Source organism: Acidobacteriota bacterium, assembly GCA_035529075.1.
Classification (GTDB): domain Bacteria; phylum Zixibacteria; class MSB-5A5; order GN15; family FEB-12; genus DATKXK01.
In genome coordinates this window covers 288,358-519,043 of sequence record DATKXK010000014.1, presented here as the reverse complement: position 1 = coordinate 519,043, position 230,686 = coordinate 288,358, and the positions used below count along the sequence as shown (strand labels likewise).

The following is a 230,686-nucleotide window of genomic DNA, read 5'->3' as shown; positions in this document are numbered from 1 at the left end:
TAGTTGAGTTCGCCATGCAGATGGAACTGGACGGCAAAGCCTTTTACGAACGCGCAGCCGAGGCCACCGCCCAACCGGAATTGAAGAAGATTCTGATCTACCTGGCCGAAGAAGAGGAACGTCACTATCAGGTTTTCAGACAATTACACGACGGCAGGGCCGACCGGGCAGAAGAAGAGCTTGACGGCAACAGCGGGTCGCTGTCGGCTCCCCGGAACCTTTTCCTGGAACTGGCCGGGCAGGGTCCGGACCAGAGCTTCGGCGATGATGCTCGGGCCGTCTGGACCGAGGCGCTCAAGATCGAAGAGGCGGCCGTGAGAATGTACAGTGATGAAGCCGCAAAGGAGAAGGATCCGGCGCGCAAAAAGCTCCTGAACCGAATCGCCGACGAGGAACGCGACCACGTCTATCTCATCGATAACATGCTCTCTTTTATAGCTGATCCCCAGACCTTCGTCAATTCCCGGCAGTTTGCCGATTTCAGAAGCTGGGAGGGACATTAGCCGGATTCCGGGGCGACGTCTCTTCGCTCTACCCGATCCTGCAAAGCGGCCGGCACCGGCCGAGCATCCAAAACGCCGAACTCTCCCCTACAATTCGGTTATGATTACGCCCGCCATGACGGAGAGCCCGCCAATGACGAACGCCAGGCCGATCTGTTCGCCAAGGAAGGAATAGGCGACCACCGCCGCGATCACCGGCTGGACGTTGTGGTATACGGCCACGCGGGATGCATCCATATACTTGAGCACCCAGTACCAGAGGACGTACACGACTACGGACAGCCCCACCGCCATGTAGACGACCGAGCCCCAGGCTGCAAGAGATGCCTGCGAGTAGTCGTACCTCAGTGCCCAGTACAGACCGAACGGGATGTATATGGCTGAGCCGATGGCGAGCGCATACGCCGTCATTCGGAGCGCTCCGTATTTGGCCACCAGCGGTTTCCCGATAATCGTGTAGTAGGCCCAGGCAATCACGGACACGATGATAATCAGATCGCCGAAAAGATACTCAGTGCCCACCTCGACGGCCCCGGAGAGCATGATCGTCATTACGCCTGCCGCGGCGATCAGAAAGCCGAGCAGGCGTCGCCAGATCAGTTTCTCCTTGAGATGAACAAGAGCCAGCACGAAAATCCAGATGGGTGTGGTTGCGAATATAAACGCGCCATGTCCGGCCGCCGTGAGGGATTGACCCACCAGGAACAGAGTCTGGTTGAAGGGGATGATCAGAACGCCGAGCAACACGACCTTCGGCCAGTCTTTGCGAGCGATCGGAGTGCGGTAACGCCTGAGCCGGGCAATGCCCAGCAACAGGACCGAGGCAAGCAGGTAGCGAAAAAACGCAAAGGTGAACGGTTCTATCGTGTTCAGCCCGTACTTGGCGATAGGATAGCAGATCGAGGCGACCAACTGGAGAATAGCGATCGCTCCGACCAGCAGAAATGTGGCCGGCTGTTTGACCGTACTGCTATTTTCGTGCTGCACGCACCGCGTCGTCCATGCCTAAGGTGTTACTTCATATATGTGCCGCAACTTACCATCACACAACCGGCTATATGAGCGCTTTATTCGCCCCGCCGTCCACCGGGATGGAGCAACCGGTGATGAAGGCCGCTTTTGTGCCGGCCAGAAACGCAATCAGCGCCGCCAACTCTTCTGGTTGACCTACCCTTCCGGCTGCTGCCGCCGACGCAAAGCCGGCCATGATCTCGTCAGGGGTCTTGCCTGCGTTCTCGGCCCTAGTTTGGGCCAAGCTGATCAGCCTCTCGGTAGCGGTGTAACCCGGACAAACACAGTTGGCGGTGATACCGTGGCGGGCGTAGTTATTCGATACGGTCTTGCAGAAGGCGGTCACGCCCGCACGATAGGTGTTGGACAGGATCAGGTCGTCTACGGGCTGAAGAACGGCAATCGAGGTGATGTAGATCAGGCGACCGAATCGGCGTTCGATCATGCCGTCAATCACCGCCCGAGTCAGACGAACGGCCGGCCGCAACAGCAGGTCGCAGGCGTCATCCCAGGTTTCGGAGGAAAGGTCGGTAAACTGACCCACCGGAGGTCCGCCGCTGTTGGAGACAAAGATATCTATCCGTGCCCGGCTCACGGTTTTGCACAAGCGGTCGAGATCCGCCTCATTGGACAGGTCTCCGGCCAGGACGTTCGGTTTTGTGCCCGTCGCGGTGGCAATCGTCTCGGCTACTTCGTCCAGACGCTCCTCTGACCGCGAGTTGATTGTGACCTCGGCTCCCTCGGCCGCAAGTTCCATGGCGGCCGAGGCACCAAGTCCCGACGAAGCCCCGGTCACCAGTGCGTGTTTGCCTGTCAGTTCAAGATCCATCAGCGCTTTACCCCCGCCAGCTCGCCCGGCAGCGCCGCCGCCGTCCTGCATCCGCGTTCAAAGTCGCGGACCCGAAAGCGTTCGTTGGGCGAGTGAATGTTGTCATCGTACTGCCCGAAACCGATAAGCAGCGTATCCAGGCCAAGGATAGATTTGAAGTCGCTGACGATCGGGATCGACCCGCCCTCTTTCATGAAGACGGGCCGTTTGCCGAACCCGGCCTTGACGGCGCGGGCGGCGGCCTCCAGCCAGGGCCCGTCAGTCGGCACAACCACTCCCCCGGCGCCGCCGAGCTTGTCCACCTTTATCCTGACCGTTTTCGGCGCGATCTTTTTCAGGTACTTCTCCAGCTTGTTGCAGATGTCCGTCGGGTCCATGTTCGGCACCAGGCGCATGGTAATTTTGCACGAGGCCATCGACGGGATTATCGTCTTCGTGCCTTCGCCCTGGTAGCCTCCCGTGATGCCGTTGACGTCCAGAGTTGGACGGCACCACGACCGTTCCAGCGTGCTGTACCCTTTTTCGCCGAAGAAAGCCGGCACCCCCAGTGATTTCCTGAACGACACTTCATTGAACGGCAGCCGCCTGAACTGCTTCCGTTCCCACGGTGTGACGGGCCCGGCATGCTTGTAAAAACCGGGGATAGTTACCCGGCCGTTCTTGTCGTGAAGCTGCCCCACCATCCAGCAGAGGGCATTGACCGGATTAGTGATCGTCCCGCCGAACGTTCCGGAATGTACGTCCCGGTTGGGTCCGTATACGAAAACCTCGGCGGCGGCGATACCTCGCAGGCCGAAGGTCACGGCCGGCAGAGTCTTGCTGAACTGACCCGTATCCGAGACGGCGATAATGTCGGCCTTGAGCATCTTGCGATGCTTCCTCAGAAAACCAGGCAGATTGGCCGAGGCCGTTTCCTCTTCACCTTCGATCAACATCTTGACGTTGACCGGCAGCGTGCCGGTTGCCTTGATTAGCGCCTCGAGGCCCTTTACATGGGTAAAGGTTTGCCCCTTATCGTCGGTCGCTCCGCGGGCATAAATGTATCCGTCGCGTATCTCGGGTTTGAACGGCGGCGACTTCCAGAGGTCCAGCGGTTCCGGAGGCTGAACGTCATAGTGGCCATAGTACAGCACCGTGTTCGCACCGGGATTGACAACGTACTCGGCATACACGACCGGGTGACCGCCGGTCGGATAAGTACGGGCCTTGAACCCGATCCCCTTGAGATGATCCACCAGCCAGCGGGCACAGGCCACCATGTCTTTCCGGTGCTCCAACTTGCCTGAGACTGACGGGAAACTCAGCAGACGGAAAAGTTCACCCATGCGTTTCTTTTCGGTTTTCTCGAGATACTCAAATGCGGTCATGTCGATCCTTTCAAAAGCAGGCGATTGTTTTTAGCACGGAATATAGACAGCCCTGCGTCAAGTGTAAAGCCTGCGGCGTCAAATTGTCAGCCCAGGGAGTAAGGGCACTCCCGGCCTGACCGTTTTGCTCGATAGTCTCACGTTCCGGGGTTTACGGCAGAAACGTCAGAAATCCTTGCGTCTCATAACCAGGGCAGAGAGGTACAGAAGCACGACCGCAAACAGCAGAGTACTCCAGACAGGCACCCAGTCTCCGACGGGCCGGCCGAGCGCAAGAGCGTAGAAGGCATCGGACATTGCGTTGGTCTTGGGCAGGATGTAGTACACGGCATCGAGAACGGCATCGGCCAGATCGGAATCCAGGAGGCTTTTCAGAACTTGCCTGGCCTCCAGCACCTGTTGCGCCACCCAGAACAGGAAAGCAGCCATAATTGACATCGCCGTCGAGCCGCTGAGTATGCCAAAGAAGGTCGTAATCGTGAGCCATACAAAGATCGAGGCAAGCGACAGCAGCACCAGGTAGACGGCGGCCAAATAGAAAGTGCCGTGGACCAGCCCGATGGCCACAAACAGTACCAGCCCGGACGCAACCACGGCGCCGCCGTAGACAGTCCAGAGCCCGAGGAACTTATTCAGGAGCAGGCCGACGCGTGAGATCGGTTTGGACAGATAAAAATCGATCCGGCCCCGCTCCAGCATGCGCGGAAACAGGCCGGCGCTCGCCATCACCGCCAGAAACAGGAATATTCCCAGGAAGCCGTTGAACACGCGCATAAACGGGTCTCTGATCAACGCGTCCAGACCCTCGAGATCGGCATTGTCAGAAATCGGTAATTTCAGACCCATATTGAGCTTCCCCGTCAGAAGCACAATCAGTATGCCCAGGAGCAGGAGCGCGGCAAAAACCCAGATCACCTTGCGATCGATAAACTCCACCAGGCTGTCGCGGGTTATACCCCTCATCCCGCCGACTCCTCGCTGCCGGTGATGGCTTCAAGAAAGGACTGCTCGAGTGACACTCTTGCCCGCTGGACGGATCGAATGGATATCCGCTTCATACGCATCTGGTCGATTATGTGATTGATGCCTTCTTCCATTTGAAGTTCAACAATTAGCTCCTTTGTCGTGATACTGACTATTTCACCGACCGACTCGGGAATTTCGAGACGTTCGTTGCCGATGGCCGCCTGGATTTCGTAGCGCAGGCTCCGGGTAGTAAACTCCTCGACCGAACCCACTCGAAGCACTTTGCCACGGGAAAGAATGGCCACTCTGTCAGCCAGCGTCTCCACCTCGGAGAGGAGGTGTGAATTCAAGAAGACCGTCTTGCCTTCCCCCTTTAGGCGTTTGAGGATCTCCTTGATTTCCGATTTGCCGATCGGATCGACACCGTCGGTGGGCTCATCCAGAAGGAGGACGTCCGGGTCGGCCATCATGGCCTGGGCCAGCCCGATTCGTTGCGCCATACCCTTGGAATACTTGCGGATCTTGGTGCTGGCCCACTTGTCCATGCCTACCAGGCGCAGCAGACGGTCGGCCTGCTCCTGGGTCCGGGCGCTCGGCAGCCGGTGCAGGCGGCCGGCACATTCCAGCAGACCAAGTCCGGTGAGGTGGGGCGGAAACCGGTGATTTTCCGGCAGAAACCCTACCTTGTTGCGCGATGAGGGATCACCCGGGGGCAGGCCGGTGATCCGGGCCGATCCTGAGGTCAGGCGTGTAACACCCAGAAGGATCCTGACCAGCGTCGTCTTTCCAGCGCCATTGGGGCCGATCAGTCCGAAAATTTCTCCCTGATCGACACTGAGCATGACTCCGTCGAGAGCCACCACGTTGCCCTTCTTCAGCCCCGTCTGGTAGATCTTGGTGAGATCCTGAACCTCTATTACTCGCATTTCGGGTACGATTGCTTTCCAGGTTACAGTTGCCGCATAAAGTAGGCAAGGTACACAGACAAGACAAGTCTAAAATCACGGGCAAACGGCTTGACGAAATCCGGCAATATGAATAAGTTACAGGGAAGCGGAACAATCTGAAGGTGTTGGTCATATAAGCAAGTAAATGAGATATAGAGCGGCTTCGATTACAGTACTGGTCATGCTCGGGGGGAATCTCCACGGGCAGCCCAGGCTTGCGATAGATGAACCTGATTTTGATTTCGGCAGCGTCGCTCGGCATTCAGTTGTCGCCCATGAGTTCTGGTTTAGATCCACGGGCAGCGACACGCTGCTGATCAGCGAGATAAAGACCGGCTGCGGATGTGTGGCGGCGATGCCACCGCAAGCCAGTGTCCGTCCCGGGGACAGTCTTGCCGTGACTTTTTACTGGCATCTGCGAAACGACGAAGGTGAGTCCCGGCGTACTTCCTGGGTGTTCACCGGTGCAGGAGCGGACCCGCGCCGGGTCACCCTGACCGCCACCTGCGGCCCGGGCGACGGGCACGATGAGGAAGCAATCTCGGTGCAGCCGCCCCGTATTGTTTTTGACACCGCCGGGGCCCAGGGAACGCTTGAACGGAGCGCCGCGCTGAGAAACCGGTCGGACGAAGACTACGCGGTGTCGCTGGTATCAGGACCCGGGGTGCCGATTACGGTCGAACTGCCGGATTCCCTTCCGGCCGGCTCGACTCGACGCGTAAACGTCCGGTTGGCCCCCAGGGACTGGTCCCCCGCCCTGACCGGTTCGGTGACGCTGGAGTTTATCGGTGAAGGAGGCGAGGAACAGAGAATAACGCTGCCCGTCACCGGCGGAAACTCAAGGATAGAATCATTGGTGACGACTAATCAGAAATAGTGTATAAAACAGTAGCAACACCCAGGGTAACGGTAGAGAGATGAAAAAACGACTTCTGTTATGCGGAATGGCCGCGGGACTGCTGGTGATGGCGGCTTCGGGCTACGGTGCACCGCGGCTTCTCATCGAAGAACCCGAGTTCAACTTCGGCTTCGTACCGCAGAATTCGACCGTGTCACACGTGTTCTGGCTCAAGTCCGTCGGTGATGACAGCCTGAAAATCCTGAAAGTGGTCCCCGGGTGAGGGTGCACCAAGGCTCCGTTGGAAGCGACGGAGCTTGCTGTCGGTGACAGCACTCGCCTTGAGATCATATTCAGCACCAAGCGGTACCGCAGCCGCATCACCAAGAGCCCCAGCATCGAGACGAACGAGGGCGAGCCGCACAAGCGTGTACGGATTGTCGCCGACGTGCTGGCGCGACCTGATTCAACATTCCCGATCATCATAAAACCCTACAAGCTGGATATTTCCCAGTTTGGGGAAAAGGTCAGGGACGAGATGAAGTTCAACATAACAAACGTCTCGGAGCAGGACCTCAAAGTCAGGCTTGTCTATCAGCCGGAGGGGTACTTTGATCTGGAACTGCCCGGGACGGTAAAGGCCGGCAAGACTGCGCAGGGGGTGCTCAAGCTGCGCAAGGAGGCCATTGACACTTCGTTCGACAAGTCCGTGACGATTGAGCTGGATGATGAGTCGGCGTCCCGCTTCACCATACCGATCAAGAGAAAGCTGCGAATACCCGGCCAGTCATCCACGGCCGCCGCCTCCGAGTCGCCGTAGACGGTTTCGCCATATAATTGACGCCAACAGAGAAAGGCCGCCCACCGGGCGGCCTTTTGCCTTGACCCGACGACGGAAACATCTATTCAAGTCGATACCCGCCCTGCTGCAACCGCTCCTTCCACTCCTCGCTGTATCGCTCACCATCGACGTTGGAGTGCGCCAGGGTGTAGTCGTGGTACCCGCGCTTGTCCTCAAACACGAAGACGGCACCTTCCCCAATGGAGTAATAGTACCAGATGACGAACGGATTGCCGACATGTGGGGCCGAGACGTCATCCCTGTCGTCCCAGGGGCCGTAAGTCATGTAGATCCGGCCCCGATCGGTCGTCCAGCCGTTGGACCTGGTCTCATCAGTGGAGAAGTACTGGTTGCAGAACTCAAAGCGCTTGATCGTTTCCAGGCGGTTCTCGATCAACCTGGTGCCGGGTGAGGCGTCGCGATCACGCCAGAACTGGTCGAGAAACGTACTCCTCCCCTCAGGCGTCAGCCGTGACAGCGCGAGCTTCTGATCAGAAGTAAGGATGTAGGCGACAAGCTTCTCACGCACGTCAAGCAACAGCGTATCATACGGGTCAAAGGTGACGTCCTCGCCGAGTGCAAGCCCTTCCGACGCCTCCGGCAGAATGGCGAGATTGAAAAGGGCCGTATCCGCGTCCAGCACCGCCTGATCAGTTGCCACTACCTGCAGCCGGTACCGTCCCGCCGGAAGCCCGCGAATGTCAAACTGTTCGGCAACGACGGCCGACGGCCCCGGCTTGACGCGTACCTTCTGCCCCAGCCTTCGGTATACCGCCCCGGTGTTGTCGAGCACGGCGTATTCAAGCCGATAGCCGGATGAATCACCGGCGGCATACGTCAGATTGTACAACTCGGCATACAAGTACACTGAGGTGTCGCCGAGCTCGACCACGCCCAGCGGGTTGGTCAGCACCCGCAAACCGTTCAGAACCATGGGATCCGACGTCTGCCCCTCACCTGCCCTGCCGATCCGGTAGGCCAGCGAGCCGCCCCCGATAGTAAGTTCGTCCCGGCGCGCCGGTTCAGCGACAATCTGGTCAAGAAAAAACGTGCCTTCACGTTTGCTGACGACGTCGATAACGACCAGCCGCCCGGAGTAGACGCCCGGACGGACCAGGAGTGACAAACGGTTGAACAGCATGAAATCGGGGGCAGCGGCCTCCTGTGCAGACGACGTCCTGGCCGAGAAGTACGTGCTGGCCGAATCAAGAAGCAGGCCGTCTGGTCCGAACAAGGTGACCTGTGCATATATCCGGGCATACCATTCCGGGTCCAGCGAATCCGGCTGGTAGAACTCGAACTGGTCCCGGTTCAGCGTAAACGGGAAATCGACCAGCACCATCGTATCGTACTCGGGGTTATTGTAGACCGTCGCCCTGGTATAGACGGCCAAGTCCAGGCTCTCCCCCTGCGCCCATGCGGTGCCGACCAGCAAAACAAGGGAGACGGCGACCATGATCGCCAGGCGGGCGACCGGTCTCGGCGGACCCGCCGGGTTAGAAATCAGGGGTTTGATACAGGCCGTCATACGGGTATTCCAGCCGGTAGTCACCGTCCTCGTTCTCATCGACAAAGAGGAAGCGTTTGTATCGGCCGGCCATGTAGTAGTGCCAGACCTGATACGGAACGGTATTGGGGGCATAGGGCACGTCGTCGATATCGTCCGGTTCGCCATACCTGATGTATATGAGCCCGCGGTCGGTCCGCCAGCCCTCGCGGCGCAAAATTGAGAACCGCAGGTTGGACACGCTGATCCGTCGATAGAACTCCCGCATAGCCTCGTTCTCAGCCGTCCCGACGGTGGGGTCGCGGCGGCGCCAGAACTCGTCAAAGGCCTGTTTTCGCTCCTCGATCGATTCCAGTTTCCTGAACTCGTCAAGCTCGCCCGGCTCAGAGACGTACCCCAGTTGGTCAAGCGTCTTGTCCCAATCAGTCCTGACCAGCGCATCGCGGCTCCACAGGACCTCGAAATCCCGCCGCTGAGAGTCCAGTTTCTTGTTCCGTCTTCCCCGCAGGTAGACTTCCATTTCGTACGCTCCCGGGGGGAACTCCGCAAGCGACATCTCGCGAAGCTGTCTATCTACCGAACCGGTGAAGGTTATATACAGCGTGTCCCGGTAGATCAATCCCTTGGTCGCATGGCGCAACTTTGTCTCCACCAGAATCTTCTCGTCCTCGTCGGAACCGCGGTATATCTCGACGTAATACAGCAGCCGGCTGTCATCACTGCCCCCGAAAGCCTTGGTGACCGCGGGCACGACCTGAAGGTTGCCCTTTTGGAAGACGTCGCCGGAATCGGTCACTTCGCTGACGGCCTGAGTGAACTCAACGTCGGACATACTCGGCTTGCTACTGTCGAATACGTCCAGTTTGGTCTCCAGTTTGTGGTGCACCACTTTGTCACTGCCGAGGTCCTTCAACCTGGCGAAGACGGTGTACCTGCCGCCGGGCAGATCGAAATTGAACTGGCTGGACCGGTAGTCGTAGCTCGACGTGGTTCGGGCCAGATCCGTAACCCGTATCTCTTTCCTGCGGGTGGAATCAGCCGCAACACGACCGTCGTCGTCCTTTATGGTCATTCCGAGTTCATAGTGCGCCGCCCAGGTGTCACCATCCCGGTCAAACTGGAGGCCGGCATTGTACACCTGATAGTACACCTCCAGCCGTATCTGGTCGGGCTTATCAGATTTGAAGCGGGCGAAGTCAAGAAACAGGTTGGGCTGGTCCTGAAACCGATCCACGCCCCACTGGAGGACCTGCGCCTGAGTCGACACGGCTACCGCAACCGAGACGAGGAGCGTCAACAACCAAGCTGTTGAAAAACGAGTACTCATCGCGTCACCTTTGATAACGGCTTTTCCCAATCTACCGGGGCAGCGCTGGTGAGGCAACAGAAAAAGGGATGGAGAACCCGAAAGCACCGGTCGGAGTATGCTCCTACTCGTACCTCAGTGCCTCTATCGGGTCCAGGCGGGCTGCCTTCATGGCCGGATAGACTCCTGACACCAATCCGACGGAGACGGCAACGACAAAGCCGACCACAATCCAGAACATCGACACGCTGAGCGGGAAACCCAGGATGGCGTTGATGAGAATACCCAGCAGAATGCCACCGATAACACCGATGACGCCGCCCGAGCCGGACAGCGTCATAGCCTCGGTGAGAAACTGCAGGATGATGTTTGATCTCTTGGCGCCGATGGCTTTGCGCACGCCGATTTCCCGAGTCCGCTCGGTCACCGATACGAGCATGATATTCATCACGCCGATACCGCCGACCATCAGGCCCACCGACGTGATTACAATCATGGCAAGGTAGATGTACTTGGTGATGTTGTTGACCATCTCCTTGAACTGTTCCTGGGTGGACAGGGCAAAGTTGTCCGGCTTGTTGAACGGAACCTTGCGATACACCCGGAGGGTGCTGGTGATTTCCTCCCGGGCCTGGTCAATTTTGTCACGGCTGACCACCCGAACGGTCAGGCCGAGTGCTTTTTCCCAAGGAATGAGTTTATTGTAGGTCGAAAGGGGGAGGCAGATCAGCCGGTTCTGGAAATCGTTGCCGAAATTCGACTTGACGCGTTCGAAGACTCCGATGACCTCGAATTTCTGCCCGTTCACCCTGATCAGCTGCCCGGTTCGCTGCTCGCCTTCTTCGAACAGCACGTCGGCAACGTCAGCTCCGATAACGCAGACCATAAGGCGAAATTGCATGTCGGTGTCGGTGAAGAACCGTCCGGCCGACAGGTCCACATTGCGGACCCTGAGGTAGTCAGGCCAGGTACCCATAAAGTTGGGGCGGTTGAATTTCCGGTTCTTGAATTTCGCCTCGTTCCCACCCGGCTTGAAGTAGTAGTTCTGCGGCGCCACACCATCAACGGAGGGACAGTTGGCCATGATCGCTCTGGCCTCGCCCTCGGTCATCCAGGGACGGTTACGGTCTTCCTCACTGAGTTGCTCGCGGTCAGTATTCGGCCCAAAACGGTCAACTTCAATGATATTCGTCCCCATCCGGTCAATCTCACTCTCGGCGGCCCCGTTCAGGCCGTTTATGACGGCCGCCATGCCGATCACGGAACCCACCCCGACCATGACGCCGAGGATGGTCAGGACGCTGCGCAGTTTGTTGGCCCGCAGGGACGACAGCGCCATCAGGATCGCGTCTTTTATTTCGATTGGCGTCAGAAGCATACTGTCCAACCTACTCGTAACTTAACGCCTTGACCGGGTCCAGCCGCGCCGCTCTCATGGCCGGATAGATGCCGAATATCAGACCGATGCCGGTAGAGATCGAGAGGCCGGCGATTATAGCCAGGGCCGACGGCGCGATCTGCATGTCGATCATAGCGACCAGGGATTGTGCGATGAAGAACCCCAGTACAATCCCCACCAGGCCGCCGGAGAGGGTCAGAAGCGTGGACTCGAACACAAACTGGAGCAGGATATGGTTCTGTTTGGCTCCGACGGACTTGCGAATGCCGATCTCCCGCGTCCGTTCCGTCACCGATACCATCATAATGTTCATGACCACAATCCCACCCACGACCAGCGAGATGGACGAAATGCCGATCAACCCGAATCGAAAGATCTTCGTGATCTGATTCAGCAGATCAAGAATGTTCTCAGCCGTCATCATGTCGAAATCGTCCGGCTCGTTGTAGGCAACCTTGCGCTTGGACCTGAGGATGACCCGGACCTCGTCCATGGCCTCATCCAGCCGCTCGACCGAAACCGCCTTAATGACAACATTAATGCCCCGGGGCCGTCCGAACTGCGACAGGTAGCAGGAAAGGGGAATGATGACAAAATTGTCCTGGCTCTCGCCGAACATTGACCCCCGTCGTTTGGCCAGCCCGATAACCCGATATCTCCGGCCGTTAATCCTGAGCGCCTTGCCCATCGGGTCCATGCCCGCAAAGAGTTCCTCCCGGATCTGGTCACCGATGAAGACCACCGGCCGCCGATAGAGGTCGTCTTCCGTGGAGTGAAACCTGCCCTGGGCTACTTGTATGTCGACGATGTCAATGATGTTGGCGGTGCCGGCCATGATGTCGACTCGCCGCACCGCTTTGTCCCGGTACTTGAGCCTGGCCCTGGTAAACGCACGCGGCGAGACTTTGTCACACAACTCGCAGCCGTCCGCAATCAATTCGGCGTCCCTGACGGTGATGGGCTTGCGCTTGAGTTTCTCGAAGAACTCCTCGTTGGACATGGCCACCATGATCCGCGAGACCATGAAGGTCGAGGGCCCCAGGCGTCCGAGATCTTCCTCGATAGCGCCCATCATCCCCTCCAGCGCCGAGATGATAGTCATAACGGACGTCACGCCGAAGATAACGCCGAGCAGCGTGAGTCCGGACCTGAGCTTGTTGGCCCTGAGGGCACTGAAGGCGACACGAACGAGCGAGCCGGCGATCATAGTCTACCTCATGCCGTTCCGCTGATCTTCAGGAATCGATTCGTCGCTGTCAATTCTGCCGTCCAGAATCGAGAGAACGCGATGGGCATGACGGGCAATGGCCGCCTCGTGAGTAACGGTGATAATGGTGTTGCCCTGCCGATGCAACTCGTCGAACAACTTCATGATCTCCTCGGAGGTCTTGCTGTCCAGGTTGCCGGTCGGCTCGTCGGCCAGGATGATCGACGGGTTGTTCACGAGTGCACGGGCGACGGCCACGCGCTGCCGCTGTCCGCCGGACAGCTCGGTCGGCTTGTGGACCATCCGGTCGGCCAGGTCCACCTTGGCAAGGGCTTCCTCGGTCAGGCGGTGGCGCTCCCCCGAGGGCGTGCCGCTGTAGATGAGCGGCAACTCCACGTTATGAAAAGAGGTGGCGCGCGGCAGCAGGTTGAAGGTCTGGAAGACGAAACCGATCTCCCGGTTCCGAATGTTGGCCAGCTCGTTGTCGTTCATCTGGCTGACCCGCTTGCCGTTCAGATAGTATTCCCCCCGGCTGGGGGTGTCCAGGCAGCCGATGAGGTTCATCAGGGTAGATTTCCCCGACCCGGAGGGGCCCATGATGGCGACGTATTCGCCGCGCTCTATGGTGATCGAGACAGCGCACAGCGCGTTGACGCGCTCGGCGCCCATCTCGTATATTTTCCAGAGGTCGTTGGTTTGAATCATTTGCATGACTATACTTGCCCTTCGCCCGACTGGATCTCGACCTCCAGCGCGTCACCGTCGTTTATCTGGCGCAGCATGCGGTACGGGCCGGACACGACCGAGTCGCCCTCGGACAGGCCCGACAAAACTTCGACATTCTTCTGGTCGGCCACGCCGGTCTCGACTCTCACGAAGCGGGCTTTGCCATCCTTTATAAGGAAGACGCCCTTGAGCTCTTCCCGTTTAACCTCCTTCTTGGCCGTGTCCGGGACATCCACATCCTCCTCGGTCGTCTCGGCCGCCTGAACGGCTTCAGTGGAAGTTTCTTCGCCCTGATCTTCGGCCGCCCTGGCGGCCTCCAGGGAATCCAGGTCAAACGAGCGAATTACGACGGAGGCAAACGGCACGCTCAGCACGCCCTCGCGCTTGGCCGTCGTGATGTCAACCGTGGCGGACATACCGGGACGAATCTTCACGTCCCTATCCTGAAAAACGACTTTGACTCTGAAATTGGTCGACTGGTCCTGAGTGCCGAGCCCCTGAGTTATGGCGGTGTTGCCGATCTCTATCACTTCGCCGCCGAAGGTGGTGTCCGGGAAGGCGTCCACCTCGATCTCCACGGACTGGCCCAGATCAACCTTGTTGATTTCGGTTTCATCAACCTCGACCTCGACTTCGAATACGCTCAGGTCAGCGATGGTCATGAGCGTTTTGCCCTGCGTGAAGGCCGTCTGGGCCGGTGCGATTTCGCCTACCTCACAGTCGAGAAAAGTGACAATACCGGGCATCGGAGCGACAATCTTGGCCTTTTCCAGGTAGTCAAGCTGCTTCTCATAGCGGGACCGTGCCTGCGCCGCCATCGCCCCTGCCGCATCCGCCGCCGACTTGGCATTCTCGTGCGCGTACATGGAAGCCTTGTACAGCGTTTCCGACGTCATGTTCTGGTCCCAAAGGCGCTGAAGCCGGTTGAACTCCTCTTCGGCCTGGTTCAGCGTCGACTTGGCACCCTCCGACCGGGCCTTGGTCTCCTCTACGGCAAACCTCGCCTGGTCGACGTCGGATCGGAGTTGAACGGTGTCGAGCACGACGAGCGGCTGGCCGGTCTCCACCCGCTGGCCTTCGCGCACCAGCAGGTTGATTATCTCGCCCGTGACCTCGGAGGTGATGTCAACCTTCGTTCTGGGTTGAATCCTGCCGGATGCCGAGACTATCTCAACGAGTTCGCCAGGCTCGACAGTGGCCGCGGTCACCTTAACCGCACTGCTGGTGTCAGCCGTCATGTTCAGAATAACGATGACCACCACAACGACGGCGGCAGCGATAATCAAACTCATTTTTCTTTTCTTGCTCATTCTGTGCCTCACCCGTTCCTGATATACTGAGAGTATTACATTTTCCCCATCGCGTTTTCCAGCCTGGCGCTGGCCAGGTTCAGGTCAAAACCGGACCGGATCAGCTCGACCTGGGCCGTCTTGAGCGACACCTGGGCGTCCAGAAGATCGAGAATAGTTGCCGCCCCCAGCCTGTACTTCTCCTGTGTGATTTTCAGGTCCTCATCGGCTGCTGCCACGTTTTCATCGGAAACTTTCTTCTGCTCACGCAACTGCTCGATATCGAGATAAGCAGTCTTGATAGCGGCGACCGCCTGATTGCGCGCGTCAGCGAACGCCGCCTTGCGGTCATTCACAGCCACCTTCGACTGCGTCACGCGGTTCTCACGAATAAAGCCGTCAAATATATTATACGAGACGGAGAACCCGATTGTTCTGCTTTGCGACGACTGATTATAAGCCACCGTGTCACCGCGTGTGCCGTCCGAGAGATTCAGGCTGGCATAGCCGGAAACCGTCGGCAGGTAGTCCATGCGGGCCGCCCTCAGCCAGCTCTTGGCAGCGTCGACGCCCTTCTCGGCGGCCAGCAGGCTGGGTTTGTGCCTCAGGCCGAACGCAATCGCTTCGTCGAGCGTGCCGCCAAACTCCCGGCTGTCGTACGTGGTGGAGAACTGCCAGTCCTGGCGGGGATCCACGCCGATGGTATAGGCGAGCGAGGCCATAGAGTTCGTAACCGCATTCTGAGCCCGCAGCAGGGCCAGCCGATCATTGCCGAACTGCACTTTCTGCTTCAGCACGTCCGACTTCGAGGCTGACCCCAGTTCGAATCGGGACTCGATCAGCTTGAGTTGTTCCTCGGCCCGCTTGGCCGCCTCCTCCTGCACCGATACGTTCTCGACCGAGGCGAGGTAGGCGAAATAGGAGATTTTCACGGCGTAGATCATATCCTGTTCCGAGGCCAGGACATTCAGGCGCGCGCTGGCATGATTGGCCCGTGCGGCGGCATAACTAAACCAGCTGGCCGGATCGAACAGGGACATATCGGCCGAGAGACTCAGGTTCTTGCTCGTACCGTCAATGTCGGAAAACTCGAATTCGCGTATGACCGAGGCCTCGGGAAAGGGAACGAGAACGTCGACCGTATCTACCGTACCGTCTCTCCGATACCCCTCCACCGAGAAAACCGAGTCAGCATAGGACGTGGTGATACTGCGGTCCGCCTTGATGTCAGTATCTCTGGATTTGCCGTAACTGTACCGGGCGCCGAGCCTTGGCATGAATGCTCCCAGTGCGGCTCGCTTGTCGGCCGCGGCCACCTTCTCATTGCCGAGGGCGGCAATGATCGAGGCCCGGTTCCTCAGCGCCAATTCAACGCAGTCATTCAGTGACAATTCAGCCGCAGGAATTGCTTCGACGGTCAGAGATATGACAGCGGCTACGGTACATACAATTCTGAGCACGGACTTCATCAATTTCTCCTTCAACTGAACGCCTGACCTATCACCACGGAAAGGATGTTGAGAATGCTAAGCATACCCATCGATAGGACCGACAACAGGTAACCTTTGTTGCGAGAAAAGCCGTAGACGGCTGTCAACCCGATGCCGACAACGATGATTTCCCAAATGTTAAAGACACCGATTTTGGAGAGCGCCACGTACAACAGATTCTGCGGTCCCGGGTTGGGCACGAGAACTCCCAGCGAGAGTGATACGAGCATGCTGTCCTTGGCAAGAATCATGGGCAGGGTCACAATCATCCCCAGTGCATAGACGATTTCACCGTACAGCATGACCGAAAGCAGTTGCTTGAATCTCGCCTTGCCGCCCATGATGAAATTACCGAAAAAAACGGCCAGAGCCGAGGCAACCAGCGGAGCCAGCAGGAAAACGATTCCGCCCAGCATCGCGAACAACTTCATCGTGCCGGCGTTCAGCGCGCCCGGCGGCAGGTTCTGCGTTCGTTCCTGAATAGCCTGCATCTGCATGCGGACAATGATGTCAGCCGTGGCGTAAAAGAACGCAGCCACCACGATGGCGTACACTATATAAGGAACGAGTATCCGCGGCTGTTCTTTCAGCTTTGCGAATAACGCCCCCGGTGCCGTGAACACCTCGTAAAGCCCCTTGAATGACAGCCCCTGGCCGGTCGTCTGCGGCGACCCCTGCCTGGCCTGGTCTACTTCAGCCATGTCCTGTTCCTCCATAATCACACTTAACGATGACTTCTAAAGAAAGTTTCTAAAAATAGCGCTGCCGTCGTTTCTCAATTTACCCAGAATACGGAGAGATATTCACGGAAAAAACGGGGGCCAATCACCGACCCGGCCGGACACTCCTCACGTCTTGAGCCACCTGCGATCACCCGAACAGTGCCGAGCCGACTACCAGCGAAACTATGGCCATTAATTTGATGAGGATGTTCATCGACGGCCCGGAGGTGTCCTTGAACGGATCACCCACGGTGTCTCCGACGACGGCGGCTTTGTGCGCGTCGGACCCTTTGCCACCGTGCGCACCGCTTTCTATGAATTTCTTGGCGTTGTCCCAGGCTCCGCCCGCATTGGCCATCATCAGAGCGAGCATGACGCCGGACATGGTGGCCCCGGCCAGCATACCGCCCAGCCCTTCCTTTTGCAGCAGGAAGCCGACAACCAGGGGCGCCAGGATAGCCGTCAGGCCCGGCAGCACCATTTGCTGGAGCGCGCCGCGAGTGGCGATATCGACACAGCGGGCGGTATCCGGCTTGGCCTTGCCTTCCATCAGGCCGCTAATCTCACGGAACTGCCGGCGCACTTCCTCAACCATTTTTGACGCCGCCCGACCAACCGCCGTCAGGGTAAGGGCAGCCACAAAAAATGGCAGCATGCCGCCTATGAAGAAACCGATCACGACCCTGGGACTGAGAATGTTAATGCTCTCCAGACCGACGGCCGCGGAGTAGGCCGAGAACAGAGCCAGCGCGGTCAGCGCGGCTGAGCCGATGGCAAAGCCTTTGCCGATAGCGGCCGTGGTGTTCCCGAGTGCGTCGAGCCGGTCGGTGATCTTGCGAACACGGGGGCCCAGGCCGGACATTTCAGATATCCCGCCGGCATTGTCGGCGATCGGCCCGTACGCGTCTACTGACATGGTCACCCCGATAGTGGCCAGCATACCCACCCCGGCTATGCCGATACCATACAGGCCGGCAAACTGAAAGCCCGTAAAGATAGCGATACAAATAACTATGATCGGCAGGGCAACCGACTGCATGCCGACGGCCAGGCCCGAGATTATGTTGGTCGCCGAACCCGTGCAAGATGACTCGGCAATTCTGCGAATCGGCCCGGCGGCCGTGTAGTACTCTACCAGGAGGCCCAGTGCAATGCCCGCCAGATTCCCGGCCAGGATCGCCCAGAATACCTTGTGATCCAGGTTCATGGTATCTATGATCACCCACGCGGCTATCAGCATTACCACGGCACCGACGTACGTAACCAGCCGAAGTACCGCCGCCGGGTTCAGCCGTGAGAGCAGATGAACGGAGAGCACGCCCAGCATCGACGCCAGGGCGCCGAAAGCCACAATCAGCAACGGCAGTTGCATGTATTCCAGCCGACTGCCGACTACCAGCCCTGACGACGACGTGGCTGCAATAGCGATGGTGGCAACGACCGACCCGACATAGGATTCAAACAGGTCGGCCCCCATCCCGGCCGTATCGCCCACGTTATCACCCACGTTATCCGCAATCACGGCCGGATTACGGGGATCATCCTCCGGAATGCCGGCCTCGATCTTGCCTACCAGGTCGGCACCGACATCGGCCGCCTTCGTAAAGATACCACCGCCTACGCGGGCAAACAGGGCGATACTCGAGGCTCCCATGGCGAAACCGTTAATCGCGGCCGCGTGCTCCGGGTTGTCGCCGAAAAAGTAAAAGACGATACCGACCCCGATCAGACCGAGCGAGGCCACCGACATACCCATGACGGCACCGCCGGAGAACGCCACGGCCAGAGCCGAAGACTGACCGTAGTCCCGGGCGGCCGCAGTGGTGCGAACGTTGGCCCGGGTGGCCGCCTTCATGCCCAGGAACCCGGCCAGCATGGAGCAGGCCGCACCTCCGAGAAACGCGAGCGCCGTCTGTGGCTGAATCCTCCAGGCAAGAAGGCCGAACACGACGACAACAAATATGGCGAGGATGGAATACTCCCGCTTGAGAAATACCATGGCCCCGTCGTGAATAACGTGCGAGATTTCTTTCATGAGGTCAGTGCCGGCCGGTTTCCTTCTTATCCAGGCGAATAGCGCCAGAGCGAACAGTAACCCGACCAGGCCGATTATAACCGACAGAAGACCTACATTCATCAGTCCTGTCTCCAGTTAAGATTATAGCTGTTAATCAATTACGGGCCTTTTTGCTGAAAAAATCAACCGGCGAATATACCTTTGACCCACCCTGATGGCAAGTAAAAAGTAGCTTCGATTGCCCCCGTTCGACGACGAAGCCCCTGCGGTTGTCCCGCCGCCGGCTGCTCGTTCGGCCAAATTGCCCGCTCAAGCCCGGCTGCGGTGCTTGTCCTCCAGGTCTTCGATGTATTTCTCTGCGGCCACCGCCGCCGTGGTGCCGTCGCCCACCGCGTTTGTCACCTGCCGGACCAGTTGCGCACGAACATCGCCGCACGCGAATATCCCCCTGATAGAGGTCTCCATGCGATCGTTGGTCAGGATGTATCCCCCGGAGTCCTTTCGGAGATCACCTCGGATGATGTTCGAATTGGGCCGGAAACCCAGATACGGGAAGACGGCCCCCACCTCGAGCCTGGACGTCTCCTGCGTCTTGACGTTCCTGAGCGAGAGATGTGTGACTCGCTTGCCGTCCCCGTTTACCGATTCGACTATGGTATCCCAGATCAACTGTACGCCGGGATTGTCGAACGCCCGCTGCTGGATGATCTTCTGGGCGCGCAACTGGTCCCGCCGGTGGATGATAATGACTTTGGAGGCGAACTTGGTCAGAAACGTCCCTTCCTCGACTGCGGCATCGCCGCCGCCGACCACTGCTATCACCTGATCCCTGAAGAACGCGCCGTCGCAGATGGCACAATAGGATACGCCTTTGCCGCTGTATTCTTCCTCGCCGGGGACACCCAGCTTGACCGGGGAACCCCCGGTCGACACGATCGCAGCCTTGCCCCTGTAAACGTTGCCCGAGGCGCAGCGGGCTACGCGCTCATCCCCGTCGAGATACAACTCAACCACCTCTTCCATGGCAATCTCGAGGCCGAATTTCTTGGCGTGCTCACTGAATTTCATGGCCAGGTCGGCGCCCGCAATCTGCTCAAACCCGAGGTAATCCTCGACCTCACCGGTAATGGCTATCTGTCCGCCGGGCAGGTACTTCTCCAGGCATATGGTTTTCCGGCGCGCCCGTGAGCAGTACAGTCCGGCGCATAGTCCGCCCGGGCCGCCCCCCACAATTACTACCTCATACTGCTTTTCTTCAGCCATTTCCCAGCTTCCTGTAAGTAAAGACGTTCCCGCGGTCAGGCACCCGGCATCGTCGGTCCGTGAGGCGAAGCCTCAGGAACCGTTCCGGTACCCGACTATCAGCATCCATTATATCAAAAACCGATCGGATATCAAGAGATCGTTGACCTTTCGGGTCAATCTCAGCGCCTACCAGTCGATTCCTTTCTGGGCCAGGATGCCCTTGCGGAAGGGATGTTTCACCTCTCTCATCTCCGTCACCAGATCGGCCCGGTCGGTGAGCCATTCGGCGGCTCCGCGACCCGTAATGACAAGGTGCTGCTTTTCCCCTCGTGCGGAGAGGATCTCTTCGACCTGTTCCCTGGAGACAAGACCGAGGCTCTGAGCCACGTTTAGTTCGTCGAGGATGACCAGTTGATACGTGCCGGTGCGCAGCTTCTCCAACGCCAGTTGTACTCCCCGCTGGGCGGCGGCGCGGTGCTCTTCGAACTCCTTGGTATCATCGACGATACCTACAAAGCCTTCTCCGATGACGTGCAGTTCGACGTTCGGTTCCAGCAGCCTGAGTCCCTTCAGTTCGCCGTACTTCCAACTGCCCTTGACAAACTGTATAAGGCAGATGGACCAGTCGTAACCGACTGCCCGCACGCACATACCCAGAGCAGCTGTGGTCTTGCCCTTGCCATCACCCGTGTATACGACGAGCAACCCCCTGCCCTTCTCCTGTGCCATTGGCTTGTCTCCTGTCACGTGATTTAGTGTATTCTATACAAAAACCTGGCCCCGTTCGAAAGCGAAAAAGTCCACCGCGCAGTGGCTTGGACGATTGTGAGCGCTAGCTAACTTGTGAAAAAAATAACCAGATTTTTATTGACAGAATGGTCTATTTTACCGTATTATGCTTAGCAGGGTCATACAAGATAAAAACAACCGGTTTTGTTTCTTGTTGCCCCAGAGCCGCTCATGCGAGTGGTTGCAGATGACAATATGGGAGGGTGCCATGCAGTTAACCAAGGCTGAGGCGTATGGCGTTTTCGGCGTCCTGTATCTCTCTGACAGAGACAGGTCGATCATTACGCCTCTCTCGGAGATTTCCGCAGCCCAGGAAATCCCGGAGAAGTTCCTGGCTAAGATCTTCCAGTCACTCTCTAAATCGGGTATTGTGCGATCTCATCGCGGCGTACGCGGGGGCTTTACGCTTGCGAGGGATCCCCAGAATATCACGATAAAAGAGGTTCTGGAGACCATCCAGGGTCCGTATCATCTCATGAAGTGCGTCGAAGACATCGATGAGTGTGACAAGAACCTGACCAATGGTTTCTGTGCCCTTCGGGAACTTCTTGTCCTCGCCGAGAATCAGCTGGTAGCCGTCTTCGAGAAGCACACGCTGGCCGATCTGCTCCGCTGGCACAAGGCGAGGTCGGTTTTGGACTGACTGGAGACAGTGCCCACCTCGCCGCGATACGGTTTACAATCGGCGGATGATAGCTTATCTTAGCAGCTTGGAGTGCCGCACCGGAGGAGATAGGAACGATGGCTGTCAAATCGGATCGCTGGATAATCAGCATGGCCCGCGGCCATGACATGATAAAGCCGTTTGCCGAAGCACAGGTCCGCAGCGGGATCAGCTTCGGGGTGTCGTCGTACGGGTATGATATCAGCCTGGCGGACGAATTCAAGGTCTTCGACCCGGCCGGCCTTACCGAGATCGATCCGAAGGATGACACGGGCGGGCACTTCAGGGACGTCAGGGCCGACTCCATTCTGATTCCCGCCAATTCATTCGTGCTGGGCCGGTCCCACGAGTACTTCAAGCTCCCGCGCGGCGTAATCACGATCTGCCTGGGCAAGTCCACGTACGCGCGATCCGGGGTTATCGTCAATGTGACACCCTTCGAGCCGGAGTGGGAGGGCTACGCGACCATATCGCTTTCCAATACGGCCCCCGTGCCGGTGCGCATATACGCCAATGAGGGAATCGCGCAATTGATCTTCCTGGAGGCCTCGGAGCCGTGCCAGGTTTCGTATAAGGATAAGAAAGGAAAATACCAGGGACAGAGCAGGATAACGCTGTCCAAGTCAGAGTGATCTTACTGGTACGTTCCGCTGTTGTATACTTACTTTTCGATCGTAGGAGTTCAGATATGCCCGTTGAAGCTGCCCGAGGAATAAAGAGAAGCGGCGTCAGTGCTCGCAAACGACGCATGGTGACCATCGATGGTAACACCGCGGCCGCGTATGTGGCTCACGCCACCAACGAGGTGATCGCCATTTACCCGATCACGCCCTCGTCCAATATGGGGGAGATGGCCGATGCCAAATCGGCCGCCGGTGAAACGAACATCTGGGGCACGATCCCGATCGTGGTCGAGTTGCAGTCCGAGGGTGGAGCCTCCGGAGCGGTTCACGGGGCGGTCACGGCGGGTGCCCTGACCACCACCTTTACCGCCTCGCAGGGACTTCTTCTGATGATCCCCAACATGTTCAAGATCGCCGGCGAGATGACCCCGACGGTGTTCCACGTCTCAGCGCGGGCGGTGGCCACCCATGCCCTGTCCATTTTCGGCGATCACTCGGACGTCATGGCCACCCGGACGACCGGTTTCGGCCTGATGGCGTCCGGCTCGGTCCAGGAGGTCATGGATTTCGCCATTATCACGCAGGCGGCATCGCTGGCCAGCCGGGTACCCTTCGTGCATTTCTTCGACGGCTTCCGGACGTCGCACGAGGTTCAGAAGGTTGAAGAGATCACGTACGATGACATGCGGGCGATGCTGGACACGAAACTGATTACGGCACAACGAAGGCGTGCCCTGTCCCCCGACCATCCGACGCTCAAGGGAAGTTCCCAGAACCCGGACGTCTTTTTCCAGGGGCGCGAGACCGTCAACCGGTACTACGTGGCGGCCCCCAAGCACATGCAGGAGGCTATGGACCGGTTCGCCTCGATCGTGGGCCGGCAGTATCACCTCTTCGACTACTTCGGGCATCCGAAGGCTGAGCATATTATCATCCTCATGGGCACCGGCGCGGAAGCGGCGCATGAAACCGTCGACCACCTCGTCGAGCACGGCGAGAAAGTCGGCCTTATCAAGGTCCGCATGTACCGACCGTTCTCCATGGAGGCGCTGGCCGGGGCTCTTCCCGCCACGGTCAAGCGGATTGCCGTTCTGGATCGCACCAAGGAGCCCGGTTCGGTCGGCGAACCGCTCTATGTCGACGTTCAGGCCGCCATCAGGGAGGCCCTCGACAAGGGCGTGGCGCCCTTCAAGGAACACCCCCTGGTAGTCGGGGGACGCTACGGTCTCGGTTCCGCCGAGTTCAATCCGCCGATGGCTAAGTCGGTCTTCGACAACCTTAAGCAAAAAGAGCCGAAGAACCACTTCACGGCCGGGATCAGGGACGACGTGACGTCCACCTCCCTTGACTTCGACATGTCGTTTGACCTTGAGGGAGACAACTTCCGAGGGATGTTCTTCGGTCTTGGGGCTGACGGAACCGTCGGGGCCAACAAGAACTCGATCAAGATCCTCGGGGAGAACACGGATTTCTTCGCCCAGGGGTATTTCGTCTACGACTCCAAGAAGGCGGGAGCCGTGACGGTGTCGCACGTGAGGTTCAGCAAGGATGAGATCCGCAAGCCGTACCTGATCACACAGGCGCAGTTCGTCGCCTGCCACAACTTCTCTTTCGTTGAACGATACGAGATGGTCGAGAAGCTGATCGAGGGCGGCACGTTTCTGCTGAACTCGCCCTATTCCTCCGACGAGGTGTGGGATCACCTGCCCCGGGAAGTGCAGGAACAGCTTATCGCCAAGAAGGCGAAGCTCTACGTCATCGATGCCATTAGCCTGGCCAAGGAACTTGGCCTGGGCGCCCGCATCAACATGATTATGCAGACGGCCTTCTTCCTCATCTCCGAGATTCTCCCGAAGGATCAGGCTATCAAAGCCATCAAGGACGCGATCGTAAAGACGTACGGGAGCAAGGGTGAGAAAGTCGTGGCTATGAACCACGCCGCCGTCGACGCCGCGGTCGAATCGATCCGAAAGGTCGAGTATCCCCAAAAGGTGACCGCAACGAAATCCCGCCCCCCGATCGTCCCGGACGTCGCACCGGAGTTTGTCCGCAACGTCACGGCAGAGATTATCGCGGGGCGCGGTCATCTGCTGCCGGTATCGGCTTTCCCTGACGACGGTACGTACATGACCGGTACGACCCAGTATGAAAAGCGGAACATTGCGATCGACATTCCGGTCTGGGAGCCCGACCTGTGCATCCAGTGCAATATCTGCTCGATAGTCTGCCCGCACGCCGCCATCAGGCCCAAGTTGTTTGACTCCAAGTACTTAAAGGAGGCTCCCTCGGAGTTCAAGTACACCAAGGCGAAGGGCAAACAGCTCGAGGGGTGGCTGTATTCGTTGCAGGTGGCCCCTGAGGACTGTACCGGCTGCATGGAGTGCGTGAAATCCTGCCCGGCCGTGAAAAAGGAAGACGGTCAGAAGACCGATTTCAAGGCAATCAACATGGCTCCCCAGATCCCGATCCGGGAGCAGGAGAGACAGAACTGGGATTTCTTCGTCAACGTGCTGCCTGAGACCGACCCTTCGCTGTTTAACGTGGAGACGACCAAGGGCTCGCAGTTCGTCAAGCCGCTTTTCGAGTTCTCCGGCGCCTGTGCCGGTTGCGGCGAGACTCCGTACGTCAAGCTGATGACGCAACTGTTCGGCGACCGCGCGCTGTGCGCCAACGCCACCGGTTGCAGTTCGATTTACGGCGGTAATCTTCCCACCACCCCGTACTGTCAGCGACCGGACGGTCTCGGACCGGCCTGGTCCAATTCGCTCTTTGAAGATGCCGCGGAATTCGGGTTCGGCATGCGGCTCACGGCTGACAAACTCCGGGATCACGCATTGACGTTGACCAAGGAACTCGTTCCTGACATGTACGAGGAACTGGCCGGCGCCGACCAGACGACGCAGGAAAGCATCGAAACCCAGCGCCGGCGGGTCACGCGCCTGCTGGAAAGTCTGGATGCCATGGACGCCAACGACCGGGTGGAATCGCTGAAGAACGTTGCCAACTTCCTTGTCAACAAGTCGGTCTGGTCAATCGGCGGCGACGGCTGGGCCTACGATATCGGCTTCGGTGGTCTGGACCACGTCATGGCTTCCGGTAAGAACATCAACATCCTGGTGCTGGATACGGAGGTGTATTCCAACACCGGGGGACAAATGTCGAAGGCTACGCCCCGGGGCTCCACGGCTCAGTTTGCGGCCGCGGGTAAGGATCAGCCGAAAAAGGACCTGGGGTTGATGATGATGGCCTACGGCAACGTGTACGTCGCCCAGATCGCCATCGGCGCCAGCCACAACCAGACCGTCAAGGCCATGGTCGAGGCGGAACACTTCCGGGGTCCGTCGATAATCATTTCCTACTGCCATTGCATCGCTCACGGAATCGATATGTCCGACGGTCTGGCACGTGACGAGATGGCCACGAAGTGCGGTCACTGGCCGCTGTACCGGTTCAATCCCGATCTGATAGCCCAGGGGAAGAACCCGTTGCAGCTTGACAGCAAGGAGCCGAGCATCAGCTTTCAAGATTATGCATACACCGAGAACCGGTATCGGACCCTCAAGAGCAGGGATCCGGAGCGGGCAAAGATGCTGATCAAGTTGGGTCAGTCTGACTGTGATCGCCGCTGGAACCTTTACCGGCAGATGGCTTCGATGGACTACAGCATGTTTGCCACCAAGCCCTGATACGTCAAGATGATGCTGAACCGGGCGGGGTGAAAACCCCGCCCTTTTTTATGCCCCGCCGGAGTCATTTCAACCCCTCCGCATCAAGAAAAAACCCGTCCAGACCGATAAAGGAGACGAATAGAAATACAAGCGAATCGGGAGGAAAGATGCAGTTCACAAAAGCACTTGCAGGCGTCCTGGCCTTCTCCTTGGCCGTCAGCCCGACCGTAATAGCCCAGGAGACCGAACAGGACGTCGTCAACCGGTACCTTCAGCGCATGGAGAAAACGCAGGTCATGAGACTGGGCTGGGTGTCAGCCCATTTCGGCGTAAATCGCATCAACCGACACAATGATTACAATGACTTTGCTATCCTCGAGTCGGCCTATATCACGGGCGGCGAGCTGTCGTGGGTCAAGCAGGCTTACTCCTTTGGCGCCGAATTCGGCATCGTTTTCAAGGAGCGGCTGGCCTGGTCACTGGGCGGTGAATACTGGCTCAAACTGGGAGAGCAGCTGGACGGTTCTTTTATCTACAGTCCGCCAGCCGGGGGCGCGATGATCGTAACTGATCCCAGCACGGAGATCCAGGTGTATGGTGCCTGCACCGGTTTTGACTACTATTTTTATAACCACCCGTCGGCCAGGGACCATCTGACCGGGTTGGCCCTGAGAGCCGGCGGCAGAGTCGGGTTTTACATCGTCAAATGGGATATCTGGCCCGAGTATGAGAATCTCAACCTGGCTACATCTCAGCCCGCCAATACCAACACTACCTACCAGGGGACGGCTCCCGGCCTTACGATGAACGTCGGTCTGGAATACCCTATAAGCCTCTGGGGGCTGGTCGCGGCGGTTGATCTGAGCTACCTCTATCTGAACTTTAGTAACGTTGCGTGGTATAATGCAGCAGACCAGGAGGTAGTGGTCAGCTATGACCGCACTGAGGACGGCCGGGTTGACCTGAATCTGTCGGGTATTCGTGCCAGACTCGAAGTAAAACGGTTCCTGAGTTGGTAGCAGGCGTCCGCAAGAGTCCTCCTGGGTTGACTTTACGGTTTCCGGCCCTATCTTGGGCAAGAATAAACGTTAACCACATGGAGATACTTGTACCTTGAAGCACATGACCTGCACACGCTGGATTTCTATACTGCTGCTGGCGCTTGTCTTGTGGCCCGGAGGGGCAGTTTCCGGCGCGGAAAAACTGACTGCCGAGGCGGCCGGCACCATCAAGGAACCGACCGGGCGAATTGCGTTCATCCGGAACAAGAACATCTGGGTTATGGACGCCCGCGGGCAGAGCCAGATGATGGTCTGCGAGGCCACCAACGCCGAGGGGCGGCTGAGCTGGTCACTGGATGCCCGCCGGATCGTTTTTACTCGCTCCGGGAAGGTCAATTTCCAGAGCCCCGCCGTCGGCGAGGGAGGGTTCCACAAGGTCTACGACCTGTTTCTGGCCTACCTTGACTCGGCGGACGCGGGACGGGCCAACTGGTGGACTCGTCTGACCGACGAACTGGGCAGCCGCAACCCGGAGTGGACGGTCAACGACCGCATCATTCTAACGCGCGACATGAACGCGAACATGGTGAACGCGGGCTACCCCAACTACCAGATCTGTCTTCTGGATCCCGAATCCGGCAACGTGGAAATCCTCCGCAAGGACTGGCAGATGATGCCGGAGTTTTTCATGGCACCGTCCATGAACGCCAACGGTGACATCGCGTTCGTTCACTTCTACAACGAAAAACCGCACGGCATAGCCGTACTTCGCCGAGACCAGTTCATGGCTCCGCTTGACTCGGTCAGGGTCCAGTCCAAGAAACTGCCGGATGCCTACAGCCCGGCCTGGTCGCCCGATTCCAAATGGATCGCCTATGTCAACAACAGCATGACCGAGCCGGGTCTTTTCCTTACCACGGCTGATCTGTCGAGCAGTTACCTCGTCTTCGAGCCGCCGCCCGGCACGTACCTGAACACGTTCGCCGCGTCGTTTTCTCCCGATTCCAAGTGGCTGACTTTCTCCACCACCGACGGGTCGATCTGGATTTGCGACATCACAGGCAGCGGCGCCAGACGAATATCCGGCCCGGGACTTGACTCCGCTCCGGCCTGGTCACATGGTCCGGCAAAGTGATAGTGAGAACATCGGTATGAATCAAGGGCCGGACAGCTTGCTGTCCGGCCCTTGTTCGATCACTGCGCCCGCCCTCGGCGGGTCAGACCTTTTTCCACCGTGAGAGAAGCTCGATCAGCAGACGAAGACCGAACCCGGTAGCTCCCCTGGGCGTGTAAGGTTTGCCCTTGGGCTCGTTATCCACGCTCGCGATATCGACGTGCGCCCAGGGCCAGTCGCCGATAAAATTCTCCAGGAAGGCCCCTGCCGTGAGCGTGCTGCCCGGTCGACCGCCGGAATTGACCAGATCGGCCATGGTCGACTTCATCTGCTCCCGATGATCGTCCCAGATGGGCATTTCCCAGACCCGCTCGGAGGTGGCATCGGCGGCCGCTCTGAGCTGGTCGGCCAGTTTCCTGTTGTTGCTCATTATCGGAGCGCCGGCGTAGCCCAGGACAATCAGCGCCGCCCCGGTAAGGGTAGCGACATCGATCACGGCCTGCGGACTGAACTTGTTCGCGTAATCGAGAGCGTCGGCGAGGATCAGCCGGCCCTCAGAGTCGGTGTTGATGATCTCGATGGTTTTGCCCTTGCGCGATTTCACGATATCGCCCGGCCTGGTGGCGGTGCCCGAGGGCATGTTTTCAGTAGCCGGCATTAGAGCGACGATATTGCGCGGGATCCGAAGGCGGGAGGCAGTAAGCACCGCGGCCAGAACAACGGCCGAGCCGGTCATATCCTGCTTCATCTCGTGCATATTAAGCGCCGGCTTCAGCGATATGCCGCCGGCATCGAACGTCACGCCCTTGCCTACCAGCACGATCGGTTTCTGTCCGGCTGGCCCTCCCTTGTATTCAACGACCATGAAGCGCGGCGGCTCGGCGGAGCCCCTAGCCACGGCCAGCAGGGCCTCCATTCTCTCGGCACTTATGGCCTTCTCATCGAGCACTCGACAGCTTACCTGGTGCTTTCTGCACAGTTGTCGCACCCTGTCGGCGTAGACTTGCGGTGTCAGGCGGTTCGACGGCGTCAGGGCAAGCTCACGGACGAGCAGTTGGCCTTCCGCTATAGTCGCCCCTCTGCCAACCGCCTGTTTCAACTTCGGGAAGTTCTTCTTTTCTTCGACTGCAAACAGGATTTGGTCCGGGCCGGTTTTGTTTTTCAGGTTTTCGTCAGTCTTGTACTCCAGCAGCTTGTACGAACCCAGCAGGTAGCCTTCGATTACCGCCTGATAAACGGCGCTGTTGCTCACGTGGCCGAGATGCACGGCCACCGACTGCGAACTGGTCACGCTTTTGGCGCGAGATGCTTCCCCCATAGCACGCCTGTAGGTGTCCGGCGTACGGTTGCGGCTCTCGCCCGTCCCGAGCAGAAGCAGGCGCTCCGCCTTGAACCCGGCCGGTCGGTACAGCGTCACCATCTCCCCCACGCCGCCGGTGAACTCCTCTGACTCGAGCAAGGTCGCGACGGCGCCCTCGGTGGCCCCGTCAATGAGCCTGAGAGTCCGCTCCGAGATTTTCTCAAAACGTGGAACGAAGCATACGACCGTCTGCGCGGCCGTGTTTTGCAACGTATCAGTACCAAATATATATTTCATGGCATCTCCTTCGCTTGGGTAATGGTACCGCCCCCCGGCCGGCCGGCGCAACTACTTTTGTCAGTTGGACTTCGCACCTGCAACGCTGCGGATGCGTCTGGAGGTCAGTATTCAGCAGCGAGAAACGAATCGTAGTTCCGGCGTGTTTCCGCGAGGTTGTCCGAGCCGAACTTCTCGAGGAAGGCATCAGCCAGGACAAGTGCTGCTGCCGCTTCAGCGATCACGGCCAGCGCCGGAACGACGCAATGGTCGGCTCGCTCGACCATAGCCTGAACCGGATCCTTGCTTTTGACGTCCACCGAGTCCAGCGGACGATTCAGCGTGGAAATCGGTTTGGCGGCGATCCGGACGACGACGTCCTCCCCGTTTGTTATGCCGCCTTCCAGACCCCCGGCATGGTTCGACGTGCGATGAAAACCCTTTCGCGTCGGATAAGAACGGGCGTCGTAGTAGATGGGGTCATGAACCTGCGAGCCGCGCCGCCCGGAAGCCTCGAAACCAAGTCCGATTTCAACCGCCTTGACGGAAGGTATGGACATCAGCGTTCCGGCCAGCCGTCCGTCCAGACGCTGGTCCCATTGGGACATGCCGCCCAGCCCGACGGGGATGCCCCGCACAATCAATTCCACGACGCCCCCGACTGAATCCCCGTCCTTCGCGGCGGCATCGATCTCGGCTACCATGGCCGATTCAGCGGCTTTATCAATACAGCGGACCTTCGAGGCCTCGGCAAGTTCCGTTATCTGATCGAGGTCGGTAACATCGTACTGTTTAGCCACAGACGCCCCGCCGATAGCAACCACGTGCGAGGCAAACCGAATGTCGAATTGTTCCAAGAGTTGGCGGGCCAGCGAGCCTATGGCGACCCGGGCGGCCGTTTCCCGGGCCGAAGCGCGCTCGAGGACGTTGCGAAGGTCATGGTGGTTCCACTTTATGCCGCCGGGCAGATCAGCATGACCGGGCCGGGGACGGCTGGTTTCGCCGGCAGGGCGGCGCTCCCCTGAATCGAGCTCATCCGGAACCGGCTGAAGCGGATCCATGATTCGGCTCCAGTTCTCCCAATCGCGATTAGCGATAACGAGAGTAATCGGCCCTCCCAGCGTCAGGCCGCCCCTTACGCCTGAGAGGATGCGTGCCTGGTCCCGTTCGATGTCCATGCGGCCGCCGCGCCCGTATCCCGTCTGGCGGCGGGCAAGCTGGTGGTTGATTTTATCTATGCTGACTGTAAGGCCGGCCGGCAGACCGTCGATAACCGCCGTAAGCTGCGGGCCGTGAGATTCTCCGGCAGTGAGATATCTGAGCATGAGGCTATGGTACGCAATCGGGTGTGGCCGGTCAACCTGCGACGGCCGTCAGTCGGAGAGAAATCCCGCCTCCTCGGGAAGCACCAGGTCGGATTCGTTCCGCATTTTGACCAGGCGCTTCTCGATTCGGTCGTCTATGTTCAGAGCCTGTGAGGTGTTGAGGAACTCGATCTGGTCGATGGGTGAAATCTCTCGGATCTCCGCCAGGACGGCCACAATCCTGTGGACGGAACGGTCGACTACGTTGAGCGATGCCTGGAGCTGCTCCAGAAGCTGGTCGACATCTCCCTTTGTCGCCTGCATCCGCAAAAGCTGAGACCGACCGTAAATGGCCATGGCGGCGTTGTTCAGATAGTGCGACAGCGTGGCCATGGCGATGTTCTTTGACTCCATGGCACCCTTCTCGCGCTCCTCCTTAAGCAGCTTCTGGCTCAACTCCTGGCGCTCCTTGAAGAGATTCTCGACCATCAGGTAAGTCTGCCAGATCTCCTGGTTAGCCCGCGTGAGCATGCCTTCGATGCTGCCGATGTCAACGCCGAGATATTCGGCCACACTGACCGTCCAGGAAAGCAGCGATATCGAAATGGCATCGACGTCTTCCTGCGAAAGCGAGAGGCAACCGGCCACCTGCTTGACCCTGGTGATCCGATCCTCAATATCCTCGCCGTAGCCGTTCACATTGTCCGTCGACAGCAGCGAAGCCAGCCGGAGGACATTCTTGAGCGGTTCCTCATCCAACCTGCCCGGCGTGTGGTGATCCAGGATGGCGTTGACGAGGTGCTCCGGCAGACCCCACTTTGTCGCCAGATGAAACCCGACGTCACAATGGTTTATTCCAAAAATCTCGATCTCGGCGTCCAGAAGGCTGCGGGCCTTCGTCTGCCTTGAGACCACCAGCCGGTACTTATCGGGATAGTGGTGCAGGAAAAACATGGTGCCGATGTCGTGAAGCAGCCCGGCTATGAAGGCCTCTTCGGGAGCCTTGTAGCCGGTCCTCTCCGCGATCTTCTCGGAGGCCGCCGCAACCGTCAATATCCTCGAGAAATAGGCTCTGGCGTCGACGCCCGACTCTTTCTCGATCTTGCCCGGGTTGAAGACGGAAGATGACAGGGCGAGACATTTGACGGTCGTTACGCCCAGAAGCTGAACCGCCTGATGAACCGTCGTAATTTCGGAGAACCTGTGGTAGAAGGACGAGTTGGCCAGTTTCAGAATGCGCCCGGTCAGCCACGGGTCCTTCAGGATGATGTTGGCCAGGGTCTCCGATGAAAACTCCGGCCGCTCCATCTCTCTGAGGAGTTCCGAGAGGGCCTGTGGCAAAGACAGCAGATCGCCGGAGGTCCGGATATGCTCGACGATAGAAAGATTGGTCATGGGCGGCGGTTCCTCTCCGTTTACCTGTAGTTATCGGCATCCTGCCGCAACGATTTAAGAGGGCCGAAGGGGGCCGGATTTCAGGCCCGGCCGGAGACGGACGCCTGGATGATCTCGGTGAGCTGCTCGATCCTGAAGGGTTTGTAGAGGACTTCACAGATGCCGGCAGATTGCAGCTGCTCGCGCTCCAGGCTGGCTTCCCAGCCCGTGACCAGGATTATCGGGGTCAGGGGATGCCGGGCGTGAATCTGGCGGGCAACCTCGAGGCCGGACATATCGGGCATGGCTAAATCGGTCAGCACCACGTCGTAGACGTTCTCATGGGCAAGCCGTACACCCTGCTGACCTCTCAGGGCGGTATCCACCCGATAGCCCAGCGACTGCCCCATGGCTGATAAGAGATCAAGAATCACGGAATGATCGTCGATGGCCAGCAGCCTGACCGAGCGGTCCGCGACCTCCGGCCCGGTCGGCTCCAGCCGACTCCTGACGGGGAACCGGAAGGACAGATAGGCGGGAGCCGGGCTGTTACGATCCACGGCGTAGAAACAGGCTTCCCGGGCAACGTGCTCAAGAAACACGTCCGAGGGTCGGGCCTGCAAGGCCTCTCCGCTGGGCTGATAGCGCGCAAATCCGGCGACCGGCTCAACCGGGGGAAAGTTCTTGCGATGGCGGGATACATCGAGGTACACGGCCTCTCCCTCGCGATACGTCACCACCGAGATGACGTCGTCGTCCTCAGCGATAGAACCAAAACGATCCAGCACACTCTCAAAGAGGTTCCTCATGGCCGCCGACGGAAAATCAAACTCGGCTGCCGAACCGAGTTTCAGGTCAATCTCCCGTGCACGGCCGCCGGCCATGTACAGGTTGCCCGAGATGTGGCTTGTACCCAGGACAGACTTGATCGTCCTGTCCAGACTGACGGCATCACCGGCCGCCTTCGCCCCGGAAGGCTGCTCGGGCGCGCTCGACAGAGACTGCTTGATGCAGGCAGCCGCTTTTTCCGCCTCGGCAACGATCTCCCTGAGTTGCTCACGCGTCTGCGTTGACAACTCCGGCCTCTGCAAAGCCCATTCGGCGCTGCCTATAACCGCAGACAGGTGGTTGTTCAACTGATTGACGATGAGACCGGATACCTCCACCTCGCCCGCTTCCGTAACGGCGGGCTCGGGCTGAATTTGCAGAGCGGCCATGGTCAGCCGGAGCGAGTACAGGTTCACCGCCAGCGTCAGCAGACGCTCCCATTCACCGCGCTGGGCCTCCTCCATGTCAAAAACCACCATCCCGACGACGCCGATTACTTTCACGGCACGTATCACCGGGCAGGCGGCCATAAACGACGGCAGACCGCGCTCGCCCATGAGCCGTTGCAGCGCGTTCCGGTTATGGATCTCGTAGGCCTCCAGTTTCGCGGCTATCGCCTTTCGTCCGAAGGCAAAAAGGCACTCGCCCTCGGCGGCGGCACGGCCAAGGTCTCCCTCGCCCGGCAGTACGTAGAACTCGGACAGTAAGGATCCGTCCACGCCGTGGCTGTCCAGGACCTTGAGGCCTCCGTCCTCATCGCGTCCAAGCGTAACACCGGCAGTGAAAGGCGGCATGACGGGTGCCAGATGGCGCATGAAGAAACCCGGATCATTTTCGAAAGAACCCGCCTTTGCCTCCACTCTCAGCAACTGCAAGACGGCCTCAAACCCCTTGCGGCGCGTAACGCTGAGCCGATTGGCGCTATCCTGCTTCAGAACCGCGCAGCCGAGACGGCCAAAGAAATCGAGCAGCTTCAGCTGTTCGTCGTCGACCGCGAACGCGGAGCTTGCCCGCCTGAGCAGCAGGGCGTCCCTGCCGCCCTCGTCCGAGAACGGGAAGATGAGACTGGACTGAATGACTTCGGGCCGGCCGGAATCGCCGGTCGTTTCCTGATTGATGATCAGCGGTTTGGCACGGTCAATGGCTTCCAGAAGGGCGGTCCTGTAATTCTCAGTGAGATCCGTCAGCGGTTCGCTTCCCCCGTACACGGTCAGAGCGCCGTGCTGCAGCCCGATGAGGTGAACCGACTCGGAGCCGGCCACCTGAACAACGCTGCGGCAATAGGCATCCACCGCGTCCGGAGCCACGAGAGCCCGGGCCGAGGAGGCTATGCGAGCAGCCAGTGAGGCCTGTTCGGTGCGACGCCGCTCCAACTCGCCCTGAAGCACGGACGTCTCTCGTGCCAGGCGAGCGGCGTGAATCTTCTCCGCCAGCCATTCAACCACCGGCGTGAGATACTTGATCTCCGTCTTTCCGAAGAAGTCATTCTCTTCCGAAAAGAGAAGGACGCCTCCGATTTTCTCCCTCCCGGACACCATCGGTAAGGCCAGGCAGGAGTTAAACCGGGACCCAATCGGCTGGCCGTCGGTACCGATGAAATTAAACCCTCCCCCGATGAGCGGGTCACCCAGCTCCACGGCCTGACTGAACATATTGCGCCCGAGCGGGTAGTGCTCAAGCATCGCAATTTCATTCTTGGTTAATCCCGACTCCGTGGCCAGCACGAACTGCCGCCGCACGCGGTTCAGCAGGAACATCGCGCCGGCCCCCCCCGGAAAGTGGTAAAGAAGCTCCTTAAGAGAAATATTGAGAAGCTCGAGCAACTGGTACGGCTGGCGGGCATCGTGCTGAAGGTTCTCAAGCAGGGAAAGCTTGCCTTCACGGTCCTCGATGTCGTCACGCCTGGTCTGCCAGTAATCGGCGTACAGGGACAGGGCGACGGTACCCAGGACCAGGCCGATTACCGTCAACCCGAACCGGGCAAGCGTCAGCACGCCGTACGCCGAGGGTACAAACCATTCGGCATACCCGGGTAACGTCGTGACGGCCTGCCACACCGAGGCAACCAGGAGACACACGCTTCCGAAGACAAACGGATACCGGCCGCCGACGTCCCCGGCGGAAAAGAAGCGGAGCCTGAAAGCCAGGAACGACACGAGCGCGAGCACCAGAACGGGAGCCAGGAGGGACGGCAGGTGATCAGCCATCATTGCCGCTCCACGATTTCGCCGTGCAGCGTGAAAGCATCCGCCGCCGTTATACGAACGGGCAGGACGGTTCCCTCCGGCACGGCGACTGTTTTGAAGAGCACCGTCTTATTCCCTTCGGTGCGGGCCCGCAGATAGTCACGGCTTCGTCGCGAGTATCCCTCCACCAGAGAATGCCGGACCCGGCCGATCTCTCGCTGGTTGACCTGGCGCGACATAGCCTGCTGCAGGGCGATCAGCCGGTTCAACCGGCTGATTTTGACCGGTTCCGCCACGTCGTCAGGAAAGCCCGACGCCTCCGTACCGGGTCGCGGCGAATATCGGAACATGAAAGCGGTGTCGAACTGAAACTCCCGGACGGCGGCCAGTGTATCCTCGTACTCGTCATCGGACTCCGTCGGGAAACCGACGATGAGGTCGGTCGTTATGGCCGCGTAGTCCAGCTTTGCCCGGATATACTCTATGATTTCCCGGTAACGCGCGACTGAATACCGCCGGCCCATTTTCTCGAGTATCCGGTCGTTGCCTGACTGCAGCGGCAGGTGAACGTGGGGCATGAGTCTCGGCTCGTCGGCCATGACGTCGACCAGTTCCGGCGACAGGTCCCTGGGGTGCGACGTCATGAAGCGCAGACGCTCGATGCCGGTCTCGCCGAGTACCCGCCGGAGCAGTCCGGAGAAGTCCAGGTGGCCGTACCGGTAGCTGTTGACGTTCTGGCCCAGCAGAGTGACCTCAACGACGCCCTCGTCGACCATCTCTCTGACGGCGCTGGTGATGTAGTCAGCGCCGTGCGCGCGCTCCTCCCCCCGCACGTACGGGACGATGCAGTAGCTGCAGTGATTGTCACAGCCTCGGGAAATGGTGACGAACCCGGAGTACGGCGTTTCCTTTACCGGCTCGATGACGTCCATGTTCTCATGGCCGAAGGCCGTCATAACCCGCGAGGTCCCTTCGACGCCCTCGATGACGTCGGGAAGTTCAAACTCGCGGTCGGTGCCGAGAACGTAGTCAACGTGCGGGAGCTTTTCGATCAACGCCGCACCCAGCCGCTGGGCCATGCAGCCCACCACGGCGATCTTCCTGTTTCCGTTTCCGGTCTTGAGCCCCTGCAATTCGGCCAGCCGGCCGAACACGCGCTCCTCGGCCTTCTGTCTTACCGAGCAGGTGTTAAGGATAATCAGGTCGGCGTCATCCTCTCGCGGCACGCGCCTGTATCCTCGTGCGGCCAGGGCAGCGGCAAGCGTCGAGGAATCCGCCAGATTCATCTGGCAGCCATAAGTAGATATGTGGAACGTCCTGGGCTTCTTCTGTTCGCTCATATCGGTATCCGGCTGGCTGGTACGGCCTGACGCCCTCTGGCGACTACGAATCCATGATACCCTTTTTCGGCGACGGCGCAACAAAAACCTGCCCTCGGAGCGTCGCGCCCACCTGCAAAAATGCCCCCGCATCTGCAGGGGCATTACACGCCAATGGATAAGCCAGGTGCCCTAATCGACGCACCCCGGCAGCGGGTCTTCACCCTCGATGAACAGGTAGGCAATCAGGTACGTGACGTCACCAATATCGATCACGCAGTCGGTGTTGACATCGGCCTGGTTCAGGACCGGAGGTTCCGGACCCTTGATGAACAGGTAGACGATCAGGTATGTGAGGTCTCCGACGTCGACAAGGGCGTCAAGGAAATTGACGTCTCCGGGCACCAGTTCCGTGGGCGTCACGTGAATCGTTAACTGGGCGTCGTCCCTGAAGGACTCCTCATTGTCGTCAAAGTCAACCGTAAACGTGAAGCTGCCCGTGTCGGTCGGCGCCCCGGTGATAATGCCGGTATTGTCGATACTGAGACCGTCGGGCAGCGCCCCGGCCGTTATCGTCACCGTGAAGTTGCCTGAGCCGCCAATCACGGAAACAGTATCGCTATACGAGACGTACTGCCGGCCTTCAGAGAGATCGGCGTCGAAGGTTATGACATGCATCGTCCAGGACTGTACGTAGGCTTTCTGGAGAATCCAGCCGGCCGGGTCCAGGATGACATTAGCTACCGTACTCGGCGAGTAGAACCGGAACAGCTGTCCCCTCTGGTCGACCATGAACGTCAAAGTGTCATCGGGTCTCGAGACGTAGTCGATGAAGAAATCGACGGGCATCGTGAATACCTGGGGCTGGGTCGTCTGGACCTGGGAGACCCAGAGGTAGATGGCGTATATGCCCATGTCGTCCCAGCGGTAGGCGTACTGGTACCTGTACTGCGGGTAGTACTGGCCGAACACCCACTCGTCGAAGAACCAGTCAAGTTCCTGAGAAGTCGCTTCCTCCCAGAGGTTCTTGAATTTCTCCGTGGTCAGGGCGCCGTACTGGTACTCGGAGTTGTAGTAGGCGTCGAGTCCTTCATAGAAGAGTGAGTCACCGAGCACACCGCGGAGCATGTGCACCACCCAGGCGCCCTTGTCGTAGCTGAGTCCGCCGTTGAAAATCCGCCACACGTTGGTCGTGTCGTCACAGTAGACCGTCCCGCTTCCCCAGTAGGCCATACTGTCCATGTAAGCGTGGTAGTGCTCCCAGCCGTCCAATTCGAGGTAGTACAGGGCCTCCGAGTACGACGCCCAGCCTTCGTTGAGCCAGATATCGGCCCAGGATTCGCACGTGACCATGTCCCCCCACCATTGGTGGGACAGTTCGTGGACTATGACCCGCTCCGAGAGGCCGAACGACGAGCCGACCATCGACGTCATGGTCTGGTGCTCCATGGCCCCGCCCCACTCAAAATTGGCGTGACCGTATTTCTCAGCCACGAACGGATATTCGCCGTAATGTTCCGCAAAAATCCCGATGGCCTGCGGCGTGATGTCATATGAAGTCAGCGACGCCGAATACAGGTCAGGATAGACGGCGTGCACCACGGGCATCGTATCCTGGTCGTCGTTGTACACGTAGATGTCGGACCAGACGGCGTAGGGGTGAATGGCCAGCGAAAAGAGGTACGTGGCCATGGGGTAATGAACAGTATAGTAATACGTGTGCGTGTTGGCACTCGCGGCGACAACCGAGTCGAGGGAACCGTTGGACCCCACATAGAACGACGTGTCCACCTCGATGGCAATGTTAAAGGAATCGGCCTTGTCATCCATCCGGTCCTTGCAGGGCCACCACGATCGGGCAAAATACGGCTCGGACAGAGACGCGATCACTTTTCGACCGGCCCGCCAGTCGAAGGCGAAAGCCTGAAGTCCGCCCTCCACCGGATGCCCGTTGTAATGTATGGTGAACTCAAACTCCTCGTCGATATCGTACGAGCGGTCCAGCACGACCGTAATTACGTCTCCGGTCCGGCCGTAGCCGAGAACTCCCGCGAGCGAGACAATCGAGTCAACCGCCATGTCGCTGAACAAATCCACCTCGACCTCGGAAACGGCGGACTCGGTGGCCCTGGCGACAAAGCCGACGGCGCCGTGGAGAATCTCCAGCGTATCATCGACGCGGATATAAATATCGTACCTGAGGACGTCATAGTTGGTTTGCGTACTGGCCGCAGCGGCAGTCGCAGCTTCGCTTAGAACGCGTCGTGTCCGGTCGAGCGCTTCCGCCTTCTGCCGACCCAAGACTTCATGCATTTGCGACGGGGTCAGCGGTGTATCGCTGTCGCTGTCCAGGCGCTGTGCCACGACGATGGGAGAAGACAGGACGATGCAGAACACGAGCGTGAGACCGAGAAAGATGGCTGTTCGTAACAACGGAGACCTCCAGGTTCTTGACCGGTTGAGCGTTCCTTGCCTGCTCGGACCGGCTCTTGCAACATTATATCGGCAAAGGACTTGCGGCCTTTATTCTATAATACGGAAAAAGCTCCCGTCTGTCAAGAACTCTCTGGCCCTGCGGCGATGCCGGACGAAGCGACGCCGCCGGCCCTTCGGTCGGCGGCGTCCGCAAAGCCCCTATGATTCCGGCCTTACCTCAGAACGGCTCGTCGCACGGCGGCTGGTCATCCACAAAGAGGTACCGAATCAGCAGCGACAGGTCGCCGACGTCGACCGTCCCGTCGCAGTTGACATCGCCGACCAGAAATATCGGTATCGGGTCCGGACCATCGATAAAAAGATACCGTATAAGGTACGTAATGTCGCCGATGTCGATTATTCCATCGGCATTGACATCCCCCCGTAAGTCATATACGTAAAGATTGAGGGCGACTTTCTGGGGCGGGTTGACCGCGCCCGGGGCCACGATAAACAGCGAGTCGGCGTAGGAACCATTGGGCAGGCCCGGGGCCTCCACGACGTAGAAGAACGTGTGCGGGACGCCGCCCGATGAATCGACGGGATCAAACCACGGCACGGCCTCATCGACGAACCAGTCGAGGCACCCGCCGTGCAGATTCAGTATCCTGAAGCCTTCCTTCTGAACGGGGCCGGAATCCCGCTTGTAGAGTATCAATTCCTCGTCTCTTGAAAGCACCAGTTCCGGGTCCTCATCGGCCGGCGTCACGTTGTAATTGACTATCACCGTCTGCGGCGAGTTTACAGCGTTGAGAGCCACCACGAGGATGGTGTCCAGATACGACCCGGCCGGGAGATCGCCGACGGGTGCGGGGACTATATCAAAGGCGGGGAACGGACTGCCGCCGTCAGGGCGCGCCGTGAACAGGTCGGATTCGTATTCCAGTACGACTTCCATGGGGTCGTCGCCGCCCAGGTTGGTAACCTCGAGCCTGCCCTGCGGCAGCACGGCGCCCAATCCCTGGTAGCACTCGTACAGGTCAAGGGTAATGCTGTCCGTATTCAGGCCGATTATGGCCGGGTCCGCTACGAAACGCAAACGAAGGGGCACCGGCTGCGGCGAGTTGATGGCTTCGTTGGAGTATACCCAAACGGTATCGAAGTGCTGCTGGCCTTGAGTTACGGACTTGAACCTGAACGTCAGCGTGACCGAATCCGGAGCCGTGCCGCTTGCCGGTGCGACATCGATAATCTCGGCGGAGCTCTCCTCGACCCAGAAGTTCATGGTCCCGGCGCCAGCGTTCCCCACGTAGAAATTCCTTGAGAATACATCGAGCTCATCGAAGGTGACAATGTACATCGGGAGATAGCCTGTCTCGATGATAGGCAGGTCGGAGCCCACGCTGAGAGTAACGGGAATACGCACGGGGCTGTTGGAGGCGTTCGGGTCAGCCACGACTATGGTGTCATAGTAGTCGTTAAACGGCAACCCGGTGATGTCAGCCGAGAGCGTAACGTCGCCGGAATCGGTTCCCGAAGTCGGTATAAGCTGCAGCCACGTTTCAGAGTTGGACACGGTCCAGTTCAGCTCGGCACCGCCGAGGTTAGTGATTGTCAGCGTCTGCGGGTCGGGATTGGCCTCACCGGCTACAGCGTTGAAGAAGAAGGCATTGCTGCTTACTGAGATTTCCGGCGGCGGCGGCGCTATCTCCAGCGTGACGTGAACGTACCTGGGTGAATTGGCTGCTCCGGCCGACTCAATCCGGATCGAGTCCGAATACACCCCCTCGGCCAGGCCCGTGAGGTTCACGGAGACCGTGATTTCCTCCGGCGTCGTGCCCGATACGGGGTCTTTCAACAGCCATGTGGCCTCCTCAAAAAGCGCGAAACTCAACGGCTCGTTGTCGGAGGTAATCTCAAACGTCTGTGCCGGCGGATTGTCGCCTCCCTGGGGACCGCTGAAATTCAACTCCGTGACTGAAACCAACAGGTTGCTGGGCTCAACATAGTTGGAGTCGAACACCCGGTAACAACTCTGACCCGACCAGTCGGGACTGATCTGCGGAAACATCACGTTCAGCGGGGCCCATTTCCAGGTGCCCCCGGGGGGAAACCAGGAGGAATCAATGCAGATATGCTTGCCGTGATCTTGCAGCCGGCTCTGTAAGATGATCTTATACGACAGCGCATCCCAGCCGTCGGGGATACCGCGATCGACCGATAACCCCACCCCGGCAAAGGCGGTCGTATCGGACCCGATGCCGTCCACGCTGTACTGGTTGACGAAGAACTGGTCGAAGAACGCACGGTAAGTGGGATCCACCCAGGAGAATACAATAACCGTATCGATGGTGGTGTCGAAAACGGGATCGGGCGGAGGCTCGATCAGGGTAATGGTGGTGTCGATGGTAGTGTCAGCCAACGGAAACGTCCACTGTGCGCCGTCCTCAGAGAAGATGCGGAAGCCGTTGGTGGGGTTGTAGTTAACATAGCTCCCGAGGTTGGTGGCGCGTAGATCGAACGAGTGCTGCTCGCCGGCCACCAGCAGCGTGTCGTCAACGGTGTTGGTGACGTTGTCGAGCACTATCTGCGTGACCTGACCGGTGGCGACGGCGCAACTGACTATCAGCCAGAGAATAACGTAGAGGGTTACCTGCCGCATCGCATGCTCCTTCGGATATTCACACGTTCCTTGTTTGCTTCAGCATGTTCCCACCGGAATCCGGGCAGGTCAGCACGGAGTAAGCCTTTTGACCGGCGATAACCGGTCCGGGCCTGAGGAGGCGGTCCATGCGCGGAAACACTAACCTCGAGCGGACATGTAAAGGCAATCGTCAGCGACCTGCTCTCGCCTTGCACGCCTCCCTGCAGCAGCGCGCTGCCTGGAACTTCCTGCAATCGTCAACCGGAAAGTCTCAAGAGTCTGATTCGGCATACAGGCACGCGCATCCGGGGGCTTACGCCCGGGATGAGCATGCCGACATTCCATCGCGTACAGAGTAACACATGAAGTTTGCAGAGCGGGACTCTAAGACCGACCGTTCACTCTAAGTAATATACCGGTCAGTCAGGAATGCTGTCAAGGCCAAAGTGGGAGACCTGCGTAAAGGCCGGGATGCGAGCCGTCTTGCCGATCAGCGGGATTGCTTTTTGCGTCTGGGTTTGGCTTTGGCCGCGGCGCGGCTCTTGCGCGCCGTGGACCTCTTTTTCGCCTTCTCGATCTCTTCGGCAAATACTTTTTCGAGCGAGTACACTGACGGAACGACGTCGAGCAGGCAAAGCTCGAAAAGCTCATCGACCCGCTCGATGAAGTGAAACCTGGTCTTGCGGATGATTTCCTTGGGCAGGTCCTTGATATCTTTCTCGTTCTCTTTGGGCACAGCCACGTTGTAGATGCCCGTGCGGTACGCCGCCGAGATCTTTTCCTTTATGCCGCCCACGGCCAGGACCTTGCCACGCAGCGTCACCTCGCCGGTCATGGCGATATCGTTACGGATAGGGCGTTCCGCCATGACGGACGCAATCACGAGGCACACGGTGATGCCGGCCGACGGGCCGTCCTTGGGGATGGCGCCCGAGGGAAAGTGGATGTGCACGTCAAACTCGTTGAAATCACTGGAATCAATACCGAGGGCATCAGCCTTGGAACGAACGTACGAGTGCGCCGCCTGTATGGATTCGCGCATAACGTCGCCCAGAGAGCCGGTCGTGATGATCCCTCCTTCCCCCCTCATCTTCAAGCCTTCGATGAACATCAACTCGCCGCCGGACCCGGTCCAGGCCAGGCCGGCCGCACTGCCGATCTCGGGCTGAGACTCTGCTTTCTCCGGGATGTAGACGGGCGTACCAAGGTAGGACTCCAGGTTCTTCTCGCTAATGGTCCAGGAACGCTTCTTGTCTTCGGCCTTCTGCAGCGCGATCTTCCGACAGATCTTCTCTATCTGCTGGGAGAACCCCAGCAACCCGGCCTCCTGCGTGTAATTGTTGATGATCCGGGAAAGGACCTTATCCGAGGCTCTGAATTCGGACTTCAGGATACCGTGTCTCTTGAGCAGTTTGGGGATGATATACCGCTTCCCGATGACGATTTTCTCACGCTCGATATACCCCGGCAATTCAAGTATTTCCAGGCGGGGGACAAACTGCTCGGGTACTTCCTCGTAGGACCGGACGGAGCAGACAAACAAGACCTTGCTCAGGTCAAAAGGTATGCCCAGGTAGTTGTCAAAAAACCGCGAGCTCCGGCGCGAATCGATGACTTCAAGGAGAGCCATGTTTACAGAAGCGTCGTTCTCGACATTGAAGTAATCGATATCTTCGATCAGAATCAGCGGATCGCACGTGCCGGCATCGCGAAGGGTTCGGACTATCTTACCCGGATACGCCCCGAGAAACGTTCTGGCCGTCCCTTTGATAGCAGCGGTATCGGAGATGCCTCCGACCGAGATGCGAATGAACTCTTTGCCCAGGGCACGGGCTATGGCCTTGGCCAGTGAAGCCTTGCCGGTTCCGGGGGCACCGACGAGGCAGAGGGTCGAGCCCTCGTCCACACCGCCCATAAGCTTGCGGATGGACAGCCGCTGGAGAATCTGCTCCTTCAGACCCGTGGAGCCGTAGTACTCAATTGAGAGAATCCGCTCGGCCTCGGCCATGTCAAGGCTCTCGGCGGTGCATTTGCCCCATGGAAGATTGAGCAGCCAGTCGAGATATCCCTTGGTCACACCATACTCGGCCGAAGCGGCAGAAAGCTGACCGAGGCGGTCGATTTCGATCAGCGCCCGCGCCGAAACGTCAGGCGGAAGTTCTTTTCTGCTTCTGAGGATATTGCGCAGGCGCGCAGCCTCTTTTTCTTCGGTAAAGTCCTCACCGAGCTGTCGGCGGATCTCAGTTAACTGCTGCCGCAGGAAGTACTTCTGCTGCTCGTCCTCTATCCGCTTTTTGACGTTTTCGTGAATACTCAGGACCGTGGCAACTCGGCTAAGCTCCATATTGAGGTGGTACAAAAGCCTTTCAAAGCGTTGCTCCAGGCTGATGGCTTCCAGCAATTCCTGCTTGGCCGAGAGCGAGAGGTGGAAGGCAGCGCCAGCTCGGTCAGCCAGCAGGGCCGGGTCGGTTTCGTTAAGTTTCAGTACGTTCGACAGTTCCGGTGAGTACATTGGATCGAGGTGCGTAATCTCGCTGACGATTGAGATGACCTCGTCAACCTTCTGCTTAATGTGCTTGCTGACAAACGGCAGCGACTCAATCGCGTACGCGGTCGCCGTCGTATATGGTTCGGCCGACTGGATACGTGTAAGCGCCGCCCGCCGCAGACCCTCAAGGGTCGCAATCACAGAGCCGCCGGTAACCTCTTTGACGCCGTGCACAACCGCAAATACGCCGACCTGGTGAATCGGAGCACGGTCCGGCGTTTCGACCTCCGAGTGCGCATAGGAGGCGACAAACTCGCTCCTGCCGTCTCTGCACGCCTTGAGCAGTTGCAGGTTCTCGGGCCGACCGACCTGTATCGTGAGCATGGTGCCGGGAAAGAGCACCCCGGTCATGAGTGGAAGTACCGGGTAGGCGGTCTCCGTATCGGTAGTCAGGAGGGGTAGCCGGTTTTTGCTCTTGATAATGGTTTCCATATTGCGTCGACCGTAATATCGGACATTTTCCCGGACTTTCAAGTCTTTGTGCAAGCAAGTCCTTGTCATTCTCTTAGATAATACGGTCGAGTCCGGCGGTCTGTTCCCGCCAACTCTCAGCCCACAGCGACCGTGCCGGGTTCAGCAAAGAGACGCCGAACTTCCCAATCCGGGTGGTTTCTAAGCCTGCCTTGATTGACACGGATCTTGACCGGATCGATCTGAAGCCGATAGTACCCCAGCCGGTTGTTTTCAACGACCTGCCAGGGGAAGCTGAAGCCGCCAGCGATCTCGTTCTTCATACGGTACAGATATCTGGCCTGGTTGAATCCGATTTCGATATCCTCCTTGTAGATCCACCCACCGTCGGCGGTAAGGCGAGACCAGGCCAGCCTGGTGAAGTACTTAAACGACTTGCCGGTCAGCCACACCGGAAAGCCGTTTATACGGACAAGAAAACGTTCCCGATCAAAGGCCCCATCGATCTCGACGGAATCAGGCTCGGCGGCGGGGACCACGCGGTTACCTACCTGTTTGGACAACATTGCAACCTCCTCTTTAAATGAGTCTATTATATCATTGATTCGTCGTAACTTAGCCTCTCCCCTTATAAATTTGGCGCGCCTCTGAGAATCGAGATCACCCAGCTGACGCATCTCGACAACACCAGCCTCATGCAGGGCTACGAAATCCGACCGGTTCAGCACCGCCCCAAGGCAGGCATGCAAGCCGCGAAGGTCAGCGGAGAGGCCGTGCTGAAGACTGAAGGCATGTGCACGGAGCATGCCGACCACTTTTGACTGCCTGTCGCCTGCCTCTACCAGGGCTGCCGTGGCGGACACAAGGTGTGCCGCAGCCTCTCCGAGCGACATTATCTGACCCAGATGCATCTGGTACTGTTCTTCAAGAGACTGGACCGGAACCATCCGGGACCAGTCATCCAGCACCAGCAGCGCCTTCAGACCGGCCATGGTTCGGTAGCCAAGCGGCTGCGACCGCCAGTCTTGCGGAAGCAGGCAGGTTATTTCACCCATGGAATGATCATACCGCTGCGACAGCAGTTTCAGAGGCAGATTCTCCGCCTGCTCGTAACGGGTCAGAATAGACGGAGGAAGGCGCCAGTCGGGGGCGCTCACCGCCAGGGCCGTCCAGCCAAAGTTTGTCTGCGGGTACCCTTGCTCCAGCCACCCGCGCAGATGAACCGCCTGTCTGACGGTCAGGCCGGCCGTGGCTACGGCTCTACCTGCCGGGGTGGGGTACAACAGGCCGCCATTGCCGACACCAACCAGCCGCTCTCGCGTCAGCATTTCGACGGCCGGTTCCGGATTCAATTCAGCGCCGGGGTGACAAACAGTGTGCAGACTCTTGGCCAGCACCGAACGGGCGGCACTGAGGCTTGGCGACACTCCGGCACAGATCATCTGAAGAAGCCAATCATCCAGCGAGATCGGCTGCACAGGGAGCAGCACGGCCTCAGGCCGGTCCGGACTGATATACTGCTCCCAGAGGACGTCGCGCTCGAACTCCGAATCAGCCAGGACAATAGCCTTGCCGGTCACACCCCGACAGAAGTTGTAGCGCCCGGCTCTGCCGGTCATGTTGTCAAACTCGGCCCGGGTAATGGGCACAAGCACGGGTCGCCTATCGTAATTACCGGGTGCGTAACGGACCGTCTCGAGGTATACGGTTTCTGCAGGCAGGTTGACACCCAGGGCTAAAGTGGTGGTTGAACACAGGACGCGAACTTCCCCATTGATAAAGGATTCCTCAACAACCGACCTATGCCATGGCGTCAGGTCGGAGTTGTGAAATGCAATGCCCCGCGTAAGCGTCTGGATAAGCGATCGAACAAGAAACGACGGTTCTTCTTCCCGAAGACGGGCAGTCGCCCCATTTGCCTCGGGCCACTGTACGGAAGCCGCGAGCCTGAGCGCAAGCTGCACCGTGTCCTGCCGGGACTTCAGGAAGACAAGAGTCGGTCCCGCGGCCTGCCTGAGCTGACCGATCAGAACGTCGGCAAGGTCACCGGCGGCATCCCCGATTGCAAAGGGCTCGCTTCCATCCTGAGCGCCGTTGAACGACCGGAAACGAACCGAACCCTCCGCGGCCACACCACGAAGGAGGTCAACGGGGCGAGAATTCTCTTTTACTACCGAAGCTGACAGCCAGCGGGCCAGAACAGCGGCCGTGTCGTCATCCAGAACCGCCGACAGGGCCAGGATGGCAGGCTGGTAGCAGGAGGCCAGAATTTTTGTCAGCAGCCGCTCCAGAACCGCCCCGCGACCGGGTTCGGTCAGCATTTCCAATTCATCTACAACTACCAGCCCGATATTACTCAACGCATCGAGATCAGCCGTGAGCAGCAGGTCAAACTTCTCGTAAATGGCAACGGCCAGATGATAGTCACCGGCGGCAAATCTCTGATCATTCTCCGGGTGGTCTCCCGTGGCAATTAGGCACCTTATCCCGAGCGGTTCATACGTGTCCCGCAGCAGGCGGTAGTTCTGCTCCGCAAGAGACTTCATCGGAAACAGCAGCACGGCCTTCCTGCGGGCGGTCAGAGCGCTCACCGCCGCCATTTCGGCGCAGAAGGATTTCCCTGATGACGTCGGCGCCGAGACTATCATGCCGGAGACCCCGTCACTCACGGAAGCGCGCCGAGCCGTGATGTCGAGCAACCCCTGTCGCAATGCCTGCCGCTGCACAGGCAAGAGTGATTCCCCCTGACGTTCCCGCCAGACTTCTACTATCCGCCGCGGAATACCAAGCCTTTCCAGATCACTCAAACGCATACCATCCAGCCCTCCTTTCAACCCGGTACCGTTCAGCCAAACGACGTCAAACGCTATGCGCCGCAACTCTCAAACCCGCACTCGGGACAAAAACAGCATCCCCCCTGACGTATCATGCCGCCCGAGCAGTCCGGGCAGTTGGCCACGTTGTGAAAAACGCAGTCCTCGGTGCCGACAGCGCCGCCCGCGTACGGTACGTCGATATCCTCTGCAAGACCGAGATTGGTGCTGTCTGCTGCCGCCATGTTTCGAGGGTCACCCCAATCACGACTTAGTACTGATCCACCCATGGAACTCTCCCTTGTTCGCAAATACCCGGGCACCTGCCCCGGCGCAGACCCAGAATACTGCACATTTGTGCACTTGTCAAGCGATAAATTGCCCCCTTCAGCCTTTAGTTTCGGTAACCCCAACAGGTAGTGGCTACCGGCTTCTGTCATACAATATCTGGCCCGACTGCAATGGGAGATGCCGGACCGGCTGACGAGTACGACGCGTTCGTTGCCGCCGGCCTTTTCCCGGCCCGGGCATCAGGAAGGAAACCACCCTATAATCGGCAGTATGATGTTCGATCAGTTGACAAAAAAAGACCGGTGCCGGGCTCTTGATAAGCCCGCACCGGTCAGAATCTCCGTCGGCCCGGATCGCGAATCCGGATTCAGGATCAGGGGGCAGCCTCCTCGATGAAGAACTCCACCTTGTAGGTCACCCACATAGCGACGGGTCGACCGTTCTGAATCGCCGGTTTGAACTTGCACTTGTAAGAGGCACCAACGGCCGCCTCATCCAGCGAGGTGGTACCGCAAGACTGATAGAGCATGGCGTCCTTGACGTTGCCGTTCCTGTCAACGAGGGCCTTAACCCGGACCAGCCCCTCCAGGCCGGCCTGTCGAGCCAGGCGCGGGTACTCCGGTGTCTCGTAGTAAATCATCTCAGCGACGATCTCCACCGGCGTAAACTCATCGGGAGCCGGGAGATACTCGTCGTCCTGGATGTCGACGACAATGTCAGCGCCACCTGAACTGGCCGAAGTAATGTCGGGAGCCACAATTTCCGCCAACTCCTCGCGGGTGGCCAGGGTAACGTCGTCGTCCATAACCTCATCGTCGGCGACCGGCTTCGGAATACCGACTTTGGGAGCCACGGCGTTGGGCTGATTGACTTTTACCTGAGGCGGTTTCTTGGCGATAGCCGGGGGTGGGCCGAGGTCAGCAACTGTCCTGATCGTCACCGGCGTCGCTGAGGCTATCACTTCCTCCTCCGACCAGACGGATATGACCCAGGCGACCGCGAGAATGAACAGCACCGCCCCCAGCGTGATACCGGTACCGAACAGGAAGTTGCGCTGGTACTTTAACTTCAGCTCGTAGGCACCGTACGGGGAGTAGACGGCGTTATCGTAATAAGATCGCATCACAGGCCTCCTTCCTGGCTGACCTGAGCCTGGGCGGCGGTCATGACTCTGTCGTCACGCTCCTCCCACTTGCCGATGGCATACCGGTACGAGAATTTCTGGTCGCTCGGAATCTCGCTGACCTTAACACCAAGGCGATCGGCCGTATTTTGATTCCAGGAGCGTTCTATGACGTCAATCTCGTCCAGGATGTTGACCATATCCTCGTATCGGGCGTCTCTATGAATAAGAACAAGCGTGCTCAGCCTCGGGTTCTGGCGATTCTGTTGGACCAACAGACCGCGCAGGGTGTCCGGGTAAAACGTGTAAGCCACGGTGTCCGGCTTAGCCGGGTCGCCCGGAAGGAGCTTCGGCAGGTTCTCCGGAGTGGGCGTCTTTAGATTCCACCAGTAACGGTTCTCACTGTCCACCCGTACCGTAAGCAGGTTGGATTCCCGGATCTCGACCTGCTCCTCCTGCTCCACCGGCGGCAGGTTGATCTCCATTGCCTGCGGCATCGAGAACACCGTCGTCACCATGTAGAAGATGAGCAACAGGAAGGCGATATCCACCATCGGCGTCATGTCGATGCGGATGGCTAACCGCCTCTTGGGGCGCCGTAATCCCTTTTTCCCGGGCTTTGCTGCGCGTTCGGCTACTTCGCCGGCCATATCTTACGTCACTCTCCTTTCACCTGTTACGTCACCAGCGGGTCACACGACGGTGAACCATCAGGCTTCGGCCTCCTCCATCTCGTTGTCGGTGATGATGAGGAAGCGTTCGAGGTGGTTTTCCTGCATCGACCGCATAACATCCTGCATCACCCCGAAGCCTGCGTCCCGGTCGGCTTTAATCACGACCAGGGCCCGGACATTTTTGCTGCGCGCCCGGAGGATTTCGCTGGACACGTTATAAATATCGCACGTGCGCACCACGCGCCCTTTGGTCTGAATGTCCTGGCCGTCAATGTTGATGTTCACCAACTGCACGTAGTCCACGTAGATGGAGTCATGCTTGGTAACGGTGATATTAATAACGTCTTTGTCCGGCAGCTCAATCTGCGAGTGCGACTGCGGCAACTCGACCGCGCGCGCCTCCGGCGGCTTGAACTGAGTGGTGGCCATGTAGAAGATCAACAGCAGGAAGGCGATATCGACCATAGGCGTCATATCGATCCTGATGGAGATCCGACGCTTTTTCTTAATCCCCATGGCTTACTTGCCTTCTTTGGTCTTCAGAATCTGTAACACCTCAAACGTGGCTTCGTCAGTAGTGTAATTAAAGGCGTCCACCTTGTTTACAAAGAAGTTGTAGAAAAAGATCCCGAGGATCCCGGAGGTCAGACCGCCGGCGGTGTTGACCAGCGCCTCGGAGATTCCGACCGCCAACTGGGTGGCATCGATAACACCGCCTTCCACGTTGCCGGTGGCGGCAAAGGCGCGGATCATGCCGATGGTCGTGCCGAGCAGACCCACCATGGTGGCAATCGAGGCGATGGTTGACAGGGCGATAAGATTCCTCTCCAGCAGCGGACCCTCGAGGGCGTTGGCCTCTTCAATCGCTGACTGCGTGAGCTGAAGCCGCTTGTCGGCGTCGATGGAAGCATCGCTCCTGAGATCCCTGTAGCGTTCAATGCCGGATCGAAGGACGTTGGCAGTAGTACCGCGCTGTTTGTCGCAGGCAGCCAGGGCGCCCTCGTAGTCATCGGTCTGGAGAAGGGTCACAAGCTTCTTGAAGAACACCTGGACCGAACTGCGGCCCTTGGCGACTGAGTACAGTGAGAAATAGCGCTCGATCACGAAGACAAGCAACATGATCAGGATCATGATCAACAGCACTACCAGCGGACCCCCCTGATAAATGGAATGGATGATCGGCGATTCAGACGTCCTGAACACTCCGTACCAGAGACCGAATCCGATAGCAAAGGCGACGATGGCGTTGAGCGTTACGAAGAGTGTTTGCTTAACCACTTGTTACTATCCTCCAACTTACACAGAATTAGATTTCCACGGCCTTGACGGCCACCAGAATCGAGGCGGCCAGCGTTATGAACACGCCCCACGAGAGCGTTGCAAGGAACACTCCGGGGCCATAACTGTCTCCCAGGCTGGCATACAATCCCGCCGTTCCTTCACCGTAGTCGGCGCCGAAAAACGACAGGAACGCCGCAAGAAAGAACAGCACCAGAGGCAACCAGTTGAACCTCAGATATTTCTTTATCCTCACGGCCTGTTCGTCGGCGGACCCTTTCAGCCCAAACAGGCAGTACAGGGTGAGTGCCGGCAGCACCAGACACAGAAGCCCGTAGAGCAGGAAGATGATGCCCGTCAGGACAAGGACTGCCCCGGACGTAAACACGTGCGAACCGACCGATCCCAGGGCAATGAAGGAACTGATCCCGGAGAGACGATCGTATTCCCGACGAACTCTCCGGCGAGCCATGTGCCCGGTGAGAATCTCCTCGTTGCTTTGTGAGGACATCTCCTGAGCGGGCGTCGCCTCGGATTGTTCAGACGTCCCGGCCGGGTCCTCCTGATTTTCGACAGGGGCTGAAAGGGCGGCGGTATCAGCTGCCGCCATCGCCGCCAGCGCGCTGTCCCCCACCATCAGGGAATCGGCCGGCTCTTCAGTTACAGCAGCCGGAGATTCGTCAGCGACCTCGGTATACGCGGAGTACCAGGGGAAGAAAAGCGCCGCCCAGACGATGACACTGGCGAACGCGAGAACAATCCGCTCTTTGAAGGACATCCGCTCTTCGAGGAGTTTGCTGTCCAGCCGGGTCGACGCGCCTTTCCCCCGCCGGTCGCGGGCCTGTTTTTCGAACTCAGACTTTTCATCCTCGCTCTTGAACAGATCCTTCGGCTTCCCGGGAAAAACCTCAAACCCGATAAACTTCATCCGCTGCAGATCGGTGATGCGTTTTCGTGCCGTCTCTTTTTTGTCCTCTTCAGTCATGCCGACTCCAGTCCACTACGTACGAATGCGGTTGCCCGTTGACACGTCGTCAATACTCGTACCTTATGTTGTCCTGCGCCTCCTTGGCCTCAGTGTCGCTCGGATCGCACTGCAGCACCTTGGCATACCAATCAAAGGCGTTCTTGAAATCAGCCTTGGCTTCACCTTTGGTCTCAACGGCCCGCAGGTGATAACACTGGGCGATCCACTTGGTAATGTCGTTGTCGGCACAGGGCCCCCCGGAATCGGTAACACAGGTGTACGCGTCCGTGAGATACCCGAGTGCCTCGGTGTAGTTCTTCTCGCAAACACCGCCAAAGTAGGCGTAACCGAGCGACTTCTTGGCCACGCAACTGGAGGGGTCCAGAGCCAGGAGTCGTTCGAAATAGGTCACGCCGTTGGCGCAGTCGGCAAGTTGATACAGATACGTATTGGCAACAAGCAAGACGACTCTGTCATCATTCAAGCTATACTCAAGGTAATGGTCCAGATAGCCGATCGCGACCTCGTAGAAGTTCGTGTCGGGATCCGGGCCGGCCAGCTCTTCCTCTTCTTCCTCCATATCCAGGTCGCCTTCATCGCTTCGCTGCGCATTAGCGATATTGAGAGCACAGTAGCCGGCGTTCTTGTAAATGCTGGCGGAAGCGCTGTCGATGCCGAGGGCGATCCGGCGGTCGTAGAACTCTATGGCCTGAACGTAGCTCTGGACACTGTGGTAAGCCACAGCGGTGTTTTGCAGGACCCGCTTTTGATCGGGAGCCGATTCGAGCGACTGCTTGTAGTACTTGATGGCCTTCGAGAAGTCCTTCGGCTGCTGATAGAAATAGCAGTCGCCGAGAAGTTGATAAACTTCAGCATCTTGTATAGCGGTGGAATACTCCGCAGGCTGCTCTTTAATCCAGTCCAGATGCCGAAGCAGCATTTCTGCGCCCTTCGCGAACTGTCGGATTCCCCATAGAGCCTTACCGTAATAGAAATACACATCCCTCGGCTCATAGGGGATACCGAGAACCTGCTCAAAGTACGCGACCGCTTCCTCATAGCCGAAAATATTCGTGTAGGCCATAGCCAACTCGAAAAACGGGCGAACCGTGGACGAGTCAGGCTGGGCCTGAGACAACTCGAGGTAGCGCTTGTACGACCCGATGGTTTCCTTGAAACGCTCCTCCCGTTCGGCGCGCGTTCGCGACGAGAGGGCCGCCTTGAAGTAGATGCCGCCTGCCCGCATCCAGGCCTGGGCGTGAGTGCTGTCCTTCGTAAGGACAACTCTCAGCTTCTCCATGGCGCAGTTGTAGTCCCTCATGTCGAGGCAGGCCTCGGCCCAGTGGTAGTAGACCTCCAGCGAACCGGTATCGACCTGGAGAGCCTTTTCGTACTCAACGGCGGCCAATGACGGTACACCCTGGAAGAAGTTGGCGTCTCCCAGGTTGATGTGGTACTCGGCGTTCTGACTGGCGTGCTCAGCCCGGAGCGAGTCAATCACCAGCTGCCGGTCCTCCTCAGAAATGGGTGCGTTCCTGAGGTCCTTGAGCTTATCAGCTTCGACTCGGTCGCTCTCTGCCAGCGCGCGACGGAAGGCCCGGTCGGCCTCCTGGTAATCTTCACGGGCCATGCTCAGGAGGCCCAGGCCGTTCTCGAACTGGGCCTTGAGTTTCTTGGCCTTTTTCAGCCCCTCTTGTATTGCCTCCCCGGCCTCGTCAAGCTCGCCGAGCATGATGAGCGAGCGTGAGAGATAGTAAAGAGATTCGTAATGCTTGCTCTTTTTATCCAGGGCATCTTCAAACTGTTCCTTAGCCAGAGCGTACTGGTCGCAGTCATAGTAGAGCTGCCCCAACACGTAGTAATTCATGTGGTAAGACGGATCCGCCTCTATTTCCGCTTTCAGGAGCGCAATCGCCTTCTCGGTGTCACCGTCTTCGATACACTGCTGAATCTCCGGCTTGATGACCTGGCTGAGCACCAGCGCGAACGTGACAAGAATCACGAAGCACGAGCCGAGCAATATCGGTAAGATGCGGTCTTTCAACGTATTCACCCTCGTCTATAACCAGCACAGTCCAGCTAAAATACAGAATAATCCACCCAAGTCAAGAGAATTATCAGCAAGCCCATTCGGGCTACACATTCTCAACTTTCTCTCTGGGCAGCCTCAGTAAAACTCTCTCTGCTTGCAGAACAACATGCGCCAGCACGACGCCTGCAACAACAAGCTTCCACACATCTGTCAAGAGGTGGGCAAAGGTGATCTCAACATAAACGCCTGCGATGACAATCACCAGTGTTGAGAACGCGTCGAGGAGTCTTGTTGCCAACACCATTGTCTCCTCCATCTAGTTATACAGGTTCCGGCGCAATTCCTTTCAAGGGCACAGGTAATTGCACTGGGAACGTTTTCGATATCATCTTTCTGAAATAAAGGACAAAAACCATGCCCGTCTCCGGCAGCCGCCGATCGGGCAATATAACCTGGTATATGACAACGTCTTACGTGAATCATTTCGAAACGCGCCCACACTTCCGGATCGGCAGAGCGCAGATTGTGCGATCAGGCTGCCGCGAGACTGCCCGTAGCGGGAGGTATCTGTATGTCAGTCAACTGGTTGCGAGGGTCGCCGAAAAGTCGGCTGATTCAGCCAGGCAAAGTCAATTCGTACGGTTGTACTACCGGTGAACTCGATATACATCAGGCCGGTGAAGGCGCGCGGGTTACCCATGAAGTCAAAAGCAGGGTAGAATCGCAATTGTTGAATCACTGAATCACACACGGTTCTCAGCCGCGGGGTCCCGTCGCTGACGCCGCGAAGGTGCCCTTTACCCAGCGTGTCAATAATGGCTGTCGCGCCGACCCTGGTTCGCAACGTCCCGGAAAAACCTGAAAGCGTCAGCCGGCCCTGCCGAGCGTTGCGCGGGACGGCCGGCATCAGCAGGCCGATTTCGGCCGGCACCAGGCGAACGCGAACGGCGTGCAGCAGGTCCGATGTGTCCGGTTGATCGGGGGAAACGGGTGGCGCGGGGTAGGCAATCTCGGTGAAGAGAAGAACAGCCATGATACCGTGGCCGGGCACGGGCTGCCCGCGCCGTTTGGCGGGGGTATACCGAGCCCAGTTCATAGCCGTCAGAATCTGCTCGGCAAAATCAGGAGAGGTGGTTCGAAGCAGACTGATTTGCTGGGGCCGACCGGTGGTGTCGAAGTCAAGCTCGGCCAGGACAAATTTGACCGCAGATGACCCGTCCTGCCGCGCGGGCAGATGAAAGTATGAAGGAAACCACTCCAGGCCGGCATGCGTAACGCCGTTAAGCTCAAAGGCCTCGAAATACAGGGCACTGTTGACGATCTCCCGGCCTTGATTCACGGGAAAAGCAACCAGCGGCCTCTTTCGCCAGGATCTCAGGTGCAGAAGTATCGGCAACCGAAAAGCAACCGCCGAGCCACCAGCCAGACCGGGTTCGAATCGGCAGGCTTTCAGATACCGGTCGTAGTACGGGGCGAAGGCAGTGTCGGCGCCGCGAACCGCTCCGACATCCGTGACGTCGCCGCCGACGTCGACCGTCAACACCAGCGGGATGATACTGTCAATACCGATCACGGGACGCCAGTCGGCGCTGTCCGGTGGCAGCGCGACCGGGTAGGGCACGGCCATGCCGAAATCGACCGGTCGCGGCGGCAGGGCTGACGACGCACCGGGCTTTCCCGGAGCGATTTGTGACGGCGGCCCGCCACATCCGTCAAGCGCAGCCGATACCAGCACCAGCACGCAGGCACAGACGACGGCGGCCTGCCATCCCAAGCCCGGTCGTAACGTTCTGATGCCGCGAGGCAACAAAGCGTTGCCGGGCCCTCTGACAATGGGTATACTACGTCTTTCCGAACGGCAACTACTGATGGTAATGGTTCTGCAGCGACGCCAACTGGTCCGCAATATCTTCTCCTCCTGGACCGGATACGGGCTGAGAATTCTTATCGCCCTGTTTTTCATCCCGTACATTACGTCAGTTCTCGGAGACGACCGCTACGGGGTCTGGGTCATTGTCTTCCAGACCATCAACTATCTTTCGCTGCTCGATTTCGGTCTCGAGAGAGCACTTGTCCGATACTTGTCCCGGTTTCTGGGACAGAACGACTTTCTCAACGTTAACCGGGTACTGAACACGAGCTGGGCTATCTATCTTGCTCTCGGGACGATAATAATAGTCGCTGCCTACTTCACGGCAACGTTTTTGTTTCAGTATTTCAGGATCGAGAACGCCATGCTGCTTCAGGAGGGGCGGACGGCCTTGATAGTGGTCGGCGTTTACCTCGGCGTACGGTTCTATCTGCTGCCGTTCGGAGGTTCACTGAGCGGCCTTCAACGTCACGACATCACCGAGGTATTGCAGATGGCCGAGGAGGTGATCCGGGTCGTGGTGCTCGTCTGGTTGCTGGCCAACGGGTACGGACTGGCGGCGCTGGCCCTGGCCATTCTGGCGGTGAGTGTTTTGCGGCAGGCGGCCACGGTGCTGTGCCTGCGCAGGCTGTTTCCGCGGATCACGGCGAACCTGCGTCTGGCCAGCCGGGAGACGGCCTCGACGTTGATCAGCTACTCCCGGATTTCGTTCGGCATCACGGTCGCCTGGCTGGTGATATTCAATACGGATTCCGTGTTGCTGGGCCTGCTGAGTTCTGCGGCGGCGGCGGGCGTGTACGCACCGGGAGCGCAGATGATGCTGTATTTCAGGAACGCGGTAAACTCGATCGGCTCTCCCCTGACCTCGGCCGTGTCACACTGGGAGGCGAACCGCGACATTGATACCGTCAGACGGGTTTACCTGAAGGGCGTGAAGTACACTTCCTACCTGTCGTTCTTCATAGCGGCGGGCGTGATCGTCTGGGCCGGGCCGTTCGTGCGCCTGTGGCTTCAGCCGGAGTTTGCCGGCGCCGCCGAGGTAATGACCATCCTGTCCGTCAGTACGGCCGTCTTCATTCCGCAGATACTCGGCAACGCCATCCTGTTCGGCCTCGGGCAGCACCGGTACCTGCTGTACGTTCTCATCCTGGAGGCATCGACCAAGGTTATTCTGTCCCTGTTTCTGATAGGGCCTTACGGCATCACCGGCATGGCCCTGGCGGCGGCCATCCCCCAGCTTCTCCTGTATACGACGTTGTATCCCTGGCTCATCGGGCGCGCCCTGGAGCTTTCTCCGGGCCGCATTCTGCGAACGAGCCTGCTGAGCGGCTTGCGCGCGGCTGTCGTCGCGGTCCCGGCGGCTCTGCTGGCACGAGCCTGGCTGGTGCCCCACGACTGGCTGAACTTCTTCGGCGGCACCGTGGCAGTCACGCTGATTACGCTTTCCGCCGGCCTGTTTGTCCTGGAACCGTCGGACCGCAGCCGCTTGCGCACCCTGCTGACCTCGAAGACCAACCGTAAGACGTAGGCCTCTCGTTCAATCAGGTCGCTCAGTAGTCCTGGTGCAACTCCTGGATGGCGGTCACTATCTTGTCGACGGTCGGCAGGCAGGCGTTATCACCGTCGACGCCGTAGGCAACGCGGGCATCAATGGCCGTGACGAGCTTGATGGGTGCCTCGAGGTGATACAGGCCCTCTCCCCTGGTTATGATCGAGGCAATCGTGGCCGCGGTCCCGCCGGGGAAACGGTCCTCGGTCACGACAAGCACCTTGCCGCACTCCCTGGCCGTCTGCAGAATAGCCTCCTCGTCCATCGGCTTGACCGTCCGCAGATCCACAATCCGGACCTGGATGCCCTCTTCAAGAACGAGCTCGGCCGCCCGGCGACACATCTGGAACGTCGCCCCGTAGGTGATGATCCCTATATCGGTACGATCCTCGTGGTAAACCCTGGCCACACCGAAGGGGATCAACTCATCGATGTCCGGAACGGCTGTTTCCATGGGGACGCCTTCCCAGTCGCGTCGATTGTACAGGGCGACCGATTCGCAAAAGAGCACGGGGTCGTCGCACGCCCAGGCCGTCTTGAGAAGGCCGGCGGCATCATAGGCGTTCGACGGCACTGCGATCAGCAGACTGGGTATGTTCATCCAGGTTCCGAGATTGCCCTCGGAATGCCAGAACGCCCCCGCCCCCTGCTTGTAGCCGCCGTAAGTGGTGCGAATGGTCAACGGCATGCGAAAGAGACCGCCGGAGCGCTGGTAAGTGGTGCAGATACGATCCTTGAGCACCTGGTAGGCCGGCGACACATAGTCCAGGAACTGAATTTCGGGCAGTGGCCGCCGTCCCTGGTAAACGTGGCCCGAGGCGCGGGCAAGGATACCGGCCTCGTCCAGCGGCGTGTTGAAACACCGATCATTGCCGAACTCGCGCTGGAGGTTCTTGGTGACGAGGAAAACACCGCCCTTGCCTTTCAACCCGGCCTGCTTTTCTCTTTCGTCAATCATGTGGCCGGAGAAGTCGGCCACGTCCTCGCCGAAGAGAATCACGTCCTCGGTCAACAGGAAGAGATCGAAGAGCGTGTAGTTGATAGCGCTACGCATCGTCATGGGGCCGGCGTTTTCCGGCAGTTCCCCGGAGGCAAAATAGCCCTTATCTCTAAACTCCCGGAATTTCTCCGCACGCTTGATCTTGCACGCATCCCGATACCGCTTCCACGTTTTCCGGCACTCCTGAAAGTCATACGTGTAGACGAGGCTTTCGATGAGTTCGGTGGTTTTGGGAGTGAATGCAGCCACCGCTTTTTTCGATTCCGCCGTCACGTCCTTGTCCAACTCGTCCCATATTCGGCCGATTTCCTCCGGTTGTATGACACCGTCCTCAATGAATGCAAGGCACGTTTTGAGAATGCAGTCATTGTGCGTGTGCCAGTCCTGTTCGTCCGGGTCCATGTAGAACGACTGGTCATCGGATCCCGAATGTGATCCCTCGCGGGTCGTGCGGACGTTCATCAGCACGGGTCCGTTCCCGGCCCGACAATACTCCACGGCCTCAGCGACCCCGGCCAGGGAAGCCTTGACGTCGGTACCGTCCACCTGCAGGATTTTCAGCCCGAAGCGCTGGAATCCTTCGAACGGCGTGGTGGGGTCACCCTCCGGGAACTGCTCCTCGACCGACACCGAGATGGCCCATCCGCAGTTATATATGGCGAAAATGGCCCTTGCCTTGTAGAACGCGGCGTAGAAGACGGCGCGGGCGAATTCCGACTCCGAGGTGGAACCCTCACCAATGGCACAGACCGTGACTGCGTCCCCGGGATACCGCCCGCCGGGATGGTGGGACTGCCTGGAAACCGGCACCGGGTGCGAGATCGCTTCGGCGATGCCGGCCGCCTCGAGGGCGTGTCCGCCCGTAGGCGAGGCCTGGGGAATCACGGCCAGGTCGGGATAACCGGGGTGCGCCGGAATCTGCTGGCCCCTGTTACGGCCGCGCGAGTCACCTATCGCTTCGAGCATTTTGTCCTGCAGCGAGGCGCCGCGATAAAAGTCAAAGGCCTTGTTCCGGTAGTAGCCCACCCAGGGATCGTCCGGCCTGAGATGGCTCCCGAGAGCAACGTCGATCAGTTCCTTCCCGCCGCAGCCGATGAAAAACCGGTTATGTCCTTTTCGAAGCAACAGCTTCTCCTCGCGCTCGACGCGTCGCGCCGTCAGCATTACCTTCAGCAGACGCTTAAGTTCCGCCGGAGTTTTGCCGGCATAGGCTTCGAGCGGCTCATTCTCTTTCAACGGAGCAGGCACCTTACCTTCGTAGTGCCTGACCTTGTCTATGAGGGCAACAACTTCCACCTTGAAAACCTCCCTGGAATCTGCAGAAGGAGACTATCGTCGGGTTATTTTAGAATTCGTGGATCACTCATGTTGGATTTAACAGCGATTCTTACCCTGTGCTGCCGCTAAAATACGGGTTCCCACACAAAACGCAAACGGTTTCTGCGCAAGGCCCGGCGCACCGCAGCAGATTTATCCCTTGTCAGGCAGTGTCTTAGTACGTAATATCGGGTTACCAATCAAACGGTTAGCCAAGGGGAAAAACATATCATGCCAAGACCCGCCAGACGGAAAGCCAGGCGACGGAAACTGACGGCTGAGGATCTGTTCAAGCTCAGGATTGCCACGTCCGTGTCACTCAGTCCCGATGAACGATTGCTCGCGTATACCGTGGAACGTATCGACGCGGAAAAGAACACCTACATCACCAACATCTTTGTGCACGACCTCAAGGCTCGTGAATCGCGCCAGTTTACGCACGGGGATCACGCCGACGGCCAGCCGGTCTGGTCTCCCGACGGCAAATGGCTTGCCTTTGTCTCCACGCGGGACAAGAAAACAGGCGTCTACCTGATATCCTCGCAGGGCGGTGCGGAAAGACGACTGAACGAGCTGGACGGCCACATTCAGAACCTTCAGTGGACCCCGGACGGAACACACCTCGTGTTTGCCCTGAGGTACAATGACTCGCACTTCATCAAGGATGAGAAGAAGAAAAAGGAAGCCCCGGTCTACCGGCATATCACGCGACTGTTTTTCCGCTACGACGGCCTCGGATACCTGCCCAAAGACAGCTTTCAGATATACACTCTGGAGGTGTCTTCGGGCGGACTGCGCAGAATCACCGGCGGTCAGCACGACAATCTCTACCCGGCGGTCTCGCCCAACGGAAGGTGGGTGGCATACGTCTCCAACCGGTCGCGCAACCGGGACATCGAGGTGCTCCGCGACGATTTGTTTGTGATTCCGCTGGCGGGTGGGAAAGAGCGCCGCGTCCAAACACCGCCGGGCCCCGTCAGCCACCCGGCCTTCTCCCCTGACAGCCGAATGATCGCGTACCTGGGACATGACAACCCGGACGACGCCTGGGGAGTTACGAACATGCATGTGTGGGCGGTGGGAGTTGACGGTCGTCCCAGGGCGCGGGACCTGATGAGCAGATTCGACCGGATGGCTTACGACCAGTCGATTTCCGACCTGTCGGACGTGCACGACGCCGGAGCACTGTTCTGGTCGCGTGACGGCAAAAGGCTGTTTTTTCTCTCATCCGACACCGGCGCTACCAATGCGTACTACGTGCCGAAGCGAGGCGGCAAGCCGACCTGTATTTTCAAAGGCAAATGTCACCTCAAGAGCCTGTCGGTAAGCGGCAGGAATCGCATCATCGCCCTGATTTACGCGGACATCGACACGCCGGGCGAGATTATGACCTGCCCCCCCACATACGGAGGAGAGAAGCGAGCCGTCCGGCACACGGACCTGAACCCGTTCCTGCGCACGGAGGTCGCGCCGGCCCGGACGCGGACGGTCACGTTCCGTTCGTTCGACGGTACTTTGGTGCACGGATGGCTGGTGACACCTCCCGGATTCTCACCCGGGCGGAAGTACCCGTCTATCCTGAATATACACGGCGGGCCCCGCGTTCAGTACGCCCATACGTTTTTCCATGAAATGCAGCTTCTTGCCGCCAAGGGGTACGTGGTCCTGTACACTAACCCGCGCGGAGGCGCCGGCCGCGGTAAAACCTGGGCAGAGGCTATCGCCGGGGGCTGGGGAGACTTGGATTTCAAAGACTGCATGGCGGCGGCGGATTACCTTGAGAAACAGCGGTTTATTGACCGAAAGCGCATGGGCGTGACGGGCGGTTCCTACGGCGGCTACATGACTAACTGGATTATCGGTCACACTGACCGGTTTGCCGCCGCCGTCACCCAGCGCTCGGTGGTGGAGCTTTCTTCGTTCACCGGATCATCCGACAGCGGGTGGTCACTCGGCCGCGAGTTTGAGGGCTATCCGTGGACCAACCGTGAGAACTACGACCGGTGCTCACCGATCACCTACTTCGAGAAAGTGAAGACCCCCGTGCTGATAATCCACAGCGAACATGATATGCGCTGTAACATCGAGCAGGCTGAGCAGATGTTCGTAAAACTCAAAGTTCTGGGTAAGAAGGTCGAAATGGTGCGTTTTCCCGAGGAGCCGCACGGCCTTTCACGCCACGGGCGACCGGATCGTCGGATTGCGCGCCTGGAGTGGATTCTCAGATGGTTTGACCGGTATCTCAGGGGGTAGACAGGGCCGGTGCCGGCGGGGCTACTTTTTGCGCTTGAACCAGTGTTCCTTGAGGAATTCTTCGGCCTCGGTGCGCGTACTAAAAGTCTTCGAGATCGGCCCGGTCCCACCGCCCGTAAACATTCTGTTGAGTTGCCGGTAGGTGCTGATGTTGTTCAGAACGTTGACGGACAACACCATATTGTTCGCTTGGCACCACCTGAGATGGTCGGCAATGCGGTCCGTTACCTGGGGGTACGACGTTCTCCAATTAACCAGATCGACGAGTTTGGCCCAGGGCTTACCGAGCAGCAGCTGCACCGCCTTCATGAAGTCGCGATGATACCGCTCGGCTGTCTCCTGCTTCCAGAGGCCGTAGATTTTCTCGTAGATGATCCGGTCCCCGGTGTCGACGTCAAATGTGTATTCGATACTCCACTCAGTCATGATTGCTCGGCGATAGTTCTCGGCGTCAGGAGAAAGAAACGTTCAGCAGGACAATCTGAATATAATAAGACTCCAGCAGTGGACGGGCGCAAGCGAAATCTTCAGTCCGCGCCCGGGGCCTCAGGAGATGGGTGAAAGCGGCCGTCAGCTCTGCTTTTCAATCCAGTTTTCTTTGAGATATCGCTCGGCCTCTTCCTGCTTACGGAAGGTGGACGAGATGGCCTTCACGTCTCCCTTTTCGAACATCCTGTTTAACTGACGAAAGGTGCTGGGATTGTCGAGGATGTACAGCTGGAGCCGGACGTCATTTTCCCGGCTCCATTCCATGTGGCGACCGATCACCTCGATCACAATCTCGTACGAAGTCTTCCACTTGGTGAGATCGATGACCTTGGCCCAGGGACGGCCCAGAAGGGGCTGGACGGCTTTGGCGAAGTCACGGTGATAACGTTCGGCCGTCTCTTTCTTCCAGAGCCCATAAATCTTCACGCGCGCCACCGCATGCTCCGTATCAATGTCAATAGTGTAATCAAGGCTCCAGTCAGTCACCGATGCACCTGCCTGTGGTTGTTCGTTCTTCCGGTAACGATCATAGATAACGCTGTCGGCGCCGCAACACAAGTGAAAAACGACGGCACCTCTCACAGCACGTCGATGACCGTCTTGAAGAAGAACCGCCGACCCAGGGTCGGATAGCCACCATCGCCGGATGAGTACCCGAAGTTATCCGGACGGCGCTCGTCCGTCAAGTCCAGGCCGGTCAGGATCAGCGTCAGATGAGCCCACGGTCGGACGGTCAGCGAGGCGCCCAGTTCATACACCTGCTCGATGGTCTTGGGATCCCCCCCGACAAGGGCAGTCCGGTCGGACGTATACGTGACATCGACGTGGTACGAAACCGGGCGCGCAATATCCCCGCCGGCCTCCAGGCGCCACTTGAGATCCGGCACGTACCAGGCATCGGTGTACGTCTTCCGTACATCCGTCGTTTGCTCGGCCCACTGGTAGACCAGGCTGCCTTGCAGGGCCACGGAATTGCCAAGCCGATGTCCGACGCTCAGATCCAGTCCCGTGGTACGGATCAACTCGACGTTGTGGGGAACGTACTTCAAGACGTCAGGGTCGTAGTCATACTGAATGACTGAGTCCACCGTCTGATGAAAGAGCGTTCCGCTGACATAGGTGTGCGAGCGCGGTGCCGAGAAGGACACGGTTCCAACCATGGAGCGCGACGTCTCAGGGCTCAGGTTGCTGCTGCCCCGGGTGAAGAATTCGTCCGCGAACTGCTCAGCTATGGTCGGCAACCGAAACGCATAACCGTAACCGATTTTCGCAGATAAGCTGGAGGACAGGGAACACACCACGCCCAGGTTATATGACGGCTGTACCCTGCGGTTTCTCACGAACTGGAGGCGTCCACTCAGGTCAAAGCGGAGAATACGCGCGGGGTCTACGGTGGTCCCGGCCCATACGTCGAACTGATCCTGTGACCCGGACCAGAACGAGTGCGCCTGCACCGCTCCGCCGGCGGTGCGGGTGATATCGGCCTGTGTCGCCCGGATTGACCCCGACAGCCAGTCGACTCCCCCGACGACGGCGACTGAGGAGAATTCACGCATATAGTGACCGCTTACACCGGCCGAGCGCTTGTTGTACACCGACCGCGAGTAAACATCGTCTAACTGAAAGTCCTGGTAGAGCCATCGATAATCGAGGTTCTTTTTCTCCCAGAAAAGGTCAAGGCGGACCAGACCGTAATCGCGATCCCAGAAGCGGTACCTGAGGTCGAATGAGTAGTTTTCATCCTTCTGGTGGTCGTAAAGACTCCAGGCATCTTCGGAGCCGTGGATCGGGACGGCCGTCCGATCGGGCACCGGACCGGGAACACCGAGGCTGTCGGAGAAGTAGCGGCCCCACAGGGAGATACCCTGGCGGTCGTCGGGAGAGAGATAGTCCCCACGGAGGCCGAAAAGGACTCTCTCGGAGCCGGCGTTGTCCCGACGATTGTCGGTACGGGCAAACTCGGCAAAGCCACCGATCCCGGCGGTGGCAATGGACCGGGCCATGTCAAGCCGGTACAGTTGCGTGTATTGCGAGCCCAGTTTTGTCGTCACGGCAAGCCGGTCGACCAGAACCGACCGGGAGATCAGGTTGATAACGCCCCCCACGGCGTCGGCACCGTAGAACGCCGACTGCGGTCCCTTGACCAGCTCCAGGCGATCTACCTCCTCGGAGCTGTAGTTGGACAGGCTGAAGCCGCCCAGAGAATAGTCCCTGACGACGCGCCCGTCATACAGGAGCAGCATGTGCCGGTTGCGCAGTCCCCAGCTTGATAAGGTGGAGAGCGAACCCTCGCCGGATTGCTGCCGGATGTCCACCCCCGCCCGTCCGTCAAGGGTCGATTCCAGGCTTCCCTGGATAGCGATCGTTTCGGCAGAAACGGCGGTGACCGGCCAGACTGATTTTTCCGGCAGCAGGCCGAACCGGTTGGCGGTGACCACGATGCTGTCGGGCAGTTCGCGCGGCGCCTGGGCGCCGAGCGCTTCCTGCCGGTCGTTTTGCAGGATAGTCGTATCGCCCTGAGGTAACTCGGTTTCGGCCCGGGCTCCACTCGCGCCCAGCACCACCGCCATGAGGATAGAAAGAAGACCGTGCTTCACAAAAACCTCCTCCGGTCGCCGGGAGCACGGCCATGGGAAACTTCCGGATGGCCCACGCGTCCGGCTGGCGTCATGGTTGGGTCCCGGCAGGTTTCCTGACTCCGGCTTCAGACCTCCCGCGAGCGCCTTCCCCATTGATCCGACAATGAGTGGCAGAGTGCCCGGGAAGTAGCCAACACAGTAGCGGGGCTGCGACGGATTCGCACCGTCTTCCCTTTTACCCGTCGACAACTGACGGCACCGGGACGATGTAGAGACAAAGATGTCCGGCCACAGGTCACGTGTCAAGCACTGAATGTAGATTGAAGCCGACGGTAGTGTCACCCGGGAAGGCTGCAGGCAGGGCTCAGGTTCGGCCCGGGGCACCGGCCGCCGTATCACGCTTGCGGATATCCTGGTATTCCGGTTTTCCCCCGCCCTGGTATTTCGACGGGCACTTTACCAGGATCTGCTCGGCGACAAAGAGGCCCCCCTCACCCGGTTTCCCTTTCAGAACCACGGACGTGGCCTGCTCAAAATTGCCCGGCACGACACCGTAGTAAACGACCGACAACCGGTCAGCCGACAGTTTATCGTCGGCCTCGGGGTCATAGACATCGAACAGTAGCCGAGTGTTTTCGACGTCATAGCGGACGCGATCGACGTCGATCCTGCCCATCACCTGGACGACACGGCGGCTGGCGGCGGCCTCCCTGATGGAAACGTATTGAACGGTGGTTTTGAAGAATGCCGTGGCGCCCCAGACGACAAACACGATTATGGTGAGAATTCCGAGAACGTATCTGGCCTTCACCGAGAACCTCCTGACGCGCCGGTTGAGGCGTGCGGCTTACCGCGACCGGCGTTATTCCAGCCAGACGAATCTGAAAAGCAGATACGACGCCGTTACCATCACTACCGTGTAGGCGATCAGCACCTGTATTTCCGGAGCCACCTGGCCCAGGGTACCGCCATCGAGCGCCCTGGCGCCGGCCCCCACCAGGACCATCATAGGAACAATCACGATGGGCAGGGCTACCACCGCGAAGAGCGCACCCTTCATGGCGGCCCGGGCGATGATCGCCGCTACCAGGGTGGTCGCGGCACACAGAGCCAGGACACCGAGGAACGTGATGAGCACGAAAATCCCAACGCCGTCCGTCGGTGCATCCATGAAGAGAAAGAAGCCGGGCGTCACGACAATCGTAATCGCAGACAGCAGCGTCAGATTGAAGAAGAGTTTTCCGAGGTAGACGGCGCCGGGGTCGGCGTTGAGTCTGAGCGCGAGCGAGGTCCCGGCTTCTTCCTCGCGGATGAAGGCCTGGGCCAGACCGGCCATCGACGAAAAGAACATGATCACCCAGAACAGGGCCGAGAGCATTTTGGGCGGCAGGCCGCTCTGCCCGAGCGAATACGAAACCATGGCCAGCGCCGCAATTCCGAACAGAAGTATGGTGCTGACGGCGTAGCGCGTCCGCAGTTCCTGCTGAAGGTCCTTGGCGTAGACGGCGAACGCCTTACCGGCTAACCCGGCAGAGTTGCGAGGCAAGGCCGTACTCCTCTTGTTCATTGGTTGCGATCACCAGAATGGTACTGTCTCGGCATTCCTCAATAATATCACGGACCGTCCGTTTGCCTTCCTCATCGAGGTTCGAGGAGGGCTCGTCCAGAAACAGAAAGGCAGGTTTTTTCAGCAGGCCCGTTGCGTACTTGAGCCGCTGCTTCATGCCGGACGAATACTCGCCGACAAGATCCATACCTCTGCCCTCCAGGCCTACGCGCGCGAGCAGAGAATCCACCTGCTTGCCGGTGATGGCATATCCGGACACGGTGGCAAAAAACTTGAGATTTTCTTCAGCAGTGAGACTGTCGTACAAGTGGAAGTAGGGCGAGACCAGGGACGCATGAGTACGGACCTGGTCGGCGTCCATGGCAGCGCCGTCGTGGTAGTACGTGATTTCTCCCCGCGTCGGCCGCAGGCCGGCCAACAGCGTCATGAGCAGGGTCGTCTTCCCGGAGCCGTTGGGCCCGATGACGGCGAGCGACTGGCCCGTCGTGAGATCAAACGAGATATCGGTAAAGACCTGGCGCGGGCCGAAACGTTTGGCCAGGCTGCTGACCTTCAGTCTGAACATATTGCCAATTAAGAAGATGATGCGACGAAATCAAATCAAAAAAAGTCCCGGAAACCGGCGCTCCCGGGTTAGCGAAGTAAGGCTGTTCGCGAGGCCAGTCACTTTCCGCCGGTGGCGGTGCTCTTATCGCCTGCGCGGTACAGCCGCTTGATCGGAACCGTGAAGCGTGACTGCAGGGCGTCGTCGAATTCAAGCGTCAACGACTCCTCGAAGTCAGTTGCAACCGCCTCTTTGAAGACAGTGATCAGGGCTTCCACCGATTCGCCCGCCTTGACCTTGTCCGGCACTTTCACGCTGAAGCTCTTGAAGGACGAATCTGCCACGCTGATGTTGAGGTTCCGGTCGCTCCGATTTTCGATGAAGAACCGCGCCCGGCGCCGAGGTCGCTCATCGAACTGAGACACGTCCACCACCGGCGGGGTGATCGCGACGGCGCCGCCGTTCTGCGGCTGGACCTCGAGTTCGGCGTGGATTTTCACGTAGACCTTGTCAGCCGAGGCATTTGTCTCTATATACGGGCGCTTGGCAACGTGGCCGCGGAAATAGCCGGTCGAAAAGACGATGTGCAGGTTGGTGCTGTCTCCGGGAGCAAGAGTGCTGTCGGACACCCAGGATTTCGTGCATCCGCAGCCGGGAACGACGTTCGTAATGATCAGCGTATCATCCCCGGTCGACTTTATCCAGAAGTCGTGCGTGACGACGGCACGCTGGACGGTCTTACCGAAATCGAACTCGTCGTGGGAAACCTCCACCGAGGGGCCGCCCGCCGCCGCCTTTGACAGGGCGAGCAGGCTCAGACAGGTCAGGGCTAATCTACGCATTGCACTTCCTCATGCGCAAGCCGTCCGCATCCGGGACACGAGATACTCATGAGATTATGTGGAACAGACGCCCCCACCGCACCTTATGGAAGAAGTGGATGGCATTATACACGAATACGCGAGGAACCGACAGCGGATCATCCACGGACACCTCGGGCGACTCGTATTTTGACTCATCCCACGACCAGTGGATCAACAGGGCCTCGCCGAGAACCAGGTCCTTCGGGACGGCCCGCCAGTAGCGTGAGTCATAGGAGTTGTCCCGGTTGTCACCCATCATGAAATAACTGTCTCCGGGAACGACGTAGGGGCCGAAATTGTCCCGGCTGTTCTGGCCGCCGACCCGGCGCGGCATTATCACCGGCCGACCGTCGGCCGTCGTGTCGATGTACTTGGCTCTTTCGGGGTTTTCAAACTGCCGGCCGTTGACGTAAAGGATTTTGTCCTTGACCTCAACGGTGTCACCGGGCACGGCGATGCAACGCTTGATGTACTTGGTCTGTCCGTCGCCGGGGAACAGGAAAATCACGATATCGCCCGCCTGCGGTTGGTCGAAAGCGGGCAGTCGCCATCCCACCACCGGCAACACCGCTCCGTAGACGAACTTGTTGGCCAGCAGGAAGTCACCGACCAGAAGCGTATCCTCCATCGACGCCGTGGGGATCTTGTAGGCCTCGACGATCGATGTCTTGATAACGAGTGCCAGGATGACAGCCAGGCCTATCTGCTTGAGGTTGCTCCAGACGCTGTTTACCATGCCGGCCTGCGTTTCCCGTTCTGTTGATCTTCGCGTCATTGCCAAAACCGCTTATTTTACTGTCGTTCCCGTATGAAAGTTTCAGTGATTATATGCAAATCGACCGGCCATGGCAACAAGTATCGGCGGTGCCTCAGAAGCCCCTGATAAACCGCATAATGTCATTGTACGTGACCATGACGACGAGCGTCAGCAGGAAAACGATCCCGACCTGCTGGGCGACAACGCGAGCCTTCATTGACAGCGGTTTGCCCTTGATCCTCTCAATTGACAGAAAAAGGAGCTGGCCGCCGTCCAGCACCGGGATAGGCAGGACATTGAGGATGGCCAGATTGACCGAGAGGAAGGCCATGAAGTAAAAGAGGCTGGCGACACCTTTGCGGGCCTCCTTCCCGGACTGCTGCGCGATAAACAGGGGACCGCCGATCAGTTTGGCCGACACTTCTCCGGTGACGGTTTTTTTGACAAAGCGGATGACTTCAACCACCCAGATGTTCGCACCGACAAAACCGTGTTTCAACGAGTTCAGCATCCCGTAGTTCTCGAAGCGGAGAACCTTCTGCTTGATACCGATAACGCCGACCGAATCAAGGGCGCCTTTTACGTTCATCTGCTCCTCGACCACCGTAGTGATGTCTGCGGTGATGGTGTCACCTTCATGGATCCAAGAGACCTCGATAGGTTCGCCGACGTGGGCGTTGACCCGCAGGCGCAGAGAGTCGAAGTCATGCACCTGTTGTCCATTGACGGCCAGGATCTGATCACCGGTCGCGATGCCGGCACGGTCGGCCGGATCGCCCGGAACAGTTTCGCCGACCAGCACCCGCTGATCGTCAAAAACCGGCCGCCCGGTAAAATATAACACCGCGCCGAGGACAAGAATCGCCAGGAGGTAGTTCATAAAAGGTCCGGCGAATATGACCATAGCCCGCTGGCCAACGGACTTGGACATGAACTCTTCAGGGGTGCCGCGAGTGTGCTCGTCGGGGTGTTCGCCGGCCATTTTAACGTATCCACCCAGGGGAATAATACCAATACAGTACTCTGTTTCGCCCCATTTCCGGGTGAATATGTTCGGCGGGAAACCCAGCGAAAAGCGGTCCACCCTGATTCCCACGCGTTTGGCGACAATGAAATGCCCCAGTTCGTGAATGAAAATGAGAACGCCGAGAACGAATATGAACGAGATTACTGAGAGCATGCAAGTTTCTCCGTGACACGAATGGCGACATCCCTTGCCGCGCGGTCAGCCTTCAGAATATCTTCGAGGCTCGGTGAGTTCACAACGTCGACTGCATCCACCGTATCCCTTATAATATCGGCAATGCAGGTGAATTTCACAGACCGGTCAAGAAAGGCCTCCACCGCGATTTCGTTTGCCGCGTTGTAAACGGCGGGGGCCGTGCCTCCCTGCTCGGCCACCTGATAGGCAAGGGCAAGAGCCGGGAACCTCTCCAGGTCCGGCTGCTCGAAGGTCAGGGCCGGCATCCGACGCCAGTCAATCCGCCCGAAATCTGAATCGACCCGATCAGGCCAGAAAAGCGCGTAGGTGATGGGCAGCCTCATGTCGGGCTGGGAGAGTTGCGCGATTACCGATCCGTCGCAGAACTCCACCATGGAGTGGATAACGGACTGTGGGTGAACCACTACTTTGACCCTGCGCGCGGGCATGGAAAACAGAGCCACGGCCTCGATGACTTCCAGACCTTTGTTGGCGAGCGTGGCGGAATCTATGGTGATCTTGGGCCCCATCTTCCACGTCGGGTGGCTCAGGGCCTGATCGACGGTGACGGTTTCAAGCCGGTCGGCCGGGAAGGTCCTGAACGGGCCGCCTGACGAGGTCAGGATGATAGTCCGGACTTCGGTATCCTTGCCGGCGAGCAGGGCCTGCCAGATAGCCGAGTGCTCGGAATCGATGGGAAGAATCCGAGCGCCCGACTGCTCACACAGTTCCGGGAACAGCGGCCCGCCGGCGACCAGCGACTCCTTGTTGGCCAGAGCCAACTGGTGACCACTCTTGACCGCCTCCACTGAGGCCAGCAGCCCGGCCGCACCCACGACCGCGTTGAGAACGACGTCCACCCCGGCCAGGCCGGCAAGGTGAACCAGCCCCTGATCGCCCGTTTCAATCTGGACCGGCTCATCCTTCAGCCGGTCGGCCAGCCGGGCGGCCCTCTCCTCGTCGGCCAGGCAAAGATATTCCGGGCGGTAGTGATAGTATTGCTCGACGAGCAGGTCGCTGTTGGACCGGGCGGCCAGTGCCCGCACCGCAAAGCAGCCCGGGTGCCGGGCGACGACTTCAAGGGCGCTGCGGCCGATCGAGCCGGTGGAGCCGAGTATTACCAGATTCTTCGTCTGCATCTACCTTATTAACGCGCCTTTCGGCAACAGGTTCCGAAACTGCTGCTCATCAGAGACGATGAGGTGGCGCAGATTCCAACCCCGCCTGCATGGATGTGCACGTCCGGTCCCGAGGGAACAACCGGTCACTCCCCGAGCGGGTTACCCTCAACGTCAGAAAGATACGCCCTGATCAACCGAACGTCCGTGATCGGCTGGCTCACCTCGTTGGGAAGCCATCTGCTGGGGCCGACCGGCACGTCGGCAATGGCGTGCAGCACGTCATATCCCTTGATCAACTGACCGAAGTTGGTGTATTTGCGATCCAGCCAGGCGGTGGAGGTATTCCTTGCCAGGCAAATGAAGAACTGCGTCTTGGCTGAATTAGGCGTCCGCATACGTGCCATCGAGAGGGTACCTTCCTGGTGCGGCAGATCACTCAGCTCGTCACCAAGCGAATACGAAACCTGCTTCTTGCCAACCGGCACGGGATTGCCGCCCTGGATGAGAAACCCCTTGTAAACCCGGTGGAAAATAGTGCCGCTGTAAAAACCGTCCCTGACCCTGGCGATGAAGGAGTCAACATGGGCCGGAGCGACATCGCGGTACAACTCCAGCGTCATCCCGCCGAAGTCGGTTTCAAGCGTGACCAGCGGGTTGTCCTTGTCCCGGACGGGATGCCGATAGTCTTTCTTGTTCACCGGGGTCTGAGCCGCTTTTTCAACGGCGGTGGTATCCTTGCCGGCGGTGTCCTGGTCGGTACTCGAGCAGCCGCTTGCGGCCACCGCACAGAAAGCCAGAACGGTAAGCGCAGTGCGTAGGGTCATGCTCATCCTTTCTCAGTTCATGAAGAGGCTGACGGGGCTCGAATATATCGGATGCTTTCGGGAGTGTCAAGGTTGAAAGGTCACCGTCAATCCTGAGCCGTACAGGGAGGAAAGGCGGTTCATATGCTCCGGGCATGGAGCTTCGATAAACGGCGGCATTCGCGCGGCGTCCCGACCGACGCCTACGGATTGGCCAGGTGGATCTCCCTGACGTCCCGGTCAGCGACGTCGGGCTGGTAGCTGGTGTAGACGGTCAGACCCAGTGCCGGCCACTGATAGCGCCAGTAGGGCGGCCACGTGAGATCGGACACGGCCGGGCCGGTCTCCCCGTAGGTGCTGATCACAGCACTGATGTTGGAACCAATGCCGACGGAATCGGCGGCCTTGCCCTGATAGTTGTTGTCCGGTTCGGCGTCTTCATTGTCGTTGACGATGATTTCCACGATGGGTTCGGAGTCGTGGGCGATATCGTCCCAGTCGACGTCTTCCAGCACGAAAACCACGCCCAAGGATTTTTCATAGTCGGCAATGAAAAGGTAATTGGTCGGATGCACGACCAGAGTGTCGGGAGGTCCGTTGAATCTTTTGACCGTGCCGTAATCCTCCCCCAGCAGCAAGTACTGGCCCTGCCCGCCCTGCCCGGGGACAAGCCGGTCGTGCCGCAGAGTAACTTCGAGGGAATCCAGGCCCGGCGAAGCGGCGCGCACGACGGCGTGACCCAGGCTGCCTGAAAAATCGTACCCAAGTGAGACAAGACCGGTACTGTCGGATTTCGCGGAATCCGCCGATAATGTCCCGTCACCTTCCAGCAGGGTAAAGTATATCCACTGGCTCGGAAGATGGCTGTCGTCGGCGTCGTCAACCGCAAACTGCAGGGCAGGCGCCACCGCCGTATCCGTCACGCCCTGCCTGTAGAAGGTACCGTTGACCGCGACTACCCGATCACCGACGACGGGAGCATCCGGCGGCCGGTCTTTGTCGCTGCAAGAGGAGACAAAGACAGCGGTGAGAAGCGGGATAATCAGAATGCGGCGGGAGATTACAGCGTCAGTCTTCATCGTTGTCTGTTCAACAGCCATAGGCCATGAGAAGTTCGGGCAAATTTCGTGCCCGTCGCCCCGCAAAGCAGGCGGCAACCGCCTGTTTCAGGCTCAAGGCCGGAACCAGTACCTGATGCCTGCACCGATCTGCAGATAACGCGGACGGTCGCCGGAGGCCACCGCGTTCCAACTGTTGACTGACGCCAAGGTCACCATTGAACGACCCTTGGAGTCGGACCAGAGCTTGACGTCGGCACCAAAATTCAGACTCAGGGCAATGGCTGCTTCGCTTTCGGAGTCAAACCCCTTGGGGTTGGTGACAGTCAGCCCCGCATTTATGCCGAGGCCGAAATACGGTGACCACCTTTGAGTGTAGAGATTCAGGAACATGTAATCAAGGTGGAAGTCCAGGTCGTACTGCCCGAAATCGTAATCATAGCCGCCAAAGTCCAGGGCGTCGTCAGGATCTATCCTGATGTAGCGGAATCCCATCGACACGAGCATGTGGTTGTTTCTCAACTGGCCGTATGAGACTCCCAGCGAGAATGAGGGGTCAAAGACGTCGTCGGCATCCAGCTCAATGGGCCGGTTGTTCTGATCGGTTATCGTAAGAGTGCCAAGCTGATCGTAAGTGCCGAAAGGCAGGGCGTACCCTCCGTGAATCTGCAGCATACTCAGCCTGCGCGCGACCCGTGAAATGGCGAGAGCCTCGGAGCCGACGGCGACCAGGGCCAGAGCGACGAGCAGGAGAATCGGCTTTCCTTTGTGCATACTGTCTCCCAGCGAGTTGCAGGTTAGCGCAATTATATAGACATTGGGGCACCGGAAGTCAAACAAGAGCGGCCTGACCAGGCGCCAAATCCTTATACAGTCGAATCCCCAAGTCTCACCCCATCGATTTTTCCCTGTATAAGCTAACTATCGGCTAATTATCGCTTGCCCTTGTGCCTATATACAGTATATACTTAGAGGTGCCGATATAAATATGGATTGCTATATTTTTCACAAAGTAGACGGGATGTCTTCATACTATGACAAGTGCTAAAATCTTCGTAATCGGGGCCGGTGTAATGGGCCAGGGTCTGGCTGAAGCGATCGCGACTTCCGGCCACGAGGTAAACCTGATAGACAAAACCACCAAGCTGGCGGAGCGCGGTGTCAAAGGTATTGCTGATTCCATTGACCGCGAGATCGGACGGTGGGGTCTGACAAAGGCGGAGAAGAGGGCCATCCTTGCCCGCATCTACCCCTCATCAGACGTGTCGCAGGCTGAAGACGCCGAGATCGTGCTGGAGGCGATTCCTGAGAATCTGCAGATGAAACGAGCCTTGTTCAGGAAGCTCGATGCACTCTGCCCTCCAGAAACACTGATGATAACCAACACCGGCACCATCTCCATATCCGAGATTGCCGCCGCCACGAAACGCCCGGAGAAAATCATCGGCATGCATTTCCTCAACCCGGTCACGCGGGTCCCGCTGGTAGAGATAGTCAAGGGGCTCAGGACCGGAGATGAGACTTTTCAGAAGGCGGTTCATTTCGCCGAGACGCTGAACAAGAGGTGGATTACGGTCAACGAGTATCCCGGTTACGTGACGACCCGGATCATCGTGCCTCTCCTGAACGAGGCGATGCACCTGCTAATGGAGGGCGTGGCATCGGCCGATGACATTGATGAAGCGATGAAGCTCGGGTTCGGCTTCAACGTCGGCCCCCTGGCCCTCGCTGACATGATGGGACTGGACGTCGTTATGTCCTGGATGATGAATTTGCTGGACGAGTTGTCGGAGCACAAGTACAACCCGTGTCCGCTGCTTCGCAAGCTGGTGCGCGCCGGTCATCTCGGCGTCAAGACCCACTCCGGGTTTTTCGAATATGACGAGGACGGCAACCGTATCACCAAAGAGACAGACGGCAGCGCGGCGGAGGCAGCCAAATGAAGATTCTGGTTCTTAATTGCGGATCATCATCGGTCAAGTACCAGTTGATTGACACGAAGAGCCAGGTGGCCCTGGCAAAGGGGTCGGTTACGCGAATCGCGATGTCCGCCTCGGTGGTGACGCATAAACCTCACGACAGGCCGCAGGTGACCATCTCGGCGGAGATCCTCGACCACATCGTAGCTGTAGAGTACGTGGTCTCGATTCTGATGTCGAAGAACCACGGCGTCATTAAGGAAAAATCGGAGATTGATGCCATCGGCCACCGGGTCGTTCACGGCGGCGAGGAGTTCAAGGACTCCGCCCTGATCACGCCGGAACTGATGTCCACCCTGCGATCCCTGATCGAGCTGGCCCCGCTTCACAACCCACACAACATCCGGGGCATCAATGCCTGCCAGAAGACTCTCCCGGGCATTCCGCAGGTGGCCGTGTTCGACACCGCGTTTCACCAGCAGATGCCGCCGCATGCCTACATCTACGGTCTCCCCTATGTTTTTTACACGCGGTACGGCATCCGCCGATACGGATTCCACGGCACCTCGCACCAGTACGTGAGCCAGCGGGCGGCGGACATTCTCGGCACCTCGATCTCGGATTTGCGGATTGTCACGGCCCACCTGGGCAACGGGGCGTCGATGTCGGCGATCGATAAGGGCATTTCGGTTGATACCTCGATGGGCTTTACACCGCTTGAGGGGTTGCTCATGGGCACGCGGTCCGGCGATCTCGACCCGGCCATCATCCTGCATATCATGGCGCGGGAGGAGCTGTCGCTTCATGAGGGCAACACGCTGCTGAACAAGCATTCCGGGCTGGCGGGGATTTCGGGAGTGTCATCGGACGTGCGTGAAATTATCGAGGCGACTCAGAACGGCAACAAGAACGCCACCCTGGCCCTCGAAACTTACTGCTACCGGATCCGGAAATACATAGGCGCCTACGCGGCCGTCATGGGCGGAATCGACGTGCTCGTGTTCACCGCCGGGGTGGGTGAAAACTCCGCGCTGGTGCGGTCCATGAGCTGCCGGAACCTGGGTTTTCTCGGAATCACAATCGACGAGGGAAAGAACAAGAGCGTGCTTGCCACCGAGACGGACATCTCAACCACGGATGCCACCGTCAGAACGCTGGTCATTCCGACCAACGAGGAACTGGTTATCGCCCAGGACACCGAACGCATTGTCGATATGAGCTGTCAACCGGCGGCGGAATAGCCGACCGTTCCCGGCATCGGCCGGCGCACCGGTTCAGCGCAAGTACGGATCGGTACCCACCGTGTGGTCAGTATCGTCTACGACGCCGGTGACTTCGGGCACGAGTTGCCGGATGGCCCGTTCGATGCCGTGCCGGAGAGTCATCGCCGCCGAGGCGCAACCCTGGCAGCCTCCGGCCAAGCGCACGTGTATGGTCGTGCCCTCCACGTCGACCAGTTCCACCCTGCCGCCGTGCCCGGAAATGGCCGGATTGATCTGCTGCTCGAACAGGGCCTGGACCTTGTCCCGGATTTCCTCTTCGGACGGCGTCTTCAGATCAGCATCGGACGCGATAAGCTGCTTCCCCGAGGCAATCTGCTCACGGATTACGGTGCCGATCTTCTGCCCGAGGACGGGCCAATCCTCGTTGGATGTCTTGACGATAGTCAGCGTGTTGCCGCACACCATCACCTGGCCGACGCCCTCGATTTCGAACAGCGCCTCCAGCAGCGGCGACCCCCTGGCCGTGTCCCGGCTGCGGCACGTCAATGTACTCTCCGGGAGGATCTCGCAATCGACGGTGAACTTGCACACCTGGGCGTCCAGGGTGGGTTCGCCGGTAATCTCAATATGCCGTGCCTCGTCTGCCATGATCTGACCTTCTTTCGGCTAAACCGAGAAATTGCTTTGTTCCGAGCCGTGTTCTCTGGTGCATGCGTCGCACTCGCAGAGCCGGCGCAGCAGCGCAAAGGAGTAAATGCCCGTGTTGTGGCCGTCGGAGAATTCAATTCCCACACCGTACCTGCCCACCCGACCGGCACCGTTCAGTCTGATGTCGAGCGGCACCTGCTTCGGGTCGAGCGTCCGTCGCCCGCTGTCCTCGTCCACGCACGATGCGCACGGGCAGCTGACTCTCAGACGGTACCCGGTGTGCACGCCACGGTGACCGTCGGACCACGTGACGAGCAGCCTGCCGTCAGCGCCGATCTCGAAGCTCTCCGGCTCATCATCGGCGTGCCTGCCGCGCAGCTTCTCAAGACCGTCGCGTACCTCTCCGGCCACGCCGAGTATCGCCCGGGCAGCCAGTGAGTCGGTCGAGCGGTTGAGCACCGGGACGCCGTCCTCGCCGCTCATCATTATCTCGGGGTCAAGCGGCAGAGCGCCCAGATACGGGACATCGAACTCCTCGGCCATGCGGTGGCCCCCGCCCTTGTGGAAGATGGCGGTTTCCTCGCCGCAGTACTGGCAGATGAATCCGGACATGTTTTCGATGACGCCAAGAATCGGCACCCGCACCTGTGTAAACATGCGCAGCCCCTTGCGGGCCACCCCCAGCGCCACCTCCTGCGGCGTCGTGACGATTATCGCGCCCGTGATCTGCGCCTGCTGGGCCAGGGTCAACTGGACGTCGCCCGTGCCGGGCGGAAGATCGAGAAGCAGATAATCCAGCTCCCCCCAGATAACGCCGCCGAGAAACTGGTGAATCATCTTCATGGCGATAGGTGCCCGCCAGATGACGGGCGAATCGTCACGCGTGAAAAGACCCATCGAAACGAAACTGATGCCGTGGCGGTTGACCGGGTGAAGATACCCGTCGCCGATTTCGGGCTGGTCGCCTTTGGAGCCGAGCAGGCCCGGCTGGCTGGGACCGTAAATGTCGGCGTCGAGCAGGCCGACCGAGGCCCCGGACGCCTTGAGCGCGACGGCGAGATTTGATGCTACGGTGGACTTGCCGACCCCTCCCTTGCCACTGGCAATGGCAATAATGTTCTTTACCCCCTTGAGGCCGGGTTCAATCGTTGGGGACACATCAGACACCGGTTGCGTCATGGTAGTTCCTTACCCCTTTGTTTCCGTGTTGCCGGCTGGCGAGCCGCCGGCCTGTTAATCCTTTACCCTTATACGAGGCGAGTTGCTGTGTTCCGTAACCTGATCCAGTCTTGTCTCTTATAGAAAAGGGCCAGAGCGCCAAAGTTCCCAGGGAAATCATATGAAAGAACGATCCGCCGCCGGGAATGTTTTGCCGGTGGCCGGTGATGGCAGGGCCGACGGGTGCCGGGGCATGTCGCCCGACATTATACGAGGTCGCGGATGTCGACGTCGGAATCAGGAGAATTTCTCTCTCTGTTAGCGCGGTCTTCAGGAGATGAAGATAGGGCGGTTTTTGCGCGCGAGTCAAGGGAATATGGGGGCGGACACCGGTCCCTGCACCAAATTCGCGGAGTCAGCTCTCGCCTGGTTCTTAGTTCAGCGTCAAACCAGAAGCCCCGGCGGGGGGAGGCGCCGGGGCTCTGTGAGACGTCGAACGGTGGCGTCCGGCGTCTAAAGGTTCTTGATGATCTGCGTCGCGAAGGCCGAGGTCCCGACCTTGGTCGCGCCCTCCATCTGCCGATGCAGATCGTACGTGACGATCTTCTGCGCAATCGTCTTCTCGATGGCGTCCTCGATCATCTTCCCCGCCTTGCTCCAACCCATGTAGTCAAGCATCATGACCGCCGAGAGGATCAGCGAGCCGGGGTTGATGACGTCCTTGTCGGCGTACTTGGGCGCGGTGCCGTGGGTGGCCTCGAACAGCCCGATATAGTCACCGATGTTGGCGCCGGGGGCCATGCCGAGTCCGCCGACCTGCGCCGCGCAGGCGTCCGACAGGTAGTCGCCATTGAGATTAGGCGTGGCCAGAACGGAATACTCGTCCGGGCGCGTAAGGACCTGCTGGAAGATGGAATCGGCGATGCGGTCCTTGATGAGCACCTTCCCCTTTGGCATCTTGCCGTCGTGCTTCGTCCAGAGTTCCTCCTCGGTCACGACGTGGTCGCGGAATTCCGCGACGGCAAGCTGGTAGCCCCAGTCGCGAAAGGCACCCTCGGTGTATTTCATGATGTTGCCCTTGTGCACGAGGGTGACCGAGGGAAGCTTCTTGTCGACGGCGTGCTGGACGGCTTTGCGCATCAGCCGCTTGGTGCCGGTCACCGACATCGGTTTGACGCCGATGCCCGAATCCTCGCGGATGGCGGTTTTCATGGTCTTGTTGAGCCAGTCGATCACGTTCTTGGCCTCAACGCTGCCCTCCTTCCACTCGATACCGGCGTAAACGTCCTCGGTGTTCTCGCGGAAGACGATAACGTTGAGTTTCTCCGGGTGCACGACGGGTGAGCCGACGCCGGGAAACCAGCGCACGGGCCGGATGCAGGCGTACAGCTCCATGGCCTGACGCATGGTGACGTTCAGGGACCGAAAACCACCGCCGATAGGGGTGGTAAGGGGACCCTTAAGCGCCACGAAATGTCTGCGGATGGCATCGATGGTTTCGCCAGGAAGCCACTCGCCATACAGCTCGTTGGCCTTTTCACCGGCATACACGTCCATCCAGACAATGCGGCGTTTGCCGTCGAACGCCTTCTCGACGGCGGCATCGACCACTCGACGGGTCGCTTTCATGATGTCGCGTCCGATCCCGTCTCCCTCGATCACGGGTATGATCGGGTTGGCTGGAACGGACAGCTTTTTGTCCTTGATCGTAATGGGTTTCCCGTCCGGCGGAACGATGATATGAATACGACGTGCCATAACAACTCCTTGTGCTCCCCTAGTAACCCATCAGTTTGAGATGCTGCTTGTAAGTCTTGGCTGACTTCTGAAGGGAATCGAGTTCGATCTTTTTCAGCTTAAGCTCCAGAATCTTCTCTACCCCGTCGGCGCCAAGAACCACGGGCACGCCGATATAGATGTCCTTGATACCGTACTGGCCGGTCAGAAAGGCCGATGCGGGCAGGACTTTCTTCTCGTCGTTGAAAACGGCCCGGCACATGTCCACGGACGCGGCGGCGGGCGCGTAGTAGGCTGAACCGGTCTTGAGCAGCTTGACGATTTCGCCGCCGCCGACGGCGGTTCGCTGCGAAATGGCCTTGATACGATCGTTCGGGATCAGTTCCGAAATCGGTATGCCGGCCACAGTGGTGTAGCGCGGCAGCGGCACCATGGTGTCACCGTGCCCGCCGAGGACCATGGCCTGGGTGTCGGTCATGGCGACACCGAGTTCCATGGCGACAAAGGCCCGTAACCGGATGGAGTCGAGCACGCCGGCCTGTCCGAAAACACGGTTCTTGGGGAAGCCGGTGACCTTGTACATGTGGAAGGTCATGAGGTCCAGCGGGTTGGACACGACGATCACGGTGCTGTTGGGGGCGTGCTTTTTAATGTTCTTGGCAGCGCTGCCGACGATATCGGCGTTCATGGTTAGCAGGTCTTCGCGTGACATCCCGGGCTTTCGCGGCATGCCGGCCGTCATGATGACGATGTCGGCGCCCTTGATATCCTGGTACTTGTTGGTCCCGAGGACCATGGCGTTGTACCCTCGGACCGGTCCGGCCTGGGTAAGGTCAAGCCCCTTGCCGACGGGCATGCCTTCGACAATATCGACTAGGACGACATCGGCGAAGTTCGCCTCCGCCAGATACATGGCAGTCGTCGCGCCTACGTGCCCTGCGCCGATAACGGCAATCTTCTTGTTCATGCTTCCTCCCGAATGCTTTGAATGGTTACACTTCTTCAGTGAACTGTCAACACGGTATGGCCAGCGTCGTGAACGACGGCCAGCCGGAGACTGTCCTTCGTCTCTGCTGCGGTTAGCAGATACTTGTCAATGTCATGTACAGGTTCAAAAAACACGCTCCGCACGCGTTCGTCGGGCAGTTCGGAGAACAGCCGGACGTCGATTCGTTCAGTGATGGCATTCACGCGCGAGAGTTTATGTGAGCCGAACGACAGCCGGCCATCTGCCGGCACGTTTCGTCGGCGGTCCCACCCCGGGGCCATGTCGTAAAAATGACTCGAACCGACACCCTCCCGGCAGGCCGAGACGATGACGGTCGCTCCGCCGTCGACAACGGCCGCCTGTGAATTCTCCAGCGCCTTCTGGCCCTGATACAGGTTGCTGTCAAGCGGAGGCATCACCTCACACAGGACGACATCGTACCGGTCGGCGACGCGGCGGGCGTATAGGGCCTCGGCCATGGCCGCCGCCTGTGCGAAGGCCTGCGACAGCGCCCCGACAAAAAGACCCGTAATTCCGCCTGCCTCGTCGGTCACGGCCTCAACCGCGAAAACCTTCGCACAATCAATCATGGCGGTAAGCTCGTCAAGGTGCTCGGCAACCGGGTTGCCTGACAGTTTGAGCGGAGCCGCCTGAAGAGAATTGGCCAGAACGTGGTTTCTCTCTATGGTGTCAAAATCGGACAAGCCCGGAAACAGCGCCTTGCGACCGCCGGTGAAACCGGCAAAGTAGTGCGGTTCCACCGAGCCTATCACAAGCACCCGGTCGGCATCGAGAATCTGCCTGTTGATGTACACTTCGCCGCCGAGGTGATCGACACCGACTCTTGCCAGGGAGTTCCTGTCACGACAGTCGTGCACGCTGACGCGGCCGCGGAGCCGATGAAGATGGTTGCCGAAGATCTTCTCGAGGTGCTGTTCGCCGGGTGCGTCATGGGCGCCGGTTGCAATGAGAAACCGTGCCTTGTCAAGAAGCCCGGGATAGGCCGGTCGGAGCCACTCCAGGATCCGGGCGGTCGGCGTGCTGCGGTATCCGTCATTGACAACAACAAGAGGCACGTCACACGAAACAACGTCCGCAAATCCGGCGCTGCGGCAGCTTGCGAGGAAGTCGTCCGCGTCAACGGTGTCACCGGACGGTTGCGGGGCAAAAACGTCCACCGTCGTCGTCGAGGGAAGCTTCACCATAATGTGCCTTCCGTCATATGCGAGTGCCACTCTCATCAGAGCCTGTCTCTTACAAACATGGCCGTTCCGCTGCTCCGGAGACGGTCTCGGCGCTACTTTGTCTAAATTCGCCCTGCGGTCACGTTTACCGTCAACGCGTGACCCGGTCAGTTCGCCGGGAGATTGCCGATGCCTCCGGCCGTTCCCACGCCGAAGGTCACGAAAACAGTGCCGGCGCGGCCGGTGCATGACCGACGGGACTCGATACGGTTCTCCCTGGACCGACGTCTCTGGCGTACACGGCTTACTTTGTTTCCCGCTTAGTCTTGGCTTCGGCAGCCTCCCGAAAACCTATCTCCAGAGCTTTTCGGTTCTTCTCTTCAGTGCCGCGAGGCGCCCGTCTTAGAACCGCCTTGGTCAGAGAGGCGCGGCTGACAATGCCGGTCAACTCGGAAATAGCGGCAAGAGCTATCACGTTCGCGACCATGATGTGGCCGGCTTCCGTCCGGGCCAGTTCGGTGAATGGAAACCCGTAGTAATTCTCCGTTGGAAGGTGTGTAACCAGACCACTGTCAACGACAAGCGTCCCGTCCTGTGCCAGATCGGGATAGTACCGGTCGAGCGCCTCCTGCGTCATGGCCAGCAGCAAATCCAGTTTCATAGCTTTGGGGTAGAAGATTTCATTGGCCGACATGACGATATCGGACCTCGAGGCACCTCCCCGGGCCTCCGGACCGTATGATTGCGTCTGGACGACGTTCTTGGCGTCGCCGGTACCGGCGGCCTCGGACAGAATAACGGCCCCGAGTATCATGCCCTGCCCCCCGGAACCGGACAGTCTCAGTTCGAAGCGGTCGTGCGGCACCTTAACCTTATCAAGCAGTTGGGTCACGACTACCTCCCTTGCCTGTGTGAGTCGATAACGTGCTGGTACTCATCGCAGAACTCGGTCTTATCGACGTCGTGCAGCTTGCCGATCACGATTTTATCCTCGAGTTCTTCCGCCGTCATGTCTTTGGCCTTGGCCACCGTGACCGATTTGTCCTTAAAGGACTTGAGCATGGCCACGGCATCGCCCAGCCGATTGAGACGCCCGAAGTAAGTATGGCAGTTCGAGATAACTTCAATAAACGAAAAGCCGTGATGCTCCAGGGCCTCGCTGATCAATCGCTCCATCTGTGGGGCGTGGCGAACGGTGATCCGGGAGACCTGGGTGGCACCGGCGGCGGCCGCCAACTCGCACGGCTCAAAATGCTTCTCGACGTTGCCATACGGTGTGGTTGTCGAGTAGGCGTTGCCCGGAGTAGTCGGCGAGCCCTGCCCACCCGTCATACCGTAGATGGAATTGTTAATCAGTATAGCCGTAATATCTATGTTCCGCCGGCAGGCGTGAATAAAGTGGTTGCCGCCGATAGCGAGCGCGTCGCCGTCACCGGTAATCACGATCACCTTGAGGTCAGGGCGGGCAAACTTGACACCGGTGGCGAAGGCCAGGGCCCGGCCGTGGGTTGTATGCAGGGCGTTAAAGTCCAGGTAAATGGGCATGCGGCTCGAGCAGCCGATTCCGGAAACCATGACAACCTCATCCCTGGAGTAGCCGAGTTTGTCAATGGCCCGGACGACGGCGCTCATGACGATACCGTTGCCGCATCCGGCGCACCAGACGGTGGGCATCTTCTTGTGGGGACGAAGGTATGTCAGGAAAACGTCGGATTTCTGTTTCACTGCTGTAGCCATCAGAGAACCTCCTCCAGCTTCTCAAGAAGCTGCATCGGAGTGAGAATTTCACCATCGTACCGCTGCAGAGTGTGTACGGACACGTCGCGAGACAGCACACGGCGGACTTCATGCGCGATCTGCCCCATGTTGAGCTCGGCGACAATCACCTTGCTGCAACCTGAGCACAACTCCAGAAGCTGCTGATCGGGGAAGGGCCACACGGTGTACAGTTGCACGGCGCCGACTTTCACCCCGGCCTTGCGAGCCAGGTCGGCCGCCTGAAGGGCCGCCCGCGCGACGGAACCGTATGATATGAAGGCCACGTCGGCATCATCCATCATTTCAATCCGCAGCTTGACGATCTCGTCAACGTAATCTTCGATCTTGTGTTTCAGTTTTTCCAGCTTGGGGGCGATCTCGTCGGGCCGGTTGGTCGTAAAACCCCAGGGATCGTGAGTCAAACCGGTAACGACATACCGGTAGCCGTTTCCATAGTCCGGCATCGGCGAGACCAGGTTGGGCGTCATTTCGAAGGGCACGAACTTTTCGGGCGGCACGGTCGGTCTTACCCGGTCGATAATCTGAATCTCGCCCGGGTCCGGCGGGCTAATGGTTGCCCGCATGTGCCCGATCACCTCGTCAAGCAGCACCGTGACCGGGGTGCGAAAGCGCTCGGCCAGGTTGAAGGCGCGGATTGTCTCGGTCAGGGTGTCGGCCACGGTGGACGGGGCCACCGCGATGGCGGTGTAGTCGCCGTGTGTTCCCCAGCGTGCCTGCATGGTGTCCGACTGGCTCACCTTGGTAGGCAGGCCGGTGGAAGGGCCGCCGCGCTGAACGTTGATGATCACACACGGCGTCTCCGTCATGTAGGCGTAGCCGATGTTCTCCTGCATGAGCGAGTATCCCGGCCCGGAGGTGGCGGTCATGGCCTTCAGACCGGCCACGGACGCACCGATGACGGCCGCAATGGAGCCGATCTCATCCTCCATCTGGATAAATCGACCGCCGATTTGCGGCAGCCGCCGGGCGCAGCCTTCCGCAACCTCCGTAGAGGGCGTAATCGGGTAACCGGCGAAAAAGCTCATCCCGGCGTAGATAGCGCCGCGGACGCACGCCTCATTGCCCTGAACCAGGACACGTTTTGCTTGAGCCATCCGTATCCTCTTTCTATTTGTAGTTTGACGTTATCGCCAGGTCAGGGCAGTGAACCCAGCAGATCGTGCACTGAGTGCAGTTTTCGGGACGTGCCTGGACCGGTCTCCCGTCGCGGTCCGGCTCGAACACCTGCTTGGGGCAAAGTGCAATGCATAGATTGCAGGCCTTGCACCATTTCAGGTTGATATTCAGAGGGAGCGGACCCTCTGAATAGTCATACTTGGTCTGAGCGGCCGGCTTTGAGGCGCTCTGCCCCGCCGGACTACCGTCACTCATGACGTCTCCTTCGAACGATGACGCTCGTTCAGGTTGATGTTTACCACCAGCTTAGCGGCTGGAGCTGCTTCGAGTACTCTTCTTTCCGGTGATTTTTCCCGTTGCTGTTCTTCTACGAGTCGCTTTGGCCCTGGTCGGCCGGGCGGTTCGTGAGACGGATTTCGATTTCTTCATCTGCTCCTTGAGAAACGCCGGTATCTCGTTCGGCGATCCCGCTACCGGTATGCCGACCTTGTTCAGGGCGGCGATCTTCTCGGCCGCGGTTCCCGAACCGCCGGAAATGATGGCGCCCGCGTGCCCCATACGCTTTCCCGGTGGAGCGGTCTGACCGGCGATGAAAGCAACCACCGGCTTGCTCACGTGCTTTTTGATAAACTCGGCCGCCCGCTCTTCATCGGTGCCACCGATCTCGCCGATCATCACGATGGCCCTGGTGGCCTTGTCGGCCTCGAACGCTTCCAGGCAGTCGATAAAGGTTGTACCGATGACCTGGTCACCCCCGATCCCGATACAGGTCGTCTGGCCCATGCCGGCCTGAGTCAACGCCCAGATAGCCTCATAGGTGAGCGTGCCGGAGCGCGACACGACCCCGACGGGGCCCTTCTTGACAATGAAGCCCGGAAGGATACCGACCTTTGACTGGCCGGGTGAAATAATCCCGGGGCAGTTGGGGCCAATCAGCCGCGCGCCTTTTTCCCTGACGTAGGCTACCACCTTCATCATGTCATTGGCGGGAATGCCCTCGGTGACGCAGACAACCAGTTTTATTCCGGCATCGACCGCTTCGTAAACGGCATCGGCGGCGAAGGCCGGCGGCACGTAAATTACGGAGGTGTTTGCCTTGGTCTTGGCGACCGCTTCGGCCATGGTGTCAAAAACGCGAACACCGGCCACCTTGCTGCCGCCCTTGCCCGGCGTGACGCCGCCGACCACGTTGGCGCCGTCGACTTTCATCTGCCTGGCGTGAAACGATCCGTCGCGACCCGTGATTCCCTGAACCACGACCTTCGTTTTCTTGTCTATGAATATTGACATCGCTTCATTTTCCTCTTTGCACGTCCCGGTTACGCTTCGATTCCCGCCAGCGCGATAGCCTTCTTGACGCACTCGTCCAGCGTCTCCGCGGTGGGCAGCCTCATCGAGGCGAGTATTTTATGCGCCTCCTTCTCGTTGGTACCGGTGAGCCGGGTTACCACGGGCACCGCCGGTCTGAGCTCGTTGAGAGCCGTTACCAGCCCGTTGGCCACATCGTCACAGCGGGTTATCCCGCCGAAGATGTTTATGAGAATGGACCGGACGTTCGGGTCGGACAGGATGATTTGCATGGCGTTGACTACTTTGTCCGGATTGGAGGACCCGCCGATATCCAGGAAATTGGCCGGGTCCCCGCCGTACCGTTTCACCAGGTCCATGGTGGCCATGGCCAGCCCGGCGCCGTTGACGATGCAGCCGATGTTGCCGTCCAGCTTGACGAAGGACAGGTCAGCCTCGCGCGCCCGGACTTCCGCCGGTTCCTCGGCGTCCAGGTCGCGCATGGCGGCAATATCCGGCTGCCGGTACAGGGCGTTGTCGTCGATATTGATCTTGGCGTCAAGGGCCACGACCCCTCGGCCCGGCGTGGTAATCAGCGGGTTGATCTCGACCAGCGAGGCGTCGGCATTCCAGAAAACATCGTACAGCTTCAGGATAATATCAGTGGCCTGCCGCACCTGGGCGCTGTCCCGATAGAGCTTATAGGCGAGGTCACGCGCCTGGTAGGCGCGCAATCCCAGCACCGGGTCCACGTGCAGCTTGTGAATTTTATGCGGCGTTTTGGCCGCGACTTCCTCAATATCGACGCCGCCGGCCGAAGATACCATTATCGCCGGTTTCTGGTCCGCGCGATCGAGTATGATGCCGACGTAGCTCTCGGACAGGATTTCCTCGGCCACCGTGACCAGCACCTTCTTAACGACCAGTCCTTTGATGGACATTCCGAGGATCTGCTGGCCAAGCACCCCGGCGGCTTCGGTGTTTTCCGCGTACTTCACGCCGCCGGCTTTGCCACGGCCCCCGACGTGCACCTGAGCCTTGACCATAACCGGCTTGTTGTACCGTTCGGCAACTTCGACTACCTCCGCAGGGGTGGTCGCCACCTCACCTTCAGATATCGGAATGGCGGCCCGGGCAAAGATCTCCTTGGCTTGATACTCATGGATTTTCATCGCTTGTCTTCCTCGCGACTGCCTCTATGTTGATGTTCTTGTTCTCCTGATTTAAAATCGCGGGTCAGGGTCTGAAGCTGCTCCCGGGTATTGAGCGACGGGTCGTCCAGAACCTGCTCCAGCAGGTATTCCAGCACCTGTCCCACGACCGGCCCGGGTTCCATCCCAAGAAGGGCCATAACGTCACGGCCGTCAAGAGCCAGATCGCTAATACCGAAGGGCGCCTTTCGCGCGATCTCGCCGCGGATGTCGGCCTCGAACCGGTCCACGTCCTCGGTGGTGCCGCCCATGCCCTGAGCCTTCACGTCGGCACGGCGGAGGTCAAGCAGGTCAAAAATGAGTTCTTTCCCCACTCGCCTGACCAGCCGTCGGAGGCCCTTCTCACCGACGTCGGTCGTAAACATGTGGCGTTCCACCAGGGTGGCCACGTCGCCGCTCACGTCTTTCGGATACCGCAGTCGTGCCATCACGTGCCGGGCCGTGTGCGCCCCCGACGTTTCATGCCCGTAAAAGGTGGCGCCGTCACCGACGAGACGCTTGGATTGAGGCTTCTGGACGTCGTGAAAGAGGGCCGCGAGGCGAAGCCGCAGGCTCGGTTTGGCGGCATCCACCGTGAACAGCGTGTGCTCGAACACGTCGTACCGGTGATACCCGCCGGGTTGATCGACGCCGACGCAGGCGTCCAGTTCGGGCAGCACTTCCTTGAGAAGGCCGCACTTCTGCATGAGGCGGAATCCCTCAGACGGCCGCTCCGCGCCCAGCAGGAGCTTGTTGAGTTCCTCGGCAATGCGCTCGCTCGAAACCGTCCTGATCAGCGCGGCGTGGGCTTTCATGGCCCCGAACGTGCCCGGCTCGATAGTGAACTCAAGACGGGCGGCAAACTGAACCGCACGAAGCATGCGAAGCGGGTCCTCCTGAAAGGACCTCTCCGAAGTCATCCGGATCTGACGCTTGTCGAGGTCGGGACGCCCCCCGAGCGGATCGATAAGCTCTTCGTTGTCGAGGGCCAGTGCCATGGCGTTAATCGTGAAATCGCGCCGCACCAGATCATCTTCGACGGCCAGATTGGCATCGAAGTTGACCGCAAAGTCTTTATGTCCAACCCCGGTAGAATGCTCCCTGCGGGGCAGTGTGATGTCGAACGTGTACAGCCGGCCGGAGTGTGACTGGGTGAACTTGATCACGCCGAAACTACGCCCGACAAGATCGACGCGACCGTGGCTCTTCAACACCCTGGTCAGGTCATCGTACTCTATCCCGGTGACGAGGTAGTCGCGGTCCTTGGCGGGCGCGTTCTTCATAAGGAACCTATCGCGGACGGCGCCGCCGACCTCGAAGATCCGCCCCTGGCGCAGGATGTCGTCTATCGTTTCCCGTGAAAGTCTGCACATGATCAAACCGGCACAATTCTCGTTCCAGCTTCTCCCGTGAGCGCTTTTCGGGCATCCCTGAAGGCGCTGATGGTCACCATCTGGCCGCCACCCTCGAGGAAGTCGATGGCGGCGCGGATTTTCGGTCCCATCGAACCGGGCGGGAAATGCCCTTCATCGTAGTACTTCTTGATTTCGTCCAGCGAACAGCGATCGAGCTGCCGCTGCCGGGGCTGGCCGAAGTAAATGGCTACCCCGTCCACGGACGTAAGAATCGAGAGGATGCCGGCGCCGATCTCGCGGGCCAGCACGGCCGAGGCGAGGTCCTTGTCAATCACTGCGTCCATGCCCTCATAGTTGCCGTTCTCGTCGACGTAGGCCGGAATACCGCCCCCGCCTCCGGCAATGACAATCGTACCGGCACTGACCAGCCGTCGAATAGTATCGGCTTCGACGGCGTGGTATGGTGTTGGCGACGGGACGACGCGTCTCCAGCCTCGGTCGGCGTCTTTTTTCATCCGCCAGCCGCGCGTCTCGGCAAACACGCGTGCTTCCTCTTCGGAGTAAAACTGACCGACAAACTTGGTCGGATTATGGACGGCCGGATCATCCTGCCGGACCAGCATCTGCGTGATAATCGTGACCACCGGGCGGTCGATCTTCTCGACGCGGAGCCGATTCTGCAGCGACTGCTCGATCATATACCCCATGCCCCCTTCGGTGTCGGCCACAAGGACGCCGAGGGGCAGAATCGGCGCCTTTCCGCGCGCGGATTCAACGCGCAACAGGGCATTCCCGACTTGCGGGCCGTTACCGTGCGTCACCACGAGGTTATACCCGTCGCGCACAAGCTCGACGATGCCATCGAGTGACTTGCGCGTATTGGCGAACTGGTTGGCGATAGTGTCTTCCCGGCCGGGAACGGTGATGGCGTTACCGCCCAGGGCAACAACTGCTGTTTTCGTTTCCGCCATAGCCAACGGCTTGAGCCAAATGACCTCAGGTTCTCATGCGAGGCAGGCCGGCAGATCGACCCGCCTGCCGCGGAATCCTCGCCGTCACTTCTTCGGGACCCGGCGTCGGCCGCCGGACTTTGTCCCTTTCCTGCTGCTTGCAAAGTCACGCAGCACCTGCTCCAGATCCGGAAGACCTATTTCCTGAAGCCGGTAGTACACCCGGGTGGACGGCTTCTTGATTTCGATAATGCGTGTAAGGTCGATGGGGGTCGCGACAATCACGGCATCACACTTGACGCGATTGATCGTCGTTTCAAGGTCCTTCATTTGCTGCGCTCCGTATCCCATCGCCGGCAGGACCACTCCGATGTCCGGGTACCGTTCAAAAGTGCGACTGATCGACTTGACCGTGTAGGGTCGTGGGTCGACGAGCTCGGCGGCGCCGAACTTCTCGGCCGCCACAACGCCCGCCCCGAACGTCATCCCACCGTGCGTCAGCGTGGGGCCGTCCTCCACGACCAGGACCTTCCTGCCCCGGATAAGCTCCGGCTTGTCGACGGCAATCGGCGAAGCCGCATCGACCACGATCGCATCCGGATTGTAGGCGGCCACGTTGGCGCGCACGGTGGCAACGTCTTCCGGATCGGCTGTGCCGATCTTGTTGATGACCACAACGTCGGCCAGAAGCAGGTTGGCCTGGCCCGGGTAGTAGGACAACTCGTGCCCGGGACGATGCGGATCAACCACCGTAATCATGAGGTCCGGCTTGTAAAACGGCATGTCGTTGTTGCCACCGTCCCAGAGAATGACGTCCGCCTCCTTCTCGGCCTGCCGAACGATCTTTTCGTAGTCAACGCCGGCGTAGACGACTACGCCGTTGACGATGTGAGGCTCGTACTCCTCGCGCTCTTCAATCGTGCACTTGTGCTTGTCCAGGTCAGCCAGGGCGGCGAAGCGCTGCACGGCTTGCTTGGCCAGGTCACCGTACGGCATGGGGTGACGGATTACGACCACCTTCCTGCCCTGCGCCTGGAGTACCTGCGCGACTCTCCGGGTGGTCTGGGACTTGCCGCAGCCGGTGCGGACGGCGCACACCGCCACCACTGGTTTGGTCGACAGGATCATGGTCGGCGCGCCGCCCTCGACGGCGAACCTGGCCCCGGCGGCTATTACGTAAGCGGCCTTCTCCATTAGATCCTGATAGGAAACGTCGGAATACGAGAAGATGACCTCGTCCACGGCGTGCTTCCGGACCAGGTCCAGCAACTTGCTCTCGTCGTAAATCGGAATCCCTTTCGGGTAGAGCTTACCGGCCAGAGAGGCGGGATAGCGGCGCCCGTAGATATCGGGAATCTGGGTAGCCGTGAAGGCCACTACGTCAACGTCGGCATTATCGCGGTACCGCGTGTTGAAATTATGGAAATCGCGACCGGCCGCGCCCATGATAATCACTTTTTTCTTCGTTCTTGCCATTGTCAGTTCCTTTCCTTGCCGTTCAAGCGAGATGGATCAATGATCGCCCGGACACTCTGTCGGCCTCCTAAATACAGGAGGCCATCCAGATGAACAGTATCAGATACATGAGGCGATGTCCTCGCCGACGGTCGAACGTGAACTTACAACGTGTCAAGTATTCCAACTTTCGTGCGCAGGATATGCGTGTGCTTCCGACGTGTCACGAAAAGCAGTTCTGGTCTGCGGTTCAATCGGTGTCAATTTGCGCTCGCTGCAGGGTGCCGGAGAAATCTATGTACACGGACTTCCACTCGCTGAAAACGTCGAGCGCCGCCGTGGCAGCCTCCCGGTGGCCGTTTCCGGTCTCCTTGACGCCGCCGAACGGCAAGTGCGTTTCGGCGCCGATGGTAGGGGCGTTGACGTAAAAGATGCCGGTGTAGACGTCGCGCATGGCGACATAGGCCTTGTTGATATCCTGGGTGTAGATCGAGGCTGACAACCCGTAATTGGTGTCATTGGCCAACTCTATGGCCTCCTCCAGCGTAGAGAAGGTGCCCACACTGAGAACCGGGCCGAAGATCTCCTCCTTCCAGATGCGCATGTCGCGGGTCACTTCGGTGAATACGGTCGGCCCGACAAAGAAGCCCTTGTCGTAATCACCGCCGGTGAGCTTCTCACCTCCGGTAGCCATCCTGGCGCCCTCTTTCTTACCCACTTCTATGTAGCTCAATATCGTATCAAGCTGCTGCTGATTGATGCACGGACCCATCTGCACCGTCTCGTCAAGCCCGCCGCCGATTTTCAACTCCCGGGCACGTTTAACAAGCATAGACACGAACCTACCGACAACGTCCTTGTGGCAGACCAGCCTGCTGGTAGCCGTGCAGCGCTGGCCGGTGGTGCCGAACGCCCCCCACAGGGCGCCGTCAACGGCCAATTCCAGCTTGGCATCGTCCATCACAATCTGCACGTTCTTGCCGCCCATCTCCAGGCAGGAGTGCTTGAAGTTCGGCGCGCAGGCGCGTGACACCTTGCGGCCGGTCTCCGTCGATCCGGTAAACGACACCACTTTTACCCGGGGATCACCGATCAGCGCATCGCCAAGCGTGCCGCCGGAACCGGTGACCATGTTGACGACTCCCCGAGGGATACCCTCTTCATGACAGATCCTGACCAGGCTGACCACGGAAAGAGGGGTGTCCGTAGCCGGCTTTATAACGACGGTGTTGCCGCAAATCAGGGCCGGCATCATCTTCCACGCGGGAATAGCCATAGGGAAGTTCCAGGGAGTGATGAAGGAGCAGACGCCTAGCGGCTGACGCACGGTCATGTTGAACTTGTTCGTCAGTTCCGAAGGCGTGGTCATGCCGAACAGACGGCGGCCTTCACCGGCCATGTAAAAGGCCATATCGATAGCTTCCTGCGTATCGCCGCGCGTTTCGGCGATAATCTTGCCCATCTCGCGGGTCATATCACGGGACAGTGCTTCCTTAACATCCAGCAACCGGGAAGCGATTCGGAAAAGAATTTCTCCGCGCTTCGGTGCCGGAACGAGACGCCACTTTTCATACGCCTCGGCGGCAGCATCAATGGCAGCCTTCACATCTTCGGGTGTTGATTTCTGGAAGACGCCGACCAGTTCGTCGGTGTTGGCCGGATTGCGGTTTTCAAAGGTTTCACCGGATTTTGATTCGACCCATTCTCCGTTGATGAAGTTCTTGTAGACCTGGCTGGCGCTCATGGCTAACTCCCTATAAACTATAGCACTTCCGCTCTGGTCCGTCGCCGCAGGCGCGGATTTGTCCGCACCTGAATCGGGCACAAGGGCTCAATATATGTGCTGGTGCATTCTTGTCAACCGCTTTCGGCAGCAGGACAGGGTATTTCTCCCTTGCACGCCAAAGAATTACGCGCCACCGAGCAGAGCAATATTGTACCGACGGACGTGCCAGTCATAGTGCCGTTGCTGAGGCGTGCCGTATTCCAATTCCAGCTCTAAGCCTATATTTTCTTAGGAGTTTTGGTGACCATGAACGTACTTACTTAATAGAGAGCCAAGGAATTAGCATGTATGTTCTGCTGGTCGCTTTATGGATGTGTCTGCCGATAGCACCTCTGAACCCGGTTGAAGAGGACACTCTGGCAGCCATCAACCTCCATCTGTCCGCCGGTGTGAGCAGCCCGAACGGGGTGACCTCGGTCGGGCCGCAACTATCGGCCAGCTACGAAATGCTGGTCATACACCCGCTCGTAATCCGGGGCGCCGTGGACTATCGATATGGCGAACTGAACTCCAGGCTGTATCCCAACGGTGACCTGCACACCACAACCTTTGCCCTGGAGACCTTTTACTATCGCGGAACTAACCACCTGACCGGCTATATCGGCCTGGGGGCCGTATATGCCATTAGCGGGTTCAGCCTCTCGAGCGCCTCGGCGGACTCCCTGCTGGACGAGGAGCAAGTAGTAGACGTCGAGCTGGCCCGGGAGTTCGGCTATCGCATTACCTTGGGTCTGCGGTACCGACAGTCCTATTCAGTCGAGGCGGGCGTTACGGAGCTGCGCACGGATCTCATCAAGTGGGGCCGGCACGGCCCCGGCGAGTGGTCGCGCCGGTCGCAACCGATCCGCACGGGCGGCTTCCGCCTGACCTTTGGGTACCTTCTGCCGCTGAGCCGGTTCTAGGCCGACCGATTATCCGTCGCCCGCCAGGTACGTCCAGAGGAATTCCTTCCGAAACATCTCGAAACAGCCGTCCTCGATGGATTTCCGGATATTGCGCAGCAGTTTCTGGAAGAAGTAGCTCGAATGATACGAGGCCAGCACCATGCCGGTGATCTCCGACTGGTTATACAGGTGGCGCAGGTACGCCCGGCTGTATGTCCGGCACACGCGGCAGTCGCAGTTCGGGTCGAGCGGCCGATCATCGGACGCAAACTCAGCGTTGCGATAAACGAGCGGACCTTCAGAAGTAAACACCTGACCGGTGCGGGCGTTGCGCGTGGGAAGCACGCAGTCAAACATATCCACGCCGTATGACACGGCCATGAGAATGTCCTCGGGGTACCCGACGCCCATCAGGTAGCGCGGCCTGTCTTTGGGCAGGTACGCGATGGTGTGGGCCAGGGTCGCCTCCATCTCTTCCTTGCTCTCCCCTACCGAGAGCCCGCCGATGGCGTTGCCGGCGAAGTCGAGGTCGACAATCTGTTGGGCCGACTGACTGCGTAGGTCCTTGTACACCGATCCCTGCACGATTCCGAAAAGGGCGGGCCGCCCGCCTGAGTCCGGGTTGAGTTCGGAAAGCCTGGCCCGGCATCGCCGCGCCCAGTCGTAGGTTCGTTTCACACCCAGGGCGGCCGCCGAGCTGTCAGCCGGATAGGGGACGCATTCATCGAACACCATGATAATGTCGGCGCCGATGGTATGCTGTATTTCCATGACCTTCTCGGGCGTGAACAGGTGCCGACTGCCGTCAATATGAGACTGGAATTCCACACCCTCATCGGTGATGCTGTTAATGTCCTTGAGGGAAAACACCTGGAATCCACCACTGTCGGTAAGGGTCGGACCGCGCCATCCCATAAATGCAGCCAGCCCGCCCTGCCCCTTGATGATGTGAGGACCCGGACGGAGATACAAGTGATACGTATTGCCGAGGATGATCTGGGCCCCGATCTCGTGGAGATCACGGGAGGTCAGCGCCTTGACGGTTCCGGAGGTCCCGACCGGCATGAAGACGGGCGTCTGGAATTCTCCGTGGCCGGTTGACACTTCGCCACGGCGTACGCCGCCGTCCTCGGCCCTGAGCGTGAATATCGACTCGCTAGCCAAGGACGATATCCAGTGCCGACTGCAGGTCTTTCACTCCCGCAAGCTTGATCGACGTGCCGACGACCTGCGCCAGATTTGCCTGGGGGAGCACCACGGTTGTGAAGCCAAGCTTGGCCGCCTCGGCCGCGCGCTGATCGATGGCGGCGACACCCCGTACCTCGCCGGATAGCCCGATCTCGCCGATGACCACCGTTTTGGGGTCAACCGGCCTGTTCTTCAGCGACGATACAATGGCCGTGACAACCGGCAGATCGAGAGCGGTTTCAAAGACTTTCAGGCCGCCGGCAAGCGAAACGAAAACGTCGTTGGCGGCCATGGGATAGCCGCAACGTTTTTCCAGGATAGCCAGCAGCAGAGACAGTTTCTTACCGTCGATGCCGCCCGCCACGCGCTGCGGAGTCCCGTAGCTGGAGGACGTAACCAGCGCCTGGACCTCGACCAGGAGCGGCCGTGTCCCCTCGCAGATGCCGGCCACGACGGCGCCCGATGCGGCCCGCTCGCCCAGGAACAGGGACGACGGATTGGCCACCTCCGCCAGCCCGGAGGAGGTCATTTCAAACAGGCCGATTTCCAGGACCGAGCCGAAGCGGTTCTTGGTGGCGCGCAGCACCCGGTACAAATGAGACGAGTCTCCCTCAAACGAAATGACCGTGTCCACCATGTGTTCGAGGACCTTCGGACCGGCGATGATGCCGTCCTTGGTCACGTGACCGACCAGGAAGAGTGACTTGCCGCTCGCCTTGGCCATGGCGATAAGGGCGCCAGCCGCTTCACGCACCTGCGCTACAGTGCCCGGGGGTGAGGCAAACTGGGCGCAGGAGACGGTCTGGATGGAATCCACCAGCACGACGCCGAACCGTCCTTTTTCGGCGACGGCGAGAATAGCCTCGAGCGAAGTGTCATTAACAACGTCGATATTCTCACCGGTTACGGCCAGGCGGCGGGCACGCGATTTGATCTGAGGAAGGGATTCTTCGCCCGTAACGTAGAGCACGGGTGTGCCCTGACGCGAGTAAGCTTCGGCCACCTGCAACAGGAGGGTCGACTTGCCGATGCCCGGGTCTCCGGCAACGAGCACGGTCATTCCGGGCAGCAGTTGGCCCCCGAGGACGCGATCAAACTCGGCGATACCCGATTGGTACCCCCTGACCAGCGGATCGGTGATATCCGTCATTCTGACCGCCTCGGCGGATGAACTCGCCGCGTTCGTCTTCTTCCGTGCGGCCACGCGCTCCTCGATAAGGCTGTTCCACGCGCCGCATTCCCGGCACTGCCCCTGCCACTTGGGATGTGCGGCACCGCACCGCGAGCAGAAGTACGCGGTCTTGAGCTTTTGTTCTCCTCGTATCATCCTACCTGAATCGGGCCCTCGGCCTGACCGGTAATGAACTGCCGGACAATCGGGTTGTCCGTCGAGCGCGTTTCGTCCGGCGTGCCGTCGAACTCGACCTTACCCTCGTACAGCATGACTATCCGGTCGGCAATCTTGTAGGCCGACCTCATATCGTGAGTTACGGCGATTGAGGTGACGTGCAGTTTCTGGTTCAACTCGACAATCAGCCGGTTAATCATGTCCGCCCTGATGGGATCGAGGCCGGTGGTCGGCTCATCATACAGCAGCACCTCCGGATCGGTGGCAATCGCCCGGGCCAGGCCGACTCGCTTGCGCATGCCGCCGGAGAGTTCCGCCGGATACATATCGAAACTGGAGGCCAGCCCCACCAACTCCAGTTTCGCCTGTACGATGTCCCGTATTTCGTGTTTGGCGTAACGTCGCGATTCCTTCAACCCGAGACCGACGTTCTCCGCCACCGTCAGCGAATCAAACAGCGCGGCGGACTGGAACAGCAGGCCGATGCGGCGTCGCACCACGTCAAGCCCGGCCTGATTCAGTGAGAAGATGTCCTGACCATCAAAAACGACCGTCCCTCGGGTGGGAGTAAGCAAGCGGAGGAGATGTTTGAGCAGCACGGACTTGCCGCATCCGGACTGACCGATGACGACGATGGACTCGCCCCTGTTTATGTCCATGCTGACGCCGTCGAGCACCGTTTGAGTGTCGAATTGCTTGACCAGGTTGTCAATCCGTATATAGGCCATCGAAATCCGTCAGATTCTGAAGAGCACCATCGCGAATATGAAATTGAACACGAGAATCAGTACGCACGAGACCACTACAGACGTGGTTGTGGCCGCCCCCACCCCTTCCGCCCCGCCTTCGGCGCGAAAGCCCTCCTGGCAACCGACCAGACCGACCAGAAGCCCGAAGACGGCGGCCTTGGTAAGCCCGCCCAGGAAATCGCTCACCTTGAACGAATCCTTGAACCCGTTGAGAAACGTTTCCGGCGAGATGTCTACCCCCAGCACGGCCACCACCAACCCGCCCATAATGGCAATGAAATTGGCAAAAATGACCAGCATCGGAACCATAATCAGGCAGGCCAGCACGCGCGGCAGAACCAGGTAGCGCACCGGGTTGATACCCATCGCATCCAGGGCGTCGATCTGCTCCGTGACGCGCATGGTGCCCATCTCGGCGGTGATCCCGGCGCCTACGCGACCGGCAAACACAAGGGCGGATAACACCGGCGCCAGCTCTATCACCACGGCCTTACCCACCGCCTGCCCCAGAAGCCGAAGCGGCGCGCCGATGAACTTGAACTGATAGGCCGCCTGCCACGCCGACACGGCCCCGATGAAAATGGAGATTACGATGATCAGTGGAAGAGAACGCACGCCGATCGAATAGAACTGCTCGATGATTAGCCGGAGGGAACGCGGAATGTCTTTCAGCGAGGTGGCAAACCTGAACAGCAGTAGAGACAGACCACCGAGTCGGTTAATGAGACTGACGCCGCGACGGCCCACGACCGTCGTAAGTCCATACTGCATGCCCGCTCCTAAAAGGGCACGTCCGACCCGCTGACAGGTTCAGCGCCCGGAGGCAGCTCGCGATGGTGACGTTCGAGGTTCTCGAACTTGGTGAATTCTTTGAACCAGCGGAGCTTGACCGTGCCCGTTTCGCCGTTCCGCTGCTTGGCCACGATGATTTCAGCCACGCCCAGCTTTGCCTCGTTCTTGGGATTATCGCGATCGTCAGGCGACAAATAGAACTCCGGCCGATACACAAACATGACCACGTCGGCGTCCTGCTCGATAGCACCCGATTCGCGGAGGTCCGAAAGCTGGGGGCGCTTGTCACCGCCGCGCTGCTCGACCTGGCGCGACAACTGCGAGATAGCCACCACCGGGATGTCCAGCTCCTTGGCCAGCGCCTTCATGCTGCGCGTGATCAGGGCTATCTCCTGCTGGCGGTTCTCCGTCCGACCGGAACTGTACATTAGCTGGATGTAGTCCACAATGATCATGCCGACATCATGCTGCGCCTTGAGCCGCCGGGCCTTGGCCCTCATTTCCAGCGACGAGAGCGTAGCCGAATCGTCAAGGAAGATCTCGGACGCGGCCAGCGTTCCGCCGGCCAGTGTCAACCGATGCATCTCCTTTTCCGAGGCTTTGCCGGCGCGTATGCGTTGCTGGCTGATCCTGGCACGGGTGCTGATCAGACGCAGCGTGAGGGCTTCTTTGGACATTTCAACCGAGAAAACGCCCACCCCCTTCTTGAGCACGATAGCCACGTGCTCGGCGATATTGAGGGCAAGCGATGTCTTTCCCATTGATGGTCGCCCGGCCACTACTATCAGGTCGCCGTTGTGAAGACCGTTGGTCAGCGCATCAACCTCGTCGTACCCGGTTCGCAGGCCGAAGCCGGTGCCGGAATGCTGGAATTCCTCTATCCGCTCGAAGGTCGGCTGGACCAGATCCTTCACCGCCACGAATCCCTTGCGCAGCCGCTTTTCGGAGATGTCGAAAATGTTCGCCTCGGCATAGTCCAGCAACTCCTCGACGGGGTGTTCCTGGAGGTAACAGCTGTGGGAGATTTCATCGGAGGTACTAATAAGCGAACGAAGGATCGATTTCTCGAGAACGATTTCGGCGTGGCGCGCGACGTTGGCCGTCGACGCCACCTGCTCTATAAGCTCGACCAGATAGACCCTTCCGCCGGTCTTGTCCAGTGATCCCTTGCCGGCAAGACCGTTGGCGACGGTGGTGATGTCGCACGGCTGCGTCTGGCCGTACAGGTCCAGCATAACCTGGTATATGATCTGGTGCCGTGGAGAGTAAAAATGGTGCGGGCTGTCGATGACTTCGATGACACTGTTGATGGCCTCGGCATCCTTGAGGATAGATCCCAGGACGGCCTGCTCGGCATCGAGTGACTGAGGCGGCTCCAGGTGCGCGTCCTGCTTCCGTGACTGTGTGCGATACGCCATGGCTGGTTCGTTCCTCAGGTCAACTCGTCGTGGCGGGCCTTGAGCATTTGCATGTCGGCCCAGCAGTCTTTCTTGTACGCCTGAAATCGGAGCAGGGCCGCGGGATGGTACGTGACCATGGCCGGAACGCCCTGAAAGTCAAACCAGCGGCCGCGAAGCTTGCCCAGCGGAGTAGTCGTCTTGAGCAATACCTGGGCCGCCACCCGTCCGAGCAGGCACAGCAGCTTCGGCTCTATCAGGCGAATCTGCTCCTGCAGGTACGGCAGGCACAGGGCCATCTCATCGGGTTGCGGGTCACGGTTACCGGGCGGGCGGCACTTGAGAATGTTACCGATATACACCTGGTCACGAGACATCTGGATGGCTTCGAGAATGCGATCGAGCAACTTTCCCGCCCGGCCCACAAACGGTTCCCCCAGGCGGTCCTCCTCGGCGCCCGGCGCCTCGCCGATAAACATCAGGTCGGCGTGGGGATTGCCCACCCCATAGACGAACTTTGTGCGCGTGCGGCCGAGAGCGCAGCGCTGGCATTCGCAGATGGCCTGGCAATGCTCCTCAAGCGACCCGTACGACGCCTCCTGGGAGAGCGATATCATCATCTGTTGATCATCGCCGTCACCGATCCGGTTCCGACTGAATTCCTCGATTGCCTCGCCGGCCGGGATGACCTTCTTCTTGGCAGTGGCAAGGGCTTCGGGCAGTCGCGGGCCGAGGGCCGGCCGGCCGCCCAGAACGACCTCGCCCATGCCGAGATCAATCTGGGACGAAAGGGCCCGCCGGAACAGCTCCTGCAAGTTAGCCGGTTTCTTTCGCATGATTTCTCGTCGGGTAATCGATGGGCATATTACAGCATGCGGGCCACTTTTTCAAGCAGTTTTACGGACAACGCATCCTTCGCCATCAGAGGCCAGCGTTCGGCCCTGCGGCCGGGCGAGAGAACCGTGACCTGATTTGTTTCGTGCTCGAAGGCCGCGCCGGCGTCGCACGGATTGTTGAGCACGATCAGGTCCAGGTTCTTCTCTCTAAGTTTCCTGCGGGCATTGGCTTCACCGTTCTCCGTTTCCACGGCAAAGCCGACCAGTATCTGTCCCGACTTTTTCTTCAGGCCCAGGGTGGCAAGAATATCGGTCGTGCGCTCCAGCTGCATCGACAGGGCGGCACGCTGCTTCTTGATTTTCTGAGAGCTTACGGCCGCGGGTCTGAAATCAGCCGGCGCCGCCGCCATGATCAGGACATCCGTCCGCTTGAACCGACGGCTCACGGCCTTGAACAACTCCGCCGTCGTCTCGATCGAGACGAAGTCTACACCCACCGGGGCATCCAGTGCCGTCGGGCCGGAAACAAGCGTTGTCTCGGCGCCGAGTTCGGCCGCTGCCCGGGCCAGGGCGTGACCCATTCTGCCGGAGGAGCGATTGGAAAGAAAGCGGACCGGATCGAGCGGCTCGCGGCAGGGTCCGGCCGTTACGAGAACCCTCTTACCGCTCAGGGCTTTTTTTTTTGAGGTCTTCTTGAAGAAGTCTTTGACGGCTTTCAGGAGCGCATCCGGTTCGACCATGCGGCCGATGCCCCAGTGATCACAGGCCATCTCCCCTTCGGCCGGTCCGATGATCTGATATTTCAATTGCTTGAGGTAGTCCGCATTTTTCCTGGTCACCGGGTTGTCCCACATGCCGGGGTTCATGGCCGGCGCCACTATCACGGGCCGCGGCGACGCACAGATAACGGTGGTCAGAAGATCGTCACAAATTCCGCCGGCCACCTTACCCATAAAGTTGGCCGTGGCCGGAGCGATCACAAAGAGATCCGGCCATTCGGCAAGATCTATATGGTGCGTGGAGACGAACCTGTTTTCCGGGAACATCTCCACCGCGACCGGGTTGTTCGACACCGTCTCCATCGTCAGTGGCGTGATGAACCTGGTGGCGTTCGGCGTCATAATCACGCGCACTTCGGCCTCCTCGCGCACCAGAGAGCGGACCAGGTATGGAATCTTGTAGCAGGCAATCCCCCCGGTCATGCCCGTAATGATCTTCTTGCCTTTCAGGGACATGTCAGTTGACGCAGGCCGGCGGATCGGATTCATCGTCAAGGAGAACCCGGTTATCTATGTCAGTGTGCGCACCGAACGCGAGCACCGTAACAATGAACTTGAGCTGTTCAAGAGACACCGGGTGCTGCCCGAAGAGCGCCACGCGATCGAGAACCGATTCGAATTGTTCACTATCGATTACGTTGATGCCGGCCAGCTTGATGAGAAATCCGTGAGCTTCCGCAGAAAGGTAGGAGCGTTCCAGGTCGGTCAGGATTCTGGTCGACCGGCACTCACCGGGGAACGATGAATAGAGCCGTTCGCTGGCACCCTGCAGGTGATCGAGAATCCAGTAGTAAGCGCGCGTGATCTCCTCATCGGAATAGCCGAGGCCTTTGAGATCAAGGGAGACGTCGCTGATGCTGGATGCCTGTTCGTGATTTTCGTGCAGGTAATCCATGAGGTAGAAGACAATTTCAAGTATCCGGTTGTCCAAGACCGCTCCTTCCGTTCGTTGCCTCGGGGCAAGATAGCACCGTTGACAGCCGGATGCAAGATCGAATCGCGCAGGGGCTCCGGCCGGCTGCCGGGGAAAGGCAGAATTTGTCGTTAACTCATTGCCGGTGATGACAATAGCGGCTGAAGCGGGTGCCTGAGCGCGAAGCCTGCCGACCTCCGGCGGGGCGGCTCGCGCTCTCAGTTATCGCGCGCCCCCTGGTCTATCCAGTCGCGGATTCGGTGCTGTTGCTCGACAGTCAGAGGAGGCCGAGACTGGGGCATGCGATTCGGAAAGGGGAACAAAGGATCGTCGGTCGGAAGCGTTTTGGTATACAGGGTACTGGCACTGCTGTTCCCGGCAACAACGACCTTTCCACCGGTATTCGTGCCGGTGGCAACCATGACCGAGTCATATTGTAGCTGAGCCAGAGTCATGCCGCCGGAACTGCTGCCCTGCCCGTGGCACCCGACCAGGGCGCAACTCGCCGTCAGAATACCGCGCACGTCGGCCGCGTAGCTCATGACGTCATCGTCCAGGATTGTGGCGACACCGATGGAATCGGCGAATCGAGCCCCTGTCACGCCGCTCAGCACCAGGCTGAACGACTCGACGGGCTCGACTTCGTCGTCATCCAGGATGGCAATAAGAACCGGGACAAAAGGTGCGCCCGCCGGGACGGTGTCGGTCATAAGGGGGATAGCCGCAAAATCGCTCCCGGCGACGGCCGTTCCGTTGAGTGTCGCATAGTGAAAAACGACGTCGGCGCCGGTGGTAAAGCTGAGACTCACCGAAAACACCGCCGTGTTCCCTTCGGTTACGGTCTGGTCGTTAACGGAGACGGTCGGCAGGTCGTTTCCGCCGGGCGAAGAAGGCGACTCCTCGTCATCCGAGCATCCGACCGCCGTCACCAGCAGCGCGGGCAGGACCATTCTGAAAATTCTGTGCGGCATTTGCGATCTACATTCGATCTGGCGGTTGTTGCAGGGCGGAGGAAATCGTCTGTCCGCCCCCGTAACGGAACCGGGAGGGCGTAAAACCATCCGGTGTCCGGTCTTTCTTTCGCTATATCGGCAAAAAGGCACCGTACTAATGCTTGAAATGCCTGACACCCGTGAAGACCATGGCTGCTCCTGCGTGATCGGCCGCGGCGATGGCTTCTTCGTCTCCCTTGGAACCGCCCGGCTGGATGATGGCCGTGACCCCGGCATTCGTAGCCACCTCAATGCCGTCGGCCATCGGGAAAAAGGCATCAGAGGCCATGACGGCCCCCCCGGCACGGTCGCCGGCGCGCTTGACCGCCATGAAGCCGGAATCCACACGCGAGGTCTGGCCCATACCGATGCCGACCGTGGCCCGGTTCTTCGCCAGCACGATAGCGTTTGACTTGGTATGCCTCACCACCTTCCAGGCAAACAGGAGTGAGCCGACTTCGTCGGCCGTCGGGGAGCGTTTAGTAACAACTTTGAGGTCGGATTCGGAAGTTTCCAGAGTGTCCTCCTCCTGAACCAGCAGACCGCCGCGCAGGTAGCGAAGGACCTTCCCGCCGTCCGGGCGTCCCGCCGCTATCTGACCCAGTTCCAGCAGCCGGCGGTTCCGCTTCTTCTTGAGGAGCTTCAGGGCCTCGGGTGCAAACCCGGGCGCGAGAATGCACTCCACGAAGTGCGTGCCGTGCAGCAGTTCTGCAGTCTCTAAATCGACCGCCTTGTTTAGCCCGATAATGGAACCGAAGGCCGACAGCGGGTCGCTCTCGTAGGCGAGGCGGTAAGCCTCGGCCGGCGTGGAGCCGACGGCGGCGCCGCACGGGTTGGCGTGCTTGACAACGCAGGCAAAGGGCTCGGAGAAATCGAGCAGCATGTCCAGGCAGGCGTCAAGGTCACCATAGTTGTTGTACGACAGTTCCCTGCCGCCAAGGATCTCGGCCCTCAGCAGCGTGGGACCAGGATAGCCGTCATCGGCATAGAGAGACGCCGCCTGGTGCGGATTCTCTCCGTACCGAAGTCCGGACCGTCGGACGTACGACAGGACCATATCGCGGGGAAACGCGGCCTTGCCGCTCCGGCTGAGACCCGAGAAGTAACCGGCAATGGCCGTATCATACACCGACGTCACGGCGAAAGCCCGTGCCGCACAGCGCCTCCGGAACTCCAGGCTGGTGGCACCGTCATTGGTCGCAAGTTCCGACAGCAGGTCTGCGTACAGTGACGGGTCCACGACTACGGTCACGCCCGCGTAGTTCTTGGCCGCCGAGCGCAGCATTGAGGGACCGCCGATGTCGATGTTTTCAACGACGTCTTCATGGGTCGAGTCCGGCCGGGCGACCGTCTCACGGAAGGGATACAGGTTGACAACGACGAGGTCAATGGCTTTTGAATCCAGCTCGGCAAGCTCTCTGATGTCTTCGGGGTTATCCCGGCGGCACAGTATCCCTGCGTGGACCTTGGGATGAAGCGTTTTCACGCGACCATCCATCACTTCCGGGCAGCCGGTGAAGGTGGAGACGGAGATCACGTGGATCCCGGCTTCCCGCAGCAGTTTCATGGTGCCGCCGGTGGACAGGATTTCAACGCCCGCCTTCTCCAGTTCCCCGGCCAACTCAACCACGCCTGTCTTGTCCGACACGGAAACAAGTGCGCGCTTGATCTTTATAAGCTCACTCATGTCATCTTTTCTCCGTCAAGAGTTGCTGGGCCCTTCGGTAGCGCTCCGAGCATGCCCGCACCACTTCCTCCGGGAGCACCGGCGCGGGCGGTTTTCTGTCCCAGCCCAGGTTGTCCAGATAATCCCGAATGGGCTGTTTGTCAAAGGAGGGTTGGGACCGGCCGGGCCGGTACTGGTCCCGCGGCCAGAACCGGCTGGAGTCCGGCGACAGGACTTCATCAATGAGAAGAAACCTGCCCTCCCTGAACCCGAACTCAAACTTGGTATCAGCGATAATGATACCGCGCGACAGGGCGTACTGAGCCGCCCGGTCATAAATCGCCAGCGCTTTCTCCCGACAGAGGCCGGCCGTATCCTCACCCACCAGGTCGGTCATCAGCGCAAAGCTGATGTTTTCATCGTGGCCTTCATCGTTCTTGGTCGATGGTGTAAACAGCGTCTCGGGCAGCTTCTCCGATTCCCGCAGGTCGGCCAGAAAGGAAAAACCGTGCACAACGTTGGACCCGTGCTCTCGAGCCGCCACCAGTTCCTTCCACATCGACCCGGAGATGTACCCTCGCACTATGCACTCGACGTCAACGCGCTCCGCCTTCGTAACGATCATGGAGCGCCCGTCCAGAACGCTGCGATACTTGTGCAGGTCGCCCGGGTAGTCATCGACGTTTGCCGCAACGAGGTGATTGTCGACGACCTTTTGAAGGAAATCGAACCAGAAGAGCGACATCCGGGTAAGCACGTGCCCTTTGTCGGGGATACCATTGGGCATCACGACGTCGAACGCGGAGATCCGGTCGGTGGCGACGAAGAGAAGCGTGTCGCCCAGGTCATATACGTCGCGCACCTTGCCGCGCCGCATCAGCGGGTATTCGGCTATGTCAACGGACATTATGACGTCGTTTTCAGTCAAGAGCGTATTCTCCTTTAATGAGCTTCTGGAGAACCCGGGGGTACAGTCTGTGTTCCTGTTCCAGCACGCGGGCGGCCAGCGTGTCGGGTGTGTCACCGGGCAGGACCGGGACCTTTACCTGCTCCAGGATTTGGCCGTGGTCGTAAAGTTCATCGACCAGGTGGATGGTGGGTCCGGACTCTTTATCACCGGAGGCCAGAACGGCCTCATGCACATGGTGACCGAACATCCCTTTGCCGCCGTATTTGGGCAGCAGGGCGTTGTGGATATTGACAATACGATTCCGGAAGGCCCTGACCACCTCCGTGGGCAGCAGCTTGAGATACCCGGCGAGTGCGATGTACTCGATGCGGCGCTCGCGCAGCTTCGCCAGCAGGGCGCGGCCCGCCTCCTGCTGTGACGGATACTTCTTCGCTTTGAAGACACACGTTTCAATGTTCTCTTGCGCCGCCCGCTGCAGGCCGTAAGCATCCCGCCGGCTGGAGACCACCCACACGATGTCAGCCGAGAGCGTGCCGGCCCTGGCAGCGTCGACAAGTGCCTGAAGGTTCGTTCCCCCTCCGGAGAGAAAGACCGCAATTCTCGCTCGCTCCTGACTCACCTGACGTTACTCCTTCAGTCTTTTCCCGAGCAGATCGTTTACCGTCTCAGGCCTGGCTCGCCCGTCGGTTTCACGTATCACCTGACCTATGAGATATTTAAGCGCGGCCGTCTTGCCGGCACGGTATTCCCTGACGGCCCGGTCGCACCGGGCCAGCACCCGGTCAACCACGGGCAGCAGCCGGTCGGGGTCAGATATCTGGCCAAGCGCTTTCGTCTCGATAATTGCCGCGGGGTCGCTACCGGTCTGAATCATTTCGGCGAGAACCTGCCTGGCTGCCGTACCTGACACCCTGCCGTCTTTCACACAGTCCAGGAGTTGGTCAAACTGTGCCGGCCTCACCCGACAGGCGTCGATCTCCTGTCCGGCCTCACGCAGACCGCCGAGCAGTACGGTCAGGATCCAGTTGGCGGCCGCCCGGCCGTCGTCAAAGTACTGCATCACGGCCTCGAAAAAGTCAGCCAAGGAACGGCTGCCGGTCAGGACGGCGGCATCGTATTCGCGGATAGCGTACCGGAGCACGAATCGTGATGCCCTGGCATCCGGAAGTTCCGGCAGGGCACGCCGGATTCCGTCAAGCCACGCCTCGGAGATCTCGACCGCCGGGAGGTCCGGTTCCGGGAAGTAGCGGTAGTCCTGCGACAGTTCCTTGGACCGCATCACTTCCGACCGGCGGGCATTCTCATTCCACAGAAGCGTAACCTGCTTTACCTTCCCGCCGGCTTTCAACAGGTCAATCTGGCGGTCGATTTCAAACCTGAGGGCCTGCCGGACAGCCTTGAACGAATTCATGTTCTTCAGTTCCGTCCGGGTTCCGTATCCCTCCTGCCCGACCGCCCGCACTGAGACGTTGGCGTCGCACCGAAGGTGTCCCTTTTCCATGTCGCCGGAGCAGACCTCCACATATTGAAGTAACTGTTTAAGTTTAAGCAGGTAACTGTATGCATCGTCGGGGGAACGCAGGTCGGCCTCGGACACAATCTCGATCAGCGGGACGCCGCAACGATTCAGATCGATTCGCGTCGTGCCCTCTTTTTCGCCGCCGTGAAGCAGCTTCCCGGCGTCCTCTTCAAGATGGATTCCGGACAGCCTGCAAACACCCAATGAGCCATTATCGCTCTGGTACGCGACGGAACCGCCGCCGCCGACCGGCTGCTCATACTGCGAAATCTGATACCCCTTGGGCAGGTCCGGGTAGAAATAGTTCTTACGGGCAAACGAGGACCGCCGGTGCACGGTGCCGCCGACGGCGAGAATCATCATGGCGGCAAACTCGACGGCCTTTTTGTTGAGAGTCGGAAGCGCTCCCGGCAGCCCGAGGCACACCGGACAGGTCAGGCTGTTGGGGGGCGCGCCGTATGCGGCTTTGCATCCGCAGAAGATCTTGGTCGCAGTCTGCAGTTGTGCGTGAACTTCCAGTCCGATAGCCGGTTCGAATCCGTCGTATACGGCCAATATCGCGTCCCCCGCTGAACTTGGATCACGTGGTCGACATGCCGCTGCCACACATCCGCAGGATTTTTCCGTGCGGCCCGGCAGCCCTTTGGCTCTGACCGGCCAATATACGCCACGAGACGGCAATGTCAAACCATATCCGGCCGAGATAGTGCGGGCGTCGTCAGGGACGGCGCACGGTGCGGCCTACAGGTGTCTTTGCAGGATAGCGGCCATCCGAAAAAGTGAAAGTTCACCAAACAGCGGTGCGGTCAGTTGGATTCCGATAGTGCGGCCGTCGGCAGCCGTGCCGAACGGCACGGATATGGCGGGCACACCGGCCAACGAGGCCGGGATCGTGTAGACGTCGGAAAGGTACATGGCCAGCGGATCATCCGCCTTTTCACCGAGCCTGAAGGCCGGCGTCGGCGAAGTCGGGGAGATCAGAAGATCGACCTGCGTGAACGCATTCTCGTACTCACGGCGAATGAGTTCGCGCACGCGGGACGCTTTCATGTAATAGGCTTCATAGTACCCGGAGGAGAGGGCGAAGGTGCCGAGCATAATCCGTCGGCGGACTTCAGGGCCGAATCCCGCCGAGCGCGTCCGTGCGTACATCTCATCCACTGATCCGTGGCCTGCCCGGCGAAGCCCGTACCTGACGCCGTCGAACCTGGCCAGGTTCGCCGATGCCTCCGCGGGAGCGATTATGTAATAGGCGGCCACGGCGTGCTCGGTGGACGGCAGCGACATTTTGACAAACGCATGGCCCGCTCCCTGAAGCACACGAACGGCGCGCGAGACAGCCTTCTCGACGTCCGGTGCGAGTCCCTCGGCGAAGCATTCCTCTATGATGCCCAGCCGGTACTTCCGGTCCGATTCAAGTAGGGCCGGGTAGTCCGGGTGGTCGAATGCAGCCGAGGTGGCGTCGTGAGGATCGTGACCGCAGATGACGCGGTAGACCGTGGCAAGATCCGTGACATTACGCGCCAACGGTGAAATCTGGTCCGTCGACGACGCGTAGGCGACCAGCCCGTACCTGGACACTGCGCCATACGACGGTTTCAACCCAAGCAGGCCGCAGAACGAAGCCGGTTGCCGAACGGAGCCGCCGGTTTCCGAACCGAGAGCTATCGGGACAATGCCCTGAGCCACGGCCGCCGCCGAACCTCCGGACGATCCCCCGGGTGTCAGCGAGTGATCCAGAGGGTTCTTCACCGGACCGTAACACGACGTTTCGCTGGACGACCCCATGGCGAATTCGTCCATGTTGGTCTTGCCGATGATCACGGCTCCGGCCTGAATCAGACGCCCGACCGCCGTGGCATCATATGGCGGAACGTAGCCGTCAAGGATGCGGGAACCGCAGGTGGTAGGATAACCGGTGCAGGATATGTTGTCCTTGATCGCCACCGGCACACCGCACAGCGGCAGCCCGGCCCTGGCCTCGACCGACATTTCGTCAATACGTCCAGCCTGCACCAGCGCCTTTTCTTCGCAGATAGTGATGAAAGCGTTCAGTTGCCTGCCTTCGGTCCCTGCCAGCTTCAGCGCCTGCCGTGCAACGTCAACGGCCCGCATCCGACCATCGGCTACCTGCGAAACGATGTCAGAGGCCGCAAGATCCTGGTACCGCGTCATGAAGACGAATATAGATGATTGCCGGGGCCGGGCAAGAGGAGAGTCCTTCGGCGCAGTTGGTTTGACCGGCAAGCCCCTGCCGGGGCGCATACACGAAAAGCCCCGGGTGGGGGCTTTTCAGTCGTGCGCGGATCGGATCACCCGCCTACAGCATGCTCAGATACTTGTCGATCTCGTATCCGCCGACGTGAACCCGGTACTGGTCCCACTCGATTTTCTTGTTGTCGATCAGCATCTCGAAAACATGGTCGCCGAGTGTTTCCCGCACGAGCGACGATTTTTCAGCGGCGTGAATGGCATTCTCGAGAGAATTGGGCAGCATGTCGATATTCAGCCTGGCTTTCTCATCGCCGGACATGTGGTAGATGTTGTCCTCGACCGGATCAGGCAGCGCATACCCGTTTTCGATGCCTTTCAGGCCGGCTGCGAGCATACAGGCGAAAGCCAGGTACGGGTTGGCGGCGGGATCGGGAGAGCGCAGCTCGATCCTGGTGGCTTTCTCCTTTCCCTGCTGGTAGGCCGGCACGCGGATGAGGCTGGAACGGTTCCGTCTGCCCCAACTGATATACGCCGGAGCCTCGTACCCGGGAACCAGCCGCTTGTAGGAGTTGACCCACTGATTCAGGACCAGGGTGATCTCCCTGACATGGTGCAGGAGGCCGGCCACGAAATCCCGGGCGATGCCGGAAAGGTTATATTCCGCGTTCGGGTCGAAGAACGCATTCTTATCGCCCTTAAACAGGGACATGTGGCAGTGCATCCCGGATCCGTTTTCGGCGAAAATCGGCTTGGGCATGAACGTGGCGTACAGGTTGTTCTCCATCGCAATCTCTTTGACGATGAAGCGGTAGATCTGGGTGAAATCGGCCATTACCAGCGCTTCCTGGTAGCGCAGGTCGATCTCGTGCTGGCTGGGCGCGACCTCATGGTGCGAGCACTCCACCGGAACATCGATCAATTCAAGGGCGGTGACGGTTTTCTTGCGGATCTGCGCGCCGATGTCGACAGTGCCGTAATCGAAGTACCCGCTCCGGTCCAGAGTTCTCGGTGCTTCGTCGTTTTCAAAGTAGAAGTACTCTATTTCCGGCCCCACGAAGAATTTCCAGCCCTTATCGGCAACCCTGGCCAGAGCGCGTTTTAAAACCCATCGCGGGTCGCCGTCGTACGGGGTACCATCGGGATTCTGGATGTCGCAGAACATCATGGCGACCTTCTCCCCCGCGATCTCCCATGGGATGATCCGGAAAGTCAGGGGATCGGGGATGGCCATAAGGTCGGATTCCTCGATACGGGCGAAACCCTCGATCGAGGACCCGTCAAACCCCTGCCCTTCTTCCAGCACCTTCTCCATTTCACCCCGGGGGATGGACATACCTTTGATTTTGCCGAGAATGTCGGTGAAACAGAGCCTGATATAACGGACGCCGGCTTCATCTATCAGCCTGAGGACGTCTTCTCCGGTCTTGGTCACTTGTCCCAACTCCTGTAAATGGGGTTGACGGATCATTTAAGTCTGCAAATGTATCAGTCGCGGGTCGTGTATGCAAACAAAAACGCCCGGCCCCGGCCGCCGTTTGCGGCCGTGCGGACACCGGGCGGCTCAGTCTTCTTCAAGCGAGAGGGTGACCTTGCCTGCCGTCGGCCTGAGCAGCCGCTGGCGCACACCGGCCATCTCAAAGATTCTTCTGGCGGCGGTGAATTCGGGGGTGCCGGCGTACTTGTCGGAGAGGTAAACGACTTCCTTAACACCAACCTGGACAATAAGTTTGGCGCACTCATTGCAAGGAAAAAGTGAGACGTAGAGCGAGGCGCCGTCGAGGTCGGCCTTGTTCGAGGCGTTGGCGATGGCGTTCATCTCCGCATGGCAGACGTACGGGTACTTGGTCTCGAGGAACTCCCCCTCGCGCCCCCAGGGCAACTCGTCATCAGGGCATCCGGTCGGGAAGCCGTTATAGCCGATACCGATAATCCGCTTGTTCCTGTTGACGATACAGGCCCCCACCTGGGTGCCGGGGTCCTTGGACCGCTGGGCGGATAGCTGCGCCACGGCCATGAAATAATCATCCCAGCTCAGGTAGTCTGTCCGCTTGGTGGTCATGCTGGAAGGGATTATACGCGATGGACCGTGACAAGGAAAGGAAATTCGGGGGCGTCGCCGACTGCCCGTTGGCAGGCCGTAAAAGAAGGCAGAACCCTGTGCAGGTTCTGCCTTGAAATGCCACGGCGGCAATTATCCATGAGCGGCGTGTATGCTTACTCCTCCGCTTTCCTCTCCAGAAAGCCTTTGAGGCTCTCCAGCAGGTCGATGGGCACCGGGAAAATGATGGTGGAATTCTTCTCTACGGCGACCTCCGTCAGAGTCTGCAGGAAACGAAGCTGAATAGCGTTGGGCGCGGTGGCGATAACCTTGGCCGCCTCGGTGAGCTTTGCAGCCGCCTGGAACTCACCCTCGGCGTGAATAACCTTGGAGCGCCGTTCGCGCTCGGCCTCGGCCTGTCGCGCGATGGCCCGGGTCATCTCGGGCGGCAGGTCGACGTTCTTGACCTCCACCACCGAGACCTTGATGCCCCACGGCTCGGTCTGGTCGTCGATAATGTGCTGCAATTCGGCGTTGATTTTCTCGCGGTTGGCCAGGAGGTCGTCCAGTTCCACCTGCCCCAGCACGGAGCGGAGAGTAGTCTGTGCAATCTGCGACGTGGCCTCGAAGAAACTCGCGACCGAAACGATCGCCTTGTTGGCGTCCATCACCTGGAAATACAGCACCGCGTTCACTTTTACCGAAACGTTGTCCTTGGTGATTACGTCCTGGGGCGGGATGTCGTAGGTGATGACACGCAGGTCGACGCGAACCATCTTATCGACGACCGGGATCAGAATGATCAGCCCGGGGCCTTTGGCGCCGATCAGACGCCCGAGACGGAATATAACTCCGCGCTCGTACTCCCTGAGGATCTTGATCATACTGAACAGGAGCCAGAGCCCGACGAAGACAATCAGGACAATGATGGGTAACAACTGCATGGTTGCACTCCCCAGTTTAGGATTGAATTCTTTTGACTTTCAGAGTCAGGTTCTCTATGCCGGTCACCTCCACCTTCATACCGGCTTCGAGCGGCTCGTCACACTCGGCCGCCCACAACGCCCCGTTCAGATACACGTATCCGGCGCGCCGCACCTCGGCCTTCTTGCCGACAAATCCCTCGTGGCCGATAAACGGCCGGTTGCGGGCAGCCTTCACTATCAGGTACAGCACCACCGACATGATGAGCCCGACCAGGGCGGCCAGCGTAATCAACAGTGACATTGACACTTTTAACTCCGGGTCGACGGTATCGACAAGCATAAGTCCTCCGAGAAAGAACGAGATAATCCCGCCGATAGTCAATAAGCCATGGGAAACGACCTTGATCTCCGCAATGAAGAAAACAATGGAGAGCAGGATAAGCCCCACGCCGGCGTAGTTGATCGGCAGCGTTTGCGAGGCGTAAAAGGCCAGAAGGAGTGAGATGGTGCCGACCACGCCGGGGAGAATGGCTCCCGGGCTGTACAGTTCGAGCATGATGCCCATGATGCCGATCGAGAAGAGAATCAGCACAATGTCCGGGCTCGTAATGACCTCGAGAAAACGCTGCACGAAAGTCGGCTTGATCTCCTCCGTGTAGACGTTGGCCAGGGCCAACTCCTTCGTACCCCAGGGAAGCTCGACTTCTCGACCATCGAGCTGCTCGAACAGGTCATCGAGGTCCTCGGCCACGATATCGATGACGTTCTCCTCCAGCGCTTCAGTACTTGTGATGGAGACGGATTCGCGGACGGCTCTTTCGGCCCAGTCAGCGTTGCGGCCGTGCTTTTCGGCGGCGGCCCGGATCTGCGCCACGGCGTCGTTGGTGACTTTTTCGTTCATCACGGAATCGACTTTTTCAGACGTGCCGTAGACCGGGTGAGCGGCGCCGATGTTGGTCGAGGGCGCCATAGCGGCAATGTGCGAGGCGTACGTCATATACACGCCCGCCGATCCGGCCCGCGCGCCCGGAGGGGCAACGTACATGCACACCGGCACGTCGCTGTTCAGGATGTTCTTGCAGATCGACCAGGTCGCCTTGGTAAACCCGCCCGGCGTGTCGAGCATTATAACCAGCAGCTCGGCATCATCGTCTTCGGCCTGCTGTACGGCGTCGGCGATGCGGGCATCCGTTACAGCCCCGATGGCCCCGTCAATGGTCAGGATATAGACCAGCGACGTCGCCGTATCCTGTTCCAGGGCCACGGCCAGGAGCGGCAGGCGGCCCTGGTGCTGCGCGGGCGCCGAAACGTATGTCCCGAGGCAGACTACCAACAGGCCGACGACCATAACTAACAATCTGATTTTCATATGATTTCCTATGAGTTCTCAAGTAATATGTCTGGGTCTCAAACAGATGTCAATTCAAAAGGGCTGCCGCTGTCGCGCTATAATGCAAGCGATGAGTGGCAATAGACTACCCTGCCGTCAAGAATGGTCGCCAGCACCTCCGTGTCGCGGATCCGCGTCGGGGCAACGCGGGTTATATCCTGGCTGAGGACCACCAGGTCGGCCGGGTAACCGGGCAGCAGGTAGCCGCGGCAGTGCTCCTGGCCACAGGCCACGGCCGGCCCGACCGTGAAACGATAGAGAGCTTCGGACGCCTTGATGCGCTGATCCGGGTAGAACACGTCTCGTGAGCCGGGACGGGCACGCCGGGCGGCGGCCGCGATGCCCGCCATGGGGTCAAGCAGCTCGATGGGCGCATCGGAACCGAAGGCAAGATCAACGCCGCGATCTATCAGGGTACGAAAGATAAAGGCGTTGGCACCCCGCTTTCCCCAGTACTTGCGAATCATGTGCATATCCGACGGGCAGTGTGACGGCTGCATCGATGCCACCACCTTGAGACGCCTGATTCGCGAGATATCCCGCCGCCAGAGCAATTGCAGGTGCTCGATGCGGTGGCGGGCTCCCGCCGGAAGAGCCACGTTCATCTCAAAGGCATCCAGAACGTTCGCCACGGCCTTGTCACCGATCGCATGTATAGCACACGGCAGACCGAGCCGGGCGGCCGACCGGATGATCTTCTTCATATCCGCAACCGACGTTGCTTCAATACCGCGATCGCCTCCAGTGCCGATATAGGGATCAAAACAGAGCGCCGTCTGACTTCCCAGCGATCCGTCCGCGAAAACCTTGACGCCGGCAATGCGCAGGAAGTCATCCCCGCAGCCATACCGTGTACCGGTCCGGCGCAGTTCCGGCAGCAGGCGGGCGGCCGGGTAGTAATTGATCCGCAGGCCGAGCCGTCCTTTCAGGGCCAGATCGTTGAAGAATGCAAAACCGTCGGGACCGTCGAACGAGTGCACCGCCGTCACGCCTTTGCGGTACGCATGCTGCAAGGCCTGGCGGTAGCGACGCTGGACGGTCTGCGGGGAAGGCGGGTCGATGCAGGCAAGGACGGGGTCATATGCGGCCTGCTCCCGGAAAATGCCCGACGGCGTACCGTCGGCCAGTCGGTCGATTTTTCCCCCGGCCGGATCGCGAGTATCTTTGCCGATACCGGCGATCTCCAGGGCGCGGCTGTTGACCCACACCGAATGCTGGTCTTTTGAAAATATGAAGGCGGGGCGGCCGCCGGTCACGGCGTCCAATACGTACCGGTCCGGCTCGACGCGCCGTGTGAAACGATCGGGCGAGTAGCCGTCTCCCAGGACCCACTCGGACTTTCGGCATTGTCTGGAAAAGGTCCTTATCTTTTCCAGGCAGGCCTCGAGTGATTCCAGGCCGTCGAGCGAAACGCGCCCCAGGGAAAGGGCAAAGTAGTAGAAATGCGCGTGGGCATCGACTAAACCCGGGACTATCGTGCGCCCCCCCAGATCGACTTTCGCGTACGCTTTGAAGTCGGGGTCCTGCTCCAGGCGATTGCCGACGGCGATTACACGATGGCCACAGACGGCCAGTGAGTCGACCACGAGACCGAATGCCTGCGTGTAGATACGGGCATTGAAAAACAGCGTTCTCGCCTTCATCCGTCACCTTTGATGCGGACGTCCCCGTCACGGCGAGTCACACCGAGCCGGTCCGTCTCTTCCAGAATGGGGATGGCATACTTGCGGGTGTACCCGAAACGGTCACGGAGTTCGGCCACGGTGAGTTTGTCCTGCTGTTTCAGCCGTTCGCGGATGAACTGAACCGTTTCCTCCCACACGCCGGTGAGAAAGACGAACTCCGAACCGCACTTATGACCTTCACGGGTGTCAAGGATATACTTTATTGCGTGCTGGTAGATTTTGCCGGCCGACGCAAGCTCGGCGAGCGACGGCGGGGCGTAGGGGTTACCGGCCAAAGCGGCCATGATCTCGTCGTAGGCCTGCTTGATAACGCCCTTGAGCGCCATGGTGCGTCCGGCAGGATTGAACTCGTCGCCGACAAGGACCAGCAAACCGCTTTCGACCATGTACCGGACGATGACCTCGAGAACCGGCATCGGATGCGAAGAGAGCCCCTTGATGCGGTCCATGGGCAGCCCCTTGAGGTGCGGGTTGGCCTCCAGTTCTCGATCTATTCCCGCCTTGAGTTCGGCGACCGCACGATCCAGCAGGTCCCGGTGGTATACGTATTCACGGAAATGCCCAAGCACGCCGTCCTTTGTCAGGCGTGCCACATTCTCCCGGATCTCATCCGGCGAAAGATCCGCCTCCCCAAGAAGATGCCGTGATTCTGCCAGGCAGCGTTTCTCCAGTTCCGAGACAACCAGGTCCGGGAGCGAGCCTTCAACGCGCTTTCGCAGGTAGCCGTAGGCGGCAAGTTCCTTGCGGCGTGGGAACTTCTCGAGGTGGTCCAACACAGTGCCGCCGCCCACGGTGACCATGGGTGTGGGCAGGCGCATCACGTAACGGTCTCCGACCAGCGTATGCAGGGGGCTGTCGGGTTTGAGGAAGACGATTCCCCGTTGCCCGGGTTTCACCTGGCGCTGTTCGAAAATGCGGATTTCCCCCTCCGTCTCAGACGTACCTACGATAACGACGACATGTCGGCGATCCGAAAGCGCAACCGGAGATTCCGGCAGCACTTCAAGCGACAGGGCCAGGACGGGATGCTCCAGGAAGAACCGGGCGTCGGTGCGGTCGGTTATCACGCCGCCGCGGACGAGCTTCTCCCGGTCGATCCCGGTGAAAGATACGGCCGTCCGTTGACCGGGCATCACGGCCGCAACCTCCTCGTTCCGGGACTGGAGTGTCCTGATCTTGGCCGTCACCATGGCGGGCCACACGAGCACACTCTGGCCCACCGAAAAGGCTCCGCCGCGCAGCGTCCCGGTGACGACGCCGCCGATACCCGGCCGGATGAATGACCGATCTATGTAGAGGCGCGCCTTGCCACGGTCTTTGCGACTCTCGATTTGGGTGGGCAGGGCGTCCAGGAGCCGGGTCAGCGCTTCGAAACCTTCCCCCGTCTCGGCGGAGACCCTGACCACGGGAGCGTCAGCCAGAAAGGAGCCGGCCACTCTCTGACGGATATCGTCCTCAAGCAGCCCTATCCAGTCCGGCTCGGCGAGATCAATCTTGTTGATGACAATGAGGCCGGTTCTGACGCCGAGCAGCTTGGTGATCTGGAAATGTTCCTGGCTCTGCGGCATCCAGCCGTCATCGGCGGCAATCACCAGCATGACGGCATCGATGCCGCCGGCCCCGGCGATCATGTTCTTGACGAAACGCTCATGTCCCGGCACGTCCACCAGCGCGAGGTCCTCACCGGCGGGCGTGCGGTAGAAAGCGAAGCCGAGGTCTATGGTCATTCCGCGGGCTTTTTCTTCAGGCAGGCGATCCGGATCGGAGCCGGTCAGTCGTTTGACGATGGCCGACTTGCCGTGGTCGATATGTCCCGCCGTGCCGATGACGATCATGGTGCCGCATCCCCACGGTTCACGTGATCACCTGCCGGATCGCCGAAATCAGCACATCCAGGTCCTGGACGTCGACCGCCTTGAGGTCGAGCAGAAAGCGGTCCTTTTCCACCCTGCCGACTATCGGCGGATCGCCCGCGCGCAGTCGAGACATGAGCATGCCGGGGTCGTACTTGTTGGAGAACTCCAAACCCACGGAAGGGATTTCGGATTCCGGCAGGGCGCCGCCGCCCATGAAGGCCGGCGTCTCACGAACAGTCACGCCGTCCGGGTTGCCGAGCCTGGCAAGGACCGCAGCCGCGCGTTTCTTCAGTTCGCCAACGGGAACAGACAGCAGCGACCACAACTTGATGTCCGAGCAGTGCGTGCCGTTAAGGTAGATCGCAAGCAGGCGTTCCAGGACGGCGAAGACGACCTTGTCGACGCGCACCGTCCGGAAAATCGGGTTCTTTTTGACGCGGGCTATCAGGTCGGCGCGTCCCACGATGAGGCCCGCCTGCATGCCGCCGAGCATCTTATCGCCGGAGAAGCAGGTCAGGTCGGCCCCGGCCCGGACTGACTGCTGCACAGTCGGCTCCGCGTAGCCAAGGACGTCCCGAGTCGGGATAAAGACGCCGCTGCCGAGGTCATTCACCACCGGCAGCTCGAATTTTCTGCCGAGTCCGATGAGCTCCTTTAACGGCACTTCCTGAGTGAAGCCTGCCTGAATGAAATTACTCTTGTGCACTTTCAGTATCATGGCGGCACCGGCGGCCGCAGCCGCCTCGTAGTCGGAGACGGTGGTGATATTGGTCGTGCCGACCTCAACCAGGGCCGCTCCCGAACGCTTCAGGATGTCGGGGATACGAAAGCCGCCGCCGATCTGGACCAGTTCACCCCTCGAGATGATGACTTTTCGCCGGTTGGCCAGCGTGTTGAGGATAATGAAGAGCGCGGCCGCACAGTTGTTCACAACGGTCGCAGCCTCGGCCCCCGAAAGCGTCGCCAGGTACGACTCGCAGGCAGAACCGCGTTCTCCCCTCGCGCCCCGGTCAAGATCGAATTCAACGTTGCCGTAACCGAGGACCGTCTCTTTAACGGCGTCGAACAACTCCTCCGACAGCGGCGCCCGTCCGAGATTCGTATGCACGATGATCCCGGATGCATTGATAACGCGCCGAATCTCTCTTCGTTTAGCCTGCGTCAGTCTGGTGCGTAACGCGCCATGCAGCTCTTCCACGGTGATACCAGCCGCCTGGCCCTTCAACCGGGTTTTGAACGATGCCACCGTCTGCTTTACGATCTCGGCGGCCACCGGTCGCGGCAGCGAAGCGATCTCGCGCCGCAGCGAAGGCGCCTGCAGCAATTCCTCCACGGAAGGGAAATCGCGAAGTCTGGTTATTTCAGTTTTGGCCATGACGATGTGTAGACGATCTGCGCCAGCAGGCGGCCGACGTTCTCGAGCGACTCGGCCGAACACCGATCCGGGCGATCGTACTCCGTATGCCAGTAAGGGTAGTCGAAATCCACTATCAGCACGGCCGGCACGCCGCCGACGTTCAGCGACAGGTGGTCATCCATCATGGCATGCCGGGTGGTATCCTGAAAGGTCGAGAGGTTCAGTTGCCTGGCCGTGCTCCAGACGAAATCGTTCAGCTCGGTAACAAACTTCTGCGAGAACTCCTCGCGGAAAATCTCCTGGTTGGCATCACCGACCATATCGACGACAATGCCGAAACGATACCGGTCGCGAATCCCCGAGGCGGCAAAGTGCCTGGAGCCCAGCAGATAGTACTCGTCATCGCCCAAACGGCCCCAGTCCTCTCCGTCGACGAGAACAAGGTCGAGGTTGCACCGGGGCGGCCTTTCCGCCATGAGATTGCCGAGTTCCATGAGCACCGCCACCCCTGACGCGCCGTCATTGGCACCGTCAATGGGCTGATCCCTGAGAGTGGAATCAAAGGCGTAGTCGGTGCGCGGGCGACTGTCGTAGTGAGCCATCAGCACGATGCTGCGCGCCGCATCGTCGGTCCCGTGAAACCGGGCTATGACGTTGACCAGTGGGACGTCACTGCGCGAGTATGGATCGTAAAACGAGAACGATTGAGAGTCGACCTCGAAGCTCAGCGACTGAAAATGCCGGACAAGGTAGCTCCGGCAGGCTTCGGACGCCTCGGTGCCGGGCACCCGTGGTCCGAATTCGACCTGGCCGACCAGGTAACTAAAGGCACGTTGGCCGTTGAACTCAGGCGGCACGACGTCTTGTTTTGAACAACCGAACATGAGTGACATGACAAAGCACTGTAGCAGGACGGACCTCAGCATTGCGAAATTTAGACCGAACTCGCGGGCCATGTCAAACGAAAAGATGTTAGAAGCGGATTTCCGCCGATATCCGCAACTCCCGGATGTGACTCTTGCGGTTCGACTTGATGTCGTTGGAGTCCTCCCAGCGGCCCGTCAACCCGCCCTGAATCTGTTGGCTGAACTGATACTTGATGTCGGGGCTGACGGAGAACTTCGACTTATCAGTACCCACCGCCCAGTTGCCGCCGACCTGCTTGGTTTCGCTCCTGTCGGCGTTGAACTGTACGTTGACGCTGATCGACATCGTGGATTTGAACTTCAACCGGCCAAGCAGCGGTATACCGATACCGCCCGGGGAACTGAAGGAATACTTTGAAGTGAAAGCAAGGGTCTTTTTCGTCGACCGTGTCTCAGATTGCAGTTTGCCGTTGGTGGGGTTGAATCGCTCCGAAAGGGCATTCGTCAGCGTATAGGAGCCGGTGATGGACAGTGCGCGGAGCACCTTGAAATTAAGCGCCAGAACGGGGTTGCGGCCGATGGTCTCAGTCCGACTCGTGACAAAGCCGCCGTCGATATTGTAGTCTTCGTTGATCTGCCGGCTGAAGCCGGTGCGCGGCGAGAATATCCTGATAAAGGAATTGAGAAATTTCTTGATAAGCGGGAAGTACGTAAACTGACTGATGCGGATACCCAGTTCAGGCCAGCCGGTTGACCGGCGTTCCAGACGGTCTCCGCTGACCTTGATCAGATCTCGAGTGATGTTCCGCCTAAAGCTGACATCGGTGGCGATGCCGCCCAACAGTTTGAAACCGGATCCCAGGTCATACCCGATCCCCTCATTGGCCGAGGGACTGCGGCTGTTGGTGATTCGCGGAACATCGGACTCATCACTCAGGCCGAATCGATATCCCAGTGACGGCCGCTCCAGCATGGCCGGTACCGAATTCTTGTAGCTCTCGGAATAATTGTAGCTGAGCGGGTTAATCCAACCGGTCAGAAAGCGCAGCACCGCCAGGGCTGGATCATAGAAGGGCTTACCCTTCGCTTCGGTCGGCTCCGACGGCGCCCCGCGGGCACCGCCCCGGACGGTGCGTGTCAACCCGCCACGTCGCGCCGAACCGCCAAGGAGGTCAAGGTGCCGGAACGACCCGCCCACGGACCAGCTTCGCGACAGGCCGGAATTCAGGGACTCCGAAGAGCGATCCCAGTTGTCATTGTACGCCGCAGTGTACTGCAACTTTGAACTGATAAACGAGACCAGCGAGGCATCGTAGTTGGCTTTGAACGACTGGTTGTAGTTCGTCTCCAGGCCGAGCTTGGGATCCTTCAGCGAGAGCCTCACCAGGTCGGGGTCGGAAAGGTCGCGCTTGGTGGAATACGTGAGCGAAGTTGTCAGGTTGTCAAAGATCTTGTAGCTCATGTTCATGCGACCGTCAAAATCGCGCCGCAGGGAGGACCGGCGATTACGGTCCTGATCTTCGGTGATGGACATGGAGCGATTGAACGTACCTGTCCAGCGCCAGTTGTTGGGAAACAGGTACAGCTTTGAGTCACGGGTCTTCTTGAGAATGGGAATCCATTTGGTCCAGGCAAAAACCCGGAGGCCAACGGGTGTCTTCATGCCCATGTCATACTCGGAACGGGCATTGTAGTTCTCGGCAAAGCTGTAAGGGTTATTGACCGACGTCCGGAAGGTGCGAGTATATGAAAAGCTGACCTTCTGACGGTTCAGAAGAACGCTGAAGAGCGGGTTTCTGCCCTTGTACCCGAACGACTCGGAGACACTGAAGCGTCGACTTTCGTTCAGAGATTTTTCGGCCTTCCGGACTTCTTCGGGCAGGACAATGTCGGAGTTTGTGCGCAGCAGCGGCGTCGAGGTGGATTTGTTGTAAGAGAACTGGACGGGTAGGTTGGCGTTCCACGATCGCGGCAGGAACTTGTGAAGCTGGACGGTGACACTGGAGGAAAACTTACTCTCGGAGGCGCCACTGCCCAGGTTCTGGTTTGATCCTCCGCGCGTGGCCGACGAAAGACCGCGGAAGTAAGCATCTTTGTTCTCGATGCTGAACTGGTAGCTGATCAGGTCAGCCATAGTGCCGCTCACGTTGAGCCGGGCGGCCGTACCTACGTCCTTGCGCACGTCGGTGACGCGCAACTCGTCCAGCCACACCTGTCCACTGGTGGCTGAGTCACCGAGATTGACCACGCCCACGGCAAAGAGCCGCGCCTCGTTGATGTTCGGCTGTCCCACCACACGGTATGGCCCGGCGGTCGTATCCACCGGTGTCTGGGCGTCCTTTTGTCCTCTCTGGGCGGCGTCCTTCAGGGCAGTGGCGACATTAAAGTCCATATCGACGCGATTGTTGGCGTGCCAGCCGGTGTCGAGAATTACGTGGTACTCGTAGAAATTGCTCAGATCGCGCCCGACACGGAAGAAGAATAGCATGGAATCGGTCCCGGCATTATCCGGCCCGTGGACGAACATCTCCAGCCGGCGATAGCCGGAATACCGCTCCACCGTGACGAGGCTCCGGGTAACCAGCCCGATGTCGTTGGGCTGAAGGTCCTCGTAGACGAGCGCCAGCGCCCGCTGAGCCTCCGTGATCTTGTTGACCTTGTCATAGTAGCCCTCGACGCCCTCGGGCGGTTTGAAGTTGACGTTTTCCTCGTCACTGACCGAGGCCACGTAGAACTTGGATTTCGGGGGCAGGCCGGAGTCCGTCATGTTGGCCGAATCGATGATCAGGGAATCCTGCCAGTTGGCCTGAACGAAGTGCCAGGAGGCTATCTCCGAGACCACCGGCTCAGACGAGTTTTCGTCGGTTTCCAGCCAGACGCGCACATGGCTGATTCTCGCCCAGTCCGGATCGGGCGCCGTCGACCCGTCATCGTACAGCGAGACGACCGGGGTATCGAGGGCCAGGGGATCCCATATCGGGATCTGATAGGTTCTCCATCCGGCATCGTTCTTGGAGTCCTTGACGAGGAAGGTGTCACTGACCAGGGTATCAAGGTTGATATGGAAAGAGAAATACGAGTTGTCTTCCTCGAACACGCTGCCCAGCTTCTCCTCGTCGGGGATACCCAGCGCCGTCGGGTCATTGCGGTTGGCCTCGGTACCGTTGACCCACTCGTAATGGAGAAGAGAGTTCTCGTTCTCGACCGAGTCGCGGAACGCCTGTTCGTGGTCCTGGTACCGCGAGGAAGGCACGGGAGGCGGCCAGTCCCCTTCAAACCACCAGTTGTCGCCCTTCGGATCCGGGTTGTCCAGCGGATCGTACTTGTTGCCGAATTCATCAACTTCCTTTTCGTTCGCCACGCCGTCGAGTCCGACGTCCTCGTACTTGTCCACGCTCCCATTGCCGTCGATGTCCTCGGTATTCAACGTCCGGTTGCCGTCGATGTCCTCGTTGATGATGCCAAAATCGAAATGCAGCACTCCGGAGCCGCGCGCACGAACCTCGAACAACTGCACCCGCTTGGGATCGATGCGGCTGCCGAAGTAGCGCAGGATGCCGCCCCACGAGTGCGTGTACGTCGTATCCACGGTGACGGAATCCGGGCCGAGCGTGTAGGTGACGTTCTTCGGCCGGAAAATCAGCCGGAGGGGCCGCAGGGCACCCTCGCCCGGTTTCGTTTCACTCTTGTAAACTTCGTCCCACGGAATGGGCGGAACGTTGTGCCAGATCAGCTTACCGCGTTGGAAGTCCCAACTCGCCGTATCGATCGCCGGCATTGACGAGTGCGTCCAGGTGGCGCGCGTCGTCCCGAGGCTCAGCCGATCCTGCGAGCCCTCGAAATCGTCAATATAGGCGACACCATCGACATTGGGGTTGGGGCGCGACTGCGCGATTTCGCCTGACACGTTGATAGTCGACGTGGCTTCGGTCGTGATCAGCGGAAGGGCGTCAATGGCCGAGGTGATGAAGGAAGGATTAAGCCTGAAGCTGGCGTCGAAATCGAGAATCAGGGCCTGCGCCGTCTCCTGCCCTACGCGCGGCTTGCGGTCCTGCGCCTTGTCGGACTTGTACAGGACGGTCGAACCGAATCTCAGATTGTTGCTGTACTCGTACTCGGCCCGGAGACCCAGCAGTGTCTTTTTCTGCACCGCCAGGAAGGGGGCGTACTCAAACTCGATGTCGACGTCGGCATTAGGATCGGTCGCCTCGTCAGTCAACAGTGTGACCTGGCCAAAACCGTAGTCAATCTTGTAGTCACTATCTCTCTGGAGCAACTGACCGTTCAGCGTGACACGCTCTGAGCCCTCGATGATATTGGCGCGGTTCAGCCTGATAACCGAACTGCGAGCCATGGTCGAAACCTGAATATAGTACTCGCTGTACTCCGATTTCTCCGACGGGGACGTGTAGTAGTAGATGGTAGGGACCGGTTTTGCGAGCTTCGCCGATTGACTGCCGCTCTTGTCGACAAACACCGTGTCAGAAGCAAAGGGTGTCCGGTTCGGGAAAATAACGAGCCCCCACTCCGGTTCAAAGATGAGGGAACGCTCATCTATGATGTTGTCGGGCGTCTTGTCGCCCAGACGGTTGTACTGGTCGAGGCCGAGTATCTCCAGGTAGAAGTTTCTGGACGAGGTACCGCCCGCCTGATAGTCGAGCGCCGAGGAGGTCCCTTCGCGCCCGGGCAGCGCTTTGAGAACTTTGATGTTGAGGTCCTCGGCGCTGGCCCCGCGCGGGATGCGATAGCAGTTCCGCCACATCAGGGACCAGGTGGGGTGGCTGGGAGTATAGTCGACATCCAGGGCGCGCAGGTATCTCAGGTCATAGGGCTCGCCTCCCATTCGGCCGATCGTGTCTCGACGGATAAAGCCGTTGTCATCATAGCGGTCGATTTCCATATACAGCGCCAGCGCTTCGCGGCGCGGGCTGTTGAAGGCAATGAAGTGCAGATTGCGTCTGGCATCGTGCCTGATTTCATACTGCGTGCCGTCGATCTCCTTGACGCGCAGCGAATCGTAGGAACCGGTGCTCACCGAGGGGTCCATCGAGAGACGGGCCACGACGGACTGGATGCTGTCACGCTTGTCGTGCTCAAAAACGTGAATCGAGCGCACGCTGTCCTGCGGGTTGAATTCGCCTTCGTATCCGAGGTCAAAAATACGGCCTTCAACGTACTGGTAGTCACGAATGTAGGTAGCGTTCTCCTCGCCGGTAGCGGAAATCGAGGCGCGCTCCGAGGAGCCTTTCTCCTGCGAGGCAATGCCGATCAGGCGCAGGTCCCCAAGCTGGGCCTCGGCTTTGACGCCGAACAAACCTTGAATCCGCGAACTGTATCCGACAAACCTCGTATTGGGCAGAGACAGGTTGGTGTTGCCCGCCTCAATGACCTTGAGGACGTCGTCGTCATCCCCCTTGTACCGGATCTGGATGCGGTTGGCCAGCGGGATATCCGTCTGGCTGTCCTGGGACACCTTGACCGTGATCTTGGTGCCGATCGTTCCCGTGATCTGAAAGGCCGAAATCTGCTCCATGTTCAGAGACGGGAACCTCGACTGCTGAACGTTGTCGGTGTTGGCCACGTCCGTCCATTGCGACCGCCCGGAGAACGTTATCCGGCGATAGCCGGACACGCGAAGGTTACCGCCGCCCTCGCCGAAAATACGGTCGAACCGTTCCGGAAGAGCTACGCCGATGGACAGGCCGGAACCGCGGCTCCCGGCGCGGGCCTGCTGGATCGACTTCTGAACGAGTTCACTACGGTTCCGCCGCTCCATAACCCTGGTTCGGTAGTTTAGGAACTGGTCAGCGTCAACCGAGACCGGCACAAGATGCAGGTCTTGCTGATAGTGGGTGTTGAACTTGAGATACCGTTGTTCAAAACTGGCGGAATCAAGGGTGGGTGAGTACAGGAGAATACGGGAGAGCACTGCCCGGGACAGCGGATACATGGCTGCTGAGAACCGATCCGCGGTCTCGTCATAGGCAGACACCACCCGGGGAGGGTCGCTTAACGTGGCCTGAAATCCCGTCTCGGCGCCGGCCGGACACGGGATCGTGGCCGCGGCCGCCAACACGAGCACCGGGATGAACGCGATTCTGCGAAACTTGTCGTTCACCGCTTCAATCAGGGTTACAGTTCTTTAATCCGTTAAATATGCGTCGATAGCATTCCTCCCGTTTTAGAATTCGCCGACCTGGATTACTTCATCCTGTAGCTCAATGCCGAACTTCCGGCTCACACTCTCCTTCATTTTATCGGCCAGCGCACGAATATCTTTCGAGGTAGCCTCACCGTCGTTAACGATGATATTCGCGTGTAAGTCAAAAACCCTGGCATCACCGACGGACAGGTCCTTGGCCCCGGCCTCCTCCAGTAGCTTGCCTGCCGCGAGCTTGCCGTTCGGCTGCGAGGGGTCGGGGATGTTTTTGAAGAAGCAACCCGCCGACTTGCCGGTGACCGGGTGCCGGATTTCACGCTGATTCAGTATCTCATCGACCCGCGACCGGATGGCACTCGGCTCTCCAGGCTCAAGCCGGAGCCTGACCGTCACCACCACCTCACCGGTGGACTTGAGCAGGGAGTCGCGATAACCAAAGCGGCAGTACTCAGGAGTAACCGTCTTGATCTCGCCCTGACGGTCCACGAGCGTGATCTCGGCGACAACCGAGCCGATTTCTCCCCCGAAGGCTCCGGCGTTGCCGCATATTGCCCCTCCGACCGAACCCCAGATTCCCGCCGCGAACTCAAGCCCGGTAAGAGAGTTGGCGGTGGCAAAATCAACCAGCGTCATCAGGTCCTCGCCGGCTCCCGATTCAATCGCATGGCCGGGCAGCAGCTTCATGCCGCGAACGTCGACCTTGATGACCAGGCCGCCGAAACCCTCATCGGAAACCAGTACGTTGGAGCCGCCGCCAAGCAGAAAGAACGGAATACCAAGGCGCCCGGCTCCGACCACGGCCCTGGCGATCTCACCGGCAGTATTGGCCGACACGAAATAGCGTGCCCGACCACCGGTTTTGAAGCTGGTCAGGGGGGCCAGATCCCGTGCGAATTGCAGGTTGGGACCGAATGCAGCAACCAGGGCAGCTATCGGTATGTCTGGGCTAACTGAAGGCTGCTCAACCATTTTCCACCAGCTTAAATATACCGGGAATCCGCCCGAAATCAAGCCGAAATCCGGCCACTGCGGCGTCCCGGCTCCCGTTTTTCCCCCTTCTCTTATACAGTATCTCGGCGAGTAATCCTCAGGAAAGAAGACGATCAGGCGTCCTTGTCGGCTTCGGGGTTCGTGCCTTTGGGTTCGGCCTTTTCGGCCTGCTGGCTTTCAGCCGGCGAGGGTTCTTCCGCCTCGTCGCCCGGCCCGGCCCCTTTTTTCGCCTCCTCGACGAAATTCATCCGCAGTTCGTACAGAACGTGATCCAGCAGCTTGGTCTCGTCCTCGCTGAGATTGCCGCCGGTCTTGCGCTTGATCATATCGAGCATGTCAATGGTGACACGGGCTTGCGTGAGATCACGCTCGATCTTGTCGGTCAGCGGAGATGCCACCTTACCCATCTGCTGCATGGCGGCGCCGTGGAGTGAAATAACCAACTGGTAGAAGTAGACATCGTAGTTATCTGGTTGTTCGTTCATCGTAACCCTCGAGAAGGCGGGTTTGCACTGGCACAGTATCCCCCGGCCGCGGACAGACACGAAACATCAGCCACCACCAAGATTGAGACTGCGACGATCGGTCGATTCCTGCAGGTAGTTATACAGCCTCTTGAAGTCCGCGTCAAGGTCCTTTGCAGATTTGAACAACCGTTCCAGAAGGGCCCGCGACGCTTCCAGGAGGTCTTTGTCCCGCCAGAAATTGGCGGCCCGCAGTTCCGGCAGGCCGGATTGCCTTACCCCGAACATCTCGCCCGGCCCGCGCAGCTCAAGATCAGCCTCCGCGATCCTGAATCCGTCGCTGCACTCAGCCAGGTACTCCAGCCGTCGGCGGGCGATATCGGTGATGGGCGGATGCGCGATCGCCGCGACGGTGGACTGTTTCTCCCCACGACCGACGCGTCCCCGCAACTGGTGGAGTTGGGCCAGGCCGAAACGCTCCGCGTGTTCAATAATCATCATCGTCGCGTTCGGGTTATCTATCCCTACCTCGATGACGGTCGTGGCCAGCAGAACGTCGATCTCACCTTCACGAAATCGCGCCAGGATGATGTCCCGCTCGGCCTGCTTGACCCGGCCGTGGATCAGGGCCAGGCGCAGGCCCTTCAGCGGGCCGCCCGAAAGCTCATCAAACGCGTCCTGGACGTTCTGCAGATCAAGCTGGTCGGACTTTTCGATCAGGGGATAGATGATGTATACCTGGCCGGAACGGGACACCTCGTCGCGGACAAACCCGTAAATCGCCGGCAGGGCGTCCGCCGTTCGCCACACCGTGCGGACAGGTTTGCGTCCCGGCGGCATGACATCAATCGTGGAGATATCCAGGTCGCCGTACAGGGTCAGGGCAAGAGTTCTCGGAATCGGCGTGGCGGTCATCACGAGCAGGTCCGGATTGTCACCCTTGGCGTAAAGCTTGCCTCGCTGCTCGACACCGAACCGATGCTGCTCATCAATAATAACCAGGCCGAGCTTTGGGAACGAGACGTAGTCGTAGATCAGGGCGTGCGTGCCGAACAGAATGTCCACATCGCCGTCGGCGCATCGCCCGGCCACGTCCCTTTTCTGCGCCTGCCTGAGGCTGGAGGTCAGCAACGCCGCCCGGACGCCGGAGGCCGCCAGTCCGGGACTCCAGTTACGGAAATGCTGCTCCGCAAGGATCTCCGTGGGGGCCATGAAGGCGGTTTGCAGCCCGCTTTCGGCAGCATGGACGGCCGCAATGACAGCCACTACGGTCTTGCCGCAGCCGACGTCACCGTGCAGCAGCCGCGACATGGGGCGGGGTCTCCCCTGGTCGGATAAGATCTCCCTGACGGACTTCTTCTGCGCACCGGTCAGGGAAAAGGGGAGTTCCCGGCTGAACACACGCAGCATTTCACCCGGCTCGACGTAGGCGTGCCGCTTGACGACGGTGTCCTTTTTGCCCTTGCTGCGGAAGACAAGAAACTGCAACGACAGAAGCTCGTCAAAGGCCAGCCGTCTCCGGCAGCGCTCAATCTGGTCCCGGCTGTCCGGGTAATGGATCTTCTCAACGGCGTCGTGCAGGGTGGGCAATCCCAACTCTTCGTGCTCACGGCGCGGCACCGGGTCCGTGATCCGCTCGCGGAGATGGTCAAAAACAAAGGACGTCAGCGAGCGAATCCCCTTGCTGCCCAGACCGGCTTTGGTCAACACCGACGTCTGCGGGTACACGGGAATGATGCGCCCGGCGTGAACCATCCGATCCGAATCGGCGTCGAGCCGCTCCAGGTCCGGGTGGATCATTTGATGGCCGCGGAAATAAGACACCGTACCGGTGGCGGCGAATTTCTGACCCTTCCTGAACAAACGCTCCCAGTACCTGAGACCGGCGAAGAACGTCAGCGTAATCGCACCCGTACTATCATCAAGAATAACCTCGTAGTGGGAACGGCGTCCGCGCAGAACCCCGTGCGCCCTGACCTCGCCGATGACAGTGGCCGAATCGTCTATCCGCAGCCGGTCGATGGGCACGACATTGGTACGATCGAGGTAATGGCGGGGGTAGTAGAAAAGCAGATCGCGGACCGAATGCAGGCCGTGCTTTGCCAGCGCCTCAGCTTTCCTCGGCCCTACACCCTTGATATACTGAAGCGGCGAATTCAGCTTTAGTTCAGCCACACTCGGAGTGTGCCGTCCGATGGCGGCAAAGTCAATTACAATCTGCCGGCGTGGAAGGTCATGATCACACAAGAATCTGCGCCGGCCTCGACCCCTCAGGTACACTTGCTCATTGGCGGCAATTTGATGTTTACAAGCGGTTGGGGATATTCTATCATAGGGGTGGAAGAGGATGTCGTCTGGTGGCGATCCCGGCCTTCAAAGCCGTGCGGGGGGCAATCGCATTGTCCCCGGTGGGTTCGATTCCCACCCCTTCCGCCAAGAATTGTTTCTCGAACAGACTCGGCTGCTAATACAGACAAGCGATAACGCATGAAACCATGCTGGAGACAGGAGTAAGACCGTGAAAACGTTTGTGCTGATGACCAAGCTGGCGCCCGAGGTCACGTCGAGGATGAAAGACCGCGCCAAAATCGGTGCCGCCTGGCTCGACCAGGTACACGAGAAGTGTCCGGAGGTGAAGTTCCTGGCGCATTACGGCCTGTTGGGAACGTACGATTTCATGGACATTTACGAGGCTCCCGACGAGGAGACGGCTGCCAAGGTGTCCATGATCAGCCGCGCCAACGGGGCGGCGGTCGCCGAAAGCTGGACGGCCATACCGTACAAGCGTATCGTGGAACTGGCGCAGGAAATTTGAAGTCCGGCCGGGGGCTGCTTGACGCAGTGTTAAACATGGGACCCTGTTGCAGTCTTGGCCGGGGAACTTAGCTGCCGACACATGTGCAGTCCGGACACCGGTGGCCGTGGTCGTTTCCTGGCAGTCCCTGGGGGTTACCAGTAGTTTGCTCTCACACAAAGGAGGTACGCGATGAGTTATCGACTCATCAAGGGTGAGTTTCACCTGTTTTACCGGAATGCCGCCGGGCGCCAGCAGGGGTCGGAGCCGGACGGCGATTCCATGTGGTTCAAACCGTACCGGCGCCAACACCTGCGCAATCTCCAGGGACGAACCGCCAAGTACAACAAGGGAGGGTTTGCCCAGTTGCGCTTTGAGGGAATCGACGCCCTCGAGCTGCATTTCGTCGGCGCCCACCAGCACCCGGTCGCGGCCACCGGCGCGCGCGATTCTCTGCTTCAGACGGCGGGATTCAACCAGGTCACTTACGCCCCGACATCGAAGATTCCCCTGCGCGTTCGCACGGCTCAGCCCCACCCGCTGAACGGCTACATTCTGACGCGGAACGTTGACCCCTACGGCCGCCCGGTGGCGTTTGTCTTTGCCGGCTCGCACCGCCGGCCGAGCGGTTCCGATCACTACCTGAGGCGGCAGGAAATCAGGACCAGCCTCAACGGACGCCTGGCGGCGGCCGGCCACGTCTACCCCGCCTTTTATACGGGCCTGCCGTACGATCTTCGTCTCGAACTGGTCGGCCTGTGCAGGCGGGCTCGCCAACGCCGGCTCAAGATGCACCGGGTCGAGCGCAGCTATGCCCGGCGCTGGTCCCGGGCCGACAGCCTGGCACAACTGGAAAAGCTGGCCGTCTGGCCGAAACTGTTCCGGCGGCTGGTCAAGTACTTCAAGGCACACCCACGGGGACTGACGCGGTTTGACGGCTGGCTGCGAGCCATCCCCAGCCGGGATGATCAAATCTGGATCATTTCCGAAGCACGGCTTGGCAACATGCACGATATCGTCGAAGTGCGCGGCGACAGGATCAGGATGAAGTACGATCCCGACGACCTGATTGTCGTCCCGAGATAAACGAACAGGTCGGAACCGATACAGACAGGGCCCGGTCGATGCATCGACCGGGCCTTTGTTTCAATCGTGATCGCCCGGAGGGCACGACACGGGCCAACGGCGATCCGGGCCATGCGTCACAGCCCGTCCGCCTGCCGGTTGAAGGATATTTACTCGCCCCGCTTCGGTTCAGGGTCGACGTGAATTATCACGCGGGTGACGTCCGGAAACTCGACAATCAGCCGACGCTTGACGCTTTTGGCTATCTGGTGTCCTTCTCTGACCGTGAGGCCGGGGTCAACGACGATATGCAGTTCCACGAAAATCTGGGCTCCGGAATGGCGCGCCCGCATGTCGTGCACCTGGCGCACACCCTCCATCTGTCGGGCCTTCTCAGCAAGCTGGGCAAGCACTTCCTGTCCGGGCGCCGTGTCTGACAGTTCTCTGAAGGCTCCCCATACGAGGTTGATCCCGATCTTGACGACAAAGAACGTCACCACCAGCGCGGCATACGAATCAGCCAGGTGCCAGTTCGGGTTAACGTACACGGCTCCCACGCCGATGAGCACGGCCACCGAACTGAGAGCATCAGAGCGATGATGCCAGGCGTTGCCTATGAGCACCAGGCTCCTGAGCCGTTTGCCTACGATGTAGGTGTACCAGAACAGACCTTCTTTGAGCGCAATGCTGGTCGCCGCGGCGTAAATCGCAAAGAGGCTGGGGATGGAGGCCTGATGAGTGTATATGGATTGAATCGCCCGGTAAGCGATGCCGAGCCCGACAAGAATGAGCAGCAGGCCGACCACCATGCTTGAAATCGTCTCTATACGAGCATGGCCGTACGGATGATCCTCGTCTTCCTGCTTGCGGCCCCATTTCAACCCGAAGATGACGACAAAATCGCTGAACAGGTCAGAGAGTGAATGCATACCGTCAGCAATCAGCGCCTGGCTCCTGCTGACGAATCCGACCCACAGCTTGAATACAACCAGCGCTACGTTAACCGCCATCCCGACCCAGGTAACCCTCAGACCTGCCGAGATGCCCCCGAGCAGGTAGTTATTATCAGGCGTGTCGGATGAAAGCTTGGCTGCACTCATGATCCGTAGAACCTCGTGAAAAACTCTTTACGATGCAACAGCGAATAAGCGCTTCGGCGCGGGCCGGTGACTCAAATCGACCTGACCGGCATCTTCTGCGGGTCGTCGATAAGCATGTGCTCTTTGATCGTATACGCTTCGGCGTACCTCACGCCCGCGAGCTGACCGAGCTGTCTGGCCCGCGTGTGCATGAATTCGAAGATGTTGACTCCCGGGTGAAAGACATCCCTGGTGTCCGGCTCCGGGTCACGACGGCCCTGGCTCGACCCGACGGCCTGCGCCGGATCCGGCCACGATCCGAATTGTGACACGTAAGCCGCCACCACTTCGATCTTACGCTCGAACTCATCGGAAATATCCACGAGGAACGAATAGTCCAGGTTGCGAAAATACGATACGTAGATGATCTTCCTCGGTCGAAACGGTTCGCCCGCGAGTCGCACCTTCTGCAATCCGGCCAGAAAGCACGCGTCGTAGCCGAGCCGGCTGGCGGCCAGGTGATCCGGGTGACGCTGCATCCAGTGCGGCAGCAAGACGAGTTCGGGGCGGGTGTCACGGATGACCTGCGCGATCTTGAGCTTGTTCTCGTAGTTGTATTCTACGGCCGAATCAGGGATGGAAGCGTTCTGCCGGAAGGCCAGGCCGAGCACCTCCGAAGCTTTGGCGGCCTCGGAAGCACGGTCGTTCTCGTCACCATGGGTGCCCATCTCGCCCTCAGTGAGGTCGAGGATACCGGTCAGGCGGCCGCGACCGGCCATCTTGATGAGAAGACCGCCGCAGGTGATCTCGGCGTCGTCGGGGTGCGCGGCAACGGCGAGGACGTCAAGGTGCACAGCGTTAACCATTCAAGACTTCCTGATAATACGATTCATACTCGCCCACAATTTTGTCGGCCCTGAATTTCGCCACCGCGGTCTCCGCTGCGGCTTTCTTGAACATCGACAGCTTCTGCCCGTCCCGCAACAACGACACGGCGGCCCGGGCCATCGCCGCCGTTTCGCCAATGGGCAGGAGAAAGCCGGTTTTGTCGTGATCGACGACTTCGACAAGGCCGGTGCCGGCCGAGCCGATGACCGGTACCCCGCAGGCCAGCGCTTCGAGCGCCGCCAGACCGAACGACTCCTCTTCCGACGGCATCAGGAACAAATCAGAGCACGGCAATATCGCCTCTACTCTCGTCTGATTGCCCAGGAAGATGACACGATCAGTTAGTCCCCGACGGTTTACCTGCCGGCGCGCCAGAACGATGTCCGGACCCTCTCCGATCAGCAGAAGACGGGCGGGCAGTTCGGAAGCGATCCGGTCAAAAATATCCACCACGTCAAGCGTCCGCTTCACCGGACGGAAATTCGAGATATGGCTGATAAGAAACTCCCCTTCTTCGGCGAACTCGCACTTCGGGACGTCATTCTGACCGGGCTTGAATCTATCGACGTCAAAGAAGTTGTGAATCACGCGTATCTCCTTGTTGATCCTGAAGACCTCTTCTGTCTCCCGGGCAAGGTATGCGGAGACGGCTGTAATGCCGTCGGACATGCGTATGGAAAACCGCGTGATGTCGTAGAATGACGGATCGGAGCCGACAAGCGTGATGTCGGTGCCGTGCAAGGTGGTTATGATCTTCGGCTGGCACGACCCGCTGTCTGCAAGCAGCTGCCTGGCCAGGTAAGCGCAGGCGGCGTGGGGGATCGCGTAGTGCATATGCAGGATATCGAGATTGTAGTTGCGGCTGACGTCGGCGATCTTCGAGGCCAGCGTCAGCGTATACGGCGGAAACTTGAACAGCGGGTACGCGGTCGTCTCCACTGCGTGAAACATCAGGTTGGTCTGGTAACGATCAAGCCGGAACGGCATGGCGTAAGACACGAAGTGGATCTCGTGCCCCCTGGCCGCCAGCTGCTGGCCCAGCTCGGTGGCGACGATGCCGGAGCCGCCCGCTACGGGGTAGCATGTGATGCCGATAACCATCTACTGCGTGTATCCCGACAGGTACAGCACCTGGTGTGCCTTTTCTTCACAATCCATCTTTTCATACATGAACGATACGATGTCAAGCCCGTATCGAGACACGAAATACGACACGTTCAGCGTCCGCTCCTGGAATCCGTGGTTGGGATAGGCCGCGTGCCACAGCCGATAGATCCGGTCGCGCGTTTCCTGGCTCTTCTTCTTGTGTGAAGAGAACACTTTGGCCTCGAACGCCTTGAGAGCAAAGTCGATCTTGCCGAGCGTCTGCCGGGCGAAGCTGCCCAGGGCCGGATCGAAGGCCAGAGAACCCTTACTCATATCCTCGAAATGAGTCTGTACGTGACGGCGAAGTTGTTCCAGCAGCCCCTGGAGATTCGGCGGGAAGGTCCCGGCGAGCACCCGATTGACCACCAGCTCAACGTCGCCCGCCAGTTCTTCAAAGGTGATACCATGCTCGCGCATCAGCCGTTCGTAGCGCGCTTCCAGAAGCGTGACGGTCGGCCGGGCGAGGTAGTATGGGGCCGGGAGATCAAACAGTTCGAAGATCGGGTTGATCTGTGCAAGGTACGCCAGCTCCGCCGGGCCGCCTTTCTGGGAGACCGTCGGCAGAAGGAACGATTGAAAGACCGGCCGCGTCATGACATCGGGCGAGAACCGCTCCGGGTACTCTTCAATAAGGGCCAGAAGCTCCGTGCGAGCCATACGCCCGTCGCCCACGACGAATGAATCTCCGGCGTGCAGAACCGGTGTTCTTCCCCCCTCATTGTAGAAGAGATGACTCGCGTTGTCCTTTTTCTCCACCTGGATGTGGTAGCCGGACTGCTCTATCAGGTGGTTGCGTTCAGTGATGGCCCGTCGGAGATCATCCTGTTTCTCAACAATGGCTGTGAAAAAGGGCACGGCGTGTCGCTTAACTGCCGGATCACCGGGACAGAAAAGTACCAGGCCTAGATCCTTCGTCAGCGCGGCCATGAACTTCCCGAAGGCAGTGACAAAGGTATCGTCCGGGGTGTACGCAGAGGCCACGAGTTGATACAATCCCGGCGTGAAGTCCGTCTCACCCAGACATTCACGCAGGGCGGCCATTACACGATTGAGTTCCCCGGCATCGGTGAACCTGATTTCGGCAGTCGGCAATTGTACTTCAGGCGCGGACTGGTAGGCCAGTTGCACCAACTGACCCTGCCGGTCAAGCACCCAGGCGTGATTGGCCTCTTCGAAATCGTGGTCATCGCCCGCGATCCAGAAAACCGGGACGACGGGACGCTGAAGTTCCTGAGTGTAGGCCGCCGCCGCCCTGACGGTAGCCAGGGCCTTTATCAACGTGTACATGGGACCGCCGAGCAGACCGGCCTGCTGTCCGGCAAAGACGCACACGGCGCGGGGATCACGCAGCTTGTCGATGGCCTCATGTGTCCCCAAAGAAGCCCCGTAACGCTGGTTCTGCTGGTGAAGGAAGCCGACCAGTAGCTCGCGGTCAAAGGCAATCATATCGAGTTTTTCCGCGACCGAGGCGGCAGTCGGGGCCTGGTAAAAGTTCCTGGCCGGATCGGAACCGGCCAGGAAATCCAGGTACATGTCAGTGTAGCCGAACGTTTTGCCCGGCGCTATCAGTCTGCTCGTCAAGAACTTCCCTCTTATGCAGTCGGGATTGCTTTCTTCTCTTTCCTGCGAAAGAGCGCCATGAAATCGTCAATCAACGTATAGACGACCGGCACCACCACCAGAGTCAGCAGGGTCGACGAGATGATACCGCCGATCGCCGCCCTGGCCATGGGGGCCCTCAGTTCAGCGCCCGGGCCAATCCCGAGAGCCAGGGGCAGCATGCCGAAAACCATCGCGAACGTCGTCATCAGGATCGGCCGCAACCTGATCGGGCCGGCTTTCAAGATGGCGTCCGTTCTGGAAGCGCCCTGCCTTCGCTGCTGTTTCACAAAATCGATCAGCAGAATCGCGTTTTTCGTCACCAGGCCCATCAGCAAGACGATGCCGATCAGGGACATAATCGAAAACGAGGAGCCGACCAGACCTATAATAGCACCTATCAGCGCCAATGGCAAGGACAGCATGATGGAAAACGGATCGACAAAGGACTCGTAGAGCGAAGCGAGAAGCAGGTATATGAAGATCACGGCCAGCACAAGCGCCCGGAAGATGTTCTGGAAGGCTTCAGCCATGATCTCGGCCAGGCCGACGGGCTCGATATGATAGCCGGGCGGCAGGTCGATTATCTCCTGGATTCTGGCCGCGATTTCGTTTGACACCGTGCCCGAGAATGATCCGCTGAGAACGTTGGCGTCCACGCGCACCTCGCGCAGGCGGTCATAGCGGTTGTACTGGCCAATCGAGGAGCCCTTGCGGATGGCGGCGACGCGGTTCAGCGGAACCATGAAAGTGCTTTTCCCTTCTACGTCCTTGTTGCTCGCTATCAGAATCCGGCCGACATCATCGGCCGAAGCGCGAAACCGTTCGTCCAGGCGGACGCGCACATCATACTCCTCGTCGCCTTCCTTGAAATGAGTGACAACCTCACCCTCAACCAGAGACCTGACGGTCGCTGGTATCTCATAAAGACCCAGTCCGAGGTCATTGGCCAGCTTGCGGTCAACCTCGATCTGGATTTCCGGCTTGCCCTCCTCAAGAGTGTTGTCGATATCGGCCGCCCCGGGAGTGGCATAGAAAACCTCCTGTACCCGGTGGGTAAGCATGGTAAGCTCATCCATGTCCGCGCCGCGGATGGAGAACTCCACCGGTTTGCCGCCCGGCCCGCCGTGGTCGCCGCTGCCTACGGCGATGCTTACGCCCGGGATTTCCCGCGTCAGCAATCTTACGGAATCCGAGATCGCCCACACGGACAGCTCCCGCTCCTCCTTGTCGGTCAGGAATACGACAATGCCGGCACTGGTAACGGGTTCGTTGCCGGCTCCTATCGTCGTATAGACATCGGTCACCTCGCTAAAGCTCCTGATCGCCTTCTCGGCCTCGCTGCAACGCCGGATCGTCTGCTGGAGGTTAGTGCCCGGGGGCGTCTCGACGCTGACCACGAACCGGCCACGGTCCGTTTCCGACATGAACTCAGAGCCGATGAACCGGCTCAACCCGAGAGCGCCGGCCAGGGACCCGACGGCTATCACCACCACCAGCCAACGATGCCCAAGTGACCGGACGAGCAGGCTCCGGTAGTGTGGTTTGAGGCCTTCGAAAAAGCCGTTCCAGACAGACAGCACCCTGAAGACGGGCTGCCAGAACACGTTGAAACCACGGGCCACCGCGGCGAGCGGGCCCTGCCTCTGGGAAAGCGGCGGACCGGGATTGTGGTTGAGCATGCGCGACGACATCATCGGCGTCAGCGTGAAAGCCACGAAAAGGGAGATCGACACGGCCACGGCGACAGTGATGCCGAACTGCGTAAAGAACCGGCCGACAATCCCGCTCATAAATGCGATGGGCACAAAGACCGCGACAATGGCGAAGGTAGTCGCCATCACGGCCAGCCCGATCTCCTTGGTGCCGCTGATAGCGGCCTCCATGGCCGATCGGCCTTCGCTCATATGGCGGTAGATGTTCTCGATCACGACAATGGCATCGTCGATGAGGATACCGACGGCCAGGGAGAGTCCCATCAGCGTCAGCATGTTCATCGTGTAGCCAAGCGCCTTCATGATCGTGAAGGTGGCGATTATGGAGATGGGTATGGAGAGACCCGTGATGATGGTCGGCCGGATGTTCAGCAGGAAGAGGAAGATCACGAACACGGCCAGCAGGGTGCCGAACTCGATGTTGAACAAGATCTCGTGCACGGAATCTTCGATATAGACCGCGTTGTCATCGACCGTCACGATATTGACGTCCGGGGGCATTTCCTGCTGAAGCCGCTCGACGGCCGCCCTGACCCTGACGGCAACGTCGACCGTGTTGGCTTCCGACTGCTTCACAACGCTGACCGAGACGGCCGACTCACCGTTGTAACTGGAGTACGAGCGCTGCTCCTGCACCGTGTCCTTTACCGAGGCGATATCCTTAACGTATACGGGGATTCCCTTGTTGTTCGTGACGACGACGTCATTGAACTCCGGGACGGTGTTGAGCCTGCCCATGGTTCGGACAAGGTACTCGTGGGAGCCCTCCTCGACCCGGCCGCCGGGGATTTCAAGGTTCGCCGCAAGAACGGAGCGCCTGACCTCGTCGATGCTGACTTGGTAGGATTCCATCTTGTGCGGATCCAGGGCCACGAGGATCTCGCGTTCTTCGCCGCCGATCAGCCGCACGCTGCCCACGCCGTCGATCGTCTCCAGGCGCCGCTTGACGACGTTCTTGGCCAGCTCGGTGACTTCCCTGGCCGGTCTCTCACCGGCCACGACGAGTGACATGATCGGCTGGGCGCCGGGGTCATACTGCTGTACGACCGGTTCCTCGATGTCGTCCGGCAGATCCGCCCTGATGCCGGAGACCTTCTCACGGACGTCCTGGGTGGCTTCGGCACCCTCTTTCTCCAGCTCAAACTCCACGATGACCAGCGAATAACCTTCCCGGGACTGGGACGTGATGTGTCGAATCCCGGAAACCTCGTTCACCGCGTCTTCAATCTTCTTGGTCACCTCGGATTCCACCGTTTCGGCCGAGGCGCCGGGATATATCGTCACGACGGTGGCGAACGGGAAATCAATATCCGGGAACAGGTCGAGTGAAAGACCCAGATAGGAGAACAGCCCCAGAACGAGCAGGGCCCCGATCATCATAGTGGCAAAGACGGGCCGCTTTATCGATATCTCGGATAACTTCATCTGTCAGCCTGAGTCCAGTCGGTGATGTTAACTTTGATGCCGTCGGTAAGGAAGTTCTGCCCGAGAGTAACGAGCGTATCACCCGCCGCCAGCCCCTCATCGACAACGACGCTCGGCCCAAGATCAAGGCCGAGCGAGATAGATTTCTTCCGGGCCACGTCGCCACGGACGATATAGACGACAGGCTGGTTGTTCAGGGTCACCACGGAAGGTCGGGGAATCGTCAGCACGCCGTCCAGTGCCTGTAACACGACGTCGATCCGCACAAACGTGCCAACACGCAGCACGCCCTCGGCGTTGTCAACCAGTACCTCCACCTCAAACGAACGGGTAACGGGATCGGCTGACTCGGAAATCGAAGTAGCCTGCCCGACGAGCTTCCCTCCGACCGCCTCGGATGACACCGTGACTTCGGAACCGATCCGGAACCGCCCGATGTATTCTTCGTTGACGGCGAATTTTACGCGCAGCCGTTCGACCGTGGCCACGGTGGCCAGCACCTGGCCGAGTTGAACCAGATCGCCCTCCGAAACAGCCACCGAGGTCGCGACGCCGGCAATCGGTGACCGGATTTCGACAAGCCGACTCACCGCGTCGAAGGCCGCCTTGTTGACTTCATATTCGGTCCGGGCGGCGTCGTATGCCGACTCGGAGATGGCGCCCTCCTTGAAGAGGTATTCCATCTTGCTGAAGTTCTTCTCAGAATTACGGTATACGGAGAGCACACTGCTGTACCGGGAACTCGGACCGTACTTGTCGAGCACCAGCAGCACCTGACCCTCGGTGACAGTCTGCCCCTCGCGGACGTTCACCGCCTCAACCGCCTCGGCCAGCTTGGCGTAGAGGACGGCCTGCTTCTCGCCTTCAAGAGACCCGGTAAAGGTTTTGACCAGCACCTGGTCGGAGCGGTCGACTATCTGTGCTTTAACGGCCACCCGGCGCTCGCTTTGCTCGACTTCATCATTATTATTGCCGCCGCATGAGGCACTCAGCAGCGACACAAGACAAAGGTGCCCGGCGATTACATACTGACGAACAGCTATCATGGCAAATCATCCACCTCATCTGTGTCTACGGTTGTAGCCCGCTTCAGCCGGGCCTTGGCCTCCCGGAAGAAGAAGGTCGCCTCGGCCCGGACCCGGCGCGCCTCTGTCAACGCCGCCTGGGCCGACAGCACTTCCAGTTGCGTGCCTACCCCGGACTCGTACCGAAGGTTAGCTATCTTCAGGCCCTCTTCAGCCTGGGCTATGGTTTCGCCCTGGATATCGAGAGCCTTCTTCGCCTGCCTGATGCGATCATATGCCTCCTCGACCTCCAGCCTGATGTCATCGCGCATCTGCGCGGAGGCCAGCCTCGTCTGATTATAGTCGGCTTTGGCCTGAGCCACGGCGCCGCCGACCCGCCCGCCCCTGAATAAAGGAACCGACAGCACCAGCCCGGCCGTCCAGGAGCGGCTGATGTTCTCCCGGAGGGTAAGCTTGTCCGACTGCGATTGCCAGTCATATTGAGAGACGGCCGCCAGCGACGGCAGGTAGTCGGCCCGTGCTATGCTGATCGCTTTTTTCGAGATATCGGTCAGATAATCGAGCTGCCGCATTTCCGGACGCCGGCCAAGGGCTGTGTCAACCAGTAACGTCATAGGCAGCAATGCGGCCAGCGAGGTGTCGTCCGGCTCCTCCATGAGGACCACTTCCTCATTGAGGTCAATACCCAGGAAAGACTTCAGCCGCTTGTCCGACAGGCGGACTTCCGATTCCAACTGGAGAATCCGCGGCATCAGGTTGGACTTCTCGACCCGCGCCCGAAGCAACTCGAATTCGGACACCAACCCCTGTGAGTAAAACTTCTCGACGACCTCAAGGTTGCGGCTGGCGGCTTCAAACGACTTCTGAAGCACCGCCAGAACCGAGCCCTGGAGAATGGCGCCGTAAAAGAGCACCTCCGCCTGGTACTTCACATCGGCTCTGGTCTGTTCGGCCTGCGCCCGGGTATAGCTGCCGTACAACCTGGCAATCCGGAGAGCAGTGAAGACCTTCCCTCCCTGCCAGATGGACTGCTGGAGGGTCAGGGAGGCGCCGAAATTGTTCTTAAAGCCGAATCGAATCTCCGTCGTTTTCTCTATGCCCTGATCGTCCGTGCTCGTCCAGAACATCGATCCCAGCTTCAGGTTCCGGTTATAGCGGCCGCTCAAGCTGACATCGGGCAGGGCGCCGGCCCGAGCCTTGCGCACGTCGCCCTGCGCCTTGACCACCCCCTCCTGTGCCGAGAGGTACATGCGGTTGAAGGCCAGCGCCCGCTGGCGGGCATCGGCGATCGTGAGCGTGGTGCGCGCCTGACCCCGGCCGGCGGCCAGGAGTGTTATCAGCAGAATCGGCATTAGGGTAGCCACGCGACGTGGCCGCATTGCTTTCATCAGGCTCTGCTCCGTGATTTTCGGTTCATCTGCATATCCAGGAGTGTCTGTAGCTGTTTGACCTGCGAGTCCGGGTCGACCAGCGACGGAGAAATCATTCGTATCCCGGACAGCCCGTGGACCAGGGCCAGCATCATCACGGCCAGATCGCGACACCTTTTCCGGCTGCCCGCACAGGCGGGGTCGACGTAGGTGCTGAACAGTTTGACCAGGCGGTCAAGGCGCCCGGTGAGGTGCCGCCTGACGCGCGGGATACGCACCGCCTGCAGCCACAGCGCGATCATGTCCTCGTAGTGCGGTCTGCGGTGACCGAGGTGCACGGTGAACAGCCGGTTGAGAAACTCGCCCGGGCTCATCCCGGGCTTCAGGTGGGCCGTGAACACCTCCTCGTTGTGTGCCGTGATGGCACGCATCAGTTCCATCAGGATGTCTTCCTTGCTCTTGAAGTGGAAGTACAGGGCGCCTTTGGTCAGTCCGGCGTGCCGCGCGATTTCCTCGGTCGTCGTGCTCCGATACCCCTTCTTCATGAAGAGTTTGTGAGCCGAGGCCAAAAGCTGCGCCCGGCGCTTTTCCGCCGGCAGCTTGGGACTTTGCCTGATCTTAGCCATGCCGCTTTCCCCAGTCTTGAAACCTTTTCGCCGGCAGCGTCTTTAGATACCTACCGACCGGTATCTAATATACACCCACACGCAGTTCTGTCAATAGGCTTTTCTACAATTTCCGGCGGAAAAGTTCCAGGTACGCCTGCGCCGACCTCTCAAATCCACTTTTTCCTGCGGAAGAACAGGATCATCCCGACCATGATCAGGAGGATAGCGACCAGGGAGATAAAGTACCCGTGCTCTATTGCCAGCTCGGGCATGTTGCGGAAGTTCATTCCCCAGAGACCAACCAGAAACGTGGGCGGAATAAAGACCGCCGTCAGGATCGTCAGGACCTTGATGATCTCATTGGTCTTGGTGGATATCGTCGAGTAGTAGATTTCCAGGGAGGAGTTGAGGATTTCACGGTGGGTGTCGGCCATATCGTTGGTACGGGCGAGGTGATCATGGATGTCCGAGAAATAGACCCTCAGGCCCTCGGAGATACGCGGGTGGTTCAGCCGGGACATCAGCTTGACCACTTCTTTCTGTGGCATGACGATGCGCTTGAGCTGCACGATATCGCGACGAAGCGTGAAGATCGACTTGAGTGTCTCTTCATCGTGCTCGCCCAGCACGTCGTCCTCCACCTGGTCGACCTCGTACTCGAAGATGTCAAGCGTGGCGTTGTAGTTGTCCACCACGGTATCGATAATGGCATGAAACAGGTAATCCGCGCCTCGGCTGATCAATCGTTCGTCCCGCTCGGCTCGGTTGTGCAGGTAGTCGAATATCCGGTGATCGTCGTAGCGCACCGTCACGAGGGTATTGGCGCCCAGGAAGAAGTCAAGCTCGCTGATTTTAAGCCCCTCTTCCCGGCCGACGAAATCCACGATGGGGAAAACGAGAAAGAGATATCGCTCGTAGTCGTCGAGTTTGGTGCGCGATCGCTCGGAAATCACGTCCTCGATGGCCAGCGGGTGGAACTTGAAGTCGTGCGTAAGAACGTAGGATTCCTGATCGGTCGGCTTTTTCATGTCCACCCACAGCACCGACTGCTCGGTCGCGCTCAGCTTGTCGAAATCGGCGATGCCCTCCAGCGCCCGCACACCCTCGCCGGGAAGGTAGTAGAACGACCTGATCACACCACTTCCTCCTCGATGAACGTGCCCTCCTCGGAGATGCGACGGAGAATGACCTCGTGTTCGTGCTCCCTCCGAAGCTGGCGCAGCGAGAGCTTCTCGACGTGGAGAAAGATAAAGCCGAGAACGAACATCGGCAGGATGTCCACGATGTGCAGGGCCAGGGCAAAGAGCACGGCATCGGAGCGTCCGACCGCCAGCGCCGACATGGTGGTGCTGACGGCGACCTCGAACGTTCCGGCGTTGCCCGGGGTGATGGGGATCATGAGGACCAGTGTGTTGATAATCATGACCGCGGCCGCTCCCGAGAACCGTATCTGCAGGCCGAAGGCCTCGAAGAGCAGGTAGATGGCCAGGAGATGTGCGACCCAGGCGGCTACGGAATAGACCAGACTACCGGCCAGGTGCTGGGAAGATCGAAGCAGCTCGATGCCCTTGATGAATGAACGGATAAACTTCTTGACCGTGATATGGGCACCCGGCCAGCGCTCGCGCAGCCGCCTGCGACCATAGTCCTCCAGACCCTTCTGGAAGTGCAGAATGACGTAAAGTCCCAGGATCACGACCGCCGTCAACACGATGACGATGTAGCCGATAAAGCGGTATTGGTCGGGGAACGGGAATACCAGGGAAGTGAAAAAGACGAAAATTATCAGGCTGAGGGAGTCAAAGAGTATCTCCAGGACCATGGTGGAGAACACGAACGTTTTGCGCAGTCCCTCCTTCCGGGCAAACAGGATCAGGCGGCCCACCTGTCCGGTCAGGACCGGCATCACAGAGTTGAGCACCTGCCCGGCGGCATACAGGGTCACGGCCCGCAGGTTCGTAATGGAGTTTTGCTGTCCGACCAGCAGTTTCCACCGCAAACCTCGCAGGACGAGGAAGAAGAAAGACATGACCAGTCCCGCTGCCAGAAAGCCAGGGTTGACTTGGGACAGCAGCGTGCGCAACTCCGAGCCGCGAATGTCTTTGACGCAAAAGGTCAGCAGCCCGAGCCCGATCAGGCCACCCCAGAACTGCTTTTTCTTCCAGAATCCCACCATACGTTGTCGCATCTTTCATCGCGTTGCCAACCAAGATAGACCATCTACAAGAGGGTGTCAATCAAATAAAGGATGGCGGCGTGGTCTAAGTCGTTACAGGACAGCGAGTAGTTCTTTCTGAATCCACCCGCGGCGTTTGTTCTCAAACAAAACGTTGAAGTAGTCGCTGGATTCAGACAGAATCTCAACGACCAGTCCCGGAGCGGCTTCAAGCTCGATATCGGACTGGTCCGACGGTCCCGTTCGGACTGAGCAGTCCTCGGCGATCACGACCGCCCTGTGGGTCAGGTAGTCGTTGCGATACTTGAAAGTGGTCAGGGAAGAGAAGACAACCAGGAGGCAAAACAGCGCGATCACGGCGGAGCGTAAAGCCCGGCTGTACACGCCGAGGCCGTAACGCACGGTCAGCAGTGAAAGGACCAGGATGAACACCAGTGAAGATGCCCAGGCCAGGCTGTTGAGTCGATACGGTTCGAGGATCGACTCGAGCAGGCTCTGAACCGGGTTCAGTCTGACTCCCTCCATCTGAACGCGCGTGAAGCTCCTGGCGAATTGCAGGTTGGCGGCGATGTCATCGTCCCCGGGCGAAAGCCGCTTTGCCCTCAGGTAGTAAAGGACAGCGTGCCCCAGATCTCCGTTCCTGAAGTAGGCGTTCCCGAGATTGAAATACAACGCCGGTGACTCCAGACCCTGCTGCACGATGCTCGTGTAAAGGGTTATCGCGCGTTCGTACTCCCTGGTCTCAAAGAGCTGGTTGGCTTCGCGGAAATCTTCGTCCGGCGAAGCGGCGGTCGAGGCGACCTGACCCAGAACCAGGGCCAGGGTCGTTATAAGGTACGCGGCCGCTTTATTCAAAGCTCACCCCTTCAATCCGTACAATTACGTCCTCCGCCCGTCGCAGGGCGTGATCGATCTTTTCCTGCGAGGTGGCCGCCGGGGCAAACCGGGCAAAATCGCATTCCTCAAGGAAGCGAACGATGTCCTGAACGAGCTGTTGATCCGCCGACTGTTCTTCCAGAAGTTCGGACAGGCGCTGAGCGGTCAGACCGTATGGGGAGAGATTCAGCTTGTCAGCCACGTACGACATGAGGGCCAGCGACAGTTCGGCATAGAACTCACCGGCCGTATCCACGGCAGCCATCGTTTTGGCTTTGGCCAGCCGTTTGCGGGCCAGCCGCGAAGCCGCCCGTGAGCGGGCATAACCGACGTCGGCGGCCAGTCGTTTACGCCGGCGTCGCAGCAACACCGTGCCGGCCAGGATCATCACCGGCAGAGCATTAACGACCATGTACAGTGGAGTGAAGGCGATTAAACGACCGGCGGGAGTCAGCTTGCCGATATCACTCTTGATGTATCGGATGTCGCTCGCCCGCGAGCCGACGGTCATGTCCGGCGAGACGTAGGGAACGTCGGCACCCTGGACGTACCCCTCCGGCTTGAGCACCCGGAGCGTGATGGGTCTCGTCCTGACTGTCTGGTACCGCTCCCGTTGCGGGTCGAAGTAATTGAAGCTCACCGCCGGAATTGTAAGCGTCCCGGGCTTGTTGGGGATAAAAACTTCTTCGAAGACCTTGGTGCCGCCCATGCGGTCATTCTGTTTGGACACGTTTTCGCGGGTCGACGCCCGATAGACGCGGAAATCCTCGAGGTCAGGCAGCAACGGTTCGGCCACCGACTTAATGTTGCCCACGCCGTTTATCGAAAAGACAACCGTGACCGGCTGGTTGACCTCCACCTCCGTTCTGTTAACCGACGCCGAGATAGTGAACTGGCCGATCGTGCCCGTAAAGTCCTTCGGCCGACTCTTGGTCGGCAGCGGGCGAACATCGACCTGGATCGGCAGCGACCGCATGGTGATCTCTTCACCCCGGCCGAACATTCCGAATACACTGAAAGGGTCACGCTGGCGCGACTGAGCGGCCACGGTGGCACCGATCATAGCCCGGCCGATCGTCAGCTTCCCGGTCTGGGTCGGGAAGAGCGCGTATTTCCGTTCGATCACCTTGTACGTGCGCCCGCTGATCTTCTGGTAGTACGGTGCTTCGTTGCCGAGTACTTCGGTCCAGAAGCCGGTCGTCGTCGGCTCAGTCAGTTCCGGTGACCCGTACGTCTGGACTGCAAAGTAAATCTTGAGGGTCAATGTCACCTGCTCGTTGACGAACGGCCGCTCGTTGTCCGCTATGGCTTCCATAAAGTAATCACGCCGCTGTCCCGTGGCGTCCACGGCGCGGTCTTCAAGTTCCGGCGCGGTACCCGTTCCTGTCTTCAGGACGGTAATCTCCAAGGTGCCCCCCTCGTAGCGCTTGTTGTTCTGAACCACCGCGATCCCGCTGATAGGGAACGTCCCGGCCTCCAGCGGAAGGAGCATGTAGCGGTAGGTAACCGAGGCGCTCACCTTGCCGTTGACGATACTGATGTTGCTGGAACGGCCCTGCGAGTATACCTCGAACATGGGCAGAGTTGGCAGCTTGGGGTTCGGGAGGTTCTGGCTCTCACCGATCACCTCCACCTGGATGATGGCCTGCTCATCCAGACCGATCGTGTCCCTGTCGATTGAGACCACGACCTGAATTTCATCCTGTCCGCAGACAGGTGACGGCGTTGCCGCCAGGCACAGGAAAAGCGCGACGGTTACGCACAATCCGCTGACGACACGATTCATTGCTTACCAGTCCTTGCCGGCGTACTCGCCGGCTGCGCGGTGCCGACGAATCTGTTTTTGAATCTCCTGCTCATCGTCACGCAGCGCATTGAGAATACGTTCAGCATCCTCGCGTGACATCTCCTGCTGATCCTGTTGCTGCTCCTGCTGTTGTTGCTGTTGTTCCTGCTGTTGCTGTTCGTTCTGCTGATCCTGCTGCTGTTCGTCCTGCTGTTGTTCGTCCTGCTGTTGCTGCTCCTGCTGTTGCTGCTGCTGTTGCTGCTGTTGTTCCTGCTCCTGCGGTTTCATCTGCTCTTTGAGCATCTTGCGGGCAAGTTCGAGATTGAACTTGGCATCGACGTCGTCGGGGCGAATTTCAAGCGCTTTCTGGTAACTCTGGATGGCATTCTGGTAATCCTGCGTGCGGAAGTACGTATTGCCGAGGTTATATTGTCCGGCCGCTTCGACGTTCAGGTCGGTGCTGTTCAGGGCGCGCGAAAATTTCTCGACGGCCTCCTCGTACTTCCCCTGCTGATACAGCGCGCCGCCGAGGTTGTAGTCAAGCTCCGCCGACTCCGGGATCTCGGTCTCCGCTATACGGTACTGCTCCAGCGCCTTCCCGTAGTCCTTCTGGCGGTACGCCTCATTGCCAAGCGTGACGGCATCAATGTAGTCCCCGGCATGAGTGGCCGGGGGCACGCAGAGCACCAGCACGATGGTTACAGCGCTATACAGACGATACATGTTGTGAACTCCTCGGCGGCCTTTTCCTCTCGGGCAGGAAAAACTCTCCCGCCAGCAACAGCATGGCGATCAGAAGTGGCCACTGGTAGCGATCATCATAGCGCGTTACCAGCGTGCCTTCAAGCTCCTTTTTCTCCAGCTTGGAAATCTCGGTAAATATCCTGTCCAGTTCCATTTCTCCGGCAGTGGCATGGTAGTACTTGCCGCCGGTGGCCAGCGACACCTGTTGCAGCGTGGCCTCGTCCAGCCGCGAGACGATCACTTCGCCGGATTCATCCTTCTTGAACCCTACCTGATTACCTTTACGATCAAGAATCGGAATCGGTTCCCCTACCGGGCTGCCGATCCCGACGGTGTAGATCTTGACCCCGTCCTTGCGCGCTTCTTTGGCTGCTTCCTCTACCCTGCCCTGGTGGTCCTCGCCGTCGGTCAACAGCATCAGCACTTTGTGTTTCTTTTCCTTCTGGCTGAACGACTCAGAAGAGACCCGGATGGCGTCAGAGAGCGAGGTCCCCTGGACCGACACCGAATTGTTGTCCATGGCTTCAAGCAGCATCCGGGCCACCGAATAATCGAGCGTCAGCGGGCACTGGACAAAGGCCTCACCGGCGAAGGCCACGAGGCCGATCCGGTCCCCCTGCAGGCGGTCAATGACGCTGCGGATTTCCTGCCTGGCCTTCTCCAGCCGGCTGGGTTTCATATCGCGGACAAGCATCGAGTTGGATACGTCAAGGGCCACGATAATGTCCAGGCCCTCGCGCTGCAGCAACTCCAGGTGAGTGCCGAACTGCAACCGGGCCAGGGCCATGACGACGAAGGCAAGGGACAGGACCAGCAACACGGCCTTGGTGCGTTGCCTGGCAAAGGAAATATACGGGGCATTCTTGACCAGCAGGGGCAAATCGCCGAACAGCGCCAGGAGGTGTTTCTTGCGCGCCACCGCCCAGAAGAGAAACACACCCACGGCCGCAATGCCGATCAGGATCAGTAAGCTCATCGGTTCCGCGAATCGCATCTTGTCAGCCTGCTTGCCTTTCTATCACGGGAGCTTCCGGAAATACGTGTTGGCCAGCACCAGTTCCAGAATGAGCAGCGCCAGACCGGCGTAGGCAAAGTAGTGAAACAGTTCCCGGTACTGAACGTGGGCCGCGACCTTTATCTCCGTCTTCTCCATGTTGTCGATTATCGAGTAAATCTCTTCCAGTTCCTCTCCCGACCGGGCACGGAAGTACTTGCCGTCGGTTCTCGCCGCAATCTCCTTGAGCGATTCCTCATTGATGTTGGTCGGCTGGTAGACGTAGCGTTTGCCGAAGATCGGATCATTGTAGGGGAACATGACGTTGCCCTGCTTACCGGCACCGATCGTGTATATCTTGATGTCAAACGCGGCGGCCAGGTTGGCTGCGGTCAGGGGGTCAATCTCACCGGCGTTGTTGTCGCCGTCGGTCAGCAGGATCATAACTTTGGACTTGGCGTCAGATTCGCGCAGCCGGTTGACACCGTTGGCTACAGCCATGCCGATGGCCGTGCCGTCGTCGATCAAACCGAAATCCACCTGGTCGATAAACCCGAGCAGCACGCCGTAGTCAACGGTGAGGGGACACTGGGTGAAGGAGTGGCGCGCGAACACGACCAGGCCGATGCGGTCGTTGACCCGCTTGTTGATGAACTTCTTGATCTCTTCCTTGGACACATACAGGCGGTTGTGCGGTTTGAAATCCTCGGCCTGCATCGAGGAGGACACGTCCAGGGCAATCATGATGTCCACGCCTTCGGACGTGACCTCGCGGACCTCGGTGCCGGACCGCGGCCTTGCGAAAGCCACAACGAACAAGGCGACAGCGGCCAGACGAAGAACCACTACCGCCACGCGGTACTTCTTACGCCCGGAGCGGGCCGCCCGGCTGACGATCCTGACGTCCGAGTACTTCACCGTCGCCGACCGGACGCGCTTTCGACGGAAATAGTAGAAAGCCATGCCCATCATCAGCAGGGCACCGAGCAGGAAAATCACCGTGGGCGGCACCGTGGTGTCGAAGACGTCGAAAAGGTTCACGCCCAGGCCGTAGAACTCGAGCGTACTCATCAGGATTCCCCACCCGTCACGGCGACGCGGCCGGTCGAGGAGCCGCCGAGGGCCATCTCCTCCGGCTGTCGCCGTTCGTAATCTTCGCGCACTTCATCGATCATATCATGCACAAACTGGAAGTCGGATTCGGCGCGGAGCTTCTCGGGAACGAATTTCGCGAATTTGACCAGGTCGGCATGTCCGAGAAAATTAATCATGCCGTTCCGGAGTCCGTCCGGAGTGGCAACGTCCCGGAAATACTCGAGGAACTCCTCGGTGGTCATCTCCAGCACATACGTCCGGTACATCCGACCAAGGTACTCCCGGGCAATCTCGGTCAACTCGTAGTAGTAGCTCTTGAACGCACTCGATCCGGGAAGGTTTCTCTCCTGCAGCAGGGCCATCTTCTCCAGGGCGATTTCCCAGGGAGGGCGAAGATCGACCGGCGCCCGTCGCTCCTTGCGCTTGCGAGCGACCAGCCAGAGCACACCGCCGGCCACGAGCACGAGCAGAGCGAGGCCGAGCACCACGTATAGCCGGTTGAGCCCGCGCTGAAACTCGTACTGGGCCTTCAACGGTCGAATATCGAGCGAATCAACGGCCTCGGCGAGCAGCGACTTTACCGTGATCGGTACCGGCTCGGCCAAAATCACTTTTCTGCTGCTGTCCGGCAGCGTGAACAAGAGCGGCATCGGCGGAATGACGTAGTCGCCGGTCGTGAACGTCGTCAGACGGAAGACCGTCACGCTCCGGTTTCGCCCGTCGGAAAGTTTTGTCGTGACATCCGGCTCGTAATCCTTAACGTCGAAGGCGCCCAGGTTGGCCCCCAGCGGCGGCGGGATCAGCTCGTACGTGGAGTCGTACGTGATCGAAATCGTATAGGTAATGAGGTCACCGATGTAGATCTCCGCGACGTCCACCGAGGTTGCGACCTCGATGCCCGGCATGGAGCCTACCGTGTCGGCCGGTTCTTCCCCCTGCACGACGCCGACCAGGCAAACGACGAGGCCGACAAGGGCGGCCGTCATCCGACGGTGCGACTTCCTGATATCGATCACACTCACCTTACGCCTCACCAGTTGTAGTCGAGGAACTCAACCCGTTCCCCTTCGGCCAGACGGTTTATGTACTCGCTGTAGGCGGTCTCCGCCTTTTCCTGCTGATAGTCCAGGAACACCTGCGCCCGGACGGAATCGTAGGGTTTGTCGTCGTACCGGTCGCCCTGATGGGCCAGGTAGTAGTTACGAACGTCGAGCGTGTCGATGCTGATCTGCGGGATCACCTTATCGACGAGGTACTTGTCGACCACGAGCTTCCTGACCACCTGTTCCTGCTGCCGGACGATTTCGGGATGGCTCAGGTAATTCTCACGGGCGGCGGCCCGGTACAGCAGTTCGACACCCACGTACTGGCGAACAAACTCCACTTTTGCTTCAGGCGTCAGTATCCGTTCCTGCAGTTCCGGGGGCAGGGTCTGTATGGCCCGTTCAACCTCCGAGCGCCACACCGGCTCTTCGCCGATGCGGGCCACCGGCACGTCGTCCGGCGACCTGGGCTGACCGTCAACGTCGGCGGCCGCGGCCAGTTCCCGCCTGGCGTCGACCACGTTACCCATCTTCTGCAGCGACGCGACCAGGTTCTGCGACGCCTCGGCCATGAACGAACCCTCGGGATCCAGGGCGCGCGCCCGCATATAGTAGGAGGCAGCCTTTGGGTAGTCCTTGAGGTCTTCGAAATAGATGCGAGCGATCAGGTAGTTTATATTCGCCATCTGCCGTGGGGGGACTCCCTTGAATTGCAGGATGGCGCGATATTCCTCGATGGCTGCTTCGAACAGCTTGTTGTCGCGCAGTTCCCCGGCCAACTGCTTGCGCAGCGTCATCTCAGCCTCATCCGGTGCGCTTTCGGATTGACAGGCCACCAGCAACGCGGCCACGACCAACGGAAAAGCCAAAACCGCCAGGCGCGCCGCGAAGGTGTGTCGCACCACCGTAGCCATTACCGTCTTTTCTCCCTCATCCTGAAAAAATTGATCAGCGGGTTAATGTACGGTTGATCGGTCCGAATGCTGATGAAATCCAGGTTGATTAGCCGGAGTTCTCTGGACAGGTTACGATCATCCTCCCCGGCGCGGGCGGCAAATTCCCGCCGGAACCGCCGCGAGGCCGTGTCAACCAGCACCACCTCGCCCGTCTCAATATCCTCCAGTTCGATCAGGCCGACATTATCAAAGGCCGACTCACGCGGGTCGGAAATCCTGATAGCAATGATGTCATGCTTCTTGTTGGCGATCTGCAGCGGACGCCGGTACCCCTCAGAAAGAAAATCCGACACCAGGAAGACAACCGAGCGGCGCCTGATAACCCGACTGAAGTACTCGATGGCGCCAACAACGTCCGTGCCAACGCCTTCCGGCTGGAAATAGAGGACTTCTCGAATGAGGCGCAGCACGTGGCCACGGCCCTTTTTCGGCGGGACGAACTTCTCGATCCGGTCGGTGAAAATAATCAGCCCCACCTTGTCGTTGTTCTTGATGGCCGAAAACGCAAGCAGCGCGCACAGTTCGGCGGCCACCTCGCTCTTAAACCGGGTGCGGGTCCCGAACCGGCCGGAGGACGAGGCGTCCACCAGCAGGACCACCGAGAGCTCCCGCTCCTCGCGGTATTTCTTGATGTACGGGTAGCCGGTGCGGGCCGTGACGTTCCAATCGATGAGCCGGATATCATCGCCCGGTTCGTACTGCCGTACTTCCTCGAACTCCATCCCCTGTCCTTTGAAGGTGGAATGGTACTCGCCCGAGAACAAGTCGTTGACCAGGCGGCGGGTGCGGATCTCTATCCGTCTGACCTTCTTGAGAATCTCTTTGGGGATCATTCTCTATCTTCTTTACGGGACCTCGACCGTGTCAAAGACGCGCTTTACGATATCGTCACTGGTCACTTCTTCCGCTTCAGCCTCGTACGTGAGCAGGATACGGTGGCGGAGCACGTCGGCCCCGATGGCCTTGATATCCTCGGGCGTGATATAACCGCGCCCCTTCATAAAGGCGTGCGCCTTGGCCGCCAGGTTCAGATAGATGCTGGCACGCGGCGAGGCGCCGAAGGCGATGAGGTCACTCGTGTCGGCCAGACCGTACTTCTCCGGTTCCCGGGTGGCAAAGACGAGATTGACGATATAGTCCTTGACCTTTTCGTCGACGTAGATCGACCGGACCACCTCGCGGGCCTTCATAATATCCTCCGGCTTGACAACCTTATCCACGGCGACGGTCCCAAGGCCGGTGTTGCGATCCATGATCTCCCGCTCCTCGCCCGGGTTTGGGTAGGTGATCTTGAGCTTAAGCATGAATCGATCCACCTGGGCCTCCGGCAGCGGGTAGGTGCCCTCCTGCTCGATGGGGTTCTGAGTGGCCATGACCAGGAACGGCTGATCAAGCTTGAATGTAGTCTCCCCGATAGTGACCTGGCGTTCCTGCATCGCCTCCAGCAGGGCCGACTGCACCTTGGCAGGGGCACGGTTTATTTCGTCAGCCAGGATAATGTTGGCAAAGATCGGCCCTTTCTTTACAAAAAACTCCGCCTTCTGCGGGTTGTATATCATGGTGCCGATCAGGTCCGCGGGCAGAAGATCAGGTGTGAACTGCAGCCGCTGGAATTTGGCCTGAATGGCATCCGACAGCGTCTTTACCGAAAGCGTCTTGGCCAGCCCGGGAACACCTTCAATAAGTATGTGACCATCAGCCAGAATGCCAATCAGCAGGCGTTCCACGAGATACCGTTGTCCGACAATCACCGCGCCGATCTGCGCGGTCAGCCGTTCAACGAAGAAAGACTCTTTCTCGACTTTCGCCTGGATTTCCTGGATATCAATGCTCATCGGTCCTCCGAAATTCTACAAGGATTACATTTTTTCAAAGAATTCGCGCAGTTCGGCCTCGAGCCGCACAGTCTCACCCGGCGCACCGGTAACCGGACTGTATTTCTCTTTTTCCGCCCGGGTCAACCAGCCCACGATTTTCTCGCGGTGAGCCTGTGACACGTTGGTATCCTCAAGTGCTGCCGCCACTTCGTCAGCCGTCCTGTTGGCCAGGTCCAGTTGGTATTCGCCGGCCAGGTAGTCCGTCAGGTGTTTATACACGCCGGTCTGCAGCTTTTTCAGGTCATTTCCACATTCGGCCCTGAGCCGGGAGAGATTCTCGAGGAACACCTCACGGGCCGACTTCACGATCACGGGCGGTTTACGTCGCCGAACCACCACCGCCACCACGAGCGCCGCAACAATCATAACGCCGAGACCGCCGAGCACACGGGGAAGCGTAAAGAAATCTCCCGATTCCGAGCGGGCCGTCGGCCTGCGTTCGGCGATAGTTACAACCATGGCTTCGGTAACCAGTTCCCCGGGAATGCTGTCAGGCCATGAGACGTAGCTGACGGTCAGCGGCTGAATCGACGCCATACCGGATGAGCGCGGCGCGAGCGTAAAACGAAGCGTCTTGGCCGTGATCTCATTCTCGCCTGAGCCGGTCGAGGACACGGACGACGAGAATTCCGTAACTTTGAACCCGTCAAACACCGGATTCAGGGGCTGGTCGAACAGGTACGCCGATTGTGGTCCGGGCCATGAAAGCCGGATCTCGAGATGCACCACGTCCTCAAAGGCTGTTTCGGTCTTATCTATGGACTGTGAGATGCTGATACCGGCCGACATGGCGGCCGGGACCGGCAGAACGAGCAGGAGCGCGCACAACAATCTGTAGAGCATACCGGTTTCCAGAGATCCGTGAGTTACGCAATGCCAGTGAACCAACGGCCCGACCAAGTAAGGACCCCGTAAGCCGCTGTCAAGTTTTTAGTTACGTCGACCATTTACTACCCGCTTAACGAAAGATTATACCGTCCGCGGCGGTTTTGGTTTCAGCCGATCCTATGCGGCAGCAAGGGCGACCAGCCCGAGAACCATGCCCACCTTCAGAGCCGCCGACCCGACCCGCAGCATCGAGGGCCGGGGACTGCCCCAGACGAAAATCAGCAGGGCCAGAAGCGGAAGCCCTGTGACATACACCGCGATTATCTCATAGGTCCTGCCGAACCATCGCATCCACACCGGTATGAGGGTAAGGACGAGCAGGACCGCAAATACGAGCAGTGCGATCATGAGCGAGGGCGAGGTGCCGATTCGAATCGGCAGGCTCGTGTACCCGGCGCGGCGGTCTCCTTCGATATCCTGAACGTCCTTGAGAATCTCGCGGACGAGATGGAAACAAAGAGCGTATACGGCGGGAATGAGCGGTCCCGGGAGCGCCATCGTCAGAACCGCATCAGCCGCCCAGCCTCCGGTCATGAAGGTCAGCCCGGCAAGGAGGGCGACAACCAGATTGCCCACCAGCATGATTTTCTTCAGCCGGAGATTGTACACGACCAGCAGCCCGATGCCGCCGGCGACGGCAAACGTCACGACCCAGTTGACCGCAATAGCGCATATCAGGGCCAGCACGTTCAGTACCACCGACATCCAGAGCGCAAACGACACGGAGAGACGCCCGCGAACGAGAACACGGTCAGGATGATTGACGCGGTCGACGTCGACGTCGACTATGTCGTTCACGACGTTGCCTCCGGCGCAGACGAAGAAGGCGGCCAGGGCGGCTACGAACGGGCCGTAATAGGCGGGCGTCAGCCAGGCCATGCGGGCACCGATGGCCACGCCGACCATAGCGAGAAGACAGTTGGCCAGGCGCATGAGCCTGAAAACGTCGAGGAGTTTCTGCACGCGAAACGATACGCCGCTGCGGTAGGGCAGTCAACAATAATGCCGGTCTCCTGCCCGCGTTCGATGATAACAATGCAGTGGTTTGGCGAAGGCCGCCGGATGCGACCGAACCTGACGGCGTGCCTTTACAGGTCGGTGGCCAGTTCAATCGAAAGGCGCGGCTGATCGAACGACAGCTCCCGGTTCCAGCCGATCGATACCTTGAGCGAACGCCGGCTGTCCAAGACGGCAAACCCCAGGCCGTAACCGAACCGGTAGAACTCATCGGTCTCGACGCCGTCACCGGCAGGCACGGGGCGGTTGATATACGCGGCGTCACAGAAGGCAAAGACAAAAGCCTGAGCGAACCTCAGGCGCGGTTCGAGGGTACCGAAGGCGGTTCGCTGAGCGACAAACTGCTCGTTACGGAATCCGCGGATCGTTCCCGGCCCGCCGACAAAGGTCAGTTCCGATTCAGGCACCAGCGGCTCAGCGGTCTCCAGGCCGCTGTAGTTCAGAGCGCAATGCACCACCAGCGGTGACGCCAGCGGGAAGTACAGGGCCAGTGCCAAGTCGTTGCGCGTCTCGTTGTAGGCCCTTCGCCGTCCGCCCGCGTCGGTGCCGGTGGCCGAGTACTGGCGATAGGCGTACGTAATTCGCCAGGCGAGAGCCAGACCGCCGGACGGGTTGTAGCGGTTGTCCAGATTCGTCGCTCCCAGCGAATAGTCGACCGCGACGCGAGAATATCCGGGGCCGGCGTCAGCAGGCTCCACGCGTTTCCACCCCAGGCCAAGGCCACTCGTGTACGAGCGCAGGATACGGGTTGTATACTCCGTACTCAGGCTGAACTCGTAGAACTGATCACGGTAGTCGCGGGTGGCGACGTTCAGGGTGGCCTGGCCGACGCCCAGCAGAAACAGCGGCTGGCGGTAGCCGACATCCAGAATCGTCCTGCCCCTCTGGCGTCGATCCGAGCGAATCGCAATCTCCCGGCCGTCGCCGAAGAGATTACGCAGGGAAAGGTTCAGATGCCATAAAAGCCCTGCGGCATCGTCGGGCACGTAGCCGCCGCCCCCTTCGAAGCCGACCTGCTTCCTTTCCTGAAACGTGAAATCAAGATCCGCCTCAGTATACCCGGGCAGAGGCCGGATGCCCACCGGTCGCTCAAACCTGACAAACCCGATCTCTTCAGCCGCCTGCTCGCATTGCTCGATGAGCGCTGCTCGCAAGGTGTCACCCCGTCCTACCGGCAGGTACCTTGACACCAGGTCCGCCCGGGTGCGTGTAAGACCGGTGTAAGTATTGTCGGCAATCGTCACGACCGGCCCCGGTTCGAGTTGCAGATCAACCGTGACCTGCCGGCTGTGTCGTGACACTGCGCTGACCCGCGCCGTGGCGTAGAAGTAGCCCATATCTCGATAGCGGTCCAGCAGCCTGTCTACGGCCTCACCGAGATGATCTCGGGTAAAAGGTCCCTCCGGCGAGAACTCGTACGTGCTGTCCGCCGTCACTACAAACCGTTCAAGCCGATATCGGCTTTCGGCCGCAACGACGAGGGTATCGGCGGCAAGAACGGCCCGTGCCTCGAGGTAGCCGGCGTCGCGAAGGTGTGCCGCGGCCGAATCGGCCAGATCCTGCGGGCGGACCCCGGCCTGCTGAAGTTGCTTCAGGTATCGTTCAAGCCTTACGTCCTTTGCAGGGGGGGTGCCTTCATACGTCATCTCGACCCCCACGCAGACGGTGGTTGTGATCAGCAGGACAACCGGTATAAGCAATGATACTCGCATAAGCATCTCAGAAGCTTGCCACCACCTCGCTGCGGGCCACCACACGCGCAGTCCGGTCGTCGGCGTGCCGGCCGTTGACGGAGAGATTCACCCGCACGCCGGACTTGACACCGTAGCGCAAGGACAGCGACCAGAGCGCACCGCGCTCGCCGGGGCGGTTGTCTGTAAGCCGGAAGGACGGCGGCCCGGCCAGGTTGTCAAGGTTCTGCCGGTACAGTTCCGTGGACAGGCGAAGTTCTCCACGGCTGAGCAGGACCGCCCGAAAACCAGCCGTGAGGGCATACTGCACCGAGGTTTCGTCCAGGCTCGTTTCGGCCCGTCGAAAGGTGCCGCCGCCGCTGACTTCGCCCCTGCCGACGGCCTGGCGCACTGACAGCCCCAGCTTGTAGCCGTTGATTTCGCCCGCACCCGTGAAGTAGGCGTCCCGCTCGTTCTCGAAGAACTCAGCACTTTCCTCGACGAAGGTGTTGACAAGGGACTGTTTCAGGGACACGGCCCCCCGCGTATCGCGTCGGCGGCGCGTTGTCCCCGCTATGTCACGTTTCTCCAGGTCCTGTGCGAACTGGAGGTTAAGCGCATAGAAGGCCCGTACCGGGAAAAGGCGCACGTCCGCATTGTAACGCCGGTTATAATAAAGGTACGGCTGGCTCTCGTCGCTGTAGAAGGGAAGCACCCACCACAGGTTTCTTTGGCCGCCCTCGAGCAATTCCTCTTCGATATTCGAGGTGAAACGCACCAGGATCAGCCGCCAGTCTTTGTCGATGTGGAAGCTCTTGTCGCCGCGTCGGACCCGCGCGTCATCGGACAGAATCTCCTCGACCTGGATATACTTGCCGTCCGGATCGGGGACGAACTGGCCATCTTCCCGCGAGAAATTCCCCTGTCCCGGCTCAACCTCAAGATAGGTGATACCGCGTGCGTTCCTCCGTTCATCGGATACCTGGTATCCTGCACCCAGTATGAGCCTGCGGCGTACGTTGTTGTACCGCAGGTTCAGCCTGCTCAGGAAATTCTCACCTCTGAGGTCGGGCTGCCTGAGCCACTGGTATGAGACCGCCGCGTCGTAGCTGAGCACGCCCATCTGACGATTCGACGTGGCACTGACGCGATTGCGGACCAGCGATTGTGACCAGCCGGTGCTCAGAGAATCCTCGGCGAAGTACTCGTACTGCACGTCGTCCTGCTCACGATACAGCCCCAGACGGACACGGTTGAAACGCGTACCGCGCGGCTCGGTGGAGTATTCGTTTCGTCGCACGTCCCTCTCGTATGCGGCGGAGACGGCGCTTCCCTCGGACGGCTCCACGGTCACACCGCCGTCGAACCGGGTCAGGGTCCCGTCGCCCGAAAGGCTTGCGCCGGCCAGCCGAGCCACGGCCCGCCGCCAGGCTCCGTGCAGGCGCAACCTGTCGAGAGGAATCAGTTCGGCGCCCAGGCCGCCGGATCGGGAATCGAATTCCCCCTCGTAATCGAGGTCGGCGTAAGAGGCACCGATGGAGAGGACACGCCACGGGCTGACCGAGGCGCTGACATCGTGCAGGGCTTCATCAGAGGCGGCAACAAACGCCTCCGGGAGGAGGAAATCGCGGCGGAAGTCGGCCCGGTTGATGCGCTCGCGGGCGTTGTATTCAGCCTGGCGAATGCGGCGGTGCGCCTTCACAAAGCTTGTGCGGCCGTTGGCCTGCCACTCTTTATAAGACTGCAAATCGTAGTAGATGCCGTCGTTGTCATTATCATCACGCGACGACCAGAGATTGCGGTCGAACCGCGAGGCGCGCAGGTCGAGCCGCAGCTCCCCCAGCCCCCGGGGGCGTAAGCCTATGACCGTGCTGTAACGGGACGTCCGTCGTGCCGCCGGCACTACGACGATCGGCAGGTAGTCACCCTGCCCGGGACCGACGTACTCATAATTGTCGGAGCCGAGGAACCTGTAGTCACCCTTGCCCCTGCCGACAAAGCTGAAAGTGACACTGAAGTCACCCTCGCCCTCACCTACGTGCTGATACACCGAATCCGGCAGACTGTCATTTACCAGTGCGTACGACCCCGTGCTGTCCGGTATCACACCGGAGCGCGCCGCAACCGAATCTCCGGCCGCCTCAAGAAGCGCGAGGTCAGTGTCCGAAAGGTCGCCGGAGAGCAGTTGATCCTTGTCGTCGCCCTCCCGAAGCACCTCGGCCGAGAAGAAAAGGGTTGAATCCTCGGACTGTCCACCGGTTCCGAAAGCCAGCAATTCCCCTTTGTACTCGGTCATCCGGGGTTCATAGTCGACTTCTATTCGCGAGCGCCCGTCTATAGGCCGATTGGCGTTGAACGTGATCCTGCCGGTGGGGTAGTCAACCGTGTAATCCTTGCCGGCCCCACGTTCCAGCAGCCGCCCGTCCAGCCAGACCGATTCCGAACCGGGCACAATGGGGCGTGCCCGGCTCCCCTCGCCTATCTGGTAAGGTCCCTGAGAACCGTCCTGGCCCGTCAACTCGAAGCTCGTATACGTTCCCCGGGGCCGAGCGGCGGTTCCGTGCACGTGCCAGCGGGGATACGTCAGCTTGAACGAAGCTCCGGAGATCGCCTTGCCCCCAGGGCCGCGGCCGGGATCAGCCACGGCGATATCTCCAATCTGCGCCGTAAGCCGCCGGGAAGTCAGGGCGAGGTTGACCTTGTCCAGTTCACTCAGCCGGCTGTTGGCCGTGCCGTAGGCGGGATCGAAACCACGATCCGATATTGAGCCGGCCACCTGCACACCTTCGGCCAGTTCGCCGGCCAGGGTCAGGTCAAGGGACTGACCGAATTCAGAAGCGCCCGCCGAACGTGCCGACAGCCTGAAGGATTTGGCTCCTGAGAGCTTCACGCGGGAGCCGAAGGAACCGGCGGGCGGTTTTTCGGGGCGTGGCAATGACAGGGACGGCGCGCCCTGTGCCGCCGGAACCGCCCGGGGAAGCGGTCGGCCGTACGACCGGGCCAGCCAGGCGGGCACTCGCTCATAGATCACCTGCAAAGTGTCGTCACCGCCGGGCACCAGTCCGGACAGGTCGAAGTACCCTTCACCGACTACAAACCGGTAATCGATTCCGGGCCTGAGAAGCCTGCCGTTGAGCCGTAGGGTGTCCGAGCCGGAGAAGATATGCGGCGAGCCGGTGGTGACGCGCTCCGAGATCTCGCCGCCGATCAGGCGCAGATCCGTCCGCGCATGAGATCGAACGGGTAAAGCAATCAGGATTCCGGCTGAGAGAAGTATGGCTTTCGCGGACACCTGGCACATAGCGCTGGGACGTCAGGGTTCTTCATAGACGACCGTACAAACAAGCAACCGGTGGTTGCCGGTGTCAGCAATAACAAGGCGGCCATCGCGCAGCACGGCAACGTCCGATGGTTTCCGCAATGACAGACTGGTGCCGGGCAGAAGGGGCCCCGCCCTGAACAGCGGTTCGCCGCTGAGCGAGAAGCAGAACAGCACGCCGCTGCGGCCGTCCAGCACCCAGTAGTGCCGCTGGCGATCGGCTGCGAGGGCTATGGGGTAGTCGAAGGCGTCAGCGGCAAGCTGGTGGGAGTAATTGCCGTAATCATCGTAGAAGACCAGACGTCCGTTGCCGGCATCGCAGACCACAAACGGCCCCCCGGCATCGTGGTAGATCTTTTCGGGGCTGGATAGTTCCCCCCCGGCGTAACCGAACTCTCCGATGAAGCGGTCGAAGCGACCGAGGTTGTCAAACACGGCTACGCGGTTGTTTTCCCGGTCGGCCACCCAGACCTCACCATAGTCAGTCACCGCGACTCCGGAAATGAGCCCGAACTTCAATGGATCTTCGTCGTCTACAAGTTGGATTTCGTTGACGTAGTTGAGCTTGCCGTCGCATCGGGCCACGCGGCGATTGCCGCCGTCCGAGACCAGCAGGTTCAGGCTGTTGTCGACGACCATGAATCCCGGGCCGTCAAACAGCCCGGGGCGGCTGCCGTATCCGCCGAAGTCTCGATCCGGGTCCAGGTCACTGTTGAAATGTACGATCCGGTTGTTGCCGGCATCGGCCACGTACAACGTCCCGCTGTTGTCCACGGCCAGGCCGAACGGCTCGCTCAACCTTTGCTGAAGAATCCGGCCGGATATCTCTTGCGAGACCAGCAGGGCAAGCGGTCGTTTGACGACCGGCCGAGATTCGGGCACCGCTCTGCGTGCGCCGCCGCACCCTGCCAGGAACAGACATAATGCCGACAGGACAAGACTGAGGGCGTTGCGTTGCATGATCAGAAACCCGTAAGGATAGTCAGGGTGACCTGGTTCCTGGCCGCCAGGGGGTTCACCGCAATTCGCACTCTACGGTCGTCATGCCGCGAAAAGGACCCATCCAGACGCCGCTGCATCCGCCTGGCGTCGCGCACCGCGTCCACCACCGAAATCAGTCTGTCCACGATGGCGACCCCGATCATGAAATTAGCGCGCAGGTAGGCGTCACGGCTGCGATTCTTGAGGTGACGAAAGGCAAACCTATCCTCGAGGGTGTGCCATCGCCAGTGGTTTTCTGGAGTGTCCTCGAGGTAGGGACGGGTGGGGTCAAGTACGCGGGCCAGGGAGTTGTACTGATCGATATCGTCATAGAATCCGACCAGGTCGAGGAAATCATCCTCCCTGCCCTCCAGTTGTGCGTTGGCATGCACGGACGCATAACGAATGTAGTCGTCCCGCTTCCAGTTCCCATACGTTCTGAAGGAGATGTATCCGAGCCAGGTCAGCGCCTCGGCCGCGAAAAAGAACCGCGCCTTACCCCGATTGCCGAGGTAATACTCACCGGCGCCGGGCACCAGCGCTGACAGCAGGCCGGCCTTGAAAACCGATCTGCCGGCCGGCGACGCAGGTTCTCCGGACGGCTGTGTGCCGGCGGAGGCATCATTGACACGGTCGAATTCACCGGCAAGGGCGTACTCGCGGATGGAGGCGTCCAGCGCGTCCCGGACGGGCGTAGGTTTCAACTGGACGGTGCGGGCGGCCGCCGAGGTCGCGGCCCACAGGACCGCTATGGCTACCAGTCTCTTCATGCCCGCACGTTTACACATGCTCAAAACCTGTAGCTCACTTTCAGGAACGGCGTGTCATTGAAGGAGGTGTAGGAGCAAAGCTGTGCTTTCACGCCTATCCGTCCGAATTCGCTGTCCTGTTCCCTGATGCGGCTGTTGGCGCTCTTGGCCGCGAAGTACGCTTCGAAAGCGCTGATAAGCCGGTTGGCCATCGAGACCATGATCATTTTGTTGGCGCGATCAAGTGTCCGGTTGGCATCGTGCCGCATATCCTCGTACTTGTCGCGGAGGGGTGAGTCCGGTTTGACGACGTCGATAGGTTGCAGCGAATACGTAGTCGAGTTCACGGTGTCCCCGGGGTTGCCGTTGGCGTAGGCGTCTGCCCAGCCCCACCCGAACTGGTCATACTTGCCGATCATCTCATAATACTGCTGAGTCTTGGTATCGGGCAGGTTGTGAGTCATTCCGGGCTCCCCGGGATCCAGCTCATGGTCGTTGCTTACGCCATACACTGTCTCGAGAAAGTAAACGTAGCGACTTCCCCCCCAGTACGTGTCGGCGTAAGCCTCGAATAGATCCGTCTTGTCCCCGCCGTCGGCGAGCCATGTAAAGTGCAGCGTCCAGACTGCTATCTCGGCTCCGAAGAACAGCACCGACTTGACGCGGCTGCCCAGGTAGTACTGGCCGAGGCCCGGCACGGCCAAAGACAGCGCAAACGCCTTGGCCGGTGATCGCCGCTTGAGGCCACTGGCTGCACCGACCTTCACGGATTCGCCGCCTGCCTGGTCACCGACGTCGACGTCCTGAGCGGCAAGAGCGGAAGCAGAGTATGCGACCCTGATCTCCTGCAGACCGCGGTCGAAAACGGAGCTGCGCACAGTTGAGGCATCGGCCAGGCCGTACATCACCGCCAGCACCGTGCCCATGATCAGGATCGATATCCGTCCGCGTCGGTTCGTCACTCGAGGCCTCCTACCTTATGATGGCTATGTCCGTAAAGGCTGTGCGCCGTTGCCCGCCGAAATCCACTTCGATCACACAACGATACACGCCGCCCGTTACGCCGTCGCACTCCCAGATGACTTCGTTGTCAGTACCACCGGCCGTCGGACCGGTAAAACGAGCGATCCGCTCACCGGACAGGTCATAGATGTTCAGTGTCACGCGATCGGGCGTCTCACCAAGGAAATAACGAATCGTCGTGCGGCCGTCAAGCACGGGGTTGGGATAGTTGTAAAAACGCTCATCGGGAAAGCTCTTGGCAAACGTCTGTTCGGCCGGCAGGAGCGACTGGTCGAAGGTAAAGGCGCCGGAGGCCGTGCCGCCGGACATCGGCCAGAAATTCCTCACGGTGTCGGCATCGACTTCCCAGGCGTAGAACCAGCCGTCGCCGCCGAGGTAGCCAAGCCTTCCGCCGGTCGAATCATGAAACACGACCGCCGCCCCGTCGGAATACACCCGGGCCTGCTCGCCGGAATTGAGAGGGAAACCCGCCGCAAGCTGCTGGCCGTACGCATAGAAATTGCCGGCACTGGTCGAAAGGATCAACTCGGGCAGACCGCCCCGCTGTATGTCGGCCACAACGACGGTCGTGATGACCTCCGCATCCGTAAAACGGTCATCAATCTCAATAGGGAAATCCGTTTTCAGGTTCAATCCGCCGCCGAAGGCATAAACCGCGTTCGGCCCGGCGGTGATGACGTCCGGACGGCCGTCAAGGTCCACGTCGGCGATCGACGGCTTTACGGTGATCCGGTATCCGGTCTCCTTCTGCTTCAGAATCGAGAACGAGGGTGCCCGATTGGTCGTGTCCACCGTCAAGTAGACGGCGTCCCCGTCCTCCGAGAAGGCAACGATTTCCGGCCGGCCGTCGCGATTGACGTCAACCGTGACGGGTCCGTAGATGTAGCTGCCGGGCAACAGGTAACTGTACACCGAATCATCGAGGCAGTGAACAGTCGTCGCGGCGCCGACGCCGGTGACGGCCTCCCTCCCACCGAGCACAACCAACCGACCGCCGAGACGGCAGACGCCGTAGTATACGTCATCGGACAACTCAAAGGTGGGATTCGACGGTGCGAAAAACAGCGAATCCTGGCGATACACCTTGCCGCTGTCGGTCAGGACGTACAGGCGGTCACCAAAGGAAAGCTCCATCGGTCGTCCGACCGTGGTGATGGCGTCAACGCCGTCGGCCTGCCCGTCATCGTCGTCGTCCCGTGCTCCGTAAAGCACCACGTTGAAATTCAGTCCGAACGTATCAAGGGGATATCCGATAGCCACGTACTTGTCGCCCGCCGCAACGCCGAAATCACCCGTCACCGGACCGGCGGTGATGGGCTGGTCCGCTTCAACGTACAGCGGCACGGGGTAACCCTTGAGAGGTTGATACGACGTGCGACGATTGATGGACGTAATCATGGTATCGTAATAGGTGGGGCAAGCGGCGCAGGGATCGACCAGCTCAAGGAAGTCGTCCCCGGACGAGGTGAACGCCGAGAGCAGCTTCCCCGAGGCCACGAGTATCTCGTCAACGCCGTCGCCGTTAAGATCATCCGCAACCGGCGACAGCCCTTTTACGGGCACACCGGCGCGGATCGGAAAATTCTCGGCCAGCTTGTCGGTCCTGAGTCTGAACAGCATAATGCTGTCGACGTACGGGTCCTTGGGCTTACTGTCGTCATAGGCCCGCCTGATGTCCGTTACGTGCACGTGCGTGTTGTTTCCGGAATTGTCAATCGCGGGCGGGTTGGTGTTCGGCGTGAAGCTGTTCTGCCGGTCGTCGCGGAACATATCCTCGGCCCGGCCGAAACCGGCCCGGTAGTAGCCGCCGAAATTGACCAGGCCGTCAGCTTCCACGAGCGTGATAAATTTCCGGTCCGGGTCCAGTTGCAGGTCGTTATCAAAGAAATTCGGTTCTCCGTCACCGTCATAATCCAGCGATGCCACGGCCTCGTCGACGTGGAAAATGAGCAGGCCGGAGCCGGGCATGAGAAAATCGTATTCGCCGGTCAGTACGATGGAGTTGTCGGGCTCCCGCCTGGCCGGGCCGAGAATGACGTTGGTGAGGGTATCGAACTGGGATCCCGCCTGGAGACCGTCGATATCGATATTCCGATTCTCGATGAGATAGTATTCAGTTTCCGATATCGGCACGCGCGCGATCTTGATCCCATGTGAGAGTACCTCGGCCGCCACCACCTGGATGGAATCCGCCCGGCGGAAATCTACTACGGGCACCAGGCCTAAGTGGGCGCGCGACCAGGCCATCGGATACAGCGGCGTGGTGCCGAAGGCGTAGCCGGCCGGGAAGCCGAAATCAACCCCCGTGCCGAAGCCGTTGTTGTCCATCAGGGCGAAGTCCCCGAGCTGGCTGAAAAAGTTGCGCGTATTATACAGGTCAACGAGCCCCAGTTGGTGGCCGAACTCATGCGCCAGCACGGCGTTAAGCGCGGTCGCCCTGTTATCCTGGACCGCCGTCTCCGGCACCATGAGGGCCGTCCTGACGAAGTACGCACCGCCGTCGACGGCTACGGAATCACCGAAACGAATAAAGCCGGTGAAAAGATCGTTGCACGTGGGCGGAAAGCCGACATCGTTCTGGCGGTCGGACCCGGCGTGGAAAAGCAATATCGCGTCGTATGCGGAAAAATCGATGTCCGCATGGTTGGTGTCCAGAAGATGCACGGTGTCGGCAAGCCGGATACAGTCAAGGAAAAACTGTTCCAGGCCCTCGACCACGTCGTCGAAATCGCACCGCCCGTAGTGATTCATGGCGTACGGCAACTCGTAGGCCGAATCCCCGGCGAGCGGGAAGATATCCCAGTCCAGTGTGATCTTGTCTTCCGAAACCGTCTCCCAGTAGGTGCGCAGAGCGCGCATATGACGGTTGAAATACGCGGAGTCGTGCGGCGGCGGATCGATGAAATGCCCCACGCGCTGAAGGTACTCGATGGAATCCTCCGACGTGGCCGAATTAAACTCGTTCGGCAGCGGGTGAGGCGAGAAATCCATACGACCCCGGCCGGTCGTGTTGGGATTGTCCGGGTCCTCGTACTGGAAGTTGAACCGAAGGACCAGGCACCGGACGGTGGTCTCGAAGTCTGCGGCGAGCGCCTGCTTCGGAAGGGACCAGGGATGTTCCCGCTCCAGCGGAATGAAGGTGGCGGCGGGGATCTCCGGGGTCAGACAACGATGCTGCACGCGGTTATCGCCCGGATTATCGGCAACCTGCTGCTTGCTGCCGTACAGCAGTCCGTCACCGTCCGCTGCGCCAACGGCCAGGAACGGCAAAAGCGCGCAGACGACCTGCCGGATCATCCATGTTCCGAATCGTGACACCTTCAACCTCTTACGGCAGTATGGACAGCGACACTCGCAGGGTATTGGCCAGTGAGACGTCCTCGTTGCTCGGAATGTAGGCAAAGTCAAACTTGAATCGATTGAGCAACGCAACGCCGGCACCCACGGTCATGGTCTTGATCTTGCCTTCCTGATCGTAGATATACCCGGCCCGGACGGCAAACATATTGGCATAGGTAAACTCGGCCCCGCCGTTGAGCACGAGTTGCCTGAACTCCTCGCCCAGGCCATCATCCAGGCCAACCATGATCTTGTTCACTTCGGCGGTGACGATCAACCGGTTATAGCTGGATTGAATCAACTTGTAAGCCAACCCCAGCGCGAGGTTACGCGGCAGGTCATCACGCTGGCCGGCGTCCGAATACAAGATCTTCGGCCCGATGTTGGTAATCGCGGTGCCGAAGGTCAGGCGCGGGTTGACCCGGTAGAGCAGGCCGAGATCCACGGCAAATGCGGTCGCTTTGCCGTCACCCTTCTCGTGGCTCTGACCCTGATCGGTCAGGCGAGAGTAGATAACCTTGGCCGAGACGCCGCCCGTGAGGGTGTTCGTCAGCCGCGTGCCGTAGGAGAGAGTAACGGCCACGTCGAAAGAGGAGAATTCTCCAAGTTCATTGCCTTCGGCATCAGTCCTGACCTGAGTGCCGTACGAGAGGAAGGTAACGTTCCCGCCGAACGTCCCCCAGCTTTCGGTGCTCTTGACAAAGGAGGCAAACTCGTAGTAGAGGTCGTCAGCCAGTTCGGGCAGCCAGTTGACGTGCATCAGCGAGATTTCCGTCCGGCCCCTGGCCCGGGTCATGACACGGGTCGGGCTGGCGAACCAGATCTCGGCGTCGATGGAGGCGACGTCAACCATCGGCTCGTGGCCAAGGTTACCGACCGAAGCCCGGCTCCATACCTCGTCTTCATACTCAAGAAGCCCGCCCGAAGTGGCAACGTACACGGCGGCGTCGTTACTCTTGATCTGCCGGACCGGAGCAGCCGCGGGGTTGGCATAAACCAGCACTTCACGACCGACCTCCAACTCCTCGCCGGTGAGGTCGTTAAGTTCGCGGAAGCGGGCCAGGTATGCCTCTTTCTGTTCCTCGGTTGCCGCGACGTCCCGAATGGCCAGGGATTCGTATGTGTCTTCGGGAGTCACGGCCTGACGCTGGTAGCCGGGCACCTCCCACTTGTCCTGATCGAATATCAGCACGCCGAGATCGGTCCCGAGCCAGACTCGGCCGTCTACCCCGACTTGAAGCGACCGCACCGTTCCCTTGAGTTCGGCAAGGTAGGGCGCGGCGATGACGGCGCCGGGCGACAGTGACATGCTGCTTTCAGTCCCCGCCTCAGCATCGGCCGGCTGGTTGACGACGGCCAGCTTGGCGATGTACTTTTCAGTCTCCTCCGGCGAACCGTACAGGGCATACCTCCGCGCAATCGTTTCCGGTGACTCATCCAGCGCGACCGTATACGGCATCGAGTTTGACCAGGTGCTGCCGTCGTAAAAGTACAGGTCGTGGTTGACCACGGCGTAAACGGCATCCAGCCCGGAGGCGCCAATGGCCTCGACTGCACCGGCAGGCAGGCTATCGATCGCTTCCAGTTGAGCGATCTGAGCACCGTTGTACGCGACCACGCCCTTATCCGTGCCGACCAGGGTCCGGGCACCGACGCTGTGCAGGCAGGTCACGCGGTCGGACGGCAGACCGTCCTCAAGGCCGAATCGCCGCCACTTCAAGCCGCTGTACTGCAGCAGGCCGTCGCTGGTGCCGACGATCAGAAGATCGCCGTCCGAAGAAATGGCCGTAAGTTCGCCGGTGAGCACGGCCGAATACGGCATTGACAGAGCCTCCGGAATGAAGCGCCCGACCGACTTCTCGACGGCGAAGTTGATGCGTTCGATCTCCTCGGTAGTCAGGACACTGTCCTCAAGCCCCTTACGGACGTGGTCCTTCAGCTTGTCCACCTGGTCCCATTTCAGCAGGCAGAGGTTGTACCCGGTCAGAAGTGTGTCAAAACCGACCTGCAAAGAACCCAGATCGTCGTAGTCGGGAGGGACCACGGCCATGACCCGATCTCTCATCTGAACGAGCTCATCATACGTGCCACGATTGTTGGTGGCCGCGACCTGCAGAATGATCTTCTCAAGGCGCGCCTCGCTGGTCACGTCGAAATAGTCACGTACTTTCTTCGCCACCGTCTCATCGGTCTTGGTGTGAAAGACCTCTCCGGTCTGCCAGCCCTTGGTGTCGTACCGTATCAACCGGCCGCCGGCGATGGCCCAGATATCGTAAGCCATGTAATTGGAGCCTCTGCCCGTCTTCACGGTCGCTATGCCCTGGATCGAGCCGAGCTCTTCCGGAACGTCGGCGTTCAGCCACGAGTGGGCCAGCGGATAGTCGCCCAGGCCGGCCGGGTTCCAGTGAGTCGCCGTACCGTCGTCGGCAACCGCCACAAAGGCCTCACCCATACCCGCCGCCCGCGAACCCGCCGCGATGCGCAGAAAGAGTACCGCCGTGTTCGAGACTTCAGCAAAGCTATTCAAGGCAAGTACCAGGACTAGCAGTACGGTCAGGATTGCCGGATTGAGTGGGTGGTGTTTCATTCTTGTGTCTCCGAGATATTAGTTTACGACTACTACTTTGCCAAAAGATTCGACCCCTTCACCGCCGGACTGCGGCCGCGCCGAGGCTTTATAGATGTATACGCCGGTTGCCACGCGGTCGCCGTCTACGTCGCGGCCGTTCCAGACGAGGGAAATTCCGCCATTAGGATAATTATCGGCAGCCAGACCATAGTGGGTAACCGACCAGATTCTCCTGCCGGACAGCGTAAAAATCTCCATGGAAAAGCGCTCTGCCGGCTGGGTTAATTCAAAGTAAAACGTCGTCCGCTCGTTCATCGGGTTCGGGTAATTGAGCAGGTCGTTTATGGCCAGCTGGAATCCCGAGGCGAGCTCAGCGGAAAACCGGGCCACGGACACGTTGTTGGCGTTATCCCAGGCCTTGATCTCAAACTGGTGGCCACCGGCGTCAAGCGACGCCAGCGGATACTCAAGCATGCCGGTAGTGATCGAATCCCGGTCGTATTCAAACAAATCCGTCAGATTCCTCTGGTTTTCGGCCCGGCCGTCGATCTCCAGAGTGATTCCATGGCCAAGGTTGTCAGCCAGGTTTACGCCGGAGGGATCCGTAAGCCTGATCTGCAGCACGTCATCCCTCGAGACGACGTCACCGCTTACAAAATTCCTGCGGCCGGCAATAGAATAGGCGATTCCCGGCCCTGTGGAGTCCTGGCTGACGGCCACGGAATCTCGGATGACAATGTTGTCTTTCTGCCCCAGGCCGTCGATGGTATCAAGAATGGCGTAGGTGGTAATTGAGGCTCCCGTTCCACCGTAGCCGACATCAAGCGGCGTGATAAACTCGAAATCAAACGTCCCGCCGGTGATGGTGGCGGACCCGCGAAATAGCGAGGGTCCCCGGACCGTGTACGAAATTCCCGCGGTGTCACTCTCGTCCAGCCGGAAGAGCCTGCGGCGATCACTGTCGATCACGTTGACCAGCAGCGTGCCGTCGTCCGGCACTGCCTGCCCGACTCCGTCCACAACCCGTCCCCGTACCCGCGTCCGCGACAGGGCGGTCAGGCTGTCGGGTACTTCGGTGAACTCTATATCCAGCTTCGGCAGGGCCAGCCGGACGCAGGGATCGCCCAGGTAAACGTACTTCTGATCGTTCGGTTTCTGGTACGGACCGGGGTACTGTCGGTCCAGTTTGGCCACGTACAGGGCTTCAGATATTGACAGCGTCGTATCGGTCAGGAGCACGTCGTACACCTTCTGGTTGAGCAGGGCGTTGCTGGCGGCAGTAGCCAGGCGGGTTGCGGCGATCACGGCAATGCCTCCTCCGTCGTCCAGGCTCAGCAACGCTTCCCCCATACTTTCCCGCTGAGGATCGTCAAAGAAGCCTATGGCGCACGAAGCGGCGTAGACGAGCGGCAGGCGGTCGGCGTTGGTCAGGCGGGGCAGATCGGCGATGCGCTCGAAGATGTGCTCGTGCGCCCACACGTCCGGGTTGCCGTGCCCGACATAGTTGACGATAAGCGTGCCCCGGTTGAAGGCATCAACGATGGCGTCGTTCACCGACGGCCTCTGACGGTTCACAAGCGGGTAGTCCCACAGGTAGATCTTGTCGCGCCAGATATGCGCCGGAATATTGTTCTGGTCAAGAAACTCGGACGACTGCACGTGGATTACTTCAGCGTCCGTTGCCCCTTTCTCATCATCGGCTACCAGGGTAATGTTGTTTCGCCAGAGGCCGAACCCCGTTTTGGCCTCGTAGGCCTGGATTTTTCGTACGATCGACCGGATGGCACCGCCGTTTCGCACCGGCCAGCGGGACGTCACCATATCCAGCCCGCGGTCCGGCACGATGATGTAACTGCTGTCCGAGTCTAAAATACCGGGGCTGCCGAAGTGCACGTACGCGTCGTCGCTGCAGGCCTGATCCGTCCGGCGAATGTACGGGGGAACTAAGTTGTGCATTCCCGTACCCATGTGGTCGAGAAAATCATAACTGCCGTCACCCACCAGCAGGACGGCCCAGGGAGCAGGCGGGGGGTAGTGTTCATAGGCAAATTTCAGGTAGTCACGGACAGCCGTCGGATCATACAGCCCGTAAGCATAGTTATCCATGATATCGTCAACAAAGCTGACCCTGATAGTGTAACCCTGAGCCCGGCGGTAGGCGATATATTCATCAAGGTACGGTGCCAGACCGGGTATCGTGATTATGATCAGATCGGCCTGCTGGGTCGTATCGCGCATGTCGGCGACAGACGCCGGGGCGACCGCCGCGGGCTGGGCGGCAAGCTGCACGGGAGCGCAGAAAAAGCGGTTGGGGCCGGCGGCGTCGAGGTCGACCTCGAAAGTAATCTGGCCGCCAGACTGCTCATATCCGCTCAAGATCCGCGGACGCAGCGGGTCGGACACGTCAAGAATGAGCGGCACCGACGAAAACTCGTCATCGATTTCAAGCCCGGCCCGGCCGGCGTAGGACCCGACCGCTACGTCCAGCCTGTCCCCGTCCGGGCGAAGCCGGCTGTGATATTGCAATTCAGCGTAATCGAAATACGGCGGCACTTTCAATGACTGCGGGCCCAGCGTCACGTCAAACCTGTTGGCCCCGTCATGGATTTGAGACGTCTCGAACTGACAGCGAATGTTATTGCAGACCTTGCCGCCGGCCGCCTGGCCGTTTACGCTCAGGTCCATATAGGCGGCGTCACCGGTGCCGACGTTGGTCTTGCCCACAAGCGTCACCGAGGCAAGTTCGCCGTCGATCGCCCCGGGAGCCGGAACCCAGAACGTCAGCCCGGTGGTATCGGTCCAGTACCAGGTAAAGTAATCCTTGATATGCCCGTCAGGGTCCTTCGATATCATATTATCCTGCTCAGCCCGAGCAGGCCGCAGAAAGCTTGTTATCGTAGTGTCCGTCGAACCGACGGGAGCGACCGACGTCTCCTGCATGCGAAGCGGTGCGGCGAGGAAATCGCCCGAGAAGGCCAGCCAGTAGACGTTCTCCGTCGCATACGGATGGTTCATGTACACCGGCGCCTGATCCGGCCGGTATACCCACCGATTCACGGATTCCCCGAAAAAGAGGACATAGTCCGAAAGATCGAAATCTGCATCTCCACCGTCGTCCACAATGACCGCCATCTCCTGGAATGAAGGTCGCGCTGAATCGTTGTCTTCGTGAAGCCGAAGCCCGCCCGCGTTGAAAAGCCGGATTGAATCGGGATCGATCCCGGCCAACAGGACTCCCGCCGCAGCCATCTGAGAACCGGTGATTTTGTGCAGCCCCGTTCCGGTCACAATTACCTTGTACCAGGCATCAGTCTTCAACAGGTCGTTCTCGACGGCCTGCGCCGAAGTGGCGACCGGACGCGTTTTGTGCGACCAGAATCGGGCCTGATCGTAGTTGGCAAGGCTGGTACGGAAGATGCGGTCAAACAGCGGATCAGGCGATTCCGCCTCGCGGCCGGCACCCGCCCCGCCCGTAAAACCGACTCTGACCTCTACCGCCTGGTAAACCTCATTGCCGATTAGCGGGTTGACGCGCACGTTCACAAGTCGGCGCCCTCGAACGGCAAAGGGCGGCGAGATTTCGACCAGCGGCGCAGTACCGGCATTATCGGCAAGAGTACTCCGCCTTTGCCGGGCAACGGAGACCGCCTCACGGCCGTATGCCGCAATCAGCGTGGCTTCGGCCCCGGGCGGAAGGCCGAGCAGGATGGAGCGAAATACGAGTTGCCGGCCGTCCTTGTCGGCTTCGTAAGGCAGGTTAGCCAGCGTGGAATCAGCCGTTAGTCTGAAATGGAATTCGGAGTCCGAAGAAGCAAGAACCTGCATTCCTCCCGGCCCTGCGGCCACAGAAGAGACACAGGCTAATGGCAGAAAAGCCGAAACAATGAATTTACACAGGCACTTGCACATACCGGGTTAGTCACCCGGCCCTGGAACCGACATAATTATAGCACGGTCTCCGGGCCATTAAAACGAAACTTGTTTCTCCGAGCCTTCAGAGAGCCTTATCATCAATTAGCTAACGTGCTATAATTCGTCCTCCTGTGTCTGTATAAACCGCTAAAATATATAAAGTTCCCTCAGATTTGTCAATCAATTCACACCGTTGTCGTCCTGTTGGGTGATGCAATTTCCCGGCCTGAACCGCCCGAATCTCGGCGGGAATCTCAGGTTCTACTATAACTCAGTGCAATACAATAGGATACGCCGATACTGCCAGGTCTCCCTGCCGTCGACAGCCGGAAAACGCGAGGATAAACCTGAATGCGATTTCATATTCTCTGGGCAAGCTTTTCCGCATTTCTGATCTTTCAATGTCAGGGTCGTCGTTGCCGCCCGTCATCGATATCGCAGCAGATCAGCTCGAACCTGGTCGGACAACTCCTGCGTAGTCGCCTGCAACCGGGAAAGCCCGTACTCATAGTCCGCCAGCGTCCCCACGGGATAGAAGACGCGGCTGTAAACCTCATAAAACTGTTCTGCCAGACTCATAATCAGGCCATCGGTCGTCTCGTCGAAGAAGTTGTCTTTGCGAATATGCTCGAGCGCAAACTCGATCACGTCCTCGTACGATTGCAGGAGTGGCTGTTGCGTTTTTGTCCAGCGCTGAACCATTTCCCGCATCTCGGCGTCGCTAATATTCTCTCCCCGTCCTTCATTGCCCTGCCGCCACTGGTCGGCCACGTCATACCCGTAGCCCGTGTAAAGTGAACTTACCGAATCGATAAGCACCGTGAGCATGGTAACCTTCTCGACCGGTTGCGCCGCCTCAAGTTGATTCATCCACCGGGCGCGCATTGTCCTGGCCTGCACTTCGCTGGATTGCGTAGCCTCTTCGGCGGTTTGCGGGCCGGTTTGAATCGTGACGCCGCAACCGGCGATTCCGAGCACGACGGCAAGGGCGGCCAGAACACCGGGCAAGCAGACTGCTCGCTGTTTCATGCAGCTATGATTCAACCTCGACAGGCATTGCGGTCAGCGGCGCCAGTTCGCAGGTGAAGTGCCGGAGGTACTTGGGCTGCTTGAGGATTTTGTATCCGCGTATGGAGTCCTTTCTTGAGGCAATTCTCTCAGCGATCTCGGCGACGTAATCGACGTGCGAGTTGGTGAAAACGCGCCGGGGGACGGCCATCCGCACCAGCTCTCGCGGAGCCAGGGCCGGCTTGCCGGTTTCGGGATCCGTAGAGCCGAACATCAGGGAGCCGATTTCCACCACACGAACGCCGCCCTCGACATAGAACTCCACGGCCAGCCCATGGCCCGGAAACTGCCCCGGTGGCACGTGCGGAAGAAATCGACCGGCGTCGATAAAGACAGCGTGCCCGCCCGTCGGCTCTATGATCGGCATACCGACGTCCTTGATCCTCCGGCCGAGGTACGCTACCTGCTCCACGCGGAAATCGAGATAGTCGAAGTCCAGGGCCTCCTGAATGCCGACTGCCACCGCCTCCATGTCACGCCCGGAAAGTCCGCCGTAGGTAGGGTAGCCTTCAATCAGAATCATCAACTCGGTGATGCGGCGGTACAGGTCCTCGTCGTCAAGCGCGATGAAACCACCCATGTTGGCCAGCCCGTCCTTTTTGGCCGACATCATCACCCCGTCGCAGAGGCTGAACATCTCCACGGCAATTTCCTTTATGGACTTGCTGCCGTATCCCGGTTCGTCGCGCTTGATGAAGTAACAGTTCTCAGCGTACCGGGCACTGTCGTAGTAATAAAGGATACCGTACCGGCGGCATATCTCGGAGACCTGGCGGATATTGGCCATGGAAACGGGCTGCCCGCCCGCCGAGTTATTGGTTACGGTCATAATGACCATAGCCACCCTGTCGGCGCCGTGCTTCTCGATGAAGGCCTCGAGCCGCCCGGTGTCCATGTTACCCTTGAACGGCAGCGCTTCATCGGATTTCGATTCCGGGCAGGGCAGATCGACCGGAATGCCCTGTTTGTGCAGCGCGTTGGCGCGGGTGGTGTCGAAATGCGTGTTGTTAAGAACATACTGTCCCGGCTGGAGAACGCAGCTGAACATGAGGTTTTCGGCGACGCGGCCCTGGTGGCAGGGAATCACGTACTTCTTGCCGCAGATCTCCTGTACGGCTTTTTCGAACCGGCGATACGATCTTGCCCCGGCGTATGATTCGTCACCCATCATGACCGCGGCCCATTGCTGATTGGACATGGCCGGCGTGCCCGAATCGGTGAGCAGATCTATGTAGATGTCTTCGGCATCTATATTGAACAGGTTGTACTTGCCGTCTATGATACGTTTCTCCCGCTCGTGGCGGCTCAGCAGTCTTATAGGCTCGACCGACTTGATGCGGTATGGTTCGGCCGGCTGACGGTAATGCTTCATGATCTCCCCTTTCGTCTGTAAGGGTTTATTCAGCAGGAAACGACAGCGTGAAGATGGCTCAGGTGACGTCTTTGACCCGCCGGCGGCGGTACCCCAGATCCAGATGATCGGGCACGAGATGGAGATTAGCTTTGCCTGCCATCACACTTTTCTCAACTGGAAACCTGTCTCAACGTGGCCGGTGACGATTCTCCTGGCATTGAGAACCTCCGGCCGGACGTAACTCACAAGATACGGAAATTCCTCGGCTTTGGCAACCAGCCCCAGTTGCCGGAGCACCTCGACGCAGATCGGCCAGAGGGCCCGGGTGTTGCCGTCGTGGACCTTGACGGCGATACCGACGGGCGGATCGGAAAAGCCGATCCCCTCGAGCGCTTCAGCACCGACCTTACAGACCACGTTGCCGGGGAACGAACGCATGAGGTCGTAGTCGAAACGCTTTTCCCCGGAGTACATGCGGGGGTGTTCGGACATGGCGGCCTTGACGCGTACCAGGGCGCGGCTTACTTCCGGCTCATCCCCCTGCCCGCACGCCAGCCTCCTGAAACCCAGGGCCAGATGGTACGGCGTGACAGAAAAATTGGGGGCGCTGCACCCGTCCACCGATACCGTTATCATACCGGGCCGCATTCCGGTCATCCGCCCGACCATCTCCCGTACCATCTCCTGCGATTTGCATTCCGGGTTGAGGTAGTCCTTTATGTCATCCTTGAGAAATTTCGCCAGCGCCAGGAAACCGGCGTGTTTGCCGGAGCAGTTATTTCTGGCCGGATCGCGATCTTCGCCGTCAGAGGGATACAGTTCATTGACGCGCATGAAGATCGGCAGGTGCGCCCCGCACTGGAGATCATCGGACGTGCACCCGATGCGCTCCAGAATCGAAACAACCAGCGCCCGGTGTTCATCGGTGCCGTTGTGCGAGCCGCACATGATCGAGAGTTGTTCCGCGGAAAAACCAAAATGGTCGGCCGCACCGGTGAGAATGAGCGGCAGGGCCTGGAACGGCTTGATCGCCGAACGGGCCATGGTGACGTGGTCCGGATCACCCAGAGTATGCGTCAGCTTTCCGGCGGCATCGACCACCGCCACCGAAACGCGGTGAACCGCCTCGACCGCCTCTCCCCGGTAAACCCGGGCCGCTATTTCGCCCGCCATGGTGTCACTCCCCTTGCAACGGTGTACGTCAAAACCGGAGAATACACAATCAGGGGCGCAAAAGCCACCAATATCTGGTGTCGCGGCGACGCCTACTGCACCATCAGCCGCCTGATGACCATGTTGAGGTCCATTATCTTGGCCGTCTGGAGCATCCTCCAGCCGTCCGGTGACCGGCGCACCGATACCACCGTCATAAACTCCCGGGCGTTCTCGCGTGGAGCCGACTTGGTTCGGGCCACCACGTGGACCAGGGTATCCCCCTCAGCGACCTCGCCGACAACCTGGCTGGTTTCCGCCCGCAGCGACTTCTCCATGTCGGGCAGTTTGGCCAGCAGGCCTTTCATCATATTGACAAAGAACTTCTCGGCGGGCGTCGCTTTGATCACCTCTCCACTGGCTTGTGCTCCGAACTGAGCCGTAAAGGGATTCGACGCCGACCCCGAGCCGTCACCGGCTCTCACAGCCAACACCTGGTCAATCCCGCTCTTGAAGCGCTCCAGGCTCTCAGGATGCATCAGGCTTGCGTACGTCTCCCAGTCAAGCTCCTTAAAAGCCTGATACCCCGCCTCGGCGATCTCGCTGGGGGTTTGTGAGGAAGTGGAGTTCTGGGCGGCGGCGGGCAGAGACAATGCCAGAACGGCCGCGGTAACTGATACGACCCGCCAAAGGTGCTTTGCTGAATATGCCATAGGTATGCCTCTCTCTCCTGGATTCGATTCATCGCCGTCAAAGGTATCAGGTTTATAGCTGCGCCCGCAAGGGTAAGGTTCCAGAAAACTCAGAAGGACGGCCCAAATGAAGGGCAGGCCGAGCCGGCCTGCCCTTTCGATAATCTCGGGTAAATCGCCCTACTTCAACAGCAGCATCTTATGGCTATTCATCCGCCCTCCGCACCGGCTGTGGTCTACAGGCCCTACGGACAGTCCGCCGGGGGCGTTTGGCTGATAAACAGGTAATCGATAAGCGACGTCAGGTCACCTATATCGACAACCCCGGCTTCATCACCGTCGATATTTGCCTCTTCCATACAGGGCGGCGGAGTCGGAGGAGGAATGAAAAGGTACCGGATCAGGAATGTCAGGTCACCGATATCCACAATGTCACCCGGATCACAGTCCACGTTGCCGGTGATACCCTTGCAGCAGGACATCAGCAGGTTGAAGAGAATAGAAACATTGTCAGACGACCAGTTAGCTACCGCCAGGTCATTGTCGCCATCACCGTCAAGATCAATCGCAAAAACAGTAGACGGACCATCTCCTGCGCCATAGTTGACCGCGGTTTCAAACGTCCCATCACCGTTATTTCTGAGAACCGACACATTGTCAGCCTCAAAGTTCGTTACGGCCAAGTCATTATCACCATCACCGTCAAGATCAATCGAGAAAACAGAGGATGGCCGAGTCCCTACGGCATAGTTGACCGGCCACCCAAAGGTCCCGTCACCGTTATTCTTCAGAATGGAGATATCGTCAGAGTAGAAGTTAGCTGTCGCCAGGTCATTGTCACCATCACCGTCAAGATCAATCGAGAACACAGATTGCGGCCAAACTCCTGCGTCATAGGCGACCGCGCTTTGGAAGGTCCCGTCACCGTTATTCTTCAGAATGGAAACACCGTTAGAGTAACTATTAGCTGTCGCCAGGTCATTGTCACCATCCCCGTCAAGATCAATCGAGAAGACGGAGGTTGGCCGGACTCCTGCTGCCCAATAGTTGACCGCCGTTTGAAAGGTCCCGTCACCGTTATTCTTCAAAATGGAAACATTGTCAGAGAGGGCATTAGCTACCGCCAGGTCATTGTCACCATCACCGTCAAGATCAATCGAGAAGACTGAGGCCGGATCCTCTCCGGCGCCATAGGCAACCGCGGTTTGAAAGGTCCCGTCACCGTTATTCCTCAGAATGGAGACATTGTCAGAGTCAAAGTTGGCTGTCGCCAGGTCATTGTCACCATCACCGTCAAGATCAATCGAGAAGACGGAAATTGGCCGGGTTCCTACACCATAGTTGACCGGCGTTTCAAAGGTCCCGTCACTGTTATTCTTCAAAATGGAAACATTGTTAGAGAGGGCATTAGCTACCGCCAGGTCATTGTCACCATCACCGTCAAGATCAATCGAGAAGACAGAGCACGGACCATTTCCTGCGCCATAATCGATCCTTTCGGCGAACAATGGTTCATCGGCCAGGGCATCAGGTGCGACCAGTGTCATTCCCACCGCCAGCCACAGCGCCAGGATACACGCTGATCTAAGTGCGTTTTTCATCTCTGCCTCCCCCGGTATGTTTTCAATCTGCAATCCGGCTCAGATATTTGGCTTCGCTTTTCGAAAAACACTCGCCCACACTGCAAGGATCTTTTAGCCCCTCGGCGTGAAGTCAGCTATTCCAATGTCAGGTCATGCAGGCGATAGCAGGCTGATGACGGGCAACAGTTGATCTATAAATATACTCACAATGGACGAAAAAGTCAACGATATTTCAGGCCGGGAAGGGCCGGTCGCAAGCCAAAACCGACCTGCTTTCGAACACTCGTTTTATCGAAGGTCTTCTCTTACGGGATAGAACGCTTCGATAGTCCGGCAGGGGCTGAGAGCCTTTCCGGAATGAGGGGCATTGCCTTGAATGTGCAAAGGGCAGGCCTGGCCGGCCTGCCCTTTCGATAATCTCGGGTAAATCGCCCTACTTCAACAACAGCATCTTATGGCTATTCATGCGCCCTCCGCACCGGCTGTGGTCTACAGGCCCGACGGGCAGTCCGCCGGGGGCGTTTGGCTGATAAACAGGTAGTCGATCAACCCCGTCAGGTCGCCTATATCGACTATGCCAGCTTCGTCTCCATCGATGTTCGCCTCATTCATGCACTCCGGTGCAACGGGGGGAGGAATGAAAAGGTACCGGATCAGGAATGTCAGGTCACCGATGTCGATGATCTCACCCGGATCGCCATCCACGTTGCCGGTGATACCCTCGCAACAGAGTTCCATGTACAGGTTGAGTAGAATGGTAACATTATCAGAGTCCAAGTTAGCCACCGCCAGGTCATTGTCACCATCACCGTCAAGATCAGCCAAGGAGACGGAGCGCGGACCAACTCCTACGCCATAGTTGACCGTGGCCGCAAAGGTCCCGTCACCGTTATTCTCCAGAACGGAGACGTTGTTATCGAAGTAGTTAGCTGCCACCAGGTCATTGTCACCATCACGATCAAGATCGATCGAGAAGACAGAGCGCGGACCATCTCCTGCGCCATAGTTGACCGCGGCCGCAAAGGTCCCGTCACCGTTATTCTTGAGAATCAAGACACTCTCATACCGAGGAAGGTCATAATCACCCGCCGCCAGGTCCTTGTCACCATCCCCGTCAAGATCAATCGCGACGGCAGAACTCGGCTGTTCTATTCCGTAATAGTTGACCGGAGCCGCAAAGGTCCCGTAACCGTTATTCTTCAGAATGGAAACATAGCCGGAGTGGCTATTGCATACCACCAGGTCATTGTCATCATCTCCGTCAAGATCAGCCGAGGTGACAGACCACGGACCATCAAGTGCGCCATAGTTGACCGGGGCCGCAAACGTCCCGTCACCGTTATTCTCCAGAACGGAGACGTTGTCAGAGTTTGTGTTAGCTGTCACCAGGTCATTGTCACCATCACCGTCAAGATCAATCGAGAAGACACAGGTTGGGTAATCTCCCGTGCCATATTCGACCGCGGTTTGAAAGGTCCCGTCACCCTTATTCTTCAGAATGGAGACAGCGTCAGTGCCATAGTTGGCTACCGCCAGGTCATTGTCACCATCCCCGTCAAGATCGATCGCGACGACAGAGGTCGGCTCATCTCCTGCGACATAGTTGACCGCGGCTTGAAATGTCCCGTCACCGTTATTCTTCAGAATGCAGACACGGTCGTCAGCTACCGCCAGGTCATTGTCACCATCTCCGTCAAGATCAATCGCGACGACAGAGATGGGACCATTTCCCACAACATAGTCGGTCCTTGCGCCGAACCATGGTTCAACGGCCAGGGCATCTGGTATGACCAGTGCCATTCCCACCATCATCCACAGCGCCAGGATACACCCTGATCTGAGTACGTTTTTCATCTTTATCTCCCCTGGTGTTTGGTTTTCTGCAAGCCAACTCAGACATTTAGCGTCGTGTTTCAAAACGCACCCGCCCCCACAGCAGGGATTCTCCAGCCCCTCAGCGTGAAGTGGTTGATCCCGGTGTCAGATCAAGTAGTCGGTAGCAAGTTGATCAGGGCCGTAGTTGACGTACTAATATAGGCACCGTGGTCCAGAAAGTCAACGATATTTCAGGCCGGGAAGGGCCGGCCGGGCCCCGAAATTGATGTCCTGACGAACAGCGGCCTCAGCGAAGGTCTTCCCTTACGGGACAGAACGCTTCGATAGTCCGGCAGCGGCTGAGAGCCTTTGCAGAATGGGGCACATTGCCGGGCACAACGGCCGCCAGGCCAGGTTCCAGCACTTGCGCCTGACCATCGACCGTCAACTCGAGCCGGCCCTCGATAACGTTGACCACCTGTTCGTGGGGATGGGTGTGTTCCGGCGCCACCGCTCCCTCGTCGATGTCCCAGTACCCTATGGTCATGCTCTCGCAATGAATGAACCGGCCACGATAGCCGGGGATGGGTTCTTTTTCTTTGCAGTCTTTCAGGTTGACAAACGGCATGACGATCTCCTCTCAGCGCGGCCTTCCGGCCCGCTCCCATTCTTTCCTTGTCATGAAAGCCGTCGGCGAGACGGCCCGTTGCACGGCCAGGATGCCGTCCAGATGATCGATTTCGTGTTGAAGCAATTCCGACAGGTCGTCCTCGGCCGCGACGGTTTGTTTTTGTCCCTGCTCATCGACGTATTCAACGTCTATCCGGGCCGCCCGCGAGACCCGCACCAGAAGCTCCGGGAAGCTGAAACAGCCGTCCCAAAGTTCTATGCGCCGGTCGTCCTGCCGGACGATTACCGGGTTGATGAGCGCACCCTCGAACCCGCCGGACTGCATGTTTACGTATATGACTCTGTGGAGTTTCCCGATTTGCGGTGCGGCTATCCCGCGTCCGAAGCCGTTGGCTTTTCTGAAGGCCGCGAGGGTATCCTTCAGGTCGCCAATGAGCGAGCGTGTATCGTGCGAGGAGACGTCCTCAACCTTTTGGCACGTTTCCCACAGCACCGGATTCCCGAGTTGTAGTATTTCACGCGGGGGCATGGGGTCAGTACTTCACCAACGGCCAGACCTAATACTCAGGCTCAGGATGGGTCCGCTCTTCCCAAACGCGGTTGTTCGCGTTGCGAATAAACAGTTGAACGTTTCCGCAGTAGTTGCATAGGCCCACATGCCATATCCGTTCTTCATTCGGGGGCAACTCAATGCCAAACTCGTCAAACTCAGCTTTGACATCTCTATAAGCTCCGCCTGTGCTCTTCTCCTTGTCGGGGTACCAACTCGCACCCCACTCAAGATGACCGATGCCACAATACATACACAACTGAGGTGCATCACCCGAGATCGGATTCACGTTCCGAGCCATCAGGCTTATAGCCCGCTGGGCCTGCTTTATCAGCGGGCCTAACGCGGAAGATCGCGCGTCCGCCTCTTTGACCAGCATCTTGTCCAGCAACTTGTGCACTCTCAGCATTTGGGCACCATGGACCTTTGTCAGCTCCCACCGATCTCCCCGGTGTTCTTCCCTAAATACGACGTTCCCGGTCAGCAACCAATATAGAAGCTTACCCAGGCTATAAACGTCACAGGCGGGCGTGACTTCTGCGCCCCGTCCCGCTTCGAGTTCTGGCGCTGTGAAACCACGAGGGCCTACCTGTTCGTGCAACTGCGTTAGGCGTTCATCCCCTTCCTGATCCAATATGTAACAAATGCCGAAGTCCGTCACGTGCATCGTATCGTCGCTCTTGCGGTAGAGGATATTATCAGGTTTGATGTCCCTGTGGATGACCTTCTGACTGTGCGCGAAACGTATGACCTCGCAGATCTGGATGAAGTATTCCAGCGTCCTCACGGGATCATCTTTGAATTCGTCCCTTGCCTTTCGGAGCGTAATACCGTTAACATACTCCTCGACAAGGTATGGCTTTTTCGACTCGACATCGCTGTCAACAACCTTAGGTATACGGTTGTGGTCTAGTTTCTGGCGTGCCTCAATCTCGTTCTTGAACCGGCCAAGCCGTGCCTCGTTTTTCAGCCTTTTCAGAACGAAATCACCTTCGTGCTGCGCGCTTTCATCACGCACGAGGAAGACGTGTGTCTGCCCGCCTTCGGCCAGACTCTTTACGACTTGCCATTTTCCATAGGACTGAGCCATCCTACACCTCTTCCCATATTATCTCTTTCTAGATTACAGCCCGACGAACGGCTTACCACTATTCATCTTCGGCCAATAGGCTCTTGATGAAATCAGTTGTAACCTTCCGCTTCTCCTCCAATGCGCGCAACGCCTTTTTGTAAGCCGCGAAATCTATCGGGCTCTGCGCTTCGACCCGCCTGAGTTCATCTGATGCGACCTTCTCCTGGGTCTCGCGTCGGTCAAGCTCCCTGCGGTTCTCAGCGAATTTCTTCGGGTCGAACGATCTCCAATCGGGTTTCTGATCCGGCATATGCGCCCTCCTTCTCATCTACATATCGATTCCTTGAGGTCAGGCCTTGATGTGACAGGCACGATGCGGGACCCCCTGACGGTTAAACCGAATATAATTAGGGATGCACCGCGGCACAAGGGCTTTGCGCCACGACGGGACTACACGCCCAGCTTTTTGAGGATGACGGGGATGTCCAGGAAGGTCTTGCAGGGGTGGGCGCCGGCCTCGGTGAGCATGTCGAGCTTTTCTCTGGCCGTGCCCATGCGGCCCTCGACAATCGCCCCGGCGTGGCCCATGCGCTTGCCGGGGGGCGCGAATATACCGCCGATGATGGCCAGCACCGGTGTTTTCATTTTCGGGATGATTTCGGTCGCCTTTTCCTCGTAGACGCCGCCGATCTCTCCGCACAGCACCACCGCTTTGGTCTTGTCGTCCTCTTCGAACATCCGGAGGATTTCGTTGAAGGTCGAGCCGAGCACGGGGTCGCCGCCGAGTCCGACACAGGTCGACTCGCCGTAGCCGGTCCGTGAAAGCGTGTCGGCGACGTAGTAGGTGATCGATCCGGAGCGCGAGACGGTACCGACGCGGCCGGGCTTGAAGGCGATGTCGGGCATGATGCCGAGGTTGGCCTCGCCCGGTGTGATGACTCCAGCGGTGTTGCCGCCGATGACGGTGGCGCCGTGTTTGACGGCTTCCTCGCGGACGTGCAGCATGTCGTGAATCGGAATGTGCTCGGGGACGACGACAAGAAAGCGAATGCCCGCGCGGACGGCTTCGATAGCGGCTTCCTTGACGGCCGCCGCCGGCAGGAACACGACCGAGACGTCGGCCCCGGTTTGTTCCATGCATTCGGTGACAGTGTCAAAGACGGGCCTTTCGTGCACGCTCTGCCCGCCCTTGCCGGGCGTGACCCCGCCCACGATGTTGGTGCCGTAGGCGATCATGCGCTCGGTGTGGAACTTGCCGGCCCCGCCGGTAATCCCCTGTACCATGACGCGGCTGTTTTTGTCAGCGAGTATGGCCATCAGTCACTGCCTCCCGCCTGCCGGGCCAGCTCGACCGCACGTTGGGCGATTTCTTCGATAGGTGTCTCGATGCCGTGAAACTCGACCTTGTCCATGAGGGTGGGGTCCGCTTCTCTGGCTTCCTCGAACAGGCGCACGCCTTCCTCCCACATGTTGCCGGTCATGCGCATGACAACCGGCTTGGACAGGCCGTGTTCCTTCAGGAACATGATGACGCCCCTGGCGAAATCATCGCAGCGGCTGATGCCGCCGAAACGCGCGCCGAAGATCGCCTTGACGTTCGGGTTTTCATCGAGCAGCACGAGCATCTTGGCAATGCGTTCAGGCGAGGGCCCGCCGCCGGAATCCATGAAATTGGCCGGTTTGCCGCCGAAGTGCTCGATGAAGTCGTTGCCCATGATGCCGAACCCCGCCCCGCCGGGAAACATGCCGATGTCGCCGTCGAGATCGAGGTACGGGATGCCCCAGTCGGAAGCCTGCCTCTCACGCGGCGTCATCTCCCCTTCCTCGTGGCGCTTTTCGATGCCCATGTCTTTCAGCTCCGGGTGGCGAAACACGGCGTCGTCATCCAGCGACATCCGGGCATCGGCCGCGATCAGTTTGTCATCACCGGTCAAGACAAGGGGATTGATCTCGACCAGCTTGGCGTCGTGCGCCTTGAACAGCCCGTAGAGATTGCGGATGATCCCGGCTGCGTCCCTGAGCAGGGCGGGCGGAATGCCGATTTTCTTGGCGACGTCCAGGGCATCGAACGTGTACAACTTTTCGTCTATGGAAAATGACTTGCGGATGATTTTCTCAGGGTGTTTCTCGGCGGTTTCCTCGATATCCACGCCGCCCTCGCCGGAGGCGATCAAGACCAGCCTGTAATTGGCCCGGTCAATCGTTACGCCGACGTAGAACTCGCGCTGAATATCGAGCTTTGGTTCGATCAGCAGGCGTTCCACCGGGAAGTCCTTGATCGTCAATTTGAAGAGACCGTCGGCCAGCGTGCGTGCTTCGTTGGGGCCGTCAGCCAGCTTGATACCGCCTGCCTTGCCCCTGCCGCCGGTCAGAACCTGCGCCTTGAGCGCCACCGGCCCGCCTGCGGCCGCCGCCGCCCGGTAAACCTCGTCGGCCGAGGCAGCCACGCGGCCCTCCGGCACCGGGATGCCGGACTTCTTGAACAATTCCTTAGCTTCGAATTCGTACAGTCGCATACTCAGGAATCCTGCCGGGTAGAATCGCTTGTCCAGGGTCGCAAACGTTAATTCTGCCGCCCAATGTAGCTCTTTGCGGGCGCAAGTCAACCGGAATTGTCAGGGTCGGCGGCACCAGGATTTTATCTTGCCCGGCCGGGGATCAGGGTTATATTGGTAGTAAGCGGGGGAGTATTTATGAAAGGCTTACAGGTCGCCCTGGCCGCGGCGCTTCTCGTTTCCTCAACCTTTGCAGGCCCGTTCCAGCTTGTATATCAGCGCGTTGTCGACGGCGGGGAGGATTATCGGCACCTTTCTCCGGTGCTCGACGAAGCCGGGCAGCTTATCGGCTACGTGGCCGCTGACAGCACGAACGGGCGGGTCGTCATTCACACGATGGGCAGTTCGCGGGACGTTGTCGCCGAAACAGGCGAGGAGCTGCAAAAGACGCTGGCTTTCGTCGATCCGGAACAGGATCGGTGGCTCATCTATCTGGTATATTACAGGGGCGGTTGCTTTCCCCATGTGGTTGCGCTGGGGGCGACCACGGATTCCGCATGGGTGATAAACGAACACGAACTCGACTGGCCCTGTACCGTATACAGCCCTGATATTGCCCTGTACACGGATCTCTTTGGCGTCACCGATTCCACGGGGGCGCTGACGGGAGTCCAGTTTAGTTACGTCTTTAGCTGCCGCTCGTATATGCCCCCGGGCGTCATCGTGGACGTAGAAGACCATTCTACTGTCTTCAGCCCTGAGCTGGATTCGGTTCATTGGAGCCACGCGTCGACGGGTATATTCGACGCGCCATTGAGTAATCCTGACCGGATCGGTACCGTAGTCGTCGATAATCGCTACTATTACTACCAGGTCCACAGTAGTGAACCGGCGGAGGTGTCAGCCCGTATCGGAGTAAGCCTCTGGGACGGCTCCAAGGGCCTGGGGTTCATCTCGTACCAGGATCGTCTGGCGGTGTCGATGCTTTTCGGGGATTTCGCACCGGAACATAGTGGCAAGGAACTCATCATAACATGGCGGACGGTCTGTACATCCAGTTATGATGATCCACGGTGGTGCGATTGGCTGGAATTAGATGCGACTTCCCGGGCCGAGGGTCTGTGCTGTATCCGCATCCATCCCGAGGGAGGCCTGAGCGAGTTGTGGTGTTCAGGTGCCAGCCTTGCGTTCCACTATGCCACAAAGGATCAGAAGAACATAGTCGGCATCAATTACAAAGGGTCAATCCTGTCTCTTGACGCGGCCACGGGACAGATCACCGACTCCGTTTCGCTGCCCCATCGATTGCAGGCGGTCTCGTTCTTCGAGACCGGGTTGACAGATTGGGACCTTCACGTCCTGGCAAGGTCTTATGATACGGTGTTCATCTACCGGCTGACGACGCCCACGGACGTCACTGAGCCGGAGTTGGACGCCCTGCCGTCAAGCATCGTGCTCAGGCAGAATTACCCCAACCCGTTCAACGGGGAAACCGTGATATCCTTTGTCAACCCGCGAAGACAACCCCTTGAACTCGCAGTCTTCAACGTTCTTGGGCAGCGTGTAGCTACCCTGCACAACGAGGTGACAGATCCGGGGGAGCTAAGCGTGACATGGCCCGCGCGTGATCAGGCCGGCCGGCAGGTGGCAAGCGGCGTTTTCCTGGCGCGGCTGAAATCGGAACGGGAATCCAGAGTCATCAAGATGACATTTGTCAAATAGAATCGCCAACGGGGGCGGCTGCCGAATCACCGGCAGGCGGCTCCAGTTGAAGACGAAATTCCACGCCGCCGTTGTAAAAGTCGACGCGGCGGCGCGGGTGGTTTTCGCGGGCGGGATCGATGCACGGCTGCGGCGTGCCTTTCCAGGTCGGGAACAGGTCCTCGTTCTCCGGCAGTTCGACGTCGTAGTAATCGATTACATTGTTGGACACGTTCAGTGTCTGACCGGTCATATCCGACAACACGTTGTCCCGGCAATCCTCCCAGTAGAAGAAGATGGGCACGTTTTGATCCGGCACCTGCGGCACATTCTCGTTGGACAGAACCAGCCTGAGCAACGAGGCCGGACGGCCCAGTCCGAGGCACGGCGGACGGGTAGCGTCGGGGGACATCTTGGCCAGAGCCATCGCTGTCCACAGGTTTCGCGGCCTGCGTACATCATCGGCGGTAGTCACGGGCAGGGCCTGGAAGTACTCCCAATCGCACGAGTCGGGGATCTCTCCCGGCAACACGTCGACGATGTTCACGTACCTGCTGTCGCATCCGAACTTCAGCGCGAACGCGGCGATTTCATCACCGGGGGCTTCAAGAATGAGCGACAGGGTATCATCCAGCCGCATATTGTCGACCGTGATCCTTCCGAGTCTGACGACGAGGTGAGCGGCCCTGCCGACGTCGGTCGTATCCGGTGTTTCGGGCACCACGGGCTTGTCGGTCTCGGTCGAGATATCCCGGGACGCGACAGTCCACAGGGCGAGCAGAAAAAGGAGCTTGTACATGTCTTGCGGTAAGCTTTCAAGGCCAATAAAAAAGGCCCGCCCGAGAGCGGGCCTTACAGCGTTGTCGCTATTTCACCACGTGGAAACTGTATGGCCCCTTCCATTCCGGCTGTTCTCCCGAGCCGAACTTCCAGTAGCCGCCCGGAGGGAAGAACGCGGAATCGACAACGAGTGTCCCGGCATCGGGAACGATCAGATCAAACGAGAGGCACTTCATATCCTCGTGCGGGAGGTAACGCTGTTTGCCCACAGCTCCGCCAAACCCAACCAGATCCGGGAGCTTTCCGTCCCAGTCAATCTCGGGCACCAGGACGCCGGTGATATCGAAGATCGACTTGTCCTGCCAGCCGTTGTGCCCCTTGATATCACCGAGCAGGTTCAAACCTTTGCCACTGTCAGCGACATGCACAATCTGCTTGATATCCTTGGAATCAAACTTGAATCCAACCGTGAAACCGCGACGTTCCTTGTCGTTGGTCCAGTAGACGTCAACGGAAACCTTTTCCCCAGCCTTGATTGTGCTGTCGTTGACCATCCCGGGGCCGGACAACTTCAGCGACACCGACGCGGCCATGGACGACCCGGCGGCCAGTGCCAGCACCAGGACAGCGACGAACAGAATGCGTACTTTGGACATATCCTTCTCCAGTACCGAGTTAAACCGTTCGCTTTCTTATATCGACACCATGCGATTAATGGGTCAACATAAAAAACCCCTCCGCCGTTGTCAATCCACTTTTCCGCCAACACCGGGCGAAGCACGGGGCCACACGCGCCTGACCCGTTTGAATGTATACCCCGACCATGAGAAGCGGTTCCCGGTTAGTTCGGCCGGCCGCTTGCCCGCGATACCCGATGCACCAGTCTGCGCTCTTGTCTGAACTGGCGGCGAAATCATTTTTCGTTTGACACGTGTGTCACATGAGGCTATGTTCATAAATCAATACAGAAGGGAATTTGCCTATGAGTGCGACAGTCTCGTCAACCATCTCGGCACGTGTATCCGCAGGCATTACCACCCAGATCACCACCTCAATCGGGAAGAAAATCGTGATGGCGATTACCGGATTTGTCTCGTTTGGGTACGTGGTCGGGCACATGCTGGGTAATCTTCAAATCTACCTGGGCCAGGACCAGCTGAACGCCTACGCTGAGTTCCTGCACAGCCTGGGACCGATGCTCTGGGCGATCCGGGCAGTGCTGTTTATCTCGTTCGTGCTTCATATCTGGCTGGGCATCCAGCTCAAGCTCGAGAACTGGCAGTCGCGACCGGTCGGGTACCGCGTCAAGGACACGGTAGAGGCGACGCTGGCGTCGCGGACGATGATCTACACCGGCTTGCTGGTTCTCGCTTTTGTTGCCTACCACGTTTTGCACTTCACGGTCAGGGTAACCAACCCGGCCTACGTCACTCTGGCGGACGGGCAGGGGCGATTCGATGCCTATTCGATGGTTATCCTCGGCTTTCAGAACTACTGGATCTCCGGGCTGTACATCATTGCCATGTTCATGGTGGCTTATCACCTCAGTCACAGCTTTTCAAGCATGTTCCAGACAATGGGATGGAGCAATCAGCGTTCCAAGAAGGCGCTGGAGGTGCTTTCCGCACTGATTGCAATAGTGCTTTTCGTCGGATTTGTCTCCATTCCGGTAACCATTTTGGCAGGATTGATAACGCTGCCAGGGGGGATGAGGTAGAATGAACATAGATTCCAGGATTCCCTCGGGCCCTTTAGCTGAGAAATGGGACCACCACAGATTTGAGCTGAAGCTGGTCAATCCGGCCAACAAGAGGAAATACAGCGCGATCGTGGTCGGCACGGGCCTGGCCGGAGCCTCGGCTGCGGCATCTCTGGCCGAACTCGGCTACAACGTGAAGGCCTTCTGTTTCCAGGACAGCCCCCGGCGCGCTCACTCCATCGGCGCCCAGGGTGGTATCAACGCGGCCAAGAACTACCAGAACGACGGCGACTCCATCTGGCGTTTGTTTTACGACACGATCAAGGGCGGTGATTTCAGGTCGCGCGAAGCCAATACCTACCGCCTGGCCCAGGTGTCGAACAACATCATAGACCTGTGCGCGGCGCAGGGCGTGCCGTTTGCCCGTGAATACGGCGGCACGCTGGACAACCGGTCGTTCGGCGGCGCCCAGGTATCACGGACGTTTTATGCCCGGGGCCAGACCGGCCAGCAGTTGCTGCTGGGTGCTTACTCGGCCCTGTGCCGGCAGATCGGACTCGGCCAGGTGACGATGTTCCCGCGTACGGAAATGCTGGAGCTGGTACTGATCGACGGTCACGCCAAGGGGATAATCGTCCGCGATCTCGTTACCGGCAAGATCAGCTCGCACGCCGCCGACGCGGTTATTCTGGCCACCGGCGGGTACGGCCGCGTCTTCAACCTGTCCACGATGGGCCTCGGCTGCAACGTCACTGCGGCCTTCCGCGCTTACAGGAAGGGCGCCCTGTTCGCCAACCCGTGCTATATACAGATTCACCCGACCTGCATCCCATACAGCGGCGAGTACCAGTCGAAGCTGACCCTGATGTCGGAGTCGCTGCGCAACGACGGTCGGATCTGGGTCCCCAGGAACAAAGGTGAAACGCGACCGCCCGGTGAGATTCCGGAAGACGAGCGGGACTACTACCTGGAGCGCAAATATCCGAGTTTCGGGAACCTTGCCCCGCGTGACATCTCCTCGCGCTCGGCCAAAGAGGTGTGCGACGAAGGTCGCGGGGTCGGGCCGACCAGGTACGGCGTGTACCTTGATTTTTCCGACTCCATCCAGCGGCTGGGACGGGAAACCATCACCCAGCGCTACGGTAACCTGTTCGATATGTACCACCTGATAACCGATGAGGACCCCTACAGCGTGCCGATGCGGATATACCCCGCGTCGCATTACACCATGGGCGGTCTCTGGGTGGATTATAACCTCATGAGCAACATCCCCGGTCTGCACGTTCTCGGGGAAGCGAACTTCTCGGATCACGGCGCCAACCGCCTGGGTGCTTCCGCCCTCATGCAGGGCTTGGCCGACGGTTACTTCATTATCCCGTACACCGTGGGTGACTACTTTGCGCGCGTCGGACCGCAGAACATTTCGGTCGACCGCGCCGAATTCCGCGAGGCGGAGGAGGCCGTCACCGGCAGGATGAACAAACTGCTGTCGATAAACGGCCGGCGGTCACCCGACGTTTTCCACAAGGCGCTCGGCGAGATCATGTGGGAGAAGGCGGGAATGGCGCGCAACGAGGCGGGCCTGAAGAAGGCGCTGGAAGAGATTCCGGCCCTGCGCGCGGAGTTCTGGGACGACGTCCGGGTGCTCGGCTCGAACGACGATATGAACCAGACGCTGGAGAAAGCCAACCGCGTGGCCGATTTCCTCGAGTTCGCCGAACTGTTGTGCCACGATGCGCTCGACCGGGAAGAATCGTGCGGAGCCCACTTCCGCGAGGAGCATCAGACTCCGGACGGAGAAGCCGTGCGCAACGACAAGAAGTACGCGTACGTCGCGGCCTGGCAATTCACCGGTGAAGATAAGAGGCCGGAACTGCACAAAGAGGAACTCAAGTTCGAAAACGTTGAAATGGCGACAAGGAGCTATAAATAATGAACCTGACCTTACGTGTCTGGCGCCAAAAGAACGCGCGGGACAAGGGACGGATGGAGACCTACCAGGCCAACGACGTCAACCCGGATATGTCCATCCTTGAACTGCTCGACGTAGTCAACCTGGACCTGGTAGCGAAGGGTATTGAACCCATACACTTCGACCACGACTGCCGCGAGGGGATCTGTGGCGCTTGTTCGCTGGTAATCAACGGTATTCCCCACGGACCCAACCGGGGCACGACTACCTGCGAACTGAGGATGCGGCACTTCAAGAGCGGTGAGACTATCACCATCGAGCCGTTCCGGGCCAGGGGCTTTCCGGTGCTGAAGGACCTGGTCGTGGACCGTTCGGCTCTTGATCGCATCATGCAGGTGGGCGGGTTCATTTCGGTTAATACAGGCGGTACGCCGGATGCAAACGCCATTCCGGTTCCCAGGGCCGCTGCCGAGAAAGCGATGGACGCTGCGGCCTGTATCGGCTGCGGGGCGTGCGTCGCGGCCTGCAAGAACGCGTCGGCGATGCTGCTGGTGGGGGCAAAAGTGTCGCACTTCGCGCACCTGCCGCAGGGCCGTCCCGAAAAGGCCCGGCGCGTCAAAGCCATGATCGCGCAGATGGATATCGAAGGATTCGGCAACTGCACCAACTACTACGAATGCGAGGCGGTCTGCCCGAAAGAGATTAGTGTCGAGGTGATCGCCAAAATGAACCGGGAGTTTCTCAAAGCTTCCTTCAGGAGAGAACTTGTCTGACCCCGGTCACCGGCAACCCCGGCGGGAAACCGCCGGGGTTTCTTTTTGCCTGCGGGCTGGTCGGGTTACAAATCGAGCCGCATACCGTCGGCGGCAAGCAACATGTTGGTGATCCCTGCCGCCCGTACACGCTTGTCTATCCCGGCCGCTTCGTCGTCGTTTCCCAGGTGCGTGAGTATATACTGCTTTACCGTCGACGTGCGTGCGTGTTCGATGATTTCACCGACGTCCACGTGCGTGGTTTCCACAAGGGCGTAATCCAGACCGTCAAGACAGCCCCGGATATCATCGAATGAACCGATATCAGCCGAGTACAGCAGCGACCTGTCGTTCACCTCGATTTTGAAGCTGTAACACTGCATCTTATTGCGCAGGTTATTCTCCCTGAGGTACGGAGCCAGTTTGGCTATGTGACTGTTGGCGATGGCGATTAACCGAAAACCCTCGTCGATAACCAGGCCGTCGCCGTAGCCGTGAATTTCCAGGTCAAGGCGAAGGCGCGGCCCGAAGAGATACACGGCTTCAAGGTAGTCTTCAAACCGGTCAACGAACTCATCCGGTACGTACACGGCCAGCCGCCGGCCGGCCTCGAGCACGTGAAGCATCTGGATAAAGAGCGTCAGTTCCGCGACGTGGTCCGAATGGGTGTGGCTGATGAAGATGCGGTCCAGCTTCAGCGGGTCAAAACCGCAGCGGAGGAACGACGACGCCACCCCGCCACCGCAATCGATCAGGTTCAGGCTCTCCCCCACCTGTAGCACGTACCCGGAGCAGGCCCGGTGCGGGTGCGGCATGCCCGAGGAGGAACCGAGGATTGTGAAAGAAGCCAAAGGCATTGCTCAAAATGGCCGTCACCCGGCCTTGTTGAGGACGTTGTACTTCCTCATGAAGTTGTTGAACCGCGTGTTCAGTTCATTCATACAAGCGAGGCTATCTTGCAGTGCCTTTAGCTTAACATCGTCTGGTGTGGCTTCAAGTTTCCTCAGAATATCTACGAAGTGCGCGAATACACCTTTAACATGGTCCTGTAGTGGTTCCGGCAGGTATAGGTAGACGCCCTTACCTTCCTCAGCCAGCGCGTGACAGGCAGTCTTGAAACGGCTGATGTCCTTCCATTGGGATTTCTCCACGATTGCAAACTCTGCGACAAGATTTCCAATGACTTTGTAGCATTTGTCCAGTGCGTCGATGGATTTCTCCGTGATTGCGCGTTCGTAGTGAAACGCACGGTTCCTTTCTGCCTGATGAGCCTCATGACGGCGTCCAAGCCACGCATTTACGACAGAGACTACGCCACCACCTACAGTTCCTGAGACTAGACCATACAAGAACTGAATCAAATCCATATCTCCCCTCCCCGTATTTCAAGATTCCCTATCGCGCTGTACTAAAAGGCTCAGCCCCCGCTCCAGCTAGGCCTCCAGTCACGCGAACAGCTTTCCGATCCGCTCCAGCGCCTCCTGGCAGTCGGCGCGGGTGACGTCAAGATGGGTCACCATACGGATCTTCTTCGGCCCGAACGGCACGGCCAGGACGTTGACCTCCCTTAGCCCGGCCAGGACTGATTCGGCGGTGTGCTCGCCGTTCAGGTTGGCCACGACAATGTTGGTCTGCACGCGGTTCAGATCGACCTCAAAAGGCTGAAGATTGTTCAGTTGCTCGGCCAGAAGTCGCGCATTGGTATGGTCTTCCGTCAGTCTCTTAATGTTATTCTTTACGGCATACAGCCCGGCGGCGGCGATAAGACCCACCTGGCGCATACCGCCCCCGAAGAGCTTGCGCAGGCGCCGGCAGCGGTCGATGAATTCGGCCGATCCGACAATCATTGACCCGATGGGGGCACCCAGGCCTTTCGACAGGCAGACCGAAACCGAGTCAAACGGCCGGATCAGTTCCGGCAGGGACAGCCCCGTGGCCGCGTGAGCGTTCCAGATCCGGGCGCCGTCAAGGTGGAGAAGCAGTCCGAACTCGTCGCAGACCTCACGCACCCTGAGAATTTCCTCCTGCGGCAGGATGGTTCCGCTGTGGCGGTTGTGCGTGTTTTCGAGTTCGACGATTCTTGTCTCGGGCGCGTGAATGTTCCTGGGCCGGACGTGCCGCCGAACCATCTCGGCCGTGATCATACCGTGTTCGGTAGTAAGGAGATTGACAAGGAGTCCGGAATGGACGACGGGGCCCGCCACCTCGTAGTTGATCACGTGGCATTCGCGGTCGCAAAGCATCTCCCACCCGGGCCGGGAGATGGCTTTCAGGCATATCTGGTTGCCCATGGTGCCGGAGGGCACGAACAGCGAGGCCTCGCAACCGAACAGGTCGGCTACGTAGCGCTCGAGTTCTATAGCGGTGGGGTCGTCCCCCAGGACGTCGTCACCCACCTCGGCAGCGGCAATAGCCTGCCGCATTTCGGCGGACGGCCTGGTGACCGTATCTGATCTCAGGTCAATGAGCTTCATGGCTCGAAATATACGAAAAAGGACGGGCAGCGCCAGAAAACCTCAGGAAAAAAGCAGGCAAAAAAAAGGCCGCCCATCGGGGCGGCCTTTCGCAGCTTGGTGAACGCATCACTGTACGAGGGTGACCTTGGTCGCGCGGGACCCGGAATCTGATCTGGCCAACTCGTAGACGACCTCCTGGCCTTGCTTGAGCGTCTTGTAACCTTCCATGTTGATCGCAGTGTAGTGAACGTAAACGTCCTGGCTATCGTCGGGGCCGGATATGATTCCCCACCCTCTCGGTTCGTTGAAATACTTCACCTTGCCTTTGGGCATTAAGAGTCCTCCGATATCCCTCTGACGTTAGAAGATCTTTCTCCCTCCGTATATATTATACGCCGGACGACGTGGTGCAGCCACAAAAAAAATCAGGCCCGGGCGAAAATTCTGCCGAGCAGGGTCATAGCCAGGCCGGAGATGATGGGAACCGACACGTTATCATCTATTCGTGAGGACAGGGCCTCGACTACCGTGGCCACGACGGCCCCGAAGACGGCCGCCGTAAGGTCAAGGCCGGGAACGACAAAGGCGACAGCCAGAGTCCCGGCAAGGCAGGCGAGCGAACCCTCGACCGATTTTCGTCCGAATTTGTGACGTCCCAGCTTGCGGCCGACGACGGCGGCCAGCGTATCGCCGACGACGATAAACGCCAGTGCTGCAATGGCTATGTGCTTTTCATATAAAGCAACGGTCGCGCAGACGGACAGAAGTATATACGTAGCACCGGAGAAGTCCCCGGCGTGCTCCCGACTTCGGATCAAAGGAGATATGAGTCGACCGGCAAAGCGACGATAAAACGCCCAGTTGCGCAGACGGGAGATGTCAATCAGCAACATCAGGACGGCCACCGGGATCATTATGGCCAGCATGGTGCCTTTTTCGAGAGCCAGCACGTAGTAGCCGCCGGGAATCACCAGCGCCGCCATGTGCGTAGCTTTGCGGGCCAGTTCCTGGGAGTACGGAAGCTGCTCGGGCGTCAGCGGCTGATCTGGCGGCATACCGGCCAATCTATTGACCGGGGTTGCGGGTATGATAGTTCCCCAGCTGGATCTGAGAGACCCGGACGGGAAACGTCACGTTATATTTCCGGTACAGCCGGTCACGGAAATTCTCCCATACCATCCGGGCGTGATCCTTTTGCAGTTTCACGAGGATATCGCCCCGGGCGAATTCAATCGTGCGCGACCGCTTCCGGTCCTGCACCCGGATAAACCGGTAGTCACCTGATTCGGAGCCCATGACCGGGGAAACGGAGCCGACCGGAGTCGATCTGGCCGCCTGGAGAACTTCCGGTGAGAGATCGCTTTCACCAACGTAACCGTGGTCGACCAGGCGCACGCGTATTCCACCCCGACCACGGTACTCACGCACCAGATCACCGGCGTCGACACCGCTTTCCACCTGGTCCCTGAGGAACGCGGCCAGGACGGAATCTCGTGTCACGACGGACTGCAACTTGTAGGGCTTGGCGATGGAGTACTCGTCGATGTGGTCGTAATAGTAGGCCTCCAAAACGCTGTCTGCCGGACGCCAGGAGTAGTCAAAGCCCCACGTCATCACGATGGTCTTTTTCCTGAAATGGCGCAGCCGCCGTTCTTCGGCGGCCACGTAGGGAAGCGTATCGATGCCGTTGGCCCGTGCCGCCTGCACCTGGATGTACCGCTCCGCCGCCTTCTTGAGCATCTCCAGCTTGATCTCCCGCGTGCTGTTGTCGACGTTGTACTCGCGCCGGGCGGCCTCCTCGAACTGTTTCAGGTAGCGACAGTATATAGTATCGCGGCCGTTGACAACTCCGGCCCATTCGAAGTCGTCCACAAGGTGAATGTTCGCATCCATAATCGACTCGTTCGGGAGCACGTTGATCTCGGCGCGCAGGCTGTCAAGGCGAGCCAGGAGAACCTGGTTGGACTTGTCCGTCAGGAGCGTCTCCATGGCCGACGCGTAGACCTGGGGCGAGTCGATAGGCACCAGCCCGTCCGGCAGGTAGCCATCGATGTAGATTATGTGATAGCCGTCCTTGTCCCGGTAAGGGTATGAATGTTCGCCGATCTTCAGCGAGAAGGCGACCGAATCAAAGGGATCGATATACTGCTCGCGCGGCGTCCAGCCCATGTAACCCCCGGCCTGCCGCGAGGAACCGTCGTGGGAGAAGTCGAAAGCGACATTCTCAAACGGCGCTCCCCAGTTGAGCAGCCGCCAGAGCTTGTCCGCCTGCTCCTGGACGATCTGCCACAGTTCCTCCTGGGGCAGGGGCTTGTAGTAGGCGGAGTCCGCACCGAGCGTGAGGGCCCGCGGGCTGATCAGGATGTGGTACAGGTTAACCTGCTCTTCAACGGAGAACAGTTCGGCATGATCGTAGTAGTATGCTATCGCCTCCAGCGAGTCACCGGTCGTTTTCTTGTAAACTGTTTCGTTCCAGTACGCATAGAGGAGAAAGTCGTAATACTGGCGGCGGAACGTGGAGAGCGGCAGCGGGTAGCTGCCGAGATCGATTTCGTTGGCCTCCAGGCCGGCCAGCGTATCGACTAGAATGCTGTCCAGCAGGTAGTTGGTCCGCTCCTTTTCGACCGTACCGCCGCTCATAAGAAGAGTGGATTGCGAAAGACGTGAGTAGAAGTCGCTCGCCGTCAGCACCGGCTCGCCGGCGGCCAGGGCCAGGGGCTTATCCTGAAGGCGGGCAACGGATTCTTCACTTAGGGACAGTGTCGGTGCGCAACCCGACATCGACAGCAGAAACGCGAAAAGACAGGCCGCAGCCACTACAAACCTAAGAATTCCCATGCAAATCTCCGTGCAGTTTTTCAAATGGCATAAGGTACGGAAGATTGTCTGAAAATCAAGACTAAAAGCGGTCAGGCGGTCGGGGCGTCGGCAGGCACCTTCCGCTCTGCCGGAGACCTTTTCGCGGGCGGCCCGTCGGGAAGGTAGTTCCGGAATTGCACGTGGAACGAGGTGCCGCGGCCGATCTGGGAGTTTACCTGGACGTTCAGTCGCAGGGCGGCTGCAATACGGTGCACGATGGAAAGGCCGAGACCGGTGCCTTGCTTCTTGCTGGAGAAAAACGGCTCAAAGACGCGTTCCCTGATGGCGCTGTCAATTCCCGGACCGTCGTCCTGAACCACCAGTTCGACGATTTCGCCCTGCGGCGGCACAGTAAGGCGAAAGACGATTTTGCCCGGCTGGCCGTCAAATGACTCGCAGGCGTTCAGGGCAAGGTTCATCAGCAGTTGTTTGATCAGGCCCTCGTCACCGATGACGTAGATGACGGATTCGTCACTTTCCACAGTGATGTTGATATTGCTCCGGTAAGAGTGATGATGGCGCAGCAGCTCGGTGACTTCGTTGACGACGTGGCAGAGTTCGACGTTGCTGTAGGTCGGCCGGGTGATCCCGGCGTAGGCGAGAAAATCGCTGAGTATCTTGTTGAGGTGGTCGGACTCCTTGATGATTAGATGCATGAGTCGCTCGTTTTCCCCGCCGAGGGACAATTCCTTGTGCAGCACCTCAACCGAGCCGGCAATGGCGGCCAGCGGATTGCGAATCTCATGCGCTATCGAGGCCGACAGCTCGCCTACCGCCGCCAGGCGGTCGGCGGCCCGGACCTTGGCCTCCAGGGCCTTAACCTCGGTAAGGTCGGAGAAGATGGCAATTACACCCCTCAGGTCGTCTCCTTCTTCCGTGAGTATGCAGGTGGACACCCCCAACGGTATCATCCGCTGCCGGCGGTCGAGGATATCGGCTTCCTTGCGCGGATAGGCCCGGCGCATCGTGACGCCGTCCATGAGGCAGTCGGCCAGATCAGGCATACGCTCGGCGAACACCTCCTGGCACTGCATTCCCCGCACCTGCTCCTCGCTGTAGCCGAGAATCTTCTCGGCGGCCCGATTGAAGTAGATGATGCTGCCGCGCGCGTCCACCGTCAGCAAACCGGAGTTCAGGTGGCGAAGGATATCGTCGGTTTCGAGCCTGGCGCGCTGGAGTTCACGGGAAGCATCGGCCAGCTGCCGGTCTTGCGTGCTCAGGCGCTCGGCCAGGTAGCCGGAGATGAAGGCCACCAGATAGTAGATAAGGATGTGCAGGAAGATCGAGTAGAAAACGGAATCATGCGAGGAGAAGATCGTCTTGAGCGCCTGCATGCTCATCTCGGAATCGCTGCCGGCGGCCAACCCCAACCAGATTATGAAGGCATAGGCGACAGAGACCACGGAGGCCACCAGCAGCGTACCGACCAGGCGGTAGGCCAGGGCCGCGGAAACGATGGTCAGGATGTAGAGAGCTGAAAAGGAGGAGTATACGTTGCCCGTAGCATAGATGACGCCCGACTCAATCGCGATTTCAAACAGGAACTGCAGCGCAACAATCGTCTGGACGACGGCATTGACCCGGAAGCGGCGCTCCAGCGCCAGGGCCACGCAGAAGATCAGCGTCAGAACGGAGTAGACGACAAACGGGAAGTGGAGGTACCGGGGATAGTCCATCCAGAGGACCACCACGGCCATGAGAATGATGTATGAGGCCAGCCGCAGGGGCAGGAACCGGCTGGGTCTGCGTATTCGCACGGTCTGTTGCATAAATGCAAACGGCACCTGATCAGTGCCGTTCTCCCGAGTGCCCGTCAAGCGAAGTTCATTCTCCGGCCCGGGGCCCGGCCGCCGTGCACCGCCGGCGGCCGAGGCGGCCTCATCCGATCTTGCCAATGATGTCGAACATTGGCAGGTACATGGCAATCAAGATGCCGCCAATGATCGCGCCCATGAACACGATGATAATTGGCTCGATCACCGACGTGAGCGCGGCCACGGCATCGTTGACCTCCTCGTCATAGAAGTCGGCAATCTTGTTAAGCATGTCATCCAGGCCGCCGGTCTTTTCACCCACGCCGATCATCTGGGTGACCATGGGTGGAAACACGCCGGTCTCCTTCAGAGGCCCGGTGATCGTGTCACCCTCGGCGATGGCCAGCACTGATCTGTTGATTGCGTTGGCGACCACCAGGTTGCCGGCGGTCTTGGCCGTAATCTTGAGCGCCTCAAGAATGGATACACCCGACGACAGAAGCGTGCTCAAGGTGCGAGAGAAACGCGCCACCGACGATTTCCGGACAAGATTGCCCATGACCGGCAGCCTGAGGAGGAACTTGTCAAAAGCGAGCGCCCCGCTCGGTGTCCGTTTCCACCAGAGGAACAGAATCAGAAAGCCGATGGAGCCGACCAGCAGGTACAGGAAGTTGGCCTTGAGGAAGTTCGAAATGCTCAGCACGACAAGCGTGGGCATGGGCAGCTCCGCACCGACACCACCGAACATCTTGGAAAACACCGGGACAATAAAGGTGAGCATACCGACCGTGACGGCCGTCGCGACGACTATGACAACGGCCGGGTACACCATGGCACCCTTGACTTTCCGAATAAGCTGGTCGGCTTTCTCGCGGTACACGGCCAGGCGAACCAGAATGGCGTCCAGGGCGCCGCCGATCTCACCGGCTTCAACCATGTTCGTGTAGAGCTGGTCGAATATCTTGGGGTGACGGCCCAGGCCATCGGAGAGAGTTGCGCCTCCCTGCACGGCTTCCTTGACCTGGGTGACAATCTTCGACAGCTCCTTGTTCTCTGACTGGCTGGAAAGAATCTCCAAGCACTGCACCATCGGCAGGCCGGCCCCGATCATGGTAGCGAACTGGCGCGTAAAACGGGATACTTCGAGCCGCTTTATCCCCGTGCCTATCTTAATGCTTATCTCGGGCGCCTTCTTGTTGATTGACGAGACGAGGATGCGGTTCTGCCTGAGAACCCGTTCCAGGTCGGCCTTGCTGTTGGCCTTGAGCATTCCCTGGACGGCGGCGCCGGCAAGCGTCTTCCCCTTGTACTCGTATACAGGCATCAGTATATCCCTTTCCTGGCTCCCGACTACCTGAGTGCGGGAGACTTCTGGCGTGACAGCATTTCGCCGAGCTCCTGCGTGTTGTGGGAGTAGTTCATAGCATCGTTGAGCGAAATCTTACCGCCCTGGTGAAGCTCGGCCAGCGACTGGTTCATCGTTTTCATGCCGTATTTCTGTCCCGACTGGATCATGGAGTAGATCTGGTGGATCTTGTCGTCGCGGATAATCGCCCGGATGGCCGGAGTGACAACCATGACCTCCAGGGCCAGGGCACGTCCCCCGCTGACCTGGGGAATCAAGGTCTGCGACACCACCGCCTGCAGACAGAACGAGAGAGCCACGCGAACCTGATCCTGCTGGTTGGTCGGGAAGGCGTCGACAATCCGGTTAATGGACTCCGCGCATGAATTGGTGTGCAGGGTGGCGAAGGCCAGGTGGCCGGTCTCTGAGATGGAGAGAGCAGACTCAATTGTTTCCAGGTCCCGCATCTCACCGATCAGAACGACGTCCGGATCCTCGCGGAGGGCGTGTTTGAGGGCCGATGCAAACGAGCCCGTATCGGAGAATACCTCCCGTTGATTCACGACCGCCGTCTGGTGGCGGTGGAGGTACTCGATGGGATCCTCGACGGTGATGATATGAACGGGGCGCTCGCGGTTGATCTTGTCAATGACCGCCGCCAGCGTGGTCGACTTGCCGGAACCGGTCGGCCCGGTGACAAGGATCAAACCGCGGGGCAGCCTGGCAAACTCGGCAATCACCTTGGGCAGCCCGAGCTCCTCAAAGGTCTTGATTTTGTACGGTATCTGCCGCAGGGCCACGGCGCAGTTGCCGCGCTGCATAAACATGTTGGCGCGAAACCGGCTCATCGACTCAATACCGAACGAGAAATCCAGTTCCCATTCCTGCTCGAATTTGAGCTTCTGCTTTTCATTGAGCATGGAGTAGGCGAGCTTCTTGGTATGCTCGGCCGTCAGCATATCATGGTTGCTCAGACGCTGCAGCTTGCCGTCAACACGGACGACTGGAGGCGACCCGGCCGTCAGATGTAAGTCCGAAGCGCCCAACTGGACCATCTGCTCCAGCAGTTCACGCAACGTAGCCATATTGCTCTCCCGATTCTATTGACACGGCCATTATGACGGTACTTCTGAAAAGCCGCTTATTCACATATATCGGCTTTTGGGGACGAATCTTGACCGGATTGTCAAAAGATGCTGGCTGTAACCGCTTGAAAGACAAAAGGGTCGACGCCTGACAGGAGAGACTGACGTCAGGCCGTCGTGACGCCGAAGAGTTCCTCGATGCTGATCAGCCCCTGCTTCAACTTGTCAACCGCCGCCATCCGTAGCGAGAACATCCCCTCCTCTGCGGCGACCTTGCGGATCTCTGAGTCGGGAGCCTTGCTGAGGATGAGGTTCTCGATGGCCGGCGTCATGGGCATGACCTCGTAAATGCCGGTTCGCCCCTGCTTGCCGCTGTTGCCGCACTGCTCGCACCCGGTCCCCCGGAATGCACGTATGCCGCGCAGCAACTCCTGCGGGGCTTTCAGGCTGTCCACTTGTTCCTGCGTAAGGTTGATCTCTTCCTTGCAATTGGAGCAGATCGTCTTCACCATTCGCTGGGCCATAACCAGGCGCGTGGCTGAGGCGACCAGGTAATACGGAGTGCCCATGTCGATCAGACGGGTGATCGATGACGGCGCGTCGTTCGTGTGCAGCGTCGAGAAGACGAGGTGACCGGTCAGCGCCGCCTTGATGGCGATGTCGGCCGTTTCGGAATCGCGTATCTCGCCGACCATAATGATGTCCGGGTCCTGCCGCAGGAAGGATCGCAGCGCCGACGCGAAGGTGAGACCGATGTCCGCCCTGATCGCAACCTGGTTGATTCCCTCGAAGTTGAACTCAACCGGGTCCTCCGCCGTCATGATATTCACGTCAACGCGGTTGAGCCGCTGAAGGGCCGAGTACAGAGTGGTCGTTTTCCCCGAACCGGTCGGACCGGTGACCAGGATAATTCCGTAGGGCGAGTGAATCTTCTCGTGGAACTTCTGAAGATCAGGTTCGCGAAACCCAAGCTTGGTCATATCCACCTTCAGGGCCTGCGGGTCCAGAATACGCATGACGACCTTTTCCCCGAAGATGGTCGGCAGGACGGATACACGCAGATCAACCGTCCGGCCCGTGTACTTGACTTTGATCCGGCCGTCCTGTGGAAGACGGCGCTCGGAGATGTCCAGATCGGCCATGATCTTGACGCGGGAGACGATGGCCGCCCGGTACTTGAACGGCAGCGGCGCCATTTCGCGAAGCTCACCATCAACTCGATACCGCACGCGTATCCGCTTCTCATACGTCTCGATATGGATGTCGGAGGCTCCCAGGCGAATAGCATCGCCGACGATCGAGTCGACCAGCTTGACAAGCGGTTTGTCTTCAATGGCCGACAGCAGATCCGAATCACTCGGTCCCTGGTCGGCCTCAACCACCTCGAGGTCCGGATTCTCCTCGAGCCCCCTGACAATCTCTGAGAGCGCCCCGGAGTCCCGGTAGTAAGTCTCTATCGCCTTGTCGATCGCGGCCTCGGGAGAGATCACCGGCTGAACGGCGCAGCCGGTGATGAACTTGATGGCATCGAGAACGTAGATGTTGTTGGGATCGCTGATAGCCACCAGCAACGTCTTGTTGATGCGGGATATGGCAATGACGTGGAACTTGCGCGCGATGTCGAGCGGAATCAGCTTGACCGTCTCGGGATTCAACTCGACGTCGCTAAGGCGCAGGGCCCCGATCTTGAGATGCTTGCCGACAAAGGACGCGATATCGTCCTCGGACTTGACGGCCTTGATCGCCACCAGCGCCGCCTCGAACGATTTATGCTGTTCCTTGGAGATCCCCAGCGCTTCGTCGGCCTGTTCCTGGGTAATCTTACCGGCCTGAACCAGTATTGAACTGAGTTCCGTAGACATGTGATGCGGTTCCGCTATGCTGTACGTGTCCGTCGGGGTTCACGGCACAGGCATGCCTGAGCAGGACTAATCCTGAAAAATATCGTCAAGTTTGTCCTGTGCCTTCTCCGCGAAATCGGACGACAGCTCAGGCTCTGCCCCACTCTTGTCCATGATGTCCTGAAACACCTTGGTCAGTTCCATCGCCGTTTCCTTGGCGTAAAGACGGACCATGCCGATGGTCGTCCGCTCGTCGAAGACGACGACCAGAATGGATCGCTCGCCGACCAGCGACATGTGAATGTGGTCCTTCTTTCCCTGGTGGAACAGCACGGAGAACTCCGGTTCTCCGACCAGGCGGGCGATCTCCTTGGTCGAGGCGAACGACCCGGCCAGCAGCGCGGCCAGGGCGGTCGTATCCAGCGAATGGGTAAAGCCCTGCCGCGTGATCAGGTGACCGTCCTTATCGACCAGGAGGGCGCACTTCGCCTCGCACCCCTTCAACATCTTGCTCAAAAGAGCGTCTATCTTGTTGATTTCCTCTTCGTAGATTATCAGGCTATTGTCGGACATTACAGCCTCCCTATTATCTTATTCCGAACAGGCGTTTGAAGAACCCGCGCTTCCGCGTAGTCCCCCGCAATCGTAGCGATGGTGCCATCTGGGGGGCATCCATGGAACTGTCGTCGTCTCGGGCCATTCCTGCAACGTCGTCGGCGCCGGTGGGCTCTTCGCTCACGCTGTCTGTTTCCCGGGCCGATGCCGGCGCTTGCTCGGCCGGCGACGCCTTCGGCTCTCGTGACCTCGGTTCATCACTTCCCGGGTACGGCCGGTAGCCCGTTTCTCTGCCGGCCTGGGGTTCCTTCACGGCCGCCGAACTCGCGGCGCCCGCAGCGGCGGTCGACGCCGAGGTTGCCCCGGCTCCCGCCGCCGCCGTCGAACCAGCCGGTACGCGTTCGGTCCCGGCGGGTGATTCGACCTGTGGCTGTTTCTGAGCCGAGGCGATCTTGGCGCTGCTGGAGCTCTTGGCTCTCTCAAGCACGAGTCTTATTATGAGTTTCAAGGTGTCAAAAACACCGTTGCCTATGGTCGCTGACGCCTCGAAGTACGGCCAGTTACTGCCGTTCAACCTCTCCTGCAATTCTTCGATCGAGGCCACTCCCGGCAGATCCCGCTTGTTGTACTGCATAACGAGCGGCAGCTTGTTTATGTCGTAGCCGTACTCGACCAGGTTCTCTTCCAGGTTGGCCAGCGATTCAACGTTCTCGTCCATCTTATCAGGCTGGCTGTCGGCGACAAAAACCAGGCCGTCCACACCGCGGAGCACCAGTTTGCGCGTAGCGTTATAGTAGACCTGTCCCGGTACCGTGTAGAGTTGTATTTTCGCCTGGAACCCGTGGATAGTACCGATATTGATAGGTAAGAAATCGAAATAGAGCGTCCGGTCTGCCTCCGTTGCCAGCGATATCAGCTTGCCCCGCGTGTTCGGCGGAACCTTGCCGTGAACGTACTGCAGATTGGTCGTCTTGCCGGACAAACCCGGACCGTAGTACACAATCTTGCAGCAGACTTCACGTGCAGAATAGTTAATCGATACCATATGTCTCGATCCTCAAGTATTCGACCCGGTCAAACGGCCATTTGCAGCCTGCCGATAGCGTGTTTGATCTCCAGTCGAATGAGCCCAATGTTGACGTCCTTCTCCGTTGTGACCACCAGAAGGCCCGGCCCGGCATCGCTGAAGAACAGCTTGGCGCTGTCCGCCTCGATCGTGACCTGAGACAACGGGCTGGTATCCAGCCGATCGAGCGACTTCTGGATAGTGGAAGTGATCGACGCAGCCAGGGCACCGACCGTCTCGCCCTCGAAGCCGGTCTTCAGGTCAGCGGCAATTACGATGCCGTCCTTACCGACAACCATCGAACCGGTGACGCCGGGCGTCTTATTCAGTTCGTTAAGTACTTGATACATGCGTGCTCTCCAGCTTGTCTACAGCGTTCTGCGTGTAGCGCTCGGCAGCGTATTTGTCAATCATGTCCATCGCTTGATTGATGCGTATATTCAGAAAGTCGTCACTCTGCCTGTCCGAAATCACCATCAGACGGAACGACTGTTCACAGGCGACGACAATCCGTTTCCGGCTAAGCGTAAGGTCGATTTTCTCGGGTACCTCAAGACCGCCGCGCCCCAGAACGGCACCGTTACCGTCGAAAAGCAGCAGCGACAGAGGCGCCCATTCTTCGGGGTCAACGTCGCCCCGCTTGAAGTTTGCCAGAAGCAGGCCTTCGTGATCGACCACACAGGCCAGATCCACGGCGGCGTGTTCACCGATGTAACGTACGGCGCGCTCGAAGCCGTTGGTTTCACTATGAGCCAGGACCGGGCCCGCCTCGGTGGCGCCCGCGTCGGCAACCCCCGGGCGCTTCGCAGCAGGTGCCGCGGTTCGTGATACGGCGGGTCCGAAGCTCTTCTCGCGCGAGCCGGCGAAGGAGGTCCGCCGGCGCTGGCCGGGATCAGTGGCCGGCGACGGTCTGACGGGCCCTCTCGGGGCGGGCCTTGCCTGGTAAAACTGCGCCAGCACCGGCTTGAGTACCAGCGGCGTGGCCAGCACGTGCAGAACGACCGCCGGAAGATACCCCGACATGCCCATGGTCACGGCAACCTGAAGGTGCAGGCTGTAAGCACCGAAAATCAGCCCTCCGAAAACGGCCCCTACGCCGAACCGGTACACAAGGCAGGCACCACTTGCCTCAACGAGCCGCAGCAGCGTGACGCGGCGGTTGAACAGGAATACCACAACCCCGTAGTAGACAAGTTCGTAAAACGCCGTTATCAGGGACGCCTTGGCCAACTGCGTGCCGAACTGTTCAGGGAATACGACCATCGGCACGATCAGCAGAACGAGCGTAGACAATATCAAACGACGTCCCATACGTGGTGTCAGTTCCATAACAATCCCCTGTTCATACGGCCTCATAGTCGCCGACCAGGCCTGATATCTTCATCCTCAGCCGTCCGAGGTTCGTGTCCTTACTACCTGCGAACAGAAACACGTTTTCTCCAACGCGTACGAGGTAAAAGACCGGGCCGCCGGTTTCGATCAGAATCGCCCGGCTCTGGCCGAAAGAAGCTTGAACGAGTTCCTGGTTGAGGAGGCGGTGCAACTCGGCGAAGGTGGCACCGCAGGTGGTGGCATCAAGATTCAGCGCCCACTCCGACTCAACCACCAACCCTTCCCGGTTAATGAAGAGTGCTCCCTGCAGTCCCGGCAGGGCAATTGCCTGTCTGAGAATCTCGACCACGGCCAGCTCGGCCGCCTCCGGCTTCGGGCCTTCCGCAGGCTCCGGAGGCCCTGCAGGAGCGACAACCGCCGACTCGATCTCTTCTCCCCTGGCGGCCGCCTGCTCGCCGGGTAGCTTTAGCGCAATATCAAGCAGCTTCCTGATCTGGCTGTTGCTCGAGTCAGCCTGGTGCAGGCGTTTCAGGAGCTTTACCGCCCCGGCAAACTCTCCCTTGTAGATGTATATCTCGGCCAGAAGCAGCTCGATCGCCCGGCTCTTGCCGTCCAGTTCAATGGCCTTCTTCAACTCGGCTTCCGCCCAGTCCAGCAGGCCGCGATCGAGATTGACCTTGGCCATGACGATATGGGCCGAACTGTAGGACGGATGGATCTTCAGGCCGCTCTGGCAGATGCGGAAGGCACGCTCCAGGTTACCCTTCTTACGGTAAGCCTCTGCGAGAGCCGCGAAAATCTGAGAGTTCGGATCCTGGTCGAGGATCTTCTCACATTTAGCGATACGATCGTCTATTTCGGGCGCGACGGTCATTTACGTATGCTTTGTAAGTGCCTTAGTCACAATCTGCTATGAAAAGTGCAATTCAGTCGCACGTTAATTATACGCCGTTACATAGGGTTATGTCAACCCTTAAAGGCATGTTATCCGAGCGTCTGTCTGGCGGCAAACAGGCCGTAAAAAAAGACTCCGGTCATCAGCAGGAGCAGCCCCGGCACGACCCATACGGGCAGGGCCAGTACTTCCATGTCGTGTAGCAGTCTGACCAGCTGAACCAGGGCCAGCAGGGCAAACCCGGTGACAAGCAACTGCCAGGAGCGGGCAAGCATCCCCCCCCGAACGATGGACCGAACCTGCAGACCCACGACGACGCAGGCGCAGGCAAACACAAGCACTACCACGCTGAGAAGGCCGGGAGGCGAGGCGATCACCGCGACGTTCGCTGCCTCGGCGCTGCCGAAACTCACCAGGGTTAGTGCCAGAGCGACAATGATTCTACTCTTCATGATCTATCCTCGCAACATCTTGACCAGTTTGTCCGATCTGCTGATCGTTCCGTAGAAACTGCTCTCAAGGCCGTACCGCTTGACCAGTTCCCGTCGAACCGCCAGCGGTCCGGAAATCTCTTTCTTAACCTTTGTCACCGTATCCCGGTATATCCCCTCACCCAGCAACTGGAAAACGTAGGTCAACTGTTCGGAGAGCATCCTCTCCAGACCGGACATAAGCTGATAGTAGCGCGTGGCCACAGGTATCGCCCGGAACGCCGCGAGGAACTTGTCAAACGGCGGCAGCAGGTCCGAGTTGGGATCAACCCCCGGGAAGTAGTTCAACAAGCCGTTGCGGTACTGAGAGGCAAACTCAGGGAACCGGGTATTGTGATCCCCGAGCGTTCGCTCGATCTGCGAACGGATTTTATGGAAACACGATGAGTAAAGGCTGAAGGCGATGGAGAGGATTACTTCCTCCTCGTCTTCCTTCTCGGCACCTTCCTGTTCGCGCTTGCCGGCTACTTCGACGAGGTTGTTCAGAATCAACCGGTAAGCCGCTCGAGAGGTCACGAACTCACCCATGGGCGACAGATCTATCAATTCCGGCATGGTGCGTTCGGCATTGATCAGTGAGAGGAGTTTGAACTCGTCAAGCGATATGGTTAGTTCCTCCCGGGCCACCTTGGGCGATTTGGCGATCCTGAGCAGCACGTCGTCAGGCGGGAGCACTTTCTGGATCTCCATCCACTCGTCGATCCGGCGTGTTCCCTCCATGATGACGTTCATGGTGTTAAGCTCAATGAGAAACGGCGTATTCTTGGGCGCGGTATTCTCGTGGAAAGTGAAATCGCCCTCCTGCCAGGAGAACAGATTGTACACGATCTCTTCGATCTGCATCTTGAGACACTCGGCGATTTCTTCCTTGTCGAAGAGGTTCATGTCCATGAGAGTGGTGCCCAGTTGGCGACCGGTCTGTTTATGCAGAACGATGGCCCGTTCCAGATCCCCCTTGGAGATCTTCCCCCGCTTTAGCAGCATCTGGCCGAGCAGGTCCTCGGTGCTGTTGACCGAGGAAGCGTGGATGATGTTGCCGTCCTTGAAGGCCACTTCCTTCTGACGCGTGGATGTCCGGCATTCAAGGACACCGGTTTTCTTGCCGGTAGCCAGGAGCTGCAGCACATCGGGAAAAGCGACGGTCTTAAGATTACCGGATAAACCCATCCCTTAAGTCCTTCGGATCAATTCTGTTTCGCGGTGTTTCACCGGCTCTGATATTTCTTTGGTATTATCGGGAGAAAGGCAGCATTTCTTAATCGGCGCGTTCGGCTGGCGTCAGCGGATCCGCTCGCTGCCGTGGCCGAGCGGTATCCGCAGACTGCCGCGCTCTTTAAGCACGTAGATGAATTCAGGCAGCACCCGGTCCGGGTTGAAGTCAGACGGATCATCCGTATCATCCGGGTACTGTGCAACCCTTGAACAGACGATGAGGCTATAGCCAAGCTCCCGCAGAGTCACCCACTCGCCGACGGTCGGCGACCACGAGCGACCCAGAACCAGGATCGCTCTGAGCGTATCCGGCAGGGGGGTCGAATGGGTGTCGTTCAGGCCGTCGGCAAACAGCATATGGGCGCCCCGGGCGTGCAGCCAGAACCCCCGGTCATCGGCAAGGTAGCCGGGCTCCGGCGGCCCATCGCCGCTACTGCCGAAGTAGCGCACGTCCAGCGGTGTTCCGGCTCCGCCCTTCCGCGCCAGAACGTCAGCAAACATGGCGGCCGCTCGCCGGTGGACATAGACGGGTCCGGCGTCGAACTTGCCGGCCAGGCGAATGACGTCATCGACGGCGTCGTAATCCGTCGACAGCAGGAAGATTCTGTCCAGACTTTCAAGCTTCAAATCCGCAAGCAACGGCTGAAATACTTTCTCATCCAGCGCGTACGTCACGCCGCTCAGGCCGTGCAGGATCAAGTCAGTTCCGTCCGATTCGCTTCCACCGACAAAGGCTGCAATTCCACCCGGGACCGCGTGGAGCGATACCCACCGTTCCGTACCGGCCGTGGCCCGGACGACGGCAAAAACCAGCGCCAGATTGATACCGATCAACGCTGCCAGCATCGCCAGGCGGCGGGCCAGGCGATGGCGGACGGCCAGGGTGAACAGAACAACCAGCGTGTAGGCAAACACAGCCGTCGGAACCGAGAGGCTGTCAGGCAGAATCGTGCTGACCTCAAGGACGGGAATCTGATCACCGCCGAATTGTCTGAGCGCCGCCACCACCAGCAGCAGCAGCTTGTCGATTACGGAACCGACAAAGAGCCCCAGCATGGGCCATAGAATCTGAGCCGCCAGCACGGAGAGAACGCCGATAACGGCCAGTGAAACCAGAGGGACGATAACAAGATTAGCCAGCACCGAGATGACCGGAATCCGCCCGAAATAGTACGCGATAAGGGGCGTGGAGCAAACCTGGGCCACGACGGAGATCATCAGCGGAAAGACCAGCCAGCGGTACCACCAGCGGCCGTGGAAGGTTTCAAACCGTGCCGACAGACGCGGGACGATGAAAATCAGCCCCCAGGCCGTCACGAATGAAAGCTGGAAGCCCACATCGAAGAGCTGGGACGGCTGAACGATGAGAATGATAAGGGCGGTCAGGGCAATGATATTGTTCAGGTTGTGGCGGCGCTGGGCAAAGCGGGCCAGAATCACCAGAACGGCCATGACGGAGGCCCGAACGACCGACGGCTCACCATACGAGAGAGCGGTGAAAACAACGATGACAACCAGCAGAATGACGGCCCTGCGAAAAGGCGGCAGCGAGAACGGCCGCATGAGAACGATAAAGAACATCAGCACGAGCGTGACGTTTGACCCGGAAACGGCCAGCAGATGCAGCGTGCCGCTGTCACGAAACATCCGGTAGACCTCGGGCGGGATGTTTCTTGTCTCGCCGATGAGAAAGCCCGTCGCCAGCGCCGCGGCCACCGGTGAGAGGTTCTTGTTGAGCGTGGCGACGACCCAGCTGCGAAGGTTATCCACGACCGAGAGGAACCCGTAACGGGCACGCCGGTCAACGCGCACGTCCAGCAGCGTCGGCAGGTAGACGATACCGGAGACTCCCTTGAGCGTAAGGTACCGCCGGTAGTCAAAGCCCGAACCGTCCCCGGCCGGTGGCAGCCCGTAAATTCGCCCCCTGAACTCCACGCGATCGCCTCGTTGCAGCGACGTCGTGGTATCCGTGACTTTCAGAAGGATGGCCCCCTGGACGTCCTGTGTCCGGTCCGATACGAGGGAGTCCACGGCCACCTTGATTTCAGTCCGGCCGGGCCGCAGTTCCGGCCAGTCGGCGACGCTACCGTAGATGCGATAGATGGCCCTCCCGGATACCGCGCGACTGAGATGGCGCGGCCCGACGTCAACGTACTGGTGACTGAACTGAAAGGCTGCGAAGCCGGCCATGCAGGCGCTCAGGAGAAGCACGGCCGGGACCGTACGCGCCGTCGTGTACGCGAAGGACCCCAGGACGAGGGCAACCAGGGAGACTATCAGGAAGGACCATGAGGGCAAATGAGAGGAATCGGCCGTCACGATTCCTGCGACAACGAATATCAGTACAAGCAGGCTCGGGTACTTACGAAACACGCGGGAGTCAGCGCTCGGCACTTCCGCCGAACAGCCCCTTTTTCAACAGCGAGAGTTCCTTTACTCTCAGTATATAACACAGGAACAGATAGCACAACCCCCCAACCAGGAGAACGGTGATCAGGTGCAGAATGCGCCCCGGGACCTCCGGCAGGCTCTCGGTAAACTGAACCGGCAACATCCTGACCGCAAAAAGCGCGAGATGGGCCGCCACCGCCAGCTTGACGAAACCAAGAAGGCTATCGCGAATCGAGACCGGCACGCCCTTTTTCGGCAGGTAATACAGCAGCAGGCCGAAATTCAGCAACGCGGCCAGGGAGGTCGCAGCCGCCAAGCCCGCGAAACCGAGCAGCTTGATCATCGGATAGTAAAGGGCCATGTTCACGAGCACCGAGAGGACGGAAATCCGTGTCGGCAGCCGGGCATCGCCAAGGGCGTAGTACACCGGGGCGGTGACGCGGACTGCAGCGAAGCCGATCAAACCGTACGAGTAGTGCAGCAGAGCCAGGGCCGTGTTGGCCGCGTCGGTGGACGAGAACTGGCCCCACTGGTAAATGAGGGCAACGATGTCGCGTCCGAACAGCGCCAGAAAGGCCGCCGACGGCAGAATAAACAGCAGGTTCAGGCTGAGCGCTTCCCGGTACAAGCGGGCCAGTTCCTTCATGTCGGACCGGGCGGCGATCTCGGATGCCCTCGGCAGTGTCACCGTTCCCAGGGCCACCGCAAACACGCCGAGTGGGAAGTGCATCAGGCGATAGGAGTAGTTCAGGTACGAGATGGAGCCTTCCATGAGAAACGAGGCCAGAAGCGTGTTGACGACTATATTAACCCGGCCGGCGGACATACCGACCACCATGGGCGCGAAAAGCCGCACCACCTTCTTGAGTCCCTCATCGAGAAAAGCCACTACCCAGCGAAAGCGGAAGCCGATTCTGATCAGCGGCGGCAGCTGTATCGCAAGCTGGCCGACGCCGCCGAGCAAGGCACCGATCGCCAGAGAGTAGATGGGAACATCAAAGAAGCGGTGCAGCACTAGGACGGAGACGATCATGCCGAGATTGAACACCGCCGGGGCGACGGCGGGCACGCCGAAGCGTCCGAAGGAGTTGAGCATGCCCATGACAAGGGCCGACAGCGACACCAGCAGCAGATACACAAACATCAAGCGGGTGAGATTGACGGTCAGGTCGAACTTGACCGGATCGGCGGTAAAACCGTTGGCGGAGATATAAATAATCAACGGGGTGGCTATGATGCCGAGCAGCACGATACCGCCGACCACCAGAAGAACGGCGGTGGCGACGATGCTGGCCAGGGTAAACGCCTCCCGGTCCGAGCCCTTCACCAACTTCTCTTTGAAAACCGGAATGAAAGCCGACGAGAGCGCGCCCTCCGCAAACATGTCCCGGAGCAGGTTGGGAATACGGAAGGCCGTGATGAAAGCATCGGTGGCCAGGGAGGCACCGAAGAAGTAGGCCATGACCTGCTCCCGGACAAGACCAAGCACCCGAGAGACGGCGGTCCCGGCGGAAACGAGAGAGGCCGATTTAGCCAGTGAACTTTTCTTGATCGCGGTTGTTGACAAAACGGATCTGTCGATTATATTTGTAAGCTGATTTGTTCATAGCCAATTGAAAGGGTGTAGATGCCGGTCCACAAGTCGTGCAAGAAGCGAGTAAGAACCTCCGAGGAGCAGAGGCAGCGCAACCGCGCCTTCCGCTCCCGTATGCGCAACGTTGTCAAAGCGGTCCGTACCGAAACGAGCAAGGAGGAGGCCGCCAAAAAGCTCCGCGAGGCGATCAGCATGCTGGACCAGGCCGCCAGCCTGAAGCTGATTCACAGGGGACACGCCAACCGGCATAAGTCGCGCCTCGCCAGCTTCGTCAACAAGCTCGGTTAAATCCGCCAACACCCTAATCCGCCGTTTATCAAAACAGGTGCCTCGCCAGCCCGAGCAGGCGGGGCTTTTCGCTGATTATCTGCAAAAGGACAGCAACCGGACTAGCGGAGTCAACCGTTTTTGTCTCGAAGTACCGGTCGACCGCCAGGACGATCTCGTCGAGATCGTCGTCGGAAAGCCGGTCCAGAAACTCCTTGATTCGCCGGTAGCGCTGAAGCTGGTCGTGCTTCTGCCTGGTGAACTCTCCGGGATAGACGGCGTGAAGCCGGTCGAGCGACCGGTCCGTCCGTCGACACCACGCCGCGGCGGCTCTTCCGGCCATCTGGCCCGACAACAGAGCGTTGGCGATACCGGCCCCCGTGGCCGAATCCAGGACACGGGCAGCATCCCCGACGACCAGCAAGTTCTTCTCGGCCAGCCTGTCCGGGCCCTGATAGCGCGGCGAGGCGCCGCCGCTGGTGCCCACCACTTCCCCCTCAGGAAACCGGCCGGCCACAAAGCGGTTCAGAAGGTCTTTGGGGCTGCATTCAGAGTCCGCAGCGACGCCAAGACCGACGCCGACTTCATCCGCTCCCCTCGGGAAAATCCACAGATACGAGCGCACGGCCACGTTTGAACCAACGTGGACCTCAATCTGGTCCGGTACTACCGAAACTTTCCTGACGTAGTATTGAAGGAAGGATTCGGTGGTCCGGGGGTCCAGGCGGTTATCGATTCCGGCTATGCGGGCTATCGTGCTTTCGACACCGTCAGCCGCTACGACGACGGCGGCGCTGATGGGTAGCTCCGGGTTGTCCGAAGATTCCACGACGACACCCTGAAACCCTTCCTGCCCGGACTGAAGCCCGGTGGCCCGATGGCCGGTCATAAGTGTCCCCCCGGCAGCCTGGAAAGCATCGGCGAGACCCTGCTGCATGGCCGGACGGTTCAGGATGTAACCGGCATTGGGCAGGTCCAACTTATAGGTGTGCCCGGATGGAGAAACGAGCAGCCCGTGATGAATACGGGTTCTGATCCAGCCTGGTTCGATGTCGAGGATACCGTCAACCGAGACCCTCGCCACTCCCTCGCCGCAGTTGAGCGGATACCCCACGCGGTCGCCCTTTTCGACTATCGTAACGCTGATACCTTCGCGGACGGCCGTCAGTCCGGCCATCAGACCGGCCAATCCGGCGCCGACAACCAGGAGATCGCACGAACTACGCACAGGCCAGCCCCAGAGCGGTAACCGGGCAGAACAGCACGCAGTCACCGCATAGGTCGCAGAGTCCGGCCATACAGACAATTTCGGATCTTGTTAGTACGAGGGCTTCGTGAGGGCAGATGGGAACACACCCCCCACATCGCAGGCAGACGTTATTGTCAGTTACAAGCACGAACAAATCTACCGGGGCGTCCGCTGCGATTCAAGCGGTTTTTCAACGGTTCAACAGGTAGACGTGCCCTGTGAAGTACGTAATTCTGTGGGAACTCTCTCGATAGGCAATGAGATCGCGAAGGAACAATCCCTTTTCTTCGATTGACGTGTTCGATCGAAGCACGGACAAGGGAAAGTCAATGCTGAGTACGCGGGAAGCCGGCTGGACTCTGAGCACGTGCGGCGGGTACAGCCGGCCGGAGGCGACGGCTGTTGCGACGTCATCGAGGCTGAAAGAGGGCAACGTTACGGTGCCCGTCAGCGGCGCTGCCTTGTAGACGACGCCCGTCCAGAGAGTCTCACAGCGCACCGGCATGTACCGGCCTTTCCTTTCGATGGCGTGGAACACGTGCTGCAAGGCTTCAGGACAGCCGGTGCAGTTTGTCTGGCGCAGGAACACCCGTTTGGAGCCGGCTTTCTCGAATGAAAACTGCAGTTCCAGAGTACCCACCGGCGGGCTCGACCCGTCGTCGCAGACGGCCATCTGGTCCGGAAAACCGGCGACTATCTCGGTCAGATCCTCCAGGCCAAAGCCGACAAGTCCCAGCGGTTCGTCCAGGACACGCAGGTGCTCACAATCACAGATCTGAACCGGCAGGTGCTGGATTCCCATATCCACCATCTGCCGAAACATTTCAGAGCCGTCAAGCAGGAGGTATCTGTCCTGCTCAAGGTGCATCACGGGGAACGGGTGTCTGATCACGTCGTAGGGCGTCCGCTGGACCGGGAAGCGGCCGGCTTCTCTGGACGGCCACTCATACGGATAGACCCGGTGGCAACTCAGCAGGGTGATATCTGGAATCAGACCGGCGCTCATGTCCGCGTCCAGAGCAATCCCTGTGCCCTCTCTCGGGCCGGATTGCCAATTAACTGTCAGTCAGCAGGATAAACGGCAAAGGGGCCCGGGATACGGCCGGGATGCCCGGCCGGGGGGCAGGCCGAATCACCCCGACAAACCTGCGACTTCACAATTTGTGAAACTACCTTCGCCCCGCTCTGAACCCGGGTGCCGGTCAGCCCCGACCCCGGCGGCGCGGATTCTCGATCTTACCTCGGGTAAACAAGCGTGGCGGTCTGACAACTGACAGACCGCCACGCGGATCTTCGGCCTCGGGGGCGCGCGGCCGCCGTCTACTCAACGCAGCCGGGCAGCAGGTCGGGGCCGGACATGAACAGGTAGGCAATGAGCAAGGTAACGTCGCCAATATCGACGATGCAGTCAGCGTTAACATCTGCCGCGTTGAGATCAGACAACGGCAGCTTGGATATGAAGAGATAGTCGATCATTATAGTCAGATCGGCAATGTCGACGACGCCGTCAGCATTCAAATCGCCGTTCTCGGCCGGCACAAACGATTCTCCGAAGTAGTCGAGCGCCTTGGCGATAAGCGCCTGGGCGGAGGCCGGCGTCAGGTAGTAGATCGGAAACGACAGGGCGATGCGTTTGCCCGTCGGTCCGTCATAGGCCACGCCCACCGGCTCCCCTTCAAAATCCGGGTAGTCGATATACGAGTCGTAAGTATAGATAACCGTGGCTCCGGGCCTGACCTGCAGGGCCGGGATATTCGGCCATTCATCAATGCCGCGAGCGGGGTCAATCTCGACTGACGGCCAGCCGTCCTGACCATGGGCACCGACGAAATCAGGAGAGCCCCAGTAGTTATAACCGGAGATCATGAAATCGGTGTACAGCATGTGACTCGAGGGAACAGGAGAGCCGGACCATCCGAGAATCGTGTAGTAGCCCGAAATCAGCAGGTTGGTTCCGAACCCGGAAAACCAGTTGAGCGTGCCGATGCTCTCGTCAATCGTCTTTCGAGCGGGGTCGTCATCTATCCAGATCAGCGAGGAATACGGGCCGACCTGTGATCGCGTCAGCGTATCCTTCGACTCCTCCAGAACGGCCAGACCGTGCGGAACGCCGGCAAAGACAGTATCGAGCCAGGCTTCCTGCTCGGCCTGTAAAGGAATGTACTGATTCTCTTTGGAAAACGCGTCGGCCACCATCGGCCCCCCGTCGAAGGTAGCGGCGTACGCGCTCACGGCAACCGACGGCGCGGATTCATGGCCGTCGAGGTCGACGGCCGTCACCCGATAATGGTATTCAATCTGTCCGAAAACGGCGGTGTCGACAATGCTGGTGCCGGACACGTAAGACCGGAGCAGCACGAAGCTGCTCAGGTCATCCATCCTGCGATACACATTGTAGTCTGAAAAATCGGCTTCCCGGTTTGCATCCCACGAAAGAAGTATGGCCGCAGAGTCGGACTCGACGTAAGGGTTCAGCGGCGCCCTCGGATAGACAAGCGGCATTTCGGAACCTTCGATACCGTAAAGCGACCGGTACCCGTTCGGAGCTTCGCCCATGGCGAGGAAGTAATAGCGGACGCCCTCGGTGAGGTCTGTCCATTCATAATGACAGGCACCGGGAGTGACGAGGACAGAATCGGTATACACGCCGGGACTCACGCCTCGATAGATCCGATACGATGCGTCAGGGGAGCAGGGGGACCAGTGGATATCAAGCGACTGACCATCCCCAATATCAACTATGTTGTCTACTGTCGGTGGTCCCGGCGACTCGGCGACGATAAGCACCGAGGCCAGCATCATCTTGACGACGTCAGTCATGTACGGGAAATTCAGCCGGGACGAAATATCCAGGATGGTGTGCCAGCCGGCCGTGTTGAAATTCGTCTCAATGGCGTGGACGACGCTGAATCCCTGGTTATAGAACGATGAGTGATCCGAGTTGCTTGACATCACGGGGAGTAAAATGGGCATTAGCGAGGTCAGCCGATCGCCCGCCGCCCCGGTGATGTCGCGATAGATCTCGATGTCTCCGCCCTCCACGTCGATATACCAGGGCTGTCCGCCGGTGAAGCCGATCATGTCGGCGTTGTACATGACCTCGACATCAACTCCGTCCTGTTTCAGTTCCTGGGCAATGTGCCGGGACCCGACCAGACCGATCTCCTCGGCCGTGACCGGGACGAACATGATAGTCTTCCGCACCGGGACATCGGCCAGGACGCGTGCCAGTTCGAGAACGAGTGCGGTTCCGGACGCGTTATCGTCGGCCCCGGGTGCGTAAATTTCAGTGGGCTGAGGCTGATCATAGGTTACCGCATCATAGTGCGCCGCCACCACAATTACCTTCTCAGGTTCGGCGTAACCCGGCTTGACAGCCACGACATTCCACAACGGGCCATAGTACCAGAAGTAAGGCGCCGTGACATCCGTATAGCCCCAACTAAGGAATTTGGAAACCATCCAGTCCCGGGCGCGGTCTATGGAATCAGTATAGACGTAGCGCGTATAGAAGTCCTCGAGCCTGGTGTCAAAGGCGAAAACAGAGTCCAGACTTACGTGGTTGACGAGCGTGTCCGTTGGGAAACTCGCTTCCGGCGCAACCGGCGCCGCAACTACCGGGGGCGTATAGTGGAAATCGATGGGCCGGTCCGTAAGCCGAATGGCCGTGTATCCCGTCTCCTGGGACAGCATCGACGCCGCCACCCGGCTCATCTGAGCCAGGTGCAGGCCCAGGCCGAGTTCGACAGTGCGTCCCAACTGATCCAGGTCAAGCCCCATGGCCGGGCCGCGGGCGCACGCCTGAAAGACCACGTAACTATTTTCGATATCCGCGTCCGGCAGCACGATCTGCACTTCAATGCCGACATCAGCCAGCCGTTGCTGCATAACCTCGGTAAGCACGACGACAAACTTCTTGTTTGTCTTGCCGTAAGCCTGTCCGATGATCTCGGTGGCCTGTTCCATGTCGGTCTGGCTGTTGATTGAAACAAGACCGATGTCCTCGGCTGCGGAGAACGAGGTCAAGAGAAGTATGACAAGACAGGCGATCAGTGGCTTGCTGCCAGCGGTCATAGCAACCTCCGGGGCTCAAAAGATTTCCGTATTGACAGTTACGGTCGGCAGCCGGTAAAGCTTAACGGTTTGCCGACCATATTCGAAGTAACGCAACCTCTTATAATTTAACAAGATGGGCCGGCCTGTCAAGCAGAAACATGGCGGCGTTACCCTGTCTGGTTGGCTGCTTGCAATTGGGGGCAGGGGAAAAGACCGATGGCCCGGCCGGGGCCGAGCCATCGGGCGGCAGGTTGCCGCTCAGTAAAACGCCGAGATCGCAACTACTCTACACAACCGGGAAGAAGCTCGATCTCGCTGATAAACAGGTATGCGATCAGAGTCGTCAGGTCGCCAATGTCGATAACACAGTCAGAGTTAATATCGGCAGTATTCGGGTCGGATAGAGGCTGCATCGAGATGAACAGGTAGTCGATCATCAAAGTAAGATCGCCGATATCCACCACCTGGTCGCCGTTCAGATCGCCGTTGTCGGCCGGCACGAACGCCTCGCCAAAGTACTCGATCACCTTGCTCATCAGCGCCTGCGACGAGGCCGGTGTCAGGTAGTACATCGGAAACGACAGGGCAATCCGCTTCCCCGTCGGCCCGTCATAGGCTACGCCCACCGGTTCCCCTTCAAAATCAAGGTCCATAAACGAGTCGTACGTGTAGATGACGGTAGCTCCGGGCCTGACCTGCAGAGCCGGAATGTTCGGCCACTCCATCAGCCCACGGCTGGGATCCATCTGGATCGACGGCCATCCGTTCTGACCGAAGGCACCGACGTAGTCCGGCGACCCCCAGTACGTGTATCCGGAGATCATGAAATCCTGATACAGCGTATGGTCCACGGGAACCGGCGAAGCCGACCAGCTCTGGATCGTCCAGTAGCCGGAGATGAGCATGTTACCGCTGTACCCTGCATACCAGGTCAGGGCGTCACTGCTCAGGTCGATTGTCTTGCGACCCGGGTCATCATCAATCCAGATAAGCGAAGAATACTGACCGGCCTGGGACCGGTTGAGAGCATCGCTGATCTCCTCGAGCACCACCAGATCGTACGGCAGATCGGCCATTATAGTATCAAAGAAGGCCACCTGTGCCACTTGGTCGGGGATGTACTGGTTCTCTTTGGAGAACGCGTCGACAATGACCGGCCCGCCGTCAAAGGTGGCGGCATACGCGCTGACAACCTCAGAGGGCGCTGACTCGTAACCGTCCAGATCGACCGCCGTTATCCGGTAGCTGTACTGGACGTGTCCTACTACGCTGGTATCGGCCAGACTCGGATCCGTCACTTCAGACTTGTACAGCGTGAAATCGCCTACCTGGGCAATCCGCCGATAGACGTTATAATAGGCAAAATCAGCCTCGGCGTTCTCGGCCCAGGAAAGGTCTACAACGGCCGAGTCCGTCGTGGCGACGGGACCCTGCGGAGCGCGCGGATACAGCAGCGGCACCTCCGAGACTTCGACGGCGGACAGCGTGGGGTAGCCGTTGTCTGCCGTTCCGGACACGAAAAAGTAGCTTCGGATCCCCTCGGCCAGTCCGGTCCAGACGTAGGAGCACACGCCGGTGCCGACTTCAACGCTGTCAGTATAGACGCCCGGGCTTTCACCGCGATAGACTACATAGGACACGTCCGGCTGACAGTTCAACCAGTCTATGTTAAGAGACTGACCGTCACCGGCATCGACGAGGGCCGTGATCGGTTGGGACGGTGATTCGGCTATGATCGCAGCCGAAACCGTCGCCATCCTGACCGCTTCAGTCATGTACTCAAAGTCCAGGAGTGACGAATTATCGTTCTCGGTATGGAACCCGGGGGTAAAGGTGGGTTCAGAGCCACAGACGATGTCATAGCCCTGCTCCCAGAAGGCGTAGTGATCCGATCCGCCGGAGATTTCGTAGAACAGCGGGTTCAGGTCCGTGACACGCACGGCGGCGGCAGCCGTCACGTCACGGTACACCAGATTGTCGCCTCCCTGCAGCTCGAAATCCGAGGAATACGCGCTGAAGCCGATCATGTCGTAGTTCATCATCACTTCGACGTTGCTGCCGGCAGCGCGGTAATCCCGGGCTTCCTTGCTCGAACCGTGAAGGCCCCCCTCCTCAGCGGAAAACGGAATGAACACTACCGTTTTCCTGAGGGGAACGTCGGCCAGGACACGGGCAGCTTCCAACACGGCCGCTGTGCCGGAGGCATTATCGTCGGCCCCCGGAGCGTGTACCCAGGGAGGGACATCCTGATAGTACGTTGTCGCATCGTAATGGGCTCCGATAACTATGATGCGGTCCGGTTCAGCGTAACCCGGCTTGACGACTTTGACGTTGTAGCAGGGCACACTGTCATATGGATCGTAGTAATCAGTTGCAGGGAACGAAGGTGTGGTGACGTCGGTGTACCCCCAGTCAAGGAATTTCTGCACCATCCAGTCGCGGGCACGGTGAATCGAATCCGTCCGTATGTGACGGGTGTAAAAATTCTCCAGGATCGTGTCATAGGCCTGGACTGAATCCTCGAGCACGTAACCGGCCAGCGTATCGACGGGATAGCCGTCCAGCCGCCACGCAGGCGATGCAACCGTCGGCGGTTTGAAATGGAAAAAGACCGGGTTGTCCTGCAACGCGATTACCTTGTACGCGGTCGTCATGGCCAGAGTCGAGGCCGCTACGCGACTCATTTCCACGAGACGGACGCCATGCTGAAACTCAACCGTGCGCCCGAACTGCTCGAAGCGAACCCCTGGGACGTCCCGCCTGACCTCGGGTGGGAGGACAAGATAGGTGAGCGCAACGTCAACGTCAGGCAGCACGCTTTCAACGTCTATGCCGATGTCCGCAAGAGCGTCGCGAGAGGTCTCGGAAACTACGACAATGAACTTGCCACCTACTTTTCCGTATGCGTGCCCGAGGATCGCCGTCGCCTGTTCGACCTCCACCTGACTCGAGAGACTGACCAGACCGACGTCATCCGCCTGGACGAATTGGGCAAGTGAGAAAACGAGGACGGCGATGAGAGATGTCATCCTGGTGCTAACCATAGTATCCTCCTGAAGACAAAGAAGTATGTTACTCAAGTGGTTCAATTGACCGCGCGCTCGTGTCTGGCGCCCCACGGGATAATGAGAGGTACTCCTATACAATTTAATTTAGCCCTTCCTCTATGATTGTCAAGAAAAAAACAGTACGCCCCGCCTTGTGCAAACCTGTCTTCCGGTCTCTTGTCACGGTACGACCGACCGACTCAAGCGCAGCAACTGCGCCCGCTCACGTGCCCGGGCCGGGAACGGCCCTCACCGACACGGCTGCACCCTGTATCCTGCCTACTCGACACAGCCCGGGAGAAGATCAACCCCGCCTATGAACAAGTAGGCGATCATCATTGTAAGATCGCCAATGTCGATAACACAGTCAGAGTCGATATCGGCGGCATTCGGGTCGGAGAGCGGCAGCTTCGACATGAACATGTAGTCGATCATCAAAGTGAGATCGCCGATATCCACCCGGCCGTCTCCGTCGATGTCTCCGTTGTCGACCGGCACGAACTCCTCACCGAAGTACTCGATCACCTTGCTCATCAGCGCCCGCGACGAGGACGGTGTCAGGTAGTAAATCGGAAACGACAGGGCAATGCGCTTCCCCGTTGGCCCGTCATAGGCCACGCCCACCGGTTCCCCTTCAAAATCAAGATCCATAAACGAGTCGTACGTGTAGATAACGGTAGCTCCGGGCCTGACCTGCAAGGCCGGAATGTTCGGCCACTCCGTCAGCCCACGGATGGGATCAATCTGGACCGACGGCCATCCGTTCTGACCGAAGGCACCGACAAAGTCCGGCGTCCCCCAGTACGTGTATCCGGAGACCATGAAATCCTGATACAGCATATGGTCCACGGGGACCGGCGAATCCGACCAGCTCTGGATCGTCCAGTAGCCGGAGACAAGCATATTGGTGCTGTATCCGGCATACCAGGCCAGGACGTCAGTGTTCACATCGATTGTCTTGCGACCCGGGTCATCATCAATCCAGATAAGCGAGGAATACTGACCGACCTGGGACCGGCTGAGAGTATCGCTGATCTCCTCGAGCACCACCAGACCATACGGCAGGTCGGCCATTATGGTGTCAAAAAAGGCCACCTGCGCCGCCTGGTCGGGGATGTACTGGTTTTCCTCGGAAAAGGCGTCGACAATGACCACCCCGCCGTCAAAGGTACCGGCAAAGGCGCTGACAATTTCAGAGGGCGCTGATTCGTTACCGTCCAGATCAACCGCCGTTATCCGGTAGCTGTATTCGATCTGCCCCATGACGCTGGTGTCAACCATAGTCGTTTCGGCAACCGGAGACCTGTATAGTACGAAACTCCCCAGCCCTGTAATCTGCCGGTAGACGTTGTAGTAGGCGAAGTCGACCTCGGTGTTTTCCATCCACGAAAGCTCTATGAGGGCGGAGTCGGACTCCGCCATCGGACTTCTCGGTGAACGAGGAAAGACCAGGGGTGTTTCAGAGTACTCAACGGCCCCCAGGGACCGGTAGCCGTCGGCGGTAACAGCCGCCACGGCGAAGTAAGCCGGGACGCCCTCGGCCAGGCCGCTCCATACGTAGGAGCAGGCGCCCCCGGCAACTACCGCGGAATCAGTGTAGACGCCCGGGCTGTCCCCGTGATAAACCGTGTAAGTATACTCGGGACGACAGCCGGACCATTGAAGCTCGAGTGCCTGACCATCGCCGACGTCGATGAGACTCACAGCGGGAGCCGACGGTGACTCGGCCACGATCGCCACGGAAGCAAGGCTCATCCTGACGGCCTCCGTCATAAAGGTAAAGGTGAGCAGTGACGACACGTCATTCACGGTGTGATACCCTGGAGTCTGCACTCTTTCATGTGCATAGACGATATCGTAACCCCGCTGATAGAACGGGTAGTGATCCGAGAGAGCATAAACGGGAACAATAGATACGGTGAGCGGAGTGAGGCGAGCGGCGGCAGCCGCCGTCAGATCACGGTACACCTCGTTCCTGCCTCCGAGCAACTGGAGATCAAACGAGGGACCTTCAATATAGCCGATCATGTCAAGGTTATACATCATCTCGATGTCGGTACCCGCGGCCTGGAAGTTCCGGGCCGCCAGTCCGGAGCCGACAAGACCCTGCTCTTCAGCCGAGAACGGTATAAAGACCACCGTTTTCCTTAGCGGTATGTCTGCAAGAATCCGGGCCGCCTCGAGTACGGCCGCGGTACCGGAAGCGTTGTCATCGGCACCCGGGGCGCACTCCCACGGCGGTAAGGACTGCGGGTAGGTTGTCGCATCGTAGTGAGCACCGATCACAATCACCCGGTCGGGCTCAGCATAGCCGGGCTTGACGACGTGTACGTTGTAGCAAAGGTTGGTCTGCACCGCGAACTCGGGCGTCGAGATGTCCGTGTACCCCCAGTCAAGGAACTTCTGAACCATCCAGTCCCTGGCGGCGTTTATCGAATCGGTCCCAATGTACCGTGTGTAGTAATCCTCCAGCCTGGTACAGTACGCGTAAACGGAGTCGAGTTGCACAAGGTCCGCCACGGTATCAACAGGATACTGCTCCTGCCGCCATCCCGGCAGCGAGACGGTCGGAGGGTTGAAGTGAAAACCGACCGGGTTATCCGAGAGTGGAATGGCCTTATACTCGGTCGTTGCGGAGAGTGTCGAGGCCGCCACACGGCTCATCTGCGCGAGGCGAATTCCCTGGCCGAGATCGACCGTTCGCCCGAACCGGTCAATATCGACCCCGGAGACTTCGGGCCGCGCGCACGGTCGGAGTACGAGGCAGGCATCGGAAACATCTGCGCCCGGCAGCACGATTTCGGGATGCATGCCGGCCCGTGCAAGACTTCGCCGCGTTTCCTCGGACACGACGACAATGAACTTACCGCTGACCTTGCCGTAGGCCTGCCCCAGGATGGCTTCCGCCCGTTCTACCTGAGCCTGACTGGTCAACGAAAGCAGACCGATGTCGTCCGCCCTGATCGAGATAGCCGAGGAGAGAATCAGAGAGGCAACAACAAGGATTATTCTCTTGAGCACCATAGTATCCTCATGGAAGCAGAATTGATACCTCTACTAGTGAAGACGAACAGCGGCCGGTAATCGTCCAAGTTCCCGTGGCGCCGCTTGAGGCATATGCCCTTTCTCACGGGTCGGGCATGTGAGGGGGTGTCAGAAGGAAAGAGCCGGGTCGGCGCGTCAGATCTTGAGTCCCTTGAGAATCGGCTTGAATTCGCCTCTGGCAGAGTCGTCAGACGCAGGCTTGAAGGGCAACTCGCGGCCTGCAGGCATACTGGGGAAGTCCGCCGAGGCAACGAGTGATTGGTTCTTACGCGGCTCAACATAGGATACGGCTACATTGAACGTCTGACCGTACTCCCGGATCAGCTTGTCGCGGGCTGAACCCCGGGCGATGTGCCGACCATAACCGGCAAACGAGAATACGAATTCCGGATTCGAGGAATACACGACCAGTTTACTTATCTTTTGTTTCTCAAGCCTCGTTTTGACGAACCGCAGGAGGGCAAAAAAGGCCCCGAATTCAAGGTCAACCGTATCACCTTCGGCCCGGCAACGGAAGAGGATACCGTATGACGGGATAGCAAAGAGAATCAGTCCGCGGCTGAACCCGCGTTTCTCGAAGTACGGGTCCATGTGGCTGTTGTGGAATGCGGCGATATAGCAGTCGATCGGTTTGCTTTCGGAGGCCATACCCCGCTTACAGCAACTGAAATGCCGCGGACAGCTGCCGTAGCCCGCGCGTGATTGTATTGCGGCCCAAAGACTTAACTTGGCGGCACAGGCACCGCGACAACCGCTGTGACGACCTGCTTCACGATTCGTGAAAAAAAATGTCTAATCCCGGCAGATAGACTCCGTGAGAGTTGCTCCCAGTTGGGGTCCAGCCTCGAGATACTTGCCGCCGGCCGTGGCACAGATATTCCCGGCCTCGTTGACAGCCGTACCCTCGGTAATGTACAGCCGACCCTTCGAGGAACGGATCGACCCCGCCAGACGGAGTTTTTCACCGGTTCGCACCGGTCTCGTGAACTTGACGTTCATCTCGGCCGTAACCGCGCAGATACCCAGGGCTAAAATGGCCTTTATCATCACCTCGTCGAGCAATGCCGTGATAATGCCGCCATGGTAGATCCCCCGGTAGCCCTCGAAATCCTCCTCGGCTGTGACCTCCGAGACGGCCTGGCGACCGTCGTAGTAAAAACGCGCTTTCAGGCCGTGGCGGTTCTGATCACCACAGACGAAACAGTGGCGGTACCGTATAATCTCATCCATGCGGGACTGGATAAGCCGGGAGCCGTCCGCTGTCAACACAAGTCCAAAAAAAAGCCCGGCCTGGGCCGGGCTTTTTCCTGAGATTCGAAAGTTCATTCCGGGGTGCACATCTGGGTCGAATATTCGGCCGCCAGTTCGCCGAGCGCGACGTCAACATTCATCAGGCCGTCGGCAAAGGTGACATCGAAGGTCCAGCTGGTGTTGACCGGATCGGCCGAATCCTTCTGGTACGTGGCATCGACAGTGATCGTCATGCCACCGCCGCACGGGCAGCCGCTGTTCCAGTTGCTTCCCTGCTTGTCAATCGTAACGTGGTCAGCGGTGGACTGGATATCGAAGTCCCACCAGACGGTCGAATCGGCCGAGGCGAATTTCGAATGGAGCGTCAGGTCGTGCATGCCGTTTACCGCCGCGATGGCACCGTCGAGACCTGAGAAAGTCAGGTCGCTGTGGATTCTGCTGCTCACATACGACACGGTCGTGTCATCCGTGTTCACGAAGTAGTAGTGCTTGAATACGAGCTTGTCCATGCCCACTCCGGTCGCCTGCGGCACGTTGTTCTTGAGGAACTGGATGGAATCGAGGCCGTAGATCGTCGTGCCAAGCTGACCGAGGAAGTACAGTGCCCAGTCGCCGGTCTTGAGTGAATCCGGCGGCTTGGAACCGAACACAATGTCGTCCAGACCGTCGAGCGACATCGCCGTCATGTTCAGCCCGTCGGTGAACAAGCCTATCGTAGACTCGACAAAGTCCTCGACCTGACTGGACACCGCTGAGAACTGCGGGTTGGCAATGGTGTCGTTGGTGTCACCGCCGTCGGTGATGTCCTCGGTGGGCGCGGGTTCGTCGTCAGAGCAACCTACGACAGTGACGAGAAAGGCGGTCATAACGAACAGACCGACGATGAAGAGAAGAGTGCGGGAACGCATTCTGCGACTCCTTTCGTTTGTCCCGTTCTCCGTCGTGGGTCGCCCCGGGCCTACGTCTACTTCAGCAGAAAGGCCATAATGGCCTTCTGAACGTGTAGCCTGTTCTCCGCCTCTTCGAAGACCACCGACTGGGGACCATCCATAACCTCGTCGGTTATCTCCCTGCCTCGTTCGGCCGGCAGGCAGTGCATCACGATGGCCTTTGGATTCACCCCACTCATCAGAGAACTATTTACCTGAAACCTCTGTAGTTTTCGTTCCTTCTGTTCCGCCAGATGTTTCTGCCCCATGGAGGCCCAAACATCCGTATAAACTACATCGGCATCGGCCACTGCTTCTTTAGGATCGTCCGTAACGAGAACACGGCTGTCGGTATTTCGGCGGGCCCGTTCAATGAACTCGGCCGCGGGCTGGCAGTCACGGTCGGTACCTATCCGCAGATCCATGGGGATCAGTGAGGCAAGGTTCAACCAGCTGTTGACCACGTTGTTCCCGTCGCCCAGATAAGCTATTTTGTAGCGATCTTTCTTCTGGACGTGCTCCATTACGGTGAAATAGTCGCCCAGAATCTGGCAGGGATGTACCAGGTCGGTAAGCCCGTTGACCACCGGCACGGCGGCCCACCGGGCAAGCTCTTCAACGTCGGCCTGCTCGAAAGTCCGGATCATGATCAGACCGAGGTACCGGGACAGCACCCGAGCGGCGTCGGCAATCGTCTCCCGCTTGCCAAGCTGGATTTCCGCATCGGTCACCATCATGGCATGACCGCCAAGCTGGCTGATACCCACCTCAAAGGAGACACGGGTCCGCAGAGATGGTTTGGTGAAAATGCAGGCTACCGACCTGCCGGCCAATGGCTTCGGGGCTATTTCACCGGATTTCATTCGGCGGCAGAGGTCAAATACTTCATGGACCTCTTGAGCGGTCAGGTCGGTAATCTGGCACAATGAACGCGGCATATTTCCTCCGGGGAAAGTGTGTGTTTTCGACAAGTTCTCCGGCGAATAAACTGTCGCGGCAGGGGAATGTCAAGACGGGTCCGGTGGGCCCCCGGTACCCAGACGGGGCGGCCGTTCTCTCGTCAGAGTTCCTCCGGACCCGCGAGAAGAGCGGCAAACCGCGTTAGCTGAACGTAAGACGGCTTGTGCAATCCTTGCACAGTTCCGTCACCATCCCCGGGCTACCGGTCGCTGCCAAAGTCCTTGCGCAGCGTAACATGGGGGGCGATATTGCGTATTGTTTAGAGAGAGGACTTTACGACCGGCCGGTTGCGCTTATGAGTGTACACAAACTACTGTTCGGCGCTTTTCTTATCCTTATAGGCTTGTTACTGCTGGGCAGAACCACCGGCCTTTTCTTTTTCTCGACCGGGAATCTCTCGCGCCTGCTTCTCCCGGTGTTGCTCGTCATCCTGGGCTTCTGGGTGATTGCCCGCAAGAGGCAACATGAACGGCTGGACGAAGCGAGAGTCCGGGTCGAAGACGTCACTTCCGACCGGCCACGGAGCGATAGCGCCGGGGCGCCAACCGATATTGGAACCGGGGTCGGGCGTGCGGCGGAGGCCCCCACCTTTTCCGCGCCGGGCAAGGTCAAGTACAGCAAGGTGTTCGGGGACATCTTTGTCGATTGCCGGGACGTCGACCTGCAGTCGATCGAGGTCTCTACGGTTTTTGGTGACGCCGAAATAAAGCTGCACGGAGGCAGGCTCGCCAAAGGTCTTAACAGGATGGTCATCTCCGGGTTCGTAGGCAATGCACGCATCCTGGTCCCGAGTGACATGCCCATATTAGCCCGGTGTTCCAGCTTCATTGGCGACGTGGAGTTGCTCGGCAGGCGATCATCCGGTTTCGGCAACAGCGTTGAAGGACAGACCCCCAACTACCGGGAGGCTGAATCCAAGCTGTATATCGCCACCAACAGCTTCATCGGGGACGTCCGCATCTACATGGTCTGATCGGCGGCGGCCATGCGAGGGCAGGCGGCCGTAACAATCACGACTTCCTTCCGGTACTCAGTACCGCCTGGCTCACCGCGCTCTGAAGCCCTCCGAGAGCGCACGTTTACAGAATGTACCTGCTCAGATCTTTGTTCTCGATGATCGTCGAGAGCTTTTTCTCGACGGTCCGGGCCGTGATTGTCACCTTGCGTCGTTTGACCGGCGGTTCGAAAAGGATGTCCTCAAGCAGCGTGGTCATCACGGTGTGCAGACGACGCGCACCGATGTTTTCTGTTTCCATGTTGACCCGCTCGGCTATCTCGGCAATCATCCTGACGGCCCCCGGCGTGAATTCCAGGTTGACGCCCTCGGTTTTCAGCAGTGCCTTGTACTGGGTGACAAGCGCCGACTTAGGCTCGGTCAGGATGCGCTCGAAATCGCCGGCCGTAAGGGAATTGAGCTCTACCCTGATGGGGAACCGCCCCTGCAACTCCGGTATCAGGTCTGACGGTCTGGAAGCGTGAAAGGCGCCGGCGGCGATGAAGAGAACATGGTCGGTGTGGACCATACCGTACTTGGTCATGACGCCCCCGCCTTCCACGATGGGCAGGATATCGCGCTGCACGCCTTCGCGGCTGACATCGGGTCCGGTTCTGCTGTTGTCGCCGACGATCTTGTCGATTTCATCGATGAAGACAATACCGGATTCCTGCATGCGTTCGAGCGCCTCGGCGATGACGTCGTCCATGTTGACCAGTTTGCCCAGTTCCTCGTTAACGAGGAATTTTTTGGCCTCTCGTACCGGTATCTTGCGCCGCTTGGTTCGCTTGGGCAGGAGCCCGGAGAACATCTCCTGGAAATTGACACCCAGTTCCTCCATGCCCATCGGTGAGAAGATTTCAACAACGGGGTACTGCGTCTGCGGAGCTTCAAGCTCGACTTCGCGCTGATCAAGCTTTCCGGCCAGGAGCATGCTGCGGAACTTCTCCCTGGTGGCCGTTCCCTGCTCGGAGACATCCGGCTCGCCCTCCCCCGGTTTTTCGGACTTGGCCGGCCTGCCCAGAAGAAGATCGAGCAGCCGCTCCGTGGCGTTGTGCTGAGCCTGAGCCGCAAGGTGCCTGGACTTCTCGGTCTTGACCATATTCACGCCGATATCAACCAGGTCCCGGACCATGGACTCGACATCACGCCCCACGTACCCGACTTCGGTGAACTTGGAGGCCTCGACTTTCAAGAACGGAGCGGCGGCCAGGTCGGCCAGACGCCGGGCGATCTCGGTCTTGCCGACGCCCGTCGGGCCGATCATGATGATGTTGTTCGGCATGATTTCGGCGCGCAACTCTTCGGGCGCGTTTTGTCGTCGCCAGCGGTTTCTCAGGGCGATGGCAACGGACTTCTTGGCCTCGTCCTGACCGATTATGTAGACATCGAGATGTTCGACGATTTGGCGAGGGGTCGGATAGTCGTCCTTCATTTAATACATTCCACCGTGATGTTCTTGTTCGTATACACGCAGATATCAGCAGCGATTTCCAGCGCCTTGGCGGCGATTTTATCCGCCGACAGTTTGGGATTGGCGTGGATCAGTCCGCGTGCCGCGGCCAGGGCGTAAGGACCGCCTGATCCGATAGCGATGATATTGTCATCCGGTTCCACCACCTCACCGGTGCCGCTGACCAGGAAAACGTGCTCCCTGTCCATGATGGCAATGACCGCCTCCAGTTTCTGCAGCCTCTTGTCCGTGCGCCACTCTTTGGCCAGTTCTACGGCAGCGCGGGGCAGGTTCCCGGAGTACTCCTCGATTTTCTTTTCGAACAGCTCGAAGAGTGCGATTCCGTCGGCGGCCGTACCGGCAAACCCGGCCATAATCGAGCCGTCACGCATGGTACGGATCTTGGTCGCACGGGCCTTGAGGACCGTATCGTTCCACGATACCTGACCGTCCCCCGCCATGGCCGCCTTCCCGTTCCAGATTATTCCGATTATCGTGGTGGCGTGTATTCTCATCGCTTTCCTTTCTACTTGCTTGCCCCTGATCGCGGGTGCGCCCTGCGATAGGTCTTCTTGAGTGTTTCCGCCGTGACGTGCGTGTATTTCTGTGTCGTCGAGAGGGATGCATGTCCAAGCAGCTCTTTTATCAGCATCAGATCGGCACCGTTTTCAAGCATATGGGTGGCAAACGAGTGGCGCAGAGCATGGGGAGTAAGGTTCACCCCCCCTGCCCGCCCGAATTTCTTTACCAGCCGGTCAACCGACCGAACGGACAGCGCCTGGCCGTTGCGGTTCAGAAACAGGGCCGCCGCTCGGGATTGCTTTTGGCGGGCATACTCACGCCGCAGGGCAAGATACCGTTTGAGGTCACCGCGGGTGTTCTGCCCGAGCGGTACGACTCGTTCCTTGCCCCCTTTGCCGATCACGGTGACAAGACCTCGGTTAAGCTCGAGATCGGGCAGACTGATACGAGCCAGTTCCGCTCGCCGCAAGCCGGTGACATACAGCAGCAGAACCATCAGGTAGTCGCGCCAGTACGGGTATTTCTGCTTGTCGTCCC

At 59.1% G+C, this 230,686-nt stretch carries 185 protein-coding genes, 1 tRNA gene, 1 pseudogene and 1 riboswitch (2 of these 188 running past the window's edge); of the genes and pseudogenes, 24 read left to right on the top strand and 163 right to left on the bottom strand.

The window, feature by feature from the left end; all coding sequences use genetic code 11:
- On the top strand, positions 1–503 hold the 3' portion of the coding sequence (locus VMY05_09725) for a ferritin family protein (protein ID HUV31353.1). The gene continues 7 nt to the left of window position 1, outside the view; 503 of the gene's 510 nt are visible here — the last part of the coding sequence; its start codon lies beyond the left edge, outside the window; it ends in the stop codon at positions 501–503.
- Between the two features lie 87 nt (positions 504–590).
- Here the strand turns inward: VMY05_09725 and VMY05_09720 are convergent, their stop codons facing one another.
- The 5 genes from VMY05_09720 to VMY05_09700 form a co-directional block, all read right to left on the bottom strand.
- The gene (locus tag VMY05_09720; GenBank protein ID HUV31352.1) at positions 591–1,490 is read right to left on the bottom strand and encodes a DMT family transporter; all 900 of its coding nucleotides are present in this window, start codon (positions 1,488–1,490) and stop codon (positions 591–593) included.
- Positions 1,491–1,557: 67 nt separating this feature from the next.
- Positions 1,558–2,343 (bottom strand): SDR family oxidoreductase, encoded by a 786-nt coding sequence (locus tag VMY05_09715; protein ID HUV31351.1) that lies wholly within the window; start codon positions 2,341–2,343, stop codon positions 1,558–1,560.
- Complete coding sequence (locus VMY05_09710; GenBank protein ID HUV31350.1) at positions 2,343–3,710, bottom strand: dipeptidase; 1,368 nt, start codon at positions 3,708–3,710, stop codon at positions 2,343–2,345. Before VMY05_09710 ends, VMY05_09715 begins: the two co-directional genes overlap by 1 nt.
- Before the next feature lie 165 nt (positions 3,711–3,875).
- Positions 3,876–4,673 (bottom strand): ABC transporter permease subunit, encoded by a 798-nt coding sequence (locus tag VMY05_09705; protein HUV31349.1) that lies wholly within the window; start codon positions 4,671–4,673, stop codon positions 3,876–3,878.
- Entirely contained in the window at positions 4,670–5,602 is a 933-nt protein-coding gene (locus VMY05_09700) for an ABC transporter ATP-binding protein (protein ID HUV31348.1), read from the bottom strand. Before VMY05_09700 ends, VMY05_09705 begins: the two co-directional genes overlap by 4 nt.
- Before the next feature lie 166 nt (positions 5,603–5,768).
- On the opposite strand from VMY05_09700, the gene VMY05_09695 reads away from it, so the two are divergent.
- The 3 genes from VMY05_09695 to VMY05_09685 are packed head-to-tail and all read left to right on the top strand — an operon-like array spanning position 5,769 to position 7,281.
- Positions 5,769–6,500: a DUF1573 domain-containing protein gene (locus tag VMY05_09695; protein HUV31347.1), complete on the top strand. Its 732-nt coding sequence runs from the start codon at positions 5,769–5,771 to the stop codon at positions 6,498–6,500.
- 40 nt (positions 6,501–6,540) lie between these two features.
- The gene (locus tag VMY05_09690) at positions 6,541–6,744 is read left to right on the top strand and encodes a hypothetical protein (protein ID HUV31346.1); all 204 of its coding nucleotides are present in this window, start codon (positions 6,541–6,543) and stop codon (positions 6,742–6,744) included.
- Between the two features lie 18 nt (positions 6,745–6,762).
- Positions 6,763–7,281: a hypothetical protein gene (locus VMY05_09685; protein ID HUV31345.1), complete on the top strand. Its 519-nt coding sequence runs from the start codon at positions 6,763–6,765 to the stop codon at positions 7,279–7,281.
- An 82-nt stretch (positions 7,282–7,363) separates the two neighbouring features.
- On the opposite strand, the gene VMY05_09680 is transcribed toward VMY05_09685, so the two are convergent.
- From VMY05_09680 to cobO, 11 genes are all read right to left on the bottom strand, one after another.
- Positions 7,364–8,830 (bottom strand): GWxTD domain-containing protein, encoded by a 1,467-nt coding sequence (locus VMY05_09680; GenBank protein HUV31344.1) that lies wholly within the window; start codon positions 8,828–8,830, stop codon positions 7,364–7,366.
- Positions 8,799–10,136, bottom strand: a complete 1,338-nt coding sequence (locus VMY05_09675; GenBank protein HUV31343.1) for a GWxTD domain-containing protein — start codon at positions 10,134–10,136, stop codon at positions 8,799–8,801. The genes VMY05_09680 and VMY05_09675 overlap by 32 nt, the downstream gene beginning before the upstream one ends.
- A 103-nt stretch (positions 10,137–10,239) precedes the next feature.
- Entirely contained in the window at positions 10,240–11,493 is a 1,254-nt protein-coding gene (locus VMY05_09670) for an ABC transporter permease (protein HUV31342.1), read from the bottom strand.
- Between the two features lie 10 nt (positions 11,494–11,503).
- Entirely contained in the window at positions 11,504–12,721 is a 1,218-nt protein-coding gene (locus tag VMY05_09665) for an ABC transporter permease (protein ID HUV31341.1), read from the bottom strand.
- A 3-nt stretch (positions 12,722–12,724) separates the two neighbouring features.
- A complete protein-coding gene (locus VMY05_09660) occupies positions 12,725–13,432 on the bottom strand; it encodes an ABC transporter ATP-binding protein (protein HUV31340.1) in 708 nt (235 codons plus the stop codon).
- Positions 13,433–13,434: 2 nt separating this feature from the next.
- Complete coding sequence (locus tag VMY05_09655) at positions 13,435–14,757, bottom strand: efflux RND transporter periplasmic adaptor subunit (protein HUV31339.1); 1,323 nt, start codon at positions 14,755–14,757, stop codon at positions 13,435–13,437.
- A 35-nt stretch (positions 14,758–14,792) separates the two neighbouring features.
- A complete protein-coding gene (locus VMY05_09650; protein HUV31338.1) occupies positions 14,793–16,205 on the bottom strand; it encodes a TolC family protein in 1,413 nt (470 codons plus the stop codon).
- A gap of 11 nt (positions 16,206–16,216) precedes the next feature.
- Complete coding sequence (locus tag VMY05_09645) at positions 16,217–16,927, bottom strand: YIP1 family protein (protein ID HUV31337.1); 711 nt, start codon at positions 16,925–16,927, stop codon at positions 16,217–16,219.
- 169 nt (positions 16,928–17,096) lie between these two features.
- Entirely contained in the window at positions 17,097–19,085 is a 1,989-nt protein-coding gene (locus VMY05_09640) for a sodium-translocating pyrophosphatase (protein HUV31336.1), read from the bottom strand.
- A gap of 189 nt (positions 19,086–19,274) precedes the next feature.
- Positions 19,275–20,228: a thioredoxin-disulfide reductase gene (trxB, locus tag VMY05_09635; protein ID HUV31335.1), complete on the bottom strand. Its 954-nt coding sequence runs from the start codon at positions 20,226–20,228 to the stop codon at positions 19,275–19,277.
- Positions 20,229–20,396: 168 nt separating this feature from the next.
- Positions 20,397–20,939: a cob(I)yrinic acid a,c-diamide adenosyltransferase gene (gene cobO / locus VMY05_09630; protein HUV31334.1), complete on the bottom strand. Its 543-nt coding sequence runs from the start codon at positions 20,937–20,939 to the stop codon at positions 20,397–20,399.
- A 268-nt stretch (positions 20,940–21,207) separates the two neighbouring features.
- On the opposite strand from cobO, the gene VMY05_09625 reads away from it, so the two are divergent.
- The 5 genes from VMY05_09625 to VMY05_09605 all read left to right on the top strand — a co-directional run bounded on the left by VMY05_09625 (position 21,208) and on the right by VMY05_09605 (position 28,090).
- Positions 21,208–21,642, top strand: coding sequence for an Rrf2 family transcriptional regulator (locus VMY05_09625; GenBank protein ID HUV31333.1), 435 nt, complete (start codon positions 21,208–21,210; stop codon positions 21,640–21,642).
- Between the two features lie 98 nt (positions 21,643–21,740).
- A complete protein-coding gene (gene dcd, locus VMY05_09620) occupies positions 21,741–22,295 on the top strand; it encodes a dCTP deaminase (protein HUV31332.1) in 555 nt (184 codons plus the stop codon).
- Positions 22,296–22,351: 56 nt separating this feature from the next.
- Entirely contained in the window at positions 22,352–25,972 is a 3,621-nt protein-coding gene (gene nifJ / locus VMY05_09615) for a pyruvate:ferredoxin (flavodoxin) oxidoreductase (GenBank protein ID HUV31331.1), read from the top strand.
- A gap of 149 nt (positions 25,973–26,121) precedes the next feature.
- Entirely contained in the window at positions 26,122–26,973 is an 852-nt protein-coding gene (locus VMY05_09610; GenBank protein ID HUV31330.1) for a hypothetical protein, read from the top strand.
- A gap of 94 nt (positions 26,974–27,067) precedes the next feature.
- On the top strand, positions 27,068–28,090 hold the full coding sequence (locus VMY05_09605) for a hypothetical protein (GenBank protein ID HUV31329.1): 1,023 nt from the start codon (positions 27,068–27,070) through the stop codon (positions 28,088–28,090).
- Between the two features lie 82 nt (positions 28,091–28,172).
- On the opposite strand, the gene VMY05_09600 is transcribed toward VMY05_09605, so the two are convergent.
- From VMY05_09600 to VMY05_09515, 18 genes are all read right to left on the bottom strand, one after another.
- On the bottom strand, positions 28,173–29,666 hold the full coding sequence (locus tag VMY05_09600; GenBank protein ID HUV31328.1) for a leucyl aminopeptidase: 1,494 nt from the start codon (positions 29,664–29,666) through the stop codon (positions 28,173–28,175).
- A 104-nt stretch (positions 29,667–29,770) separates the two neighbouring features.
- Positions 29,771–30,970, bottom strand: a complete 1,200-nt coding sequence (gene aroC, locus VMY05_09595; GenBank protein ID HUV31327.1) for a chorismate synthase — start codon at positions 30,968–30,970, stop codon at positions 29,771–29,773.
- 48 nt (positions 30,971–31,018) lie between these two features.
- Positions 31,019–32,344, bottom strand: coding sequence for an HDOD domain-containing protein (locus VMY05_09590; protein ID HUV31326.1), 1,326 nt, complete (start codon positions 32,342–32,344; stop codon positions 31,019–31,021).
- 80 nt (positions 32,345–32,424) lie between these two features.
- On the bottom strand, positions 32,425–35,361 hold the full coding sequence (locus VMY05_09585; protein ID HUV31325.1) for a response regulator: 2,937 nt from the start codon (positions 35,359–35,361) through the stop codon (positions 32,425–32,427).
- Positions 35,358–36,677, bottom strand: a complete 1,320-nt coding sequence (gene miaB, locus VMY05_09580) for a tRNA (N6-isopentenyl adenosine(37)-C2)-methylthiotransferase MiaB (GenBank protein HUV31324.1) — start codon at positions 36,675–36,677, stop codon at positions 35,358–35,360. Before miaB ends, VMY05_09585 begins: the two co-directional genes overlap by 4 nt.
- Positions 36,678–36,848: 171 nt before the next feature.
- The gene (locus VMY05_09575) at positions 36,849–39,089 is read right to left on the bottom strand and encodes a M1 family aminopeptidase (protein ID HUV31323.1); all 2,241 of its coding nucleotides are present in this window, start codon (positions 39,087–39,089) and stop codon (positions 36,849–36,851) included.
- A gap of 220 nt (positions 39,090–39,309) precedes the next feature.
- The gene (locus tag VMY05_09570; GenBank protein ID HUV31322.1) at positions 39,310–41,733 is read right to left on the bottom strand and encodes a dockerin type I domain-containing protein; all 2,424 of its coding nucleotides are present in this window, start codon (positions 41,731–41,733) and stop codon (positions 39,310–39,312) included.
- 472 nt (positions 41,734–42,205) lie between these two features.
- Complete coding sequence (lon, locus tag VMY05_09565) at positions 42,206–44,695, bottom strand: endopeptidase La (GenBank protein ID HUV31321.1); 2,490 nt, start codon at positions 44,693–44,695, stop codon at positions 42,206–42,208.
- 116 nt (positions 44,696–44,811) lie between these two features.
- The gene (locus VMY05_09560) at positions 44,812–47,487 is read right to left on the bottom strand and encodes a DEAD/DEAH box helicase (GenBank protein ID HUV31320.1); all 2,676 of its coding nucleotides are present in this window, start codon (positions 47,485–47,487) and stop codon (positions 44,812–44,814) included.
- A 53-nt stretch (positions 47,488–47,540) separates the two neighbouring features.
- On the bottom strand, positions 47,541–47,732 hold the full coding sequence (locus tag VMY05_09555; GenBank protein HUV31319.1) for a hypothetical protein: 192 nt from the start codon (positions 47,730–47,732) through the stop codon (positions 47,541–47,543).
- A 419-nt stretch (positions 47,733–48,151) separates the two neighbouring features.
- Positions 48,152–48,901: a TonB family protein gene (locus tag VMY05_09550; protein HUV31318.1), complete on the bottom strand. Its 750-nt coding sequence runs from the start codon at positions 48,899–48,901 to the stop codon at positions 48,152–48,154.
- Positions 48,901–49,551, bottom strand: coding sequence for a biopolymer transporter ExbD (locus tag VMY05_09545; protein ID HUV31317.1), 651 nt, complete (start codon positions 49,549–49,551; stop codon positions 48,901–48,903). Before VMY05_09545 ends, VMY05_09550 begins: the two co-directional genes overlap by 1 nt.
- A gap of 60 nt (positions 49,552–49,611) precedes the next feature.
- A complete protein-coding gene (locus VMY05_09540) occupies positions 49,612–50,091 on the bottom strand; it encodes a biopolymer transporter ExbD (GenBank protein HUV31316.1) in 480 nt (159 codons plus the stop codon).
- Between the two features lie 3 nt (positions 50,092–50,094).
- On the bottom strand, positions 50,095–50,853 hold the full coding sequence (locus VMY05_09535; GenBank protein ID HUV31315.1) for a MotA/TolQ/ExbB proton channel family protein: 759 nt from the start codon (positions 50,851–50,853) through the stop codon (positions 50,095–50,097).
- A gap of 28 nt (positions 50,854–50,881) precedes the next feature.
- A complete protein-coding gene (locus VMY05_09530) occupies positions 50,882–51,838 on the bottom strand; it encodes a hypothetical protein (protein ID HUV31314.1) in 957 nt (318 codons plus the stop codon).
- 49 nt (positions 51,839–51,887) lie between these two features.
- The gene (locus VMY05_09525; GenBank protein HUV31313.1) at positions 51,888–53,864 is read right to left on the bottom strand and encodes a tetratricopeptide repeat protein; all 1,977 of its coding nucleotides are present in this window, start codon (positions 53,862–53,864) and stop codon (positions 51,888–51,890) included.
- 91 nt (positions 53,865–53,955) lie between these two features.
- Positions 53,956–54,168, bottom strand: a complete 213-nt coding sequence (locus tag VMY05_09520) for a hypothetical protein (GenBank protein ID HUV31312.1) — start codon at positions 54,166–54,168, stop codon at positions 53,956–53,958.
- A 258-nt stretch (positions 54,169–54,426) separates the two neighbouring features.
- Positions 54,427–55,626 (bottom strand): hypothetical protein, encoded by a 1,200-nt coding sequence (locus VMY05_09515; protein HUV31311.1) that lies wholly within the window; start codon positions 55,624–55,626, stop codon positions 54,427–54,429.
- A 58-nt stretch (positions 55,627–55,684) separates the two neighbouring features.
- On the opposite strand from VMY05_09515, the gene VMY05_09510 reads away from it, so the two are divergent.
- Positions 55,685–57,250: an oligosaccharide flippase family protein gene (locus VMY05_09510; protein ID HUV31310.1), complete on the top strand. Its 1,566-nt coding sequence runs from the start codon at positions 55,685–55,687 to the stop codon at positions 57,248–57,250.
- A gap of 22 nt (positions 57,251–57,272) precedes the next feature.
- On the opposite strand, the gene VMY05_09505 is transcribed toward VMY05_09510, so the two are convergent.
- The gene (locus tag VMY05_09505) at positions 57,273–59,567 is read right to left on the bottom strand and encodes a thiamine pyrophosphate-dependent enzyme (GenBank protein HUV31309.1); all 2,295 of its coding nucleotides are present in this window, start codon (positions 59,565–59,567) and stop codon (positions 57,273–57,275) included.
- A 252-nt stretch (positions 59,568–59,819) separates the two neighbouring features.
- Between VMY05_09505 and VMY05_09500 the strand changes: the two genes are divergently transcribed.
- Entirely contained in the window at positions 59,820–61,841 is a 2,022-nt protein-coding gene (locus VMY05_09500; GenBank protein HUV31308.1) for a S9 family peptidase, read from the top strand.
- 21 nt (positions 61,842–61,862) lie between these two features.
- Here VMY05_09500 and VMY05_09495 read toward each other — a convergent pair whose 3' ends face one another.
- The 13 genes from VMY05_09495 to VMY05_09435 form a co-directional block, all read right to left on the bottom strand.
- Entirely contained in the window at positions 61,863–62,267 is a 405-nt protein-coding gene (locus VMY05_09495) for a hypothetical protein (protein ID HUV31307.1), read from the bottom strand.
- A gap of 144 nt (positions 62,268–62,411) precedes the next feature.
- Positions 62,412–62,816 carry a hypothetical protein gene (locus tag VMY05_09490; GenBank protein ID HUV31306.1) on the bottom strand — a complete coding sequence of 135 codons (405 nt, stop codon included), beginning with the start codon at positions 62,814–62,816 and terminating at the stop codon, positions 62,412–62,414.
- Positions 62,817–62,908: 92 nt separating this feature from the next.
- Entirely contained in the window at positions 62,909–64,927 is a 2,019-nt protein-coding gene (locus VMY05_09485; protein HUV31305.1) for a TonB-dependent receptor plug domain-containing protein, read from the bottom strand.
- Between the two features lie 67 nt (positions 64,928–64,994).
- Positions 64,995–65,187: riboswitch (cobalamin riboswitch) on the bottom strand.
- Positions 65,188–65,273: 86 nt separating this feature from the next.
- Complete coding sequence (locus VMY05_09480; GenBank protein ID HUV31304.1) at positions 65,274–65,720, bottom strand: cytochrome c maturation protein CcmE; 447 nt, start codon at positions 65,718–65,720, stop codon at positions 65,274–65,276.
- A gap of 51 nt (positions 65,721–65,771) precedes the next feature.
- Entirely contained in the window at positions 65,772–66,455 is a 684-nt protein-coding gene (locus tag VMY05_09475; protein ID HUV31303.1) for a heme exporter protein CcmB, read from the bottom strand.
- Positions 66,424–67,041 carry an ABC transporter ATP-binding protein gene (locus VMY05_09470; GenBank protein ID HUV31302.1) on the bottom strand — a complete coding sequence of 206 codons (618 nt, stop codon included), beginning with the start codon at positions 67,039–67,041 and terminating at the stop codon, positions 66,424–66,426. Before VMY05_09470 ends, VMY05_09475 begins: the two co-directional genes overlap by 32 nt.
- Before the next feature lie 98 nt (positions 67,042–67,139).
- Positions 67,140–67,862 (bottom strand): DUF1573 domain-containing protein, encoded by a 723-nt coding sequence (locus tag VMY05_09465; GenBank protein ID HUV31301.1) that lies wholly within the window; start codon positions 67,860–67,862, stop codon positions 67,140–67,142.
- A 46-nt stretch (positions 67,863–67,908) separates the two neighbouring features.
- A complete protein-coding gene (gene lepB / locus VMY05_09460) occupies positions 67,909–68,658 on the bottom strand; it encodes a signal peptidase I (protein HUV31300.1) in 750 nt (249 codons plus the stop codon).
- A 94-nt stretch (positions 68,659–68,752) separates the two neighbouring features.
- Positions 68,753–69,820, bottom strand: coding sequence for an RIP metalloprotease RseP (gene rseP / locus VMY05_09455; protein ID HUV31299.1), 1,068 nt, complete (start codon positions 69,818–69,820; stop codon positions 68,753–68,755).
- A complete protein-coding gene (locus VMY05_09450; GenBank protein HUV31298.1) occupies positions 69,808–70,980 on the bottom strand; it encodes a 1-deoxy-D-xylulose-5-phosphate reductoisomerase in 1,173 nt (390 codons plus the stop codon). The genes rseP and VMY05_09450 overlap by 13 nt, the downstream gene beginning before the upstream one ends.
- 125 nt (positions 70,981–71,105) lie before the next feature.
- Positions 71,106–71,786 (bottom strand): peptidylprolyl isomerase, encoded by a 681-nt coding sequence (locus VMY05_09445; GenBank protein HUV31297.1) that lies wholly within the window; start codon positions 71,784–71,786, stop codon positions 71,106–71,108.
- A 182-nt stretch (positions 71,787–71,968) separates the two neighbouring features.
- Positions 71,969–72,844: a hypothetical protein gene (locus VMY05_09440; GenBank protein ID HUV31296.1), complete on the bottom strand. Its 876-nt coding sequence runs from the start codon at positions 72,842–72,844 to the stop codon at positions 71,969–71,971.
- A gap of 93 nt (positions 72,845–72,937) precedes the next feature.
- Complete coding sequence (locus VMY05_09435) at positions 72,938–73,597, bottom strand: hypothetical protein (protein HUV31295.1); 660 nt, start codon at positions 73,595–73,597, stop codon at positions 72,938–72,940.
- A gap of 260 nt (positions 73,598–73,857) precedes the next feature.
- Here VMY05_09435 and VMY05_09430 point away from each other — a divergent pair, with 260 nt between their 5' ends.
- Both VMY05_09430 and VMY05_09425 read left to right on the top strand, forming a co-directional pair.
- Positions 73,858–74,766 (top strand): 3-hydroxyacyl-CoA dehydrogenase NAD-binding domain-containing protein, encoded by a 909-nt coding sequence (locus VMY05_09430; GenBank protein HUV31294.1) that lies wholly within the window; start codon positions 73,858–73,860, stop codon positions 74,764–74,766.
- The gene (locus tag VMY05_09425) at positions 74,763–75,983 is read left to right on the top strand and encodes an acetate kinase (GenBank protein ID HUV31293.1); all 1,221 of its coding nucleotides are present in this window, start codon (positions 74,763–74,765) and stop codon (positions 75,981–75,983) included. Before VMY05_09430 ends, VMY05_09425 begins: the two co-directional genes overlap by 4 nt.
- Positions 75,984–76,016: 33 nt before the next feature.
- Here VMY05_09425 and VMY05_09420 read toward each other — a convergent pair whose 3' ends face one another.
- The 15 genes from VMY05_09420 to VMY05_09350 all read right to left on the bottom strand — a co-directional run bounded on the left by VMY05_09420 (position 76,017) and on the right by VMY05_09350 (position 92,556).
- Positions 76,017–76,613 (bottom strand): NifU family protein, encoded by a 597-nt coding sequence (locus VMY05_09420; GenBank protein ID HUV31292.1) that lies wholly within the window; start codon positions 76,611–76,613, stop codon positions 76,017–76,019.
- Between the two features lie 18 nt (positions 76,614–76,631).
- The gene (locus VMY05_09415) at positions 76,632–77,771 is read right to left on the bottom strand and encodes a P-loop NTPase (protein ID HUV31291.1); all 1,140 of its coding nucleotides are present in this window, start codon (positions 77,769–77,771) and stop codon (positions 76,632–76,634) included.
- A 513-nt stretch (positions 77,772–78,284) separates the two neighbouring features.
- Complete coding sequence (gene icd, locus VMY05_09410; protein ID HUV31290.1) at positions 78,285–79,529, bottom strand: isocitrate dehydrogenase (NADP(+)); 1,245 nt, start codon at positions 79,527–79,529, stop codon at positions 78,285–78,287.
- 19 nt (positions 79,530–79,548) lie between these two features.
- Positions 79,549–80,475 (bottom strand): malate dehydrogenase, encoded by a 927-nt coding sequence (gene mdh / locus VMY05_09405; GenBank protein HUV31289.1) that lies wholly within the window; start codon positions 80,473–80,475, stop codon positions 79,549–79,551.
- A 35-nt stretch (positions 80,476–80,510) separates the two neighbouring features.
- Positions 80,511–81,737: a lactate racemase domain-containing protein gene (locus tag VMY05_09400; protein HUV31288.1), complete on the bottom strand. Its 1,227-nt coding sequence runs from the start codon at positions 81,735–81,737 to the stop codon at positions 80,511–80,513.
- 247 nt (positions 81,738–81,984) lie between these two features.
- Positions 81,985–82,572 (bottom strand): 2-oxoacid:acceptor oxidoreductase family protein, encoded by a 588-nt coding sequence (locus VMY05_09395; GenBank protein ID HUV31287.1) that lies wholly within the window; start codon positions 82,570–82,572, stop codon positions 81,985–81,987.
- Positions 82,573–82,574: 2 nt separating this feature from the next.
- Positions 82,575–83,417 (bottom strand): 2-oxoacid:ferredoxin oxidoreductase subunit beta, encoded by an 843-nt coding sequence (locus tag VMY05_09390; GenBank protein ID HUV31286.1) that lies wholly within the window; start codon positions 83,415–83,417, stop codon positions 82,575–82,577.
- A complete protein-coding gene (locus tag VMY05_09385) occupies positions 83,417–84,553 on the bottom strand; it encodes a 2-oxoacid:acceptor oxidoreductase subunit alpha (GenBank protein HUV31285.1) in 1,137 nt (378 codons plus the stop codon). Before VMY05_09385 ends, VMY05_09390 begins: the two co-directional genes overlap by 1 nt.
- A 13-nt stretch (positions 84,554–84,566) precedes the next feature.
- Complete coding sequence (locus VMY05_09380) at positions 84,567–84,830, bottom strand: 4Fe-4S dicluster domain-containing protein (protein HUV31284.1); 264 nt, start codon at positions 84,828–84,830, stop codon at positions 84,567–84,569.
- 51 nt (positions 84,831–84,881) lie between these two features.
- Positions 84,882–85,865 (bottom strand): succinate--CoA ligase subunit alpha, encoded by a 984-nt coding sequence (gene sucD, locus VMY05_09375; GenBank protein ID HUV31283.1) that lies wholly within the window; start codon positions 85,863–85,865, stop codon positions 84,882–84,884.
- A 29-nt stretch (positions 85,866–85,894) separates the two neighbouring features.
- Complete coding sequence (gene sucC / locus VMY05_09370) at positions 85,895–87,034, bottom strand: ADP-forming succinate--CoA ligase subunit beta (GenBank protein HUV31282.1); 1,140 nt, start codon at positions 87,032–87,034, stop codon at positions 85,895–85,897.
- Positions 87,031–88,425, bottom strand: coding sequence for an HDIG domain-containing protein (locus VMY05_09365; GenBank protein ID HUV31281.1), 1,395 nt, complete (start codon positions 88,423–88,425; stop codon positions 87,031–87,033). Before VMY05_09365 ends, sucC begins: the two co-directional genes overlap by 4 nt.
- A 2-nt stretch (positions 88,426–88,427) precedes the next feature.
- Positions 88,428–89,378, bottom strand: coding sequence for a carbamate kinase (gene arcC / locus VMY05_09360; GenBank protein HUV31280.1), 951 nt, complete (start codon positions 89,376–89,378; stop codon positions 88,428–88,430).
- Between the two features lie 84 nt (positions 89,379–89,462).
- A complete protein-coding gene (locus VMY05_09355; GenBank protein ID HUV31279.1) occupies positions 89,463–90,833 on the bottom strand; it encodes a cyclic 2,3-diphosphoglycerate synthase in 1,371 nt (456 codons plus the stop codon).
- A gap of 229 nt (positions 90,834–91,062) precedes the next feature.
- Positions 91,063–92,556: an aldehyde dehydrogenase family protein gene (locus VMY05_09350; GenBank protein ID HUV31278.1), complete on the bottom strand. Its 1,494-nt coding sequence runs from the start codon at positions 92,554–92,556 to the stop codon at positions 91,063–91,065.
- Between the two features lie 326 nt (positions 92,557–92,882).
- Here VMY05_09350 and VMY05_09345 point away from each other — a divergent pair, with 326 nt between their 5' ends.
- Positions 92,883–93,500, top strand: a complete 618-nt coding sequence (locus VMY05_09345; GenBank protein ID HUV31277.1) for a hypothetical protein — start codon at positions 92,883–92,885, stop codon at positions 93,498–93,500.
- Positions 93,501–93,509: 9 nt separating this feature from the next.
- Here the strand turns inward: VMY05_09345 and tgt are convergent, their stop codons facing one another.
- The 26 genes from tgt to recG form a co-directional block, all read right to left on the bottom strand.
- Positions 93,510–94,646, bottom strand: coding sequence for a tRNA guanosine(34) transglycosylase Tgt (gene tgt, locus VMY05_09340; protein HUV31276.1), 1,137 nt, complete (start codon positions 94,644–94,646; stop codon positions 93,510–93,512).
- Positions 94,639–95,997, bottom strand: a complete 1,359-nt coding sequence (gene radA / locus VMY05_09335; protein ID HUV31275.1) for a DNA repair protein RadA — start codon at positions 95,995–95,997, stop codon at positions 94,639–94,641. Before radA ends, tgt begins: the two co-directional genes overlap by 8 nt.
- Positions 95,994–96,746: an ABC transporter ATP-binding protein gene (locus VMY05_09330; GenBank protein ID HUV31274.1), complete on the bottom strand. Its 753-nt coding sequence runs from the start codon at positions 96,744–96,746 to the stop codon at positions 95,994–95,996. The genes radA and VMY05_09330 overlap by 4 nt, the downstream gene beginning before the upstream one ends.
- A 9-nt stretch (positions 96,747–96,755) precedes the next feature.
- Positions 96,756–97,538, bottom strand: a complete 783-nt coding sequence (locus VMY05_09325) for an ABC transporter permease (protein HUV31273.1) — start codon at positions 97,536–97,538, stop codon at positions 96,756–96,758.
- An 8-nt stretch (positions 97,539–97,546) separates the two neighbouring features.
- Positions 97,547–98,977, bottom strand: coding sequence for a replicative DNA helicase (gene dnaB / locus VMY05_09320; protein ID HUV31272.1), 1,431 nt, complete (start codon positions 98,975–98,977; stop codon positions 97,547–97,549).
- Between the two features lie 14 nt (positions 98,978–98,991).
- Positions 98,992–99,792 (bottom strand): uracil-DNA glycosylase, encoded by an 801-nt coding sequence (locus tag VMY05_09315; GenBank protein HUV31271.1) that lies wholly within the window; start codon positions 99,790–99,792, stop codon positions 98,992–98,994.
- A gap of 29 nt (positions 99,793–99,821) precedes the next feature.
- On the bottom strand, positions 99,822–101,027 hold the full coding sequence (gene coaBC, locus VMY05_09310; protein HUV31270.1) for a bifunctional phosphopantothenoylcysteine decarboxylase/phosphopantothenate--cysteine ligase CoaBC: 1,206 nt from the start codon (positions 101,025–101,027) through the stop codon (positions 99,822–99,824).
- Between the two features lies 1 nt (position 101,028).
- Positions 101,029–101,502 carry a DUF494 family protein gene (locus VMY05_09305; GenBank protein ID HUV31269.1) on the bottom strand — a complete coding sequence of 158 codons (474 nt, stop codon included), beginning with the start codon at positions 101,500–101,502 and terminating at the stop codon, positions 101,029–101,031.
- A 200-nt stretch (positions 101,503–101,702) separates the two neighbouring features.
- Positions 101,703–102,455: a Calx-beta domain-containing protein gene (locus VMY05_09300; protein HUV31268.1), complete on the bottom strand. Its 753-nt coding sequence runs from the start codon at positions 102,453–102,455 to the stop codon at positions 101,703–101,705.
- A gap of 136 nt (positions 102,456–102,591) precedes the next feature.
- On the bottom strand, positions 102,592–104,163 hold the full coding sequence (purH, locus tag VMY05_09295) for a bifunctional phosphoribosylaminoimidazolecarboxamide formyltransferase/IMP cyclohydrolase (protein HUV31267.1): 1,572 nt from the start codon (positions 104,161–104,163) through the stop codon (positions 102,592–102,594).
- Between the two features lies 1 nt (position 104,164).
- Complete coding sequence (locus VMY05_09290) at positions 104,165–105,049, bottom strand: phosphoribosylaminoimidazolesuccinocarboxamide synthase (protein ID HUV31266.1); 885 nt, start codon at positions 105,047–105,049, stop codon at positions 104,165–104,167.
- A 13-nt stretch (positions 105,050–105,062) separates the two neighbouring features.
- Positions 105,063–105,671: a phosphoribosylglycinamide formyltransferase gene (gene purN / locus VMY05_09285; protein HUV31265.1), complete on the bottom strand. Its 609-nt coding sequence runs from the start codon at positions 105,669–105,671 to the stop codon at positions 105,063–105,065.
- Between the two features lie 6 nt (positions 105,672–105,677).
- A complete protein-coding gene (gene gatB / locus VMY05_09280) occupies positions 105,678–107,126 on the bottom strand; it encodes an Asp-tRNA(Asn)/Glu-tRNA(Gln) amidotransferase subunit GatB (protein HUV31264.1) in 1,449 nt (482 codons plus the stop codon).
- Positions 107,127–107,312: 186 nt separating this feature from the next.
- Complete coding sequence (gatA, locus tag VMY05_09275) at positions 107,313–108,746, bottom strand: Asp-tRNA(Asn)/Glu-tRNA(Gln) amidotransferase subunit GatA (protein HUV31263.1); 1,434 nt, start codon at positions 108,744–108,746, stop codon at positions 107,313–107,315.
- 145 nt (positions 108,747–108,891) lie between these two features.
- Complete coding sequence (locus VMY05_09270) at positions 108,892–110,253, bottom strand: glutamine synthetase family protein (protein HUV31262.1); 1,362 nt, start codon at positions 110,251–110,253, stop codon at positions 108,892–108,894.
- Between the two features lie 93 nt (positions 110,254–110,346).
- Positions 110,347–110,844, bottom strand: a complete 498-nt coding sequence (locus VMY05_09265) for a dCMP deaminase family protein (GenBank protein ID HUV31261.1) — start codon at positions 110,842–110,844, stop codon at positions 110,347–110,349.
- 155 nt (positions 110,845–110,999) lie between these two features.
- The gene (locus VMY05_09260; GenBank protein ID HUV31260.1) at positions 111,000–111,767 is read right to left on the bottom strand and encodes a slipin family protein; all 768 of its coding nucleotides are present in this window, start codon (positions 111,765–111,767) and stop codon (positions 111,000–111,002) included.
- Positions 111,768–111,783: 16 nt separating this feature from the next.
- A complete protein-coding gene (locus VMY05_09255) occupies positions 111,784–113,118 on the bottom strand; it encodes a nodulation protein NfeD (protein HUV31259.1) in 1,335 nt (444 codons plus the stop codon).
- 77 nt (positions 113,119–113,195) lie between these two features.
- On the bottom strand, positions 113,196–114,782 hold the full coding sequence (locus VMY05_09250) for an amidohydrolase (protein HUV31258.1): 1,587 nt from the start codon (positions 114,780–114,782) through the stop codon (positions 113,196–113,198).
- Entirely contained in the window at positions 114,779–116,659 is a 1,881-nt protein-coding gene (gene selB, locus VMY05_09245) for a selenocysteine-specific translation elongation factor (protein ID HUV31257.1), read from the bottom strand. Before selB ends, VMY05_09250 begins: the two co-directional genes overlap by 4 nt.
- A gap of 19 nt (positions 116,660–116,678) precedes the next feature.
- Positions 116,679–118,055 carry an L-seryl-tRNA(Sec) selenium transferase gene (gene selA / locus VMY05_09240; protein HUV31256.1) on the bottom strand — a complete coding sequence of 459 codons (1,377 nt, stop codon included), beginning with the start codon at positions 118,053–118,055 and terminating at the stop codon, positions 116,679–116,681.
- Positions 118,037–118,963, bottom strand: coding sequence for a M28 family peptidase (locus VMY05_09235; GenBank protein HUV31255.1), 927 nt, complete (start codon positions 118,961–118,963; stop codon positions 118,037–118,039). The genes selA and VMY05_09235 overlap by 19 nt, the downstream gene beginning before the upstream one ends.
- Positions 118,964–119,009: 46 nt before the next feature.
- Positions 119,010–125,021 (bottom strand): cell surface protein SprA, encoded by a 6,012-nt coding sequence (gene sprA, locus VMY05_09230; GenBank protein ID HUV31254.1) that lies wholly within the window; start codon positions 125,019–125,021, stop codon positions 119,010–119,012.
- A 63-nt stretch (positions 125,022–125,084) separates the two neighbouring features.
- Positions 125,085–126,032, bottom strand: a complete 948-nt coding sequence (gene murB, locus VMY05_09225; protein HUV31253.1) for a UDP-N-acetylmuramate dehydrogenase — start codon at positions 126,030–126,032, stop codon at positions 125,085–125,087.
- Positions 126,033–126,166: 134 nt separating this feature from the next.
- Positions 126,167–126,538 (bottom strand): DUF1844 domain-containing protein, encoded by a 372-nt coding sequence (locus VMY05_09220; protein HUV31252.1) that lies wholly within the window; start codon positions 126,536–126,538, stop codon positions 126,167–126,169.
- A gap of 66 nt (positions 126,539–126,604) precedes the next feature.
- On the bottom strand, positions 126,605–128,692 hold the full coding sequence (gene recG / locus VMY05_09215; protein ID HUV31251.1) for an ATP-dependent DNA helicase RecG: 2,088 nt from the start codon (positions 128,690–128,692) through the stop codon (positions 126,605–126,607).
- A 164-nt stretch (positions 128,693–128,856) separates the two neighbouring features.
- On the opposite strand from recG, the gene VMY05_09210 reads away from it, so the two are divergent.
- From VMY05_09210 to VMY05_09200, 3 genes are all read left to right on the top strand, one after another.
- Positions 128,857–128,953 (top strand) — tRNA-Sec (locus VMY05_09210).
- Positions 128,954–129,035: 82 nt separating this feature from the next.
- Complete coding sequence (locus tag VMY05_09205) at positions 129,036–129,332, top strand: GYD domain-containing protein (protein HUV31250.1); 297 nt, start codon at positions 129,036–129,038, stop codon at positions 129,330–129,332.
- 171 nt (positions 129,333–129,503) lie between these two features.
- Complete coding sequence (locus VMY05_09200) at positions 129,504–130,397, top strand: hypothetical protein (GenBank protein ID HUV31249.1); 894 nt, start codon at positions 129,504–129,506, stop codon at positions 130,395–130,397.
- A gap of 149 nt (positions 130,398–130,546) precedes the next feature.
- Here the strand turns inward: VMY05_09200 and VMY05_09195 are convergent, their stop codons facing one another.
- From VMY05_09195 to VMY05_08995, 41 genes are all read right to left on the bottom strand, one after another.
- Positions 130,547–131,476: a cation diffusion facilitator family transporter gene (locus VMY05_09195; protein ID HUV31248.1), complete on the bottom strand. Its 930-nt coding sequence runs from the start codon at positions 131,474–131,476 to the stop codon at positions 130,547–130,549.
- A 71-nt stretch (positions 131,477–131,547) separates the two neighbouring features.
- Positions 131,548–132,321 carry a bacillithiol biosynthesis deacetylase BshB1 gene (gene bshB1, locus VMY05_09190; GenBank protein HUV31247.1) on the bottom strand — a complete coding sequence of 258 codons (774 nt, stop codon included), beginning with the start codon at positions 132,319–132,321 and terminating at the stop codon, positions 131,548–131,550.
- Entirely contained in the window at positions 132,314–133,444 is a 1,131-nt protein-coding gene (gene bshA / locus VMY05_09185; protein ID HUV31246.1) for an N-acetyl-alpha-D-glucosaminyl L-malate synthase BshA, read from the bottom strand. Before bshA ends, bshB1 begins: the two co-directional genes overlap by 8 nt.
- The gene (gene bshC, locus VMY05_09180) at positions 133,445–135,070 is read right to left on the bottom strand and encodes a bacillithiol biosynthesis cysteine-adding enzyme BshC (GenBank protein ID HUV31245.1); all 1,626 of its coding nucleotides are present in this window, start codon (positions 135,068–135,070) and stop codon (positions 133,445–133,447) included.
- 11 nt (positions 135,071–135,081) lie between these two features.
- Complete coding sequence (locus VMY05_09175) at positions 135,082–138,228, bottom strand: efflux RND transporter permease subunit (GenBank protein ID HUV31244.1); 3,147 nt, start codon at positions 138,226–138,228, stop codon at positions 135,082–135,084.
- Positions 138,225–139,274 carry an efflux RND transporter periplasmic adaptor subunit gene (locus VMY05_09170; protein ID HUV31243.1) on the bottom strand — a complete coding sequence of 350 codons (1,050 nt, stop codon included), beginning with the start codon at positions 139,272–139,274 and terminating at the stop codon, positions 138,225–138,227. Before VMY05_09170 ends, VMY05_09175 begins: the two co-directional genes overlap by 4 nt.
- Complete coding sequence (locus VMY05_09165; GenBank protein HUV31242.1) at positions 139,271–140,641, bottom strand: TolC family protein; 1,371 nt, start codon at positions 140,639–140,641, stop codon at positions 139,271–139,273. The genes VMY05_09170 and VMY05_09165 overlap by 4 nt, the downstream gene beginning before the upstream one ends.
- On the bottom strand, positions 140,641–141,249 hold the full coding sequence (locus VMY05_09160) for a TetR/AcrR family transcriptional regulator (GenBank protein HUV31241.1): 609 nt from the start codon (positions 141,247–141,249) through the stop codon (positions 140,641–140,643). The genes VMY05_09165 and VMY05_09160 overlap by 1 nt, the downstream gene beginning before the upstream one ends.
- Before the next feature lie 149 nt (positions 141,250–141,398).
- Positions 141,399–142,367 carry a magnesium/cobalt transporter CorA gene (gene corA, locus VMY05_09155; protein HUV31240.1) on the bottom strand — a complete coding sequence of 323 codons (969 nt, stop codon included), beginning with the start codon at positions 142,365–142,367 and terminating at the stop codon, positions 141,399–141,401.
- Positions 142,364–143,407, bottom strand: coding sequence for a lysylphosphatidylglycerol synthase transmembrane domain-containing protein (locus VMY05_09150; GenBank protein ID HUV31239.1), 1,044 nt, complete (start codon positions 143,405–143,407; stop codon positions 142,364–142,366). The genes corA and VMY05_09150 overlap by 4 nt, the downstream gene beginning before the upstream one ends.
- Positions 143,408–143,500: 93 nt before the next feature.
- A complete protein-coding gene (locus VMY05_09145) occupies positions 143,501–144,262 on the bottom strand; it encodes a tetratricopeptide repeat protein (GenBank protein HUV31238.1) in 762 nt (253 codons plus the stop codon).
- A complete protein-coding gene (locus VMY05_09140) occupies positions 144,255–146,069 on the bottom strand; it encodes a BatD family protein (protein ID HUV31237.1) in 1,815 nt (604 codons plus the stop codon). Before VMY05_09140 ends, VMY05_09145 begins: the two co-directional genes overlap by 8 nt.
- Positions 146,070–146,072: 3 nt before the next feature.
- The gene (locus tag VMY05_09135; protein ID HUV31236.1) at positions 146,073–146,792 is read right to left on the bottom strand and encodes a tetratricopeptide repeat protein; all 720 of its coding nucleotides are present in this window, start codon (positions 146,790–146,792) and stop codon (positions 146,073–146,075) included.
- Positions 146,776–147,789, bottom strand: a complete 1,014-nt coding sequence (locus tag VMY05_09130; GenBank protein HUV31235.1) for a VWA domain-containing protein — start codon at positions 147,787–147,789, stop codon at positions 146,776–146,778. The genes VMY05_09135 and VMY05_09130 overlap by 17 nt, the downstream gene beginning before the upstream one ends.
- A gap of 42 nt (positions 147,790–147,831) precedes the next feature.
- The gene (locus tag VMY05_09125) at positions 147,832–148,878 is read right to left on the bottom strand and encodes a VWA domain-containing protein (GenBank protein ID HUV31234.1); all 1,047 of its coding nucleotides are present in this window, start codon (positions 148,876–148,878) and stop codon (positions 147,832–147,834) included.
- Positions 148,878–149,924, bottom strand: coding sequence for a hypothetical protein (locus VMY05_09120; GenBank protein HUV31233.1), 1,047 nt, complete (start codon positions 149,922–149,924; stop codon positions 148,878–148,880). The genes VMY05_09125 and VMY05_09120 overlap by 1 nt, the downstream gene beginning before the upstream one ends.
- 8 nt (positions 149,925–149,932) lie before the next feature.
- A complete protein-coding gene (locus VMY05_09115) occupies positions 149,933–150,859 on the bottom strand; it encodes a hypothetical protein (GenBank protein ID HUV31232.1) in 927 nt (308 codons plus the stop codon).
- Positions 150,859–151,734, bottom strand: a complete 876-nt coding sequence (locus tag VMY05_09110; protein HUV31231.1) for a DUF58 domain-containing protein — start codon at positions 151,732–151,734, stop codon at positions 150,859–150,861. The genes VMY05_09115 and VMY05_09110 overlap by 1 nt, the downstream gene beginning before the upstream one ends.
- A gap of 12 nt (positions 151,735–151,746) precedes the next feature.
- Entirely contained in the window at positions 151,747–152,736 is a 990-nt protein-coding gene (locus VMY05_09105) for a MoxR family ATPase (GenBank protein ID HUV31230.1), read from the bottom strand.
- Between the two features lie 24 nt (positions 152,737–152,760).
- A complete protein-coding gene (locus VMY05_09100; GenBank protein ID HUV31229.1) occupies positions 152,761–153,621 on the bottom strand; it encodes a BatD family protein in 861 nt (286 codons plus the stop codon).
- Between the two features lie 162 nt (positions 153,622–153,783).
- Positions 153,784–154,629: a UbiA family prenyltransferase gene (locus tag VMY05_09095; protein ID HUV31228.1), complete on the bottom strand. Its 846-nt coding sequence runs from the start codon at positions 154,627–154,629 to the stop codon at positions 153,784–153,786.
- 125 nt (positions 154,630–154,754) lie between these two features.
- Positions 154,755–156,395, bottom strand: a complete 1,641-nt coding sequence (locus tag VMY05_09090; GenBank protein HUV31227.1) for a BamA/TamA family outer membrane protein — start codon at positions 156,393–156,395, stop codon at positions 154,755–154,757.
- 7 nt (positions 156,396–156,402) lie between these two features.
- Positions 156,403–159,654 (bottom strand): hypothetical protein, encoded by a 3,252-nt coding sequence (locus VMY05_09085; GenBank protein ID HUV31226.1) that lies wholly within the window; start codon positions 159,652–159,654, stop codon positions 156,403–156,405.
- Positions 159,655–159,666: 12 nt separating this feature from the next.
- Complete coding sequence (locus VMY05_09080) at positions 159,667–160,632, bottom strand: NHL repeat-containing protein (GenBank protein HUV31225.1); 966 nt, start codon at positions 160,630–160,632, stop codon at positions 159,667–159,669.
- Between the two features lie 2 nt (positions 160,633–160,634).
- Positions 160,635–161,423 carry a hypothetical protein gene (locus VMY05_09075; GenBank protein HUV31224.1) on the bottom strand — a complete coding sequence of 263 codons (789 nt, stop codon included), beginning with the start codon at positions 161,421–161,423 and terminating at the stop codon, positions 160,635–160,637.
- A 20-nt stretch (positions 161,424–161,443) separates the two neighbouring features.
- Positions 161,444–162,364, bottom strand: coding sequence for a hypothetical protein (locus tag VMY05_09070; GenBank protein HUV31223.1), 921 nt, complete (start codon positions 162,362–162,364; stop codon positions 161,444–161,446).
- Positions 162,365–162,374: 10 nt separating this feature from the next.
- The gene (locus tag VMY05_09065) at positions 162,375–165,743 is read right to left on the bottom strand and encodes a hypothetical protein (protein ID HUV31222.1); all 3,369 of its coding nucleotides are present in this window, start codon (positions 165,741–165,743) and stop codon (positions 162,375–162,377) included.
- A 10-nt stretch (positions 165,744–165,753) separates the two neighbouring features.
- Entirely contained in the window at positions 165,754–168,351 is a 2,598-nt protein-coding gene (locus VMY05_09060; protein ID HUV31221.1) for a PorV/PorQ family protein, read from the bottom strand.
- Between the two features lie 18 nt (positions 168,352–168,369).
- A complete protein-coding gene (porU, locus tag VMY05_09055; protein HUV31220.1) occupies positions 168,370–172,158 on the bottom strand; it encodes a type IX secretion system sortase PorU in 3,789 nt (1,262 codons plus the stop codon).
- 513 nt (positions 172,159–172,671) lie between these two features.
- Positions 172,672–173,274 (bottom strand): hypothetical protein, encoded by a 603-nt coding sequence (locus tag VMY05_09050; protein HUV31219.1) that lies wholly within the window; start codon positions 173,272–173,274, stop codon positions 172,672–172,674.
- 4 nt (positions 173,275–173,278) lie between these two features.
- Positions 173,279–174,685 carry a tryptophanase gene (locus VMY05_09045; protein HUV31218.1) on the bottom strand — a complete coding sequence of 469 codons (1,407 nt, stop codon included), beginning with the start codon at positions 174,683–174,685 and terminating at the stop codon, positions 173,279–173,281.
- Between the two features lie 141 nt (positions 174,686–174,826).
- Positions 174,827–175,840, bottom strand: a complete 1,014-nt coding sequence (locus tag VMY05_09040) for an asparaginase (protein HUV31217.1) — start codon at positions 175,838–175,840, stop codon at positions 174,827–174,829.
- 92 nt (positions 175,841–175,932) lie between these two features.
- Positions 175,933–176,532 carry a hypothetical protein gene (locus tag VMY05_09035; protein ID HUV31216.1) on the bottom strand — a complete coding sequence of 200 codons (600 nt, stop codon included), beginning with the start codon at positions 176,530–176,532 and terminating at the stop codon, positions 175,933–175,935.
- Positions 176,533–176,756: 224 nt separating this feature from the next.
- Positions 176,757–178,112 (bottom strand): FG-GAP-like repeat-containing protein, encoded by a 1,356-nt coding sequence (locus VMY05_09030; protein ID HUV31215.1) that lies wholly within the window; start codon positions 178,110–178,112, stop codon positions 176,757–176,759.
- 471 nt (positions 178,113–178,583) lie between these two features.
- Positions 178,584–179,948 carry a VCBS repeat-containing protein gene (locus tag VMY05_09025; protein ID HUV31214.1) on the bottom strand — a complete coding sequence of 455 codons (1,365 nt, stop codon included), beginning with the start codon at positions 179,946–179,948 and terminating at the stop codon, positions 178,584–178,586.
- Between the two features lie 268 nt (positions 179,949–180,216).
- The gene (locus tag VMY05_09020) at positions 180,217–180,537 is read right to left on the bottom strand and encodes a cupin domain-containing protein (GenBank protein ID HUV31213.1); all 321 of its coding nucleotides are present in this window, start codon (positions 180,535–180,537) and stop codon (positions 180,217–180,219) included.
- Between the two features lie 12 nt (positions 180,538–180,549).
- On the bottom strand, positions 180,550–181,068 hold the full coding sequence (locus tag VMY05_09015; GenBank protein HUV31212.1) for a peptide deformylase: 519 nt from the start codon (positions 181,066–181,068) through the stop codon (positions 180,550–180,552).
- Positions 181,069–181,096: 28 nt separating this feature from the next.
- Positions 181,097–182,179 carry a serine/threonine-protein kinase gene (locus VMY05_09010; protein HUV31211.1) on the bottom strand — a complete coding sequence of 361 codons (1,083 nt, stop codon included), beginning with the start codon at positions 182,177–182,179 and terminating at the stop codon, positions 181,097–181,099.
- A 58-nt stretch (positions 182,180–182,237) separates the two neighbouring features.
- Complete coding sequence (locus VMY05_09005) at positions 182,238–182,471, bottom strand: hypothetical protein (protein ID HUV31210.1); 234 nt, start codon at positions 182,469–182,471, stop codon at positions 182,238–182,240.
- Between the two features lie 140 nt (positions 182,472–182,611).
- Positions 182,612–183,478 carry a succinate--CoA ligase subunit alpha gene (gene sucD, locus VMY05_09000; protein ID HUV31209.1) on the bottom strand — a complete coding sequence of 289 codons (867 nt, stop codon included), beginning with the start codon at positions 183,476–183,478 and terminating at the stop codon, positions 182,612–182,614.
- Positions 183,478–184,677: an ATP-grasp domain-containing protein gene (locus tag VMY05_08995; GenBank protein ID HUV31208.1), complete on the bottom strand. Its 1,200-nt coding sequence runs from the start codon at positions 184,675–184,677 to the stop codon at positions 183,478–183,480. Before VMY05_08995 ends, sucD (VMY05_09000) begins: the two co-directional genes overlap by 1 nt.
- A 177-nt stretch (positions 184,678–184,854) precedes the next feature.
- On the opposite strand from VMY05_08995, the gene VMY05_08990 reads away from it, so the two are divergent.
- Positions 184,855–186,378 carry a T9SS type A sorting domain-containing protein gene (locus VMY05_08990; GenBank protein HUV31207.1) on the top strand — a complete coding sequence of 508 codons (1,524 nt, stop codon included), beginning with the start codon at positions 184,855–184,857 and terminating at the stop codon, positions 186,376–186,378.
- On the opposite strand, the gene VMY05_08985 is transcribed toward VMY05_08990, so the two are convergent.
- Positions 186,371–187,156, bottom strand: a complete 786-nt coding sequence (locus tag VMY05_08985; GenBank protein ID HUV31206.1) for a hypothetical protein — start codon at positions 187,154–187,156, stop codon at positions 186,371–186,373. The genes VMY05_08990 and VMY05_08985 overlap by 8 nt on opposite strands.
- Positions 187,157–187,223: 67 nt before the next feature.
- A complete protein-coding gene (locus VMY05_08980; protein ID HUV31205.1) occupies positions 187,224–187,793 on the bottom strand; it encodes a hypothetical protein in 570 nt (189 codons plus the stop codon).
- Between the two features lie 326 nt (positions 187,794–188,119).
- Between VMY05_08980 and VMY05_08975 the strand changes: the two genes are divergently transcribed.
- Genes VMY05_08975 through VMY05_08965 form a run of 3 tightly spaced genes read left to right on the top strand, consistent with a single transcriptional unit; the run spans position 188,120 to position 191,521 of the window.
- Positions 188,120–188,854, top strand: coding sequence for a succinate dehydrogenase cytochrome b subunit (locus VMY05_08975; GenBank protein ID HUV31204.1), 735 nt, complete (start codon positions 188,120–188,122; stop codon positions 188,852–188,854).
- Position 188,855: 1 nt separating this feature from the next.
- A complete protein-coding gene (locus VMY05_08970) occupies positions 188,856–190,769 on the top strand; it encodes a fumarate reductase/succinate dehydrogenase flavoprotein subunit (GenBank protein ID HUV31203.1) in 1,914 nt (637 codons plus the stop codon).
- Positions 190,769–191,521 (top strand): succinate dehydrogenase/fumarate reductase iron-sulfur subunit, encoded by a 753-nt coding sequence (locus tag VMY05_08965; GenBank protein HUV31202.1) that lies wholly within the window; start codon positions 190,769–190,771, stop codon positions 191,519–191,521. The genes VMY05_08970 and VMY05_08965 overlap by 1 nt, the downstream gene beginning before the upstream one ends.
- A gap of 65 nt (positions 191,522–191,586) precedes the next feature.
- Here the strand turns inward: VMY05_08965 and VMY05_08960 are convergent, their stop codons facing one another.
- The 19 genes and pseudogenes from VMY05_08960 to murJ all read right to left on the bottom strand — a co-directional run bounded on the left by VMY05_08960 (position 191,587) and on the right by murJ (position 212,349).
- Positions 191,587–192,351 (bottom strand): MBL fold metallo-hydrolase, encoded by a 765-nt coding sequence (locus tag VMY05_08960; GenBank protein ID HUV31201.1) that lies wholly within the window; start codon positions 192,349–192,351, stop codon positions 191,587–191,589.
- Between the two features lie 21 nt (positions 192,352–192,372).
- Complete coding sequence (locus VMY05_08955) at positions 192,373–192,867, bottom strand: hypothetical protein (protein HUV31200.1); 495 nt, start codon at positions 192,865–192,867, stop codon at positions 192,373–192,375.
- Between the two features lie 78 nt (positions 192,868–192,945).
- Positions 192,946–193,974: a GntG family PLP-dependent aldolase gene (locus tag VMY05_08950; protein HUV31199.1), complete on the bottom strand. Its 1,029-nt coding sequence runs from the start codon at positions 193,972–193,974 to the stop codon at positions 192,946–192,948.
- A 108-nt stretch (positions 193,975–194,082) separates the two neighbouring features.
- A complete protein-coding gene (locus VMY05_08945; GenBank protein ID HUV31198.1) occupies positions 194,083–194,289 on the bottom strand; it encodes a cold shock domain-containing protein in 207 nt (68 codons plus the stop codon).
- A gap of 92 nt (positions 194,290–194,381) precedes the next feature.
- On the bottom strand, positions 194,382–195,011 hold the full coding sequence (locus tag VMY05_08940; GenBank protein ID HUV31197.1) for an SEC59/DGK1/VTE5 family protein: 630 nt from the start codon (positions 195,009–195,011) through the stop codon (positions 194,382–194,384).
- A 10-nt stretch (positions 195,012–195,021) separates the two neighbouring features.
- A complete protein-coding gene (locus VMY05_08935; protein HUV31196.1) occupies positions 195,022–196,794 on the bottom strand; it encodes a peptidyl-prolyl cis-trans isomerase in 1,773 nt (590 codons plus the stop codon).
- Between the two features lie 71 nt (positions 196,795–196,865).
- Positions 196,866–198,584, bottom strand: coding sequence for an ATP-binding protein (locus tag VMY05_08930; GenBank protein ID HUV31195.1), 1,719 nt, complete (start codon positions 198,582–198,584; stop codon positions 196,866–196,868).
- Positions 198,585–198,693: 109 nt separating this feature from the next.
- Positions 198,694–199,893: a type II secretion system F family protein gene (locus tag VMY05_08925; GenBank protein ID HUV31194.1), complete on the bottom strand. Its 1,200-nt coding sequence runs from the start codon at positions 199,891–199,893 to the stop codon at positions 198,694–198,696.
- Between the two features lie 26 nt (positions 199,894–199,919).
- Positions 199,920–200,999, bottom strand: a complete 1,080-nt coding sequence (locus tag VMY05_08920) for a type IV pilus twitching motility protein PilT (GenBank protein ID HUV31193.1) — start codon at positions 200,997–200,999, stop codon at positions 199,920–199,922.
- A gap of 167 nt (positions 201,000–201,166) precedes the next feature.
- Positions 201,167–202,861, bottom strand: a complete 1,695-nt coding sequence (pilB, locus tag VMY05_08915) for a type IV-A pilus assembly ATPase PilB (GenBank protein HUV31192.1) — start codon at positions 202,859–202,861, stop codon at positions 201,167–201,169.
- A gap of 66 nt (positions 202,862–202,927) precedes the next feature.
- On the bottom strand, positions 202,928–203,413 hold the full coding sequence (locus VMY05_08910) for a roadblock/LC7 domain-containing protein (protein HUV31191.1): 486 nt from the start codon (positions 203,411–203,413) through the stop codon (positions 202,928–202,930).
- Between the two features lie 463 nt (positions 203,414–203,876).
- Positions 203,877–204,440 (bottom strand): annotated as a pseudogene (locus VMY05_08905) (ADP-ribosylation factor-like protein).
- Positions 204,441–204,469: 29 nt separating this feature from the next.
- The gene (locus VMY05_08900) at positions 204,470–204,811 is read right to left on the bottom strand and encodes a roadblock/LC7 domain-containing protein (GenBank protein HUV31190.1); all 342 of its coding nucleotides are present in this window, start codon (positions 204,809–204,811) and stop codon (positions 204,470–204,472) included.
- Positions 204,795–205,790, bottom strand: coding sequence for a hypothetical protein (locus VMY05_08895; protein HUV31189.1), 996 nt, complete (start codon positions 205,788–205,790; stop codon positions 204,795–204,797). Before VMY05_08895 ends, VMY05_08900 begins: the two co-directional genes overlap by 17 nt.
- A gap of 13 nt (positions 205,791–205,803) precedes the next feature.
- Positions 205,804–206,667: a tetratricopeptide repeat protein gene (locus VMY05_08890; GenBank protein HUV31188.1), complete on the bottom strand. Its 864-nt coding sequence runs from the start codon at positions 206,665–206,667 to the stop codon at positions 205,804–205,806.
- A 110-nt stretch (positions 206,668–206,777) separates the two neighbouring features.
- Positions 206,778–207,140, bottom strand: coding sequence for a hypothetical protein (locus VMY05_08885; GenBank protein ID HUV31187.1), 363 nt, complete (start codon positions 207,138–207,140; stop codon positions 206,778–206,780).
- Positions 207,141–207,143: 3 nt separating this feature from the next.
- Positions 207,144–208,346: a DUF4388 domain-containing protein gene (locus tag VMY05_08880; GenBank protein ID HUV31186.1), complete on the bottom strand. Its 1,203-nt coding sequence runs from the start codon at positions 208,344–208,346 to the stop codon at positions 207,144–207,146.
- A gap of 111 nt (positions 208,347–208,457) precedes the next feature.
- On the bottom strand, positions 208,458–210,764 hold the full coding sequence (locus tag VMY05_08875; GenBank protein ID HUV31185.1) for a ComEC/Rec2 family competence protein: 2,307 nt from the start codon (positions 210,762–210,764) through the stop codon (positions 208,458–208,460).
- 7 nt (positions 210,765–210,771) lie between these two features.
- Complete coding sequence (murJ, locus tag VMY05_08870; protein ID HUV31184.1) at positions 210,772–212,349, bottom strand: murein biosynthesis integral membrane protein MurJ; 1,578 nt, start codon at positions 212,347–212,349, stop codon at positions 210,772–210,774.
- A gap of 60 nt (positions 212,350–212,409) precedes the next feature.
- Here murJ and rpsT point away from each other — a divergent pair, with 60 nt between their 5' ends.
- Positions 212,410–212,664, top strand: coding sequence for a 30S ribosomal protein S20 (gene rpsT, locus VMY05_08865; GenBank protein HUV31183.1), 255 nt, complete (start codon positions 212,410–212,412; stop codon positions 212,662–212,664).
- Between the two features lie 28 nt (positions 212,665–212,692).
- On the opposite strand, the gene VMY05_08860 is transcribed toward rpsT, so the two are convergent.
- The 4 genes from VMY05_08860 to VMY05_08845 all read right to left on the bottom strand — a co-directional run bounded on the left by VMY05_08860 (position 212,693) and on the right by VMY05_08845 (position 220,632).
- Positions 212,693–213,871, bottom strand: a complete 1,179-nt coding sequence (locus tag VMY05_08860; protein HUV31182.1) for an NAD(P)/FAD-dependent oxidoreductase — start codon at positions 213,869–213,871, stop codon at positions 212,693–212,695.
- Positions 213,872–214,082: 211 nt separating this feature from the next.
- Complete coding sequence (locus VMY05_08855) at positions 214,083–214,898, bottom strand: hypothetical protein (GenBank protein ID HUV31181.1); 816 nt, start codon at positions 214,896–214,898, stop codon at positions 214,083–214,085.
- A gap of 314 nt (positions 214,899–215,212) precedes the next feature.
- Positions 215,213–217,966: a M20/M25/M40 family metallo-hydrolase gene (locus tag VMY05_08850; GenBank protein ID HUV31180.1), complete on the bottom strand. Its 2,754-nt coding sequence runs from the start codon at positions 217,964–217,966 to the stop codon at positions 215,213–215,215.
- Positions 217,967–218,229: 263 nt separating this feature from the next.
- On the bottom strand, positions 218,230–220,632 hold the full coding sequence (locus tag VMY05_08845; protein HUV31179.1) for a M20/M25/M40 family metallo-hydrolase: 2,403 nt from the start codon (positions 220,630–220,632) through the stop codon (positions 218,230–218,232).
- 18 nt (positions 220,633–220,650) lie between these two features.
- On the opposite strand from VMY05_08845, the gene VMY05_08840 reads away from it, so the two are divergent.
- A complete protein-coding gene (locus VMY05_08840; protein ID HUV31178.1) occupies positions 220,651–220,947 on the top strand; it encodes a hypothetical protein in 297 nt (98 codons plus the stop codon).
- A gap of 327 nt (positions 220,948–221,274) precedes the next feature.
- Here the strand turns inward: VMY05_08840 and VMY05_08835 are convergent, their stop codons facing one another.
- From VMY05_08835 to argF, 5 genes are all read right to left on the bottom strand, one after another.
- Complete coding sequence (locus tag VMY05_08835) at positions 221,275–224,016, bottom strand: M28 family peptidase (GenBank protein HUV31177.1); 2,742 nt, start codon at positions 224,014–224,016, stop codon at positions 221,275–221,277.
- A 159-nt stretch (positions 224,017–224,175) separates the two neighbouring features.
- On the bottom strand, positions 224,176–224,688 hold the full coding sequence (locus tag VMY05_08830) for a hypothetical protein (GenBank protein HUV31176.1): 513 nt from the start codon (positions 224,686–224,688) through the stop codon (positions 224,176–224,178).
- A gap of 144 nt (positions 224,689–224,832) precedes the next feature.
- Positions 224,833–225,270 carry a PaaI family thioesterase gene (locus VMY05_08825; GenBank protein ID HUV31175.1) on the bottom strand — a complete coding sequence of 146 codons (438 nt, stop codon included), beginning with the start codon at positions 225,268–225,270 and terminating at the stop codon, positions 224,833–224,835.
- Positions 225,271–225,362: 92 nt separating this feature from the next.
- Positions 225,363–226,199, bottom strand: a complete 837-nt coding sequence (locus tag VMY05_08820) for a hypothetical protein (GenBank protein ID HUV31174.1) — start codon at positions 226,197–226,199, stop codon at positions 225,363–225,365.
- A gap of 56 nt (positions 226,200–226,255) precedes the next feature.
- On the bottom strand, positions 226,256–227,158 hold the full coding sequence (argF, locus tag VMY05_08815; GenBank protein HUV31173.1) for an ornithine carbamoyltransferase: 903 nt from the start codon (positions 227,156–227,158) through the stop codon (positions 226,256–226,258).
- A 317-nt stretch (positions 227,159–227,475) separates the two neighbouring features.
- On the opposite strand from argF, the gene liaF reads away from it, so the two are divergent.
- Positions 227,476–228,153, top strand: a complete 678-nt coding sequence (liaF, locus tag VMY05_08810) for a cell wall-active antibiotics response protein LiaF (protein HUV31172.1) — start codon at positions 227,476–227,478, stop codon at positions 228,151–228,153.
- Positions 228,154–228,259: 106 nt separating this feature from the next.
- On the opposite strand, the gene hslU is transcribed toward liaF, so the two are convergent.
- The 3 genes in view from hslU to VMY05_08795 are tightly spaced (at most 11 nt apart) and all read right to left on the bottom strand, a layout consistent with a single transcriptional unit that may run on beyond the window.
- Entirely contained in the window at positions 228,260–229,609 is a 1,350-nt protein-coding gene (gene hslU, locus VMY05_08805) for an ATP-dependent protease ATPase subunit HslU (protein HUV31171.1), read from the bottom strand.
- Entirely contained in the window at positions 229,606–230,142 is a 537-nt protein-coding gene (gene hslV, locus VMY05_08800; protein ID HUV31170.1) for an ATP-dependent protease subunit HslV, read from the bottom strand. Before hslV ends, hslU begins: the two co-directional genes overlap by 4 nt.
- A gap of 11 nt (positions 230,143–230,153) precedes the next feature.
- On the bottom strand, positions 230,154–230,686 hold the 3' portion of the coding sequence (locus VMY05_08795; GenBank protein HUV31169.1) for a tyrosine-type recombinase/integrase. The gene runs 382 nt beyond the window's last position; 533 of the gene's 915 nt are visible here — the last part of the coding sequence; its start codon lies off the right edge, out of view; its stop codon occupies positions 230,154–230,156.

Bases quoted from the DNA above. Each gene is read 5' to 3' on its own strand.
- VMY05_09715 (HUV31351.1), bottom strand. From the start codon at position 2,343: ATGGATCTTGAACTGACAGGCAAACACGCACTGGTGACCGGGGCTTCG.
- VMY05_09710 (HUV31350.1), bottom strand. From the start codon at position 3,710: ATGACCGCATTTGAGTATCTCGAGAAAACCGAAAAGAAACGCATGGGT.
- VMY05_09705 (HUV31349.1), bottom strand. From the start codon at position 4,673: ATGAGGGGTATAACCCGCGACAGCCTGGTGGAGTTTATCGATCGCAAG.
- VMY05_09700 (HUV31348.1), bottom strand. From the start codon at position 5,602: ATGCGAGTAATAGAGGTTCAGGATCTCACCAAGATCTACCAGACGGGG.
- VMY05_09695 (HUV31347.1), top strand. From the start codon at position 5,769: ATGAGATATAGAGCGGCTTCGATTACAGTACTGGTCATGCTCGGGGGG.
- VMY05_09690 (HUV31346.1), top strand. From the start codon at position 6,541: ATGAAAAAACGACTTCTGTTATGCGGAATGGCCGCGGGACTGCTGGTG.
- VMY05_09680 (HUV31344.1), bottom strand. From the start codon at position 8,830: ATGACGGCCTGTATCAAACCCCTGATTTCTAACCCGGCGGGTCCGCCG.
- VMY05_09675 (HUV31343.1), bottom strand. From the start codon at position 10,136: ATGAGTACTCGTTTTTCAACAGCTTGGTTGTTGACGCTCCTCGTCTCG.
- VMY05_09670 (HUV31342.1), bottom strand. From the start codon at position 11,493: ATGCTTCTGACGCCAATCGAAATAAAAGACGCGATCCTGATGGCGCTG.
- VMY05_09665 (HUV31341.1), bottom strand. From the start codon at position 12,721: ATGATCGCCGGCTCGCTCGTTCGTGTCGCCTTCAGTGCCCTCAGGGCC.
- VMY05_09660 (HUV31340.1), bottom strand. From the start codon at position 13,432: ATGCAAATGATTCAAACCAACGACCTCTGGAAAATATACGAGATGGGC.
- VMY05_09655 (HUV31339.1), bottom strand. From the start codon at position 14,757: ATGAGCAAGAAAAGAAAAATGAGTTTGATTATCGCTGCCGCCGTCGTT.
- VMY05_09650 (HUV31338.1), bottom strand. From the start codon at position 16,205: ATGAAGTCCGTGCTCAGAATTGTATGTACCGTAGCCGCTGTCATATCT.
- VMY05_09645 (HUV31337.1), bottom strand. From the start codon at position 16,927: ATGGCTGAAGTAGACCAGGCCAGGCAGGGGTCGCCGCAGACGACCGGC.
- VMY05_09640 (HUV31336.1), bottom strand. From the start codon at position 19,085: ATGAATGTAGGTCTTCTGTCGGTTATAATCGGCCTGGTCGGGTTACTG.
- trxB (HUV31335.1), bottom strand. From the start codon at position 20,228: ATGGCTGAAGAAAAGCAGTATGAGGTAGTAATTGTGGGGGGCGGCCCG.
- cobO (HUV31334.1), bottom strand. From the start codon at position 20,939: ATGGCACAGGAGAAGGGCAGGGGGTTGCTCGTCGTATACACGGGTGAT.
- VMY05_09625 (HUV31333.1), top strand. From the start codon at position 21,208: ATGCAGTTAACCAAGGCTGAGGCGTATGGCGTTTTCGGCGTCCTGTAT.
- dcd (HUV31332.1), top strand. From the start codon at position 21,741: ATGGCTGTCAAATCGGATCGCTGGATAATCAGCATGGCCCGCGGCCAT.
- nifJ (HUV31331.1), top strand. From the start codon at position 22,352: ATGCCCGTTGAAGCTGCCCGAGGAATAAAGAGAAGCGGCGTCAGTGCT.
- VMY05_09610 (HUV31330.1), top strand. From the start codon at position 26,122: ATGCAGTTCACAAAAGCACTTGCAGGCGTCCTGGCCTTCTCCTTGGCC.
- VMY05_09600 (HUV31328.1), bottom strand. From the start codon at position 29,666: ATGAAATATATATTTGGTACTGATACGTTGCAAAACACGGCCGCGCAG.
- aroC (HUV31327.1), bottom strand. From the start codon at position 30,970: ATGCTCAGATATCTCACTGCCGGAGAATCTCACGGCCCGCAGCTTACG.
- VMY05_09590 (HUV31326.1), bottom strand. From the start codon at position 32,344: ATGACCAATCTTTCTATCGTCGAGCATATCCGGACCTCCGGCGATCTG.
- VMY05_09585 (HUV31325.1), bottom strand. From the start codon at position 35,361: ATGATGGCTGATCACCTGCCGTCCCTCCTGGCTCCCGTTCTGGTGCTC.
- miaB (HUV31324.1), bottom strand. From the start codon at position 36,677: ATGAGCGAACAGAAGAAGCCCAGGACGTTCCACATATCTACTTATGGC.
- VMY05_09570 (HUV31322.1), bottom strand. From the start codon at position 41,733: ATGCGGCAGGTAACCCTCTACGTTATTCTCTGGCTGATAGTCAGTTGC.
- lon (HUV31321.1), bottom strand. From the start codon at position 44,695: ATGGAAACCATTATCAAGAGCAAAAACCGGCTACCCCTCCTGACTACC.
- VMY05_09560 (HUV31320.1), bottom strand. From the start codon at position 47,487: ATGCGTTTGAGTGATCTGGAAAGGCTTGGTATTCCGCGGCGGATAGTA.
- VMY05_09555 (HUV31319.1), bottom strand. From the start codon at position 47,732: ATGGCGGCAGCAGACAGCACCAATCTCGGTCTTGCAGAGGATATCGAC.
- VMY05_09550 (HUV31318.1), bottom strand. From the start codon at position 48,901: ATGCGATCTTATTACGATAACGCCGTCTACTCCCCGTACGGTGCCTAC.
- VMY05_09545 (HUV31317.1), bottom strand. From the start codon at position 49,551: ATGGCCGGCGAAGTAGCCGAACGCGCAGCAAAGCCCGGGAAAAAGGGA.
- VMY05_09540 (HUV31316.1), bottom strand. From the start codon at position 50,091: ATGGGGATTAAGAAAAAGCGTCGGATCTCCATCAGGATCGATATGACG.
- VMY05_09530 (HUV31314.1), bottom strand. From the start codon at position 51,838: ATGACTGAAGAGGACAAAAAAGAGACGGCACGAAAACGCATCACCGAT.
- VMY05_09520 (HUV31312.1), bottom strand. From the start codon at position 54,168: ATGGAGGAGACAATGGTGTTGGCAACAAGACTCCTCGACGCGTTCTCA.
- VMY05_09510 (HUV31310.1), top strand. From the start codon at position 55,685: ATGGGTATACTACGTCTTTCCGAACGGCAACTACTGATGGTAATGGTT.
- VMY05_09500 (HUV31308.1), top strand. From the start codon at position 59,820: ATGCCAAGACCCGCCAGACGGAAAGCCAGGCGACGGAAACTGACGGCT.
- VMY05_09495 (HUV31307.1), bottom strand. From the start codon at position 62,267: ATGACTGAGTGGAGTATCGAATACACATTTGACGTCGACACCGGGGAC.
- VMY05_09470 (HUV31302.1), bottom strand. From the start codon at position 67,041: ATGTTCAGACTGAAGGTCAGCAGCCTGGCCAAACGTTTCGGCCCGCGC.
- VMY05_09465 (HUV31301.1), bottom strand. From the start codon at position 67,862: ATGCGTAGATTAGCCCTGACCTGTCTGAGCCTGCTCGCCCTGTCAAAG.
- lepB (HUV31300.1), bottom strand. From the start codon at position 68,658: ATGACGCGAAGATCAACAGAACGGGAAACGCAGGCCGGCATGGTAAAC.
- rseP (HUV31299.1), bottom strand. From the start codon at position 69,820: ATGCTCTCAGTAATCTCGTTCATATTCGTTCTCGGCGTTCTCATTTTC.
- VMY05_09450 (HUV31298.1), bottom strand. From the start codon at position 70,980: ATGCAGACGAAGAATCTGGTAATACTCGGCTCCACCGGCTCGATCGGC.
- VMY05_09445 (HUV31297.1), bottom strand. From the start codon at position 71,786: ATGACCCTACGCACTGCGCTTACCGTTCTGGCTTTCTGTGCGGTGGCC.
- VMY05_09440 (HUV31296.1), bottom strand. From the start codon at position 72,844: ATGAAGACTGACGCTGTAATCTCCCGCCGCATTCTGATTATCCCGCTT.
- VMY05_09435 (HUV31295.1), bottom strand. From the start codon at position 73,597: ATGCACAAAGGAAAGCCGATTCTCCTGCTCGTCGCTCTGGCCCTGGTC.
- VMY05_09430 (HUV31294.1), top strand. From the start codon at position 73,858: ATGACAAGTGCTAAAATCTTCGTAATCGGGGCCGGTGTAATGGGCCAG.
- VMY05_09425 (HUV31293.1), top strand. From the start codon at position 74,763: ATGAAGATTCTGGTTCTTAATTGCGGATCATCATCGGTCAAGTACCAG.
- VMY05_09420 (HUV31292.1), bottom strand. From the start codon at position 76,613: ATGGCAGACGAGGCACGGCATATTGAGATTACCGGCGAACCCACCCTG.
- icd (HUV31290.1), bottom strand. From the start codon at position 79,529: ATGGCACGTCGTATTCATATCATCGTTCCGCCGGACGGGAAACCCATT.
- mdh (HUV31289.1), bottom strand. From the start codon at position 80,475: ATGAACAAGAAGATTGCCGTTATCGGCGCAGGGCACGTAGGCGCGACG.
- VMY05_09400 (HUV31288.1), bottom strand. From the start codon at position 81,737: ATGAGAGTGGCACTCGCATATGACGGAAGGCACATTATGGTGAAGCTT.
- VMY05_09390 (HUV31286.1), bottom strand. From the start codon at position 83,417: ATGGCTACAGCAGTGAAACAGAAATCCGACGTTTTCCTGACATACCTT.
- VMY05_09385 (HUV31285.1), bottom strand. From the start codon at position 84,553: ATGGCTCAAGCAAAACGTGTCCTGGTTCAGGGCAATGAGGCGTGCGTC.
- VMY05_09380 (HUV31284.1), bottom strand. From the start codon at position 84,830: ATGAGTGACGGTAGTCCGGCGGGGCAGAGCGCCTCAAAGCCGGCCGCT.
- sucD (HUV31283.1), bottom strand. From the start codon at position 85,865: ATGTCAATATTCATAGACAAGAAAACGAAGGTCGTGGTTCAGGGAATC.
- sucC (HUV31282.1), bottom strand. From the start codon at position 87,034: ATGAAAATCCATGAGTATCAAGCCAAGGAGATCTTTGCCCGGGCCGCC.
- VMY05_09365 (HUV31281.1), bottom strand. From the start codon at position 88,425: ATGTGCAGACTTTCACGGGAAACGATAGACGACATCCTGCGCCAGGGG.
- arcC (HUV31280.1), bottom strand. From the start codon at position 89,378: ATGGCGGAAACGAAAACAGCAGTTGTTGCCCTGGGCGGTAACGCCATC.
- VMY05_09355 (HUV31279.1), bottom strand. From the start codon at position 90,833: ATGGCAAGAACGAAGAAAAAAGTGATTATCATGGGCGCGGCCGGTCGC.
- VMY05_09350 (HUV31278.1), bottom strand. From the start codon at position 92,556: ATGAGCGCCAGCCAGGTCTACAAGAACTTCATCAACGGAGAATGGGTC.
- VMY05_09345 (HUV31277.1), top strand. From the start codon at position 92,883: ATGTATGTTCTGCTGGTCGCTTTATGGATGTGTCTGCCGATAGCACCT.
- radA (HUV31275.1), bottom strand. From the start codon at position 95,997: ATGATACGAGGAGAACAAAAGCTCAAGACCGCGTACTTCTGCTCGCGG.
- VMY05_09330 (HUV31274.1), bottom strand. From the start codon at position 96,746: ATGGCCTATATACGGATTGACAACCTGGTCAAGCAATTCGACACTCAA.
- VMY05_09325 (HUV31273.1), bottom strand. From the start codon at position 97,538: ATGCAGTATGGACTTACGACGGTCGTGGGCCGTCGCGGCGTCAGTCTC.
- dnaB (HUV31272.1), bottom strand. From the start codon at position 98,977: ATGGCGTATCGCACACAGTCACGGAAGCAGGACGCGCACCTGGAGCCG.
- VMY05_09315 (HUV31271.1), bottom strand. From the start codon at position 99,792: ATGCGAAAGAAACCGGCTAACTTGCAGGAGCTGTTCCGGCGGGCCCTT.
- coaBC (HUV31270.1), bottom strand. From the start codon at position 101,027: ATGTCCCTGAAAGGCAAGAAGATCATTACGGGCATGACCGGGGGGATT.
- VMY05_09300 (HUV31268.1), bottom strand. From the start codon at position 102,455: ATGCCGCACAGAATTTTCAGAATGGTCCTGCCCGCGCTGCTGGTGACG.
- purH (HUV31267.1), bottom strand. From the start codon at position 104,163: ATGAGTGAGCTTATAAAGATCAAGCGCGCACTTGTTTCCGTGTCGGAC.
- VMY05_09290 (HUV31266.1), bottom strand. From the start codon at position 105,049: ATGTCCGTTGACATAGCCGAATACCCGCTGATGCGGCGCGGCAAGGTG.
- gatA (HUV31263.1), bottom strand. From the start codon at position 108,746: ATGACGCGGTACCAGGATCTTGCGGCCTCTGACATCGTTTCGCAGGTA.
- VMY05_09270 (HUV31262.1), bottom strand. From the start codon at position 110,253: ATGATCCGTCAACCCCATTTACAGGAGTTGGGACAAGTGACCAAGACC.
- VMY05_09265 (HUV31261.1), bottom strand. From the start codon at position 110,844: ATGACCACCAAGCGGACAGACTACCTGAGCTGGGATGATTATTTCATG.
- VMY05_09260 (HUV31260.1), bottom strand. From the start codon at position 111,767: ATGCAGTTGTTACCCATCATTGTCCTGATTGTCTTCGTCGGGCTCTGG.
- VMY05_09255 (HUV31259.1), bottom strand. From the start codon at position 113,118: ATGAAAATCAGATTGTTAGTTATGGTCGTCGGCCTGTTGGTAGTCTGC.
- VMY05_09250 (HUV31258.1), bottom strand. From the start codon at position 114,782: ATGAAGGCGAGAACGCTGTTTTTCAATGCCCGTATCTACACGCAGGCA.
- selB (HUV31257.1), bottom strand. From the start codon at position 116,659: ATGATCGTCATCGGCACGGCGGGACATATCGACCACGGCAAGTCGGCC.
- selA (HUV31256.1), bottom strand. From the start codon at position 118,055: ATGGCCAAAACTGAAATAACCAGACTTCGCGATTTCCCTTCCGTGGAG.
- VMY05_09235 (HUV31255.1), bottom strand. From the start codon at position 118,963: ATGCTGAGGTCCGTCCTGCTACAGTGCTTTGTCATGTCACTCATGTTC.
- murB (HUV31253.1), bottom strand. From the start codon at position 126,032: ATGGTTGAGCAGCCTTCAGTTAGCCCAGACATACCGATAGCTGCCCTG.
- VMY05_09220 (HUV31252.1), bottom strand. From the start codon at position 126,538: ATGAACGAACAACCAGATAACTACGATGTCTACTTCTACCAGTTGGTT.
- VMY05_09200 (HUV31249.1), top strand. From the start codon at position 129,504: ATGAGTTATCGACTCATCAAGGGTGAGTTTCACCTGTTTTACCGGAAT.
- VMY05_09195 (HUV31248.1), bottom strand. From the start codon at position 131,476: ATGAGTGCAGCCAAGCTTTCATCCGACACGCCTGATAATAACTACCTG.
- bshB1 (HUV31247.1), bottom strand. From the start codon at position 132,321: ATGGTTAACGCTGTGCACCTTGACGTCCTCGCCGTTGCCGCGCACCCC.
- bshA (HUV31246.1), bottom strand. From the start codon at position 133,444: ATGGTTATCGGCATCACATGCTACCCCGTAGCGGGCGGCTCCGGCATC.
- VMY05_09175 (HUV31244.1), bottom strand. From the start codon at position 138,228: ATGAAGTTATCCGAGATATCGATAAAGCGGCCCGTCTTTGCCACTATG.
- VMY05_09170 (HUV31243.1), bottom strand. From the start codon at position 139,274: ATGATAGCTGTTCGTCAGTATGTAATCGCCGGGCACCTTTGTCTTGTG.
- VMY05_09165 (HUV31242.1), bottom strand. From the start codon at position 140,641: ATGAAAGCAATGCGGCCACGTCGCGTGGCTACCCTAATGCCGATTCTG.
- VMY05_09160 (HUV31241.1), bottom strand. From the start codon at position 141,249: ATGGCTAAGATCAGGCAAAGTCCCAAGCTGCCGGCGGAAAAGCGCCGG.
- VMY05_09150 (HUV31239.1), bottom strand. From the start codon at position 143,407: ATGGTGGGATTCTGGAAGAAAAAGCAGTTCTGGGGTGGCCTGATCGGG.
- VMY05_09140 (HUV31237.1), bottom strand. From the start codon at position 146,069: ATGAATCGTGTCGTCAGCGGATTGTGCGTAACCGTCGCGCTTTTCCTG.
- VMY05_09135 (HUV31236.1), bottom strand. From the start codon at position 146,792: ATGTATCGTCTGTATAGCGCTGTAACCATCGTGCTGGTGCTCTGCGTG.
- VMY05_09130 (HUV31235.1), bottom strand. From the start codon at position 147,789: ATGAGCTTACTGATCCTGATCGGCATTGCGGCCGTGGGTGTGTTTCTC.
- VMY05_09125 (HUV31234.1), bottom strand. From the start codon at position 148,878: ATGAGTACGCTCGAGTTCTACGGCCTGGGCGTGAACCTTTTCGACGTC.
- VMY05_09115 (HUV31232.1), bottom strand. From the start codon at position 150,859: ATGGCTACGGTGGTGCGACACACCTTCGCGGCGCGCCTGGCGGTTTTG.
- VMY05_09110 (HUV31231.1), bottom strand. From the start codon at position 151,734: ATGATCCCCAAAGAGATTCTCAAGAAGGTCAGACGGATAGAGATCCGC.
- VMY05_09105 (HUV31230.1), bottom strand. From the start codon at position 152,736: ATGAGCATTGATATCCAGGAAATCCAGGCGAAAGTCGAGAAAGAGTCT.
- VMY05_09100 (HUV31229.1), bottom strand. From the start codon at position 153,621: ATGCTCTACAGATTGTTGTGCGCGCTCCTGCTCGTTCTGCCGGTCCCG.
- VMY05_09090 (HUV31227.1), bottom strand. From the start codon at position 156,395: ATGCGAGTATCATTGCTTATACCGGTTGTCCTGCTGATCACAACCACC.
- VMY05_09085 (HUV31226.1), bottom strand. From the start codon at position 159,654: ATGTGCCAGGTGTCCGCGAAAGCCATACTTCTCTCAGCCGGAATCCTG.
- VMY05_09080 (HUV31225.1), bottom strand. From the start codon at position 160,632: ATGCAACGCAACGCCCTCAGTCTTGTCCTGTCGGCATTATGTCTGTTC.
- VMY05_09075 (HUV31224.1), bottom strand. From the start codon at position 161,423: ATGAAGAGACTGGTAGCCATAGCGGTCCTGTGGGCCGCGACCTCGGCG.
- VMY05_09060 (HUV31221.1), bottom strand. From the start codon at position 168,351: ATGAAACACCACCCACTCAATCCGGCAATCCTGACCGTACTGCTAGTC.
- porU (HUV31220.1), bottom strand. From the start codon at position 172,158: ATGCAGGTTCTTGCTTCTTCGGACTCCGAATTCCATTTCAGACTAACG.
- VMY05_09050 (HUV31219.1), bottom strand. From the start codon at position 173,274: ATGAAACAGCGAGCAGTCTGCTTGCCCGGTGTTCTGGCCGCCCTTGCC.
- VMY05_09045 (HUV31218.1), bottom strand. From the start codon at position 174,685: ATGAAGCATTACCGTCAGCCGGCCGAACCATACCGCATCAAGTCGGTC.
- VMY05_09040 (HUV31217.1), bottom strand. From the start codon at position 175,840: ATGGCGGGCGAAATAGCGGCCCGGGTTTACCGGGGAGAGGCGGTCGAG.
- VMY05_09035 (HUV31216.1), bottom strand. From the start codon at position 176,532: ATGGCATATTCAGCAAAGCACCTTTGGCGGGTCGTATCAGTTACCGCG.
- VMY05_09030 (HUV31215.1), bottom strand. From the start codon at position 178,112: ATGAAAAACGCACTTAGATCAGCGTGTATCCTGGCGCTGTGGCTGGCG.
- VMY05_09025 (HUV31214.1), bottom strand. From the start codon at position 179,948: ATGAAAAACGTACTCAGATCAGGGTGTATCCTGGCGCTGTGGATGATG.
- VMY05_09020 (HUV31213.1), bottom strand. From the start codon at position 180,537: ATGCCGTTTGTCAACCTGAAAGACTGCAAAGAAAAAGAACCCATCCCC.
- VMY05_09015 (HUV31212.1), bottom strand. From the start codon at position 181,068: ATGCCCCCGCGTGAAATACTACAACTCGGGAATCCGGTGCTGTGGGAA.
- VMY05_09010 (HUV31211.1), bottom strand. From the start codon at position 182,179: ATGGCTCAGTCCTATGGAAAATGGCAAGTCGTAAAGAGTCTGGCCGAA.
- VMY05_09005 (HUV31210.1), bottom strand. From the start codon at position 182,471: ATGCCGGATCAGAAACCCGATTGGAGATCGTTCGACCCGAAGAAATTC.
- sucD (HUV31209.1), bottom strand. From the start codon at position 183,478: ATGGCCATACTCGCTGACAAAAACAGCCGCGTCATGGTACAGGGGATT.
- VMY05_08995 (HUV31208.1), bottom strand. From the start codon at position 184,677: ATGCGACTGTACGAATTCGAAGCTAAGGAATTGTTCAAGAAGTCCGGC.
- VMY05_08990 (HUV31207.1), top strand. From the start codon at position 184,855: ATGAAAGGCTTACAGGTCGCCCTGGCCGCGGCGCTTCTCGTTTCCTCA.
- VMY05_08985 (HUV31206.1), bottom strand. From the start codon at position 187,156: ATGTACAAGCTCCTTTTTCTGCTCGCCCTGTGGACTGTCGCGTCCCGG.
- VMY05_08980 (HUV31205.1), bottom strand. From the start codon at position 187,793: ATGTCCAAAGTACGCATTCTGTTCGTCGCTGTCCTGGTGCTGGCACTG.
- VMY05_08975 (HUV31204.1), top strand. From the start codon at position 188,120: ATGAGTGCGACAGTCTCGTCAACCATCTCGGCACGTGTATCCGCAGGC.
- VMY05_08970 (HUV31203.1), top strand. From the start codon at position 188,856: ATGAACATAGATTCCAGGATTCCCTCGGGCCCTTTAGCTGAGAAATGG.
- VMY05_08965 (HUV31202.1), top strand. From the start codon at position 190,769: ATGAACCTGACCTTACGTGTCTGGCGCCAAAAGAACGCGCGGGACAAG.
- VMY05_08955 (HUV31200.1), bottom strand. From the start codon at position 192,867: ATGGATTTGATTCAGTTCTTGTATGGTCTAGTCTCAGGAACTGTAGGT.
- VMY05_08950 (HUV31199.1), bottom strand. From the start codon at position 193,974: ATGAAGCTCATTGACCTGAGATCAGATACGGTCACCAGGCCGTCCGCC.
- VMY05_08945 (HUV31198.1), bottom strand. From the start codon at position 194,289: ATGCCCAAAGGCAAGGTGAAGTATTTCAACGAACCGAGAGGGTGGGGA.
- VMY05_08940 (HUV31197.1), bottom strand. From the start codon at position 195,011: ATGCCGCCAGATCAGCCGCTGACGCCCGAGCAGCTTCCGTACTCCCAG.
- VMY05_08935 (HUV31196.1), bottom strand. From the start codon at position 196,794: ATGGGAATTCTTAGGTTTGTAGTGGCTGCGGCCTGTCTTTTCGCGTTT.
- VMY05_08930 (HUV31195.1), bottom strand. From the start codon at position 198,584: ATGCAACAGACCGTGCGAATACGCAGACCCAGCCGGTTCCTGCCCCTG.
- VMY05_08925 (HUV31194.1), bottom strand. From the start codon at position 199,893: ATGCCTGTATACGAGTACAAGGGGAAGACGCTTGCCGGCGCCGCCGTC.
- VMY05_08920 (HUV31193.1), bottom strand. From the start codon at position 200,999: ATGGCTACGTTGCGTGAACTGCTGGAGCAGATGGTCCAGTTGGGCGCT.
- pilB (HUV31192.1), bottom strand. From the start codon at position 202,861: ATGTCTACGGAACTCAGTTCAATACTGGTTCAGGCCGGTAAGATTACC.
- VMY05_08910 (HUV31191.1), bottom strand. From the start codon at position 203,413: ATGTCCGACAATAGCCTGATAATCTACGAAGAGGAAATCAACAAGATA.
- VMY05_08900 (HUV31190.1), bottom strand. From the start codon at position 204,811: ATGTATCAAGTACTTAACGAACTGAATAAGACGCCCGGCGTCACCGGT.
- VMY05_08895 (HUV31189.1), bottom strand. From the start codon at position 205,790: ATGGAACTGACACCACGTATGGGACGTCGTTTGATATTGTCTACGCTC.
- VMY05_08890 (HUV31188.1), bottom strand. From the start codon at position 206,667: ATGACCGTCGCGCCCGAAATAGACGATCGTATCGCTAAATGTGAGAAG.
- VMY05_08885 (HUV31187.1), bottom strand. From the start codon at position 207,140: ATGAAGAGTAGAATCATTGTCGCTCTGGCACTAACCCTGGTGAGTTTC.
- VMY05_08880 (HUV31186.1), bottom strand. From the start codon at position 208,346: ATGGGTTTATCCGGTAATCTTAAGACCGTCGCTTTTCCCGATGTGCTG.
- rpsT (HUV31183.1), top strand. From the start codon at position 212,410: ATGCCGGTCCACAAGTCGTGCAAGAAGCGAGTAAGAACCTCCGAGGAG.
- VMY05_08855 (HUV31181.1), bottom strand. From the start codon at position 214,898: ATGAGCGCCGGTCTGATTCCAGATATCACCCTGCTGAGTTGCCACCGG.
- VMY05_08850 (HUV31180.1), bottom strand. From the start codon at position 217,966: ATGACCGCTGGCAGCAAGCCACTGATCGCCTGTCTTGTCATACTTCTC.
- VMY05_08845 (HUV31179.1), bottom strand. From the start codon at position 220,632: ATGAGTCGCGTAGCGGCCTCGACTCTGGCCATGACGACCGCGTACAAG.
- VMY05_08840 (HUV31178.1), top strand. From the start codon at position 220,651: ATGCTGAAACTCAACCGTGCGCCCGAACTGCTCGAAGCGAACCCCTGG.
- VMY05_08830 (HUV31176.1), bottom strand. From the start codon at position 224,688: ATGGCCTCCGAAAGCAAACCGATCGACTGCTATATCGCCGCATTCCAC.
- VMY05_08825 (HUV31175.1), bottom strand. From the start codon at position 225,270: ATGGATGAGATTATACGGTACCGCCACTGTTTCGTCTGTGGTGATCAG.
- VMY05_08820 (HUV31174.1), bottom strand. From the start codon at position 226,199: ATGCGTTCCCGCACTCTTCTCTTCATCGTCGGTCTGTTCGTTATGACC.
- argF (HUV31173.1), bottom strand. From the start codon at position 227,158: ATGCCGCGTTCATTGTGCCAGATTACCGACCTGACCGCTCAAGAGGTC.
- liaF (HUV31172.1), top strand. From the start codon at position 227,476: ATGAGTGTACACAAACTACTGTTCGGCGCTTTTCTTATCCTTATAGGC.
- hslU (HUV31171.1), bottom strand. From the start codon at position 229,609: ATGAAGGACGACTATCCGACCCCTCGCCAAATCGTCGAACATCTCGAT.
- hslV (HUV31170.1), bottom strand. From the start codon at position 230,142: ATGAGAATACACGCCACCACGATAATCGGAATAATCTGGAACGGGAAG.